This is a genomic window from Pseudomonas sp. PF05 (assembly GCF_056521845.1).
The window spans coordinates 1-230,686 of sequence record NZ_JBWLPW010000001.1 but is presented as its reverse complement, the minus strand read 5'-3'; the positions used below and the strand labels follow the sequence as shown (position 1 = coordinate 230,686).

General features: G+C 59.6%; 210 protein-coding genes and 2 pseudogenes. 54 read left to right on the top strand and 158 right to left on the bottom strand.

The genetic code is table 11. The features are described 5' to 3' along the window. Nucleotides 1-100: 100 nt before the first annotated feature. Nucleotides 101-496 carry a peptide-methionine (R)-S-oxide reductase MsrB gene (msrB, locus tag AC09SL_RS01060; RefSeq protein WP_058543213.1) on the bottom strand — a complete coding sequence of 132 codons (396 nt, stop codon included), beginning with the start codon at nt 494-496 and terminating at the stop codon, nt 101-103. 221 nt (nt 497-717) lie between these two features. Here msrB and AC09SL_RS01055 point away from each other — a divergent pair, with 221 nt between their 5' ends. Both AC09SL_RS01055 and htpX read left to right on the top strand, forming a co-directional pair. After that, nucleotides 718-1,929 (top strand): pyridoxal phosphate-dependent aminotransferase, encoded by a 1,212-nt coding sequence (locus AC09SL_RS01055; protein WP_058543212.1) that lies wholly within the window; start codon nt 718-720, stop codon nt 1,927-1,929. Nucleotides 1,930-2,232: 303 nt separating this feature from the next. After that, nucleotides 2,233-3,120 carry a protease HtpX gene (gene htpX / locus AC09SL_RS01050; protein ID WP_058543211.1) on the top strand — a complete coding sequence of 296 codons (888 nt, stop codon included), beginning with the start codon at nt 2,233-2,235 and terminating at the stop codon, nt 3,118-3,120. A 209-nt stretch (nt 3,121-3,329) separates the two neighbouring features. Here the strand turns inward: htpX and AC09SL_RS01045 are convergent. Beyond that, nucleotides 3,330-3,984, bottom strand: a pseudogene (locus AC09SL_RS01045) (thiopurine S-methyltransferase). A gap of 104 nt (nt 3,985-4,088) precedes the next feature. On the opposite strand from AC09SL_RS01045, the gene AC09SL_RS01040 reads away from it, so the two are divergent. Then, complete coding sequence (locus AC09SL_RS01040) at nt 4,089-4,856, top strand: DODA-type extradiol aromatic ring-opening family dioxygenase (RefSeq protein WP_058543210.1); 768 nt, start codon at nt 4,089-4,091, stop codon at nt 4,854-4,856. Nucleotides 4,857-5,040: 184 nt separating this feature from the next. On the opposite strand, the gene AC09SL_RS01035 is transcribed toward AC09SL_RS01040, so the two are convergent. Together AC09SL_RS01035 and AC09SL_RS01030 are read right to left on the bottom strand one after the other, a co-directional pair. Continuing rightward, a complete protein-coding gene (locus AC09SL_RS01035; RefSeq protein WP_014337279.1) occupies nt 5,041-6,714 on the bottom strand; it encodes a DEAD/DEAH box helicase in 1,674 nt (557 codons plus the stop codon). Nucleotides 6,715-7,201: 487 nt separating this feature from the next. Beyond that, nucleotides 7,202-7,957: a spermidine synthase gene (locus AC09SL_RS01030; RefSeq protein ID WP_058543209.1), complete on the bottom strand. Its 756-nt coding sequence runs from the start codon at nt 7,955-7,957 to the stop codon at nt 7,202-7,204. 142 nt (nt 7,958-8,099) lie between these two features. Here AC09SL_RS01030 and AC09SL_RS01025 point away from each other — a divergent pair, with 142 nt between their 5' ends. Further along, nucleotides 8,100-9,446, top strand: a complete 1,347-nt coding sequence (locus AC09SL_RS01025; RefSeq protein WP_058543208.1) for a class II 3-deoxy-7-phosphoheptulonate synthase — start codon at nt 8,100-8,102, stop codon at nt 9,444-9,446. Between the two features lie 131 nt (nt 9,447-9,577). On the opposite strand, the gene AC09SL_RS01020 is transcribed toward AC09SL_RS01025, so the two are convergent. Further along, on the bottom strand, nt 9,578-10,807 hold the full coding sequence (locus AC09SL_RS01020; RefSeq protein WP_058543207.1) for a winged helix-turn-helix domain-containing protein: 1,230 nt from the start codon (nt 10,805-10,807) through the stop codon (nt 9,578-9,580). Between the two features lie 64 nt (nt 10,808-10,871). Continuing rightward, the gene (locus tag AC09SL_RS01015; protein ID WP_058543206.1) at nt 10,872-11,090 is read right to left on the bottom strand and encodes a DUF1127 domain-containing protein; all 219 of its coding nucleotides are present in this window, start codon (nt 11,088-11,090) and stop codon (nt 10,872-10,874) included. Nucleotides 11,091-11,187: 97 nt separating this feature from the next. Here AC09SL_RS01015 and AC09SL_RS01010 point away from each other — a divergent pair, with 97 nt between their 5' ends. Next, entirely contained in the window at nt 11,188-12,042 is an 855-nt protein-coding gene (locus tag AC09SL_RS01010) for a LysR substrate-binding domain-containing protein (protein WP_175359757.1), read from the top strand. Here AC09SL_RS01010 and AC09SL_RS01005 read toward each other — a convergent pair. After that, on the bottom strand, nt 12,032-12,781 hold the full coding sequence (locus tag AC09SL_RS01005; RefSeq protein WP_058542431.1) for a sulfite exporter TauE/SafE family protein: 750 nt from the start codon (nt 12,779-12,781) through the stop codon (nt 12,032-12,034). The two genes, AC09SL_RS01010 and AC09SL_RS01005, sit on opposite strands and share 11 nt — an antisense overlap. Nucleotides 12,782-12,926: 145 nt before the next feature. Here AC09SL_RS01005 and AC09SL_RS01000 point away from each other — a divergent pair, with 145 nt between their 5' ends. The 3 genes from AC09SL_RS01000 to AC09SL_RS00990 all read left to right on the top strand — a co-directional run bounded on the left by AC09SL_RS01000 (nt 12,927) and on the right by AC09SL_RS00990 (nt 15,201). Continuing rightward, nucleotides 12,927-13,388, top strand: a complete 462-nt coding sequence (locus AC09SL_RS01000) for a MarR family winged helix-turn-helix transcriptional regulator (RefSeq protein WP_058542430.1) — start codon at nt 12,927-12,929, stop codon at nt 13,386-13,388. A 344-nt stretch (nt 13,389-13,732) separates the two neighbouring features. Beyond that, nucleotides 13,733-14,152, top strand: coding sequence for an organic hydroperoxide resistance protein (locus tag AC09SL_RS00995; protein ID WP_003199389.1), 420 nt, complete (start codon nt 13,733-13,735; stop codon nt 14,150-14,152). Between the two features lie 35 nt (nt 14,153-14,187). After that, a complete protein-coding gene (locus tag AC09SL_RS00990; RefSeq protein WP_058542429.1) occupies nt 14,188-15,201 on the top strand; it encodes an alpha/beta hydrolase in 1,014 nt (337 codons plus the stop codon). 268 nt (nt 15,202-15,469) lie between these two features. Here the strand turns inward: AC09SL_RS00990 and AC09SL_RS00985 are convergent, their stop codons facing one another. Both AC09SL_RS00985 and earP read right to left on the bottom strand, forming a co-directional pair. Next, entirely contained in the window at nt 15,470-16,039 is a 570-nt protein-coding gene (locus AC09SL_RS00985) for an elongation factor P (protein ID WP_018603118.1), read from the bottom strand. 48 nt (nt 16,040-16,087) lie between these two features. Next, the gene (gene earP, locus AC09SL_RS00980) at nt 16,088-17,221 is read right to left on the bottom strand and encodes an elongation factor P maturation arginine rhamnosyltransferase EarP (protein WP_058542428.1); all 1,134 of its coding nucleotides are present in this window, start codon (nt 17,219-17,221) and stop codon (nt 16,088-16,090) included. A gap of 121 nt (nt 17,222-17,342) precedes the next feature. Here earP and AC09SL_RS00975 point away from each other — a divergent pair, with 121 nt between their 5' ends. Then, nucleotides 17,343-17,729: a hypothetical protein gene (locus tag AC09SL_RS00975; protein WP_058542427.1), complete on the top strand. Its 387-nt coding sequence runs from the start codon at nt 17,343-17,345 to the stop codon at nt 17,727-17,729. 2 nt (nt 17,730-17,731) lie between these two features. After that, a complete protein-coding gene (locus AC09SL_RS00970; protein WP_003199378.1) occupies nt 17,732-18,214 on the top strand; it encodes a GreA/GreB family elongation factor in 483 nt (160 codons plus the stop codon). Between the two features lie 7 nt (nt 18,215-18,221). Here AC09SL_RS00970 and cysB read toward each other — a convergent pair whose 3' ends face one another. From cysB to AC09SL_RS00950, 4 genes are all read right to left on the bottom strand, one after another. After that, complete coding sequence (gene cysB, locus AC09SL_RS00965) at nt 18,222-19,196, bottom strand: HTH-type transcriptional regulator CysB (RefSeq protein ID WP_003199376.1); 975 nt, start codon at nt 19,194-19,196, stop codon at nt 18,222-18,224. 109 nt (nt 19,197-19,305) lie between these two features. Continuing rightward, complete coding sequence (locus AC09SL_RS00960) at nt 19,306-19,806, bottom strand: universal stress protein (RefSeq protein ID WP_058542426.1); 501 nt, start codon at nt 19,804-19,806, stop codon at nt 19,306-19,308. Between the two features lie 96 nt (nt 19,807-19,902). Next, entirely contained in the window at nt 19,903-20,808 is a 906-nt protein-coding gene (locus tag AC09SL_RS00955; protein WP_003199368.1) for a 5'-nucleotidase, read from the bottom strand. A gap of 22 nt (nt 20,809-20,830) precedes the next feature. Then, a complete protein-coding gene (locus tag AC09SL_RS00950) occupies nt 20,831-21,784 on the bottom strand; it encodes a putative 2-dehydropantoate 2-reductase (protein WP_058542425.1) in 954 nt (317 codons plus the stop codon). A gap of 268 nt (nt 21,785-22,052) precedes the next feature. Here AC09SL_RS00950 and AC09SL_RS00945 point away from each other — a divergent pair, with 268 nt between their 5' ends. Continuing rightward, on the top strand, nt 22,053-23,129 hold the full coding sequence (locus AC09SL_RS00945; RefSeq protein WP_058542424.1) for a 3-deoxy-7-phosphoheptulonate synthase: 1,077 nt from the start codon (nt 22,053-22,055) through the stop codon (nt 23,127-23,129). A 174-nt stretch (nt 23,130-23,303) separates the two neighbouring features. Here the strand turns inward: AC09SL_RS00945 and AC09SL_RS00940 are convergent, their stop codons facing one another. Continuing rightward, entirely contained in the window at nt 23,304-23,585 is a 282-nt protein-coding gene (locus AC09SL_RS00940) for a GNAT family N-acetyltransferase (protein ID WP_053120470.1), read from the bottom strand. Between the two features lie 637 nt (nt 23,586-24,222). Here AC09SL_RS00940 and oprI point away from each other — a divergent pair. After that, nucleotides 24,223-24,474: an outer membrane lipoprotei OprI gene (gene oprI, locus AC09SL_RS00935; RefSeq protein WP_003183784.1), complete on the top strand. Its 252-nt coding sequence runs from the start codon at nt 24,223-24,225 to the stop codon at nt 24,472-24,474. 140 nt (nt 24,475-24,614) lie between these two features. Here oprI and AC09SL_RS00930 read toward each other — a convergent pair whose 3' ends face one another. From AC09SL_RS00930 to AC09SL_RS00920, 3 genes are all read right to left on the bottom strand, one after another. Further along, the gene (locus AC09SL_RS00930) at nt 24,615-25,586 is read right to left on the bottom strand and encodes a L,D-transpeptidase family protein (RefSeq protein WP_058543661.1); all 972 of its coding nucleotides are present in this window, start codon (nt 25,584-25,586) and stop codon (nt 24,615-24,617) included. Nucleotides 25,587-25,757: 171 nt separating this feature from the next. After that, a complete protein-coding gene (locus tag AC09SL_RS00925; RefSeq protein ID WP_003199347.1) occupies nt 25,758-26,051 on the bottom strand; it encodes a hypothetical protein in 294 nt (97 codons plus the stop codon). Between the two features lie 56 nt (nt 26,052-26,107). Continuing rightward, entirely contained in the window at nt 26,108-26,713 is a 606-nt protein-coding gene (locus AC09SL_RS00920) for an arylesterase (protein ID WP_058543662.1), read from the bottom strand. 10 nt (nt 26,714-26,723) lie between these two features. On the opposite strand from AC09SL_RS00920, the gene AC09SL_RS00915 reads away from it, so the two are divergent. From AC09SL_RS00915 to greB, 3 genes are read left to right on the top strand one after another with little or no spacing between them, the layout of a single operon-like run. Next, nucleotides 26,724-27,407 carry an ABC transporter ATP-binding protein gene (locus AC09SL_RS00915; RefSeq protein WP_058543663.1) on the top strand — a complete coding sequence of 228 codons (684 nt, stop codon included), beginning with the start codon at nt 26,724-26,726 and terminating at the stop codon, nt 27,405-27,407. Beyond that, nucleotides 27,407-29,911, top strand: a complete 2,505-nt coding sequence (locus AC09SL_RS00910) for an ABC transporter permease (RefSeq protein ID WP_058543664.1) — start codon at nt 27,407-27,409, stop codon at nt 29,909-29,911. Before AC09SL_RS00915 ends, AC09SL_RS00910 begins: the two co-directional genes overlap by 1 nt. 34 nt (nt 29,912-29,945) lie before the next feature. After that, complete coding sequence (gene greB, locus AC09SL_RS00905; RefSeq protein WP_003199337.1) at nt 29,946-30,443, top strand: transcription elongation factor GreB; 498 nt, start codon at nt 29,946-29,948, stop codon at nt 30,441-30,443. Nucleotides 30,444-30,451: 8 nt separating this feature from the next. Here the strand turns inward: greB and AC09SL_RS00900 are convergent, their stop codons facing one another. The 3 genes from AC09SL_RS00900 to AC09SL_RS00890 all read right to left on the bottom strand — a co-directional run bounded on the left by AC09SL_RS00900 (nt 30,452) and on the right by AC09SL_RS00890 (nt 33,164). After that, a complete protein-coding gene (locus AC09SL_RS00900) occupies nt 30,452-30,760 on the bottom strand; it encodes a hypothetical protein (RefSeq protein ID WP_058543665.1) in 309 nt (102 codons plus the stop codon). Nucleotides 30,761-31,207: 447 nt separating this feature from the next. Then, entirely contained in the window at nt 31,208-31,642 is a 435-nt protein-coding gene (locus AC09SL_RS00895) for a DoxX family protein (RefSeq protein WP_018603042.1), read from the bottom strand. 100 nt (nt 31,643-31,742) lie between these two features. Beyond that, nucleotides 31,743-33,164 carry an MltF family protein gene (locus tag AC09SL_RS00890; RefSeq protein ID WP_058543666.1) on the bottom strand — a complete coding sequence of 474 codons (1,422 nt, stop codon included), beginning with the start codon at nt 33,162-33,164 and terminating at the stop codon, nt 31,743-31,745. A 236-nt stretch (nt 33,165-33,400) separates the two neighbouring features. Here AC09SL_RS00890 and AC09SL_RS00885 point away from each other — a divergent pair, with 236 nt between their 5' ends. The 3 genes and pseudogenes from AC09SL_RS00885 to AC09SL_RS00875 form a co-directional block, all read left to right on the top strand. Then, nucleotides 33,401-34,210 carry a TatD family hydrolase gene (locus AC09SL_RS00885; protein ID WP_058543667.1) on the top strand — a complete coding sequence of 270 codons (810 nt, stop codon included), beginning with the start codon at nt 33,401-33,403 and terminating at the stop codon, nt 34,208-34,210. A gap of 157 nt (nt 34,211-34,367) precedes the next feature. Further along, the gene (locus AC09SL_RS00880; protein WP_064106898.1) at nt 34,368-35,849 is read left to right on the top strand and encodes a methyl-accepting chemotaxis protein; all 1,482 of its coding nucleotides are present in this window, start codon (nt 34,368-34,370) and stop codon (nt 35,847-35,849) included. A 292-nt stretch (nt 35,850-36,141) separates the two neighbouring features. Beyond that, a pseudogene (locus AC09SL_RS00875) lies at nt 36,142-36,360 on the top strand (terminase); the annotation flags it as partial. 8 nt (nt 36,361-36,368) lie between these two features. On the opposite strand, the gene AC09SL_RS00870 reads toward AC09SL_RS00875, so the two are convergent. The 3 genes from AC09SL_RS00870 to AC09SL_RS00860 form a co-directional block, all read right to left on the bottom strand. Further along, nucleotides 36,369-37,166 (bottom strand): acyl-CoA thioesterase, encoded by a 798-nt coding sequence (locus tag AC09SL_RS00870; protein ID WP_058543668.1) that lies wholly within the window; start codon nt 37,164-37,166, stop codon nt 36,369-36,371. Between the two features lie 146 nt (nt 37,167-37,312). Further along, the gene (locus AC09SL_RS00865) at nt 37,313-38,074 is read right to left on the bottom strand and encodes a CHAD domain-containing protein (protein ID WP_058543669.1); all 762 of its coding nucleotides are present in this window, start codon (nt 38,072-38,074) and stop codon (nt 37,313-37,315) included. A 105-nt stretch (nt 38,075-38,179) separates the two neighbouring features. Then, on the bottom strand, nt 38,180-38,470 hold the full coding sequence (locus tag AC09SL_RS00860; protein WP_058543670.1) for a hypothetical protein: 291 nt from the start codon (nt 38,468-38,470) through the stop codon (nt 38,180-38,182). A 207-nt stretch (nt 38,471-38,677) separates the two neighbouring features. Between AC09SL_RS00860 and AC09SL_RS00855 the strand changes: the two genes are divergently transcribed. Next, nucleotides 38,678-39,715 carry a patatin-like phospholipase family protein gene (locus tag AC09SL_RS00855; protein WP_058543671.1) on the top strand — a complete coding sequence of 346 codons (1,038 nt, stop codon included), beginning with the start codon at nt 38,678-38,680 and terminating at the stop codon, nt 39,713-39,715. A gap of 118 nt (nt 39,716-39,833) precedes the next feature. Here the strand turns inward: AC09SL_RS00855 and AC09SL_RS00850 are convergent, their stop codons facing one another. From AC09SL_RS00850 to kdpF, 6 genes are all read right to left on the bottom strand, one after another. Further along, nucleotides 39,834-40,532, bottom strand: a complete 699-nt coding sequence (locus tag AC09SL_RS00850) for a response regulator (protein ID WP_058543672.1) — start codon at nt 40,530-40,532, stop codon at nt 39,834-39,836. A gap of 66 nt (nt 40,533-40,598) precedes the next feature. Continuing rightward, nucleotides 40,599-43,250 (bottom strand): sensor histidine kinase, encoded by a 2,652-nt coding sequence (locus AC09SL_RS00845; protein ID WP_058543673.1) that lies wholly within the window; start codon nt 43,248-43,250, stop codon nt 40,599-40,601. A gap of 156 nt (nt 43,251-43,406) precedes the next feature. Further along, nucleotides 43,407-43,952: a potassium-transporting ATPase subunit KdpC gene (gene kdpC, locus AC09SL_RS00840; protein ID WP_058543674.1), complete on the bottom strand. Its 546-nt coding sequence runs from the start codon at nt 43,950-43,952 to the stop codon at nt 43,407-43,409. Between the two features lie 249 nt (nt 43,953-44,201). Beyond that, complete coding sequence (kdpB, locus tag AC09SL_RS00835; protein ID WP_058543675.1) at nt 44,202-46,262, bottom strand: potassium-transporting ATPase subunit KdpB; 2,061 nt, start codon at nt 46,260-46,262, stop codon at nt 44,202-44,204. 5 nt (nt 46,263-46,267) lie between these two features. Next, complete coding sequence (gene kdpA, locus AC09SL_RS00830) at nt 46,268-47,962, bottom strand: potassium-transporting ATPase subunit KdpA (RefSeq protein ID WP_058543676.1); 1,695 nt, start codon at nt 47,960-47,962, stop codon at nt 46,268-46,270. A gap of 8 nt (nt 47,963-47,970) precedes the next feature. Further along, on the bottom strand, nt 47,971-48,060 hold the full coding sequence (gene kdpF, locus AC09SL_RS00825; RefSeq protein WP_003218754.1) for a K(+)-transporting ATPase subunit F: 90 nt from the start codon (nt 48,058-48,060) through the stop codon (nt 47,971-47,973). Between the two features lie 393 nt (nt 48,061-48,453). On the opposite strand from kdpF, the gene eat reads away from it, so the two are divergent. Both eat and AC09SL_RS00815 read left to right on the top strand, forming a co-directional pair. Further along, entirely contained in the window at nt 48,454-49,818 is a 1,365-nt protein-coding gene (gene eat, locus AC09SL_RS00820) for an ethanolamine permease (protein WP_058543262.1), read from the top strand. 120 nt (nt 49,819-49,938) lie between these two features. Further along, entirely contained in the window at nt 49,939-50,106 is a 168-nt protein-coding gene (locus tag AC09SL_RS00815) for a DUF2897 family protein (protein WP_014337248.1), read from the top strand. Between the two features lie 153 nt (nt 50,107-50,259). On the opposite strand, the gene AC09SL_RS00810 is transcribed toward AC09SL_RS00815, so the two are convergent. After that, nucleotides 50,260-51,111 carry an urea carboxylase-associated family protein gene (locus AC09SL_RS00810; protein ID WP_058543261.1) on the bottom strand — a complete coding sequence of 284 codons (852 nt, stop codon included), beginning with the start codon at nt 51,109-51,111 and terminating at the stop codon, nt 50,260-50,262. A 396-nt stretch (nt 51,112-51,507) separates the two neighbouring features. On the opposite strand from AC09SL_RS00810, the gene AC09SL_RS00805 reads away from it, so the two are divergent. From AC09SL_RS00805 to AC09SL_RS00780, 6 genes are read left to right on the top strand one after another with little or no spacing between them, the layout of a single operon-like run. After that, a complete protein-coding gene (locus AC09SL_RS00805) occupies nt 51,508-52,203 on the top strand; it encodes a WbqC family protein (protein WP_058543260.1) in 696 nt (231 codons plus the stop codon). Then, the gene (locus AC09SL_RS00800) at nt 52,200-53,129 is read left to right on the top strand and encodes a glycosyltransferase family 2 protein (protein ID WP_058543259.1); all 930 of its coding nucleotides are present in this window, start codon (nt 52,200-52,202) and stop codon (nt 53,127-53,129) included. Before AC09SL_RS00805 ends, AC09SL_RS00800 begins: the two co-directional genes overlap by 4 nt. After that, nucleotides 53,110-53,742: a class I SAM-dependent methyltransferase gene (locus tag AC09SL_RS00795; protein WP_058543258.1), complete on the top strand. Its 633-nt coding sequence runs from the start codon at nt 53,110-53,112 to the stop codon at nt 53,740-53,742. The genes AC09SL_RS00800 and AC09SL_RS00795 overlap by 20 nt, the downstream gene beginning before the upstream one ends. Next, nucleotides 53,742-54,407: an acetyltransferase gene (locus AC09SL_RS00790; protein ID WP_058543257.1), complete on the top strand. Its 666-nt coding sequence runs from the start codon at nt 53,742-53,744 to the stop codon at nt 54,405-54,407. Before AC09SL_RS00795 ends, AC09SL_RS00790 begins: the two co-directional genes overlap by 1 nt. After that, nucleotides 54,404-55,327 carry a glycoside hydrolase family protein gene (locus AC09SL_RS00785; RefSeq protein ID WP_058543256.1) on the top strand — a complete coding sequence of 308 codons (924 nt, stop codon included), beginning with the start codon at nt 54,404-54,406 and terminating at the stop codon, nt 55,325-55,327. The genes AC09SL_RS00790 and AC09SL_RS00785 overlap by 4 nt, the downstream gene beginning before the upstream one ends. Further along, nucleotides 55,327-55,701 (top strand): EamA family transporter, encoded by a 375-nt coding sequence (locus AC09SL_RS00780; RefSeq protein WP_058543255.1) that lies wholly within the window; start codon nt 55,327-55,329, stop codon nt 55,699-55,701. The genes AC09SL_RS00785 and AC09SL_RS00780 overlap by 1 nt, the downstream gene beginning before the upstream one ends. 59 nt (nt 55,702-55,760) lie before the next feature. Here the strand turns inward: AC09SL_RS00780 and AC09SL_RS00775 are convergent, their stop codons facing one another. The 33 genes from AC09SL_RS00775 to mtnA form a co-directional block, all read right to left on the bottom strand. Further along, nucleotides 55,761-56,096, bottom strand: a complete 336-nt coding sequence (locus AC09SL_RS00775; protein ID WP_058543254.1) for a ComEA family DNA-binding protein — start codon at nt 56,094-56,096, stop codon at nt 55,761-55,763. Nucleotides 56,097-56,210: 114 nt separating this feature from the next. After that, complete coding sequence (locus tag AC09SL_RS00770) at nt 56,211-58,205, bottom strand: polysaccharide biosynthesis protein (protein WP_058543253.1); 1,995 nt, start codon at nt 58,203-58,205, stop codon at nt 56,211-56,213. Between the two features lie 542 nt (nt 58,206-58,747). Then, entirely contained in the window at nt 58,748-59,884 is a 1,137-nt protein-coding gene (gene rffA / locus AC09SL_RS00765; RefSeq protein WP_058543252.1) for a dTDP-4-amino-4,6-dideoxygalactose transaminase, read from the bottom strand. Between the two features lie 197 nt (nt 59,885-60,081). Further along, on the bottom strand, nt 60,082-61,866 hold the full coding sequence (locus tag AC09SL_RS00760) for a hypothetical protein (RefSeq protein ID WP_231139237.1): 1,785 nt from the start codon (nt 61,864-61,866) through the stop codon (nt 60,082-60,084). 290 nt (nt 61,867-62,156) lie between these two features. Then, entirely contained in the window at nt 62,157-64,166 is a 2,010-nt protein-coding gene (locus AC09SL_RS00755) for a polysaccharide biosynthesis protein (RefSeq protein WP_058543250.1), read from the bottom strand. A gap of 79 nt (nt 64,167-64,245) precedes the next feature. Beyond that, on the bottom strand, nt 64,246-65,262 hold the full coding sequence (locus AC09SL_RS00750; protein WP_058543249.1) for an MraY family glycosyltransferase: 1,017 nt from the start codon (nt 65,260-65,262) through the stop codon (nt 64,246-64,248). Next, nucleotides 65,259-66,224 carry a UDP-glucose 4-epimerase family protein gene (locus AC09SL_RS00745; protein WP_058543248.1) on the bottom strand — a complete coding sequence of 322 codons (966 nt, stop codon included), beginning with the start codon at nt 66,222-66,224 and terminating at the stop codon, nt 65,259-65,261. The genes AC09SL_RS00750 and AC09SL_RS00745 overlap by 4 nt, the downstream gene beginning before the upstream one ends. After that, the gene (locus tag AC09SL_RS00740) at nt 66,224-67,477 is read right to left on the bottom strand and encodes a glycosyltransferase family 4 protein (RefSeq protein WP_058543247.1); all 1,254 of its coding nucleotides are present in this window, start codon (nt 67,475-67,477) and stop codon (nt 66,224-66,226) included. The genes AC09SL_RS00745 and AC09SL_RS00740 overlap by 1 nt, the downstream gene beginning before the upstream one ends. Nucleotides 67,478-67,491: 14 nt before the next feature. Continuing rightward, nucleotides 67,492-68,634, bottom strand: a complete 1,143-nt coding sequence (gene wecB, locus AC09SL_RS00735; RefSeq protein ID WP_058543246.1) for a non-hydrolyzing UDP-N-acetylglucosamine 2-epimerase — start codon at nt 68,632-68,634, stop codon at nt 67,492-67,494. 10 nt (nt 68,635-68,644) lie between these two features. After that, nucleotides 68,645-69,763 (bottom strand): UDP-2-acetamido-2,6-beta-L-arabino-hexul-4-ose reductase, encoded by a 1,119-nt coding sequence (wbjC, locus tag AC09SL_RS00730; RefSeq protein WP_058543245.1) that lies wholly within the window; start codon nt 69,761-69,763, stop codon nt 68,645-68,647. Nucleotides 69,764-69,768: 5 nt separating this feature from the next. Beyond that, nucleotides 69,769-70,803 carry a polysaccharide biosynthesis protein gene (locus tag AC09SL_RS00725; protein WP_058543244.1) on the bottom strand — a complete coding sequence of 345 codons (1,035 nt, stop codon included), beginning with the start codon at nt 70,801-70,803 and terminating at the stop codon, nt 69,769-69,771. Nucleotides 70,804-70,834: 31 nt separating this feature from the next. Next, nucleotides 70,835-71,617, bottom strand: coding sequence for an AglZ/HisF2 family acetamidino modification protein (locus AC09SL_RS00720; RefSeq protein ID WP_058543243.1), 783 nt, complete (start codon nt 71,615-71,617; stop codon nt 70,835-70,837). A 1-nt stretch (nt 71,618) separates the two neighbouring features. Then, nucleotides 71,619-72,233, bottom strand: coding sequence for an imidazole glycerol phosphate synthase subunit HisH (hisH, locus tag AC09SL_RS00715; protein WP_058543242.1), 615 nt, complete (start codon nt 72,231-72,233; stop codon nt 71,619-71,621). Then, nucleotides 72,230-73,378, bottom strand: a complete 1,149-nt coding sequence (locus tag AC09SL_RS00710; RefSeq protein ID WP_058543241.1) for an N-acetyl sugar amidotransferase — start codon at nt 73,376-73,378, stop codon at nt 72,230-72,232. The genes hisH and AC09SL_RS00710 overlap by 4 nt, the downstream gene beginning before the upstream one ends. A 6-nt stretch (nt 73,379-73,384) precedes the next feature. After that, the gene (locus AC09SL_RS00705) at nt 73,385-74,275 is read right to left on the bottom strand and encodes a glycosyltransferase family 2 protein (RefSeq protein ID WP_058543240.1); all 891 of its coding nucleotides are present in this window, start codon (nt 74,273-74,275) and stop codon (nt 73,385-73,387) included. Further along, a complete protein-coding gene (locus tag AC09SL_RS00700) occupies nt 74,272-75,513 on the bottom strand; it encodes a hypothetical protein (protein WP_058543239.1) in 1,242 nt (413 codons plus the stop codon). Before AC09SL_RS00700 ends, AC09SL_RS00705 begins: the two co-directional genes overlap by 4 nt. A gap of 8 nt (nt 75,514-75,521) precedes the next feature. Then, the gene (locus AC09SL_RS00695) at nt 75,522-76,889 is read right to left on the bottom strand and encodes an oligosaccharide flippase family protein (RefSeq protein ID WP_058543238.1); all 1,368 of its coding nucleotides are present in this window, start codon (nt 76,887-76,889) and stop codon (nt 75,522-75,524) included. 45 nt (nt 76,890-76,934) lie between these two features. Beyond that, a complete protein-coding gene (locus AC09SL_RS00690) occupies nt 76,935-78,029 on the bottom strand; it encodes a DegT/DnrJ/EryC1/StrS family aminotransferase (protein WP_058543237.1) in 1,095 nt (364 codons plus the stop codon). Beyond that, on the bottom strand, nt 78,022-78,615 hold the full coding sequence (gene wbpD, locus AC09SL_RS00685; protein WP_058543236.1) for a UDP-2-acetamido-3-amino-2,3-dideoxy-D-glucuronate N-acetyltransferase: 594 nt from the start codon (nt 78,613-78,615) through the stop codon (nt 78,022-78,024). Before wbpD ends, AC09SL_RS00690 begins: the two co-directional genes overlap by 8 nt. Nucleotides 78,616-78,723: 108 nt before the next feature. Then, complete coding sequence (gene wbpB, locus AC09SL_RS00680; RefSeq protein WP_058543235.1) at nt 78,724-79,668, bottom strand: UDP-N-acetyl-2-amino-2-deoxy-D-glucuronate oxidase; 945 nt, start codon at nt 79,666-79,668, stop codon at nt 78,724-78,726. 45 nt (nt 79,669-79,713) lie between these two features. After that, entirely contained in the window at nt 79,714-81,027 is a 1,314-nt protein-coding gene (wbpA, locus tag AC09SL_RS00675) for a UDP-N-acetyl-D-glucosamine 6-dehydrogenase (RefSeq protein WP_058543234.1), read from the bottom strand. Between the two features lie 948 nt (nt 81,028-81,975). Next, nucleotides 81,976-83,025 carry an LPS O-antigen chain length determinant protein WzzB gene (locus tag AC09SL_RS00670; RefSeq protein ID WP_058543232.1) on the bottom strand — a complete coding sequence of 350 codons (1,050 nt, stop codon included), beginning with the start codon at nt 83,023-83,025 and terminating at the stop codon, nt 81,976-81,978. A gap of 188 nt (nt 83,026-83,213) precedes the next feature. Next, complete coding sequence (locus AC09SL_RS00665) at nt 83,214-83,438, bottom strand: lipopolysaccharide assembly protein LapA domain-containing protein (protein WP_058543231.1); 225 nt, start codon at nt 83,436-83,438, stop codon at nt 83,214-83,216. Between the two features lie 26 nt (nt 83,439-83,464). Next, on the bottom strand, nt 83,465-83,761 hold the full coding sequence (gene ihfB / locus AC09SL_RS00660) for an integration host factor subunit beta (protein ID WP_047226313.1): 297 nt from the start codon (nt 83,759-83,761) through the stop codon (nt 83,465-83,467). Between the two features lie 136 nt (nt 83,762-83,897). Beyond that, entirely contained in the window at nt 83,898-84,176 is a 279-nt protein-coding gene (locus AC09SL_RS00655; protein ID WP_058543230.1) for a hypothetical protein, read from the bottom strand. A 215-nt stretch (nt 84,177-84,391) separates the two neighbouring features. Continuing rightward, nucleotides 84,392-86,083, bottom strand: coding sequence for a 30S ribosomal protein S1 (gene rpsA, locus AC09SL_RS00650; protein ID WP_058543229.1), 1,692 nt, complete (start codon nt 86,081-86,083; stop codon nt 84,392-84,394). Nucleotides 86,084-86,203: 120 nt separating this feature from the next. Beyond that, nucleotides 86,204-86,893, bottom strand: coding sequence for a (d)CMP kinase (cmk, locus tag AC09SL_RS00645; protein ID WP_058543228.1), 690 nt, complete (start codon nt 86,891-86,893; stop codon nt 86,204-86,206). Further along, on the bottom strand, nt 86,890-89,097 hold the full coding sequence (locus AC09SL_RS00640) for a bifunctional prephenate dehydrogenase/3-phosphoshikimate 1-carboxyvinyltransferase (RefSeq protein WP_058543227.1): 2,208 nt from the start codon (nt 89,095-89,097) through the stop codon (nt 86,890-86,892). The genes cmk and AC09SL_RS00640 overlap by 4 nt, the downstream gene beginning before the upstream one ends. A gap of 28 nt (nt 89,098-89,125) precedes the next feature. After that, on the bottom strand, nt 89,126-90,238 hold the full coding sequence (gene hisC, locus AC09SL_RS00635) for a histidinol-phosphate transaminase (protein WP_058543226.1): 1,113 nt from the start codon (nt 90,236-90,238) through the stop codon (nt 89,126-89,128). Nucleotides 90,239-90,251: 13 nt separating this feature from the next. After that, nucleotides 90,252-91,346, bottom strand: a complete 1,095-nt coding sequence (gene pheA / locus AC09SL_RS00630; RefSeq protein ID WP_003199233.1) for a prephenate dehydratase — start codon at nt 91,344-91,346, stop codon at nt 90,252-90,254. Beyond that, the gene (serC, locus tag AC09SL_RS00625; protein ID WP_058543225.1) at nt 91,346-92,431 is read right to left on the bottom strand and encodes a 3-phosphoserine/phosphohydroxythreonine transaminase; all 1,086 of its coding nucleotides are present in this window, start codon (nt 92,429-92,431) and stop codon (nt 91,346-91,348) included. Before serC ends, pheA begins: the two co-directional genes overlap by 1 nt. A gap of 289 nt (nt 92,432-92,720) precedes the next feature. Beyond that, nucleotides 92,721-95,393 (bottom strand): DNA gyrase subunit A, encoded by a 2,673-nt coding sequence (gene gyrA, locus AC09SL_RS00620; protein WP_058543224.1) that lies wholly within the window; start codon nt 95,391-95,393, stop codon nt 92,721-92,723. A 446-nt stretch (nt 95,394-95,839) separates the two neighbouring features. Beyond that, entirely contained in the window at nt 95,840-96,916 is a 1,077-nt protein-coding gene (mtnA, locus tag AC09SL_RS00615) for an S-methyl-5-thioribose-1-phosphate isomerase (RefSeq protein ID WP_058543223.1), read from the bottom strand. Between the two features lie 106 nt (nt 96,917-97,022). Between mtnA and AC09SL_RS00610 the strand changes: the two genes are divergently transcribed. The 5 genes from AC09SL_RS00610 to AC09SL_RS00590 all read left to right on the top strand — a co-directional run bounded on the left by AC09SL_RS00610 (nt 97,023) and on the right by AC09SL_RS00590 (nt 102,006). Further along, nucleotides 97,023-98,354 carry a TRZ/ATZ family hydrolase gene (locus AC09SL_RS00610; RefSeq protein WP_058543222.1) on the top strand — a complete coding sequence of 444 codons (1,332 nt, stop codon included), beginning with the start codon at nt 97,023-97,025 and terminating at the stop codon, nt 98,352-98,354. A 61-nt stretch (nt 98,355-98,415) separates the two neighbouring features. Beyond that, on the top strand, nt 98,416-99,114 hold the full coding sequence (gene ubiG / locus AC09SL_RS00605) for a bifunctional 2-polyprenyl-6-hydroxyphenol methylase/3-demethylubiquinol 3-O-methyltransferase UbiG (RefSeq protein WP_003199224.1): 699 nt from the start codon (nt 98,416-98,418) through the stop codon (nt 99,112-99,114). 4 nt (nt 99,115-99,118) lie between these two features. Continuing rightward, nucleotides 99,119-99,790, top strand: coding sequence for an N-acetylmuramic acid 6-phosphate phosphatase MupP (mupP, locus tag AC09SL_RS00600; RefSeq protein WP_058543221.1), 672 nt, complete (start codon nt 99,119-99,121; stop codon nt 99,788-99,790). 194 nt (nt 99,791-99,984) lie between these two features. Next, nucleotides 99,985-100,725 (top strand): YciK family oxidoreductase, encoded by a 741-nt coding sequence (locus tag AC09SL_RS00595; RefSeq protein ID WP_064106896.1) that lies wholly within the window; start codon nt 99,985-99,987, stop codon nt 100,723-100,725. Nucleotides 100,726-101,079: 354 nt separating this feature from the next. Beyond that, a complete protein-coding gene (locus tag AC09SL_RS00590; RefSeq protein ID WP_058545007.1) occupies nt 101,080-102,006 on the top strand; it encodes a GGDEF domain-containing protein in 927 nt (308 codons plus the stop codon). Nucleotides 102,007-102,157: 151 nt separating this feature from the next. On the opposite strand, the gene AC09SL_RS00585 is transcribed toward AC09SL_RS00590, so the two are convergent. The 7 genes from AC09SL_RS00585 to AC09SL_RS00555 all read right to left on the bottom strand — a co-directional run bounded on the left by AC09SL_RS00585 (nt 102,158) and on the right by AC09SL_RS00555 (nt 110,190). Further along, nucleotides 102,158-102,928, bottom strand: a complete 771-nt coding sequence (locus AC09SL_RS00585) for an iron-containing redox enzyme family protein (RefSeq protein ID WP_217501146.1) — start codon at nt 102,926-102,928, stop codon at nt 102,158-102,160. A 77-nt stretch (nt 102,929-103,005) separates the two neighbouring features. After that, a complete protein-coding gene (locus AC09SL_RS00580; protein WP_058545009.1) occupies nt 103,006-105,465 on the bottom strand; it encodes an EAL domain-containing protein in 2,460 nt (819 codons plus the stop codon). A 191-nt stretch (nt 105,466-105,656) separates the two neighbouring features. Next, complete coding sequence (locus AC09SL_RS00575; protein ID WP_058545010.1) at nt 105,657-107,483, bottom strand: ABC transporter ATP-binding protein; 1,827 nt, start codon at nt 107,481-107,483, stop codon at nt 105,657-105,659. After that, nucleotides 107,476-108,111, bottom strand: a complete 636-nt coding sequence (locus AC09SL_RS00570) for a DsbA family protein (protein ID WP_058545011.1) — start codon at nt 108,109-108,111, stop codon at nt 107,476-107,478. Before AC09SL_RS00570 ends, AC09SL_RS00575 begins: the two co-directional genes overlap by 8 nt. A gap of 3 nt (nt 108,112-108,114) precedes the next feature. After that, the gene (gene trhO, locus AC09SL_RS00565) at nt 108,115-109,056 is read right to left on the bottom strand and encodes an oxygen-dependent tRNA uridine(34) hydroxylase TrhO (protein ID WP_058545012.1); all 942 of its coding nucleotides are present in this window, start codon (nt 109,054-109,056) and stop codon (nt 108,115-108,117) included. Between the two features lie 300 nt (nt 109,057-109,356). Beyond that, complete coding sequence (locus AC09SL_RS00560) at nt 109,357-109,656, bottom strand: BolA family protein (protein WP_014337210.1); 300 nt, start codon at nt 109,654-109,656, stop codon at nt 109,357-109,359. A 12-nt stretch (nt 109,657-109,668) separates the two neighbouring features. Continuing rightward, nucleotides 109,669-110,190 (bottom strand): DUF2059 domain-containing protein, encoded by a 522-nt coding sequence (locus tag AC09SL_RS00555; RefSeq protein WP_058545013.1) that lies wholly within the window; start codon nt 110,188-110,190, stop codon nt 109,669-109,671. A gap of 191 nt (nt 110,191-110,381) precedes the next feature. Between AC09SL_RS00555 and AC09SL_RS00550 the strand changes: the two genes are divergently transcribed. Next, on the top strand, nt 110,382-111,776 hold the full coding sequence (locus AC09SL_RS00550) for a class II fumarate hydratase (protein ID WP_058545014.1): 1,395 nt from the start codon (nt 110,382-110,384) through the stop codon (nt 111,774-111,776). Between the two features lie 35 nt (nt 111,777-111,811). On the opposite strand, the gene AC09SL_RS00545 is transcribed toward AC09SL_RS00550, so the two are convergent. After that, complete coding sequence (locus AC09SL_RS00545) at nt 111,812-112,774, bottom strand: DMT family transporter (RefSeq protein WP_058545015.1); 963 nt, start codon at nt 112,772-112,774, stop codon at nt 111,812-111,814. A 190-nt stretch (nt 112,775-112,964) separates the two neighbouring features. Here AC09SL_RS00545 and AC09SL_RS00540 point away from each other — a divergent pair, with 190 nt between their 5' ends. After that, nucleotides 112,965-113,162, top strand: a complete 198-nt coding sequence (locus tag AC09SL_RS00540) for a DUF6316 family protein (RefSeq protein ID WP_058545016.1) — start codon at nt 112,965-112,967, stop codon at nt 113,160-113,162. Nucleotides 113,163-113,407: 245 nt separating this feature from the next. On the opposite strand, the gene AC09SL_RS00535 is transcribed toward AC09SL_RS00540, so the two are convergent. Together AC09SL_RS00535 and pap are read right to left on the bottom strand one after the other, a co-directional pair. Beyond that, a complete protein-coding gene (locus AC09SL_RS00535) occupies nt 113,408-114,592 on the bottom strand; it encodes a thiolase family protein (protein ID WP_058545017.1) in 1,185 nt (394 codons plus the stop codon). A 103-nt stretch (nt 114,593-114,695) separates the two neighbouring features. Next, complete coding sequence (gene pap, locus AC09SL_RS00530; RefSeq protein WP_058545018.1) at nt 114,696-116,210, bottom strand: polyphosphate:AMP phosphotransferase; 1,515 nt, start codon at nt 116,208-116,210, stop codon at nt 114,696-114,698. 240 nt (nt 116,211-116,450) lie between these two features. Between pap and mnmC the strand changes: the two genes are divergently transcribed. The 5 genes from mnmC (at nt 116,451) to AC09SL_RS00505 (ending at nt 123,931) form a co-directional block, all read left to right on the top strand. Next, the gene (gene mnmC / locus AC09SL_RS00525) at nt 116,451-118,448 is read left to right on the top strand and encodes a bifunctional tRNA (5-methylaminomethyl-2-thiouridine)(34)-methyltransferase MnmC2/FAD-dependent 5-carboxymethylaminomethyl-2-thiouridine(34) oxidoreductase MnmC1 (protein WP_058545019.1); all 1,998 of its coding nucleotides are present in this window, start codon (nt 116,451-116,453) and stop codon (nt 118,446-118,448) included. A gap of 106 nt (nt 118,449-118,554) precedes the next feature. Beyond that, nucleotides 118,555-120,327: an N-acetylglutaminylglutamine amidotransferase gene (locus tag AC09SL_RS00520; protein WP_058545020.1), complete on the top strand. Its 1,773-nt coding sequence runs from the start codon at nt 118,555-118,557 to the stop codon at nt 120,325-120,327. Nucleotides 120,328-120,330: 3 nt separating this feature from the next. Further along, nucleotides 120,331-122,076, top strand: a complete 1,746-nt coding sequence (ngg, locus tag AC09SL_RS00515) for an N-acetylglutaminylglutamine synthetase (RefSeq protein WP_058545021.1) — start codon at nt 120,331-120,333, stop codon at nt 122,074-122,076. A 265-nt stretch (nt 122,077-122,341) separates the two neighbouring features. Next, nucleotides 122,342-123,532 carry an osmoprotectant NAGGN system M42 family peptidase gene (locus AC09SL_RS00510; protein ID WP_058545022.1) on the top strand — a complete coding sequence of 397 codons (1,191 nt, stop codon included), beginning with the start codon at nt 122,342-122,344 and terminating at the stop codon, nt 123,530-123,532. Between the two features lie 171 nt (nt 123,533-123,703). Beyond that, entirely contained in the window at nt 123,704-123,931 is a 228-nt protein-coding gene (locus AC09SL_RS00505; RefSeq protein WP_003199186.1) for a YheU family protein, read from the top strand. Here AC09SL_RS00505 and csrA read toward each other — a convergent pair. The 3 genes from csrA to AC09SL_RS00490 all read right to left on the bottom strand — a co-directional run bounded on the left by csrA (nt 123,920) and on the right by AC09SL_RS00490 (nt 125,477). Beyond that, a complete protein-coding gene (csrA, locus tag AC09SL_RS00500) occupies nt 123,920-124,120 on the bottom strand; it encodes a carbon storage regulator CsrA (protein ID WP_003199177.1) in 201 nt (66 codons plus the stop codon). The genes AC09SL_RS00505 and csrA overlap by 12 nt on opposite strands. Before the next feature lie 151 nt (nt 124,121-124,271). After that, nucleotides 124,272-124,604: a YnfA family protein gene (locus AC09SL_RS00495; RefSeq protein WP_058545031.1), complete on the bottom strand. Its 333-nt coding sequence runs from the start codon at nt 124,602-124,604 to the stop codon at nt 124,272-124,274. A 57-nt stretch (nt 124,605-124,661) separates the two neighbouring features. Next, a complete protein-coding gene (locus AC09SL_RS00490; RefSeq protein WP_058545023.1) occupies nt 124,662-125,477 on the bottom strand; it encodes an SDR family oxidoreductase in 816 nt (271 codons plus the stop codon). Between the two features lie 231 nt (nt 125,478-125,708). Between AC09SL_RS00490 and AC09SL_RS00485 the strand changes: the two genes are divergently transcribed. Beyond that, nucleotides 125,709-125,861: a DUF3309 family protein gene (locus tag AC09SL_RS00485; RefSeq protein ID WP_003183939.1), complete on the top strand. Its 153-nt coding sequence runs from the start codon at nt 125,709-125,711 to the stop codon at nt 125,859-125,861. Nucleotides 125,862-125,923: 62 nt separating this feature from the next. Here the strand turns inward: AC09SL_RS00485 and AC09SL_RS00480 are convergent, their stop codons facing one another. From AC09SL_RS00480 to ccmA, 11 genes are all read right to left on the bottom strand, one after another. Continuing rightward, a complete protein-coding gene (locus AC09SL_RS00480; RefSeq protein ID WP_058545024.1) occupies nt 125,924-128,017 on the bottom strand; it encodes an LTA synthase family protein in 2,094 nt (697 codons plus the stop codon). Between the two features lie 468 nt (nt 128,018-128,485). Further along, on the bottom strand, nt 128,486-128,893 hold the full coding sequence (locus AC09SL_RS00475) for a hypothetical protein (RefSeq protein WP_058545025.1): 408 nt from the start codon (nt 128,891-128,893) through the stop codon (nt 128,486-128,488). Nucleotides 128,894-128,907: 14 nt separating this feature from the next. Continuing rightward, nucleotides 128,908-130,110, bottom strand: coding sequence for a c-type cytochrome biogenesis protein CcmI (gene ccmI / locus AC09SL_RS00470; RefSeq protein ID WP_058545026.1), 1,203 nt, complete (start codon nt 130,108-130,110; stop codon nt 128,908-128,910). Further along, the gene (locus AC09SL_RS00465; RefSeq protein WP_018606539.1) at nt 130,103-130,576 is read right to left on the bottom strand and encodes a cytochrome c-type biogenesis protein; all 474 of its coding nucleotides are present in this window, start codon (nt 130,574-130,576) and stop codon (nt 130,103-130,105) included. Before AC09SL_RS00465 ends, ccmI begins: the two co-directional genes overlap by 8 nt. Further along, a complete protein-coding gene (locus AC09SL_RS00460) occupies nt 130,573-131,109 on the bottom strand; it encodes a DsbE family thiol:disulfide interchange protein (protein WP_057448502.1) in 537 nt (178 codons plus the stop codon). The genes AC09SL_RS00465 and AC09SL_RS00460 overlap by 4 nt, the downstream gene beginning before the upstream one ends. Then, nucleotides 131,106-133,094, bottom strand: coding sequence for a heme lyase CcmF/NrfE family subunit (locus tag AC09SL_RS00455; RefSeq protein WP_058545027.1), 1,989 nt, complete (start codon nt 133,092-133,094; stop codon nt 131,106-131,108). The genes AC09SL_RS00460 and AC09SL_RS00455 overlap by 4 nt, the downstream gene beginning before the upstream one ends. A gap of 3 nt (nt 133,095-133,097) precedes the next feature. Then, entirely contained in the window at nt 133,098-133,553 is a 456-nt protein-coding gene (gene ccmE / locus AC09SL_RS00450; RefSeq protein WP_058545028.1) for a cytochrome c maturation protein CcmE, read from the bottom strand. Further along, the gene (gene ccmD / locus AC09SL_RS00445) at nt 133,550-133,726 is read right to left on the bottom strand and encodes a heme exporter protein CcmD (RefSeq protein ID WP_003199159.1); all 177 of its coding nucleotides are present in this window, start codon (nt 133,724-133,726) and stop codon (nt 133,550-133,552) included. The genes ccmE and ccmD overlap by 4 nt, the downstream gene beginning before the upstream one ends. Next, entirely contained in the window at nt 133,723-134,478 is a 756-nt protein-coding gene (locus AC09SL_RS00440; protein ID WP_003199153.1) for a heme ABC transporter permease, read from the bottom strand. The genes ccmD and AC09SL_RS00440 overlap by 4 nt, the downstream gene beginning before the upstream one ends. A gap of 94 nt (nt 134,479-134,572) precedes the next feature. Next, nucleotides 134,573-135,241, bottom strand: coding sequence for a heme exporter protein CcmB (gene ccmB, locus AC09SL_RS00435; protein WP_003199151.1), 669 nt, complete (start codon nt 135,239-135,241; stop codon nt 134,573-134,575). Beyond that, nucleotides 135,238-135,873, bottom strand: coding sequence for a cytochrome c biogenesis heme-transporting ATPase CcmA (gene ccmA, locus AC09SL_RS00430; RefSeq protein ID WP_058545029.1), 636 nt, complete (start codon nt 135,871-135,873; stop codon nt 135,238-135,240). The genes ccmB and ccmA overlap by 4 nt, the downstream gene beginning before the upstream one ends. A gap of 198 nt (nt 135,874-136,071) precedes the next feature. Here ccmA and fliK point away from each other — a divergent pair, with 198 nt between their 5' ends. Together fliK and AC09SL_RS00420 are read left to right on the top strand one after the other, a co-directional pair. Beyond that, nucleotides 136,072-137,643 carry a flagellar hook-length control protein FliK gene (fliK, locus tag AC09SL_RS00425; RefSeq protein ID WP_058545030.1) on the top strand — a complete coding sequence of 524 codons (1,572 nt, stop codon included), beginning with the start codon at nt 136,072-136,074 and terminating at the stop codon, nt 137,641-137,643. Continuing rightward, complete coding sequence (locus AC09SL_RS00420; protein WP_014337186.1) at nt 137,640-137,969, top strand: EscU/YscU/HrcU family type III secretion system export apparatus switch protein; 330 nt, start codon at nt 137,640-137,642, stop codon at nt 137,967-137,969. Before fliK ends, AC09SL_RS00420 begins: the two co-directional genes overlap by 4 nt. Before the next feature lie 165 nt (nt 137,970-138,134). Here the strand turns inward: AC09SL_RS00420 and AC09SL_RS00415 are convergent, their stop codons facing one another. The 63 genes from AC09SL_RS00415 to AC09SL_RS00105 all read right to left on the bottom strand — a co-directional run bounded on the left by AC09SL_RS00415 (nt 138,135) and on the right by AC09SL_RS00105 (nt 206,231). Beyond that, a complete protein-coding gene (locus AC09SL_RS00415) occupies nt 138,135-138,530 on the bottom strand; it encodes a DUF2802 domain-containing protein (protein WP_058543537.1) in 396 nt (131 codons plus the stop codon). A 1-nt stretch (nt 138,531) separates the two neighbouring features. Beyond that, on the bottom strand, nt 138,532-139,017 hold the full coding sequence (locus AC09SL_RS00410; RefSeq protein ID WP_003199144.1) for a chemotaxis protein CheW: 486 nt from the start codon (nt 139,015-139,017) through the stop codon (nt 138,532-138,534). A gap of 72 nt (nt 139,018-139,089) precedes the next feature. Continuing rightward, entirely contained in the window at nt 139,090-139,965 is an 876-nt protein-coding gene (locus AC09SL_RS00405; protein WP_058543538.1) for a CheW domain-containing protein, read from the bottom strand. 191 nt (nt 139,966-140,156) lie between these two features. Next, nucleotides 140,157-140,948 (bottom strand): ParA family protein, encoded by a 792-nt coding sequence (locus AC09SL_RS00400; RefSeq protein ID WP_058543539.1) that lies wholly within the window; start codon nt 140,946-140,948, stop codon nt 140,157-140,159. Between the two features lie 49 nt (nt 140,949-140,997). Then, on the bottom strand, nt 140,998-141,882 hold the full coding sequence (motD, locus tag AC09SL_RS00395; RefSeq protein WP_058543540.1) for a flagellar motor protein MotD: 885 nt from the start codon (nt 141,880-141,882) through the stop codon (nt 140,998-141,000). A gap of 4 nt (nt 141,883-141,886) precedes the next feature. Further along, entirely contained in the window at nt 141,887-142,627 is a 741-nt protein-coding gene (locus AC09SL_RS00390; protein ID WP_003199135.1) for a flagellar motor protein, read from the bottom strand. Then, nucleotides 142,627-143,754, bottom strand: a complete 1,128-nt coding sequence (locus AC09SL_RS00385) for a protein-glutamate methylesterase/protein-glutamine glutaminase (protein WP_058543541.1) — start codon at nt 143,752-143,754, stop codon at nt 142,627-142,629. Before AC09SL_RS00385 ends, AC09SL_RS00390 begins: the two co-directional genes overlap by 1 nt. 48 nt (nt 143,755-143,802) lie before the next feature. Further along, the gene (locus AC09SL_RS00380; protein WP_058543542.1) at nt 143,803-146,079 is read right to left on the bottom strand and encodes a chemotaxis protein CheA; all 2,277 of its coding nucleotides are present in this window, start codon (nt 146,077-146,079) and stop codon (nt 143,803-143,805) included. 28 nt (nt 146,080-146,107) lie between these two features. Continuing rightward, entirely contained in the window at nt 146,108-146,893 is a 786-nt protein-coding gene (locus tag AC09SL_RS00375) for a protein phosphatase CheZ (protein WP_058543543.1), read from the bottom strand. A gap of 18 nt (nt 146,894-146,911) precedes the next feature. Beyond that, nucleotides 146,912-147,283 carry a chemotaxis response regulator CheY gene (locus AC09SL_RS00370; RefSeq protein ID WP_003199125.1) on the bottom strand — a complete coding sequence of 124 codons (372 nt, stop codon included), beginning with the start codon at nt 147,281-147,283 and terminating at the stop codon, nt 146,912-146,914. A 167-nt stretch (nt 147,284-147,450) separates the two neighbouring features. After that, nucleotides 147,451-148,194 (bottom strand): RNA polymerase sigma factor FliA, encoded by a 744-nt coding sequence (gene fliA / locus AC09SL_RS00365; protein ID WP_014337177.1) that lies wholly within the window; start codon nt 148,192-148,194, stop codon nt 147,451-147,453. Beyond that, nucleotides 148,191-149,021: a flagellar synthesis regulator FleN gene (fleN, locus tag AC09SL_RS00360; RefSeq protein ID WP_003184001.1), complete on the bottom strand. Its 831-nt coding sequence runs from the start codon at nt 149,019-149,021 to the stop codon at nt 148,191-148,193. Before fleN ends, fliA begins: the two co-directional genes overlap by 4 nt. Before the next feature lie 116 nt (nt 149,022-149,137). Further along, on the bottom strand, nt 149,138-150,487 hold the full coding sequence (gene flhF, locus AC09SL_RS00355; RefSeq protein WP_058543544.1) for a flagellar biosynthesis GTPase FlhF: 1,350 nt from the start codon (nt 150,485-150,487) through the stop codon (nt 149,138-149,140). An 11-nt stretch (nt 150,488-150,498) separates the two neighbouring features. Continuing rightward, nucleotides 150,499-152,628 carry a flagellar biosynthesis protein FlhA gene (gene flhA / locus AC09SL_RS00350; protein ID WP_058543557.1) on the bottom strand — a complete coding sequence of 710 codons (2,130 nt, stop codon included), beginning with the start codon at nt 152,626-152,628 and terminating at the stop codon, nt 150,499-150,501. A gap of 162 nt (nt 152,629-152,790) precedes the next feature. Further along, the gene (gene flhB / locus AC09SL_RS00345) at nt 152,791-153,927 is read right to left on the bottom strand and encodes a flagellar biosynthesis protein FlhB (RefSeq protein ID WP_058543545.1); all 1,137 of its coding nucleotides are present in this window, start codon (nt 153,925-153,927) and stop codon (nt 152,791-152,793) included. 3 nt (nt 153,928-153,930) lie between these two features. Beyond that, complete coding sequence (fliR, locus tag AC09SL_RS00340; RefSeq protein WP_196764460.1) at nt 153,931-154,707, bottom strand: flagellar biosynthetic protein FliR; 777 nt, start codon at nt 154,705-154,707, stop codon at nt 153,931-153,933. A 10-nt stretch (nt 154,708-154,717) separates the two neighbouring features. After that, complete coding sequence (gene fliQ, locus AC09SL_RS00335) at nt 154,718-154,987, bottom strand: flagellar biosynthesis protein FliQ (protein ID WP_003184009.1); 270 nt, start codon at nt 154,985-154,987, stop codon at nt 154,718-154,720. Between the two features lie 23 nt (nt 154,988-155,010). Then, nucleotides 155,011-155,760 carry a flagellar type III secretion system pore protein FliP gene (gene fliP, locus AC09SL_RS00330; protein WP_003199111.1) on the bottom strand — a complete coding sequence of 250 codons (750 nt, stop codon included), beginning with the start codon at nt 155,758-155,760 and terminating at the stop codon, nt 155,011-155,013. Continuing rightward, nucleotides 155,760-156,197 carry a flagellar biosynthetic protein FliO gene (gene fliO, locus AC09SL_RS00325; RefSeq protein WP_058543547.1) on the bottom strand — a complete coding sequence of 146 codons (438 nt, stop codon included), beginning with the start codon at nt 156,195-156,197 and terminating at the stop codon, nt 155,760-155,762. The genes fliP and fliO overlap by 1 nt, the downstream gene beginning before the upstream one ends. Then, nucleotides 156,198-156,656, bottom strand: a complete 459-nt coding sequence (gene fliN / locus AC09SL_RS00320) for a flagellar motor switch protein FliN (protein ID WP_003199107.1) — start codon at nt 156,654-156,656, stop codon at nt 156,198-156,200. Between the two features lie 72 nt (nt 156,657-156,728). Then, nucleotides 156,729-157,697: a flagellar motor switch protein FliM gene (fliM, locus tag AC09SL_RS00315; protein WP_003184019.1), complete on the bottom strand. Its 969-nt coding sequence runs from the start codon at nt 157,695-157,697 to the stop codon at nt 156,729-156,731. A gap of 9 nt (nt 157,698-157,706) precedes the next feature. After that, entirely contained in the window at nt 157,707-158,210 is a 504-nt protein-coding gene (fliL, locus tag AC09SL_RS00310; protein ID WP_058543548.1) for a flagellar basal body-associated protein FliL, read from the bottom strand. A gap of 223 nt (nt 158,211-158,433) precedes the next feature. Further along, entirely contained in the window at nt 158,434-159,807 is a 1,374-nt protein-coding gene (locus AC09SL_RS00305) for a flagellar hook-length control protein FliK (protein WP_058543549.1), read from the bottom strand. Nucleotides 159,808-159,896: 89 nt separating this feature from the next. Further along, a complete protein-coding gene (locus AC09SL_RS00300; protein ID WP_058543550.1) occupies nt 159,897-160,241 on the bottom strand; it encodes an Hpt domain-containing protein in 345 nt (114 codons plus the stop codon). Nucleotides 160,242-160,273: 32 nt separating this feature from the next. Next, complete coding sequence (locus AC09SL_RS00295) at nt 160,274-161,980, bottom strand: fused response regulator/phosphatase (RefSeq protein WP_058543551.1); 1,707 nt, start codon at nt 161,978-161,980, stop codon at nt 160,274-160,276. Nucleotides 161,981-161,985: 5 nt separating this feature from the next. Continuing rightward, the gene (locus tag AC09SL_RS00290; RefSeq protein WP_058543552.1) at nt 161,986-162,291 is read right to left on the bottom strand and encodes an STAS domain-containing protein; all 306 of its coding nucleotides are present in this window, start codon (nt 162,289-162,291) and stop codon (nt 161,986-161,988) included. A gap of 102 nt (nt 162,292-162,393) precedes the next feature. Next, the gene (gene fliJ / locus AC09SL_RS00285; RefSeq protein ID WP_058543553.1) at nt 162,394-162,843 is read right to left on the bottom strand and encodes a flagellar export protein FliJ; all 450 of its coding nucleotides are present in this window, start codon (nt 162,841-162,843) and stop codon (nt 162,394-162,396) included. 6 nt (nt 162,844-162,849) lie between these two features. Then, complete coding sequence (fliI, locus tag AC09SL_RS00280; protein WP_058543554.1) at nt 162,850-164,208, bottom strand: flagellar protein export ATPase FliI; 1,359 nt, start codon at nt 164,206-164,208, stop codon at nt 162,850-162,852. Next, complete coding sequence (fliH, locus tag AC09SL_RS00275) at nt 164,198-165,055, bottom strand: flagellar assembly protein FliH (protein ID WP_058543555.1); 858 nt, start codon at nt 165,053-165,055, stop codon at nt 164,198-164,200. Before fliH ends, fliI begins: the two co-directional genes overlap by 11 nt. A gap of 7 nt (nt 165,056-165,062) precedes the next feature. Next, entirely contained in the window at nt 165,063-166,082 is a 1,020-nt protein-coding gene (gene fliG / locus AC09SL_RS00270) for a flagellar motor switch protein FliG (RefSeq protein ID WP_003199086.1), read from the bottom strand. Then, on the bottom strand, nt 166,075-167,859 hold the full coding sequence (fliF, locus tag AC09SL_RS00265; RefSeq protein WP_058543556.1) for a flagellar basal-body MS-ring/collar protein FliF: 1,785 nt from the start codon (nt 167,857-167,859) through the stop codon (nt 166,075-166,077). The genes fliG and fliF overlap by 8 nt, the downstream gene beginning before the upstream one ends. A gap of 16 nt (nt 167,860-167,875) precedes the next feature. After that, nucleotides 167,876-168,202, bottom strand: coding sequence for a flagellar hook-basal body complex protein FliE (gene fliE, locus AC09SL_RS00260; protein WP_003199082.1), 327 nt, complete (start codon nt 168,200-168,202; stop codon nt 167,876-167,878). A 215-nt stretch (nt 168,203-168,417) separates the two neighbouring features. Next, a complete protein-coding gene (fleR, locus tag AC09SL_RS00255; protein WP_058542256.1) occupies nt 168,418-169,812 on the bottom strand; it encodes a sigma-54-dependent response regulator transcription factor FleR in 1,395 nt (464 codons plus the stop codon). Nucleotides 169,813-169,817: 5 nt separating this feature from the next. Beyond that, on the bottom strand, nt 169,818-171,026 hold the full coding sequence (locus tag AC09SL_RS00250; RefSeq protein WP_058542255.1) for a sensor histidine kinase: 1,209 nt from the start codon (nt 171,024-171,026) through the stop codon (nt 169,818-169,820). Between the two features lie 110 nt (nt 171,027-171,136). Then, nucleotides 171,137-172,612, bottom strand: coding sequence for a sigma-54 dependent transcriptional regulator (locus AC09SL_RS00245; RefSeq protein ID WP_058542254.1), 1,476 nt, complete (start codon nt 172,610-172,612; stop codon nt 171,137-171,139). Nucleotides 172,613-172,781: 169 nt separating this feature from the next. Continuing rightward, nucleotides 172,782-173,078 carry a flagellar protein FliT gene (gene fliT / locus AC09SL_RS00240; protein ID WP_058542253.1) on the bottom strand — a complete coding sequence of 99 codons (297 nt, stop codon included), beginning with the start codon at nt 173,076-173,078 and terminating at the stop codon, nt 172,782-172,784. 11 nt (nt 173,079-173,089) lie between these two features. After that, nucleotides 173,090-173,485, bottom strand: coding sequence for a flagellar export chaperone FliS (gene fliS / locus AC09SL_RS00235; protein WP_014337156.1), 396 nt, complete (start codon nt 173,483-173,485; stop codon nt 173,090-173,092). A 131-nt stretch (nt 173,486-173,616) separates the two neighbouring features. Continuing rightward, nucleotides 173,617-175,050: a flagellar filament capping protein FliD gene (gene fliD, locus AC09SL_RS00230; protein ID WP_058542252.1), complete on the bottom strand. Its 1,434-nt coding sequence runs from the start codon at nt 175,048-175,050 to the stop codon at nt 173,617-173,619. Nucleotides 175,051-175,132: 82 nt separating this feature from the next. Continuing rightward, on the bottom strand, nt 175,133-175,498 hold the full coding sequence (locus tag AC09SL_RS00225; protein WP_058542251.1) for a flagellar protein FlaG: 366 nt from the start codon (nt 175,496-175,498) through the stop codon (nt 175,133-175,135). A gap of 72 nt (nt 175,499-175,570) precedes the next feature. Beyond that, nucleotides 175,571-176,422, bottom strand: a complete 852-nt coding sequence (locus tag AC09SL_RS00220) for a flagellin domain-containing protein (RefSeq protein ID WP_058542250.1) — start codon at nt 176,420-176,422, stop codon at nt 175,571-175,573. A 253-nt stretch (nt 176,423-176,675) separates the two neighbouring features. Further along, complete coding sequence (locus tag AC09SL_RS00215; protein WP_058542249.1) at nt 176,676-176,945, bottom strand: hypothetical protein; 270 nt, start codon at nt 176,943-176,945, stop codon at nt 176,676-176,678. Then, nucleotides 176,942-178,234 (bottom strand): motility associated factor glycosyltransferase family protein, encoded by a 1,293-nt coding sequence (locus tag AC09SL_RS00210; RefSeq protein ID WP_058542248.1) that lies wholly within the window; start codon nt 178,232-178,234, stop codon nt 176,942-176,944. Before AC09SL_RS00210 ends, AC09SL_RS00215 begins: the two co-directional genes overlap by 4 nt. Nucleotides 178,235-178,317: 83 nt before the next feature. Continuing rightward, nucleotides 178,318-179,244 carry a ketoacyl-ACP synthase III gene (locus AC09SL_RS00205; protein WP_058542247.1) on the bottom strand — a complete coding sequence of 309 codons (927 nt, stop codon included), beginning with the start codon at nt 179,242-179,244 and terminating at the stop codon, nt 178,318-178,320. A 196-nt stretch (nt 179,245-179,440) separates the two neighbouring features. Beyond that, nucleotides 179,441-180,493 carry a pseudaminic acid synthase gene (gene pseI, locus AC09SL_RS00200; protein ID WP_058542246.1) on the bottom strand — a complete coding sequence of 351 codons (1,053 nt, stop codon included), beginning with the start codon at nt 180,491-180,493 and terminating at the stop codon, nt 179,441-179,443. Continuing rightward, the gene (gene pseG / locus AC09SL_RS00195; protein ID WP_064106895.1) at nt 180,486-181,991 is read right to left on the bottom strand and encodes a UDP-2,4-diacetamido-2,4,6-trideoxy-beta-L-altropyranose hydrolase; all 1,506 of its coding nucleotides are present in this window, start codon (nt 181,989-181,991) and stop codon (nt 180,486-180,488) included. The genes pseI and pseG overlap by 8 nt, the downstream gene beginning before the upstream one ends. Continuing rightward, nucleotides 181,988-182,689 (bottom strand): pseudaminic acid cytidylyltransferase, encoded by a 702-nt coding sequence (pseF, locus tag AC09SL_RS00190; RefSeq protein ID WP_064106894.1) that lies wholly within the window; start codon nt 182,687-182,689, stop codon nt 181,988-181,990. The genes pseG and pseF overlap by 4 nt, the downstream gene beginning before the upstream one ends. An 88-nt stretch (nt 182,690-182,777) precedes the next feature. Next, on the bottom strand, nt 182,778-183,947 hold the full coding sequence (pseC, locus tag AC09SL_RS00185; protein WP_058545672.1) for a UDP-4-amino-4,6-dideoxy-N-acetyl-beta-L-altrosamine transaminase: 1,170 nt from the start codon (nt 183,945-183,947) through the stop codon (nt 182,778-182,780). 102 nt (nt 183,948-184,049) lie between these two features. After that, complete coding sequence (locus tag AC09SL_RS00180; RefSeq protein WP_058545673.1) at nt 184,050-186,983, bottom strand: TIGR00180 family glycosyltransferase; 2,934 nt, start codon at nt 186,981-186,983, stop codon at nt 184,050-184,052. A 50-nt stretch (nt 186,984-187,033) separates the two neighbouring features. Continuing rightward, on the bottom strand, nt 187,034-187,771 hold the full coding sequence (locus AC09SL_RS00175; RefSeq protein WP_058545674.1) for a cephalosporin hydroxylase family protein: 738 nt from the start codon (nt 187,769-187,771) through the stop codon (nt 187,034-187,036). Between the two features lie 15 nt (nt 187,772-187,786). After that, nucleotides 187,787-188,857, bottom strand: coding sequence for a class I SAM-dependent methyltransferase (locus AC09SL_RS00170; protein ID WP_058545675.1), 1,071 nt, complete (start codon nt 188,855-188,857; stop codon nt 187,787-187,789). Then, a complete protein-coding gene (locus tag AC09SL_RS00165; RefSeq protein WP_058545676.1) occupies nt 188,847-189,716 on the bottom strand; it encodes an NAD-dependent epimerase/dehydratase family protein in 870 nt (289 codons plus the stop codon). Before AC09SL_RS00165 ends, AC09SL_RS00170 begins: the two co-directional genes overlap by 11 nt. Continuing rightward, the gene (gene rfbC, locus AC09SL_RS00160) at nt 189,716-190,276 is read right to left on the bottom strand and encodes a dTDP-4-dehydrorhamnose 3,5-epimerase (RefSeq protein WP_058545677.1); all 561 of its coding nucleotides are present in this window, start codon (nt 190,274-190,276) and stop codon (nt 189,716-189,718) included. The genes AC09SL_RS00165 and rfbC overlap by 1 nt, the downstream gene beginning before the upstream one ends. Continuing rightward, nucleotides 190,273-191,355 (bottom strand): CDP-glucose 4,6-dehydratase, encoded by a 1,083-nt coding sequence (rfbG, locus tag AC09SL_RS00155; protein WP_058545678.1) that lies wholly within the window; start codon nt 191,353-191,355, stop codon nt 190,273-190,275. The genes rfbC and rfbG overlap by 4 nt, the downstream gene beginning before the upstream one ends. Further along, entirely contained in the window at nt 191,337-192,110 is a 774-nt protein-coding gene (gene rfbF, locus AC09SL_RS00150; protein WP_058545679.1) for a glucose-1-phosphate cytidylyltransferase, read from the bottom strand. Before rfbF ends, rfbG begins: the two co-directional genes overlap by 19 nt. A 241-nt stretch (nt 192,111-192,351) precedes the next feature. Continuing rightward, a complete protein-coding gene (locus AC09SL_RS00145; protein WP_058545680.1) occupies nt 192,352-195,927 on the bottom strand; it encodes a glycosyltransferase in 3,576 nt (1,191 codons plus the stop codon). A gap of 94 nt (nt 195,928-196,021) precedes the next feature. After that, entirely contained in the window at nt 196,022-197,587 is a 1,566-nt protein-coding gene (locus AC09SL_RS00140) for a flagellar hook-associated protein 3 (RefSeq protein ID WP_058545681.1), read from the bottom strand. Nucleotides 197,588-197,600: 13 nt separating this feature from the next. After that, complete coding sequence (gene flgK, locus AC09SL_RS00135; protein WP_058545682.1) at nt 197,601-199,667, bottom strand: flagellar hook-associated protein FlgK; 2,067 nt, start codon at nt 199,665-199,667, stop codon at nt 197,601-197,603. A gap of 10 nt (nt 199,668-199,677) precedes the next feature. Beyond that, nucleotides 199,678-200,982 (bottom strand): flagellar assembly peptidoglycan hydrolase FlgJ, encoded by a 1,305-nt coding sequence (gene flgJ, locus AC09SL_RS00130; protein ID WP_058545683.1) that lies wholly within the window; start codon nt 200,980-200,982, stop codon nt 199,678-199,680. 10 nt (nt 200,983-200,992) lie between these two features. Continuing rightward, entirely contained in the window at nt 200,993-202,063 is a 1,071-nt protein-coding gene (locus tag AC09SL_RS00125) for a flagellar basal body P-ring protein FlgI (RefSeq protein WP_165826099.1), read from the bottom strand. Between the two features lie 45 nt (nt 202,064-202,108). Beyond that, nucleotides 202,109-202,804: a flagellar basal body L-ring protein FlgH gene (gene flgH / locus AC09SL_RS00120; protein ID WP_058545685.1), complete on the bottom strand. Its 696-nt coding sequence runs from the start codon at nt 202,802-202,804 to the stop codon at nt 202,109-202,111. A 72-nt stretch (nt 202,805-202,876) separates the two neighbouring features. Further along, nucleotides 202,877-203,662: a flagellar basal-body rod protein FlgG gene (flgG, locus tag AC09SL_RS00115; protein WP_053146447.1), complete on the bottom strand. Its 786-nt coding sequence runs from the start codon at nt 203,660-203,662 to the stop codon at nt 202,877-202,879. Nucleotides 203,663-203,711: 49 nt separating this feature from the next. Then, a complete protein-coding gene (locus AC09SL_RS00110; RefSeq protein ID WP_003199043.1) occupies nt 203,712-204,449 on the bottom strand; it encodes a flagellar basal body rod protein FlgF in 738 nt (245 codons plus the stop codon). A 219-nt stretch (nt 204,450-204,668) separates the two neighbouring features. After that, a complete protein-coding gene (locus AC09SL_RS00105) occupies nt 204,669-206,231 on the bottom strand; it encodes a sigma-54-dependent transcriptional regulator (RefSeq protein WP_058545686.1) in 1,563 nt (520 codons plus the stop codon). 425 nt (nt 206,232-206,656) lie between these two features. Here AC09SL_RS00105 and phhA point away from each other — a divergent pair, with 425 nt between their 5' ends. From phhA to AC09SL_RS00090, 3 genes are all read left to right on the top strand, one after another. Then, nucleotides 206,657-207,442 (top strand): phenylalanine 4-monooxygenase, encoded by a 786-nt coding sequence (phhA, locus tag AC09SL_RS00100; RefSeq protein WP_058545687.1) that lies wholly within the window; start codon nt 206,657-206,659, stop codon nt 207,440-207,442. Nucleotides 207,443-207,540: 98 nt separating this feature from the next. After that, the gene (locus tag AC09SL_RS00095) at nt 207,541-207,897 is read left to right on the top strand and encodes a 4a-hydroxytetrahydrobiopterin dehydratase (protein WP_003184087.1); all 357 of its coding nucleotides are present in this window, start codon (nt 207,541-207,543) and stop codon (nt 207,895-207,897) included. Next, nucleotides 207,897-209,090 (top strand): amino acid aminotransferase, encoded by a 1,194-nt coding sequence (locus AC09SL_RS00090; RefSeq protein WP_058545688.1) that lies wholly within the window; start codon nt 207,897-207,899, stop codon nt 209,088-209,090. Before AC09SL_RS00095 ends, AC09SL_RS00090 begins: the two co-directional genes overlap by 1 nt. A gap of 132 nt (nt 209,091-209,222) precedes the next feature. Here AC09SL_RS00090 and AC09SL_RS00085 read toward each other — a convergent pair whose 3' ends face one another. Continuing rightward, the gene (locus AC09SL_RS00085) at nt 209,223-209,786 is read right to left on the bottom strand and encodes an NAD(P)H nitroreductase (RefSeq protein ID WP_058545689.1); all 564 of its coding nucleotides are present in this window, start codon (nt 209,784-209,786) and stop codon (nt 209,223-209,225) included. Between the two features lie 160 nt (nt 209,787-209,946). Here AC09SL_RS00085 and AC09SL_RS00080 point away from each other — a divergent pair, with 160 nt between their 5' ends. After that, nucleotides 209,947-211,401, top strand: a complete 1,455-nt coding sequence (locus AC09SL_RS00080; RefSeq protein WP_058545690.1) for a TrkH family potassium uptake protein — start codon at nt 209,947-209,949, stop codon at nt 211,399-211,401. Here the strand turns inward: AC09SL_RS00080 and AC09SL_RS00075 are convergent. Beyond that, nucleotides 211,358-212,419 (bottom strand): AraC family transcriptional regulator, encoded by a 1,062-nt coding sequence (locus tag AC09SL_RS00075; RefSeq protein WP_081264442.1) that lies wholly within the window; start codon nt 212,417-212,419, stop codon nt 211,358-211,360. The two genes, AC09SL_RS00080 and AC09SL_RS00075, sit on opposite strands and share 44 nt — an antisense overlap. 138 nt (nt 212,420-212,557) lie before the next feature. Between AC09SL_RS00075 and AC09SL_RS00070 the strand changes: the two genes are divergently transcribed. Beyond that, entirely contained in the window at nt 212,558-212,869 is a 312-nt protein-coding gene (locus tag AC09SL_RS00070) for an Mpo1-like protein (protein ID WP_058543934.1), read from the top strand. Nucleotides 212,870-212,883: 14 nt separating this feature from the next. Beyond that, nucleotides 212,884-213,474, top strand: a complete 591-nt coding sequence (locus AC09SL_RS00065; protein WP_058543935.1) for an HD domain-containing protein — start codon at nt 212,884-212,886, stop codon at nt 213,472-213,474. A gap of 102 nt (nt 213,475-213,576) precedes the next feature. On the opposite strand, the gene AC09SL_RS00060 is transcribed toward AC09SL_RS00065, so the two are convergent. Then, a complete protein-coding gene (locus tag AC09SL_RS00060; protein ID WP_058543936.1) occupies nt 213,577-214,392 on the bottom strand; it encodes a UDP-2,3-diacylglucosamine diphosphatase in 816 nt (271 codons plus the stop codon). A 135-nt stretch (nt 214,393-214,527) separates the two neighbouring features. Here AC09SL_RS00060 and AC09SL_RS00055 point away from each other — a divergent pair, with 135 nt between their 5' ends. Beyond that, complete coding sequence (locus tag AC09SL_RS00055) at nt 214,528-215,277, top strand: helix-turn-helix transcriptional regulator (protein WP_058543937.1); 750 nt, start codon at nt 214,528-214,530, stop codon at nt 215,275-215,277. A 239-nt stretch (nt 215,278-215,516) separates the two neighbouring features. Then, nucleotides 215,517-216,407, top strand: a complete 891-nt coding sequence (locus AC09SL_RS00050) for a DMT family transporter (protein ID WP_058543938.1) — start codon at nt 215,517-215,519, stop codon at nt 216,405-216,407. On the opposite strand, the gene AC09SL_RS00045 is transcribed toward AC09SL_RS00050, so the two are convergent. Continuing rightward, the gene (locus tag AC09SL_RS00045) at nt 216,401-216,688 is read right to left on the bottom strand and encodes an Rdx family protein (RefSeq protein ID WP_058543939.1); all 288 of its coding nucleotides are present in this window, start codon (nt 216,686-216,688) and stop codon (nt 216,401-216,403) included. The two genes, AC09SL_RS00050 and AC09SL_RS00045, sit on opposite strands and share 7 nt — an antisense overlap. A gap of 71 nt (nt 216,689-216,759) precedes the next feature. On the opposite strand from AC09SL_RS00045, the gene AC09SL_RS00040 reads away from it, so the two are divergent. After that, the gene (locus AC09SL_RS00040) at nt 216,760-218,961 is read left to right on the top strand and encodes a patatin-like phospholipase family protein (RefSeq protein WP_058543940.1); all 2,202 of its coding nucleotides are present in this window, start codon (nt 216,760-216,762) and stop codon (nt 218,959-218,961) included. Between the two features lie 164 nt (nt 218,962-219,125). Here the strand turns inward: AC09SL_RS00040 and AC09SL_RS00035 are convergent, their stop codons facing one another. From AC09SL_RS00035 to recQ, 3 genes are all read right to left on the bottom strand, one after another. Continuing rightward, complete coding sequence (locus AC09SL_RS00035; RefSeq protein WP_064106892.1) at nt 219,126-221,150, bottom strand: FimV/HubP family polar landmark protein; 2,025 nt, start codon at nt 221,148-221,150, stop codon at nt 219,126-219,128. A gap of 113 nt (nt 221,151-221,263) precedes the next feature. Beyond that, entirely contained in the window at nt 221,264-221,698 is a 435-nt protein-coding gene (locus tag AC09SL_RS00030; protein ID WP_003199001.1) for a MarR family transcriptional regulator, read from the bottom strand. Between the two features lie 118 nt (nt 221,699-221,816). After that, nucleotides 221,817-223,943, bottom strand: a complete 2,127-nt coding sequence (recQ, locus tag AC09SL_RS00025) for a DNA helicase RecQ (protein WP_058543942.1) — start codon at nt 223,941-223,943, stop codon at nt 221,817-221,819. A 425-nt stretch (nt 223,944-224,368) separates the two neighbouring features. On the opposite strand from recQ, the gene AC09SL_RS00020 reads away from it, so the two are divergent. The 3 genes from AC09SL_RS00020 to AC09SL_RS00010 all read left to right on the top strand — a co-directional run bounded on the left by AC09SL_RS00020 (nt 224,369) and on the right by AC09SL_RS00010 (nt 227,556). After that, entirely contained in the window at nt 224,369-224,956 is a 588-nt protein-coding gene (locus AC09SL_RS00020) for a UPF0149 family protein (RefSeq protein ID WP_003198997.1), read from the top strand. 8 nt (nt 224,957-224,964) lie between these two features. Beyond that, complete coding sequence (locus AC09SL_RS00015) at nt 224,965-225,360, top strand: YbaN family protein (protein ID WP_027913208.1); 396 nt, start codon at nt 224,965-224,967, stop codon at nt 225,358-225,360. Between the two features lie 153 nt (nt 225,361-225,513). Further along, nucleotides 225,514-227,556 (top strand): Ig-like domain-containing protein, encoded by a 2,043-nt coding sequence (locus tag AC09SL_RS00010; protein ID WP_058543715.1) that lies wholly within the window; start codon nt 225,514-225,516, stop codon nt 227,554-227,556. A gap of 102 nt (nt 227,557-227,658) precedes the next feature. Here AC09SL_RS00010 and AC09SL_RS00005 read toward each other — a convergent pair. Further along, nucleotides 227,659-230,686: type I secretion C-terminal target domain-containing protein (locus tag AC09SL_RS00005; RefSeq protein WP_479571936.1), on the bottom strand; the 3,028-nt coding region annotated here is incomplete at its 5' end.

The window sequence follows — 230,686 nt, the reverse complement described above, 5'->3', positions numbered from 1 at the left end:
CTCCGCAGACTGTGGGAGCAAGGCTTGCCCGCGATAAAGGCGATACGGTCGTTCAGAAATCGAGACGCCCTGTTTCGCGAACAAGCTTTGCTCCACCGAATTATTCTCGGGGGACCAGATCCAGGCACACCGAGTTGATGCAGTACCGCAAACCCGTGGGCGGTGGGCCGTCGGGGAAGACGTGGCCCAGGTGGGCGTCGCATTTGGCGCAGACCACCTCGGTGCGAATCATGCCGTGGCTGACGTCCCGCACCTCCACCACCGCGCTGCCCTCGATCGGCGCGTAGAAACTCGGCCAGCCACAACCGGAATCGAATTTGGTCTTGGAATCGAACAACGGCTCGTTGCAGCAGATGCAGTGGTACACACCGTCGGTCTTGGTGGCGTTGTATTTACCGGAGAATGGCCGCTCGGTGCCCTTGAGCCGACAAACGTTGTACTGCTCCGGGTCAAGCATCGAGCGCCATTGTTCAAGGGTTTTTTCCAACTTTTCCATCGTCCTACCTCGGCAATTGAAAAAGCCCGATCCGACGCTTTTCCGCAGATCGGGCGGCACGTATGATTGCGCCTCGTCAGGCGCCAGTCTGGCAGTCACGTCATGCGCATTCAAACGGATTGTGGCGCCTTATACCGCGTCAGGCCTGGGCACAGACGCAGGATTCCCAGTACGGTAGTTCATACGCCGCCTGGATCGTTCATTTTCGGGAACACATCGCCATGCAGGTCAGCAAATCGAACAAGCTCGCCAACGTCTGCTACGACATTCGCGGCCCGGTGCTCAAGCACGCCAAACGCCTGGAAGAGGAAGGCCATCGCATCCTCAAGCTGAACATCGGCAACCCGGCCCCCTTTGGTTTCGAAGCGCCCGATGAAATCCTCCAGGACGTCATCCGCAACCTGCCGACCGCCCAGGGCTACAGCGACTCCAAGGGCCTGTTCAGTGCCCGCAAGGCCGTGATGCAGTACTACCAGCAGAAACAGGTCGAAGGCGTCGGCATCGAGGACATCTACCTGGGTAACGGCGTGTCCGAGCTGATCGTGATGTCGATGCAGGCCCTGCTCAACAACGGCGATGAAGTGCTGGTACCGGCGCCGGACTATCCGCTGTGGACCGCTGCCGTGAGCCTGTCCGGTGGCAACCCGGTGCATTACCTGTGCGACGAACAGGCCAACTGGTTCCCTGACCTGGCGGACATCAAGGCCAAGATCACGCCCAATACCAAGGCGCTGGTGATCATCAACCCGAACAACCCGACTGGCGCCGTATACTCCAGGGAAGTGCTGCTGGGCATGTTGGAACTGGCCCGCCAGCACAACCTGGTGGTGTTCTCCGACGAGATCTACGACAAGATCCTCTACGATGACGCCGTGCACATCTGCACTGCATCCCTGGCACCGGACCTGCTGTGCCTGACCTTCAACGGCCTGTCAAAATCCTATCGGGTAGCGGGTTTCCGCTCAGGCTGGGTCGTCATTTCCGGCCCCAAGTATCACGCCCAGAGCTACATAGAGGGCATCGATATGCTGGCCAACATGCGCCTGTGTGCCAACGTGCCGAGCCAGCATGCGATCCAGACGGCGCTGGGCGGCTACCAGAGCATCAACGACCTGATCCTGCCCCAGGGCCGGCTGCTGGAACAGCGAAATCGCACCTGGGAACTGCTCAACGACATTCCCGGTGTCAGTTGCGTCAAGCCGATGGGCGCGCTGTACGCCTTCCCGCGGATCGACCCGAAGGTCTGCCCGATCCACAACGATGAAAAATTCGTCCTCGACCTGCTGCTGTCCGAGAAGCTGCTGGTGGTCCAGGGTACGGCGTTCAACTGGCCGTGGCCGGATCACTTCCGCGTCGTGACCCTGCCGCGGGTCGATGACCTCGACCAGGCCATCGGCCGGATCGGCAACTTCCTCAAGTCCTACCGTCAATAAACCAGACAGCGTGCGCGGAGTCCTCGCCTCGCACGCTGTTTGATTCAGCAACATATCCGTTCTGTCGACTCCACAAGGCCTTCTACACTAGGGCGCTGGACAGCCGACGAGCACCTCGGCTCAACGTTCACGGGGGGCAAACGCCGTATTTCTTTTCCCTAGTCACTTTCAGAAAAGTCTTTCAAACATTTAGGACGCTTGTAGGACACAGTTTGAAATAGTCGGTGAGTTGAATAGCCTGCGGCAGCACCTTATATACCCCGCATAACGCTACATCTTTAGCATGAGGAGATTTTCACAACCATGATGCGCATCCTGCTGTTCTTGGCCACCAACCTGGCGGTCGTGCTGATTGCCAGCATCACCCTGAGCCTCTTCGGCTTCAACGGGTTCATGGCGGCCAATGGGGTTGACCTCAACCTCAATCAGCTGCTGATTTTCTGTGCGGTGTTCGGTTTCGCCGGTTCCCTGTTCTCGCTGTTCATCTCCAAGTGGATGGCGAAGATGAGCACCAGCACCCAGATCATCAGCCAGCCGCGCACTCGCCACGAACAATGGCTGCTGCAAACCGTCGAGCAATTGTCCCGCGAAGCCGGTATCAAGATGCCGGAAGTCGGTATCTTCCCAGCCTACGAAGCCAACGCCTTCGCCACCGGCTGGAACAAGAACGACGCACTGGTCGCCGTCAGCCAGGGTTTGCTCGAGCGGTTCTCGCCAGATGAAGTCAAGGCCGTGCTGGCCCACGAGATCGGCCACGTCGCCAACGGCGACATGGTGACCCTGGCACTGATCCAGGGCGTGGTGAACACCTTCGTGATGTTCTTCGCCCGCATCATCGGCAACTTCGTCGACAAGGTGATCTTCAAGAACGAAGAAGGCCAGGGCATCGCCTACTACGTGGCGACCATCTTCGCCGAGCTGGTACTGGGCATCCTCGCCAGCGCCATCGTCATGTGGTTCTCGCGCAAACGCGAGTTCCGCGCCGACGACGCCGGTGCACGCCTGGCCGGCACCAGCGCCATGATCGGTGCCCTGCAACGCCTGCGCGCCGAGCAAGGCCTGCCAGTGCACATGCCCGACACCCTGAGTGCCTTTGGCATCAACGGTGGCATCAAGCAGGGCCTGGCGCGCATGTTCATGAGCCACCCGCCGCTGGAAGAGCGTATCGACGCACTGCGTCGTCGGGGCTGATCGTTAGCCTCAAGAGAAAACCCGCAGAAATGCGTAATGCAGTTCAGCTTGGAAAAACGGCGCTTCTTTCAGAAATGGGAAGCGCCGTTTTTTTGCGGTATCTACTTGTTTTGGTGTGTATATCCGTTGCTGCAGCAACGGATATACCCCCCCCCCAGAGTCATTGTTCACAGCAGATCAACTGTGGGCACGAGCATAAACACACAACATCAACGCCAGGAAATCCGATACACCCGCTCATCCAACCTCGTCACCCCCGCCTGCAAGAACTTCCAGCTTTCCCCCAGCATATCCTCTTCCTGCAACACCTCCAACTGCCAGGCACCTCCCAGCAGCCGCCGCACCTCATCATCCCCGACAGAGAACGGTGGGCCAGGCATTTCATCCTGGTTGTAATCCAGGGTAATCAACAATCCGGTGCCATTGGGCAAGATCTTCTGCAGATGGGCCGCGTACCGCTCGCGCATCGGCACGGGCAAGGCGATCAGCGCGGCACGGTCGTACAGTGCCGCGCAATCAGCCACATCCTCGCGTTCCAAGGCAAAGAAGTCACCGCATCGGATTTCGATATCACCGGACCGAAATACCTTGAACGCGCCCTCTTCACTGATGCTCGGCTCAAGCTGATGCTCAAGGAAAAAAATCAGTGGCGGCTTTTTCCGACAACTCCACGCCCAGCACCGAATAGCCCTGATGGGCAAGCCACAGCAGATCCAGGCTTTTCCCACACAACGGCACCAGCACCCGACTGCCTTGGGCCAGCCCCAGTTGCGGCCAGAAACGCTGCAGGTAAGGGTTCACCTCCGGCAAGTGAAAACCGATCTGGTTCGATGACCAGCGCTTGTGCCAAAACTCGGGCTCCATGATTCACTCCAAAAAAATCGATCAAAACGGGTTAAAACTTATATTAGATTTAGATCATTGACCTAATGGAAGATGACCCCATCTTAACGCTCAGGAGCCCCTTCATGCTGCCCAGCCTGTTTATCTCCCATGGCTCACCGATGCTTGCCCTGGAACCCGGCGACAGCGGTCCGGCATTGGCTCGCCTGGCCGCTCAATTACCCAAGCCCAAGGCCATCGTCATCGTGTCCGCCCACTGGGAAAGCAACGAACTGTTGGTCAGCGCCAATCCACAGCCACGCACGTGGCACGACTTCGGCGGCTTCCCACCGGCCCTGTATGAGGTGCAGTACCCCGCGCCTGGCGATCCTCAACTGGCGGCGCAAGTCGCAGCCATGCTCAACGCCGCGCACCTGCCGGCACGCCTGGACCCTCAGCGGCCGTTCGACCATGGCGTCTGGGTACCATTGTCCTTGATGTACCCCGAGGCCGACATCCCGGTGGTACAGGTTTCCCTGCCCAGCCGCCAGGGACCGGTGTTGCAGACACAGGTCGGCCAGGCCCTGGCGAACCTGCGCCAACAGGGCATCTTGCTGATCGGTTCTGGCAGTATCACCCATAACCTGCGCGACCTGGACTGGAACGCCGGCCCCGACAGCATTGAGCCCTGGGCCAAGGCCTTTCGCGATTGGATGGTTGGGACGCTGGCGGCCGACGACGAGAACGCACTGCATGATTACCGTCGCCAGGCGCCGAACGCCGTGCGCAGCCACCCCAGCGATGAGCACTTGCTGCCGCTGTATTTTGCCCGGGGTGCCGGTGGGAAATTCAGTGCTGTCCACCAAGGGTTCACGATGGGCGCTCTGGGGATGGACATTTATCGGTTTGACTGACCGATAGACCGAGTCGCTCCATTCGCGAGCAAGCCCGCTCCCACAGGAAACGCAGATCGAATGTGTGGCTTGCTCGCGAACGGGACAACGCCAATCAACCTGAAGGATCACCAAACGACAGGCAAAAAAAATCCCCGAACCAGTCGGGGATTTTTTATGTTCGATCAATCAGCCCTAGAGCGGATCAATCTTCGCGATAGCGACGCAGTTTGAGCTGCTTGCCGGCGACACGAGTGTCCTTCAGTTTGGTCAGCAACTTCTCCAGACCATCTTCCGGCAGCTCTACCAGGCTGAAGCTGTCACGCACCTGGATGCGGCCGATCGCTTCGCGGGCCAGGCCGCCTTCGTTGAGGATGGCACCCAGCAGGTTCTTGGCAGCGATGCCGTCACGGGCACCCAGCGCGGTACGGCAGCGAGCACGACCTTCGGCCAGCGGGATCGGAGCACGACGCTCGCGGTCACCACGATCCGGACGATCACCGGTGCGCTCAGGACGATCGCCACGCGGTGCGTTGTTCGGCACCAGGGGACGTTCTTTCTCGATTGCAGCCAGGTTCAGCGCTTGGCCATTGGTGGCCTTGCGCAGCAGTGCGGCGGCCAGGGCGCGTGGGGTGCAACCGATGTCGGCGGTCAGGCGATCGAGCAGATCACCGTGGGTCGATTCGGCGTCAGCCACCAGTGGCGACAGGCTGTTGGTCAGTTTCTTGATGCGGGCATCGAGAACGGCCTGGGCGTCCGGCAGGCGAACTTCAGCAACCTTCTGGCCAGTTACACGCTCGATCACTTGCAGCATGCGACGCTCACGCGGGGTGACCAGCAGCAGCGCACGGCCTTCGCGACCGGCACGGCCGGTACGGCCGATACGGTGAACGTAGGATTCCGGATCGTACGGCATGTCCACGTTGAATACGTGGGTGATGCGCGGAACGTCCAGGCCACGGGCAGCGACGTCGGTCGCCACAACGATGTCCAGGCGGCCATCCTTGAGGGAGTCGATCACGCGCTCACGCTGGTTCTGGGCAATGTCACCGTTCAGCGCAGCGGCTTTGTAGCCTTTGGCTTCCAGGGCGCTGGCCAGGTCCAGGGTCGCTTGCTTGGTGCGCACGAACATGATCAGGGCGTCGAAGTCTTCCACTTCCAGCAAGCTGAGAACGGCAGACGTCTTCTGGTCAGCGTGAACCAGCAGGTGAGCCTGTTCGATCGCGGTGACGGTCTGGGTCTTGGTCTGGATCTTCACGTGTTGCGGATCGCGCAGGTGGCGCTCGGCAATGGCACGGATCGATTGCGGCAGGGTGGCCGAGAACAATACAGTCTGGCGGGTGGCTGGCAGGGCCTTGAAGATGACTTCCAGGTCATCCATGAAACCCAGCTTGAGCATTTCGTCGGCTTCGTCGAGAACCAGGTGGTTCACGGTGGCCAGGACTTTTTCGTCACGACGCAGGTGATCGCACAGACGACCCGGAGTGGCGACAACGATCTGCGCGCCATTACGGATGGCTTTCAGCTGCGGGCCCATCGGGGCGCCGCCATAAACGGCCACAACGGTAACGCCAGGCATCTGCTTGGAATAGGTTTCGAAAGCGGTTGCTACTTGCAGCGCCAACTCACGAGTTGGCGCCAGGATCAGGGCTTGCGGTTCGCGCTTGGCAGGATCGATGCGATGCAGGATCGGCAGGGCGAACGCGGCGGTTTTACCCGTACCGGTTTGCGCCTGACCAATCATGTCGTGGCCGGCCATGATGATCGGGATCGATTGCTGCTGAATCGCCGAAGGTTCTTCGTAGCCGGTCGCAGTGACGGCAGCAAGAATGTTCGGGTTGAGATTAAAAGCGGCGAAGCCGCCGGTTTCCTGGGTCATGGGTCTGCCTCTAAGTGCATCCGCAAAGACCCATGCTCCAAAGCTGCGCATGCCGTGTTGAGACTCAAGAGTCGCCCTGGCTGCTTTGTCGGCGGGGATTTGCGAAAACGAATGAATGAAAAAGAACGTCGTGGAAGATCCGTTGTGCGGACATGCAACCGAAGCTGACTTCGGAGAATTGCGCTACCTTGACGCGGCCCGGCTAAAGGCCGGCGCGCACTATACCGGAATTCGCCCGAAAAGGGAGCTTTTTTTATTGCCGAACCCCGTTATGGGGCTCTTTTTCAGAGGCCCCGGGGTTAACGGCACAACCGTTTGTTTTGCACAGGCACGGCGTTGCGGGGGTGGGGTGCTAAAACGGTTCATCTTTACCTGTGGGAGCAAAGCTTGCTCGCGATGCAGGCACCGCGATTTGCGCAGGTACTGAGTTGTGTCCATCGCGAGCAAGCTTTGCTCCCGCAGCGGGTGGTCACACCTTGGACGGGTGTCAGGTCGCCGGGCGGATCGCCTTGATCAACGACTGCAACGAATAACCCAGCCGCGGCGCCAGTCCTTCGGCCCTGGCGACCAGCCCTTGCATATCCAGTTCCTGATCCAGGTCCGCCGGCACGATCAGGATCACATTGCCCTCCTTCACCGGTAGCTCCCAATAATGCCGGTGGTACAAGCCGCGCAACAGCGCCGCACCCAATGGCTTGCCGTCATCGGTGGCCCACTGGTTGATCACCAGCCAACCGCCCGGGTTCAGACGCTTCTGGCAGTTTTCCAGGAAGCCCCACGCCAGGTGACCGACGCCGGGACCTACATCGGTATAGAGGTCGACGAAAATCAAGTCCGCCGGCTCGGCGCTTTCAAGCAGTTCCAGTGCATCGCCGATACGGATATACAATCGCGGATCGTCATCCAACCCCAGGTATTCGATGGCCAGGCGCGGCACGTCGGGGCGCAATTCGATGGCCTCGACATCTTCCAACGGCAGGAACTTGAGGCAGGCCTGGGTCAAGGTACCGGCGCCCAGCCCCAGAAACAGTGCACTTTCCGGCTGCTCGTGACACAACGCGCCGATGAGCATGGCGCGGGTATAGTCATATTCGAGCCAGCTCGGATCGGCTGTGAACACGCAACTCTGCTCGATGGCATCGCCAAACTCGAGAAACCGGTAATCGGCCACTTCGAATACGCGAATCATGCCGAACTCGTCGTGCACCTCGGCGAGCAAATGCTCGACGCGCTCCTCTGTCATTTCATCTCCTGATGGTGGCCGTGCCGGCTTGAGCCTGCGTATACGGGACAAAGGCGCGATTGTCCGCGAAGCAACCGGAGCAGGTCACGCACTAATTTGCTGATAACATGGCTATCCGAGCGTAAATCACCTAGAGATCATGATGAGCCAACCCTGGAGCCCTGACAGCTGGCGCGCCCTGCCGATCCAGCAACAACCCTGCTACCCCGACGCCGCGCACCTGTTGCAGGTGGAGCAGACCCTGGCCAGCTATCCGCCACTGGTGTTTGCCGGTGAAGCCCGGGAGTTGCGCCGTCAGTTCGCCGAGGTGACCCAGGGCCGGGCGTTCCTGCTGCAAGGCGGCGACTGCGCCGAAAGCTTTGCCGAGTTCTCGGCGGCCAAGATCCGCGACACCTTCAAGGTGCTCTTGCAGATGGCGATCGTCATGACTTTTGCCGCCGGCTGCCCTGTGGTCAAGGTCGGGCGCATGGCCGGGCAGTTCGCCAAGCCGCGTTCGGCGAACGACGAAACCATCGACGGCGTGACCCTGCCGGCCTATCGCGGCGACATCGTCAACGGTATCGGTTTCGATGAAAAAAGCCGCGTACCGGACCCGGAGCGGTTGCTGCAGTCCTACCACCAATCCACTGCCACCTTGAACCTGCTGCGCGCCTTCGCCCAGGGCGGGTTCGCCGACCTGCACCAGGTGCACAAGTGGAACCTGGATTTCATCGCCAACTCGGCCCTGGCCGAAAAGTACAGCCACCTGGCCGACCGCATCGACGAAACCCTGGCATTCATGCGCGCCTGCGGCATGGACAGCTCGCCGCAACTGCGCGAAACCAGCTTTTTCACCGCCCACGAAGCGCTGCTGCTCAATTACGAAGAAGCCTTCGTGCGTCGTGACAGCCTGACCAACGACTATTACGACTGCTCGGCCCACATGCTGTGGATCGGCGACCGCACCCGTCAGTTGGACGGCGCCCATGTGGAATTCTTGCGTGGGGTGCACAACCCGATCGGGGTCAAGGTCGGTCCGAGCATGGACCCGGACGACCTGATCCGCCTGATCGACGTGCTCAACCCGCAGAACGACCCCGGCCGGTTGAACCTGATCGCCCGGATGGGCGCCAACAAGGTCGGCGAACACTTGCCGCCGCTGTTGCGCGCCGTGCAGCGTGAAGGCAAGCAAGTGCTGTGGAGCTGCGACCCCATGCACGGCAATACCATCAAAGCCAGCAGCGGCTACAAGACCCGGGACTTTGCGCAGATCCTCGGTGAAGTGAAGCAGTTCTTCCAGGTCCACGCAGCCGAAGGCACCTATGCCGGCGGGATTCACATCGAAATGACCGGGCAAAACGTCACCGAATGCATCGGCGGCGCACGCCCGATTACCGAGGACGGACTATCGGACCGCTACCACACCCACTGCGACCCGCGGATGAATGCCGATCAGTCGCTGGAGCTGGCTTTCCTGATTGCTGAGACGTTGAAGCAGGTTCGGCGGTGAGCCAGTAAGGCATTTGTCGCCTGCTGGATTGCTATCGCGAGCAAGCTCGCTCCCACAGGGGAACCTGGGTGACCACAAGTCATGTGCTCACAGCAGATCCAATGTGGGAGCTTGCTCGCGATGGCGATGCCTCAGTCACCATTGATCTGCGCCAATGCCACCGCCAACCGCACCCCACTCACCCGCTGACAATTGAGCTGGACCCGCTCCAGCCCCAGCCACCGAGCCATGCGCTGCAGGTTCAGCGCCAGGGCTAGCATCCCCTCCTCGTCCAGCCCCGAAGCATCCTCGTGCACGGCATGCACGGCCAACTGCCCCAAGGCCCGCTCTGCCCGCAGGTCCACCCGAGCCGCGATGCGTTCGTGGTGCAGGAACGGCAACACGTAATAGCCGTACACCCGCTTGTGGACAGGTGTGTAGATCTCCAGCCGGTAGCGAAAATCGAACAACCGCTCGGTACGGCCGCGCTCCCAGACCAGCGAGTCGAACGGCGAAAGCAAGGCACTGGCGGCGACCTTGCGAGGAATTTTCGCCGCGGGTCGGCACCAGGCCGGTTGTTTCCAGCCCTGCACCTGGCAGCGCAGCAGTTCCCCGGCCTCTTCCAGTTCGGCCAAGCGCCCACGACTGTCGGCCGGGTCGAGGCGAAAGTAGTCGCGCAAGTCTTTCTCGGTCGCAATACCCAAGGCGTCCGCTGCATGTAGCAGCAAGGCGCGTTGGGCCTGGGCCTCGTCCGGCAATGGTTGCTGCAGGATCGAGGCCGGCAGTACCCGTTCGGGCAAGTCGTAGAGCCGCTCGAACCCGCGCCGCCCCGCCACCGTGACTTCGCCCGCGGCGAACAGCCATTCCAGCGCGTGCTTTTCGGCACTCCAGTCCCACCAGGGCCCGGCCTTTTCCTTGCGCGTGGACAAGCTGCCCGCACCAATGGCGCCCTGCTCCTGCACCGAAGCCAGAACGCGGCGAATAACGTCCTGACGCTCATGACCGAAACGCGCCAACTGCTGATAAATCCCTTCGCCACCCGACGCCCGACTCATGCGCCAGCGCATCAGCGGATACATTGACATCGGCAGCAGCGACGCTTCATGGCCCCAATATTCGAACAGCGTGCGACGTCGCCCCTGGCTCCAGGCGGCCTGATCGAGCAAATCGCGATTGTAGTGACCGAGGCGGGAGAACAGCGGGAGGTAATGCGAGCGCACCAACGCATTGACTGAGTCGATCTGCAGGACGCCGAGGCGTTCGATCAGGCGGTTGAGGCGTGAGGGTTGCACCGAAGCTGGCGGCGACCGCCCATCGAATCCTTGGGCGGCCAACGCCAGGCGCCGGGCCTGTTTGAGGGTAAAGGACAGAGTCGCGGGCATGGAGATCTCCTTCTCTGCTCGCAACCTACCTCACCAATAAGGGGTTTGTGTAGGAAAGGATGGCTCATTTGTGAATTGGGTCATCCCAGAATGGCCGGACCACTTCCTGCTCCACGTCTGCACGACTCACGCCAATGTCCTTGAGCGCCTCATCGCTCATTCCGGCCAGCAGTTCGCGCTCGTGGTGCAATTCGTACCAGCGGCTAAACTTGTGCAGCAGGGCGCTGACGGAAAAGCCGTGGGAGAGTTTGTCTATCAGTAGATAACCTTTTTGACCTTTCATCGTGATGTCCTCCGTTGGGGATGGCTCAAGTCTCGCGCTAACGCTAAGATCAATCCAACGAATGTTTCTTATGCAATACATCTCGGAGATTGATCAATTGTCGAGTTACCCGAGCATCGATACGGAAGTGCTGCGTACCTTTGTCGCCATCGCCGACCAGGGCGGTTTCACCCGGGCCGGGGAATTGGTCAATCGCACCCAGTCGGCCGTCAGCATGCAGATGAAGCGGCTCGAAGAAGACGTATTGCAACGGCGGCTGTTCGAACGTGATGGGCGCCAAGTCAAGCTCACCGCCGAAGGCCAGGTGCTGCTGGGCTACGCCAGGCGGATCCTCAAGCTGCACAGCGAGGTGTTCAATACCCTGCGCGAACCGCACATGGTCGGCACGGTGCGCATCGGCACGCCGGACGATTACGTGATGCGCTTCCTGCCAGGCATCCTGCAACGCTTCGCCCAGTTCTACCCCCTGATCGAAATTGAAGTGCACTGCGAATCGTCCAAGCAGTTGCTGCTGCGCCAGGACCTGGACCTGTCCATCGTCACCCGCAAACCGGGGGACGAAATCGGCCAGTTGCTGCGCAAGGAGCGCTTTGTCTGGGCCGAAGCCGCCTGCTTCAACGTCCATGAACAAACACCGCTGCCGCTGGCGATGTTCAACAGTGACTGTTTCTGCCGACAATGGGCGTGCAATGCGCTGGATGCCATGGGCCGCGATTATCGCGTGGCGTACAACAGCTCGAGCCTGTCGGCGCTCATGGCAGTGGTGGGAGCCGGCCTGGCGATCACGGCGCAACTGGAAAGCCTGCTGACCCCGGACATGCGCGTGCTGGGCAAGGCTGAAGACCTGCCGGAACTGCCCGAGGCCAGCATCATGCTGATCCGCAACCTGCATAACCCATCGCCGATCACCGAGTGCCTGGCCGAGCACATCGTCGACGGTTTCAAGCTTTAAAGGTGAGCAGTACCGCGCACAGCACCAGGAAACCGCAGAACAGCCCGCGCAACAGCCGCTCCGGCAAGGCGTGGGCGACTTTCACCCCCCAACTGATGCTCAGCAGGCCACCGACGGCCAGCGGCAGGCCGATGCTCCAGTCCACTTCATGGTGAAACGCATAAGTGGCGAGGGTCACGCCGGTACTGGGCAAGGCCAGCGCCAGGGACAAACCTTGGGCAACCACCTGGCTGGTGCCAAAGATGCTGGTCAGGATCGGCGTCGCGACCACGGCCCCGCCGACACCGAACAAACCGCCCATGGTCCCGGATGCGGCTCCCAGCACGCCGAGCCATGGCCAGCCATAGCGCATCTGCGCCGAAGCCGGTGCGTTGGCGACGAACATGCGGGCCAGGTTGTAGAGTGTCAGGGCGATCAGGAACGCGACGAAGCCGATCCGCATGCTGTTCGCGTCGATCCCCACCGCCCAGATCGAACCAAGCCAGGCAAAGCAGAATCCCATGGAAGCCAACGGCAGGGCATGGCGCAATTCGATGCGATTGCGCTGGTGATAGCGCCACAATGCGAGCATCACGTTGGGCACCACCATGACCAGCGCCGTACCTTGGGCCAGTTGCTGGTCGAGGCCGAACCAGACGCCCAGCACCGGAATGGCGATCAGGCCACCACCGATGCCGAACAATCCCCCGAGGGTGCCCAACACGGCACCAAACACCAAAAACTGCGCAAATTCGAACAAGACGATTCCCCTTTCCTTAGGGGCCTTATCCTACGCAGTCGGCGCCGACGGGGAAACGCAACATCGGTGCAAGACATCAAATTTATCTGGCGCATTAAAGATTCGCCCGCTAGATTCGTACCGATCATTGATTGAAGGTTTTGCCATGAACACCCCGCACGACACCCCCGAAGCCTGCGAAGCCCTGCTGCTCGACAACCAGGTCTGTTTCGCCCTGCACTCCACATCGCTGCTGATGACCAAAGTCTATAAGCCGCTACTACAGGCCCTGGGCCTGACGTATCCGCAGTACCTGGCGATGATGGTGTTGTGGGAGAAGGACGGATTGACCGTCGGAGAAATCAGCACGCGCCTACTGACAGACCCCGGCTCGCTGACGCCGCTGCTCAAGCGCCTGGAGGCCGAAGGCCTGCTGAGCCGCACCCGCAGCCGTGAAGACGAACGCGTGGTGATTGTCGAACTCACCGAACAGGGCCGCGCCCTGCGCGAAAAAGCCCTCGACATCCCCCAATGCATCCTCGCCGCCAGCGGTCAGACCCTGGAACAGTTGAAGAAGCTGCAGCTTGATCTGCAAGCGCTGCGCGGGCATTTGCAAGACAGCCTCTGACTGACCTTCAGCTGACCCACCGCCATCGCGAGCAAGCTCGCTCCCACACTTGATGCTCAGTGGCTATAAATCTGCGTTCGACGCAAATCCAATTTGGGAGCGAGCTTGCTCGCAATGGCGGCAGCCCCTGTCGCTCCCTGATCTGTAACTAGCCCATCCAAAAAAATTTTGCTGCACTAAAACGCTCTAGCTCAAAGGTTACAAGCCTTCTCAGCTTCGAAAATCCGATTCGCCTCAAAAATTTATCTTGCGCGCAAAATATTAGCGCTATACATTCGCTTTACACCTACTTAGCGCGCAAACATTTAGCGCAATAACACCAACCCAGAAACGAGGCTCTCATCATGCAAACGCTCTACACCGCAATCGCAACCTCCACCGGCGGCCGTGATGGTCGTGCGATCTCCAGCGACAACATCCTCGACGTCAAACTTGCCACGCCCAAGGAACTCGGCGGTGCAGGCGGTGCGGCGACCAACCCTGAGCAACTGTTCGCCGCCGGCTACTCGGCCTGCTTCATCGGCGCACTGAAATTCGTTGCCAGCCAGAGCAAACGCAAGATCCCGGATGACGCCTCGATTACCGCCCATGTCGGCATCGGCCAGATCCCCGGCGGTTTCGGCCTCGACATCGACCTGCACATCAGCCTGCCAGGGCTGGACCAGGCCGACGCGCAAAGCCTGGTGGATGCGGCTCACCAAGTCTGCCCGTACTCCAACGCCACCCGTGGCAACGTTGATGTCCGCCTGCACGTGACCGTCTGACCACCGACCCTGGACCCGAACCTAAGGAGATGCCCATGAACACGCTCAGCAAAGCCTTGACCGCCACCCTTCTCGCCCTCAGCGTCAGCAGTGCCTTCGCCGACGGCATCGTCGAACACAACACCCAGGCGTTTCTCGACGCGCTGAATGCCGGCACCGGCAAGCCCCTGGAACAACTGTCGCCCAAAGACGCCCGCGCCGTATTGGTGGGGGCCCAGGCGGGGGTAAAACTGACCTTGCCCAAGGCCGATGTCAGCGTGAAAACCATCCAGGTCGATGGCCAGCCAATCAGCCTGACCATCGTTCGCCCGGCTGGGGTCAAGGGTGAGCTGCCCGTGTTCATGTTCTTCCACGGCGGTGGCTGGGTATTGGGCGACTTTCCAACCCACGAACGCCTGGTTCGGGATCTGGTGGCGGGCTCGGGCGCTGTCGCGGTGTTCGTCAACTACACGCCCTCACCCGAGGCGCATTATCCGGTGGCGATCAACCAGGCCTACGCCGCCACGAAATGGGTGGCCGAACACGGCAAGCAGATCAACGTCGACGGCAAGCGCCTGGCCGTGGTGGGCAACAGCGTCGGCGGCAACATGGCGGCGGTGGTGGCCCTGATGGCCAAGGACAAAGGCACCCCGGCGATTCGTTTCCAGGCGTTGCTGTGGCCGGTGACCGATGCCAGCTTCGAGACGGCGTCCTACAACCAGTTCGCCGAAGGACACTTCCTCAGTAAAAACATGATGAAGTGGTTCTGGGACAACTACACCACCGATGCCGGACAACGCAGCGAGATCTATGCCTCGCCGTTACGCGCCAGCACCGCACAGCTCGAGGGTCTGCCGCCCGCGCTGGTACAGACCGCCGAGGCCGACGTCTTGCGCGATGAGGGTGAAGCCTATGCCCGCAAGCTGGACGCGGCCGGTGTACCGGTGACGGCCGTACGCTACAACGGCATGATCCACGACTATGGCTTGCTCAACGTGGTCAGCCAGGTGCCGGCGGTGCGTTCGGCGATGCTGCAGGTGTCGCAAGAGCTCAAGCAACACCTGAAGTAGTGACGGAGCCAGGAGCAGCCTTTGTGGCGAGGGAGCTTACTCCCGCTCGGCTGTGTAGGAGCTGGCGAAGGCTCGGGCCGCGTTCGGACGATCTTTTGATCTTTCGCTTGAGACTCAAGTGTCCGGGGAAAGATCGCAGCCTCGCTCCGCTCGACAGCTCCTACAGGCCCAGCGGGAGCAAGCTCCCTCGCCACGGAGATCTGGTATTCAGTCCTGAAATGAAAAAGCCCGACTCAATGGTCGGGCTTTTTCATACAGAAGGCTTCGCTTATTTAGCGCGGCCTTTGTAGGAACCGCCTTCGCGGGTATCGATCTCGATCTTGTCACCGATTTCGATGAAGTCAGCAACTTGCAGTTCAGTACCGTTGCTCAGTTTGGCAGGCTTCATGACCTTGCCGGAAGTGTCGCCGCGAGCTGAACCTTCAGTGTAGTCAACTACACGCACGATGGTGGTCGGCAGTTCTACGGAAACCAGGCGCTCTTCGAAGAACACGGCTTCGCAGACGTCGGTCATGCCTTCTTCGATGAACGGCAGAACGCTTTCGATGTCTTCGGCGTTCAGCTCGTACATGGTGTAGTCAGTGGTGTCCATGAACGTGTAGGTGTCGCCGCTGATGAAGGACAGGGTCGCTTCTTTGCGGTCGAGGATCACGTCGTCCAGTTTGTCGTCGGCGCTGTAGACGATCTCGGTCTTGTAACCGGTCAGCAGGTTCTTCAGCTTGGTCTTCATGATCGCGCTGTTACGACCCGACTTGGTGAACTCAGCTTTCTGAACCAGCCAAGGATCGTTTTCGAGACGGATCACGGTCCCGGGTTTCAGTTCTTTACCAGTTTTCATTGCGAATATCCGAATTTGGATGGGATTTACAAAAATCTAGGCCGCGTATCATATCCAATTTACATAAAACTTCACCAGCGCTGCGGCAAGATCGGCTCGCGAGGCCTGTTCCAGACACCACGCCTGGGCATGTTCGGCCAGTTCCTGCTGCTGTTCACGGGTGGCTTTCCAATGTTCGCTCATGTCTTGGCCGGCATTCCAGGCCCGCCAAAGACCGCTGATCGCTTTTTGCGCCGCCTGAGAAAGCCCCTGGGTATAGAGCCTGAGAAACGCCTCGAGCTTTTCCAGGTGGACGTCTTCTTCCTGCTGGTAGATATGCCAGAGCAGCGGCCGACCAGCCCATTGGGCACGCACGAAGGAGTCTTCGCCGCGCACGGCGTTGAACTCGCAGCACCATAGCAGGTGGTCGTACTGGTCCTGGCGGATGAACGGCAACACCTGCACCGTCAGTGCGCCGCGTCGATGTAGCGCACCGACCGCCAGGCCGTCGACCCCAAGCCAACGCTCGACATCGCCCAGCACCCGCCCTTCGGGAACCAGCACATGAAACGCTTGGGCATCAGCGGCCATTGCGTCAAACCAGCTCGCCAACCCGGCGTTCTCATAGGCGAACAGCGAGATCAGGCAGGCATCCGGCGCCCGCTCGACACCCAGCCCTTGCAGGAATATTCGTTGTGCTTCGGCATCCTGCTGGAATTGTCGACGGCGCTCCAAAAGCCCCGCCTCACGCAGCAGGCCACCTGTTCCTTCCTGGAAGCCGGGGAAAAAGAAATATTTCTGCACGTGTTTGTATTTGACCGACGGCAGGCCGTGACAACCGATCACCCAGTCCTCGGCGCTCAAATAATCAAGGTTCATCCACAGGGGCGTCGTCTGGCGCGCGGCCATCGCATCCATGTAGGCGCTCGGCAACTGGCAGGCAAACGCAGCGATCACCACGTCGGCGGCTTCGGTGGGCGCCCACTCCCCGGGCCAGTGACGCACTTGCACGCCCTGTTGCCATTGCTCGGACAGGGTGACGTCGATTTCCGGGCACAGCCGTTCGAAGGCACGCAGGTCGTCGACCCATAGCCGCACCGCACATTGATGCTCGGCCACCAACTGCCGAGCCAGGCGCCAAGTGACACCAATATCGCCATAGTTATCGACGACGGTGCAAAAAATATCCCAACGCACGGTCATTCCCGACTCCCTGTGGCAAAGGCCTGATTGTCCCGAATAAACCGATCACGCAGAAGAGCCGACGGCGATTAATCTTCATGCGACAATCACCGCCTGTCCATGACTCTGCCAGGAAGCAGCCATGCCCGATCACTCGACACCCTCGCGCCTTACAGCTTTGCAATTGACCTTCAGCATTGCCCTGGGCCTGTGGCTGGGGTTTCTCGCCATCGTGTTGACGGGCTGGCTGCTGTCCAGATTCCTGTTCAACGAACAACTGGCACCGGTGGCCGCCGCCGTCCATCAACTGGCGCAACCGCCGGCAGTGCAACCGGCCCCGGAGCCGCCTACGCCGATGTTCGAGCAATACCAGCAGAACCTGCAAAGGAACGAGCAGCGCCAGGCGCTCGATCAGGCCCGCAACAATCCGCGCAACCTGTCCAACCCCAAGTGCCAGTTCTGGCTGCAACAGGACCAGAATGCGCCCAGTGAAAAAAGCCGCGCCAACGTTCTGCAATTCTGCGAATGATCATGAATAAACAGACCGTCCACCAGTTGATTCTCGACAAGCTCAAGATTGATCTCGACATCGCCGAACGCGCCGCGCAAACCGCCTACGAAACCGCGACCCACGAAGAAAACATCGCCGAGAACAAGTACGACACCCTGGGCCTGGAGGCGTCCTACCTCGCCGCCGGACAAGCCAGGCGCGTGGAAGAAATCCGCCAGGCCCTGACCCTCTGCCAGAACCTGACACTAAGGCCTTACGACGAGCAGCGCGGTATCCAGGTCGGCACCTTGATCGGGCTGGAAGATGAGGACGGTCGCCAGCAATGGCTTTTCCTGGGGCCGGATGCGGCGGGCTTGAAGGTCTCGCTGGTGGGCCAGCCGATCACTGTCATCACCCCTCGCTCACCGTTGGGCCGCGGCCTGTTGGGCAAGTTCGAAGGGGATGAAGTGGAGATCGTGGTAGCGGGCGCCCGGCAACAGTTCGCTGTCACCGAGGCGATCTAGAAGGGCTTTAGTGCACCGGTAGTTCGACGCCGTCGAACAACTCTTCGAGTTCTTGCTTGTTGTGGCATTGGATGGCCTTGGCCATGACTTCGCGGGTCAGGTGCGGTGCAAATTTCTCGATGAAATCGCACATGAAGCCGCGCAGGAATGTGCCACGACGGAAGCCGATCTTGGTCACGCTGGATTCGAACAGCTCGCTGGCATCCAGTACCACCAGGTCGCTGTCGAGCTTGGTATCGACGGCCATCTTCGCGACGATGCCCACGCCCAGGCCCAGGCGAACGTAAGTCTTGATCACGTCGGCGTCGGCGGCGGTGAACACCACTTTCGGCGTCAGGCCACGATGGCTGAAGGCTTCGTCAAGTTTGGAACGACCGGTGAAACCGAATACGTAGGTCACGATCGGGTATTCGGCCAGGGCTTCGAGGGTCAGCTTCGGCAGCTTGGTCAACGGGTGGCCCTGGGGCACGACCACGCAGCGGTTCCAGCGATAGCACGGCATCATCACCAGGTCCCCGAACAATTCCAGGGCCTCGGTGGCAATGGCGAAATCCACCGTGCCGTCGGCCGCCATCTCGGCGATCTGCATCGGCGAGCCTTGGTGCATGTGCAGCGCCACGTCGGGGTACTGCTTGATGAAATTGCTGATCACCGGCGGCAGCGCATAGCGGGCCTGGGTGTGCGTGGTGGCGATCGACAGGGTGCCTTTTTTCTCGTTGGAGAACTCCTGGGCGATCTGCTTGATGCTTTCGACCTTGCGCAAGATCTCGCCAGCGGTGGTGATGATACGCTCGCCGGCCGGGGTCACGCGGGTCAGGTGCTTGCCGCTGCGGGCGAAGACTTCAACGCCCAGTTCATCTTCCAACAGGCGGATCTGCTTGCTGATACCAGGTTGCGACGTGTAGAGGCTTTGGGCAGTAGCGGAAACGTTGAGGTCGTGGTGCGCCACTTCCCAGATGTAGCGCAGTTGTTGAAGCTTCATATGTATCCCTCAAAGCAGTTGGACGCCACGGGCATCAGCGACGGTATATAACTATATGAAAGGTTTTGACAATATATCTAGAACTTTTTATAAAAGCCACCATTTAGCCTCAAGCCTCTCCCTGGCGTCGGCGCTGTACCAGCGGCACCAGGTAGACCGGCACCCGGGATAACTGCAATACCCGTGCAGCGGTCCTGCCCAAGGGAGTTTCACCGCTTGCCCCTTGGCAATGACTGCCTACGATCAGCAAGTCGACAGAGAGTTTCGCAGCCTGCTCCAGGATGACCTGGGAAGGATCGCCCTGGTACACCCTGACCGACTTGATCAGTTGCAAATCCTGCTGCCCCTCTCCCAATTCCTCGCGGAAACTGTCGAGCACTCGCTGTTCGATATTGGCCATCACCGTATTCAGACCTTGACGATGAAATTCGTTCAGCGCCTGCTCGTCGAGATAGCTTTGCAACACCGACTCGGCGAACAGCCCCATCGGTTCTACCGCATGCACCACATACAACTCGGCTTCAAACGTCCGTGCTAACGCCAAGGCATGCTGCATCACATAAGGGGCGTACAGGCCCAGGTCTGTGGCGTACAGCATCGAACGAATCATGTGACCTCCTCGCGTGCCAAAATGGCGGAGATTGATTCAGCTTAGCAGCGCCTTGGAGACTGCGACGTGCGGCTTGACGTCCCGGACCTGAGGCAGTCAGGGCTTCATTTCGTTACTGATACCGTGGGGCACATGTCCGGTGGCGACCACCTCTCGGGCCAGTTCGCAATGGCCGGTCTGGTCATCGAAAAAAACATCGGCGGCGAACGCTTCGAGGAAGGCCGATTTGGTCAGGCCGCCCAGGAACAACGATTCGTCCAGGCGAATATCCCACTCACGCAAGGTCCGGATGACCCGCTCATGGGCCGGTGCCGAACGGGCCGTCACCAGCGCCGTACGAATGGGGCAGGCGTCTTCGGGAAACTCGCGCTGCAGTGCATTGAGCGCCGCCAGGAACCCCTTGAACGGCCCGCCTCGCAACGGCTCGCGGGCGGCCTGTCGTTCGCTGGCCTGGAAGGCTTCCAACCCATCGGCCTGATAGACGCGCTCCGATTCATCGGAAAACAGCACGGCATCGCCGTCGAAGGCAATGCGCAGTTCCTCGCTGGCCGCGCGACTGGCACCGCCCGACAGGATGGTCGCGGCGGCAAAGCCGGCGTCCAGGGCGCTGCGCACGTCTTCAGCGTGGGTAGACAAAAAGAGATCGCAACCGAACGCCTTGAGGTACGGGTAGGGACTGCGGCCGCCCACGAAGGCGGCGCGCGAGATCGCCAGCCCATAATGATGAATCGAGTTGAACACTCGAAGACCGGTGTCAGCACTGTTGCGCGAGACCAGGATCACCTCGACCCGGGCACGACCCAGGTGCTCGTTGAGGTTCAGCAGCTTTTGCACCAGGGCGAACGCATCACCGGGGGCAAGGACTTCGTCTTCATGCTCGATCTGGTATTGCCGGTAGGCTTCGACGCCACTCGACAGGTACACCTTGTGACTTTCCCTCAGGTCGAACAGCGCCCGCGACGAAATCGCCAGCACCAGTTTATCGTCGATGTTGTTTGCCATACCGCTCCCCCCTTTCGCCTGCTCAGCGGTTATATCGGTCCACGAACGCCAACGCCTGGTACAAGGCTTCGATTTTCGGCAGCTCACACCCCGCCGCTTTCGCCGCCGCCAATGGCCGGCCGTAGATCGCGTCCAGCTCCAGCGCACGCTTGTGGGAATAATCGTGGTACATGCTGGGCCAGTAGTCGGGCATCTTCTCGGTCATCGTGAACAGATACTCGGCATAACCCGGCGCGATGTGATGCCCGCAGGCTTGCGCACCGCGGACCACCTCCTCCATCAGTGCCCGGATCAATTCGCGGCTATGGTCGTTGGCCATCAACGGCGTGGTACTGGCGCCCAACAGAACCGAAAGACCGTTGTACGGCACATTCCACACCAACTTCTGCCAACGGGCCTGTTGCAGGCCAGGCATGGCCTGGGCGTCGATAGCGGCGCTGCGGAACAACGTCGCCGCCTCTTCGACGATTTCCATGCGTTGTGCATGATCGGCGCAAGGACCACTGTGGTAACCGATGTTGACCGCGCCGAGGGCCTGGTGGGCAATGACACCAGGGCCGACGCGATGCACGCAGATCAGGCACAGCCCCCCTAACAGGTGCAACGAATCGGGCAGCAAAGGTCGAAGATCGTCTTCGACATCCAGGCCGTTCTGCAGCAGCAGGATTTTCGCACCGTCAGCGGCAGCCTGGATAATGGCCGGGGCCAGTTCGGCATTGCTGGTGGTCTTGGCGCCGACCAGCAGCCAGTCGCAGGGTGGCATGTCAGCCGCCGAGCGATACGCCTGGACGGGGTTGAGGGCCAGCGCACCGTGAACCGCACTGTCGATTCGCAAGCCGGCTTCGGCCACGGCAGCAAACTCGCTGCGCAGTAGAAAGTGCACGTCAAAACCGGCATGCGCCAGCATCACGCCGTAGAACCCACCGATCGCCCCGGTGCCGATCATCCCGATCCGCGGTTTAACGCCTGCCTGCATCTTTGCAACTCCTCTGGTAAACGGCCCCTGCACACTATCAGCGCGAGCGCCATGGCATGCAATCTTCATTACATCTGTTCACGAATCTGCTGTAGAGCCATCTCCAAGGCCTTTTCCCCAGTCTATAGGGCATTAAACCCATACCAGCCCATTGTCGAGCCACCTCGTAACGCGCTAAGGTTCGGCTCCCCGACGCGCTTAAAATCCGCTGTGCACCGCCGCGCGGGGATCGCTGGCGGCCGGCACCCGTGACCTGACGAGTAACACGATGGCTGATTTACCGATCAACGACCTTAACGTCGCCTCCAACGAGACCCTCATCACGCCTGACCAGCTCAAGCGCGATATCCCCCTGAGCGACGCTGCCCTGCGCACCGTGACCAAGGGCCGCGAAGTCATCCGCAACATCCTGGACGGCACCGATCATCGCCTGTTCGTGGTCATCGGGCCCTGCTCGATCCATGACATCAAGGCCGCCCACGAGTACGCCGAGCGCCTGAAAGTGTTGGCCGCGGAAGTGTCCGACACCCTGTACCTGGTCATGCGGGTGTATTTCGAGAAGCCGCGGACCACCGTCGGCTGGAAAGGCCTGATCAACGATCCGTACCTGGACGACTCCTTCAAGATCCAGGACGGCTTGCACATCGGTCGCCAGTTGCTGCTGGACCTGGCAGAAATGGGCCTGCCCACCGCGACCGAAGCCCTGGACCCGATCTCGCCGCAATACCTGCAGGACCTGATCAGCTGGTCGGCCATCGGCGCGCGCACCACCGAATCCCAGACCCACCGCGAAATGGCCTCCGGCCTGTCGTCGGCAGTGGGCTTCAAGAACGGCACCGACGGTGGCCTCACCGTGGCGATCAACGCCTTGCAATCGGTCTCCAGCCCGCACCGTTTCCTGGGCATCAACCAGGAAGGTGGCGTGTCGATCGTCACCACCAAGGGCAACGCCTACGGTCACGTGGTGTTGCGCGGTGGCAACGGCAAGCCGAACTACGATTCGGTCAGCGTCGCGCTGTGTGAACAGGCGCTGAACAAAGCAAAGATCAAGCCGAACATCATGGTCGACTGCAGCCACGCCAACTCCAACAAGGACCCAGCGCTGCAACCGCTGGTGATGGAGAACGTGGCCAACCAGATCCTGGAAGGCAACCAGTCGATTATCGGCCTGATGGTCGAAAGTCACTTGAATTGGGGCTGCCAGGCGATCCCGAAAGACCTCGCCGACTTGAAGTACGGTGTCTCCATCACCGATGCCTGCATCGACTGGAGCGCGACCGAGAATACGCTGCGCAGCATGCATGCCAAGCTCAAGGATGTATTGCCGAAGCGGCAGCGCGGTTAAAAAAGATCGCAGCCTCGTTGCACTCGACAGCTCCTACACAGCTCCTACGCGGTTCCTACATATATTTGGAGCGGGGATGTAGGAGCTGGCGAAGCCTGCGATCTTTTGCTCTGCTCAAAGCATAAAAAAACGCCGGACTGAAAAGTCCGGCGTTTTTATTGGGAATCCGTTTTCTCAGAGTTTCGCCGCGTGCCGCTGGTGGCGCTCCATGTAACGCTCCACGTAGGAGCAGGACGGGATCACCGTGTAGCCCATTTCTTCGGCGTACTGCAGCGCCCGTTCGGTCAACGCCGCCGCGATGCCCCGGCCGCGCAAGGCGTTGGGCACGAAGGTGCGATAGATATCCAGGGTCTGCTTGCCCAGGTCCATATAGGTCAGATAGGCACGATGACCGTCCACATTGGTCTCGAACTGATGACCAGCCTGGTCATGGTGGATGGTAACCGCCTCGCTCATCACTACTCCTCGCGGGTCTGAATGCCGACCCCTACCTTACCGATGTTTTTCCGGCGAAGGAACATCTACGCCACCCCGTGCCTTCCTGGTCACCGAGCGCCAAAACCGATCCGCTCAAACCCGAGCACGTCGTGAATAGTAGGCACCAATGACGTAAATGCTCAAGGCACGCCTGTCATCGAAGGGGGTAAACCTCCTCGGGTTTATCGATTGAGCGCCATCGTCGCGCTGCAATCGGTCACGGTGCAATAGCTGAACATCGCCAGTTGTTGAGTCTTGAGACGAGCGCGCGTAGTTAAAGTCACCGCCAATACCAATAAAAGATGCCTGGGGCGTTGCACAAAAAATGTACAAAAGTGTAGGCGAATCAATAAACAACGACGTTAGCGAGGGCTGCCGGAGTTCTCTGTCACTACGGAACTTTTTGTCGTTGACGCGCTCCAGCCAAGGGCTTTGGGCTGTATATTTTTTAAACACCCCTCGGAAAAGTTGCCCGAAAAAGAATCACCGCCTAGAATTTTTTTGCTTCTTGCGCTACGTCAGTTTACTTACTACAAGTAATGGGTAGTATGTACGCCGGCTAACTCCTCAGTCTGGGGAGAGAGTCACTAATAGAATGTCCTTGAAGGGGAACACGATGAACAACGTTCTGAAATTCTCTGCTCTGGCCCTGGCCGCAGTTCTGGCTACCGGTTGCAGCAGCGCATCGAAAGAAACCGAAGCACGTCTGACTGCTACCGAAGACGCAGCAGCTCGCTCCCAAGCTCGTGCAGACGAAGCTTACCGTAAAGCTGATGAAGCTCTGGCTGCTGCTCAAAAAGCACAACAGACTGCTGACGAAGCTAACGAGCGTGCTCTGCGCATGCTGGAAAAAGCTAGCCGCAAGTAATAATCCTTCGGGATTGTTATCGAGCCGACCCATTTTTGGGTCGGCTTTTTTTTGGATTCGAGAGCTATTGCCCAGTGTTTTCCCAGGCAATAAAAAACCCGCCGACATCGCGAAACGTCGACGGGTTGTAGTCGCGTCGTTTACTGCTGCAAGTCGATCGGCGCGCTCATGACCATCGACGCCGAGGTATTCGGAACAGCGATTTCCACCGGCATGCCATCTTCGGCCGCCACCACGTCCCGCACCTCGTCCCAGTTCATGCGCAGGTTGCTGGTGATGTCTTCACGCTTGAGCATCGTGTTGATCACTGCGGTGTGCTTGTCCACCACCGACGGGTTGCCATTGTCGTCCAACGGTGTATGAGCTTCCAGATACACCTTGCCACCGCTCACGCCAAGCTTGTAGGGGTCGTTGATGATCCGCACCGATGTACCCACCGGCACCATGCCGGCCATTTCCAGTACGTTGTTGTTGAACATCCGGAAGCAACCGTGGCTGGTCCGCATGCCGATGCCGAACTTCTTGTTCGAACCATGGATCAGGTAGCCCGGGGTGCCCAGGGTGAACTTGAAAGGACCCAGCGGGTTATCCGGGCCGGCGGGCACGACATTGGGCAGCGGGTCGCCGTCGGCGGCGTGTTCGGCCTTGATCGATGCCGGCGGGGTCCAGGTCGGGTTCGGCGTCTTGGCGACGATGCTGGTGTGGGCGATCGGCGATCCCCAGCCCTCACGCCCGATCCCCAGCGGGAAGGTGTAGACCACGTTCCGCCCCTTGGGGAAATAGTAGAGACGGTACTCGGCAAGGTTGATCACGATACCTTCGCGCGGGCCCGGCGGCAGGATGAAGCGAGTCGGCAGCACGATCTCGGTGCCGGCGCCCGGCAACCAGGGATCGACCCCCGGGTTGGCGGCGACCATCTCGTTGTAGCCCAGGTCATGGGTGGTGCCCAGGTCGGCGAAGGTGTCTTCGTACTTGGCCTTGATAACCTGCACCTGGCCAACGATGTCTTCCCCCGGCGGCGGCAGAGGCAGCTCCAGTGCGGCAACGGGGCCCGCCATACACAGGGCGGCAAGAGACAGGCAGCGGGCGACGGCAGGCAAGCGCGGCAACATCCGGGAAATCCTTCGCAGATCGAACAGGGTTATTAAAACGGCGATTGTACACTGCCCCTTGTTATTTCGGGGAGAGCGGTACAGAGGCGTCCGATGCGCTGCATTGTTTCAGGCATTCACATATGGATGGTTCGACACAAACCCTGTGGGAGATGTCGGGAATCTGAGGGATTACAGCTCGAACCGCAGCTCCGGCCAGATTGGCGAGGTGCCGCGTTTCTGGGACTCCAGGATCGCCCGGCACAACGAGCACAGGCGATGATCCTGGAAAATCTTGCGATCGACGCTTGACCAGCGCGGTTGGGCCGGCAGCAGGCTGCCACAGAGGGTGCGGTCGGCCGAGCCACCGAGTTCCAACTGCCGGGTCACCAGGTGCACCCGCACTTCCTGGCAGGCGAACAGATCCAACTGCTCGTCAGGCTCGATCAGTTGGTAGGCAAACAGGGACCAGGCGGGACGCGGCATCGGGGGCTCCAAATCGGGGGCGCCACATTAGCCGAAAGCCCGCCTGTAGAAAAGCGTCAAAGCAGCGGTTTGAGCGTCGGCCAGACATTTTCCAGCAACTTGCCCTGGGCCGCGACGGACGGGTGCAATCCGTCGCCCTGCATCATGGTCGGGACACCACCGACGTCCTTGAGGAAAAACGGCACCAGCGGGACCTTTTTCTCCTCGGCCAGGGTGCTGTAGACCCGGGTAAAGGCCTCGGTGTAGCGCCGTCCGTAATTGGGCGGCAGTTGCATGCCCAGCAAAAGCACCTGGGCGCCGCTGGCGCGGGCGCTGTCGATCATCGCTGCAAGGTTTTGTTGCAATTGTGTTGGCGGCTGTCCGCGCAAGCCATCGTTGCCGCCCAGCTCGAGGATTACCAGGTCCGGCTTATGGGCTGCAAGCAGCGCCGGCAGCCGCGCCTGACCTCCGGCACTGGTGTCGCCACTGATGGAAGCATTGACCACTTTATCGTCAAAACCCTCGGCCTTGAGCCGTTGTTCGAGCAACGACACCCACCCTTGCCGGGTATCCAGGCCGAAAGCCGCGCTGATACTATCGCCAACGATCAGGACTGTACCCGCCGCTGCGTTCTGGGCCATGCACATAAAGGCCAGGCCGGCACTCAAAAACCACACACGCATCGGATTCTCCATGGGCTCAAGCATTCTCACCGCGACGGACCTTAGCAAAGTGGTCTCCAGCGCGGAAGGTGAACTGACCATCCTGCACGAACTCAGCCTGGAACTGAACAAAGGCGATAGCCTGGCCATCGTCGGTGCGTCCGGTTCCGGCAAATCCACCCTCCTGGGCCTGCTGGCCGGCCTCGACCTGCCCAGCAGCGGCGAGGTGACGCTCGCCGGCCAGGCCCTCAGCACACTGGATGAAGACCAGCGTGCGCGGATCCGCGCCGAGCATGTCGGTTTCGTCTTCCAGTCGTTCCAGTTGCTCGACAGCCTCAATGCACTGGAAAACGTCATGCTGCCGCTGGAACTGGACGGGCGCAAGGATGCCCGCGAACGCGCCACGCAATTGTTGGAGCGCGTCGGCCTGGGCCAGCGCCTGACTCACTCGCCGCGCCAGCTCTCCGGCGGCGAACAGCAACGCGTGGCGATTGCCCGCGCCTTTGCCGCCGAACCCGACGTGCTGTTTGCCGACGAACCCACCGGCAACCTCGACAGCCACACCGGCGAGCGCATCAGCGACCTGCTGTTCGAATTGAACAAGGAACGCGGCACGACCCTGGTGCTGGTGACCCATGATGAACGCCTGGCCCATCGCTGCCGGCGCCTGATCCGACTTGAAGCCGGCGAGATGGTCGCCCCTCTGGAGCCTTGATGGCACGCTTGCCGCTGTTGCGCCTTTTCAGTCTCGCTGTCCGTCAATTGCTTCGCGATGCCCGCGCCGGTGAGTTGCGGGTGTTGTTCTTCGCCCTGCTGGTGGCGGTGGCGGCAAGTACGGCCATCGGTTACTTCGGTGCCCGTCTCAACGGCGCGATGATGATGCGCGCTACCGAGTTCCTCGGTGCCGACCTGCTGCTCGAAGGCAGCTCCCCCGCCCGCCCGGAGCAGATCCGCAGCGGCACCGAACTGGGCCTGGTACATGCTCGGGTGGTGGAGTTCTCCAGCGTCGTGGCCACCGACAATGGCATCCAACTGTCCAGCGTCAAGGCGGCCGATGACAGCTACCCATTGCGCGGCGAGCTGAAAAGCACCCCAACCCCGTTCGCCCCGGAAGAAATCGGCGGACGTCCGAACCCTGGCGAGGCCTGGGTCGAAGCACGGCTGCTGACGGCACTGGACCTGAAGATCGGCGACAGCATCGACGTCGGCAACCAGACCTTGCGCCTGAGCCGCGTGCTGACTTATGAGCCCGATCGCGCCGGCAACTTCTACAGCCTCACCCCGCGGGTGCTGATCAACCTCAAGGACCTGGAGGCCACCGGCGTGGTCCAGCCGGGCAGCCGTGTCAGCTATCGCGACCTGTGGCGTGGCCCGGCACCGGCGCTGCAAACCTACCGCGACCTGGTCAAGCCTGGCCTTGAAGCCAACCAGCGCCTGCAGGATGCCCGCGACGGCAACCGGCAGATCGGTGGCGCCCTGGGCAAGGCCGAACGCTACCTGAACATGGCCAGCCTGGTGGCAGTGTTGCTGTCCGGTGTCGCCGTCGCGCTCTCGGCCAACCGCTTTGCCACCCGACGTTTCGATGCCAGCGCGCTGCTGCGCTGCCTGGGCCTGTCACGTCGGGAAACCATGATGCTGTTCAGCCTGCAATTGACGGTGCTGGGCCTGCTCGCCAGCATCAGTGGCGCCCTGCTCGGCTGGATCGCCCAACTGGGCCTGTTCGCCCTGCTGCATGACCTGCTGCCCAGCACCGTTCCGCCGGGTGGCCTGCTGCCAGCGATCGCCGGGATCGGCACCGGGCTGGTGGCCCTGGCGGGGTTCGCCCTGCCGCCACTGGCTGCACTGGGTCGGGTACCGCCATTGCGCGTGCTGCGCCGGGACATGCTGCCGATCCCCTCCAGCTCCTGGGTGATCTACGGTGCCGCGCTGGGCGCCCTGGGCCTGATCATGTGGCGCCTGAGCCTGGACCTGGTCCTCACTTTCGCCCTGCTGGGCGGTGGCGTCGTGGCCGCCCTGGTGCTTGGCGGCCTGTTGTTGCTGCTGCTCCAGAGCCTGCGTCGACTGCTGGCCCGCGCCTCCCTGCCCTGGCGGCTGGGCCTGGGCCAATTGCTGCGTCATCCCTTGGCGGCGGCCGGACAGGCCCTGGCGTTCGGCCTGATCCTGTTGTCCATGGCGCTGATCGCGCTATTACGTGGTGAATTGCTGGACACCTGGCAAAACCAGTTGCCCAAAAACGCCCCGAACTATTTCGCCCTGAACATCCTGCCCAACGACAAGCAGGCCTTCACCGACAAGCTGCTGGCACTGTCGGCGCAATCGGCCCCGCTCTACCCCGTGGTGCCCGGGCGCCTCATCAGCATCAATGGCGAACCGGCCACAGAGTTCGTCACCAAGGACTCGGCGGGTGACCGGGCGCTGCAACGTGACCTGAGCCTGACCTGGGCCGCGGACCTGCCGGCGGGCAATATCGTCACCGCAGGGACCTGGTGGCCGCAGCAGCCACCGGATGATATCCCCGGGGTCTCGGTGGAAGGCAAAGTGGCCGAGAACCTCAAGATCAAGCTGGGCGATCGCCTGGTGTTCAGCGTGGGCGGCGTCAACCGTGAAGCGAAGGTCACCAGCCTGCGGGAGATCAACTGGGACAATTTCCAGCCCAACTTCTTCATGATTTTCCAGCCCGGCACCTTGAAGGATCTGCCGGCCACTTATCTCACCAGTTTCTACCTGGCATCGGGGCACGACCAACAGATCGTCGACCTGTCCCGGGCCTTTCCGGCGGTGACGATCCTGCAAGTCGAGGCCCTGCTCGAGCAACTGCGCAGCATCCTGGCCCAGGTGACCCTGGCGGTGGAGTATGTGTTGCTGTTCGTGCTGGCTGCGGGGATGGCGGTGTTGTTTTCCGGCCTGCAGGCAACCCTCGACGAGCGCATTCGCCAAGGCGCGCTATTGCGCGCACTGGGTGCCGAACGGCCCCTGCTGGTCAAGGCCCGGCGCATCGAGTTCGGCCTGCTGGGCGCGGTCAGTGGCCTGCTCGCGGCCCTGGGGTCGGAGCTGGTGAGCCTGGTGCTTTACAGGTACGCCTTCGACCTGCCCTGGCATCCGCATCCATGGCTGCTGGCATTGCCACTGCTGGGGGCCTTGTTGATCGGTACGGCCGGTGTGTTTGGCACCCGTCGAGCGCTCAATGCCAGCCCGCTGACAGTATTGCGCGAGGGTTGATAGACTCCCGGCTTCGCTATTACAAGAAGTCGCCATGAGCCGTTATCGCCCACCCCGCACCGCCGGCACCGCGCTGATCACCCCCGAGGGTGAAGCGCGGATGCGCGCTGAATTCCATGAGCTGTGGCATGTGCGCCGTCCCCAGGTGACCCAGGCGGTCAGCGAGGCGGCGGCCCAGGGTGATCGTTCGGAAAACGCCGAATACACCTACGGCAAGAAAATGCTCCGGGAAATCGACAGTCGCGTGCGTTTCCTTACCAAGCGCCTCGAGGCGCTTAAAGTGGTCAGTGAAAAACCCAGCGATCCGAACAAGGTATACTTCGGTGCCTGGGTGACGGTCGAAGATGAGGATGGCAAGGAGTCACGCTATCGCATCGTCGGCCCGGACGAGCTGGACCTGAAGCAGAACCTGATCAGTATCGACTCACCGTTGGCACGAGCCCTGATCGGCAAGGCCCTGGACGCCGAAGTCAGCGTCCAGACGCCTACCGGCGAGAAACGGGTCTACATCGTGGACATCGCGTATCCATAATCCGTGCCTCAGCGGCGCGTGATCAATCCCTGCCGGGCGACACGGGTCAACTGCCGGATCATTTCAGGAGCGTCCGCCCCGCTGGGGGACTGGATGACGGCCAGGTCGAAACTGTCATTGGCGAAACGCGCCAGTGACTCGCAGTCTTCGACAAACTGGATCAGGAAAGCAGCGGGCCCATGATTGCGACGCGGCCAGCCGTCGAGATAGCGCAAGAGCGTTGGCTGGTGGGCCCCGCCCAGGAGAATTTTCGGATTACGTTGGACAAGGTTCGCCGTGATCGGCGCAAGACGTACTAGGGGGCTGGGTGCGTTCATCGTGTCGTGTCTCTGCCTCAAAAGTCTGCATGGCAGGTGAGAGGCAACACCGAACCAGCGCTTTAGCGGTATTTCGAAGCCTTGTCTTCGGCTTCTATCGGCGACTGGATTGAGTCACCTGGCGCCCCGCAAGTAGCTGTTTAAATCGGCGCATGAGCGGCATCCTAGAGAAGCTGACTGGGCAGTGTCAAGAATCACTCCCCATAAAAAGGCCCGTACAAGACGGTAATGCTGTTTTCTGATTATCTGTTCCGAGAGGCGTGGGTTGGTGTGTATATCCGTTGCCGCAGCAACGGATATACACACGATCCATCCGGAAAAAGGCGAGTAGATTTTTCCAAAAAAAACCTCAAAAAAAACGGCGCTTCCCATTTCTGAAAGAAGCGCCGTTTTTCCTAAGTGAACAGCATTACGTACAAGACGGGCCTCGAATTCAAAATCGAGCAATCAACCCGCAATGGCGCGATCGACCGACAGCTTGCCCGCCCCCTCGATCAGCACGGCAATACTGCCCGCCAGCAACGCCAAGGCAAACTCATAACCGTTGTTGGCCATGAACAAGCCGTTACCGATGTGCACGGAGAAAATCGCCACCAGCGACAGGAAGGCCAGGCCCAGTGCCGCAGGACGCGCCAACAAGCCGATGATCAGCGCCAGCCCGGCGAAAAACTCCGTACCGCCCGCCAGTGTCGCCATCACGTAGCCCGGGGTCAGGCCGATGCTTTCCATCCACTGTGCCGTGCCTGCCAGGCCGTAGCCACCAAACAGGCCGAAGAGTTTCTGCGAGCCGTGGGCGGCGAAAATAATGCCGACTACAATGCGCAGGACCGTCAGGCCGTAGCCGGCGCGGGTAAACAAGACTTTATTGATCAACGAGCTCATGCGGGTTCATCCCAAGGTGTGTGGTTGTTGGTCGCTATATTAATCAAAAAAACTTGTACCAAAAGCGCAAAAAATGCGAGATACAAATCGAAATTATCGATTATTTTCGCTCGGCGACCTTCTGACTTCCAGGCTCCAGCGACTCTCGTTCACGATCAAAGGCCAAGTAATACTTATTGACACTATTAACGTAGCTGACCGCGCCCATTCCCACCTGCTCCATGGCAATGCGCTCGACCTGGAAAAACCATTGGTTGGGGTTCAGTCCTCGCCGCCGGGCCTCGGCTCGCATGCCCTGGACGCGTTCGGGGCCCATGTTGTAGGCGGCCAGGACGAAGGCCATGCGCTCGCGCTCGTTGAGCTTGGGGCTGGCAAAGAATTTTCGACGGATAAGGGCCAGGTACTTGGCGCCGGCCTGCACATTGGCATCCAGGTTCTGGATGTTAGCGACCCCGACCCGCTGAGCCGCCGCCGGGGTGATCTGCATCAGGCCGGTAGGACCTGCACCGCTGCGGGCGTTGGGTTGCAGGGCTGATTCCTTGAAAGCCAGCGCCGCCAGGTTGAGCCAGTCCATGCCTTGGGCATCGGCATGTTTTTGCAGCACCGGACGCAGTTTCTCAAGGCGTTGGCGATTGGCCCGGGCCAACGGATAATGGACCCGGTACAAACGCCGATAGATGCGCAGGAATGCCGCGTCCTGGTTGGAAGGCACTTTGTAGGTCACCAGGAATCGGTCGATGCTCGCCCGCAACATGGCGGCATCACGACGAACGAACCAATACTCGTCACCCGGCTCGCCGATCTGCACCTGACGGTCCAAGCGCAACTTGGGCAGGATCTTGCCCCAGCGCTCGGCGATGGGCTGTTCGACGATGGTCAAATGAAAAATCCCGCCCTGGACCATTTCCAGGACATCCTCCACAGCCAGGGTGGGATCGACCCATTCGACCTTCACCGGCGGCAGCTTGAGCAGCGCCAGTTTCTGGTTGATCTGGCTCACGGCGTCCCCCGCCGCGCTGCCGCTGGGCAAGGCCAGGGTCTTGCCGGAAAGTTGCTCCACGCGCGTGTAGCGCTTCTCGCCCTTGATACCCACCAGCAGCAACGGCACGTCGGTACGAACCGGATCGCTGGCGCTGACCGCATGGCCGGCCTGGGGGTCGAGCAACTCACCCGGCGCCACGAGGTCGCCTTCCCCGCGCTGCAAGGCGCCGAGCAGTTGGTCCTTGGCCATGGGAATGATTTTGAGGGTGATTTCCTGGCCATCCCGGGCGTGGCCGTTGAGGTATTGCTCGAAGGCTCGCAGCCGATGGTATTCGACGCCAATGGGCTGGCCCTGAACTTCACCGGAGCTGTTGCGGCTCTGGTTGACCAAAACCTTCAACACGCGACTGCTGCGGATTTGCGCCAGGTCGCGCACCGTGACCGGCGCCACCGTCTGCACGGGCCCAGGCAGCCGCGCCTCGGCCGGCATTGGCAACAACAGCGAACAACACAACAGTAGTAATACCTGGGGACGTGTCATCCACTCTCCGGAAGCAATACTGTGGACCGCCCCCCTTGAAAAACGAGGCTGAGTCGACAGAAACAGAGCGCCTGGGGCGCTGAAAAAGTGCGGAAGACTGGCACAGTGACGGCTTTTATACCAACCCGATGTGTCTCGCGGCCTTAACAGACAGCCTCAACTCGTTGTAGTTCTTGGCTTTTCTTATAAATCTACAGCTCTGATATGCTTTCCGGCCTTTGGGTCGAGGTAGCACCATGCAACTCATCGATATCGGCGTCAACCTGACCAACCCCAGTTTCGCCGACAAACATCAGGCGGTGCTTGAGCGCGCCTATGAATCCGGCGTCTGCCAACTGGTCTTGACCGGCACCAGTATCGAGGGCAGCGAACAGGCCCTGGAGCTGTGCCAACGCCTCGACGACACGGGTGAGCGGCTGTTTTCCACCGCCGGCATTCACCCCCACAGCGCCAGCGAATGGACCGCCGACAGCGCCCGGCACCTCAAGGATCTGCTGATGCACAGCCGCGTGCGCGCGGTGGGCGAATGCGGCCTGGATTTCAATCGGGACTTCTCCCCTCGACCGCAACAGGAAAAAGTCCTGGAGGAACACCTCGCCCTGGCAGTCCAATTACAATTGCCGGTATTCCTGCATGAACGCGATGCCGACCAGCGCTTGCTGGACATCCTCCGGGATTTTCGCGATCAGTTGCCGGCGGCCGTGGTGCACTGCTTTACCGGTGAAAAAAAGGCGCTGTTCAGCTACCTGGACCTGGACCTGCACATTGGCATCACTGGCTGGATCTGCGACGAACGCCGGGGGACGCACCTGCACCCGTTGGTGCGCGAGATCCCCCGTGGTCGGCTGATGCTCGAAAGCGACGCACCGTACCTGCTGCCTCGCACACTACGCCCCAAACCCAAGAATGGCCGCAACGAACCGGCCTACCTGACGGAAGTCCTGCGCGAAGTGGCCTTGCACCGGGGCGAAAGCCAGGACGACCTGGCAGCCCACAGCACCGAGTGCGCCCGGGCGTTTTTTGGTTTGCCCGCCATTTGCGAATAAACACACATCCCTGTGGGAGCGGGTTGTCTGTGGGTCCACATCAAAAACCCCCGGGATCGATGTTGTCTGTTGACCCATATCAAAATCCCGTCACCTGAATAGCGGCAAAATAATGGCACCTTGCCAATGCTGTTTCCGCTATCAGAGAAGACCTTCCATGGGTGCCTGGCTTAGCAATATCTCGCTGAAATACAAATTCTGGGCGGTCAATGCGGTCGCCTTTGTCACCACCTTGCTGCTGGTGCTCTACGCAGTGCACCTCGAACAGCAGTCGCGCAACCATGCGGCCCAGGCAAACGCGCAAGCCCAGGCTCGCCTGCTGGATGCCTGGCCTGCCGGAACGCCCTTGCCCAAGGTCGACCATCTCCTGGCATTGCAGCGCGACCAGGTTCCCGTTCTCAATGAACAACCGTTGCCTTCGCTGGCCCAGGCCAACGGCTGGGTCGCACTCGACACCGGATTGCTGTTTGGCGACGACCCGCTGATGGGTGCCCAAGTGATCCGTCGAGGTGACGGCCAACAACTCGCCGTGTTGGCCCAAGGTGTGAGCCTGAGCCAAGTGTTCGGTGAACGCTTCAGCCAATATGCCGTGGCCGTGTTCGTGTTGATGCTGGCGATGCTGGGCGCATCCCAGTTGTTGATCCGTTTCTTGCTCAGCCAGCTCAATACGCTCAAAGACGTAATGCTGCACGTGGAAAAAACCGGCGACCTGGCCGCCCGCGTGCCCCTGGCCTGCCGGGACGAAGTGGGCCAGATGGCGGCGGCGTTCAACGCCATGCAGGCCGGTTATCAACGGGTCGTCGACACCGTTGCCAGCACCGCCCGGCAGTTGGACAGTGGTGCCGCGCGCCTGGCATCGAGCATGAACGATGTGCGCCACGGCATGCTCGGCCAGCAAAGCGAAACCGATCAGGCGGCCACGGCGATCAACGAAATGTCCGCCACGGTTTATCACATCGCCCAGCACGCCGGCGCCACCCGCGACCTGTCGAAAACCGCCGATACCCTGGCCGGCAACGGTCAGGAAGTGGTCGGTCGGGTGCAACAGTCGATCACCGGGTTGTCTTCGGGTGTGCAGCAGACCGCCGAAATGATCCAGCGCCTGGCCGAAGACAGCCAGAAGATCAATGGCGTGGTCAGTGTGATCCACAGCATCGCCGAGCAAACCAACCTGCTGGCCCTGAACGCGGCTATCGAAGCGGCGCGGGCCGGGGAAATGGGCCGGGGCTTTGCCGTGGTGGCCGACGAGGTGCGCAACCTGGCCAAGCGGGTGCAGACCTCTACGGACGAAATTACCTCCATGATTTCGGCCCTGCAGGCCGGGACCCGCGACGCGGTGGACTTCATGCAGGAGAGTTCGCTCAAGGCCGACGATTGCGTGCAACAGGCCCGCGAGGCCGGCGACGCGTTGGCACAGATCACCGCTGCGGTAGCGCAAATGCGCGAGAGCAACACCCAGATCGCTGTCGCGGCCGAGCAACAAAGCCATGTCGCCGAGGAAATGAACCGGGCAGTGGTAAGCATTCGCGACGTGACCGAGAACACCGTGCGCCAGACCGTCGACTCAGCCACCACCAGCGATGAACTGGCAACGTTGGCGGGCCAGTTGAGCAAGGCGATCGGGCAGTTGAAACTGTGAGCGCTGGACCGCCGGGGGCTTCTGTGGCCAGAGATTGCTCCCGCCGGGCCGCGCTGTAGGAGCTGACGAGTGCAACGAGGCTGCGATCTTTCCCCAGACCCTTGAATCTCAGGCGAAAGATCAAAAGATCGCAGCCTTCGGCAGCTCCTACAGAGGCCAGCGGGAGCAAGCACCTTTGCACAACAGCAAAACTGTATGGCCACCTATCGCTTCGATAGCCAACCGCCATTCGCCGCCCCGCCCGCCCGGACCTATCCTTGGGTTATTCGATTTCGTTCAAGGAAACAGCATCATGGGCAAACGTCACCCCAATCTTCCGGCCTGGCAATGGCGCGCCTACCCAGACAATCATCGGCATCCCACCAACCTGGTGTTGCACCTGATTGCCGTGCCGCTGTTCATCATCGCGTTTCTGCTGATTGTGTCGGGGGTGTTCAGCTTGAGCCTGGGCGATGTCGCCATCGGCATCATCGGCCTGCTCGCGGCACTCGGGCTGCAGCGCCATTGTCACCGAGAGCCTTAGCCGAAAATAGTGACCGTCTGCCGGCTCAGGGCGATCAAGCGGCCATCGGCGCTCCAGAACTTCGCGGCGACATGGCCGTAGCCGTCCTGGGCATGTTCGATCTCGGCCAGGTACTTGCACCAGTCCAGTGTCGTGAGTTCCAGCAGCGGCTGGACGAACTCGATGGTCCACGTGAGAGTGCTGCCCGGGGCCATTTGCGAAAGATGAGGCAACAAGGCCGGCGGCCAGGCGTCCACCAAGGCCAGGATATGACTTTCGTTCAGCGCCTCCTCCTGCACATCACCGCGCAAGCGTACCCAGCCGCCCATGCTCCGGGACTTGTTGCCGCTGAATGGCAAGCCGCCAACGCTCCAGCGCATCGCCAGGTGACGCATGAATTCCGGCGTCGCACCTTTGACGTAAGGCAGTTCCTGGCATTGCTCCACGCTTTTGAATTCTGGTGCTGGATCGGCCTGCACCGACACCACGGATGAGCGCGACGCGCCGAAACTGCCTTGCACCACGGTCACCACTTGGCCGTTCTGCACCGCACGCCCCAGCACCTGGCTCACAGCCTTGCCTTCACGCAATACGTCGACTTCGAAACTGACAGGTACGTCGGGTTCGACCGGGCCGACAAAGGTGATGGCCAACGAGCGCACCGGGCGGTCCGCCGGCACTTGGGCACGCATAGCCTCATATTGCAGCGCCGCCACCAACCCGCCAAAACTGGCTCGCCCCTGGCCCCACTCAGGCGCGATGGTCACCGCACCGGGCTGCCGGCGCACGGCATCGATCAAATCGGAAAAGCGCATGACGACCTCGAAAACAGGGAAAAGGATGAAGGGATCTTAACCAGCGCCGGCTGGCGGCACAGGGCTCATTCCGGCCAAAGAGGCTGACAGATAGGCCGCCGTTTTTGAATTCGACCCAATCGATTGTGGGAGCGGGCTTGCTCGGTTCAGGATTTCTTGAAGCAACTGGCAATCAGCTTGTCGAGCACCTTGTCGGACTTGGCCTCGGCCTTTTCCATCGTGGCGTGCCAGGTTGGCACACAAGCGTGCAGGTCGGTTTCTTCCTTGGCCCTGGCCAGCCATTGCCAGCAATCGTGCCAATCGCCCAGCGCGGCCTGGGCGGACTTGAGCCGGGGCATGGCCGCTTCAGGCAGGCGGTCGAGTTCAGGATAGGCTTCGATGGCGTAGCGCACGCGCTTGATCAGCAGGCGTAATCGATGACGGTCATGGGCCGGATCGCACAGGGCTTCGCCGAGTTTTTTCCACTGTTTGTCCAGGCGCTTTTCGATGCGTTTGCGCAAGCCCTTCAGCAGCCCCTCACGCTGGGCCGCGCGAATGAAGCGCGGGAAGGCATCGAGGATCATCAACAACTGCGCCAGTTCAACACTCGCGGCCACGGCGGGATAGGCCTGGACCATTTGCACCTGACGGTGCCGCGCCGCCGCGACCTGGCCATGCTGCTCCAGGTAAGCGGCCAACACTTCCCGATCGCGCAAGGGCGTGGTCAGGGTGCCGACCGCCGAAGCAGCCGTTTCCAGCTGTTCGACGCCGGGCAATCCACGCAATGGACGAAGCAGGCTGCGCAAACGGCGTATCGTGGTGCGCAGGTCATGCAGCGCTTCGCTGTCGGTATGGGCATTCAAGCGGGCCTGACAGGCCAACAGGCGGACTTCCAGGCCCAATATCCGGGCAACCAGCCGATCGATCATGGACGTACTCCGTACACAGCGTTGAGCGTCAAGCCGCAAGCTACAAGTGAAAAACGATTTGGCATCCTTCCCTTGTAGCTTGCAGTTGATTGCTTGTCGCTGCCTTTATCGTCCGGCGCGGGATTCGCGAATGTAGAAACGCGCCTTCTCGGCTTTCTTGGTACAGCCTTCGAACGCTTCGAATTGCTGCTGGGTCTTGGCGCCTGTCAGCAGGGACAGGGCCTTGGAGTAGCTGACGGTGCCGGCAAAACCTTCGGCCTTGGCCAGGTCCAGTTCACGCCAGGCGGCGTCGAGCTGGCTGCCGCAACTGTCGCGGTAAGCGGTTTTGCCTGCGCAACCGGCCAGGGCCAGAACCATCAAAGATGCCACCAAGGGCAGGCGGATCCGGGCTTTCATTGATTACACCTCAAGTCAGGAAAACAGTCGTGCTGGTAAGACGGTTGCGCCGGCAAAAAGTGCCAAGACCCGACCGTGTAAATTCAGTGTGGATGAGAATACGCAAATGCCACGCCGGCGTGTCAAATAACGACGCGTGCGCCACAACGATTGAGCCAAGCCGTCGATGGGTGCATTGTTGAAGTCTGTTCGACAAGAGGCCGGGTCATGACAAAACGTGTCGCATTGGTATTGGGCTCGGGTGGCGCCCGGGGCTATGCCCATATCGGGGTGATCGAAGAAATCGAACGACGTGGCTACGACATTGCCTGCATCGCCGGTTGTTCCATGGGGGCGGTCGTGGGTGGGATCTATGCGGCGGGCAAGCTCGAGGAGTACCGCAACTGGATCGAAAGCCTGGATTATCTGGACGTCCTGCGCCTGGTGGACGTCAGTTTTCGCCTGGGGGCGATCCGTGGCGAAAAGGTCTTCGGGCAGATCCGCAAGATCGTCGGCGAAATCAACATTGAACAATTGCGCATTCCCTACACCGCCGTCGCGACCGACCTGACCAACCAGCAGGAAATCTGGTTCCAGGAAGGTTGCCTGCATCAGGCAATGCGCGCCTCGGCGGCGATTCCCAGCCTGTTCACACCGGTGATGCAAGGCAACCGCATGCTGGTCGATGGCGGCCTGCTCAACCCGTTGCCGATCGTGCCGGTGGTGTCGAGCCACTGCGACCTGATCATCGCAGTTAACCTCAACGCCACCAACCAGAAACAATACCAATTACCGGTCATCCAGCGCCCCGCCGCATTCCGGCGGCGCTTCGACACCCTGGTCAGCTCCCTGGGTTCGCGCCTGCCGTTTCGCCGCAAACAGGCCGAACAGTTGTTGCTGCTGGAACAGGAAGCCTTGAAGGCCGAGGCCGCCGACATCAACCCGTGGATCGACTCGGCCGAGCCCGAAGGCCAACAACCGGCCGCCTCGCCAGAGAACGAAGGCGCACCGAAATCCGCCACCGGTTCGTTCATCATCGACAACGTCGGCCCGGCGTCGTTGCTGGACTTGATCAACCAGAGCTTCGAAGTGATGCAGACCTCGCTCGCCCAGTACAAGATCGCCGGTTACCCGCCGGATGTGCTGATCAACGTGCCGAAACGGGTATGCCGGTTCTTCGAGTTCTACAAGGCGCCGGAGTTGATCGCACTGGGGCGGGAGATTGCCAGCGACACCTTGGATCGGTATGAGAGTGACCAGAACTGAGAGATCTCGAGTGGCTGTTCGGGCCTCTTCGCGAGCAAGCTCGCTCCTACATTGATCTGCGGTGAACCCTGTGGGAGCAAGGCTTGCCCGCGATGGCGGCAGCCCTGACAACACAAGACTAAAGCCCACCCTCCCCCAACAACCGATACCCCACCCCCGCCTCGGTCACAATGAACCGCGGTCGGGTCGGGTCGTCGGCCAGTTTCTGGCGCAGGTGGCCGACCACGATCCGCAGGTAGTGGCTGTCTTCGGTGTGGGTCGGGCCCCAGATGTCCTTGAGCAGTTGCTGCTGGGTAATGACCCGCCCCGGGTGCCGCGCCAGTTGCGCCAGTACCGCGTACTCCTTGCGGGTCAGGGCCACTTCGGTGCCATCCAGCAGCACCCGTCGATACGCCAGGTCCACCGTCAACGGACCGAACATCAGCGCGGCTTCCTGTGGCTCGCCCGCCGGGGCCTGGCGCAACAAGGCGCGGATGCGGGCGAGAAACTCCTGGATGCCGAACGGTTTGGTCACGTAATCGTTGGCACCGTTGTCCAGCGCCTCGACCTTCTGCGCTTCGCTGGCCCGCACCGAGAGCACCAGCACCGGCACCGTCGACCATTGGCGAAACTCGCGCAACACCTGCTGGCCGTCCATGTCCGGCAGGCCCAGGTCGAGTATCAGCAGATCGGGCTTGTTCAGCGCCGCTTGGGCAAGCCCTTCAGCGCCGGTACCGGCTTCCAGCACCTTGTAGCCTTGGGAGCTCAAGCTGATGCGCAGGAATTTGCGGATCTGCGGTTCGTCATCGATAACCAAAAGGGTCGCGGTCTGGCTCATGGCGCTCGTTCGTTGCAATCAGGTGAAAAGGCAAGCAGGTGGGACGAGAGAGTAACCCAGCGCCGCTCAGGCTTCATCGTCCATACCCGGCTGTGCCTGCAAGGGCAGGTGCAACGTGATGCAGGTGCCGCGCCCGTCGAGGCCGTCGGCCACGCTGATGCGCCCGCCATGGGCACCGACCATGCCCTGGCAGATGGCCAATCCCAACCCCGTGCCCTGCCCGCCCCGATCACCGCGCGCGGCGGTATAGAACATGTCGAAGATTTTTTCTCGCTCTTGTTCAGGGATCCCGGGGCCCTCGTCGGCCACGGCAAAAAACACTTCGCCGTCCCTCGTACCCGCGCTCAGCAGCAGCCGTCCATGGGCCGGTGAAAAACGTGCGGCGTTTTCCAGCACGTTTACCAAGGCCTGCTCGATCAGTGCCGCGTGGACATATAGCAACGGCAGGTCAGCAGGCACCTCGACGCCGACCGCCAGGGGCGCCAACACCGCCCGCAAGCGGTTCAGCGCGCTGCCGACGATATCGGCCGGCGACACCCAGTCCCGCGCCAGCTTCAGGGCGCCGTGCCCCAGACGGGTCATGTCCAGCAGGTTCTGGATGTAGCGATCCAACCGCTCGGCTTCATCGCGGGTGCCTTCGAGCAGTTCGCGACGATCGGCCAGTGGGATCGCCTCCCCCAGCGCCAGCAAGCTGTCGATGCTGCCGCGCATGGACGTCAGCGGTGTGCGCAGATCGTGGGACACTGACGCCAGCAAGGCGCTGCGCAGTTGCTCGGTTTCACCGTGCAGGCGCGCTGCTTCCAGGTCCTGGGCCAGTTGCGCCCGGGCCAACGCCTGGGCCAATGGTTGACTGAGGGCCGCCAGCAAACGCCGACGCTGGCCGCTCAACGGCTTGCCTTCGTTCGGGCACACACCCAGCAACCCCAGTGGTCCGCCTTCCGCCGACAGCGGCCACCACCACCAGCGCCCAGACGGCAACGTCCCGGTGCCGGCACCAGCGGGCTGGTCGTGCTGCCAGGCCCAGTCGGCCGCCGCACGTTCGGCTTCGGTAAACGTCAACGGCTCGCCGGTCTCGACCTTCCAATCGCTCTGGCCGTCGCGATTGAGCAGGCAAAGCTGCAAGTCGTGCAGGCCGTTGAGGTGCTGCGCAGCGGCGCTGACCACTGCCTGGCGGTCGGTGGCGGCAGTGAGTTTGCGCGACAGGTCGAGCAGTTCGCCGGTTTCCTGCTGGGTGTCGCGCAGGGCCTGCAACTGGCGACGCTGGCGAGCGGCAAGGTTGCCGGTCAGGGCTGCCATGAGCAGGAAAAACACCAACGTCAGCACGTCTTCTTCGCGCTGGATGGTGAAGGAAAAATTCGGTGGGATGAACAGGAAGTCATAGGCCAGGAACGACAGCGCCGCGCAGGCCAGCGCCGGGCCGAGGCTGCTGCGTACCGCCACCAGCAACACCGCCATCAGAAACACCAGGGAAATATTGGGCAACGCCAGCCACCCTGAAATCCCCCAGGCCAACGCGCTGGCCGCCACGGTCGCCGCCAGCGCCAACACGTAGTCGAACCCGGTCTGGACGGCGCTCGAACGCACGCGGGTGGGACGGGGCTGCTCATCGCTGTCCAGCACACTGATTTCCAGTCCCCGGGCATCGCGCAGCAAGCGTGAAGCCAAACCACCGCCCAACAGTCGCCGTCGCAAACGCAGCCTGGACTGGCCCACCAGCAGCAGCGTGGCGCGACGTTCGGTGGCGTGCTGGATCAAGGTCTTGGCGACTTCGCCGGCCCGCAACAGCACCACTTCCCCGCCGAGACGTTCAGCCAACTGCTGGGCATTTTGCAGATACTGTCGCGACGACTCATCGTGCGCGACGCCGCTGTCTACGTGGACCAGGCTCCACGGCAAATGCCGACGCTGGGCGACGCGACTGGCGTGGCGCACCAGACGTTCGGCCTGCACGTCGGCGCCCACCCCCACCAGCAGGCGTCCGCGCACCGCCGGCGCCGCCTGACCCAGTTGTCGATACCCCTGGGCCAGGTCATTGTCGACCTGGGCAGCGGCGGTCTGCATGGCCAGCTCGCGCAACGCGGTCAGGTTGGTCTGGGTGAAAAACGCATCGATCGCCGCCCGGGCCTGTTCCGGCACGTAGACCTTGCCATCACGCAGGCGCTCCAGCAGCTCGCGCGATGGCAGGTCGATCAACAGCAGTTCATCGGCCTCCTGCAGGACCCAATCCGGCAACGTCTCGCGCACCTGCACGCCCGTGATGCCGCGCACTTGGTCGTTGAGGCTTTCCAGATGCTGGACATTGACGGTGGTGTAGACATCGATACCCGCCGCAAGCAGTTCCTGAATGTCCTGCCAGCGTTTGGCATGGCGACTGCCCGGCGCATTGCTATGGGCCAGTTCGTCCACCAGGACCAGGTTCGGCCGGGTGGCGAGCAAGCCGTCGAGGTCCATTTCCTCGAGCATCACACCGCGATACTCCGAGCGCACCAAGGGCTGCTGCAGCAGGCCGCCGAGCAGTGCTTCGGTTTCGGCACGACCGTGAGTTTCCACCACCCCGGCGACGACTTTCACGCCCTGACGCAGTTGGGTGTGTGCCGCTTGCAGCATGGCGTAGGTCTTGCCGACACCGGGCGCCGCGCCCAGGAAGACCTTGAGCCGGCCACGGTCATTGCGGGGCAGATTGGCTAACAGTGCGTCGGCGCGGCCGGAGTCGCTCATGGCGTGAAAATCTCTTTCAAATATTGATCAAACACCCTGCGGAAGGCGGACCTGTGGGAGCAAAGCTTATGGGCACTGGACCTGTGGGAGCAAAGCTTGCTCCCACAGGTTTTGCTGCAGCAAGCCTTGCCCCCACAGGCGCCACTCCCACAGGTTCTACAGTTTTTCCAGGGCCAGGTTCAGCGCCAGCACATTCACCACGGGCGGGCCCACCAAGGATTGCTCAGTGTTGTCGTCGAGCAGTTGCTGCAAGGTCGAGGCCGGCAGGTTGCGCGCTGCGGCGACACGGGCCAGTTGATAGGCAATCGCTGCCGGTGGCAAGTGCGGATCCAGCCCGCTGGCGGAGGTGGTCAGCAACGCCAGCGGCACCGGGCCCTGGCCGGGCACCTGGCGTTTTTGGGCGTCATCGATCACCCGCGTGGCCAGGGCCGGGTTGCTCGGGGAAAAGTTGCTGGCGCCGCTGGCGACCGTGGCAAAGGCGCCGGCCGATGGCCGTGGATGAAACCAGGCATCGCCGGTGAAATCCTGGGCAATCAGCGTCGAGCCACGGACCTTGCCGGCCGCATCGACGATCAGGCTGCCATTGGCCTGGACGGGAAAGGCGACTTGCGCCACGCCGGTGACCACCAGTGGGTACGCGACACCGGTGATCAGGGCCATCAGTAGTAACAGGCTCAAGGCCGGGCGAATCAGAGTGGACATTTCAAAATCCTCGAATAAGAAACAGCTAACTTCCAGGCAAGGCGCTTGCTCGCGCTGGGCTCTGTAGGAGCTGGCGAAGCCTGCGATCTTTTGATCTTGATCTTGATCTTTCGCTTGGGATTCAAGTGTCTGGGGAAAGATCGCAGCCTCGTTGCACTCGACAGCTCCTACACAGCTCCTACACAGCTCCTGCAGAGCTCGGCGGGAGCGATCTTCTTGCAACAAAAATTGGTTCACCGCACGTCAGGCTCAAACCAGGTGCAACGCCGTCAGCAACATATCGATCGCCTTGATCCCCACGAACGGCACCACGATCCCGCCCAGGCCGTAGATCAACAGATTGCGTCGCAACAGCGCCGCCGCGCTTGCCGCGTGCACGCGCACGCCGCGCAGGGCCAGGGGGATCAGCACGACGATGATCAAGGCGTTGAAGACGATGGCCGACAGGATCGCGCTCCGGGGGCTGCTCAGGTGCATCACATTCAACACGCCGAGCTGTGGATAAATCGAAGCGAACAGCGCCGGCAGGATCGCGAAATACTTGGCGATGTCATTGGCGATGGAAAAGGTGGTCAGCGCTCCACGGGTCACCAGCAGTTCCTTGCCGATCTGTACCACATCGAGCAATTTGGTCGGGTCACTGTCGAGGTCGACCATGTTGGCCGCCTCCCGCGCGGCCTGAGTGCCGTCGTTCATCGCCATGCCGACATCGGCCTGGGCCAGGGCCGGGGCGTCGTTGGCACCGTCGCCGCACATGGCCACCAGCCGACCGTCATTTTGCTCATGACGGATACGCGCCAGTTTCTTCTCCGGCGTGGCCTCCGCCAGCACGTCGTCGACACCGGCCTCGGCGGCAATCGCCGCGGCGGTCAACGGGTTGTCGCCAGTGACCATCACCGTGCGGATCCCCAGCTTGCGCAGCTCGGCAAAGCGCTCGCGAATGCCGGGTTTGACCACGTCCTTGAGATGGATAACACCCAGCAGCTTGCCGTCCACGCACACCAGCAACGGCGTGCCGCCACTCTGAGCGATCTTGTCGACCTCCCGCGCCAGTGCCGGCGGCAACTCATTGCGTGCAAGGCCAATGAAATCCAGCAACGAGTCCACCGCGCCCTTGCGGTAGATACGGCCCTGATAGTCGACCCCGGACAAACGGGTTTCAGCACTGAACGGCACAGCCGTCAGCGCGTCGATGCCGGGCTCGGGCTGTGGATGCAAACCTCGCAGGTACTCGACGATGGACTTGCCCTCGGCCGTCTCGTCAGCCAACGAGGCGAACAGCGCGCCTTCGGCCAGTTCCTTGATGCTCACACCAGGGGCGGCATAAACCGCTGTACAACGACGATTGCCAAAGGTGATGGTGCCGGTCTTGTCCAGCATCAACACATGCACGTCACCCGCCGCCTCGACCGCACGGCCGGATTTGGCGATCACGTTCAGGCGCACCAACCGATCCATCCCGGCGATGCCGATGGCCGACAGCAGTCCGCCGATGGTGGTGGGAATCAAGGTGACCAGCAGCGCCACCAGAAACACCAGCGGCAGGCTGGCGTTGGCGAAATGGGCGAACGGTTGCAGCGTCACCACCACCAACAGGAAGATCAGCGTCAGGCCGATCAACAGGATATCCAGCGCCACCTCGTTCGGCGTTTTCTGGCGCTTGGCGCCTTCGACCAGGGCGATCATGCGGTCCAGAGTGGACTCGCCGGGATTGCTGGTAATGCGCACCAGCAGCCAGTCGGAAACCAGCCGCGTGTTGCCGGTGACGGCCGAGCGATCACCGCCGGACTCGCGGATGACCGGCGCCGATTCGCCGGTAATTGCCGCCTCATTGACCGCGGCGATGCCTTCGATCACTTCACCGTCGCCGGGGATCATGTCGCCGGCCTCTACGCGCACCACATCGCCTTTGCGCAGACGGGTGGCGGGGATGATTTCAAAACCGCTGGCGGTCTGGCGACGTGCGTTGAGGCCTTCGCTGCCGGCCTTGAGACTGTCGGCCCGGGCCTTGCCGCGACCTTCGGCCAACGCTTCGGCGAAGTTGGCGAACAGCACCGTGAACCACAGCCACAGCGCAATTTGCGCGGCGACAAAGGTCGGCACGGCGTTGTCGGGAATGAAGCACAGCACGGTGGTGAGGATCGCGGTCAGCTCTACCACCAGCATCACCGGGGCGCGGTGCAATTGGCGCGGGTCGAGCTTGACGAAGGCTTGCACCAGCGCTGGCCGCCACAGGGCCGAGATTGCGGTTTTCGGTTGCTCCGGCGCCTTGGCGACGACGTTTTTGCTCATCGGCATATTCATTTTCATATCCCTCAGAAGCCCATGCTCAAGTGTTCGGCAATCGGCCCCAGCGCCAGGGTCGGCAGGAAGGTCAAGCCCCCCACCAGCAGGATGGTCACGATCAACAGCGTCACGAACAGCGGGCCGTGGGTAGGAAAGCTGTTCTGGCCAATCGGCGCGCTTTTCTTCAAGGCCAGGCTGCCGGCCAACGCCAGCACCGGCAGGATGTAGCCGAACCGGCCGATCAACATGCCCAGGCCCAGCATCAGGTTGTGGAAAGGGGTGTTGGCGCCGAACCCGGCGAATGCCGAACCGTTGTTCGCTCCCGCCGAGGTGTAGGCGTACAACAACTGGCTGAAACCGTGGGCACCCGGGTTGCTCACCGCTGCGGCCGGGCCGGGCAGACTCGCAGCGACGGCCCCCAGCACCAGCACGCTGACAGGCATCACCAGCAGGGTGGCCACCAACAGTTGCACCTCCCGGGCGCCCAGCTTCTTGCCCAGGTATTCCGGGGTGCGACCGATCATCAAGCCGGCCAGGAACACCGCGATCAGCACGTTCAACAGCATGCCGTAGAGCCCGGCCCCGACGCCGCCGAAGATCACTTCGCCGACCATCATGTTCACCAGCGACACCATGCCGCTGAGCGGGCTGAGGCTGTCGTGCATGCCGTTGACCGAGCCATTGGACGCCGCCGTGGTGGTCACTGACCACAGCACCGTGGCGGTGGTGCCGAAGCGTGCCTCCTTGCCTTCCAGTGGTGCGGTTTGCTCGACGGCCGGGTTGTTCAGGGCCGGGTTGGGTTGGTATTCGGCCCACAGCGAGGTAGCGCCGCCGATCAGGAACAAGGCCAGCATGCAGGCGATGATCGCCCGGCTCTGGCGCAGGTCCTTGACGTAATGGCCGAAGGTGAACACCAACGCGGCGGGAATCAGGATGATCGAAGCGACTTCGAACAGGTTGCTCCAGGCCGTCGGGTTTTCGAACGGATGCGCCGAGTTGACGCCGAAGAAACCGCCACCGTTGGTGCCCAGTTGCTTGATCGCGATCTGGCTGGCGGCCGGACCCAACGGGATGACCTGGTCGGCGCCCTGCAGCGTGACCCCGTGCACATAGTGCGCAAAGGTCTGCGGCACGCCCTGCCAGACCAGGAACAAAGCCAGCAGCAGGCACAACGGCAACAGCCCGTAGAGGGTGGCGCGGGTCATGTCGACCCAGAAATTACCCAGCGTCGTAGCGGACTTGCGCCCGATGCCGCGACACAGCGCCACGAGCACGGCCAGGCCGGTGGCGGCGCTGACAAAGTTCTGCACGGTCAGGCCGACCATCTGGCTCAGGTAGCTCAGGGACGCTTCGCCGCTGTAGGACTGCCAGTTAGTGTTGGTCGTGAAACTCACGGCCGTGTTGAAAGCCTGGGTCCACTCCATGCCGGGCAACTGCTCGGTATTGAGCGGCAGGTGTCCTTGCAGCAGCAGAATGGCGAACAGCAAGAAAAAACCCGCCAGATTGAACGCGAGCAAGGCCAGGGTGTATTTCTGCCAGCTCTGCTCAGCAGTGGGATCGACACCGGCCAGGCGGTAGCAACCACGCTCCACCGGGCCGAGGATCGGCGAAAGCCAAGTGCGCTGGCCTTCCATCACCCGGTAGTAAAAACGCCCCAGAAACGGTGCCGGAATCAGCACCAAGGCGAAAAAGCCGAGGATCAGCCCGTAGTCATAACCGTGCATAGCCGCTCCTAGTTCCGATCGGCGCGCAACAGCGCAACCAGCAGATAAATGAACAGCGCCACTGCCAACAGCAGCGACACCCCGTCCAGAACACTCATGGGATTTCTCCGTGGTACGGCGTCGTGCCGTGTGTGGAGTGATTGTCGGCAGGGAGGCTGTAAAGGAACGAGATCGAGAGCGGGGCTGGGGGATAAAGAATCCGTAAAAAGTGTTGGCTGGGCTGGCCTCATCGCGAGCAGGCTCGCTCCCACAAAGGTTCTGTTGTGAATACGGAATCCGTGCCCACTGAGGATCCCCTGTGGGAGCGAGCCTGCTCGCGATGACGCCAGAACAGGCAACGTCGCCCTCAACTGGGGCACAAAACCAAGCCATCCGGCAGCGAACATCCCCGATACGACACGATTTCACCCATTACGACCGCCCGCGCCACACTGGCACGTCCACTGCACGGCCCTCCCCAGCGCTTTTGCTATGGATCAAGGGAGCCACCGATGAACACACAACTCAAACCCACCCTGGGCACCCTGCATTTATGGGGTATTGCCGTCGGGCTGGTGATTTCCGGCGAGTATTTCGGCTGGAGCTACGGCTGGGGCGTGGCCGGGACGCTGGGCTTTTTGGTGACGTCATTCATGGTCGCGGCCATGTACACCTGCTTCATCTTCAGCTTCACCGAACTGACCACCGCCATTCCCCACGCCGGCGGGCCGTTTGCCTACAGTCGTCGGGCTTTTGGTGAGAAAGGCGGATTGATCGCCGGGCTGGCGACGCTGATCGAATTCGTCTTCGCCCCGCCGGCCATTGCCCTGGCCATCGGCGCCTACCTGAACGTGCAATTCCCGGCCCTGGATCCGAAACACGCGGCGGTCGGGGCCTATATCGTGTTCATGGGCCTGAACATCCTCGGGGTGAAACTGGCCGCGACGTTCGAGCTGATCGTCTGCGTCCTGGCGGTGGCCGAACTGCTGGTGTTCATGGGCGTCGTGGCCCCGGCGTTCAGTTTCAGCAATTTTGCCCTGAACGGCTGGGCCGGTTCCGATGTGTTTGGCGCACCGGCCATTGCCGGAATGTTTGCCGCGATTCCCTTCGCCATCTGGTTCTTCCTGGCCATCGAAGGCGCGGCCATGGCCGCCGAAGAAGCCAAGGACCCGAAACGCACGATTCCCAAGGCCTACATCAGCGGCATCCTGACTTTGGTGGTCCTGGCCATGGGCGTGATGTTCTTTGCCGGCGGTGTCGGCGATTGGCGCACCCTGTCGAACATCAACGATCCCCTGCCCCAAGCCATGAAAACCGTGGTCGGCGAAAGCTCCGGCTGGCTGCATATGCTGGTGTGGATCGGCCTGTTCGGCCTGGTGGCGAGTTTCCACGGCATTATCCTCGGCTACTCGCGGCAATTCTTCGCCCTGGCCCGCGCCGGCTACCTGCCTGCCTCCCTGGCCAAACTGTCACGCTTCCAGACGCCGCACCGGGCCATCATCGCCGGAGGACTGATCGGCATCGCGGCGATCTACAGCGACGGCCTGATCAACCTCGGCGGCATGACCCTGACTGCAGCGATGATCACCATGGCCGTGTTCGGTGCCATCGTCATGTACATCATGAGCATGCTTAGCCTGTTCAAATTGCGTAAAACCGAACCCAACCTGGAGCGCACCTTTCGCGCGCCGGGCTATCCGCTTGTACCCGGCATCGCCCTGGTATTGGCCGTGGTGTGCCTGGTGGCGATGGCGTGGTTCAACGCGCTGATCGGGCTGATCTTCCTCGGCTTCATGGCGGTGGGTTTCGTCTACTTCATCCTCACCGCACAACTGCGCGCGGACGCTCCGGCCGATGCGATGCTGACCGGGCTTTAAGGTGAAGCCAGCCGAACGGGCGTAGTATTGAACCACTGCGAACAACCTTCGCTCATAAGTGGTAGGTGCGATGGATCGGCGAAACGTTCGCCCGTCCATCGCCCCCTCAAGGAGAGCCCTATGCCCTGGTATGCCTGGTTGATTCTGATTGTTGCAATCGGCTCGATCGTTGGTGGTCTGATGATGCTGCGCGACACCGCCCACAAGGTCGAGTTGACCGATGAACAGCGTAAGCGCGTTGCCGAGCGCAATGCGGAAATGGATGCGAAGGAGGCCAAGGATCGTTGATCTGCTTGTGTGGCAAGGGAGCTTGCTCCCGCTGGGTCTGTAGGAGCTGTCGAGTGCAACGAGGCTGCGATCTTTCCCCTATAAATTGAGTCTGGAGGGAAGATCAAAAGATCGCAGGCTTCGCCAGCTCCTACAAAGCCAGCGCCTACTGCATCACCTTTCCCAATCCGCCTTGGCGATATGCAAGCCATGCAACCCCTTGTACGCTGCCCGCTCAGGCTGACTCCACCCCTCCAGCAATGAATCCTCCAACCGATAGATCTCAACCCCCAGCGGACGACAGACGCTAAGGGGATCCTGTGCATCAGGCCCCCACATCGCCAGCGACAGGTCACCACCCGGACAGGTGGACAGGGCGCACAACAGATCGATCTCGGCAAAAAACTCCAGGTAGTCGCCCTTCTGCGCCGGACAGGCCTTCATGAAGTACATGTCGTCATGATTGAGCCCCGTGCACTGGAAAATATTCAGCACGTCATGCACATCGAACTCCGTCAGGCCGTGGGGCAACACCGCCCGGGTCAGGTTCGAATGGCAGTGATGATGGAAATCCTCGCCGGTCAGCATCTTGTTTACATACGGATCACAGCGGGTCCCCAGCAGATCATGCAGTCGACCGCCATGCTCATCGATGCCGTAGCCGGCCAGGCTGTCATCGGTGATGGTCACCAATGGCCGCAGGAATGGCAGGTTCGACCACAACCGATCATGGGTGCTGACATGGGCGCCCTGAAGCTGACGAGTACGCGCCGCCCACAAGCGCTCCCGCGGATCATGGGCGTTCCAGACGTTGAAGTCCCCCACCTGCGGGCCCACCGGAGTGGTGACACGGAACACATGACCGGCAGGTACGTGCCAAGCGCGACCGGTGCGGATGGGTACCTCGAACTGTTCGATCAGGGTGCGCTTGTCCTGCTGAGTGCGGATGCGGTCGTAAAAGGGTTTGTCCACCTGCAGGGCTGAGCCTTTGCTGACCTGGTAGGCGGCTGGGTAGTCTTTGTACATGGCGCGGGTCCTTGATCAGTGGTGATGGGTGGGAGTTAGCAGTTGCAGAAGCAGTTGCACGGAATCGTCGAGGTACAGGCTCATCGACGTAAGAGCCAGTCAAATTACTCCAACTCGGAAATTTAATCGTAAAAGGACTTTTCGGGAGGACGCAACGTGTCGAGGATGGGAATGCGGCTTGGCAGCCTACCCTATCCGATCAGCTCCTATGGTCGGGGAAAAACCCCCACGAAAAGGGTGACGCTTCCCCCCTTGCAGATTAATATGCCAATGCTCAGACATAATCCGACAGAATCCCATGAACCTTCATTCTTTCTACTTTAAAGTTCAAAAAAATCCTCACACTTTCTATCAGATTAATAATTTCCAAATTGAGCAACACAAGGGAAGAACACATTGAAAAAAGTTGCGATACTTCAATCCAACTACATCCCTTGGAAAGGGTATTTTGACATCATCGCGTCAGTAGATGAATTCATTCTGTACGATGACATGCAATACACACGACGTGACTGGCGAAACCGTAACCAAATAAAGACACCGCAAGGGGTGCAATGGTTGACCGTGCCCGTCTTGGTAAAAGGCAAGTATCACCAAAAAATCAGGGAAACTGAAATCGATGGTACTGAATGGGCTGCAGTCCATTGGAGGTCGCTAGTTCAAAACTATAGCCGTGCTCCTCATTTTCATGAAATCGCAGAGTGGCTGGAGCCTCTTTATCTGAATACGTCCTACACCCATCTTTCAATACTTAATCAACGATTCATCCAAGCCATTTGCGACTACCTGAACATCACGACTCGCATTAGCAACTCATGGGATTACAAACAGGCTGACGGTAAAACCGAACGTCTTGCCGAACTCTGCGTACAAGCGGGTGCTACCGAGTACGTCTCCGGCCCATCTGCCAAGAATTATGTCGACGAACAAATATTCGAAGCGATGAACATCAAATTAACTTGGTTCGACTATGCAGGCTATCCAGACTACCCACAATTATGGGGTGAATTCACCCATGGAGTCACCATTCTTGATCTCCTTTTCAACTGCGGAAAAGACTCTCATCGCCAAATGAGGTATGTAGCTCAATGAAGCTGTCCATCGTAGCGACTCTTTATCAATCAGCCTCCTATATCGAAGAGTTTCATTCTCGCGTGAGCGCAGCCGCAAAGGAATGTACAGGATACGACTACGAAATCGTGCTTGTGAACGACGGCTCGCCTGACAATAGTCTTGATATCGCTATATCGCTTACCGAACGAGATTCTCATGTGGTGCTGGTCGATCTCTCGCGAAACTTCGGCCATCACAAAGCCATGATGACCGGTCTGTCCCAATCCAAAGGGGATCAGGTTTTCCTGATTGACAGCGACCTTGAAGAAGACCCCGAATGTCTGCTCAGCTTTTCCGAACAGCTCCAAAAAATGGCTTGCGACGTTGTCTATGGCGTGCAGGAGCAACGTAAAGGCGGCTGGTTTGAACGCTGGAGCGGCCGTTGGTTCTATCGTTTCTTCCAAGCCCTGACGGGCATGGCGCTGCCTGAGAACGTCGTCACCGCCAGGCTGATGACCCGCCGCTACGTCAACGCTTTGCTGCGACATGAGGAACGAGAGGTGTTCCTGGCAGGGCTATGGCACATCACCGGGTTTGATCAGCAACCTCAAAAGATCAAAAAGAGCAGCACCAGCCAAACAACCTATACTTTCAGAAAAAAGATGTCTGTATTGGTTAACTCGGTGACGTCGTTCAGCAATGCTCCCTTGGTCGGTATTTTTTACATCGGCATTGCGATTTCTTTTTTTGCCGTGCTTTACATTGCTTACTTGATAATGCATTGGATGTTTCTGGCGACGCCATTAAGCGGGTGGACATCAGTCATGGCTTCCATCTGGCTACTAGGCGGCATGATTATCTCGTTCATTGGTGTAGTGGGCATTTATCTTTCAAAAATATTCTCCGAGTCAAAACAACGCCCCTACACTATTGTGAGGCAGATTTATGCACAACAAAAAGACTGAACTGCTTGACGAAGTAGCTAGCTACTATTCACAAAAACTCGCCTTGCATGGTGAAACGCCAAATGGAGTGGACTGGAATGGCGAGCAAGGCCAGGCCATGCGCTTCGAGCAACTGTGCAAGATCATTAACGGCCCGCAGGCATTTTCTATAAGTGATCTAGGGTGTGGTTACGGCGCGCTGGTCGATTACCTGAAAGCCAATAATCATACATTTTCTTATCTTGGCGTGGACATCTCAAAAGAAATGATCCAAGCCGCAAAAAAACGCTATTTGAAAGACTCCCATGCTCGTTTTATTGAATCCTCCGAGCCGGACGCTGTCGCTGATTACAGCGTCGCCAGCGGTATATTCAATGTCCGCATGGACCGATCAGACAGTGAGTGGTTGGCCTATCTCGAAAACACTTTGGATATACTGGATCGAACAAGCCGCCTGGGATTCGCCTTCAATTGCCTGACTTCCTATTCCGACGAGGATAAGAAAAGGGAGGATCTGTACTATGCCGACCCTTGCAGGTTATTCGATCTATGCAAGCGACGCTACTCCCGACACGTTGCTCTCCTTCACGACTACGGCCTGTATGAGTTCACCTTGCTAGTGAGGAAAATGTAATGAGAAAAAAATTGGTCATCTTCGGCTCAGGTGACATCGCAGAGTTGGCATTTTTTTACTTCAACACAGATTCTGCCTTTGACGTCGTGGCCTTCACGGTAGACAGTAGCTATATCGAAGACTCTACTTTTTGTGGGTTGCCAGTCGTCGCCTTCGAAAACGTTGCTGAACACTATTCTGCCGATCAGCATGAAATGTTTATCGCTCTGAGTTACTCAAAACTCAATGCAGTACGAAAGGAAAAATACTTCGCTGCAAAAGCACTAGGCTACACACTTGCCAGCTACATTAGCAGCCATGCTACCGTCCTGAATGAAGGTCGAATTGGTGAGAACTGCTTCATTCTTGAGGACAACACCATCCAACCTTTTGTAAAAATTGGGAATAACATCACGTTATGGAGCGGCAACCATATCGGCCACCACTCCACGATCCAGGACCATACGTTCATCGCATCCCACGTAGTAGTTTCTGGAGGTGTTCACATCGGTGAACAGTGCTTTATCGGGGTCAACGCGACGCTGCGCGATCATATAAATATAGAAGACAAGTGCGTGATTGGCGCAGGCACGTTACTGTTGGCTAACGCTGAGAGGGAAGGCGTATTTATTGGTACAGCGACTGAGCGCTCAAAAGTACCCAGTAGCAAGTTGAGAAAAATATGAAATACACATGGCAAAAACTCGGTCGACTGTACACTCCCGAAAATGAGAAGCGCCATCCAAAACTGTTATCTCACGCTGCAAACCCTTTACCTGTGCACCTGCATAATGATGTCTTTCGGGTTTTCTTCAGCGCACGGGATCGTGACAACCGATCTTCTGTCGGCGCAGTAGACATTGATATTGAACAGAGAAAAGTTATCAAGGAACACCCCCTTCCCTTTCTGGAGCACGGCCCCGCAGGCAGTTTCCATGCTGATGGCGTGAGTATTGGCAATTGCTACATCGCCAACGAAGTGCAGTACATGCTTTTCATGGGGTGGCAATCGCCGGACAATCAGCACTGGCGTGGTGATGTCGGCAGACTGATCGTCAATGCAGATACCACGCTGACACTCGAGAGTGATCGCCCGTTCATGAGCACTGACGAAATCGACCCCATCAGCCTTTCCTACCCATGGGTGCTCAAGAACGGAAACAACGGTTATGACATGTGGTATGGGTCGACCCAAACCTGGGATTCCGGCAACGGCGAAATGATCCATGTGATCAACTCGGCACACTCCCATGACGGGAATAACTGGCATCGTGACGGCTTGGCCATCCCCTTCGAAGTGGGTGTAGCCCAAGCGTTTTCACGCCCGACCGTGGTAAAGAATAATTTAGGCGGACTGGAGATGTGGTTTTCCTATCGCAGTGGTACAGGAGACACATATAGGATCGGCTACGCCACCACCGATGGAGGTACGCAATGGCGACTGGCACTGGAAGACGCCGGTATTGATGTCTCCCCAGATGGTTGGGATTCGGAAATGATCGAATACCCATTCGTGTTCGACCACAAATGCAATAGATATATGCTTTATAACGGCAACAGTTACGGTAAAACTGGGTTTGGTCTCGCTGTACTGGAGAAGCGTTGATGGCTAACGCATTCAACTATATTTATATACTCGCCACCATCGCTTTTACTGTTTATGGACAACTTATTCTAAAATGGAGAATATCCAAATTAGGCCCCTTGCCGATTGAGCCGATTGAAAAAATAAAATTTTTACTCTTACTATTATTGGACCCGGGAATTTTTTCTGGCTTCGCAGCAGGGTTCCTGGCATCACTGGCCTGGATGGCGGCGATGACCAAGTTTGATCTTAGTCATGCCTATCCATTCATGAGCCTAAACTTCGTTATTGTCTTACTATTAAGTGGCTGGATTCTAAGTGAACCCATGACATTTCAGAAAGCACTGGGTGTTGGATTGATTATTCTTGGCACCGTCGTGGCTGCCCGCGGATAGCGCCTTCGGCAGAGCTCATAAAGGCCAGTCATCTCGACTGGCCTCCTTTCACTGTTATTTCAGTTCACTTCCAGCTTATCGCGATTTCTGTCCAGTATTGCCTTGCCAATTCCCTTGACCTCCAGCAACTCCTCCACTGAAGAGAACGGCCCATTATTCTCCCGATGGGCAACAATTGCCTCGGCCTTGCCCTTACCTATTCCTGTCAACTCGCGCTGCAACGTTGCAGCATCCGCCTCGTTTAAATCCACCTTGGTGCTCTGCGCTTTGGCTGGTTGCTCCACTGCTTGCGGTGTAGGGATCGACTCGGGTTTGACCACTGGGGCGGCGATAGCAGCAATCGAGGCGCTGGTGAGAAAGGCAAAAACCAGAGAGTAGAAATAGCCTGTACGCATAAATGACGCTCCATGACATCGTTAAGAAAGAAGCAGCTTTTCCGAAGCTGCCTCTCAAACTTAGGCGATGATGTATCGCTGTCAAAAATATGTACGTTACAGTTTGTGTAACAATCAGGGTTCGAGTCGGCGTTGCTGATAGATCCAGTCGACAATCTCTCCGTCCGGAGCGTAACCACTGACAGTATCCCGAAGTAGCTGACGAACCCTGATGTAGTCATCGTGCTCAATTGCGGCCAGCAACTCAGCCAGCTTGATCTTGAGCGTGTCCCAAGACAGATGATCCTCATTGGCACTCATGATCATTGGGTGCTGGGTGGCGACGACGTTGTCGCCGATCAGCAACTCCTCGTAAAGCTTCTCTCCCGGACGCAAGCCTGTGAACTCGATTGAAATGTCGCCATGGGGATTCTTTTCCGAACGAACACTCAGGCCAGACAGATGAATCATTTTTTCCGCCAGCTCGACAATCCTCACTGGTTCGCCCATGTCCAGCACAAACACATCCCCGCCCAACCCCATGGAGCCCGCTTGGATCACCAACTGCGCGGCCTCGGGAATAGTCATGAAATAACGGGTGATCTTGGGATGGGTAACTGTCAACGGCCCGCCGGACTTGATCTGTTTATGGAACAGGGGAATAACCGAACCAGACGAACCCAATACGTTACCGAACCGGACCATGGTAAAGCGCGTCTTATTCACCCGCGAAACGTTATCCTTGTCGCCGAATAACACGGGGGCCAGTTCACGGCTGAGGGCTTGCAAGGTCAGCTCCGCGAGCCGCTTGGTGCTGCCCATGACATTGGTCGGGCGCACCGCTTTATCCGTGGAGATCAGGACGAAGTTCGATATACCCGCCTGCAACGCAGCCTGTGCCGTATTCAACGTACCGATCACATTGTTCAGGACGCCTTCGGCGATGTTGTGCTCGACCATCGGGACGTGCTTATAAGCAGCGGCGTGGTAGACCGTATCGACATTCCAGGTCCTCATCACGTCCAGCAGCTTGTCCTGGTCTCGTACCGATCCCAGGATAGGCAAAAGCCGAACTGACAACGACTCGCGAATGATTCGAGGTTCAAGTTCAGACAAAATGCTATAGAGATTGAATTCGCTATGCTCATACAGCAGCAACGTAGTCGGCTTAAGTGCCAGGATTTGCCGACAAAGCTCAGAGCCGATCGAACCACCGGCCCCAGTGACTAGGACCGACTGACCTGTGATGCAATGCTCCAGAAGATCAGGTTGCGCAGGGACCGGATCGCGCCCGAGAAGGTCCGCGATATCCACTTCTTGGATATCATCGACCTTGACCCGGCCGCTGGCCAAGTCCATGAACCCGGGGACACTGCGTACATGCAGTGGAAAACCTTCAAGCAGCGTCAAGATCTCTCGACGGCGCCCACGTGAAGAGGAAGGCACGGCCAGCAGAATTTCCTGTGCGCCGGTTGTGTCGATCATCTTTTGGATATGCCTGGGCTCGTAGACCTGTAGCCCAGCAATCACTCGGTCAGCAATGCTGTTGTCATCATCGATGAATGCGACCGGCCGCATCACCCGCCCCATGCGTAGTGCGGCCACGAGCTGATTGCCTGCGGCCCCGGCACCATAAATAGCAACCTTGGGCAGGCCGTCGTCCCGGTTGGTAAAGGGTACATGCTGGGCTGCAGTAAACCAGTCCCCCAGGAAGTATTGCCGCATCATCAGGCGCAAACCGCCAATCATGATCAGACTCAACCACCAATAATTGAAGATGATGGAGCGCGGTACCACGGTTTTATGGTTGCTGTACCAATACACCACCAGGGCCAGCAGCAAGGCCGAAAGGCTGACTGCCTTGCAGATCGTGATCAGCGCGTCGTTACCGAAATAACGCATGACCGCGCGATACATGCCAAAGCGGATGAAGATCGGAATGGCGACCAGCGGTGCGGACCCGAAAAGCCACAAATGCGTTGCAATCGGGCTGGCCAATGCTTCGACACCCAGTCTAACGACGAACGCCAGCCAGAGGGCGATCCAGACAAGGACAATATCTGTTGCCACTTGTATCGCCCGTTTATGGCGTCTTGGCAATCCCAGCAGGGCTATTCTCAACTTATCCATAAACCCTTTACGCATCTTGGCTCGCCCCTGTCGCGATTCCGCTTTTATTGAACCTGTCGACGTCACGCATCACTGATAAAACGATCATCAAAAAACATACCTGTAACAGCATCCAAGGTTAGACCCTTCTCCTGCTATTGAGCGTGAGCTGAGGCCCGTATCACCAGCTGAGCGAAGCTAATGCCTATCCCACCGCACCAAGCTCCAGAATACGGATCAGCCGCTACAGGCAGCTGGTCATAATATCCATTGCAACGGGATTTGAGCAGACGGCGCCCATATGTTAGTGGCTGGGGCGGGCAACCTACCATAATCACGGGTCACCAAGAAATTTTCACGTGTTGGTAGCGATGTCTGAGAACGCAATGGCACGGCGATCGGTCGAAATCCGCGCAACCCTCAAATTGCAGCGTTGACTCTACAGCTTCGCCAATCACTCGTCCCTGGATTAGCCGCCGATATTTTGAGCAAGTAAAAAAGTGCCGCTGGCTGCAAAGCCGGCGGCACTCTATTTCTCTTCCTCCCCGACGTGGATCAGGTTATCAACTGATAGCCCCGGTCAGGACCTTGACAATACGCTGTTGCTGCTCAGCGCTCAGACCAATCCACAGCGGCAAACGTACCAGTCGTTCAGATTGCCTGTCCGTAACTTCCAGCGCTCCGTGTGCCCGACCGTATCGTTTCCCGCCAGGTGACGAGTGAAGGGGGACGTAATGGAACACCGAGGAAATGTCATGCTTTTTGAACTCAGCGAGCACATTTTGCCGATCGATCCCTGGCGCAAGCAGAACATAGTACATATGCGCATTGTGCTGGCATTCTTCCGGCACGATGGGGCGGCGTAACAAACCATCGGCTTCAAGTGACTCAAGAAGTTCGTGATAGCGTTGCCAAATTTCCAAGCGTTCATGGGTGATGCGTTCGGCCTCTTCTAACTGTGCCCACAAGAAAGCCGCAATCAACTCACCTGGCAAGAATGAAGAGCCCACCTCCTGCCAAGTGTATTTGTCCACTTCTCCCCGGAAAAACCGGCTGCGGTCGGTGCCTTTCTCACGGATGATTTCGGCCCGAAGCGCCAATGAAGACTCGTTAACCAATAACGCGCCACCCTCGCCAGAAATAACATTCTTGGTCTCATGGAAGCTGTAGGCACCCAGATCACCAATGCTGCCCAACGCTCGTCCTTTATAGGTAGCCATCACACCCTGCGCGGCATCCTCCACAACCCTCAGGTTATGCCGTTTCGCGATATCCATGATGGTATCCATTTCGCAGGCCACACCCGCGTAGTGGACCGGGACAATAGCTCGGGTACGTTCAGTGATCGCTGCCTCGATCAGCCTCTCATTGAGGTTCAAGGTGTCTTCCCGAATATCGATGAACACCGGAACACCGCCACGGAGTACAAAAGCATTGGCCGTCGACACAAAGGTGTACGAAGGCATGATGACCTCGTCACCCGGCTCAATGTTCAACAGCAGTGCTGCCATCTCCAGAGCAGCCGTACATGAGTGCGTCAGCAACGCCGTGTCACAGCCACTTCTGCTTTCCAACCATTTGTGACAACGCTTGGTGAAAGGACCGTCGCCAGCAAGCATGTTACCGGACTTGGCTTCGGCAATGTATTGCAACTCTTTACCCGTCATGAATGGCCGGTTGAACTGGATTTTCTGACTCATTGATTTCCCTCTTGCAACCTATGCCATTCGTCTGTGACACAGCGAAGATACTCGCCGCATTCACATCTTGATCAGGCTTCAAAGCGAGCCGTGCCGAGGAACTCTCCGGCCAGGGCATCAGGGCATTGAAAAGCGTCTGTATCTACTTAACCGGTTGTCAAAGGCACCAGGAGCTGGAATGAGAGCTGGCGCCCTTCTCATTGTCCACTCTTTTGGCGTAGCGCTTGGCAGGTATTTAACGTTTCGTTCGACGCCAACGGCTTGTAAAGCACCTGCATGCGGCTGGCAGCGAAATTGCCTGCACCTTCCGCAGTCTGCCAGGTGCCTACCTGCTCGTATCCTTCAGGAAAGGTAATGCCCAAACTGGACAACAGCTCGATTGAAATACTGCGCGGGCCGTTGGGCTCCAGCAGCAACCAGGCCGCCGCTATTTTTTCACAGGACGTACGGCTCAATGCTGCTTTGGCGAGTTCCAGACTGCCGGGATAACCGCCGATAGTCCAAGCCTGGCCGATGTTCTGAGCACCTATTGCGTAAAGTATGCCAGGGGATTGGCCGGATAGATCGATCACCGGGGTAGACGGCTCAAAACCAGCAGCTCGTGCCTTTTTGGTGGCACTGTCGATATACCGAGCGTACCCCTGCGAGAGAATCAAGGTCGATCCTTGGGGACCTATTTCCAAAGGAGACGCGTGGAGCCTGAGGGGTTGAGGTTGACGATAGGGCTGCTCTAGCGCTGTCTGCAAAAGAGTAGCGGTGACTGCCTGAGCTGCAAGCACCAGTGGCAGCGCGAATAGCCAGCTGGCACGTTCGCGAGCCATCGGCCCTAAAAGGATGATTCCGACAAGCAACCAAAAAATACCGGCCGAGGCGCCGCCGGTCCAATAATTTTTATTTGTCCCAAAAGCGTAAATATGGGGCATTACCAGAAATAGAAGCGCAATCGCCCAATGTGATCCGGTAACGCCTCCCAACGTCTTGAAACGGCCTACTGCCAGGCCGATCAGGATTCCGGCAAACACCACACCAAAAATCAGCAGACCCTGAAAATTACCGAGATCTGCAACACTGGAAACTTGAGTTGTCGTCAATAGCGCGACCAACGCAAAGAATGCAAATGATATGGTTAAACAGAGAAACATGCCGATCTTCTTTTCGCTCCATGCTCCCAATGTAGCAAGAAAGGAAGCGGCGAAAACAATACCGATAGCAAGCTTGGCTCTTTCACTCAGGAGGAAGTCGTCGATATGCAGGATCTGGATCAGCGTGTGGCCACCGCCAAGGTATCGACCGAACTCAATGCCCAGTTCGACGCGTTCTACAAACTGCGATAATGAACCGTCTATCAGCAGCGCACTTGCCAACAGCGGCACCACAGCACTCACAGCGACGAGCAACAATAATCGTATTGAAACCTTGCGCGACAGCAGAAGGTAGATAAAAACAGCAATAGCCAGCGCGAGTGCGGTGCTTGGCTTGGCCATGAACGCCAACCAGCCTCCAACGCCGATCACTATCCCACCAAAAGCACTTTTACGGGTTAAGTTTTTTTCGGCAAGAAGCAGACCGATGCTGGTGATCAACAACGCCTGCAGCGCCAGACTGTTATAGCTTGGCGTGGGTAACCAGATATCGAAGAAAATAAGGACGCTGCCAGCCAATCCAGCTGCTGCCGTATGCAGGACAATACGTTTTTCCCTGGACTCTGGCGCAAGCGAAGAAAGGAGGACGTAAGCCAGGCCCCAAGCCAAGCCGAACGTCATTAATATATTTGCCTGTCGAAGGGCAGCAATATCGCCGTCGAGCAACCTATAGAGCGGATGGTAAATAAAACCAAATTGCGTAAGCGAAACATCATAAATAAATGGATTCGAAATCCACACAAGATAAAAACTTTCGTCAGTAAATTCGATACCGTAGGTGCTGTATTTGAGAAGCCAACCCAGAACCAAGAGTGTTCCCATCACAGAGAGTGTCATCATCGCTCTGCACGAAACTACAATAGCGGGACTTATAAACTTTTCACCTTGGACCACTTGATGCTGCTCGCTTATCATTTCGAAAAGACTGGAAGGGTACTCGTTGGCATCGATAAAGTCACCAAGCTAGACGAAAGGTAAGGTGATGTTATTTGACCGCCCAGAAAGATGTCTCAGCCCCTGCGAATTGCAGGGAATGGACGCTGGCTCAGTGAGACTGGGTGAAAGTCACTCCGCGCAGCTCACTACAGCAAGCTTTCGACGCTCACATTATCGACCACCGAAGTGCTCCCTTAACGATCCTTGTGTTTTGGAATCAATCTCCGCTGCTGGAATATCCAATCGACGATCTCTCCTTCGGGCGTGTAACCGCTTACGGTTTCGCGTAGCAGCATGCGGACCCGTGAATATTCATCCTTGGTAACGGCGAGCATCAACTCGTCCAGTTTAACCTTGAGTTGCTCCCACGGCAGATGGTCTTCATTGGCGCTCATGATCATGGGGTGCTGGGTCGCGACCACGTTGTCACCGATCAACAGTTCCTCATAGAGCTTCTCGCCTGGCCGCAACCCCGTGAACTCAATTGCAATATCCCCGTGCACATTCTTCTCGGAACACACATTCAAGCCAGACAGGTGGACCATTTTCTCAGCCAACTCGGCGATTTTCACCGGCTCTCCCATATCCAGCACAAACACATCGCCGCCTCGCCCCATCGAACCTGCCTGGATCACCAACTGGGCAGCTTCCGGGATTGTCATGAAATAACGGGTGATATTGGGATGCGTGACGGTGATGGGGCCGCCGGATTTGATCTGCTGCCGGAAACGCGGAATAACCGAGCCGGATGACCCCAGCACATTACCGAAGCGCACCATGACGAAACGGGTCTTATTGACCCGGGCAACATTACCGCTGTCTGCGAAAAGCACCGGCGCCAGCTCGTGACTCAATGCTTGCAAGACCATTTCTGCCAGGCGCTTGGTGCTGCCCATGACATTGGTCGGACGTACGGCCTTGTCCGTGGAAATGAGCACAAAGTTCTCGACTTGAGCCTTCAACGCCGCTTGTGCGGTGTTCAACGTACCGATGACGTTGTTGAGCATGCCTTCGGCGATATTGTGCTCCACGAGGGGCACATGCTTATAGGCTGCTGCGTGATACACCGTCTCGACGCTCCAGGACTTCATGACGTCGAACAATTTGGTCGCGTTACGTACCGAACCCAGGATCGGCAATAGGTTCACCGGAATCGATTGTCGGACGATGGTCTCTTCCAGTTCGCTCAAGATGCTGTAGAGGTTGAATTCGCTGTGTTCGAACAACAACAAAGTGGATGGCTGCAGGGCGAGAATCTGACGACAGAGTTCAGAACCAATCGACCCACCCGCTCCCGTAACCAGGACAACCTTTCCCCGAATACAACGCGACAGAAGCTCGGGTTGTGCAGGCACCGCATCTCGACCCAACAAGTCGGCAATATCTACTTCCTGGATGTCGTCGACTTTCACACGGCCGCTGGCCAGATCCATGAAACCCGGCACACTGCGTACGTGCAGTGGATAGCCTTCCAGATACTCGAGGATTTCACGACGTCGCGCACGACTCGCCGAAGGAACGGCCAACAGCACTTCTTGAGCGCCAGTGAGTTCAATCAGCCTCTGGATGTGCTTGGGCTTGAATACCTGCAGACCAGAAATCATTCGATTGGCGATACTGGCATCGTCATCGATGAAAGCCACCGGTTGCATATCTCGACCAATGCGCAAGGCTGCTACCAGTTGATTACCGGCGGCACCGGCTCCGTAGATCGCCACTTTGGTAAGGCTGGCGTTACGGTTGACGAAAGGTGCATGACGGGAGGGAATGAACCAATCGCCCATGAAGTACTGGCGCATGAGCAATCTCAAACCGCCAATCATCACCAGGCTGAGCCACCAGTAATTGAAGATGACTGAACGTGGAACAGGTGCCATGTAAGAGGCCCCCCAATACACCACAAGCGCCAATACCAACGCGCTCAAGCTGACCGCCTTGATGATCGCGATCAACGCATCGTTACCCAAGTAGCGCATGACAGCCCGGTACATACCAAAACGAACGAACAATGGGATAGCGATCAAAGAGGCGCTGGCAAGAAGCCATGGATGGTGGGTAATCGGATTGACCATCTCGTCATAGCCAAGGCGCACCACGAACGCCAACCACAAAGCCCCCCAGACCAGCACCACGTCGGCCGTGACCTGAAGCAGTCGTTTCTGCCGACGCGGCAGGCCCAGCAATGCAACGCGAAGTCTATCCATGAATGTTTCCAGCCCCTTGTTGTTCCTACTCATTCTCGTTATGTCCGGCTTGACCCATTTCACATCTTTACCCCGGTGCTCAGGCATCCTCCAGCTGACCGGCTTTGAACTTGAAAGCCAATAACGCCAAGGGCACGTAGGCCAACACAACGCCTGTCAACCCATCCAGCTTCAGAACCACGACGCACCACGCCAGGGGAAACAACCACAGCACGTTGATCGCAGCCACTGCCAAGGTGACCGGACGATGGCGCCCATAACGGCGCGAGGCAAACTGATAGGCATGACTACGATGAGCCTCGTAGACTTTTTCTCCCCGCAAGAACCGCCGAGTCAGGGTGACCGTCGCGTCGACGATAAACACCCCCAGCAGGATCAGCCATGCCCAGAACAGGGCCGGAGAGACCCAGGCGGCTTGCAAGGACATGATCCCAAGCGCGATACCCAGGAAACCACTGCCCGCGTCTCCCATGAAAATTTTCGCAGGTGGGAAATTCCAAAACAGAAAGCCCAGCACCGCGGCGGCCAAGATCAACGGAGGCCAGATCAGGTCGGTGAAACCCGACAGTACATAGAGAGCACTCGCGCCCAGGCAGGCCGACACCGCTTCTATGCTGGCGATACCATCAATACCGTCCATGAAGTTGTACAGGTTGAGAATCCAGACAAGATAAAAGGCAGCCAGGGCATGTCCTATCCAGGATAGATCGACACTGACACCAAACAGGTTCAGCGGCGCCAGGCCTTCAAGCCATGCCAACGCCCATATAGCGGCGCTGAAATGCCCGAGCAATCGCCACCGCGCCGCAATGTGTCCATGGTCATCCATGAAACCCACGATGGCGACCAGCCCACCTGCCCCACCCAATGCGATCAGGTAGTAAGGCGGCACCAGACCCAGTTGCCCCAGCAAGGGCAATGTCAGCAGGAATGCCACGACTATGGCGACGCCTCCGCCCCGGGGCGTCGGGATACTGTGGGAGCTGCGTGCATTCGGAATATCGATGATGCTACGCGCCAAGGCATAGCGGCGCAGCCCCGCGGTCATGAGCAGTGAGGCCAGCGTGACAGAGGCAAACAACCAGAAGTACATCATTTAGCTTGATTCTTCCTGAAATACCGTGCGGTTTCGGCCAATGCATCATCGACACTCACGGGTGGGTTCCAATTCAAAAGTGTACGTGTCTTCTCAATATTGACCTGCAGCGAACCACATAGGCGCTGGGACAGCGCTTTTCTGCCCAGCATGCTGGCGCCGCGATCGAGCATCCAGCTAGGGACCGGAATCAACCGGGCAGGTTTACCCAGCGCACGAGCCATCCGGCTGAGCAATGTCGTGGTAGACAGATCTTCTCCATCACTGACCAGGAAGGTCTGGTTCGCCGCCGCGGGGTGATCGATACAGGTCACGATGAGGTCGACCAGGTTATCGATGCTCACCAGGCTACGCCGGTTATCGATGGCACCGAATGGCAAAGGCACACCTTTGTCCAACCAACGCATCATGCTCAAGAAATTAGCCTTCACGCCAGGCCCGTACACCAGGACAGGCCGGATGATGACCACTTCCATTCCTGTCGCCTGCGCAACCTCCCGCAGACCTTGCTCAGCCTCCTGCTTGGACACGCCATACGGGTCCACTGGCGCAGGAATATCGTCGGCTGCGTAAGGTTGGCCGGGCGACGTACCTTCCCCGTTCACTTTGATGGAACTGATAAAAATAAAACGACGGACACCGGCTTCAGCCGCCTGCCTTGCAAAATTGAGCGTCCCTTCCACGTTGACCTGCCGAAAGGCGGCCAGCGGATCAGCCTCCGTATCATTCATCACGTGCACGCGAGCAGCGCAATGAATGACTGTATCTATATTGGCCAGGTGCGCGTGCCATTGGGTTTGCGCGGAAAATGACTCAATCCGCACAGTGCTGATGGGGCCTGACAAATGCCGGTCACCACGAACCACTGCGATCACGGATCGTCCTGCGTCTGCTTGCAACCGTGTAAGTACCGCACCACCTACAAACCCGCTCGCCCCGGTCACAAGAATCCTTTTCTGCATCAGCGGTTCACCTTCCGTAGCGTGGCTTTTCTGAAGATATCTTCCAAACGCGCTAGCAAGCGTTGCTTGGAGTAGTGCTGGAGGTAATAGTCACGACCGCTCTCCCCCATGACTTTGCGTTGGGATGGCGCAAAACCCGCCAGGGTCTGAGTGATGCGTGCCAAGCCACCTGCATCACCGGATGCACACGTAAACCCTGCACCGGACTCGTTGATTACGCGCGCGGCTTCGCCATTGATCATGCCGAGCAAAGGCCTGCCCGAGGCAAGGTAGGCCTGGACTTTGCCAGGAATGGTTTTTTCAAACACATCATTGGTCTTCAGTGAAACCAACAGTGCATCGGCATTGGCAAACAAGGCCGGCATGGCCTCCAACGGATGCCTGCCCAGAAGCAGGACATTGTCCAAACCTCGCGCACTTACCTGCTGGCTCAGCCACTGGCTCATCCGGCCATCCCCCACGATGGCCCAACGCACGGCGACTTTCCCACGCAATTGCTCGGCAGCATCCAGCACGGCAGGGAAATCTTGGGCCTCGCCCAGATTTCCAGCAAATACCACGGTAAATACCGACTCATCGCGTGCAAGTATCGAGTTCGAGTGCTCCGAAGTCGCAGAGAAATCGTCTTCAGCCCAGCTTGGGAAGTAGACCAAGCGTTGTGGGTCTATGGGCCGGGTGCAGTAGCCTTTGACGTTTTCGAGAAAACCATTTGATTGCAGCAAAAGGTAGTCGGCGCGGTTATAGATCCAAGACACCATTCGACCGACCATGGACAGTAGCGCCGGTTTTTTCAGTACGCCAACCGCTCTCAGTGTTTCCGGCCATAAATCCAGAACCCAAATGAACACGGGGGCTTTCTTCAATCGACCGATCACCAGGGCAGGAATAGCCGCCATGATGGGGGAGACTGCGTAGACGAATACGGCATCGAAAGTGCGACCCCGCAGCGCGTAGACACCAACGGTCGAAGCGCTGGAAAAAAAACTGAGGTAGTTGAGGATCAACTGGATACTGCGTTTGCCGCGCGGGATCATGGGCACCCGCACAATGCGGGCGCCATGGTATTCGGTGAACTGTTCAGGTGCTGACTTGTAGGCCTCGAACACCTTTCCTTCCGGATAATTAGGCACTCCAGTGAGCACCGTGACCGAATGTCCTTTTTCGGTGAAATCACGCACCAGATCGTTGATGCGCATGTTCTCTGGCCAGAAGTACTGCGTAACCACCAAAATATTCAGCTTGCTCTCAGGCATATTCACGACTCGACTCAATACCGCTTCCAAACGACACGGTTTACGTAGTCGGTATAGCTGTGCACGATTCTGGCTACTTTTTCGGAAACGTTAGGCATGCTGTAGTCCGCCACCAGACGAAGGCTGCGCTCGCTACCCGAGAGTTGTGTCTGGAGAATATTCAATCCTTGCAGGACTCGCTCGACTTCCAGCCCCACCATCATCACTGCTGCCTCTTCCATCCCCTCTGGCCGCTCATGAGCTTCGCGCAGGTTCAAGGCTGGGAAGTTGAGAATCGACGACTCTTCATTGATGGTGCCACTGTCAGACAAGACCGCACGCGACTCGAGTTGCAGCTTGTTGTAGTCCATGAATCCCAAGGGCTTGAGCAGTCGGACATTTTCATGAAACACAATGCCCATGGCATCGACACGCTTTTGAGTGCGTGGATGGGTAGAGACAATCACCGGCTGGCCAAACGTACTGGCCACGGTATTGAGCACCTCGACCAACTTGAGAAAGTTCTTATCCGAGTCGACGTTCTCTTCGCGGTGCGCGCTGACCACAAAGAACTTGCCCGCCTCCAAACCAAGTCGCTCCAGGACGTTCGACGCCTCGATACTGTTTCGATAATGATTGAGCACTTCAAACATAGGACTGCCAGTCTTGATGACACGATCGGCAGGCAACCCCTCGCCGAGCAAATAATCTCGGGCGATGGTGCTATAGGTCAGGTTGATGTCTGCCGTGTGATCAACGATGCGCCGATTGATCTCTTCGGGGACACGCATATCAAAGCAACGGTTTCCGGCTTCCATATGGAACGTGGGGATCTTGCGACGCTTGGCGGGAATAACTGCCATGCAACTGTTCGTATCACCCAGCACCAGCAACGCTTCAGGTTCAATAATAGCCAGTACCCGGTCCACCGCGATGATCACATTGCCGATGGTTTCCGCGCCAGTGCTCCCGGCAGCATTCAAGAAGTGGTCAGGCTTTCGAATGCCCAAGTCCTGGAAGAAAATCTCGTTCAACTCGTAGTCGTAATTCTGACCGGTATGCACCAGCACGTGTTCGCAATACTTATCCAGTGCGGCCATGACCCGGGACAAACGGATAATTTCAGGACGCGTGCCCACCACGGTGACGATTTTTAGTTTTTTTAGTGCAGTATTCATTGCTAATCCTTCAGGCCTGAGTGCCAACAGCCATGGTGTAGGTGTCTGGCCGCTCACGATCAAAAATTTCGTTGGCCCAGAGCATTACGATCATTTCGGTTTCGCCAGTGTTGGTGATGTCATGGCTCCAACCCGGGACGGTTTCAACGATCTGTGGCGTTTCGCCGTCAGTGTAAAGCTCGTAGAACTCACCGCTGACAATATGCCGAAAACGGAAGCAGGCATGACCTTTGATAACCAGGAACTTCTCGGTCTTGCTGTGATGGTAATGCCCTCCCCGCGTAATGCCAGGATGAGCAGTGAAGTAAGAGAACTGACCGGCATCCGGGGTCTTGAGCATCTCAACGAATACGCCTCGCACATCACCGTGCTTGGGCAACTCATAGGTGAAATCGTCTGGCGTGAAATAGCTCAGGTAAGTCGAATACAAAGCACGGACCAACCCAGTCCCCACCCGCTCGGTCACCATCGTCTCTCGGCTGCGCTTGAACGCCTGCAACTGATCGGCCAATGCCCCAACCGTCGTGGCATAAACCGGTTGTACATCCAGATAAGGGCCTTCCGGGGCGCTGCCATCCATCACATCGATGAAGCTTCTGATTACATCGTCGATATAGACCAACTGCAGCGGTGCCGCGGGATTATTGACCGTAATTGGCAAGCCACGGACGATGTTATGGCAGAATGTCGCCACCGCCGAATTGTAGTCTGGCCTCGCCCACTTTCCGAAAACGTTGGGCAAACGATAAAGATAAACCGGTGAACCTTGCTGTTTCGACAGGTCAAGCAAGGCGTGTTCAGCATCGCGCTTGCTCGTCCCATAAGGATTATCGACTTCAGCCTGTATGGATGAGGTGTAAATCACGGGTATCGACCGGCCGGTGGCCTTGATGGCAGCACACAACGTTGCAGTGAGGCCACTGTTACCTTCGCTGAACTCCTCGATACGCTGGGGTCGATTGACGCCCGCCAGATGAAACACAAAGTCCACATCATCAAGCATCGACAACAGATCGGATGGAGCCTCCTGGCGGCCGAATCGAACCACCTGAACGTCCTGGCGCTCTTGCAGGTGAGCCACAAGGTTTTTGCCGACAAAACCGCCAGCCCCGGTAATAAGAACCTTCATGGGCATCACTCCTCTGGAGTGGCGGGCTCGCCACGCTGTATGGCTCGCATGAAATCCAGCTTCAACAACAGCTTTTGCATGCCTTCGACATCCAAGCGCTCGGTGTTATGCGAGTTGTAATCCTCGGTTCGCGAAATTTTCTCCTCGCCTAACTCGACGAACTTGCTGTAGTTCAAGTCGCGCAGGTCTGGTGGTACGCGGAAATAGGCGCCCATGTCTTCAGCGCAGGCCATCTCTTCACGACTGAGCAGTGCCTCGTAAAGCTTTTCACCGTGACGCGTGCCAATGATTTGAATCGGGTGGTCAGGTTGACCGAGCATCGATGTCAACGCTTGAGCGAGGGTTTCGACAGTGGCAGCCGGGGCTTTCTGAACGAAGAGATCACCGTTGTTGCCATGCTCGAAGGCGTAGAGCACTAGATCCACCGCATCGGCCAGGGTCATCATGAAACGGGTCATGTTGGGATCGGTGATCGAAAGCGACTTCCCTGCACGAATCTGCTCAATGAACAGAGGGATGACGGACCCTCGGGAGGCCATGACGTTGCCATATCGTGTACCGCAAATAACCGTCTTGCTCTCGTCGACATTACGCGACTTGGCCACCATGACTTTTTCCATCATGGCCTTGGAGATACCCATGGCATTAATGGGGTAGACAGCCTTGTCAGTACTCAGGCAGACCACGCGCTGGACACCATTCTGAATGGCCGCCTCAAGCACGTTGTCGGTGCCGATGACGTTGGTTTTCACTGCCTCCATGGGGTGGAATTCGCAGGACGGTACCTGCTTGAGGGCCGCAGCATGGAAGATATAGTCAACACCACGGGTAGCATTCAGCACGCTTTGGTAGTCCCGTACATCGCCGATGTAAAACTTCAGCTTGACGTTACTGTAACGCTTGCGCATGTCATCCTGTTTTTTCTCATCACGACTGAAAATGCGGATCTCAGCAATGTTGGTATCAAGGAAACGTTTGAGCACCGCGTTGCCGAAGGAACCAGTACCACCAGTAATAAGAAGTTTTTTGCCGTTGAACATATGATCTGACCCTTGCCACGAACCTGGCGAATTACCTGGCTCGTAGAACTGAATAAATGATGTCGTCTTTCTGCTGAGCGCTTGGATAGCTGATCAGCACCGCCCGGTACGCGCCCTTGAACACAAAGAAGCTGCCCGCCGCTACGCCCACCACGCCACAAGCTGCCACGACGCTACGCATATCTTCAAGCGAGCCGCCACCGCCTAGGATAGTGATGGGGATACGCACGGCTTCACGAAGCTTGATTGCAAGCTCCACATCGTAGCCTTTCATTTTGCCGTCGTTTTCGATGGAATTGAGCACAATTTCGCCGGCACCGAGTTTTTCAAACTCTTGAGCGGCCTCAATGACGTTGCGCTTGGTATTGCGCGTGCCGTTGTGCGTCCAGACTTCCTGCTGCTTGCTCAACAAGCGCGCTTTATGATCCAGGACCAACACAACACTCTGCCTGCCAATTTCTTCAGCGATCTGACTGATCAATTGCGGATTGTCAAATGCCGCCGAGCTGATGGCAACCTTCTCGACACCCAGCGCAATAATATTCTTGGCCTGCTGAGCTGTACGAATGCCCCCGCCATAGCACAGCGGCATCCTGCACTCCGCCGCCAATTTGGCAATCTGGGCATAATTAGGTTCCACAGCATTTGCGGTGGCATCGATATCGATCACGATCAATTCGTCGGCTTCTTTCTCATTGAAAATTTTTACCGCATTGATCGGGTCCCCGACGTATTTGGGGTCCTTGAACTTCACTGTCTTCACCAACCCGCCATCTTGAATCAGCAAGCAGGGAATGATCCTGGGTCTCAACATGTCATAGTTCCGCGAAGTTTTTCAGTAATCCGACGCCGAAGTGATGGCTCTTTTCAGGGTGAAACTGGACGCCATACACATTTTGAGCGCGCACCGCGCAACTGAACTCCGAGCCATAGGAGGACGTCGCTTCGCTATATCCAGCGTCTTCACAATCAAAGAAGAACGAATGGAGAAAATAGAAGCGCGCGTCAGTCTCAAACCCCTTGAACAACGCAGAACCTGAGGAAGGACTGACATCGTTCCACCCCATGTGCGGCAGAGGCAGCTCGGCCAGGTCAGAAATCGACTTGAAAGACCGAACACGACCAGGCACCCAGCCAAGGCCAGGCAAGGCCCCTTCGTCACTGCTGTTCGCCAGGATCTGCATGCCTACGCAAACGCCCAAGACCGGAACCTTGTGACGCAGAATCAACTCTTCAAGCGTGGATCGCATGCCTGAGGCATCAAGCCGCCCGACCGCATGATCGAATGCGCCTACCCCGGGGAGAATCAACTTCGTTGCACCGTCTAGCTGCGCAGCCGTCTGAGCGACTGCGACCGGGATGTGCAAACGTCGATAAACGTTCACGAAAGCCTGGATATTACCCAGACCGTAGTCAATGATGGTAATCATCTGAACAGTCGTCTTTCCAATCCGATTGCGCTGAGGATACGAGCACCTATTCCAATCAAGAAGCGTTTGTTTTTGTAGTCATGGAAGGTCTTGTTTTCGCCGTCGAAAATGCGCTGAAGCTCGGGAACAGTCAAGTCCAACTTATGCGCAACGTATTCAAATTCCGAAGCAAGAAAGTTCTCATCCAGTTCGGGTTTGGCGATGCGCGCTAAAGCGGCATCCCGGGTCATTTGCCCGGTCATGATAAGGCTGGAGAAATGAGCGCGACGTTTCTCATAGCCAAATTTGCGCGGCATCCAGTAGTCTTCGTAAAAACGAGTGAATCTGGATTCATGATGCTTATGCTGAAAACGCTTCCAACCAAACAAGCGCTCAAGCGTTTCCTCAGCTTCGCTCTTTACGTAAGGCACCAAATTTAGAGGACGTACGACCTGCATACCCAAGACATAACGATAATAGATCTTATAGGACAATATATCCACGAGAGGGAACGTCTTAAGTTCACGCAAACCAAATTTAGCATGAATATCATTTATAAGAGTCTTGTCGATCCCCGGATAAGCCCCCCACTCCTCCGGCTCACGACAGCACTCGGTAGAATAATTAGCCCCGGTCAGCACATATTTTATTTTATTTGCTTTGGCAAACTTATAAAGCCCTGAAAAAAAGGCAGTATCCTGGGGAATATCCTGATCCGGAACCTGAGCTTTCAGAAAAGCCACCTGCAAGCTTTTCATTTCCTCCCAGTTAATGACATCAGTATATAATTCTAAGCCCAGTCCATCCACGAGCTTTTCAATATTTCCAACCGCCTGATCAGTATTCCAACCAGCATCAACATGAAAGAGCAACGGACGCAGCCCCATTTTTTCTTTAGCGATATAAGCTAAATAGGAGCTATCCAGGCCGCCACTCAAACCGATAATGCAATCAAAATCACGACCTTCGCCGTCCTTCTTGATTTTTTCCGATACTTTCATCAGTTCGGCCTCCCCAACCGAACCTGTACTCCAACTCGGCTTGATACGACCATGGAAATTATTACAATACTCGCAGATGCCATGCTCATCAAAAGAGATGCTAGGATCAGAACTATCCATGATGCACGTATTGCAAATCTTGTAGCTGCCCCAGCTATGTTCCATATTTTCTCACCAACCAGAGAGAAGTCCATATAATCGTTTGCGTAGGCCATAGAAAAAACTGTTAGACGTAGAAAGCGCCCTCAGTCGATTCACAAAGCCAGTTTTAGTGGTCATGATTCCGAGGATATCACCTTTAACCCGACATTCTTCACAGAGAACTTTTTGGTACAGTTTTTCTTTGGCCTGAGGCGAGAGCTTATCCCCGTGCATATCATAGAACAGACGAATAGCAGACATGCGAGGCGTTAGTTTATTATTATAAGAAACATAATCCCCAAGCATATTTATGCTATTACCACTGTGCACACGCCACCGGCACCCTACAATATCCGAATGAACAATTTTCCAATCGAAAAATGTAACCGCAAGCTCCATCCAGGTGTCTTCATTAGGTAAGTTTTCAGGCACGGGAAATATTCGAGAAATTACTGGCCTGCTCATCATGTATGAAACACCCGTCAACCCACCTTTACCAGAACGCTTGGGGATCAAATGGCCGTCAAACTTCTTATTTTCCGACATCGTGATCAGCTTACAAAGCCCAACTACAGACTCCTCAGCCGCATAACCTTTGACCTTATCAAAACGTGCAGCCAAACTCCCAGCCGGCATAATATCATCACCAGCATAAACGCACACAAACCGGCCTTCCGCGTTTGCAACGCCGTAGTTAAAAGCCGAGCATTTACCTGCCTTAGGATTTTTAAGTAATCGAAGCTGCGGAAATTCCAACTGAAGCTCCGTCAATATCTTCCAAGTATTATCGCTCGAACCATCATCAACGACAATGACTTCGAAATCCAAACCTTGCTGCTCCAACACGCTTGTCACTGCAGACTTTACGTGAAGCGCTTCATTTTTTACCGCAATTACAACACTTACATTTGGAATACTCATAACCCCCCCATCGAATTATTAGTGCTTATCTTGCCAGGTGACTTAACCCTTAAAAACAAACAAGCCGCAAACATCAAAATATAGCCGTTACTCAGCAACGTCCCAATAAGACCGCTTGTAAACATACCCAGAAAAAAAATCAACCACAAGGATTTGAAAGCATGATCTTCTGACTTTCTGAACCATCGGAACACCTGACCAACAAAAAATGAATACAACAAGACCCCAAACCAACCAAGGTTAGCATAGCCTTCCGTGAAATAAACAGCGTTTGAATTCGCCGTTGCATTCCATCCCCACTCATATTCGAATACTAGCTTCTCGAGAAAAACCCTGTCCAAGGAAAACAATGAAGCAAAGAAATTACTGGTTGCACCGAACAAAGGTTCATTATTGAACTGCTGCTCGAGAACGACCAGTGTATCCGAAGCTGTAAACATCGGCACCGAAACAGCCCGCCAGATCAAATGATCCAAGGCGCCATCCGGAAGGTACTTAGCACTGTAGAACTCAGGGCTGAAGATTCCCCCTCCAACCCCTGCGGCCTGGCTGGACTCACCGCCGCCCATCGCCAGTAGCGTAACTACGTACAAAATCAAAGCTCCTCCGGAGACAAAAAATAGCGCCACCGGAAGGCTTATTTTTTTTCGCTGAGAAGCAATATATAACAAAGGTAGAAGAGCATTTAGGAAAAGCGCTTTTTGCAAGAAGCTTAACGAATAACCAAAGAACACTAAGAGGCACAAGTACCGCAAGCGGTGCTTATCCAAAAACATCCGTGCCAGACTGTACGGCAGAAATGCACTCATGAAAATTGTGCTTATATAAATAAGCGCAGCTTCCGCGCCTTCACGCCCCTTTAAAAAGGCCCCTCGCTGGGCGCTCAGCTCTTCACTGCTTGCACCCGATATTGCCGAAACGAGAGGAATTGCGGGAGCCGTGTACAAAGTCACAAAAAGAAAAGATAGAAACACAACCCAAACGAAAGCATGTACTGTGCTAGCACTTACTATCAGCCGTGTTGCTCGCGCCCTGAAACGAAAATCCAACAATGGCAGATAGTACCCAACGAACATACCAACCACCGAAACAAAAGTCATCAACGACAACTTTAAAAAATACTCACTCGGCAAAAAAATATAATTAACAAAGAATGGCATCCACATATACACTAGCGACAGTGCAAAGGTGGCTAGATATAATGCAAATCTGGTGCTTGTTAATGTGTAAAAAAACATTAAAACCTCTACCAGGCAAACCAGTGGCTTGCCATCACTATGTATTGAGCAAGATAAACAACAACAGCAATCAACAACACATAGGGATTGCGCTTAAACACTTCCAGCAAGCTGATGCCTGCCACCTTCAGAACAACTAGCAAGTAAACAAAATAGAAAACAAAGCCTGTAAACGAATACACCTCAGTCAAATAACCAGGCGCAGTGACAGCCACAGCAGACACGACACCCACTCGCAATACAAGGCCAAACAACTGGAGTGCTAACGCTGTCGGTTGATTATTGGTGGTATGAAGAACCATGGAAATCGGCGAAACCAGAATTTGCATCACGATCCAAGGGATCATATACACAACAATCTCGCCCGTACGACCCCAATCTTCACCAAATACGATAGAAAAAGCATAAGGAGCGAGCGCACCTCCAATGACTAGAGGTAGTACTGCAACCCTGACAATTCCTGAAAGAATATTCGAAGTAAACTCAGCAAGCTTTCCAGTTCGCATTTTTTCTGGAGCGTTGGAAATATAAACTTGGGACACTGCGCTACCAATCAGACTTATCGGTGCCTGCATGATCTGCATAGCCAGCAGTAGAAACCCTGCTTCTGGACCTATCGCCAAGCCAGCAATTATGATGACGGGAACTTGTATCGATGCATTATTAAACAAAGCTTCTGAAGTTGAATATTTCGGAAAGCGACTATATTTTAAAAATAGCGCCCTCATTGTTTTCAGACGAAGACCCGTTAACACCGCCTTATCTTCGCGAACGCATCTGACCAACAACCCAACCGCCCCGGCGCCATTATTTATTGTTTGACCAAGAATCAAACCCAGTGGACCTGCGAACAAACCACCGTAAAGCAACTGTATCGCACTTGCTGACAACGCCTGTTGGATCTTAGTTTTAGCAATCTGGGAAAACCGTTTTCTACGCCCCATCCAGAATTGCAGAGCACTGTAAGCGCCCGATAAAAAAACCCCGATGGGAAGCACCCAAAAACAAGCAGCCAATTTCGGTAGCCCAAGCCATGCGGCAAAAAAATCAGAACCCAACAACAACCCAAATCCAACTAATAGCGCTGTAAGAAAAGAGAATCCAAGCCCAAGTGCCAATAGATGCGCAGCCTCTCCATCCTCTTCTGGCAAAGATATCGCCAGTTCAAACCGAAGTGTCGCCACTACGGAAAAAATACTCAACAACCCTAGATAGACCGAAAGCGTATTGAAATCTTGAGGAGAATATAATCGTGTCAGGACCGGCAATAAAAGCACCATCAAAAGTTGAGCCGCAGCAGTTCCACCCGCCAATACAGTTACGGACCTTAAAAAATCATTACCCCGATATCTATTCAAAAAATTATTGAGCGACATACGCACTCTCAAAAGGACAAATACGCCGGTCACTCAAAAGACCGCTCATTTAGAGATAGCACCTATAATCGCACCAACAATTCTTTGAATGTCCTCTTTTTCAAGATATGGATGCATGGGCAAGCTTAACACTTGTTCTGCGACTTCATCACCGACCGCAAGCACCACCGCAGCATCCGCGACGGCAGGTTGCTTATTCAGCGGGATGGGATAATGAACCACGGTTGGAATACCTTCAGCTTTGAGCCTCTCTTGAAGCTCCGAACGATCAGATACTTTGACTGTATACTGTGCAAAGACACTAGTAGAATGCTCGGAAATATAAGGCGTGGACAGTAGGGCCGCCTCGTTCAAAAGTGAAGAATACTGCTGTGCGATATCCTGCCTACGCTGAATTTCTTCTTCGAATATATCCAGCTTCTGCAATAAAACCGCAGCCTGAAGCGTGTCAAGACGACTGTTCATACCAATGCGAATATGGTGATATCTTCGATCTTGCCCATGACGCGAAATCTGACGTAAAGCTATAGCTAGCTCATCATCATTGGTAAACAGCGCTCCACCATCGCCATAACAGCCCAAGGGCTTACTGGGAAAAAAGCTCGTACAGGCAATAGTACTCAAGTTACACGAACGCCTGCCTTTGTAGGTTGCCCCGAAGCTTTGCGCTGCGTCTTCAATGACTGGAATATCATATTTGGAAGCAATTGCATTGATCGCGTCGAAGTCAGCGCATTGCCCATATAAAGAAACAGGTATAATCGCCCTGGTCCGAGACGTAATCTTAGCCTCGAGCAAAGCAGGGTCCATATTATAGGTCTTCGCGTCAACATCGACATAGACCACCTTAGCACCTAATACAGCAGCGGCCTCAGCGGTAGCGATGTAGCTGAAGCCTGGGGTGATCACCTCATCGCCCGCCTGGATACCCAGCGCCATCAAGGCAATTTGCAGAGCATCTGTGCCATTTGCGCAAGTGATGCAATGTTTAGCTCCGACAAACGAAGCCAGCCTTCCCTCAAGCTCAGTAACTTCAGGACCTAAAATGTACTGACCGTGGGTTAATACACGCTGAATGGCAGCATCAAGTTGATCCTTGATGCGAAGCTGCTGTTTTTTCAAATCTATAAATTCAATCATTTTGTCCAGCTTCCGTTTTGCTGAGAACGTTGCCATCCAATTTATAAACAGCTCCACTGTGCTGGCACACCACAGAAAGATCCCCTTCCAGTGGCAACTCCAACTGCTCACCGAACTCACTCATCCAGCCAATTTGTCGAGCAGGTACACCTACCATCAATGCAAAGGCAGGAACGTCACGATTGATCACCGCCCCAGCACCTATAAATGCGAACTGACCAATCGTTACCCCGCAAACGATAGTGCAGTTGGCACCCAACGTAGCCCCCTTACGGACTACTGTATTGCGGTATTGGTCTTTACGCTCAATCAACGAACGGGGGTTATACACATTGGTAAAGACCATACTTGGCCCGCAAAACACTCCATCTTCCAAGGTAACATTGTCATAAACAGAAACATTATTTTGTATTTTGCAGTAATCGCCAATAACAACTTTGTTACCCACAAAAACATTCTGACCTAATGAAACACCCTTTCCGATCCGGGCACCGGCACAGACATGCACAAAGTGCCATACACGCGAATTTTCACCAATAATCGCGCCTTCGTCGACGATGGCACTGCTGTGAACGGAATAATTCACTCTTCGCTCCTGCAAATACGTTAGCCCGGTCCTCGGAAGGACAGGGCCACACTGAAGTGATCAGAGGACTGCACCAAGCACGTGCTGTCCGGACACGAAGCTTAGTACTTACAGACTACGCAGGAAAGGGTGCCCTTCATCATTTTGCGCAGAGGTAGCAGTACTGGAGCGGATAGTATTCACTGTCTCTACGCAATGACGCGCATCCTCGATTCCATAGCCACGACCTGCAAGAATCTCTGTGTAGCTGATGGTATGGAGGTCGGTGAAGCCTTCTGAAAACTCCATCTCCTCCCCATCGACGGTGATTGATCGGTAGGTGCTTTTTTTTCCTTTTACTGCTTCTGGAAGGTCATTCGCATCAATCGAAAGGAACCAGCGTACGCGAGCTTGTTCATACTCCAAGTAACCTGCCGCCTTATGCGCAGAAGTAAAATGCACGACATTCCGCTGCAGTTTTCCAAAAATGAAATGCAACATATCGTAGAAATGCACGCCAATATTGGTCGCCAAGCCAAAGGACTTACGTGCGTCCCCCTTCCAGCTTTCCATGTACCAGTTCCCACGGGACGTGATGTAGGTAAGCTCGACGTCGTATTTGGTAGAGCGCTGTTGAGCAGCAACTTTTGCCTTGAGATCAAGAATAGCTTGGTGATGGCGCAACTGGAGAATGTTATAGACTCGTTGACCGGTTTCTTTCTCTACGAGCGCCAGCTCATCAAGAATCTGTGGTGTAGGCACCAACGGTTTTTCGCAAATAACATCGCAGCCTAGACGCAGCCCAGCAGCAATATGAGCATGATGCAGATAATTTGGCGAACAAACGGAAACGTAATCAAGAGCAGTGCGAGAGTCGCGCTTGAGCTGATGCGCATGCTCATAAAACCGCTCAAACTGAGTAAAAAATTCACTACTTGGAGAAATGCTATCAATAATACCAACAGAATCATTGATATCGTAAGCAGATACCAAATTATTACCTGTATCTTTGATAGCACGCATATGGCGGGGCGCGATATAACCAGCAGCACCGATCAGAGCAAAGTTTTTCATTTAACCTCTGTAATAACTAAAGACACGAAGATAAAAATTCAAACATCAAGCCTTAATAATATGAGGCGCTGGCTCTCGATATTTACCACGGCTATCAATGATCAGTCTGGCATGCTGTTTAATAAGCGAATAGTCAAATTTGTCGTGATCGGTCGCCAGGATGACAGCATCGAAGGAAGCGATGTTACTCTCAGTTAACGGCTCGCTGCTAAGTTCGAAGTGGTGCTCGCGCATCTTCGGAAATAACGGTACATGTGGATCGCTGTAACACACCAAGCCGCCCTTCGCCTCTATCAATTCCATTATTTCAACCGACGGAGACTCACGCATGTCATCCACATTCTTTTTATAGGCAATACCCAGCACCAGAACCTTGCTACCCTTAAGTGCCTTACCGGCGTTATTGAGACCGTCCATAAGTTTATTTAGTACATATTCGGGCATGGCTTGGTTTACTTCACCGGACAGCTCAATAAACCGGGTATGCAGACCATACTCACGGGCTTTCCAAGTGAGGTAAAAAGGGTCAATAGGAATACAGTGACCGCCCAAGCCAGGCCCCGGGTAGTAAGCTGTAAAACCAAAGGGTTTAGTCGCTGCGGCGTCTACCACTTCAAAAATATCAATGCCCATGCGGTCGGCGACGATTTTCATCTCATTCACCAAGCCAATGTTCACTGCCCGATGAATATTTTCCAGCAGTTTAGTCATCTCGGCAGCTTTGGCGGAACTCACCGGTACCACACGATCAATTGCCTGCTCATACAATGCGATGCCAACCTCAAGACATGCTGGGGTATCACCACCGATGATTTTTGGAATGGTCCGGGTTTCGAAATTAGGATTACCCGGATCCTCACGCTCAGGTGAATAAACCAGGAAAATATCCTCTCCCACCTTTAAACCGCCTTCCTGCACACGAGGCAAAAGCTCCTCCTCAGTCGTGCCAGGGTAGGTTGTGCTTTCGAGAGAAACGATCTGTCCCTTACGCAAATAGGGCTTGATGGCGTCAGTTGTATTGATGACGAAGCTCATGTCCGGCTCACGATATTTATTGAGTGGCGTCGGAACGCACAAAATCAGAGCATCGCACTCCGAGACCCTAGTAAAATCAGTGGTCGCTTCGAAACCATTCGATCTGGCGGCGGCAATTCTCTCACCAGGTATATGCTCGATATAACTCATACCCTGGTTGAGGCGATCTACTTTAAAGCTGTCGATATCAATGCCTAACACCCTGAAGCCAATCGCGTTATAGCGCAGCATCAACGGCAAACCGACATAGCCAAGACCCACGATACCAATGACCGCTTCCTTAGTTTTAAATCTTGCTACGCTCGATTGTTTAACGCCTGACATTACTGAATCCCTTAATCACGAAGCCTATAAGTTACAGATCAGTGACACATACCCTCTTTGAATCGTCATCATGGGATGAACCGCTCGCCACTGATCTATCAAAATGAAAACCAGAAAAACACGCTACCACCCCAGGATTTGGCCTCCATTTCCTGAGGAGGCAAACACCACTCCTGCCCCCCTTCGACTTGGATAAGGCCGAGAGAGCGGTGGTTGTCCTGCTGCTGTCGATGAAGGAAACCAATGAAAACACCTCGCTGGCGCCCCATCATCGTCATAAAAATACCTCCTGGCGCTTTAAGGGCCGACTCATCGCTACGTCAGCTCGTCGCCTACCGGTAGCAGAGAGCGCCAAAGGCTAGGTTGAGCGCCATGGACTGCCAGTTCGCATATTCGGGAAACGGACGGACACTTCCGCACAAATTTCGATGCGCTCACGCAGAAGATCAGGCGCATGCAAGCATAACCCTGCCAAACCAGATGCTCTTCGGCAAGCTTGTCCTGACAGGGTTTGCGCTACACCGCATACCAAATTTTAGCTAGGATGGTAGGGACTATATCTGCAGACGTCCAGCTGTTCATGCTTTCTCGGACAGCGCTGATCGCATCCCTCTAGAAGCGTGATATTTCAAATGATTCATATCCCCGAGCTATAACGGAAACTTTTCCTACTTTGAAATGATAGCTTTTTGATGCCTACGTACAAATTTTGAGTGGACTCGCCTACCAATCCATCAAAGAATCGAGAGAAAGCTGTCACAGCTTTTGAGGGCTGGGCTTGGGCTCCGTCAGCAAACCATTTTCGGCCCCGCCGCCCAGCTGACGCTGCATTTTTCAACTCACTCCGTCGAGAGCAAATGTGAGGGGGGGCGGGCCGGAGCACACACATTCACCTCCTCATCCCAGACGAGTCACTTGCTTATCTAAGAGTACTGCTCCCAGAGCATTCTAGCGCTGACGCTGCTCATTTCGACTGATAAGAAACCTAATCAAAGCCAAGAAACCACCCAGCATCAATCCACCGACAATTCCCAGCACCAAGATCAGCACTTTCCTGGGTTTGATGGGGCTTTCTGGTATCTCGACAGAACCATCCTGACGATAAACGGAGATAGTTTCAGGATCGACATTCAACTTACGATAAAAACCATATCTCATCTGAAGCGAGCGCAAATCGCCGATGAACGCATCATCCGAAGACCTGGACTCCAGAGCTTCAACTTCGGCCGCGAGCGCCTTGCTGCCGCGTTGATAATCTAATTTGTTGCCCGTATCCACAGTGATATCAACTGCAGCCGTTGAATTCACGACAGGGGTCGTGAGGCCGATAGCCTTTGCGATGTGCAGCGCTTCACGCAGCTGTTGGATCCGATCCTCGCGCACCCGCTGCGCAGTTTCCCGCAAGCTGACAATTCGTTGTTCCAAGTTACGTGCCCTTACGGAAGCCTCGGTCGTAACGTTCTTAATCAACTCTGACTCGGCAGCCACACTCGCACGCTGAACGTAAGCCCTCGCCCACTCCGTAGCCTGTGCAGGGTCGTTGCTTTGCACAGTCACCGAGAAACGATCCGGCGTACCTCTGCCAGGCCCCTTTATCATTAACTCACGAGAGAATCGTTCATACAAACGATCGAGAGGCGCCTCGCGCTGGGATTTATCAAGGGACGGAAGATAGGTTGTATTGAAGAAGGTTTGTCGAAGGGACTCGCTTTGGAGGTTTCGAGCAAAGACGTCGTAGACGTCCTTGATCGAATAAGGATCAAGTTCCGTGCTTTTCCCACGACCATAATTTAGCTCAGCAATACCGTTCTGAGTGGGAGGAATGATAAAAAGCTTGGCCTCATAGACAGGCTTGCTAAGGAACGCATAGGCGGTTGCACTTATGGCGACCAAAAGAGTGACCATTAGAATCAACCACTTTTGGACGAAAATTCCGCGCCCAAGCTCCATCAGGTCGATTTCATCGCTCGCCTGTAAATCAACATGATTATTTTGCATGTACGGCCTCGCTTCCTTTTTTTGGTGTTACGCCCCAGGTCAAACTGGAAGCTTTAAAAGGCAAGACTGACGAGGCCTCGGCGGATACAACCCTAAACTGAGTTAGATTAAATACGAACAAAACGCACCCAAAGTCAGAAAAATTGTAGACAGTGATCCTTACCAAGACTACTGGGCTCACCCATCCATTATTTCAATCGTCGACGCGCCCCCATGAACCATGCGAGTAACGGCCCCAGCATCATACCAGCGAGAAGCGCCAGAATCACGAAAACCGAAACGGGAAGCTGCGGAGCTGACCAGCCCAGAAACAGCAGTGCCACTGGCTGGTTGTTTTCAAGCACGAACAGGACGATAGCTGAGGCCACGAGCACCGCAAGTACGACAAATGCCAAACGCTTAAAGTTCCACATGAGCACCTCCTTTTTGGGCTACCCCGTCAAAGGTCATCCCCCTCCTCCTCATTCACACGATCCCTAAGCTCTTTGCCTGGTTTGAAATGAGGAACGAACTTCCCATCAAGACTGACGGACTGACCCGTTTTGGGGTTGCGCCCAACCCGCGGAGCGCGGTAATGCAGGGAAAAGCTGCCGAAACCACGGATTTCGATACGATCTCCCGTAGCCAGGCACTGGGACATTTGTTCAAGCATGGTCTTGATGGCCAGCTCCACATCCTTGGATGAGAGTAGCCCTTGATGGGTGACAATTCGTTCGATCAACTCCGACTTCGTCATATTTTTCCCTTCTTTTTCAAGCAGCTAGGAAAATCGCTTGAAAAGGTTTTAGCATGACCGGAGGGATTTGAACAGCCCAAGTATTGACATTCTTCTTGACTCCCCTACTGCCTCTTTCCGCGCAAGCAGGGAGATACTATCGACAAATGACCAGCATCGTGCGAGTCAGATAGCCAGCCGGATTGAAGCCAAAGGGGTACCAATCTTCGTCCTTCGCGTCGTCGGATCGGGTAATCACCTTGTAACCCGCCCCCTTGCACTCTCTTGCCGCTCTCTTATGGCACTTCTCCCAGCCGGAACCCAACCCCGAGCAGTCGACCTCGATACCACTGACACCACGCACTGCGTGGGTCTTGGCGCTTGTGGTGCAGCCGGCTAATACGAGCAGGGTCAGTATCAGGAAGAGCTTGTTCATTCGCATCCTTTGATTGAGGACTTTGCGGCGCTTGGGCTTCAAGTATGGGGCAGGAATTGGACGAGCGATGATTTGCTTAACAAAAGAGACAGCCAGGCTTGAAGGTTGGTTTCGTGGCAAAGCCGAAAAGATCGCAGCCTTCGGCAGCACCTACAAGGAATCGCAGCCACAAAAAAGGGCGACCGAAGTCGCCCTTTTTTATGGCCTGACAGAACTCAGTTCTGTTTTTCCATTTGTGCACGCAGCAGGTCGCCCAGAGTGGTAGGACCAGCAGCAATGTCAGCGGCTGGCTTGTCGCGCAGGCTCTGGATTGCTTCTTTCTCTTCAGCATCGTCTTTCGACTTGATGGAGAGCTGGATTACGCGGCTCTTGCGGTCAACGCTGATGATCTTGGCTTCTACTTCTTCGCCTTCTTTCAGAACGTTGCGCGCGTCTTCAACGCGGTCACGGCTGATTTCGGAGGCTTTCAGAGTCGCTTCGATATCGTCGGCCAGGGTGATGATGGCGCCTTTGGCGTCAACTTCTTTCACGATGCCCTTAACGATTGCGCCTTTGTCGTTCTCTTGAACGTACTCGGAGAACGGATCGCTTTCCAGTTGCTTGATGCCCAGGGAGATGCGCTCGCGCTCTGGGTCAACCGACAGGATAACGGTGTCCAGTTCGTCGCCCTTCTTGAAACGGCGTACGGCTTCTTCGCCCACTTCGTTCCAGGAGATGTCGGACAGGTGAACCAGGCCGTCGATGCCGCCGTCCAGACCAATGAAGATACCGAAATCGGTGATCGACTTGATGGTGCCGGAGATTTTATCGCCCTTGTTGAACTGGCCAGAGAAGTCTTCCCATGGGTTGGACTTGCACTGCTTGATGCCGAGGGAGATACGACGACGCTCTTCGTCGATGTCCAGAACCATGACTTCCACTTCGTCGCCGACTTGTACGACTTTCGAAGGGTGGATGTTCTTGTTGGTCCAGTCCATTTCGGAAACGTGTACCAGGCCTTCAACGCCTTCTTCCAGCTCAGCGAAGCAGCCGTAGTCGGTGAGGTTGGTAACACGAGCGGTGACGCGGGTGCTTTCTGGGTAACGGGCTTTGATAGCGACCCATGGATCTTCACCCAGTTGCTTGAGGCCCAGGGAAACACGATTGCGCTCGCGATCGTACTTCAGAACCTTGACATCGATCTCGTCGCCAACGTTGACGATTTCCGAAGGATGCTTGATACGCTTCCAGGCCATGTCGGTGATGTGCAGCAGGCCATCGACGCCACCCAGATCGACGAATGCGCCGTAATCGGTGAGGTTCTTGACGATACCCTTGACCTGCTGGCCTTCCTGCAGCGATTCCAGCAGAGCTTCACGCTCGGCGGAGTTCTCGGCTTCCAGGACACTGCGACGGGAAACGACAACGTTGTTGCGCTTCTGGTCCAGCTTGATGACCTTGAATTCCAGCTCTTTGCCTTCCAGGTGCGTGGTGTCGCGCACTGGACGGACGTCAACCAGGGAACCTGGCAGGAACGCACGGATGCCGTTAACGTCGACAGTGAAGCCGCCTTTAACCTTACCGTTGATAACGCCCTTGACCACTTCCTCAGCTGCGAAAGCCGCTTCCAGAACGATCCAGCATTCAGCGCGCTTGGCTTTTTCACGGGACAGCTTGGTTTCACCAAAGCCATCTTCAACCGAGTCCAGCGCAACGTGAACTTCGTCACCGACGTTGATGTTCAGTTCGCCAGCGTCGTTGTAGAACTGCTCAAGCGGGATGAGTGCTTCAGACTTCAGACCAGCGTGAACGGTTACCCAGCGAGCTTGGTAATCGATATCAACGATAACACCGGTGATGATGGAGCCTGCCTGAAGGTTCAGGGTTTTCAGGCTTTCTTCAAAGAGTTCCGCAAAGCTTTCGCTCATTTTAATTCCTGTTGATTAGGGCGAAGAATACGCCCGCCTCCACATCCCAGACGATGTGGGTTAGTTTCATATAAAAGAAGCATCGCAGGACTATGACTGGTCCCCTGCGAAGCTTCCTGGTCACCCGGCGATATCGCGAATGGCGATCTCGCTCATGATGCGTTGCAGCACCTGATCGATGGACAACTCCGTGGAATCCAGCTGTATCGCGTCGGCCGCCGGCTTGAGCGGGGCTACTGCGCGCTGGGTGTCACGCTCATCGCGTGCACGGATCTCATCTAGCAGACTCGACAGGCTAACATCTTCGCCTTTGCCCTTCAACTGCAAATATCGGCGACGCGCCCTCTCCTCCGCACTGGCGGTGAGGAAGATCTTCAGCGGCGCATCGGGGAAAACCACCGTGCCCATGTCGCGACCGTCCGCCACCAACCCCGGCGGCTCCTGGAATGCGCGCTGGCGTTGCAGCAGGGCTTCGCGCACCGCGGGCAGCGCGGCGACCTGGGAGGCCCCGGCACCCACGCTTTCGGTACGGATGACGTTGCTGACTTCGTCACCTTCCAGAATGATGCGCTGGAGCTGACCGTCGGTCGCCGCAATGAATTGCACGTCCAGATGAGCGGCCAGCGCCTTGAGCAGTTCTTCGTTGGTCAGGTCGACGCCGTGGTTGGCGGCGGCGAAGGCCAGCAAACGGTACAAGGCACCCGAATCGAGCAGGTTCCAGCCCAGCTGCCTGGCCAGGATCCCGGCGACGGTGCCCTTGCCCGAACCGCTTGGGCCATCGATGGTGATGACCGGTGCCTTGATGTTCACGACTGTGCCTCTTGCGCTACTCGGATACCGACCTGTGCGCACAGCGCCAGGAAGTTCGGGAACGACGTCGCGACGTTGGCGCAATCATGGATGCGAATCGGCGCGCTGGCGCACAAAGACGCAACACTGAAAGCCATGGCGATACGGTGGTCACCGTGACCATGAACTTCGCCGCCGCCGATCTGGCCGCCGTCGATGATGATGCCGTCCGGCGTTGGCTGGCACTTGACGCCCAGGGCAAGCAAGCCATCAGCCATCACCTGGATGCGATCCGATTCCTTGACCCGCAGCTCTTCGGCGCCAGTCAATACGGTGCGCCCTTCTGCACAGGCGGCCGCCACGAACAGCACCGGGAACTCGTCGATGGCCAGCGGAACCAGCGCTTCCGGAATCTCGATACCTTTGAGTTTAGCTGCTCGTACGCGCAGGTCCGCCACAGGTTCGCCGCCGACTTCACGCTGGTTTTCCAAGGTGATGTCGGCGCCCATCAGGCGCAGGATGTCGATCACGCCGGTACGGGTCGGGTTGATGCCGACGTGCTCGAGCACCAGGTCGGAGCCCTCGGCGATCGAGGCGGCCACCAGGAAGAATGCCGACGACGAGATGTCGCCCGGCACTTCGATGTGGGTAGCGGTCAGCTTACCGCCAGACTCGACGGACGCCGTGGCGCCATCGACCGTGACCGGGTAGCCGAAGCCGCGCAGCATGCGCTCGGTATGGTCGCGGGTCGGGGCCGGTTCGGTGACGGTGGTCTTGCCCTCGGCGTATAGACCCGCCAGCAGCAGACAGGATTTAACCTGGGCGCTGGCCATTGGCATGGTGTAGGTCAGGCCTTTGAGCTTGTTGCCACCGCGGATGATCATCGGCGGGCGACCGTCGGCGGCCGTCTCGATGACCGCGCCCATTTCCCGCAACGGGTTGGCGACGCGATTCATCGGGCGCTTGGACAACGAAGCGTCACCGGTCAGGGTGCTGTCGAAGTCCTGCGCGGCCAGCAGGCCGGACAACAGGCGCATCGAGGTCCCGGAGTTCCCCAGGTAGATTGGCCCCGGGGCCGGCTTGAGGCCGTGCAGGCCAACACCATGGATGGTCACGCGACCGTGGTGCGGGCCTTCGATGACCACCCCCATGTCGCGAAACGCTTGCAGCGTCGCCAGGGCGTCTTCGCCCTCGAGGAAACCTTCCACCTCGGTCACGCCTTCGGCCAGGGAGCCGAGCATGATCGAACGGTGGGAAATCGATTTATCGCCCGGTACACGAATACGCCCATTCAGGGAGCCACCAGGTTGTGCCAGGAAAATCAGATCGTTGGAGTTCATAGCGTCCACATAGGCCCGACGGGCCAGGATTTTACTGAAATGCTCGCGGGCCACCCTGGCGCGTGTGAAAACGCCCAGCAATTGGTGCCCGTCCCCAGCATCGACCGCGTCGCGCAAGGCGTCGAGGTCGCTGCGAAATGTATCGAGTGTGCGCAAGACAGCTTCGCGGTTGGCGAGGAAGATGTCGTGCCACATGACCGGGTCGCTTCCAGCGATTCTCGTGAAATCGCGGAAACCGCCGGCAGCGTAACGGAAGATCTCAAGATTTTCATTGCGTTTGGCCAACGAATCCACCAGGCCGAACGCCAACAGGTGCGGCAAGTGGCTGGTGGCCGCCAACACTTCATCGTGACGCTCGACCTGCATATGCTCGACATCGGCGCCCAGCTCGCGCCACAAACGGTCCACCACCGCCAGCGCGGCTGGATCCGTCTGGTCCAGCGGCGTGAGGATTACTTTGTGGCGACGAAACAGCTCGGCGTTGGAGGCTTCCACCCCGCTCTGCTCGGAACCGGCAATCGGATGGCCGGGCACGAAGCGCGCCGGCATCCCGCCGAAGGCCTCAGTGGCCGCACGCACGACATTGCCCTTGGCGCTGCCGACGTCGGTCAGGATCGCTTGCCCCAGGTTCATGGTGGCCAGACGCGCCAGCAGTTTTTCCATGGCCAGGATCGGCACCGCCAATTGGATCACGTCCGCGCCCTGGCAAGCGATCGCCAAGTCATCCTCGCAGCGATCGACCACCCCCAACTCCACGGCCAGCTTGCGCGACTGCGGATCCAGGTCGACACCGACCACCTCGCGGCACAGGCCGCTTTCGCGCAAGCCCTTGGCAAACGAACCGCCAATCAACCCCAGGCCGACCACCACCAGGCGACCGATCATAGGGGCAGCACGTTGCAGCGAAGTGACATCAACCACGAGCCAGAACCTTGCTCAACGCCTCAAGGAAACGGCTGTTTTCCGCGGGCAGGCCGATGGTGATGCGCAAGTGATTCGGCATGCCGTAGTTGGCCACCGGACGTACGATTACACCTTCGCGCAACAGCCCCTGGTACACCGGTGCGGCGACACGCCCCAGGTCGACGCAGATGAAGTTGCCTTTGGATGGAATCCAGCTCAAGCCCAGCTCACGGAACCCCGCTTCCAACTGCTGCATGCCGGCCGCGTTCAGGCGGCGGCTTTCGGCCAGGTAAGCCTCATCCTGCAAGGCGGCGCAGGCGGCGGCCAGGGCGAAGCTGTTGACGTTGAACGGCTGGCGCACGCGGTTCAGCACATCGGCCACCACGGCGGTAGACAGGCCGTAGCCGACCCGCAGCGAAGCCAGGCCATAGGCCTTAGAGAACGTGCGCGAAACCAGCAAGTTCGGGTAGGCCGCAAGGAAATCCAGGCCATCGGGCAAATCGCTGCCTTCGGCGTATTCGATGTAGGCCTCGTCCAGCACCACGAGCACGTGCGCGGGCACGTCTTGCAGGAAGTCGTCCAGGGCCTGGGCATCGAACCAGGTGCCGGTCGGGTTGTTCGGGTTGGCAATGAAGACCACCCGCGTGTTGGCGTCGATGGCGGCCAGCATGGCCGGCAGATCGTGCCCCCAGTCCTTGGCCGGAACCACATGGGCATCGGCACCCACGGCCTGGGTCGCGATCGGGTAGACCGCAAACGCGTGCTCGCTGAACACGGCGTTGAGACCTGGTGCCAGGTAGGCGCGCGCCACCAGCTCGAGAATGTCGTTGGAGCCATTGCCCAGCGTGACTTGGTCCAGCTCGACACCACAGCGCTCGGCCAGCAGGCTTTTCAAAGCGAACCCATTGCCATCGGGGTAACGGGTCAGCTCGGCCAGTTCGTCACGGATCGCCGCCAGTGCCTTGGGGCTCGCGCCCAACGGGTTTTCGTTGCTCGCCAACTTGACGATGCTGGCCGGATCCAGGTCCAGCTCGCGGGCCAGTTCGTCCACAGGTTTGCCCGGAACGTAAGGCGAGAGTTGTTGCACGCCTGGCTGAGCCAGAGCGAGGAAGTTGCCACTCATTTGCTATCCGCCCTTAAAGAACTGCCTTGGGGTAGGAACCCAGCACCTTGAGTGCCACTGCTTCCTGACTGATTTTCTCCAGCACACCTTTTACCAGCGGATCGCGGTGGTGGCCGACGAAATCGATGAAGAACACGTAGGTCCATTTACCGCTGCGCGACGGACGGGTCTCGATCCGCGTCAGGTCGATACCGTTGTCGTGGAACGGCACCAGCAGTTCATGGAGCGCGCCGGGCTTGTTGCTCATGGAAACGATGATCGAGGTTTTGTCGTCGCCGGTCGGCGGTACTTCCTGGCTACCGATCATCAGGAACCGCGTGGAGTTGTCCGGGCGATCCTCGATTTTCTCGGCCAGGCGCGTCAGCCCGTACAGGCCGGCTGCCATGTCGCCGGCAATCGCCGCCGAGTTCCATTCACCCTTGACCCGCTTGGCCGCTTCGGCGTTGCTCGATACCGCTACGCGCTCGACGTTCGGGTAATGGGCGTCCAGCCACTTGCGGCACTGGGCCAACGACTGGGCGTGGGAGTAGATCCGGCTGATGCTGTCGGTCTTGGTGTTCTCGCCGACCAGCAGGTGATGGTGGATACGCAGCTCGACTTCGCCGCAGATCACCATGTCATGTTCCAGGAAGCTGTCCAGCGTGTGGTTGACCGCGCCTTCGGTGGAGTTCTCCACCGGCACCACGCCGAAATTCACCGCGCCGGCCGCCACTTCACGGAAGACTTCGTCGATGGCCGCCATCGGCTTGCTGATCACGGCGTGACCGAAGTGCTTCATGGCTGCAGCCTGGGTGAAGGTGCCCTCCGGGCCCAGGTAGGCGACTTTCAGCGGCTGCTCGAGCGCCAGGCACGACGACATGATTTCGCGGAACAACCGCGCCATCTCTTCGTTACCCAGCGGCCCCTTGTTGCGCTCCATGACACGCTTGAGCACCTGAGCTTCACGCTCAGGACGATAGAACACCGGCACTTCGCCTTCGGCCAGGGAGGCCATCTTCACCCGGGCGACTTCCTGGGCGCAGCGCGCGCGCTCGCTGATCAGCTCCAGGACTTTTTCGTCCAGGGCATCGATGCGCAGGCGCAGCGCCTTGAGTTCTTGCTCAGACATCAGCCATGTTCCTTCTCGAACTCTGCCATGTAGGCGATCAACGCATTGACGGCGGTGATGTCGACGGCATTGTAGATGGAGGCGCGCATGCCACCGACCGAACGGTGGCCCTTGAGGTTCAACAGGCCACGCTCGTCGGCACCGGCCAGGAACGGTTTGTCCAGACGGTCGTCGGCCAGGCGGAACGGCACGTTCATCCACGAGCGATCGGTCTTGTTGATCGGGTTGCTATAGAGGCCGCTGGCGTCGATGAAGTCATACAGCGTGCGCTGCTTCACTTCGTTGAGCTTACCGATGGCTTCGACACCGCCCTGCTCCTTCAGCCATTCGAACACCAGGCCGGAGAGGTACCAGGCCAGGGTCGGCGGGGTGTTGTACATCGAGCCGTTGTCGGCCGCGACCTTGTAGTTGAGCATGGTCGGGCACAGGGAACGGGCACGCCCCAGCAGGTCTTCACGAATGATGCTGACCAGGATGCCGCTAGGGCCGATGTTTTTCTGGGCACCGGCGTAGATCATGCCGAAACGGGAGATATCCACAGGGCGCGAGAGAATGTCCGAGGACATGTCGGCCACCAATGGAACGTCACCGGTTTCCGGGATCCAGTTGAATTCCAGGCCACCGATGGTTTCGTTCGGCGCGTAGTGAACGTAGGCCGCGTCCTTGGACAGCTTCCATTCGTTCTGGCCAGGGATCGCGAAATAGTCGTAGGGCTTGGCGGTGGCAGCCACGTTGACGTGACCGTAGCGCGAAGCTTCTTCAATGGCCTTCTGCGACCATATACCGGTGTCGATGTAGTCGGCCTTGCCACTTTCGGGCAGCAGGTTCAGCGGAACCTGGGCGAACTGCTGGCTGGCGCCGCCCTGCAGGAACAGCACCTTGTAGTTGGACGGGATGTTCAGCAGATCACGCAGGTCCTGCTCGGCCTTGGTGGCAATGGACACGAACTCATCGCTGCGATGGCTCATTTCCATGACCGACAGGCCCTTGCCGTGCCAGTCGAGAAGTTCACCCTGGGCACGCTTCAGGACCGCCTCAGGAAGCGCCGCCGGGCCGGCACAGAAGTTATAGGCTCTCTTGCTCACATCCAATCTCGCTCTGATCTGGTGGTTCACGCAATTAATACGGTATCAGGTGGTGCGCATTGTGGACCTAGGGCGAGAGAGCAAAGGTGTGGGAGCAAGGCTTGCCCGCGATAGCAGACTGTCATCCAACATTGATGTTGACTGGTCTACCGCCATCGCGGGCAAGCCTTGCTCCCACAAGCCTTGCTCCCACACAAGCCTTGTTCTCACAAAGCTGCAATTTGATACGAAATTTCAACCGGAACAAACAACAAGGGGGCGAATCTTCATCCGCCCCCTGCGTGTCCGCTTAGTCCTGCGGTTCTTCTTCGTCTGCGGCGGCGTCGAGCGATTGGTCGCCGGTCACGTCGTCGACATCGGCACCCAGGGTGCCGTCGAACGCCACGCCGTTCTCACCTTCCTCGCCTTCCAGTTCCTCGCCTTCGACTTCCGATGGCTCCTGGACTCGCTCAAGCCCTACCAGCGTTTCATCACTGGCCAGCTTGATCAGCGTCACGCCCTGGGTGTTACGGCCCAGGCTCGACACTTCGGCGACTCGCGTACGCACCAGGGTACCCTGGTCGGAAATCAACATGATCTCCTCGCCATCGAGCACCTGGACAGCGCCAACCAGACGACCGTTACGGTCGTTGCTGACCATGGCGATCACGCCCTGGCCGCCACGCTTGTACTCAGGGAACTCGCTGATGGCCGTGCGCTTGCCATAACCACGGGCCGAAGCGGTGAGGATCTGGCTGCCTTCTTCGGGGATCAGCATGGAAATCAGCTTCTGGCCTTCGGGCAGGCGCATGCCGCGCACACCGCGGGCGGTACGGCCCATGGCACGCACGTCGGATTCCTTGAAGCGAGTGACCTTGCCACCGTCGGAGAACAGCATGACCTCACGCTCGCCGTCGGTGATGGCGGCGGAAATCAGCACGTCGCCTTCGTCCAGCTCCAGGGCGATCAGGCCGACGCTGCGCTGGCGGCTGAAGGATTCCAGCGGAGTCTTCTTCACGGTGCCTTTGGCGGTGGCCATGAAGATGTAGTGACCTTCCGTGTATTGCTCCACCGGCAGCATGGTAGTGATGTATTCATCGCTATCGAGCGGCAACAGGTTGACCAGCGGACGACCACGGGCAGCACGGGATGCTTCCGGGATTTCGTAGGTCTTGAGCCAGTACACCTTGCCTTTGCTGGAGAACAGCAGCAGCGTGGTGTGGCTGTTGGCGACCAGCAGGTGAGCGATGTAGTCCTCGTCCTTGACGCCGGTCGCCGACTTGCCTTTGCCGCCGCGACGCTGGGCCTGGTAGGCGGCCAGCGGCTGGGTCTTGGCGTAGCCGCCGTGGGAAATGGTCACCACGCGCTCTTCTTCCGGGATCATGTCACCCAGGGTCAGGTCCAGGCGCGCATCGAGGATCTCGGTGCGGCGCACATCGCCATATTCGGCGCGGATCACTTCCAGTTCTTCGCGGATCACTTCCATCAGGCGCGTGGCGCTGTTGAGGATGCGAATCAGCTCGCCGATCTGGTTGAGGATTTCCTGGTACTCGGCCAGCAGCTTCTCGTGCTCCAGGCCGGTCAGGCGGTGCAGGCGCAGTTCCAGGATGGCTTGCGCCTGTTCCGGGGACAGGAAGTACTTGCCTTCGCGCAGGCCGTATTGCGGATCGAGGTTCTCCGGGCGGCACGAATCGGCGCCAGCGCGCTCGACCATGGCCACCACCGCAGAGGACTCCCAAGGGGTGCTGACCAGCGCTTCCTTGGCTTCCGACGGCGTTGGCGAGGCCTTGATCAAGGCAATCACCGGGTCGATGTTCGACAGGGCAACAGCCTGGCCTTCGAGAATGTGACCACGTTCGCGAGCCTTGCGCAGCTCGAACACGGTACGGCGGGTAACCACTTCGCGACGGTGACGCACGAAGGCTTCCAGCAGGTCCTTGAGGTTCAGGATCCGCGGACGGCCGTCGATCAGCGCAACGATGTTGATGCCGAACACGCTTTGCAGTTGGGTCTGGGCGTAGAGGTTGTTGAGGATCACCTCAGGCACTTCGCCACGACGCAGCTCGATCACGACGCGCATGCCGTCCTTGTCGGACTCGTCACGCAGCTCGGTGATGCCTTCGAGCTTCTTCTCTTTCACCAGCTCGGCGATCTTCTCGATCAGGCGAGCCTTGTTCAGCTGGTACGGCAGTTCGGTGATGACGATCTGCTGGCGGCCACCGACCTTGTCGATGTCTTCGACGGTGGAGCGGGCGCGCATGTAAATGCGGCCACGACCGGTGCGGTAGGCCTCGATGATGCCGGCGCGACCGTTGATGATCGCGGCGGTCGGGAAGTCAGGGCCCGGGATGTACTGCATCAGCTCATCGACGGTCAGCTCGGGATTGTCGATGAGGGCCAGGCAACCGTCGATGACTTCACCGAGGTTGTGCGGCGGGATGTTGGTCGCCATGCCTACGGCAATACCGCTGGAGCCGTTGACGAGCAGGTTCGGGATACGGGTCGGCATGACCGCCGGGATCATTTCGGTGCCGTCGTAGTTCGGCACCCAGTCCACGGTTTCCTTGTGCAGGTCGGCCAGCAGTTCGTGGGCCAGCTTGGTCATGCGCACTTCGGTGTATCGCATGGCCGCGGCGTTGTCGCCGTCCACGGAACCGAAGTTGCCCTGGCCGTCTACCAGCAGGTAGCGCAAGGAGAATGGCTGGGCCATACGAACGATGGTGTCGTACACGGCAGTGTCGCCGTGGGGGTGATACTTACCGATCACGTCGCCGACGACACGGGCAGATTTCTTGTACGGCTTGTTGAAGTCGTTGCCCAGCTCGCTCATCGCGAACAGTACGCGCCGGTGCACGGGCTTCAAGCCATCGCGCGCATCCGGCAGCGCCCGCCCGACGATCACGCTCATTGCGTAGTCGAGGTAGGACTGTTTCAGCTCGTCTTCGATATTGACCGGGAGGATTTCTTTGGCCAGTTCGCCCATGAGAAGCCTGATTCCTTTTTCTGGTGAAACCTCGTCACATCCAGATGGGACGAACGAAGCTCGCCGCTGCAGAACAAATGCCGTGCAGCGACTTACGACAAATCAACGAGTTATGCCATGGATCTGCGCAGTAAAGGCCACCTCGCGAGGCAGCCTTGGAAACCGCCGGATGTTATCACAAGAGCCGCCACGCACCTATCCCCCAGATGCGCATGGTGCGTAGTTAGTTGACCGGTGACAGGCTGATATGGGATCAGAGGGGCTTAGAAGCGCTTTGGATGGAGAATCAGGGTGCAAATGCAAGGGTTTTTTTGCCCCTAAGGGCCTTTACGCGAGCAAGCCCGCTCCCACAGGGGATTTTTTGTGTGCCAGAGATATCGGCCACAACACATTCCACTGTGGGATCGGGCTTGCTCGCGAAGGCGATGGATCAGACATTCCAAACTTCAGTGCAACCGCTTGCGACACATCAACTGCGCCAGCTTGGCGGTGTCCGGGCGTTCGATGATGCCCTTCTCCGTAACGATGACGTCGATCAAATCCGCCGGGGTGACATCGAACCTCGGGTTGAAGGCGTCCACCTGCGCGCCAAGCCTCTTGCCACCGATTTCCAGCAGTTCACGCCCGTCGCCCTCCTCGACCGGAATGTCATCACCACAGGCCAAGCTCATGTCGATGATCGAACTCGGCGCCACTACCATGAAACGCACGCCATGGTGCATGGCACAGACCGCCAGTTGATAGGTGCCGATCTTGTTCGCCACGTCGCCATTAGCGGTGATGCAGTCGGCACCAACGATCACCCAAGTCACACCCTTGGTTTTCATGATGTGGGCAGCGGCGGAATCGGCGTTGAGGGTCACCGGGATACCCTCGCGGGCCAACTCCCACGCCGTCAGGCGTGAGCCTTGCAGCCATGGACGGGTTTCGTCGGCATAGACGCGCTCCACCATGCCTTCGATATACGCGCCACGGATCACCCCCAAGGCCGTGCCGAAGCCGCCGGTCGCCAAGGCGCCGGTGTTGCCGTGGGTGAGGATGGCCTGGGCATTGCCCTGGTGCTTGCGGATCAGGTCGACACCGAGCTGGGCCATGGTCAGGTTGGCTTCGCGGTCACTCTCGTGGATCGCGATGGCTTCGGCCTCAAGCACCGCCAGCGGCTCGGCGTGCCCTTTCAAGCGCCCTAGCCGGTCGCGCATCCGATCCAGCGCCCAGAAGAGGTTCGCCGCCGTTGGCCGGGCCTGGGTCAGCAAGGCAAAATCGGCCTCCAGCGCCACTTGCCAGTCACCGCCCTCGGCCATCCTGGCCCGCGCTGCCAGCACCACGCCATACGCCGCACTGATGCCGATGACCGGCGCGCCGCGCACCGCCCTCGAGCCAATGGCCTCGGCCACATCGGCGGCACGGGTGCAAGCGATCCAGCTTTCCTCGAACGGCAAGCTACGCTGGTCCAACAGGTACAGGACGCCATCACGCCAATCGATGGCCTTCACCTTCTCCGCAGCCAATAGTCGATCGCGCATCCTTCACCCCGCACTCATGAACAAAAGCCGCCGATTATAGCGATCCCTCCGCGAAGACGCTCGGGTATACTTCGCCATCCTTTATACCCCATGGAACCGCTCCACGATGCCCAAGCCTGCCGTTGCGCTCGACTTATTATTGCTGCCGACCTGGTTGGTGCCTGTCGAACCCGCCGGTGTAGTGCTCAAGGATCACGGCCTGGGCATTCGCGACGGCTGCATCGTGTTCATCGGCCCACGGGCAGAAGCCCTCAAGTGTGACGCCGCCCAGGTCCGAGAGCTGCCCGGCATGTTGCTCAGCCCCGGCCTGATCAATGCCCATGGCCACGCAGCCATGACCCTGCTCCGCGGCTTGGCCGACGACTTGTCCTTGATGACCTGGCTCCAACAGCATATCTGGCCGGCGGAAGCCAAATGGGTCGATGAAGATTTCGTTCGCGATGGCACCGACCTGGCAATCGCCGAGCAGATCAAGGGCGGCATCACCTGCTTCTGCGACATGTATTTCTATCCCAAGATCGCCAGCGAGTGTGTCCACGACAGCGGTATTCGTGCGCAAATCGCGATTCCGATCCTCGACTTCCCGGTCCCCGGTGCCGCCAGCGCCGACGAAGCCATTCGTCAGGGCATCGAGTTGTTTGGCGACCTCAAGCACCACCCCCGGCTCAAAGTTGCATTCGGCCCGCATGCGCCCTACACGCTGAGCGATGAGAACCTGGAGAAAATCCGCGTGATCGCCGAGGAACTGGACGCGGCCATTCATATGCATGTTCACGAAACCGCCTTCGAAGTGCAGCAGGCTGTGGATAACACCGCGGAGCGACCGCTGGCGCGCCTGGGACGACTTGGCCTGCTGGGGCCACGCTTTCAGGCCGTGCACATGACTCAAATCAGCGACGAAGACCAGGCCTTGCTGGTAGAAAGCAATTGCAGCGTGATCCACTGCCCCGAATCGAACCTGAAGCTGGCCAGCGGTTTCTGCCCGGTGGAACGCCTGTGGCAGGCCGGCGTCAATGTTGCCCTCGGCACCGACGGTGCGGCGAGCAACAATGACCTGGATTTGCTCGGCGAAACCCGCACCGCTGCCCTGTTGGCCAAGGCCGTCGCCGGCTCGGCCACGGCCCTGGATGCCCATCGGGCTCTACGCATGGCCACGCTCAATGGCGCCCGGGCGCTGGGCATCGAAGCCACTGTCGGCTCGCTGGAAGTGGGCAAGGCCGCCGACCTGGTGGCCTTCGATCTGTCGGGCCTGGCCCAGCAGCCGATCTATGACCCGGTGTCGCAGTTGATTTATGCCACCGGCCGCGATTGCGTAAAACACCTGTGGGTGGGCGGCAAGCCGCTATTGGAAGATGGCCGACTGACCCGCATGGACGAATCCAGACTGATCGCCACGGCCCAGGCCTGGGGTCGCCGCATCAGCGGCCACGACGAATAACCACGCCCCTTGAGCCACGGCTCGGGGCACCTGATTTTTCAAGCTTTTCGAGGATCTGCACATGAGCAACGTCGACCACGCCGAAATCGCCAAATTCGAAGCCCTGGCCCATCGCTGGTGGGACCGTGAAAGCGAATTCAAACCGCTGCACGACATCAACCCGCTGCGGGTCAACTGGATTGACGAACGGGTCAACCTCGCAGGCAAGAAGGTGCTCGACGTCGGTTGTGGCGGCGGCATCCTCAGCGAAGCCATGGCCCAGCGCGGCGCGACGGTGATGGGCATCGACATGGGCGAAGCGCCGCTGGCGGTTGCACAACTGCATCAACTGGAGTCGGGTGTCAGCGTCGAATACCGGCAGATCACCGCCGAAGCCCTGGCCGAAGAAATGCCCGGCCAATTCGACGTGGTCACCTGCCTGGAAATGCTCGAGCACGTGCCAGACCCCTCATCGGTCATCCGCGCGTGCTTTCGCATGGTCAAGCCGGGCGGCCAGGTGTTTTTCTCCACCATCAACCGCAACCCCAAGGCCTACCTGTTCGCCATTGTCGGCGCCGAATACATCATGAAGCTGCTGCCTCGCGGCACTCACGACTTCAAGAAATTCATCCGCCCCTCCGAACTGGGCGCCTGGAGCCGTGCGGCCGGGCTGACCGTCAAGGACATCATTGGCCTGACCTACAACCCGCTGACCAAGCACTACAAGCTGGCCGCCGACGTTGACGTCAACTACATGATCCAGACCCTGCGCGAGGAGTAAGTCGATGCGTCTCAAAGCGGTTCTCTTCGACATGGACGGCACGCTGCTCGACACCGCGCCAGATTTCATCGCCATCTGCCAGGCCATGCGCGCCGACCGTGGCTTGCCACCGATGAACACGCAACACATTCGCGACGAGATTTCCGGCGGCGCCCGGGCGATGGTCGCGGTGACCTTTTCCATGGACCCGGAATCACCGGGGTTCGAGGAACTGCGCCAGGAGTTCCTCGACCGCTACCTCAAGGGGTGCGCGGTCCACAGCCACTTGTTCGACGGTATGGCCCAGGTGCTGGCCGATATCGAAGCGGCCAACCTGATCTGGGGCGTGGTCACCAACAAGCCGGTGCGCTTCGCCGAACCGATCATGCAGCAACTGGGCCTGGCCGAACGCTCGAAAGTGCTGATCTGCCCTGACCACGTGACAAACAGCAAGCCAGACCCGGAACCGCTGACCCTGGCGTGCAAGCTGCTCGACCTGGACCCGGCCAGCGTGCTGTTCGTGGGTGATGACCTGCGGGACATCGAGTCCGGTCGCAGCGCCGGCACCAAGACCTGCGCAGTGACCTACGGCTACATCCACCCGGACGACAACCCCAGGCACTGGGGCGCGGATGTGGTGATCGATCACCCATCGGCGCTGCGCGAGGTGCTGGATAACGCGTTGTGCAGTTGCTGATGTGACTGTGGTTGTAGTGAAGGAATTCATGTGGGAGCAAGGCTTGCCCGCGATGAAGGCAATACGGTCTTTCAGGAATCGAGGCGCCTGTTTCGCGAGCAAGCTTTGCTCCCACAGCCTGCCCCCACATAGCAGGGATCAATCCCCTCGCCACAACAGCTTCTGCCAACAGATTGATTTTCTGAGGTTCTTTTATGTTTGATTATTCCGCCCGCCCCGACCTGCTCAATGGCCGGGTGATTCTGGTCACCGGCGCCGGTCGCGGGATCGGTGCCGCTGCCGCGAAAGCCTACGCTGCCCACGGTGCCACCGTGCTGCTGCTGGGCAAGACCGAAGCCAACCTGACCCAGGTCTATGATGAAATCGAAGCGGCCGGTCATCCGCAGCCAGCGGTGATCCCGTTCAACCTCGAAACCGCGCTGCCTCATCAGTACGATGAACTGGCGGCCATGATCGAAACCGAGTTCGGTCATCTGGACGGCCTGCTGCACAACGCCTCGATCATCGGCCCGCGTACCCCCCTGGAACAGTTGTCCGGTGAGAATTTCATGCGGGTGATGCACGTCAACGTCAATGCGATGTTCATGCTCACCAGCACCTTGCTGCCCTTGCTCAAGTTGTCCAAGGATGCGTCCGTGGTGTTCACCTCCAGCAGCGTCGGGCGCAAGGGCCGGGCGTATTGGGGCGCCTACGGCGTGTCCAAATTCGCCACCGAAGGGCTGATGCAGACCTTGGCCGACGAAGTCGACACCGTCGCCGCCGTGCGCGCCAACAGCATCAACCCCGGCGCCACCCGCACCAGCATGCGCGCCCAGGCCTACCCGGGGGAAAATCCGCTCAACAATCCGACACCCGAGCAGATCATGCCGGTCTACCTGTACCTCATGGGCCCGGACAGTTCCGGCGTCAATGGCCAGGCGTTCAACGCGCAATAAGGGCCCCGGCCTGCGTCGCGGCGACTTACCGTCGCGACGCCGGCCTTATTCGATGCCCAACCAGGCGAACCGCCAAACCCACGGCGCTGGAAATGTCGCGACCGGCCATTAATACATTGATTGCTAATCAGTTTTTATTGAAGTGAACCGAATGGCACGACTTTCGCTCTAAATATCCTCAAACACGCCATGTTCGGCGGGTAACGGACATTGAGACGGGGTTTATGCCTGACAGGGAAAGCGGACTAAACTTAGCTCAATTGCCCTACGGGACTGAAGGACCAGTAAGACGCGCAGCCCAAAGCCGCCACACCCAACCTGCCAGGACAGATTTAGCTTAGGGGCTAACGCCATATGAAAACGCCCACCCAGATCAACGCGATTGACTTCGACAGCGCCAAATTGAAGCGTCTGGGTCTTGGCCAGCCATCGCCGCTCGCGGCACGCTCCGTCAGTCTTTCGCAATTGCGTCAGCAACTGAGCCTGCAACTGCAGACCAGTCTGGAGCCACAGCGAATCCTCGGTCTGTTTTTCCGCGAAATCCAGCGACTGGTGCCCCTGGATGCGTTGGCCTACCAGCACAAATCCAGTGATCTGCGCCTGGAGTTCGGGCAACGCGGGCATCACACCCTCACCTATAACCTCAGCCATGAAGGCGAGCACCTGGGTGAACTGGTATTTCGTCGCAACCAGCGCTTCACCGAAGCGGAACAGAGCGACCTTGAATCCATCATGTCGACGCTGCTGTATCCAATGCGCAACGCGCTGCTCTACCGCGCCGCCACGCAAAGCGCCCTGCGCGATCCGCTGACCGGTACCGGCAACCGCATCGCCATGGACCAGACACTGATGCGTGAAATCGACATGGCCAAGCGTCATTCGCAACCCTTGTCGGTGCTGATGCTCGATATCGATCATTTCAAGCGCATCAACGACAGCCATGGTCACGGCGTTGGCGACGAAGTGCTCAAGGCCGTGGCCGAGTCGATCAAGAGCCAGCTGCGCAACGTGGACATGGTGTTCAGGTTCGGCGGTGAAGAGTTTCTGATCCTGCTGGCCAATACCAGCCGGGATGCTGCAGCCATGGTCGGTGAACGGCTACGTAACGCCGCCCAGACCCAGGACTATTTCGCCGCTGGCACAAGGATCGAGCTGACGGTCAGCCTGGGTTGCGCCACCCTGCTACCGGGGGAATCATCGGAAAGCCTGCTGAGAAGGGCCGACAGCGCACTGTACGTGGCCAAGCGCGAAGGACGTAATCGACTGGCAATGGCAGGCTGAAAACAGCCACAGACGCCAAGAACACAGAAATCCCTGTGGGAGCGGGCTTGCTCGCGATAGCGGTCTGGCAGTCAACCTCCCCGTCGACTGTCAGACCTCTTCGCAAGCAGGCTCGCTCCCACACTGGGTTACCTATCCGCAGCGATGCAAATCAGCTTTCCGCCAATGCCAGGCGCTCGCGGGTGGATGAGGACTTGCTCACCGTCTCCGACTGCTCCAGTTGCATGCAACGTTCCAGGAACAGGTACATGTAGTCATAGCTCTTGCACACGGCCTGGCGCAGCTCCGTTTGCAGGGCCTTGCTCGGGTTCATTCCCGCCAGCGTACAGATGATTTCCAGGGCTTCCCAAGGATGGGCATCGTCATACTGGGCGTGCATCTTCAGCCATTTCATGGCTCGCTTGCGGTCTTCCTCGGCGAAAGCGGCCGCATACACACCGCTGGAACACACCAGCGCCGACCACTCGCCCGTGGCCCCCTCAATGGCATAGTTGGTCGCGGCAATGGCCACGATCAGCGAGTCCGAGGAACTGGTGTGCCAACACCAGTGGCTCAAGGCATGCAGCTCAGGCGGCACATGCTGGGCTTGCAGGTCTTCGAGGGTCACGCCATGGGCGGCGCTCCAGTTGACCCAGTAGTCGGCATGGTTGAGTTCGACACGAATGTTACGCATCAGCCAACGACGCGCCATGTCCTCGCCGGGGTGGCGGGCAAAACGAGTCTTGGTGAGGTTCTGTGCCATGTATAAAGCGAACTGTTCGACGACCGGCCAACCACCAATGAGGTAGTGGCGCATGGTCTTGGCGCTGAGCTTGTTGTCGCGCATGCGCTGGTACAGTTCGTGTTCGACAACCCGGCGCTTGCTCTCGCTGCAATCGGTAATGAGCTGCTGTGCCCATTTCGGATAGCTCGTGGCGTCCATGAGCGGGCCTGTTCGGTTGAATGTGTCGATCACTGTCGGGCTCCTTTTGATTGTGATTTTCCGGATCAACAAGAGGTTCAGCGGAACGTGCCGGGGGCCTTGAATAACAACGGCTGGGGCCGGGCCGGCCGACATTGCAACGTGTCGCAGGTAAACAATTGCGGGCGTTCGATCACATACCCCTGAGCGTAGTCCACCCCTATCTCAAGCAATGCCTGCTCGATCTGGGCGGTTTCAACAAACTCGGCAATCGTGCGCTTACCCATGACATGGCCGATGTGATTGATCACTTCGACCATTGCACGGTTAATCGGGTCGTCCAGCATATCCTTTACGAAACTCCCGTCGATCTTCAGGAAGTCTACAGGTAAATGTTTCAGGTAAGCGAATGAAGACATTCCGGCGCAAAAGTCATCCAGCGAGAAATAGCACCCCAAGCCCTTGAGTTCATTGATAAAGCGGATCGCACTGCCCAAATTCGAAATAGCGCTGGTTTCTGTAATTTCAAAACAAATCATTTCTGGCGGAATCGAATAAGCCGCGAACTGTTTACGCAGGAAGTCGAGGAACGCCTGATCTCCGATAGTCGTGCCTGACAGATTGATCGCACACATGGCCATGGGCCCCTGTCGGGAATCATTCAGGCACTGGCGGATGATCTTGAAGACATTCTCCACCACCCAGCGGTCCAGGGAGGTCATCAGGCCATAGCGTTCCGCGGCGGGAATGAAACTGTCCGGCAGGATCATCCGTCCGGCTTCGTCATGCAGGCGCAGCAGGATTTCAATGTGCCCGCCGCCGTGGTCGCCCGGGCCCAGCGCGGCGATTTCCTGGGCATAGAGGCAGAAGCGGTTTTCCTCCAGGGCCATGTGCAGGCGCTGGACCCAGGCCATCTCGCCAAAGCGCAGGGACAGCTCCGAGTCGTCGGCATGATAGACCTGGACCCGGTTGCGCCCCTTTTCCTTGGCCATGTAGCAGGCCATGTCGGCAGCCCGCAAGGACGCCTCCAGGGTCGTCGGCGTCTGGGCGATATGCACCAGGCCGATGCTCACGGTGGTGACGAACGGCCGGCCCTTCCAGACAAAGTGCAGGTTCTGCACGGTCTGGCGCAGCCCTTCGGCGATCTTTTCCGCCGCTTCCGGTGAACAGTTCTCCAGCAAGATCCCGAATTCATCCCCGCCCAGCCGGGCCAGGGTGTCGTTTTCCCGCAGCCCTGATTGCAGCAAGGCGCAGATGTGACGCAACAATTCGTCACCGGCTGCATGACCGCAGGTGTCGTTGACCAGCTTGAACTGGTCCAGGTCGAGAAACATCAAGGCATGGCGCCCGACCTGGCGAGTGAGGTTGTGCAAGGCCTGCTCGAGGCGATACTCGAATTCCCGGCGGTTCGCCAGGCCAGTCAGGGCGTCATGGGTGGCCTGCCACGACAGGTTGGCGATGTATTGGCGTTCCTGGGTCATGTCATGCAACACCAGCACGGCGCCGCTGACCTTGCCTGCATGACGGATCGGCGCGCCCACCAGGGTGACCGACACGGTGCTGCCATCCAGGCGCTGGATCAACTTCGAATGTTCACTGGCACCGCTGAGCCGACCACTGAGAATGTGCTCGATCAGGGTCAACCCCTCGCTCTGGGCATTGTCATCGAGCAAATTGAACAGCGCGGCCAGGGGCAAGCCGGTGGCGTGTTCAGCCTTCCAGTGGGTCATCGCTTCGGCAGCGGGGTTCATGTAGGCGATGGCACCCTCGACGTCGGTGGTGATGACCCCATCGCCAATGGATTGCAGGGTGATCTGCGCCCGCTCTTTCTCCATCTGCAGCGCATTGGCGAACACCTGCCGCTGGGCCAGCAATTTATGGGTCCGCAACAACGCCAGGACGATCAACCCCAGGGCCGTGGCGAAATTGGTCACCAGCAAGAGCCGCAAGATGAAACGCGAGCCCTCGCCCAGTGCATCGCTGAATGCCTTGGCAGCCGGAGTGACGGAGTCGTTGATCGCAAAAATCTGCGCCTTCCAACCGCGGATATCCACCTCCGACGCCTGGCCTGCGGAAATGCTGCTGTGCATCTGCTGGGCGACGTTATCCAGCTCGATCAGGTAGCCGTCGCCCACCGTCCAGAGATCAATGGCCTCTTCCAGGTAACTGAAGTGGCGAAAATTGAGGTACAACCAGATCACGCTGGACACGTCATCAGGATGGTTGCCACCTTGGAGAATCCCGGCCCGTGCTGCTTCGAGATCCGGCGGTTCGCGGTCCAGCGCCACCCGCAATTCATGGCCGCCCTCAGGGACGGCGATGGCTTGCTGGTATTTGCGGAAAATCGCCTCGTCGCGGCTGTCGGCGTAGAGGTTGAGGTAATAGATGGCGTCTTTCTGGCCCTTGGACCAGAGACTCTCCCCCGCCACATAGCCGCGAACGGCGGACAACACATAAAGGCTGACGCCGCCAAGCAATGCCTGAAATAGCACGACGGCGATAAAGGGCCAGACGATGCCCAGCAGCCGTGGTGTTCCGAGAGTCTGCTTTTGCTTCATGAGGTCCCTTGCACACAGGTATTGCCGGACGAACACCCGCCAGAATTCCGCTCCTGACTCAATAGCCTAGGCTAGTTTTCAACCCTTCGAATGAATGGATGAACAGATCGATAGACTTTGCGTGGAATTCGGAAAAATCGGCGTGCTTGCCTGCTTTTTTCCGATACTAAGCGCAGAAAAGCGCAGGAAACTCAAGGCTGCTGAATCTGTTGCAAATGACCGTAGAGTCGAGCGTAAAGGCCACCTTCGGCAATCAGTTGCAAATGGTCGCCGTCTTCGGCGATCTGCCCACCGTCGAACACCAACACCCGATCGGCCTGTTTTACCGCCGAGAGCCGGTGGGCGATGATCAGCGTGGTGCGGGCGCTCAAAAAACGCGCCAGTGCCTGGTGAAGGTTGTACTCGGTGGCGGCGTCCAGGGCCGAGGTGGCTTCGTCGAGAATCACCACCCGTGGGTCGGCCAGTACCATGCGGGCGATGGCCAGCCGTTGACGCTGCCCACCCGACAGCCGCACCCCGGAACGCCCCACGACGCTTTCCAGGCCTTGGGGCAGCGCCCGCACGGTAACATCGAGCTGGGCGATTTCCAGTGCCCGCCAGCAGTCGTCGTCACTGCATTCACGGCCCATGGCGAGGTTGGCCCGTACCGTGTCGTTGAACAGCGCTGGATGTTGCAACACCACTGCAACATTCTCCCGGATGGTCTCCAGGCCGATCTCCTGTTGCGTGGCACCACCGAAGCGAATGCTGCCCGACTGTGGCGTGTACAGCCCCAATAACAACTGCACCAGGGTGCTCTTGCCACCGCCGCTGGCGCCGACGATGGCGACTTTCTCGCCCGGCGAGATGGACAGGTTCAACTGGTTGAGCACCAGTTCCTCGCCGTACCCGAAACTCAACCCCTGAATCTCGATGCCCACGGTGTCACGGCCCTTGAACGGATCGATGCCGCCCGCGTACTGCGGCTCGTCGGCCCGGGCCAGCAGTTCATTGATCCGGTTCAAGGCACCGCCGGCGGCGTAATAGGCGTACTGCAAGTTCAACAGTTGCTCGACCGGCCCGATCATGAACCAGAGGTAGCTGAACACCGCCAGCATCTGGCCGATGGACAGGTCGGAAAAGACCACGGTGAGCATGGCCGCCGCGCGAAAAATATCGATGCCGAACTGGAACAGCAAACCACTGGCGCGGTTCGAGGCGTCGGTTTTCCACTGCGAACTCACGGCGTAATCGCGGACCTCCTTGGCGCGCATCCCCAAGCGGCCAAGGAAATACCCCTGGCGGTTACCGGCGCGCACTTGCTGGATGGCATCCAGGGTTTCGGTCAAGGCCTGGGTGAAACGCGAGGTGCTGTCGTTCTCCAGTTTCTTGAGGTGCTTGACCCGCTTGCCCAACTGCACCGTAGCGTAGATCACCAGCGGGTTGAACAGCAGGATCAGCAGCGCCAGCTCCCAGTGCATCCACACCAGGATCCCGGCAGTGCCCACCAGGGTCAGCATCGCCACCAGGAAACGACTGAGGGTTTCGCCGATGAATTTGTCGAGGGTGTCCAGGTCGGTGACCAGGTGGGCCGCCACGGTGCCACTGCCCAGGCTTTCATACTCGCCCAGGGAAATGCGCTTGAGACGTTCGATCAAGCGGATGCGAATGCGATAGACGATGTCCTTGGCCAAGCGGGCGAACAAACGCGCCTGCACCACGTTGAACAGCAAGGCGCCACAGCGCAGGGTCAGGGTCACCAGCAACATCAGCCCGATATAGCCGGCAGCGCGCTGCCAGCCCATGGGCAACGCCTGGTTCATGACTTTCAGGGCCGCATCGCCATGCCCCAGCAAGACTTCATCCACCAGCAAGGGCAACAGCAACGGGATCGGTACGCTGCACAGCGTCGCCAGCACGGCCACGCCGTTGGCGATCCACAAGGCTTTTCTATGCTTGAGGGCCAGGCGACGGATTTCTGCCCAGCTCAACCGGTCGATGCGCTGCGAGGCCGATGGATCTGGCGGCCGGTCAGGCACAGGCCGCGCGCTCCAGCCAGCGGCCAAGCAAAGGCGACAGTTGGCTCAAGGGCTGGTAACCGTTGGTCAGCAAGGCCAACTGGCCATCACGCTCGGCCAACAGTGTGGGGAACCCGGCAATGCCCAAGTCCTGCACCCAGGTGAAGTCCGCAGCGGTAGCCGCATGTTGATCGGCGCGGTCGAAGGTCGCGGCGAATTCGATGCGTGGCAGCCCGGCCTGTTCGGCCAACTCAACAAGGACGCTGGCGTGGGTCACGTCGCGGCCTTGCACATAGAAAGCCTGCTGGATCAGCTTCACCAACTTCCAGGCCAAGTCAGGGGCCTGGCTGCGGGCCGTCACCAGTGCCCGGCAGGCAGGCTCGGTGTCGTAGACAAAACCGTCCGGCAACGCGCCTTCAAGCGTGAAGGGCTGGCCGGTGGCCTGGGTGACGGCCTGCCAGTGCTCAAGAATGTAGCGCCGGGTGGTCGGCTCCAGCGCCGAACCGCTGCCGGTGCGCAAACCGCCCACCACCAGGTGCAACTCCACCCCCGCGGCCTGCGCCTGCTCTACCAACGCCTCGGCCACTGGCGCAAAGCCCCAGCACCAAGAACACATCGGGTCCATCACATAGAGCAGGCGTGACGCCATGATTCAAGCCTCGGAAGATGTTTGCTTATAGTTGTAGCCGATCGGATGCGGCATGTTGCGAGCCTTGGCCAACTCGATCTGCTTCTGTCGGTCGATGGCGCTGCGACGGGTTTTCTCGCTCAGTTTATCCCAGCAGTGCGGGCAACTGATGCCCGGCACATAGTGCTCCGAAGCACGGTCTTCCACGCTCACCGGGGTACGACAAGCGTGACATTGATCGTAGTCCCCTTCGCTGAGGTCGTGGCGGACGGTGACGCGGTTGTCGAACACGAAGCAGTCGCCGCGCCACTTGGTTTCTTCCTGAGGGACCTCTTCGAGGTATTTCAGGATGCCGCCCTTGAGGTGATAGACCTCGTCGAAACCCTGGCCGAGCATGTAGCTGGAGGCTTTTTCACAACGAATGCCGCCGGTGCAGAACATCGCGACTTTCTTGTGCCTGGCCGGGTCGAAGTTGGCCTTGATGTACTCAGGGAACTCACGAAAGCTGGTGGTCTTGGGGTCGATGGCGCCTTCGAAGGTGCCGATGGACACTTCGTAATCGTTACGGGTGTCGATCAACAGCACTTCCGGATCGCTGATCAGCGCGTTCCAGTCCTGTGGTTCGACATAGGTGCCGACCTGCTTGTTAGGGTCCACGCCTTCGACGCCGAGGGTAACGATTTCTTTCTTGAGCTTGACCTTGGTGCGGTAGAACGGCTGTTCATCGCAGTACGACTCTTTATGGTCGATGTCGATCATGCGCGGATCGTTCTTGAGCCAGGCCAGCAGGCCGTCGATGCCTTGGCGAGTGCCGGAAACCGTACCGTTGATACCTTCTTCGGCAATCAGCAATGTGCCTTTGATGCCGTTGTCGAGCATGGCCTTGAGCAAGGGCTCACGCAGCTCGACGTAATCTTCAAGGGTGACGAACTTGTACAGTGCCGCCACGACAATGGGTTGTGTCATGGGTGTTTCTCCAGGTGGCTACCCTCGTAAAGGGTGAACCGGATGCGAAAAAAAAACGCGCCGGGTGAAAGGCGCGTTGCGGATTCTAACAAAAACAATGTGGCTTTAGGAGCGAAGTGCCCTGGAGCGAAGCGCTTATCGTGGCGAGGGAGCTTGCTCCCGGCTGCTCTGTAGGAGCTGGCGAAGCCTGCGATCTTTTAATCTTTCGCTCGAGATTCAAGTGCAAGGAGAAAGATCGCAGCCTCGTTGCACTCGACAGCTCCTACAGCCCCCGCCACAAAAAGCCTCACGCCCTATCGATCAGTGCTTGCTGCCACCGGCACACGTCGGGGAAGCTGGGGCCGCGTCGATCTGGGCCCATTCTTCGGGGGTGTAGGTGTGCAGTGCCAACGCGTGGAACTCACCCATCAGCTCGCCCAGCGTGCCGTAGACCTTCTGATGACGCTTGACGCGATTGAGCCCTTCGAATTGCTGGCTGACCACCACGGCCTTGAAGTGGGTCTGCAGGCCACGGCTGTGCATGTGGCTTTCATCCAGCACTTGCAAGTGCTCAGGCTGCAAGAGCCCGAGTGTCGATTCGATGCGTTGTTGCATGCTCATACCAGGCTCCGCTTACGGCTTTTTCTTGGCTGGGGCGGCGGCTTTGGGCTCGAGCTCGGCCGTCATGTCCGCCAGCAGCTTGTTGACCACCGGGACCGCGCTTTCAAGCTTGGCCTGGGTCAGTTGGGCCGATTGCTGGGTCAGTTGAGGCATTTTCTCCAGGACTTTCTTGCCCAGGGGCGAGCGGTAGAAGGACACCAGCTCCTTGAGTTCCGGCTCGCTGAAGTTGGAGGTATAGAGCTTGACCATGTCAGGCTTGAGCTTCTTCCAGCCGATGGCCTGGTCCAGCGCGGCGTTGGCCTTGGCCTGGTAGGTTTCGAGGGTGGCTTTCTTCGACTCGGGGGCCTTGGTCTGTTCAAAGCGCTGGGCAAACATCTGCTGCACTTGCATGTACACCGGGGTACCCAGTTTGTCAGCGTGCGCCAGGGTCAGGAACTCTTCGGCACTGGCGTTGTGGCTGGCGGTATCGGCAAAAACAGGACCGCTGGCACACACCAGAGCAACTGCGGTACAGATGGCACGAAGACGGGTCATCGAGTTTCCTTTGATTACAGGCGAGGTAGAACCCCAAGGGCGATCATTCTGCGCCTAATAAACGCCGGCCCTCAACCCCATTACTCTGCGCGTCCGATTGACGGGCCGGACCGATCGAAAAACGATTGAGGGAACCCGTGTCGCCCTTCAGGGCCTAAACTGCGCATTCAGACCTACAGGAGTTTGACCCGATGAGCCGTATCGAAACCGACAGCCTTGGCCAGGTTGAAGTCCCGGATGAAGCCTACTGGGGTGCCCAGACGCAGCGCTCCATGATCAACTTTGCCATTGGCAACGAACGCATGCCGCTGTCGGTGCTGCACGCCCTGGCGCTGATCAAAAAAGCCGCCGCGCGGGTCAATGACCGCAATGGCGACTTGCCCGCCGACATCGCGCGCCTGATCGAACAGGCCGCCGACGAAGTCCTGGCCGGCCAGCATGACGACCAATTCCCGCTGGTGGTCTGGCAGACCGGCAGCGGAACCCAGAGCAACATGAACGTCAACGAGGTGATCGCCGGGCGCGCCAACGAACTGGCCGGCAACCCCCGCGGCGGCAAGACCCCGGTGCACCCCAACGACCACGTCAACCGCTCCCAGAGTTCCAACGACTGTTTCCCCACCGCCATGCACATTGCCGCGGCCCAGGCCGTCCACCAGCAATTGCTCCCGGCCATCAGTGAGCTGTCCGGCGGCCTGGCGGAACTGGCGGCGCGCCACATGAAACTGGTCAAGACCGGCCGTACCCACATGATGGATGCCACGCCGATCACCTTTGGCCAGGAACTGTCGGCGTTCATTGCCCAACTCGATTACGCCGAACGGGCGATCCGCGCCGCGCTACCGGCGGTCTGCGAACTGGCCCAGGGCGGTACGGCGGTCGGCACCGGGCTCAATTCACCCCACGGTTTCGGCGAAGCGATTGCCGCTGAACTGGCGGCGCTGTCGGGCCTGCCGTTCGTCACCGCGCCGAACAAGTTTGCCGCGCTGGCCGGCCATGAACCCCTGACGTCCCTGTCCGGCGCACTGAAAACCCTCGCCGTGACCTTGATGAAGATCGCCAACGACCTGCGCCTGCTGGGCTCTGGGCCACGGGCGGGGTTTGCCGAGGTGAAACTGCCGGCCAACGAGCCGGGCAGTTCCATCATGCCTGGCAAGGTCAACCCGACCCAGTGCGAAGCCTTGTCCATGCTGGCCTGCCAGGTCATGGGCAACGACGTGACCATCGGCTTTGCCGCCAGCCAGGGGCATTTGCAGTTGAACGTGTTCAAACCAGTGATCATCCACAACCTGCTGCAATCGATTCGCCTGCTGGCCGATGGCTGCAGCAACTTCCAGCAGCATTGCATCGCCGGGCTCGAGCCGGATGCCGTGCAAATGGCCGCGCACCTGGAGCGCGGGTTGATGCTGGTGACTGCGCTGAACCCGCACATCGGCTACGACAAGTCTGCGGAAATCGCCAAGAAAGCCTACGGCGAAGGGTTGACCCTGCGTGAGGCGGCGCTGCAACTGGGGTACCTGACCGATGAAGAGTTCGATGCCTGGGTGCGGCCGGAGAATATGCTGGAGGCGGGTAGCCAGGGTTAACGCCGCCCCCTGCTCGCGAAGAACGATAACGCGGTTTAAGGCCCGACCGCCAAACGCTCGCGTCGGGCCCTGAGCCCGGCGATCAGCGACGGGCCCAGGGCAACCAGCGCCGACCCCAGCACCACCAGCACCGCCCCGCCATACCCCAGCAGATTGATCTGCTCGGCATGAACATAATCAGGCCACCACCAGGCCGCCATCGCCACTGCTGCGAACGTCACCAGCGGTGTGATCGCCAGGGTCGCGCTGACCCGCGACGCCTCCCAATGGGCCAAGGCTTCGGCAAACGCGCCATAGGCAATCAGCGTGTTGAGGCAACACGCAAGCAACAACCAGCCTTGCAACGGACTCAATTGCAGCGCCTCCAACGGATGCACCCAGGGCGTGAGCAGCAACGCGCAGAACAGGTAGATCACCATCATCACCTGCAACGAATTCCACACCGTCAACAATTGCTTCTGGCCCAGGGCATAAAATGTCCAGACTGTCGACGCCAGCAACACCATCAGCACCCCGGTGGTGTAGTCACTCAGGGACGTCAGCAACTCGCCCAGGCGCTGGTTGAAGAACAGCGTAAAACCGATCAGCAGCACCAGCAGGCCGATGCCCTGCCCCACGCTGAAGCGCTCCTTGAACACGAACAGGCTGGCGACCAGCAACATGATCGGCCCCATCTGCACCACCAGTTGCGCGGTGCCAGGGCTCAAGCGGTTCAGGCCCATCAGGTACAACACGTAGTTGCCCACCAGCCCCAGCACCGCCATCGCCACCAGCCAGCCGCCACGCGGCCCAAGGACCTTGCGACTGGGCAGGCGCCGGGTGGCAGCCAAATAGATGAACAGCAAACCGCCGGACACCAGCAAGCGAAACCAGGTCACGGTGACCGGGTCCATCACTTGCAGCACTTGCTTGAGCTTGATCGGCAGGATTCCCCAGAGCAGGGCAGTCAACAGGGCGAGGAACAGGCCGTAGACCCAGCGACCGGACGATATGTGCATGCAACCCTCGAAGCCCAAGACAAAGGACTTCCATTCTAGGCGTCTATTGCGCCACGACACAGGGACAGTTGAGCAGAGGCCGCCCATGGGATTGTATGGGTCGTAGCCGTCGATCGGCTGGACAGGCGGGAATCAGGGACAACACATATGCTCATTTGAAACAGACCTTGCTGCACTCTGGAGACCCGACATGCTTGGAAAACGCGCCTTGGATCCCGCCCCTACGACCATTTTTCGCAGTGACCGGATCTGCCGGGTTAACGGCGAGTTTTATTTCAATACGCGCGAGGGCACCCAGGAAGGTCCGTTCGCCACCCGCGAGGCGGCAGAAGTGGAGATAGCAGCGTATATCCAGCGGATGCAGCGTCTGACTCAGGTTGCCAGCTGAGCCTTATTCATCGGTAGCCCCCGCGCCGCCGTGCCCGAACTGCACAGGAGCTGTGTAGGAGCTGTGTAGGAGCTGTGTAGGAGCTGTCGAGTGCAACGAGGCTGCGATCTTTCCAAAAACACTTGAATCTCAAGCGAAAGATCAAAAGATCAAAAGATCAAAAGATCGCAGGCTTCGCCAGCTCCTACAAAGCCAAGCAGGAGCATTCTTTGGCCACAAAAGCTTCTGACGCCATAAGCTCGTGATTATCTCACCGCCTCAAACAACCCCGTAGCCCCCATCCCACCGCCCACGCACATGGTCACGATGCCGTAGCGCAGGTTGCGTCGTTGCAGCTCGCGCACCAGATGCCCCACTTGCCGCGAGCCGGTCATGCCGAACGGATGGCCGATGGAGATCGAGCCGCCGTTGACGTTGTATTTCTCGGGATCGATTTCCAGCCGGTTGCGGCTGTACAGGCATTGGGAAGCGAAAGCCTCGTTGAGTTCCCACAGGTCGATATCGGCGATCTGCACCCCCTTGGCCTTGAGCAGCTTGGGCACCGAGAACACCGGGCCAATGCCCATCTCGTCCGGCTCGCAACCGGCCACGGTGAAGCCACGGAAAAACGCCTTGGGCTTGAGGCCCAGCGCCAGGGCTTTCTCCAGGCTCATCACCAAGGTCATCGAGGCCCCGTCGGACAACTGCGACGAGTTGCCCGCCGTCACCGAACCGTCCTCGGCGAACACCGGTTTCAGTCCGGCCAGGCTTTCGTAGGTGGTGTCCGGGCGATTGCAATCGTCGCGATCGACCACACCGTCGAGGATCTGCACAGCACCCGTGTTCTTGTCCTCGACCCGGTACTTGACCGCCATCGGGATGATTTCGTCATCGAACAACCCGGCCGCCTGGGCCTTGGCGGTGCGCTGCTGGCTCTGCAAGGCGTAGCGGTCCTGTTCCTCGCGGCTGACCTGATAACGACGGGCGACAATCTCGGCCGTCTGGCCCATGGGGAAATAGATCCCGGGCACCTGCTCCTTGAGCAGCGGATTGATCAGGTGGTCGGTGTTGACGCTTTTCATCGTCAGGCTGATGGATTCCACGCCGCCCGCCACGATGATGTCGCTGCAACCTGAAGCGATCTGGTTGGCGGCGATGGCGATGGCTTGCAGGCCCGAGGAACAGAAGCGGTTGAGGGTCATGCCGGCCGTGCCGATGCCCAAGCGCGAGAGCACCGCCACGTTGCGCCCGATGTTGTAGCCCTGGGCACCTTCATTGGACCCGGCCCCGACGATGCAATCCTCGACACTGGCCGGGTTGATGTCGTTGCGCGCCAGCAAGGCATCGACACAATGGGCCGCCATGTCGTCTGGACGGGTCATGTTGAACTTGCCGCGAAAGGACTTGGCCAGGCCGGTCCGCACGCTGTCGACGATCACCACTTCACGCATGGCTGTACCTCATTGTTTTAGTCGGTTGAGAGTGAATCGAGCATAAATCCACTGCATAACCGACCGCGACAATCATTCACCCCGCGTATGCGTCCCCATCGCCCTAGCGCTTCTTCTTGCGAGCCTGTCTTGCGCTACGCTCGAAAGCGGCCTCCAGCGCCTCGTTGAGGGTGCGCAACACCTTGACCCGCGCCCAGCGCTTGTCGTTGGCTTCCACCAATGTCCAAGGGGAAATCTCGGTGCTGGTCCGGTCGACCATGTCACACACCGCAGCGCGGTAAGCGCCCCATTTGTCGCGGTTGCGCCAGTCATCCTCGGTGATCTTGAAACGCTTGAACGGGATCTCCTCGCGCTCCTGGAAACGCTCCAGTTGGGTTTCCTTGTCGATGGCCAGCCAGAACTTGACCACCACCACGCCGGCATCGGCAATCTGCTCTTCGAAGTCGTTGATCTCTCCGTAGGCCCGCAGCCAGTCGGCCTGGCTGCAAAAACCTTCGACCCGCTCCACCAGCACCCGGCCGTACCAGGAGCGGTCGAACATGGTGAATTTGCCCCGCGCGGGAATATGCCGCCAGAACCGCCACATGTAGGGGTGCGCGCGCTCCTCTTCAGTGGGTGCGGCAATTGGCACGATGCTGTACTGACGCGGGTCCAGGGCGGCCGCGACCCGCCGGATCGCCCCGCCCTTGCCTGCCGCATCATTGCCTTCGAACACCGCCACCAAGGCGTGCCGGCGCATGCGTTTGTCCCGCAGCAAGCCGGAGAACCGCGCCTGCTCGGTGATCAGTTGTTCTTCGTAATCGGCCTTGTCCAGGCGCAGGGTCATGTTCAGGCTGTCGAGCAGCGTGACCTGGCCGTCCAGCGCCGGCAGCGGCGCCACACTGACCTTTTGCGGCCTGACCTTCGGCCGGTCCAGGGCCTGTCGCAAGCCGTCGAGCAGGATCCGTCCGACGGTGAGGCTGCGATAACAGCTGTCCATGCCTTCGATCACATGCCACGGCGCGTAATCACGACTGGTGCGGCGCAATACGCGCTCGCCGTATTTGACGAACTTGTCGTAGGTCTGGGACTGCTGCCAGTCCAGCGGGCTGATGCGCCAGCTGTGCAGCGGGTCATCCTTGAGCCCCTTGAGCCGGGCCTTCATCTGTTTCTTGGACAGGTGAAACCAGAACTTGAAGATCAACGCGCCTTCGTCGCAGAGCATTTTTTCCAGGCGCTCGGCACCGGCAATCGCCTGGTCGAGCCGCGGGTCCTTGAACTCACCATGAACCCGGCCCTGCAGCATCTGGCTGTACCAGTTGCCGAAGAAAATTCCCATGCGCCCCTTGGCTGGCAGCATCCGCCAATAGCGCCATGCCGGAGGCCGCGCCAGTTCCTCGTCGGTCTGTTGGTCGAAGGTGCGCACCTCGATCAGCCGCGGGTCCATCCATTCGTTGAGCAACTTCACCGTCTCGCCCTTGCCCGCACCTTCGATGCCGTTGATCAGCACAATGACCGGGAACCGGCCCTGCTGCCGCAGCTCGAATTGAGCTTCGAGCAGCGCTTCACGCAGGGCCGGCACCTCGGCCTCGAAGGTGTCTTTATCAATGACATGACCGATTTCAGCGGATTCAAACATGGGCAGCTCCTTCCGGGGATGGGCCAAGATTAGCGGATTGGCTGCGGCTCGTGTGATTGCGTGTAGGAGCTGCCGAGCGAAGCGAGGCGGCGATCTTTTGATCTTGATCTTTCGCTTGGGACTCAATTGCCTGGGGAAAGATCGCAGCCTCGTTGCACTCGACAGCTACAGATGTGTATGCACGGCAGCAATCGGCAATCGATCGGCTAGAATGGCCGCTCAGTTTTGACCGAGCCTGCCATGACGCCCATCCAGCAACACGCCCAACTCGACTGGGATGATCAGGGTCGCCCGCGATCGCGGGTATTCGACGATGTGTATTTTTCCGACCAGTCGGGGCTGGAAGAAACCCGTTATGTGTTCCTTGAGCAGAACAACCTGGCCGAGCGTTTCGCGGCCCTGGCCGATGACGGGCGGCTGGTGATCGGCGAAACCGGATTTGGCACCGGCTTGAATTTCCTCTGTGCCTGGCAACTGTTCGAACAGTGCGCACCGACAGGCGCCCGGCTGCATTTCGTCAGTGTCGAGAAGTACCCCTTGAGCCCCCAGGACCTGGGCCGGGCCCTGGCCCTGTGGCCGCAACTGCGCCTTCAGGCGGAGCAGTTGCTTGAGCAGTACGTGGCGATCCACCAGGGTTTCCAACGCCTGGTCTTGGCGAACGGACGGGTGACGCTGACCTTGTTGATCGGCGATGCCCTGGAGCAGTTGCCGCAGCTGGACGGGCAGATCGACGCCTGGTTCCTGGACGGTTTTGCGCCGGCCAGGAACCCCGAGATGTGGACCGCCGAGCTGTTCGCCGAACTGGCCCGGTTGGCAGCGCCCGGCGCCACCCTCAGCACCTTCACCAGCACCGGTTGGGTCCGGCGATTGCTGAACGCGGCGGGCTTCAAGATGAAGCGCACGCCGGGCATCGGCCATAAATGGGAAATCCTGCGCGGTGTGTTTCTCGGCTGGCCGGAGCAGACACCCATGCCGTCTCCGGCAAAACCCTGGTACGCCCGCCCCCTGCCGCAAACCGGCGAACGCCGGGCACTGGTGATCGGCGGCGGCCTGGCCGGTTGTGCCAGCGCCGCCAGCCTCGCCGCACGTGGCTGGCAGGTGACGCTGCTGGAGCGTCACGCCGGGTTGGCGGAGGAAGCCTCCGGCAACCCTCAGGGTGTGCTGTACCTCAAGCTGTCGGCCCATGGCACGGCGCTGTCGCAGATGATCCTCAGCGGCTTCGGCTACACCCGGCGCGTGCTGGAGCAACTGCAACGCGGCATTGACTGGGACGCCTGCGGCGTCTTGCAACTGGCCTTCAACAGCAAGGAAGCCGAGCGTCAGGCGCAACTGGCCGAGGCGTTCCCAGGGGATTTGCTGCACACCCTCGAGCAGTCCGAGGCGCAGGTGCGGTCCGGCATCGGCCTGGCCTGTGGTGGTCTGTTTTATCCCGAGGGCGGCTGGGTGCATCCACCGGCGCTGTGTCGCTGGCAAGCCTCGGGCACGACGATTGACGTCCAGCCCCACCATGAAGTGTTGTCACTGCGCCGCGTGAACGGCCAGTGGCAGGCATGGGACGGCGAACGATGCCTGGCCAGCGCGCCGGTGGCGATCCTGGCCAGTGCCGCCGAGATCAAACGTTTCGAACCGGCCACCGACTTGCCGCTCAAGCGCATTCGCGGGCAAATCACCCGGCTGCCGCAAACCGCCCGCAGCCAGAGCCTGGCAACCGTGGTCTGCGCCGAAGGTTATGTGGCCCCGCCACGGCTGGGCGAACACACCTTGGGCGCCAGTTTCGATTTCAACAGCGACGACCTGACGCCCACGGCCGCCGAGCACGCCGGCAACCTGCAGATGCTCGAAGAAATCTCCCACGACCTGGTGGACCGCCTGAACGCTGGCAGCCTGGACCCGGAACGCCTCGAAGGCCGTGCGGCGTTCCGTTGCACCAGCCCGGATTACCTGCCGATCGTCGGCCCATTAGCGGACCGCCAGGCCTTTTCCGAGGCCTATGCGGCCCTGGGCAAGGACGCCCGCCAGGTGCCAGACACCCCGTGCCCGTGGCTCGACGGCCTGTACATCAACAGCGGCCACGGCTCCCGCGGCCTGATCACCGCCCCCCTGTCGGGCGAACTGATCGCCGCCTGGCTGGACAACGAACCCCTGCCACTGCCCCGCAGCGTGGCCGAAGCCTGCCATCCGAACCGGTTTGCGTTGCGGGCATTGATTCGGGGCAAGGCCCTACCCGCCGGCTTATAACGCATTGATCTAAAACTCACAGCGATCCCCTTGGTCAGTTTCAGGATACCCGCTCTTTCGGCGTGTATGCTTGACCCCTCCCCAACGGAAAAACCGGTAAGGACTTATGTGCGGATTAGCTGGAGAGTTACGTTTCGATCAACAACCTGCGGACCTTGCGGCCGTAGAGCGAATCACCCATCACCTGGCCCCTCGCGGCCCCGACGCCTGGGGCTTTCATAGCCAGGGGCCGATTGCCCTGGGCCATCGGCGCCTGAAAATCATGGACCTGTCGGACGGCTCGGCCCAGCCGATGATCGACAATCAACTGGGCCTGTCCCTGGCCTTCAACGGCGCGATCTACAACTACCCGGAACTGCGCAGCGAGCTCGAAGGCCTGGGCTACACCTTCTATTCCGGTGGCGACACCGAAGTGCTGCTCAAGGGCTACCACGCCTGGGGCGAAGCGCTGCTGCCCAAGCTCAACGGCATGTTCGCCTTCGCCATCTGGGAACGCGATGCCAAGCGGCTGTTCATCGCCCGCGACCGCCTCGGCGTCAAGCCGCTGTACCTGTCGCGCACCGGCCAGCGGCTACGTTTCGCCTCGGCATTGCCGGCGCTGCTCAAGGGCGGCGATATCAACCCGATGCTCGACCCGGTGGCCCTCAACCATTACCTGAATTTCCACGCGGTAGTCCCGGCGCCCCGTACCTTGCTGGCCGGTGTTGAAAAACTGCCGCCCGCCACCTGGATGCGCATCGAAGCCGACGGCAGCACCGAGCAGAAAACCTGGTGGACCCTGCCCTACGGCCCCCGGGCCGATGAACAGCACCTGAATCTGGAAGACTGGATCGACCGCGTGCTCGACAGCACCCGTGAAGCGGTCGCCATTCGCCAACGCGCCGCCGTGGATGTCGGCGTGCTGCTTTCCGGCGGCGTGGATTCGAGCATGCTCGTGGGCCTGCTGCGGGAAGTCGGCGTAGAAGACCTGTCGACCTTCTCTATCGGTTTCCAGGATGCCGGTGGCGAGCGCGGTGACGAGTTCCAGTATTCGGACCTGATCGCCAAGCACTACGGCACCCGCCACCACCAACTGCGCATCGACGAGAAAGAGATCATCGAGCAACTGCCGGCAGCGTTCCGTGCCATGAGCGAGCCGATGGTCAGCCACGACTGCATCGCCTTCTACCTGCTGTCGCGGGAAGTGGCCAAGCATTGCAAAGTGGTGCAGAGCGGCCAGGGCGCCGACGAGCTGTTCGCCGGTTATCACTGGTACCCGCAGGTCGATGGCGCCAGCGATCCGTACGCGGCCTATCGCGCCGCCTTCTTCGACCGCAGCTACGAAGAATATGCCGCCACCGTGCAGCCCAAATGGCTGACGGCCAACGATGCGGCCGGCGACTTCGTCAAAGACCATTTCGCCCAGCCCGGTGCCGATGCCGCGGTGGACAAGGCCCTGCGCCTGGACAGCACCGTGATGCTGGTGGACGACCCGGTCAAGCGCGTCGACAACATGACCATGGCCTGGGGCCTGGAAGCGCGCACGCCCTTCCTGGACTACCGCCTGGTGGAACTCTCGGCCCGGGTCCCGGCGAAATTCAAGCTGCCCGATGGCGGCAAGCAGGTGCTCAAGGAAGCCGCCCGGCGAGTGATCCCCAGCGAGGTGATCGACCGCAAGAAAGGCTATTTCCCGGTGCCAGGCCTCAAGCACTTGGAAGGCAATACCCTGGCCTGGGTCCGCGAGCTGCTGCTGGATCCGAGCCAGGACCGCGGCCTGTTCAACCCCTCCATGCTCGACCGCCTGCTGACCGACCCCAATGGCCAGCTCACGCCATTACGCGGATCGCGGCTGTGGCAACTGGCGGCGCTGAACCTGTGGCTCAGCGAGCAAGGAATCTGATCGATGAAACCTCATGCAACCGTTCACAACCAACGCCTCTTGCGCGGCCAGGCGCCCTCCTACGAACGCCTGCAGGCACGCCTGGCCGAAGACGGCAGCGAATTGGGTGCCGACCCGATCGCGGTGCATTGCGGCTGGGGCCGACTTTTGATCGGCCACACCTTCCCGGACCCGGCAAGCCTGGCCCGGGAACTGCTCAACGAACAACCCGGCGAACGCGACATCGCCTTGTACGTGGCCGCGCCCCAGCAAGTGCTGGGGCTGGAACCGGCACAACTGTTCCTCGATCCATCCGACACCTTGCGCCTTTGGTTCAGCGACTATCGCCAGGCCACACGGGTGTTCCGCGGCTTTCGGATTCGCCGGGCCCAGGGCGAGACCGACTGGCAGGCCATCAACCAGCTCTACCAAGCCCGTGGCATGCTGCCCATCGACCCGCTGCGCCTGACCCCGCGTCATGAGGGTGGCCCGGTCTACTGGCTGGCCGAAGATGACGATACCGGTTCGGTGATCGGCAGCGTCATGGGCCTGAATCACCAGAAAGCCTTCAACGACCCCGAAAATGGCAGCAGCCTCTGGTGCCTGGCCGTAGACCCGCAATGCCCACGGCCCGGCGTGGGTGAAGTGCTGGTACGTCACCTCATCGAGCATTTCATGAGCCGTGGCTTGAGTTACCTCGACCTGTCGGTGTTGCATGACAATCGCCTGGCGAAAAACCTCTACGCCAAACTCGGCTTTCGCAATCTCTCGACCTTCGCCATCAAACGCAAGAACGGCATCAACCAGCCGTTGTTCCTGGGACCAGGCCCCGAAGCGCAGTTCAATCCTTATGCGCGAATCATTGTCGAAGAGGCTCACCGTCGAGGCATCGACGTGCAGGTGGACGATGCCGAGGCCGGCTTGTTCACCCTGGTCCACGGCAGCCGCCGGGTGCGCTGCCGCGAATCCTTGAGCGACCTGACCAGCGCCATCAGCATGACCCTGTGCCAGAACAAAAGCCTGACCCACAAAGTGCTGAAAAACGCCGGCCTGAACCTGCCGGCCCAACAGTTGGCGGGCAATGCCGATGACAACCTGGCGTTTCTCGACGAGCACGAACGGGTGGTGGTCAAGCCGCTGGACGGTGAACAGGGCCAAGGCGTGGCGGTAGACCTGCGCACCATCGAGGAGGTGCAGAGTGCCATCGAAGCGGCCCGGCAGTTCGACAGCCAGGTCCTGCTGGAAAGTTTCCACGAGGGGCTGGACCTGCGCATCCTGGTGATCGGCTTTGAAGTGGCGGCGGCGGCGATCCGGCGGCCGGCGGAGGTGATCGGCGATGGCCGGCACACCATTGGCGCATTGATCGAAGCCCAGAGCCGACGACGGCAAGCGGCCACGGGCGGCGAAAGTAAAATCCCGATGGATGCCGAAACCCTGCGCACGCTCAGCGCAGCAGGGTTCGACTACGACAGCGTGCTGCCCGCTGGGGAGCATCTGTTCGTGCGGCGTACGGCGAACCTTCATACCGGCGGCGTGCTGGAGGATGTCACCGGGATCCTGCATCCGACCCTCGCAGATGCGGCGGTGCGCGCCGCGCGGGCACTGGACATCCCCATGGTCGGCCTCGACCTGTTGGTGCCGGCGGCCGATCAACCCGAGTACGTGTTCATCGAAGCCAACGAACGCGCAGGCCTGGCCAATCACGAACCACAACCCACCGCCGAACGCTTTGTGGATTTGTTGTTTCCCCATAGCCAGGTGGTGGCCTAGCTCTTCTTCTGTGCCGAAGAAGCTTGCTCGCGCAGAGCTGCGACGTAAGAACTGTGCAAGAGCTGTGTAGGAGCTGTGTAGGAGCTGTGTAGGAGCTGTCGAGTGCAACGAGGCTGCGATCCTTCCAAGAACACTTGAATCTCAAGCGAAAGATCAAAAGATCAAAAGATCGCAGGCTTCGCCAGCTCCTACAAAGTCCAGCGCAAGCATGCTCCCTCGCCACAGGGTTTCCGTACTTCAACTCAATGTTCCGTGAGGAGTTTCCATGATCAGTAAAATTCCCGAACCGGATCTCGAATACCTGCGAAAGGTCCTGCTGGAGATGCTCGCCATTCCCAGCCCTACCGGCTTTACCGACACCATCGTGCGCTATGTCGCCGAGCGGCTCGAAGAGCTGGGTATCGATTTTGAAATGACCCGCCGTGGCACCATCCGCGCCACGCTCAAAGGCCGCAAGAGCAGCCCCGACCGGGCCGTGTCGGCGCACCTGGATACCATCGGTGCCTCGGTGCGGGCCATCAAGGACAACGGCCGCCTGACCCTGGCCCCGGTGGGTTGCTGGTCCAGCCGATTTGCCGAAGGCAGCCGGGTCAGCCTGTTTACCGACACCGGCGTGATCCGTGGCAGCGTGCTGCCATTGATGGCGTCCGGACACGCATTCAACACCGCCGTGGATGAACTGCCCATCAGTTGGGACCACATCGAGCTGCGCCTGGACGCCTATTGCGCCACCCGCGCCGATTGCGAAACCCTGGGTGTAGGCATCGGCGACTACGTCGCCTTCGATCCTTTGCCGGAATTCACCGAAAGCGGCCACATCAGCGCCCGGCACCTGGACGACAAGGCCGGGGTCGCGGCGCTGCTGGCGGCGCTCAAGGCGATTGTCGACAGCGGCGAAGAACTGCTGATCGATTGTCACCCACTGTTCACCATCACCGAGGAAACCGGCAGCGGTGCAGCGGCCGCATTGCCTTGGGACGTCAGTGAATTCGTCGGCATCGACATCGCGCCCGTCGCCCCTGGCCAGCACTCAAGCGAACATTCTGTCAGCGTGGCCATGCAGGACTCCGGAGGCCCCTACGACTATCACCTGTCGCGGCATTTGTTGAAACTGGCCAAGGAGAACGAGGTACCGGCACGCCGCGACCTGTTCCGCTACTACTTCAGCGACGCTCATTCGGCCATCACCGCCGGCCACGATATCCGCACTGCCCTGCTCGCCTTCGGCTGCGACGCCACCCATGGCTACGAACGCACCCACATCGACAGCCTGGCCGCCCTCAGCCGCCTGCTCGGCGCCTACATCCTCAGCCCGCCGGTGTTCGCCAGCGACGCGCAACCAGCCCAAGGCTCACTGGACCGCTTCAGTCATCAGATCGAACACGATACGCAGATGGAAAGTGATACCCGGGTGCCGCCGGTGGATAGCCTGGTGGGACAGCGCTCCGATAGCTGATCCAACACTTCACTGACTGGGCTATTGCCATCGCGAGCAAGCTCGCTCCCACAGGGTGCGCCATTGTGGGAGCTTGCTCACGATGGGGCCAGAACAGCCCCATAGAACCCAAGGCTAGCCGCAAAAGCCCGTTGGCCGTAGCATCGCCCTATTGTCTAGCCGAGGTACCCCATGCTCATCCCCCACGATCAACTCGAAGTCGATACGCTCACCCGCCTGATCGAGGATTTCGTGACCCGCGACGGCACCGACAATGGTGACGACACGCCCCTGGAAACGCGGGTTCTGCGGGTCAGGCAAGCCCTGACCAAAGGCCAGGCGTTGATCGTCTTCGACCCCGAAAGTGAACAGTGCCAACTGATGCTCAAGCACGACGTGCCCAAACACCTATTCGACTGAACAGGCCTTGCGGGTGGCATGGGCCTTTTTCTTCTGGATCTTGTCGTAGATTTCGGAGCGATGGACATCGACGTGCCGTGGCGCTTCCACGCCAAAACGCACCGTGCCGCCACTGACCGACAGCACACGGACGGAAATATCGTCACCGATGGAAATCAACTCACCTACAGCGCGGCTTAATACAAGCATGGTTCTTGTCCTTAAGAATGTCTGGACCCTGACCATGCCCGGCCTGTTTCCTGTTCTCAAGACACCCGCGAGAATTCAGTAAGGCCCTACAAGCAAAGTTCTCGTGACTGACGGAAACTTCCTGCAAAACCCTGTCGGACCGACCGTTATTTCAGGGCGCCGAGAGCCTCGGCCCGAACAGAATCACACTCGCCCCCAACACGCAGAGCGCCACGCCAATCCAGTCGGAGCCCAGTGGCCGGACCCGCTCCACCACCGCCAGCCAGCCAATGGAGGCAATGATATAGAGACCGCCGTAGGCGGCGTAGGCGCGCCCGGCGTACGTCGCTTCGACGCGGGTCAGCAACAGGGCGAACAACGTGAGGCTGAGCAACGCCGGGGCGATCCACCAGGCGCTCTTGCCCTGGCGCAGCCACATCCAGAAGGCGTAGCAGCCAGCGATCTCAAACAGCGCGGCGAGAAAAAACCACAGGTAATTGAGCATGCAGATGTCCATCAGGAAGGCCGAATGGCGCCATCCTGAGGACATCGGGCAGCCAGGTCAATTGTGGTTTTGCCGGGCCTTGGCGCGCATCTTGTCGGCCATGACGGTCATTTCGTCGTACAACAACTGGGGATTCTTCTGCTTGAGGGCCCAAGCCATGCGTCCCTGTTCGTGGGGCAGGATCATGAACTCACCTTGGGCGACCTGCTGGTAGATGTAGTCGGCAATATCCGTGGCGCTGATCGGTGAGCTTTCCAGCAACTTGCCAACCTGGGCTTTCATGGCCGGGGTCGGACCGCGGAAGGAGTCCAGCAGATTGGTCTGGAAGAATGACGGGCACACCACGTGTACGCCAATTTCCTGCTGCGCCAGCTCCACCAGCAGGCTTTCCGAGAGCGCCACGACACCCGCCTTGGCCACGTTGTAGTTGCTCATGGCCGGGCCCTGCATCAGGGCTGCCATGGAAGCGATGTTGATGATCTTGCCGCGACTCTTTTCCAGCAGCGGCAGGAACGCCTTGCAGCCCTTGACCACGCCCATCAGGTTGATTGCGATCTGCCAGTCCCAATCCTCCAGGGAGAGTTCGCTGAAGAAGCCGCCCGAGGCGACGCCGGCATTGTTGACGATGATATCGATACCGCCGAACTTCTCTTCGCAGGCCTGGGCGAACGCAGTCAACTGGCTGTAGTCGCGCACATCGCAACGCTGGATGAAGCCGTCGCCACCAGCACCACGCACTAACTTGAGGGTTTCCACAAGGCCTGGCTCGCTGACATCCGATAAGGCCAAGCGCCATCCTTCGCGGGCCCAGCGCAGCGCGATTTCGCGACCCAGGCCGGAGCCCGCACCAGTGATCATCATGCGATTTTGCATAGCAAACAGCCTTGTTGTTCCGGGAGAGATGGGTCGAGTGTAGCGAAGGCGTTCAACAGACCCACGCTCCATCAGATTGCTGAATGGCGAAGGCAAACCGTAGCCGTATAAAAACTTTGAATTTTTTACAAGGCGCGACGGTCGGACTTATTAAGCCGCCCGGATTTAACGCATGCGCGCTGGTAGTTGGAAGTTGCATCACTCCAGAACTGACCAATAAGGAAATCTACAATGGGCACAATACTTATCATTATCCTGATCCTCCTGCTGATCGGTGGTCTCCCAGTCTTCCCCCACTCCAGAAGTTGGGGTTACGGCCCGTCCGGTATCATCGGTGTGGTATTGGTGGTGCTGTTGGTCCTGCTACTACTGGGCAAGATATAAACCACTAAGTAAGCGCAAAAAAAAGAGGCCTTTGCAGGCCTCTTTTTTATGTGCACCGTTTATCAGTCCGGCTTGCCGTCCACGACACCAGCGGTGTTATCCAACAGGCTCTTGGTCGCGGTTTGCAGGAAAGCTTCGAGCTTGAGTTTCATCTCGGCAGTGTCAGGTGCATCCGGGATGATTTGCGCATGCGGGTTGGCGCCCAGTTCATAGCGATACATCTTCGGTGCCATTTCCTTTTCCTTCGGTAGCATCAGGACGGTGTCACCCCGGATGATCGCGGTGGTCTGATCACTGCCCGACGGCTTGATCACACCAAAACCGGGATCGCCTTGCGGCAGGTTCAACAGGTCCCGGCCCCAGCACTGGTTGCGTACTTGCCCACCGATCCGGCCCATGATGGTCGGCACGATGTCGACCTGGGTGCCCACGGTGTGGTTACGCTGGCCGAATTTTTCCTGGACGCCCGGGCCGATCAACAGCATCGGCACGTTGAAACGGCCCAGGTCCATCTCGGTGATCTGGCGTTCGTTGCCAAAGCCATGGTCGCCGACCACGACGAACAGGGTTTCCTTGAAATAAGGCTCCTTGCGGGCCTTCTCGAAGAACTGGCCCAACGCCCAGTCGGAGTAGCGCATGGCGGTCAGGTGTTCGTTCAGGCTGCCACGATCGGTGACCCGCTCGACTGGCAACGGCGTCGGCAACGCATAGGGCGTGTGGTTGGACAGGGTTTGCAGCAAGGCATAGAACGGCTTGCCGTTTTCCCGCGCCTTGAGCTCGATCAGGCCACGGTCGAACATGTCCTGGTCGGACACGCCCCAGGTCGGATCGGAGAACACCGGGTTCACGAAGTCGTTACGCCCGATGAACGTGGTCATGCCCTGGCTGCTGAAGAAACCCGACTGGTTGTCCCAGGCAAAATCGCCGTTGTAGACATACACATCGTCGTAGTCACGGGCGCTGAGCAGTTGCGGCAGGCCCGACAGCTTGTGGCTGCCCTCCGGCGTCTGCATCAGGTATTCGAAACCCGGCAGGTTGGGGAAACACGCCATGGTGGCGAACATGCCTTGGTGGGTGTGGGTGCCGTTGGAGAAAAAACGGTCGAACAGCAGGCCTTCCTTGGACAGCTTGTCCAGGTAAGGCGTGATGTTGCCCGGCGCACCCAGGGCGCCCACCGAGTGACCGGCCATGCTTTCCATGAGAATCACGACCACGTTCTTGATCGGCAGGGTCTTGTCCGCCGGCGGCGTGTAGTCGCGGCGCACGGCGGCTGTCTCGGGGTCCACGAGTTTATCGTCGGGCATCACCAGCATGTCGCGCACGGTCTGCTGCGCCAGCGGTTGCTCGAGGGTGGCCTTCCAGATGTTGTCACGCTCTTCGGACATCCGGTTCTTGGCTGCGGCCACTAGCGACAGCGTGCCATTGAGGCCCAACTGGTTGGCGAAGTTCGAATCAGTGGTGTAGACGTCGCCCCAGCGCAGGGGCGGCCCTTGGCGCAAGGTGCCACGCGCGGCTGTCACGGCGACCAGCAGGCAAACGACGAACACCACGACACGCCCATACCACGGGGCGACCTGCCGGGTGCCGATTGTGCCGCCACTGAACGGCCCGCGGGGACGCGTGGCGCGGTCGGCGCCCTTGAACGCCAGGCTGAGGATGAGAGTACCGCCGGCCCACGCCAGCAGGTAGCGCACCACCGGGAAACCGTACCAGAGCATGCTCATCACGGTTTTCGGGTCTTCCTTGACATACTGGAAGACCAGGCCGTTGAGGCGCTGGTGGAATTCACGGTAGAAATCCATTTCCATCAAGCCCAGGAACAGCGCGATGCTGGAGGTAACGGTCAGCCAGAAACGAAAGAACCCACGAGCCGCCATGGCCCTTGTGCTGAACAACGCCAGCAATAACGGAATGCTGAGGTAGACCACCAGGCGCAAGTCGAAACGCAAGCCGTTGACGAACGCTTCAACGAAGGTCGAGGCCGGGGTGTCGAGGATCATCTCGCGGTTATAGACCAGCAGCGCCACGCGCAGCAGGCTGAACATGACCATCATCACCAGGGCGCAAAGCAACGTGTAGGACAGGTGCGATTTGACGGTCGGTTGCAGCAGGCGATGCGTATTGCGCTGCTGACTCAGGGCGTCCGGGATTGCCATGTCGTTTAAGGACCCTATTGGAGTTGGAGTGACAAAAGAAACAACGGCGCGCCCTCTATTGGCCAAAGCTGGCATCGGGGCTTGCGCGAGTGCGCAGATGTTGCACGAACGGCTATGGCATTGCCATTAAATAACCGGCGGCGATATGAGCGCGAGAGATTGTCCGCAAGATTTGGTGAAAATTTCGTTCAAAGAATATTCAGAAACACAAAAAGCCCAGCCTGCCGATGCGCTTGGGCCGAACGCTAGGGTGGCGAGAGCGCTTACTCCCTCTGTGTAGGAACTGGTAGGACCTGTGTAGGAGCTGTGTAGGAGCTGTGTAGGAGCTGTCGAGTGCAACGAGGCTGCGATCTTTCCCCAAACACTTGAATCTAAAGCGAAAGATCAAAGATCAAAGATCAAAAGATCAAAAGATCGCAGCCTTCGGCAGCTCCTACAGAGCCCCGCGGGGGCAAGGTCTCCCGCTTCTCAATGAAACTGTCGACCCAAGCCCGCCGGCACGCCTTCGATGGTGGTGTCTTCCCATGGGCCATTCGGGCTGACGGAACGGCTCCAACCGTTGTTCCAGCGGTAATAGGTACGCTGGCGATAGAACGTGTTCGTCTGCTTGTCCAGCACATAGACCCCAAGCTTGGCGTCCCAGTGACTGTTGCCACCCGGTGGTGGGGCGAAGCTGGCGGAGGTACGCGGCAGCGGCTTGGCCGGTTTGTTCGGTGTGACAGGCTTGCCCGGAGGCATTGACGGGACAGGTTTGGTGGTCGGGGTCGATGGAGGGATCGGTGGCAGCGGCGCCGAGGGCTCCGGCGGCCGCTGGACCGCACAAGCGCTCAGGCCCATGACGAGCGTGAGCAGGGTGATACGAGCGATGGCGGTCATGGTGCGAATTCCTGTTATTTATCCGGGCTGTCGATGGTCAGTTGTTGCTGCGCCGTGGTACTGCTCGCCAAGGGCTGGCTGCGACCGATCCACTCCCCGGCGGTCGGCTGGCCGGCCCGGGAGATGCGCGCCACCAGTTGGACTTCAGGGAAGTTCGACAGTTTCAACTGCGGCATCATTGCGTCCGCGTCCCCCAACTCTACCGTGACTGGCAGGTCGGCGACCGTCAGGCGCTTGGCGGCCAGCGGCGCGGGGGGGCCGGAAACGGCGCGGGCGAAAATGAATACGCTGTCGCTCGGCTGCACCTTGGCCTTGAGCGCTGGCGCCAGGTCGACGCGCACCTTGAGCAGTGCCGCAGCCTTGGCCACCGGAGCCTGGGCGACCTTGCCACCACTGGCTTGCAGCTTCTCGGTGGCGCGGGTAATGCCACCCTGCAGCGCTTCACGGGACTTGTCGCCCTCCGGCAGTTCTACCAGCAGGCGGCCCCAATAATCGATCGCGTCCTGGTAGCGTTCGCCCTCAAAGGCGGCGATGCCCAACAGGCCGAGGCTGGTGACTTCCTTCGGATCGAGTTTCAGCGCTTCGTCGGTCAGCGCCTGGAGCTTGTCCGACCATTTCTTGCCATCGGCAAAATACTGCGCCTGGGCCCATTGGCCCAGCAGTTCGGGTTGACGACCGGCCACCGCCACGGTGCGCTCGAAGACCTTCGCCGCGTCTGCGGGCCGATCCTGCGCCATGTAGGTACGCCCGAGGAAATACAGGCCCTCGGCGTTATCCGGTTGCGCCGCCACCGCACGTTCCAGGCGCAGGGTCATCTCTTGCATCGACTGCGGCGCCTGGGCGAATTCACGGGTCAGCTCGACCTTGTCGCTGGCGCCGAAATGCAGGTACAGCGCCAGGCCCAACACCGGCACCAGCACAGCGGCGAGCAACGGCAACGGCTTGCCCAACCGGGATTCGCGCGGCACATCGGCACCCTCGGTGTCGGCGAGCAGTTCACGGGCGGCTTCGGCGCGACCGGTATCCAGCTGCGCGGCGTTGAGCACGCCCTCCTCCCGCTCGGCTTGCAGTTCGGCAACGCGCTCCTGGTACAGGGCCACGTTGAGCGCGGTACGGTCCTCCTCGCGTTGAGCGCGACGACCACGCAGTACAGGGATCAACAGAAAACTCAGGGCAACCAGAAGAAGCAGACCTGCGGCGAGCCAGAAATCAATCATGCTTGGTTTTATCCAACAGTTGGTCGAGGCGCTGGCGCTCTTCGACAGAAAGCGTGTCCGGGGCGGCCGTGCGCTGGACCCGGCGGCGGCGCACGATCACTGCAATGACGACGAAACCACCAAGCAACAGCCCGGCGGGGCCGAACCAGAGCAGCGCGGTCTTGGAGGACAGGGCGGGGTTGTAGCGTACGAACTCACCGTAGCGATCGACCATGAAATCAATGATCTGCTGGTTGTCCTTGCCCTCGCCGAGCATGCGGAAGATTTCCTTGCGCAGGTCGGCGGCAATCGGTGCGTTGGAGTCGGCGATATCCTGGTTCTGGCACTTGGGGCAGCGCAGTTCCTTGGTCAGTTCGCGAAACCGCTCGCGCTCGCCGTCGTTGGCGAATTCGTAGGTGTCGATGGCGGCGTGGGCCACACCGGCAAGGCTCAGGCCGAGGATGGCGGCGGCTAACCAGCGCTTCATGGCTTGGCCTCGTCCACCAGCGCCTGATACTTGGCGGCCAGTTTCTCGCGCCAGACCTGTTCGTCGATCACGCCGACGAATTTGTCGCGGATAACGCCCTTGGCATCGATGAAGAACGTTTCCGGCGCGCCGTAGACACCCAGGTTCAGGCCCAGGGAACCGTCTTCATCACGAATGTCCAGTTGATACGGATTGTGGAACTCGGCCAGCCACTTCAAGGCGTCGGCATTGACGTCCTTGTAATTGACGCCGTAGATCACCACGCCGTTCTGGGCCAGTTTGTTCAGCACCGGGTGCTCGACCCGGCAGGAAATGCACCAGGTGCCCCACACGTTGACCAGCGCCGGCTTGCCCAGCAGGTCGGCACGGGTCAAGGTTTTATCGCCCTGCACCGATGGCAGGGAAAACTCCGGGAACGGCTTGCCGATCATCGCCGAAGGCAACTCGGTCGGATTCAGGTACAGCCCCCGGTACAAAAACACCGCCATCAACAGGAACAGCGCCAGCGGCACCAACATCAACCAACGTTTCATGCAGTGGCTCCCGTCACGCCCAGGGCTTCACGCACCCGGGTTTTCACCTTGACTCGATAACGCCGATCCAGCGCCGCCAGCACCCCACCCAGGCCAGTGAGCAAGCCACCGAACCAGATCCAGCGCACGAACGGCTTGACGTGGACCCGTACCGCCCACGCGCCGTCGCCCAGGGACTCGCCCAGCGCCACGTAGAGATCGCGGGTGAAACCGGCATCGATGCCGGCTTCGGTCATCACCGAGTTCTGCACGGTGTAGAGACGTTTTTCCGGGTGCAGCACGGTAATTTCCTGGCCGTTGCGGATGACCCGCACGGTGCCTTTGTCGGACGTGAAGTTCGGCCCCTCGAAATGCTTGGCGCCCTCGAACACGAACTGGTAGCCCCCCAGGTCCATGGACTCACCCGGCGCCAGGCGCAGGTCGCGCTCGGCGCTGTTCTGGCTGGACAGAACCACGCCCAGGGCGCAGACGGCGATGCCCAGGTGAGCGACCTGCATGCCCCAGTAACTGCGGGTCAGGGTTGGCAGGCCTTTGATCAGGCCTTTGTGCCGGGTCTTGTCGAAGATGTCCCGTACACCCGCCAGCAACACCCAGGCTGCCAGCACGAACGTCGCCAGCACCGCCCAGTTGAAGTCGCCATACGCCACGCCGGCCACCACGGCCAGGGCGGCCGTGCCCAGCAGCACCGGGGTCAACATGCCCAGCAGCCACTTGACCGGAGTGTCTTTCCAGCGCACCAGCATACCGATGGCCATCACCACCATCAGGATCGCCATCAGCGGGATGAACAGCGCATTGAAATACGGCGGCCCGACCGACAGCTTGGCGCCGGACAGCGCGTCGAGCACCAGCGGGTACAAGGTTCCCAGCAGGATCATCGACGCGGCCACCACCAGCACCAGGTTGTTGCCCAGCAACAGGGTTTCCCGTGACCAGAGGTTGAAGCCGACCTGGCTCTTGACCACCGGCGCACGCAGGGCGAACAGCGTCAGCGAACCGCCGACCACGAACAGCAGGAACATCAGGATGAACACGCCACGCTCAGGGTCCGAGGCGAAGGCATGCACCGACGTCAGCACGCCGGAACGCACCAGGAACGTCCCCAGCAGGCTCAGGGAGAACGCCGCGATGGCCAGCAGCACGGTCCAGCTCTTGAACACACCGCGTTTTTCCGTAACCGCCAGGGAATGGATCAGCGCCGTGCCCACCAACCAAGGCATGAACGAGGCGTTTTCCACCGGGTCCCAGAACCACCAGCCGCCCCAGCCGAGCTCGTAGTAGGCCCACCACGAGCCGAGGGTGATGCCGATGCCGAGGAAGGCCCAGGCAACGATGGTCCACGGACGCGACCAGCGTGCCCACGCGGCATCGAGGCGCCCACCGAGCAACGCGGCGATGGCGAAGGCGAAGGCCACGGAGAAGCCGACGTAGCCCATGTAGAGCATGGGCGGGTGAACGATCAGACCGATGTCTTGCAGCAAGGGGTTGAGGTCGCGGCCATCCGTCGGCATTTGGGGCAGGATGCGCTCGAACGGGTTGGAGGTAACGATCAAAAACAGCAGGAAACCGGTGCTGATCATGCCCATCACTGCCAGGACCCGGGCCAGCATCACCTGGGGCAACTGCCGGGAGAACACCGAAACGGCGAAGGTCCAACCGGCCAGGATCAACGCCCAGAGCAACAGTGAACCCTCATGGGCGCCCCACACCGCGCTGAACTTGTAGTACCAGGGCAAGGCGCTGTTGGAGTTGCTGGCGACGTATTCCACGGAAAAGTCGTCGGACATGAACGCATAGGTCAGGCAACCGAAGGCGAACAGCATAAAAGCAAACTGCCCCCATGCCGCCGGCTGGGCCAGGCTCATCCACAAACGATCGCCACGCCAGGCGCCCAGCAACGGCACCACGGCTTGCACCAGGGCAAAGCACAGGGCCAGGATCATCGCCAGGTGGCCCAGTTCGGGAATAAAGATGCCGGTCGTCATCGATCAACCCTCCTTCACGGGAGCGGGCGCCGACTGGCCGCTGTCTTTCAGGGCCTTGGTCACTTCCGGCGGCATGTATTTTTCGTCGTGCTTGGCCAACACTTCGTCAGCCACCACCACGCCCTCGGCGTTGAGCTTGCCCAGGGCAACGATGCCCTGCCCTTCGCGGAACAGGTCCGGGAGGATGCCGCGATAGGTGATGGTCACGGTCTTGTTGAAGTCGGTGACATTGAATTTCACGTCCAGTGAATCCCCGGAGCGCTCCAGCGAGCCTTTTTCCACCATGCCGCCAGCGCGGATGCGCGTGTCCTTGGGCGCTTCGCCGTTGGCGATCTGGGTCGGGGTGTAGAACAGGTTGATGTTCTGCTGCAGGGCGCTCAGGGCCAGGGCGACCGCGGCACCGACACCCACCAGGATCGCAAGAATGATGATAAGACGTTTTTTGCGCAGCGGATTCACTGACCGTTCTCCCGGCGCAGACGACGCGCCTCTTGTTGCAGATACCGCTTGCGAGCCAGGATCGGCACCGCCACGTTGAGGGCCAGCACCACCAGGCAAATGCCATAGGCTGACCAGACATACAGGCCATGATGGCCCATGGCGAGGAAATCGCCGAATGAAGCGAAACTCATCGAGCGGCCTCCAGGCTGTTCTGTACTTCGGCCTTCACCCAACTGGCCCGGGACTCGCGCTTGAGCACTTCCAGGCGCATGCGCAGCAACAGCACCGCACCGAAGAAGCAATAGAAACCCAGCACGGTCAGCAACAGCGGCAGCCACATTTCGACAGGCATCGCCGGTTTTTCGGTGAGGGTGAAGGTTGCGCCCTGGTGCAGGGTGTTCCACCACTCCACCGAGTACTTGATGATCGGGATGTTGATCACGCCGACAATCGCCAGTACCGCGCAGGCCTTGGCAGCACTGTCACGATTGCTGATGGCGTTGCCCAGCGCAATAAGACCGAAGTACAAAAACAGCAGGATCAGCATCGACGTCAGTCGCGCATCCCAGACCCACCACGACCCCCAGGTCGGCTTGCCCCAGATGGCCCCGGTGACCAGCGCCACGGCGGTCATCCAGGCGCCGATGGGCGCGGCGCATTGCAGGGCCACGTCGGCCAGCTTCATCTTCCACACCAGCCCGACCACACCGCACACCGCCAGCATCACGTAGACGGACTGAGCCAGCATCGCCGTGGGCACGTGGATGTAGATGATGCGGAAGCTGTTGCCTTGCTGGTAGTCCGGCGGTGCGAAGGCCAGGCCCCAGACCACGCCAGAACCAATCAACAACAGTGCAGCGATGCTCAGCCATGGGAGCAGTTTGCCGCTGATGCCGTAGAACCACTTGGGTGAGCCGAGCTTGTGAAACCAGGTCCAGTTCATTGCTGTTTCCATCACGGTTGCGGCTCGCCGTCACGAACCGCCGGGGCAGCCTTTACTTCCAAAGAAGTGGTCAGTTTTTGACCAGGCCTCGTTATTATTCGCCGACGCTGATTTTCAGGCCAGCGGCTATTGCAAAGGGTGTCAGGGTTATCGCCAGGGCGGTCAGGCTCCCAAGCCACAGCAGATAACCGGTCGCGGGCATGCCTTGCAACGCCGCTTGCAAGGCACCACTGCCCAGGATCAAGACCGGGATATACAACGGCAGGATCAGCAGCGCCAGCAGCAGGCCACCACGCTTCAACCCCACCGTCAACGCCGCACCCACCGCACCGAGCAGGCTCAGCACCGGTGTACCCAGCAGCAGCGACACCAGCAGCACTGGCATGCACGCGCCAGGCAGCCCCAGCATCATCGCCAGCAGTGGCGAGAGCAATACCAGTGCCAGGCCGGAAAAAACCCAGTGTGCCAGTACCTTGGCCAAAACCAGAAGGGCCAGGGGGTGCGACGAAAGGACCCACTGTTCCAGTGAGCCGTCTTCGAAATCACTGCGGAAAAGCCCGTCCAGCGAGAGCAGGACCGATAAAAGCGCAGCGACCCAGACCAGTCCCGGAGACAAGGTTTGCAACAATTGAGTCTCCGGCCCGACCGCCAACGGGAACAATGCAATGACAATGGCGAAGAACACCAGCGGATTGGCCAATTCGGCCGGACGACGGAACAGCAGGCGCGCCTCGCGGGCAAGCAACAGGCCAAACACACTCATACGGCCCAGTTCCCCAGATCAATGTTGCGATAACCGGCCGGCATCCGCGTCAGCGTGTGGTGGGTGGTCAAGAGCACCATGCCGCCATTTTCACAGTGCCGGGCCAAGTGTTCTTCGAGCTGCGCGACGCCCTGCTTGTCCAGGGCGGTGAACGGCTCGTCGAGGATCCACAACGGAGGGCTGTCCAGGTACAGCCGGGCCAGGGCCACGCGGCGTTGCTGGCCGGCGGACAAGGTGTGGCTCGGCACGTCTTCGAAGCCGCGCAGCCCTACCGCCGCCAACGCCTGCCAGATCGCTTCGCGGCCGGCCGGCGTATGCAGTGCGCAGAGCCAACTGAGGTTCTCTTCGGGGGTCAGCAAATCCTTGATACCGGCGGCATGGCCGATCCACAGCAGATTGCGGGCCAGTTCGCTGCGCTGGCTGTGCAAGGGCTGGCCATTGAGCAACACCTGGCCTGCGGTGGGTTGCATCAACCCGGCCAGCAGGCGCAGCAGGCTGGTCTTGCCGCTGCCGTTGGGACCACTGATTTGCACCATATCGCCACGCGAGAGTCTCAATTCGAGATTTTCGAAAAGCAGTCGCAAGTCTCGCTCACAGGCGAGGCCGACGGTTTGCAGGAGAGGACTGGTCAAGGGATCGCGGGCCTTATACGGTTCAAGTCGGCGGTGCAGCGGCCGTTAAAGTGGTGCAGCATAGATGCATTGACGGCCTGTTCCACAGAGCTGCGTCAAACAATTGCAAGGTTTTCGCCACTCCCTGAAAGACGGGCGGCATTATACATGCCCTAACCCACTCTCAAGAGAGCTTATTTCCCCAAGGTAAGACCGCAAATGACAGGCGACATGAACATCCTGCCGGTGCCCCAGCCCACGGCAACGACGCGCGCGCCAGTGGTCAGTGGCGAGTTGCTCAAACTGCTGGTGCCGACCGAAGGCCTGATCAGCTCGGGCCAGATCGCCCAGGCCGAAGTGCTGTCGCTCAAGCAGGCCGACCAGACTTTCCAGCTGTTGCTCAAGGTCACTCTGGAGAGCGGCCGCCAGACCACCGTGCAGGCCACCAGCACCCAGCCGCTGCCCCAAGGCACCAGCCTGGCCGTGACCCAGCCGTCCGCCAGCAACCTGGCGATCGCCGTGCAACAGGCCGTGGCCTCCAGCGTCGCCACCTTGACGCGCATCGACACGGCGCAGATGCCGGTCGGCACCCTTCTGCAAGGTAAAGTGCTGACCAGTCAGGCGTTGCCGCAGTTGCCTGGGCAACCGGCGGTCTATCGGTCATTGGTGAGCCTGCTCAACACCGCCCAGGCTGGCAATACCCTGGACATCGACAGCCCGCAACCACTGCGCATCGGCACACTCTTGAGTGCCCAGGTGCAAGATACCCAGACGCTGAAATTCGTTCCGCTGAGCAACCGCCAGGAGCAACTGGCTGTGAGCCAGCAACTGGTCACCCAAGTGAGCCGCCAGGGCTCGCTGGACAGCCTGATCACGGCCCTGCAAAACCTGCCGGCCACTGACGACACCGGTGCCGAGCTGCGCGCCGCGGTGACACGCCTGTTGGCCAGCCTGCCGGATGTCCAGCAGTTGAGCACGCCCAAGGGGTTGGCCCAAGCCATGGTCGCCAGCGGTGTGTTCCTGGAAAGCAAGTTGCTCGCCGGGCAGCTGCCGGGGCCGACACCGGACCTCAAAGGCGACCTGCTCAAGCTGATCGCCCAACTGACCCCGGCCCTGCCCGCCTCCACCAACCTCACGGCCATCATTGCCGCCAACACCCTGGCCCAGGTGCTGCCCAGTTTTGTCCGCAATGCCCTGGGAACCCTCGGCCAGGTCAGCGCCAAGCCCCAACCCACCAGCTTCCCACTGCCCTCGCGCCTGATGAAAGGCCAGGATGAAGAAGGCAACCTGGAACACCTGTTGCGCCTGGCCGCTGCCGCCGTGTCACGCTTGCAAAGCCATCAGTTGTCGAGCCTGGAACAGACCGGCCTGACCGACGACGGTCGGCTGATGAGCACTTGGCAATTGGAAATCCCGATGCGCAACCTGCAGGACATCGTGCCGTTGCAGGTCAAGTTCCAGCGCGAGGAAACCCCGCCCCGGGAACAACCAGACGAACGCCGGGAAGAACGCGAGCCGAAGCAGCAGCTCTGGCGGGTGGAATTGGCGTTCGACATGGAACCGTTAGGCCCGTTGCAGGTTCAGGCCCAGTTGCTCAGCGGCAGCCTGTCCAGCCAGTTGTGGGCAGAACGGCCGTACACCGCGAGCCTGATTGAAAGCAACCTGACAGCCTTGCGTGAACGCCTGGTGACCTGTGGCCTGAACGTCGGCGACCTGGACTGCCACCTCGGCACCCCGCCCCAAGGCCCCAAGACCCGCCTGGAACAACGCTGGGTAGACGAAACCGCATGACAACCCACACCGAACCCCGCCAGGCCATCGCCCTCAAGTACGACGGTCACCACGCCCCCACCCTCACCGCCAAGGGCGACGAAGCCCTGGCCGAGGAAATCCTGCGCATCGCCCGCGAAAGCGAAGTACCGATCTATGAAAATGCCGAGCTGGTGAAGCTCTTGGCGCGGATGGAGCTGGGGGACAGCATCCCGGAAGAGTTGTATCGCACGATTGCCGAAATCATCGCCTTTGCCTGGAACCTCAAGGGCAAGTTTCCCCAGGGCCATGACCCGAATGCGCCGAGCGTCGAGAAGGATGTGACCGACCGCGGTGACGATTACTGAGCCTTCAACGAGTTGAAGGTCAGGCGCTGTGTAGGAGCTGCCGAGCGAAGCGAGGCTGCGATCTTTCTGCTGACAGTTGAATCTCAAGCGAAAGATCAAGATCAAGATCAAGATCAAGATCAAAAGATCGCAGCCTCGCGTTGCTCGGCAGCTCCTACATGGCGATCAGTCGCCCTTGTGCAGCTTGCTCATCAACTCCGCCTCGGCCTGGGTCAGGCCGCAGGCTTGGGTCAGTTCGTCGACGCTGGCCCCCATACCCACCAGGCGGGCAGCCTGGGCGAAGGACAGGCTGGAGGGGTCGCGCTGTTCCAACTGGGCAAGTTTATCCGGCAACGGCGCGACCACGGCACGCAGCTCATGGAGCGCTTCGCCCATGCGCACGGTGCCGTTCTGGTAATCGTCGACGCGCTTGGCCAGGTCCTTGATGCGCTGGTCGCGCAGCGCATCGCCCTGGGCCTGCTGAGCGGCGATCTGCCGCTGGCCACGTATGTACGCCAAGAACATCGCCAGCGTGCCTGCCCAGAAAAGGAACAGGACAATGACTGCTACCTCAAGAATCAAATCAGATACTCTCCAGTTCCGACCACTCTTCTTCGCTCATCATCTTGTCCAGTTCAACCAGAATCAGCAACTCGTTGTTCTTGTTGCACACGCCCTGAATGAACTTGGCGGACTCTTCGTTACCCACGTTCGGCGCAGTCTCGATTTCCGACTGACGCAGGTAAACCACTTCGGCGACGCTGTCGACCATGATGCCAACCACTTGCTTGTCGGCTTCGATGATGACGATCCGGGTGTTATCGCTGATCTCGGCATTCATCAGGCCGAAGCGCTGGCGGGTATCGATTACCGTGACCACGTTGCCACGCAGGTTGATGATGCCCAGCACGTAGCTCGGTGCACCCGGTACCGGAGCGATCTCGGTATAGCGCAGCACTTCCTGAACACGCATCACGTTGATGCCGTAGGTTTCGTTATCGAGCTTGAAGGTCACCCATTGCAGAATCGGATCTTCAGAACCCTTTTGAGACGACGCCTTATCATTCATACCCTGACCCCTCGAAAAACCGCCTGTGGCGGCGTGTACTCTGTCCGGCGACGCTGTGCGCCACCGGTTGTCTTATTTCGGTTTCTGGACCGGCTTCTTGCTGCCGCCCAGATGTTTTGCCCCACCGCTGGCGATCAACTCCGCCAGCTCGGAAACGTCCAGCAAGGCGCACATGTGCTCGATCACCGTACCGGCCAGCCATGGCCGTTGCCCTCGATGGCTGCGCCACTTGATCTCGTTCGGGTCCAGGCGCAGCGAACGGCTGACCTGATGCACCGCCAACCCCCATTCGTAACCCTGCACTGAAATCACGTACTGCAAGCCCTGGCGAAAGTCATCGCGATAACGGTCCGGCATCACCCAGCGCGCCGTATCCAGTACCTTCAGGTTGCCGGCCTGGCTCGGCAGGATCCCGAGGAACCATTCCGGCTGACCAAACAACGGCGTCAATTCCTGCCCGGCCAGGGAATAAATCGATCCCAGGCATACCAGCGGCACCGCCAGGGTCAACCCGGCCACATCGAACAACAAACACTCGAACGGCTCGGCAGCCCAGGCCGGCCGGTCATCGCCCGGCACCGGAGGCGGTGGGTTGCTCGGTGGCAAATGGATTTCCACCACCGGCGTCACCAGGCCTTGCAGCAGCGGGGCTACGGTCGAGACCGGCGCCAGGATCGGCGCAGGCGCGTCCATGACCGCTACCTGAGGCTTGATAAACGGTGCCTCGACCGCTGCAGCCACTACTGATTTCTGTGCATCACGGGCCTGCTCTTCGAGCACGGCCGCCTGAAATTCATCCAGCTCCCCCTTGGCTTCGACGTTCTCGGGCAACGCCTCGATCACGCTTGGCTGTGGCGGCAATTCTTCGGTCGCTTCCTGCAGCAGCCCATCCAGATAGGACTGCAGGGCCATTTGCGGACGCGAGGTTGTCTTTATCGGGCGGCTCATAGGAACAGTGCGCCACTTGAAGAGGTTATCGGCATGAATGCCATGAGACTTGAGCCTGCAAAACTGTCAGACATCCGAGTAGGAGCGGCCGAAGGCTGCGATCCTTTGACTTTGATCTGCGGCACATTCAGGTTCACTGAAAGATCGCAGGCTGCGCCAGCTCCTACAGCCCCCACATACAGAGATTTCAATCAGGCCACCTGCTGCGGAACAAGCTGCTGGGCCAACAGGTGCTTGAGCAGCGCCCGGTAGGCCAGCACGCCACGGCTCTTGCCATCGAATTGCGAAGGGGTCACACCTGCGCGGCTGGCGTCCCGCAGGCGGGTATCGACGGGGATGTAGCCTTGCCAGATGTCATCCGGGTACATGTCCCGCAACACCCGCAGGGTGCCCAGGGAGGCCTGGGTGCGACGATCGAACAGGGTCGGCACGATGTTGAAGGCCAGCGTCTGCTTGCGCGAGCGGTTGACCATAGCCAGTGTATTGACCATGCGCTCCAGGCCCTTGACCGCCAAGTGCTCAGTCTGCACCGGGATCACCAATTGCTGGCTGGCGGCCAAGGCATTGACCATCAGCAGCCCCAGCAACGGCGGGCTGTCGATGATTGCGTAATCGAAATCCTGCCACAGCTGCGCCAGACTCTTGGCGATCACCAGGCCCAGCCCGCTTTGCCCGGGCGACTGTCGCTCCAGAGTGGCGAGGGCGGTGCTCGATGGCAGCAGGGAAATCCGCTCGTTGCTGGTGGACAACAGCAATTGCCCCGGCAAGCCCTCGGGCACAGCACCCTTGTGCAGGAACAAGTCGTAGTTGCTGTGCTCCAGGCTGTCGGGATCGTAGCCGAAATAGCTGGTCATCGAGCCATGGGGGTCCAGGTCGACGATGACCACGCGCTTGCCCGCCTCGGCCAGCAACCCGGCTAAAGCGATGGAAGATGTGGTCTTGCCCACACCACCTTTTTGATTGGCGACTGCCCAGACTCTCATTCGGATCGTTCCTCCCGGCCGAAACAGGCTCGACCGAGAAATAGCTCGGTTATAAAGCGGGTGACGGAGAATTGACGGCACTCTGTCTTCCCGGCGACTTGACCGGAGCCGGTGCAGTTTGTGTGCCAGCCCGCTTCAATGCCGCATCTGGAGTTGCCTTGGCCGTACCGGTACCGGTCAGGCTACGACGTACATCGAGGTTGCGCGACACCACCAGCACCACCCGCCGGTTGCGCGCACGCCCCTCGGCCGTGGCGTTGTTGGCGACCGGCTGGAACTCGCCGTAGCCCACCGAGGCCAGGCGACCGGGGTTCACTCCCTGCATCGCCAGCATGCGCACGATGCTCGCCGAACGGGCCGAGGACAGTTCCCAGTTGGTCGGGTACTGCGCGGTACGGATCGGCTGGTCGTCCGTGAAGCCTTCGACATGGATCGGGTTGTCGAAGGGTTTGAGGATCGCCGCGACCTTATCGATGATATTGAACGCCATGTCACTGGGCATGGCATCGCCGCTGCCGAACAACAGGCTGGAATTGAGCTCGATCTCGACCCACAACTCGTTGCCACGCACGGTCATCTGGTTGGAACTGATCAGGTCGCCGAACGCCGCGCTGATGTCGTCGGCGATGCTTTTCAACGGATCGCTACCACCGGCGATACCGGCATCGACCTGCTCGCTGTCCTTGACCAAGGGTTTGGCCGGCGTGATCGTCTTTGGTCGCTCTTCGCCAATGGGGATAGGCTTGAGGGCACGATCGGAGTCGGTAAATACGCCGATCAACGCCTCGGAAATGACCTTGTACTTGCCTTCATTGACCGACGAAATCGAATACATGACCACAAAAAAGGCAAACAGCAGCGTGATGAAGTCGGCGTAGGAAACGAGCCAGCGTTCATGGTTGACGTGTTCTTCACGGTGTCTGCGACGTGCCATGGTCTTAGTCCATGAAGCCCTGGAGCTTCAACTCAATGGAGCGCGGGTTTTCACCTTCGGCGATCGACAGGATCCCTTCCAGCAGCATTTCGCGATAGCGCGACTGGCGCAACGCGATGGACTTGAGCTTGGCCGCGATGGGCAGCAACACCAGGTTGGCACTCGCCACACCATAGATCGTGGCGACAAACGCCACGGCGATGCCGCTGCCCAGTTGCGATGGATCGGCCAGGTTGCCCATCACGTGGATCAGGCCCATCACCGCACCGATGATGCCAATGGTCGGCGCGTAGCCGCCCATGCTTTCGAATACCTTGGCCGCTTCGATGTCGCGGCTTTCCTGGGTGTAGAAATCCACTTCCAGGATGCTGCGGATGGCTTCCGGCTCGGCGCCGTCCACCAGCAATTGCAGGCCTTTGCGCGAGTAGCTGTCAGGTTCGGCATCGGCCACCCCTTCCAGGCCCAGCAAACCTTCCTTGCGAGCGGTCAGGCTCCAGTTCACCACGCGATCGATACCACCGGCCAGGTCGACACGGGGCGGGAACAGAATCCAGATCAGCACTTGCATGGCGCGCTTGAAAGCGCTCATGGGCGACTGCAACAGCGCCGCGCCGATGGTGCCACCGAGCACGATCAACGCCGCTGGGCCGTTGGCCAGCGCGCCCAGATGACCGCCTTCCAGATAATTGCCGCCAATGATGGCGACGAACGCCATGATGATGCCGATCAGGCTGAGCACATCCATTACAGGCAGGCCTCGACCAGGTGTCTACCAATGTCGTCCAAGCTGTACACCGCGTCGGCAAGATCGGCCTTTACGATGGCCATCGGCATGCCGTAGATCACGCAGCTGGCTTCGTCCTGGGCCCAGATCGCGCTGCCGCCCTGCTTGAGCAGGCGCGCGCCTTCGCGACCGTCGGCGCCCATGCCGGTGAGCACCACCGCCAGAACTTTGTCACCGTAGGACTTGGCCGCGGAACCGAAGGTGATGTCCACGCAGGGCTTGTAGTTCAGACGCTCGTCACCGGGCAGGATTTTCACCGCGCCGCGGCCATCGATCATCATCTGCTTGCCACCCGGTGCCAGCAACGCCAGGCCTGGACGCAGGATGTCGCCATCCTCGGCTTCCTTGACGCTGACGTTGCACAGCTTGTCCAAGCGCTCGGCAAACGCCTTGGTGAAGGCCGCCGGCATGTGCTGGATCAGCACGATGGGGGCCGGGAAGTTGGCCGGCAACTGGGTCAGGACCCGCTGCAGCGCCACCGGGCCACCCGTGGACGTACCGATAGCGACCAGCTTGTAGGCTTTGCGCTTGGGCGCCGGCGACGACGTACTGGCGGGTGCCGGGCGAGCCGGCGCAGGTGCCGGGGCACTGCGTGCCGGTGCCGGATTGAAGCTGCTCGATGCAGCCGGCGTCGGGCTGGGCGCCGCAACAGGGGCTGGCGCCGATGCGCTGTAGGCACCGACACGGCGATTGCTGCGGGAAATGCTGTGGACCTTTTCGCACAGCAACTGCCGGACTTTGTCTGGGTTGCGCGAAATGTCTTCGAAATTTTTCGGCAGGAAATCCACCGCACCCGCGTCCAGCGCATCGAGGGTCACCCGGGCGCCTTCATGGGTCAGGGACGAGAACATCAATACCGGGGTCGGGCAGCGCTGCATGATATGCCGCACGGCCGTGATGCCGTCCATCATCGGCATCTCGTAGTCCATGGTGATCACGTCCGGCTTGAGTGCCAGGGCCTGATCGATCGCCTCTTTGCCGTTGGTCGCGGTACCGACGACCTGAATACTCGCGTCCGCCGAAAGAATTTCCGAGACGCGGCGGCGGAAAAACCCCGAATCGTCCACCACCAGGACTTTAACTACCATAAACACTCCGTTAGACGAGGCGCGGCCCTGGGCCACGCCCCTCCAGAATCAAATACGCCGGGCGGCGTAACGCTTGAGCATGCTTGGCACATCGAGAATCAACGCGATGCGGCCGTCGCCGGTGATGGTGGCGCCGGACATGCCCGGGGTGCCCTGGAGCATCTTGCCTAACGGCTTGATGACCACTTCTTCCTGGCCCACCAATTGGTCGACGACGAAGCCGATCCGCTGGGTGCCCACCGAAAGGATCACCACATGGCCCTCGCCCTGCTCCACATGAGCGGCGGAGCTGACCAGCCAGCGCTTGAGGTAGAACAGTGGCAGTGCCTTGTCCCGTACGATCACCACTTCCTGGCCGTCCACCACGTTGGTGCGCGAAAGGTCGAGGTGGAAGATCTCATTGACGTTGACCAGCGGGAAGGCGAATGCCTGGTTGCCCAGCATCACCATCAGGGTCGGCATGATCGCCAGGGTCAACGGGACCTTGATGACAATCTTCGAGCCCTGGCCCTTGGTCGAGTAGATATTGATCGAACCGTTGAGCTGGGAAATCTTGGTTTTCACCACGTCCATGCCCACGCCACGGCCCGACACGTCGGAAATCTCGGTCTTGGTCGAGAAACCCGGGGCGAAGATCAGGTTGTAGCACTCGGTGTCGCTCAGGCGGTCGGCGGCATCCTTGTCCATCACACCGCGTTTCACCGCGATGGAACGCAGCACGTTCGGGTCCATGCCTTTGCCGTCATCGGAGATCGACAGCAGGATGTGGTCGCCTTCCTGCTCAGCGGCCAGTATCACCTTGCCGCTGCGGACCTTGCCCGAGGCTTCGCGTTCTTCCGGCGACTCGATGCCGTGGTCGACCGCGTTGCGCACCAAGTGGACCAGCGGGTCGGCCAGGGCCTCGACAAGGTTCTTGTCGAGGTCGGTCTCTTCACCCACCAGTTCCAGGTTGATTTCTTTCTTGAGCTGGCGAGCCAGGTCGCGAACCAGGCGCGGGAAGCGCCCGAAGACTTTCTTGATCGGCTGCATCCGGGTCTTCATGACCGCGGTCTGCAGGTCTGCCGTGACCACGTCGAGGTTCGACACGGCCTTGGACATGGCTTCATCCTGACTGTTGAGGCCCAGGCGCACCAGACGGTTACGCACCAGCACCAGTTCGCCGACCATGTTCATGATCTCGTCCAGGCGTGCGGTATCGACCCGAACGGTGGTCTCGGCTTCGCTGGCCGGCTTGTCCGCTGGCGCAGCCGCCGCAGCACGGGCTGGCGCCGGAGCAGCAGCGGCAGCCTTGGCGGGCTCGGCCTTCGGTTCCGGTGCCTTGGCAGCGGGTTTGGGCGCAGCCTTGGCCGCCGGTGCGGCCGCAGTGGCAGCGGCAGTAGGCGCAGCAGGCGCAGCAGGCGCAGCGGAAGCGGTACCGACTTCGCTGAACTTGCCCTTGCCGTGCAGCTCATCGAGCAGTGATTCGAATTCGTGATCGCTGATCAGGTCGCTGCCCGCGGCAGCGGCGGCGGGCTTGGCCGGCGTCGGCGCCGAAGCGATGGCTGAATCCAGCGCGTCAACGGCAAACGTGCCCTTGCCGTGCAACTGATCAAGCAAGGCTTCGAATTCGTCGTCGGTGATGTCGGAGCTGTCGCCCGCGGCTTTCGGCGCGGCCGGGGCCGCCGGCGGGACCACGGCATCAGGCGCGAACTGGCCCTTGCCATGGAGCTGGTCGAGCAGTGATTCGAACTCGGCATCGGTGATTTCATCGCTGGCAGCCCCATCGACAGCCGGCGCAGCAGGTGCAGCCGGAGCGACCGGCGCCTCGGCCTGGGCCTTGACGGTATTCAGGGAGTCCAGCAGTTGTTCGAATTCGTTATCGGTGATGTCGCCCGATTCCTCGGCGACCGGTTCTTCAACCACGGCCTCGGCAACCGGAGTCGCTTCGTCAGCCGATTGCGGCTCGGCCAGACGCGACAGCGCAGCGAGCAGCTCGGGGGTGGCAGCGGTGATCGGCGAGCGCTCACGCACTTCGCTGAACATGCTGTTGACCGCATCCAGCGCTTCGAGCACCACGTCCATCAGTTCCGAATCAACGCGACGCTCACCCTTGCGCAGGATGTCGAACACGTTTTCGGCAATGTGACAGCACTCCACCAGCTCGTTGAGCTGGAGGAAGCCGGCGCCTCCTTTTACAGTGTGGAAACCGCGAAAAATTGCATTGAGCAGATCCGCATCATCTGGTCGGCTTTCCAGCTCGACCAGTTGCTCGGACAGTTGCTCTAGAATCTCGCCGGCCTCAACCAGGAAATCCTGAAGGATCTCTTCATCGGCGCCGAAGCTCATTAATGGCTGCTCCTAAAATAGGGCTAAATCAAAATCCAAGGCTGGACAGCAAATCGTCCACATCGTCCTGACCGGACATAACGTCTTCTCTTTTATCGGCATGAATCTGCGGACCTTCACCCTGAGAGAGATGTTTTTGTGGATCTTTTTCAGCGAGCATCGCTTCACGGTCGTGTTCGATGCCGGCAAAGCGGTCGACCTGGCTGGCCATCAACACCAATTTGAGCAGGTTGCTTTCCACTTCGGTGACCAATTGGGTCACCCGCTTGATCACCTGGCCGGTCAGGTCCTGATAGTCCTGGGCCAGCAGAATATCGTTGAGGTTGCTGGCCACCGCGCGGTTCTCGGTGCTGCTGCGCGTCAGGAAACCGTCGACTCGACGGGCCAGCTCCCGAAACTCTTCGGCGCCGACTTCGCGCCGCATGAACCGCCCCCAGTCGGTGCTCAAGGCCTGGGCTTCTTCGCTCAGGCCATTGACCAGCGGCGTTGCGCTTTCCACCAGGTCCATGGTGCGGTTGGCCGCAGCCTCGGTCAGCTTGACCACATAACCCAGACGCTCGGTGGCGTCGGTGATCTGCGAGACTTCCTCGGCCTGCGGCATATTCGGGTCGATCTGGAAATTGACAATCGCGCTGTGCAATTCACGCGTGAGCTTGCCCACCTCCTGATACAGACCGCGGTCACGGGTCTGGTTGAGCTCATGGATCATTTGAACCGCATCGCCAAAGCGACCTTTTTCAAGGCTGTCGACCAGTTCGCGGGCATGTTTTTTCAGGGTCGATTCGAAATCGCCCATTGAAGATTCGTTATCCATAGCTCCCCCGTGGCGCCGTTAACCGATGCGTTCAAAGATTTTTTCAATCTTCTCTTTCAACGCCTGGGCCGTGAAGGGTTTGACCACATAGCCGTTCACACCGGCCTGGGCCGCTTCGATGATCTGCTCGCGCTTGGCTTCGGCAGTGACCATCAGCACCGGAAGATGCTTGAGTTTTTCGTCGGCACGCACCTGGCGCAACAGGTCGATACCGGTCATGCCCGGCATGTTCCAGTCGGTGACCAGAAAATCGAAGTTGCCACTGTGCAACATCGGGAGCGCAGTGGTCCCGTCATCTGCTTCGGCCGTGTTGGTGAACCCAAGGTCACGCAACAGGTTTTTTATGATCCGCCGCATCGTTGAGAAGTCATCAACGATGAGGATTTTCATGTTCTTGTCCAATTCGACCTCCAAGCAGTCTTAAACGCGCCCAGCACCTGGACGCGCCATTTCAATCAATCCGGCACAACACTCGACGACGGTTTGGAGCACAACGGATGGAGACTGGCGCAGCACCTGCCAGGCCAGCCTCGTTCGCAGTGTCCCCACACTGCCTGTCAACGCGCTCGCCACTCCCCCAAACGCCCCCGCAAACGGGCCGCGCACTGGCTGTGTAACTGGCTGACCCGCGATTCGCTGACCCCCAGGACCTCACCGATTTCCTTGAGGTTCAGCTCTTCGTCGTAGTACAGCGCCAAGACCAGTCGCTCACGCTCCGGCAAATTGGCAATCGCATCCGCCAGCGCACTCTGGAAACGCTCATCTTCCAGGTCACGCGACGGCTCCATGTGAGCACTCGCGTTATCCTCGTGCAGCCCTTCGTGTTCGCCGTCCTGCAACAGGTCGTCGAAACTGAACAGGCGGCTGCCCAAGGTATCGTTCAAAATCCCGTAATAATCGTCGAGACTCAACTGGAGTTCGGCCGCAACCTCGTGATCTTTAGCGTCACGCCCGGTTTTAGCTTCAATTGCACGAATTGCATCACTGACCATGCGGGTATTGCGGTGTACCGAACGCGGCGCCCAATCGCCCTTGCGGACTTCATCGAGCATGGCGCCGCGAATGCGAATACCGGCATACGTCTCGAAACTCGCGCCCTTGCTCGCGTCGTATTTGTTCGACACTTCGAGCAGGCCGATCATGCCCGCCTGGATCAAGTCTTCGACTTGGACACTGGCCGGCAAGCGCGCCAGCAAGTGATAGGCGATACGCTTGACCAGTGGCGCGTAACGCTCGATCAATTCGTATTGGGCGTCCCGTGCCGATTTTTTGTAGAGATGGTTGTAACCGCTGGCTGTCATAGCACGGGCCCTGCTGTTTGTTGCACAAGACGCTCGACGAAAAATTCCAGATGCCCGCGTGGGTTGGCCGGCAGTGGCCAGGTATCGACCTTCTGGGCGATCGCCTTGAACGCCAGCGCGCATTTGGAACGTGGAAAGGCTTCATAAACGGCACGTTGCTTCTGGACAGCCTTGCGTACGCTTTCGTCGTAAGGCACTGCGCCGACGTATTGTAGGGCGACGTCCAGGAAGCGATCCGTGACCTTTGTCAACTTGGCGAACAGGTTGCGTCCTTCCTGCGGGCTCTGGGCCATGTTGGCCAGGACGCGGAAGCGGTTCATGCCATAGTCGCGGTTAAGCAACTTGATCAGGGCATAGGCATCGGTGATGGACGTCGGTTCGTCGCAGACCACCAGCAGCACTTCCTGGGCGGCGCGCACGAAACTGACGACCGAGTCACCGATACCGGCTGCGGTGTCGATCACCAGCACATCGAGATTGTCGCCGATGTCGCTGAAAGCCTGGATCAGGCCGGCGTGCTGGGCCGGGGTCAGGTGAACCATGCTCTGGGTGCCAGAGGCAGCCGGCACGATGCGAATGCCGCCCGGCCCCTGCAACAACACGTCGCGCAGCTCACAGCGCCCTTCAATCACGTCCGCCAGCGTGCGTTTGGGTGTAAGCCCCAACAACACGTCGACGTTCGCCAGGCCCAGGTCGGCGTCCAGCAGCATGACCCGTCGGCCAAGCTCTGCCAGAGCCAGGGACAAGTTCACTGACACGTTAGTCTTCCCGACGCCACCTTTGCCGCCGGTCACCGCGATCACCTGTACGGGATGCATGCTGCCCATGTTCGTTCTTTACCTTGTCTTACTTAGACGGAGGCCACATTACTGGCTGCGCGTTCACATACGGAACAATGCATGGCAGACCATCGATGTAGGTACAAAAAATATTCATGATTACCTCAGCCGACCTGCTTGGTCGGGCTGTGGTAGATATCAGCGAACATATCAGCCATGGCTTCTTCGCTGGGTTCTTCCTGCATTTGCACACTCACGGCACGACTGACCAGTTGATGACGGCGCGGCAGATGCAAATCATCCGGGATCCGCGGCCCGTCGGTCAGGTAGGCCACCGGTAGTTCATGACCGATCGCCAGGCTCAACACCTCGCCCAGGCTTGCCGTTTCGTCCAGCTTAGTCAGGATGCAGCCGGCCAGCCCGCAGCGTTTGTAGCTGTGGTATGCGGCGGTTAGAACCTGTTTCTGGCTGGTGGTTGCCAACACGAGATAATTTTTTGACTTGATACCGCGTCCAGCCAGGCTTTCGAGCTGCATGCGCAGGGCTGGATCGCTGGCTTGCAGGCCTGCGGTATCGATCAGCACGACGCGTTTGCGCAGCAGCGGCTCCAGTGCCTGGGCCAGGGACTGGCCCGGATCCACATGGGTCACCGACACATTGAGGATCCGGCCGAGGGTCTTGAGTTGCTCCTGGGCACCGATACGGAAACTGTCCATGCTCACCAGGGCAATGCTCTGGGCACCGTACTTGAGTACGTAACGGGCGGCGAGCTTGGCCAGGGTGGTGGTCTTGCCCATGCCGGCAGGGCCGACCATGGCAATCACTCCACCCTCTTCCAGCGGCTCGACTTCCGGGGTCGCAATCATCCGCGCCAGGTGGGCCAGCAACATGCGCCAGGCCTGGCGAGGCTCTTCGATGCCATTGATCAGCGCCAGCAGGTCCCGGGACAACGGGCCGGACAGGCCGATGCGTTGCAGGCGACGCCACAGGTTGGCCTGGGCTGGACGGCTGCCTTGCAACTGGTTCCAGGCCAGGGAGCCGAGCTGGACTTCCATCAGCTCGCGCAGGCTGTTGAGTTCAAAGCGCATCGAGTCCAGGGCACGCGGATCGACACCTCGGGCAGGCGCTGCTGGCGCCGGCTCAGGACGACGCGGTTCGGCGTGGGCCTGCTCGATCAGCGGTTCGGCAGCGGTCAACGGCAGGCCGGCCGTCAGCGGCTGACCGGCGAACAATTGACGATTGGTGCCCGCCGCGCCCTCGCCTTCGCTGCCGCGCAGGCTCAGTTCGGCCTGGGCGCTGGCAATACGCGATTGGGTCTTGCGCAGTTCGTCTTCGAGTTCCATGTTCGGAACCCGTGGAGCCAGCGCCGACAATTTGTAATCCAGAGCGGCCGTCAGCTCGACACCGCCAGCGATCCGGCGATTACCGATGATGGCTGCTTCAGCGCCCAGCTCGTCACGAACCAGCTTCATGGCCTGACGCATATCGGCGGCGAAAAAACGCTTCACTTGCATAAACCACTACCTCAGCCGTTGGGCCCTACTGTCGCAACGATGGTCACTTGCTTGTTGTCCGGTATTTCCTGGTACGCCAGTACATGCAGCCCCGGGACCGCGAGGCGCCCGAATCGCGAGAGCATCGCGCGAATCGGACCGGCCACCAGCAGGATCACCGGTTGGCCTTGCATCTCTTGCCGCTGGGCTGCTTCGATCAGCGAACGCTGCAGCTTCTCAGCCATGCTTGGCTCCAGCAAGACACCCTCTTCCGAGCCTTGTCCTGCCTTCTGCAGACTATTGAGCAATATCTGTTCCAACCTTGGTTCCAAGGTGATCACAGGCAGCTCAGACTCAGTCCCTACAATGCTTTGGACGATTGCGCGGGACACGCCGACCCGAACCGCAGCCACCAGGGCGGCGGTATCTTGACTCTTGGAGGCGTTGTTGGCGATAGCCTCGGCAATACTGCGTATGTCGCGCACGGGCACCTGTTCGGCCAACAGTGCCTGCAGCACCTTGAGCAACTGCGACAACGAAACCACACCCGGCACCAGCTCTTCAGCCAGCTTCGGCGAGCCTTTGGCCAGTACTTGCAGCAGTTGCTGGACTTCTTCGTGGCCGATCAGCTCGCTGGAGTGCTTGTACAAAATCTGGTTCAAGTGGGTTGCCACCACCGTACTGGCGTCCACCACGGTATAGCCGAGGGACTGCGCCTGGGCCCGCTGGCTGATTTCGATCCACACCGCTTCCAGGCCGAAAGCCGGATCCTTGGCGGTGATGCCGTTGAGGCTGCCGTAGACCTGTCCGGGGTTGATCGCCAATTCGCGGTCGGGGTAGATCTCCGCTTCGGCCAGGATCACCCCCATCAAAGTCAGGCGGTAGGCACTGGGCGCCAGGTCGAGGTTGTCGCGGATATGCACGGTGGGCATCAGGAAGCCCAGGTCCTGGGAGAGCTTCTTGCGCACCCCCTTGATCCGCGCCAGCAACTGCCCCCCCTGGTTGCGGTCGACCAATGGAATCAGGCGATAACCGACTTCCAGGCCGATCATGTCGATTGGCGTCACGTCATCCCAGCCCAGCTCCTTGGTTTCCATGGCGCGGGCCGGCGACGGCAGCAGTTCCTGCTGGCGCTTGACCTCTTGCAGGGCCTGGACTTTCTGCACGTTCTGTTTCTTCCAGAACAGATAGGCGGCGCCGCCAGCCAGGGCGGCCATGCTCAGGAAGGAAAAGTGCGGCATGCCCGGCACCAGGCCCATCACCGCCATCAGGCCGGCGGCAACCGCCAGGGCCTTGGGCGAGGCGAACATTTGCCGGCCGATCTGCTTGCCCATGTCTTCGGAGCCCGAAGCACGGGTCACCATGATCGCGGCAGCTGTGGATAACAACAGTGATGGCAATTGCGCCACCAAACCGTCACCGATGGTCAACAAGGCGTAGACCTTGCCAGCGTCGCCGAACGTCATGTTGTGCTGGAAGATGCCGACGGCCATGCCGCCGATCAGGTTGATGAACAGAATCAGCAAACCGGCGATGGCGTCACCGCGTACGAATTTGCTGGCACCGTCCATGGAACCGTAGAATTCGGCTTCCTGGGCGACTTCAAGACGACGCAGCTTGGCCTGGCTCTGGTCGATCAGGCCGGCGTTGAGGTCGGCGTCGATCGCCATCTGCTTGCCCGGCATTGCATCGAGGGTGAAACGCGCGCTCACCTCGGAAATCCGCCCGGCGCCCTTGGTTACCACGACGAAGTTGATGATCATCAAGATGGCGAAGACCACGATACCAACCACGTAGTTACCGCCGATCACCACCTCACCGAAGGCCTGGATCACCTTGCCAGCGGCCGCATGCCCATCATGACCGTGGATCATCACGACCCGGGTGGACGCCACGTTCAGCGCCAGACGCATGAGCGTCGCCACCAGCAGAATGGTCGGGAACACCGCGAAGTCCAGCGGCCGCAGGGCGTATACGCACACCAGCAGCACGACGATCGACAGGGCGATGTTGAACGTGAAGAACACGTCCAGCAGGAACGGCGGCACCGGCAACATCATCATGGCGAGCATGACCATCAGCAACAGCGGCACGCCCAGATTGCCCCGGCTGAGGTCTGCTACGTTGTTGCGTGCGGTGCTGAGTAACTGAGAGCGATCCACCAATATTCCCCGTTCCTGTGAAGCAAACTTTTGACGCCCGGAGGGGGCGCAGACGGGGTATTGCAAGAAGCCTTCCAACTTTTGTCGGAGCTGCCGAAGGCTGCGATCTTTCACCTCGCAGTCGAGATATCAAGATCAAGAGATCGCCGCCTTCGGCAGTTCCTACGAATCGCGGCGCAAATCCGGCGGGATTGGCAGATCCTTGAGCGGCTCGGGGCGCTTGCCCTTGCCGGCGCGGTGCTGGCGGATCTGGTAGACGTAGGCCAGCACCTGGGCCACGGCCAGGTACAGGCCTCCGGGAATTTCCTGGTCGAGTTCAGTGGAGTAGTAGATCGACCGCGCCAGGGCCGGGGATTCGAGCAGCATCACTTCATTGGCCACGGCGATCTCACGGATCTTCAGCGCCAGGAAGTCACTGCCCTTGGCCAGCAACACGGGTGCGTTGCCTTTCTCGGGGTCGTACTTGAGCGCCACGGCATAGTGGGTCGGGTTGGTGATGACCACATCGGCATCTGGGATCGCCGCCATCATCCGCCGCTGGGACATCTCGCGCTGCAACTGGCGGATCCGCTGCTTGACCTCCGGCTTGCCCTCCTGGTCCTTGTGCTCGTCACGTATTTCCTGCTTGGTCATCATCAGCTTCTGCTTGCTCTGATACAGCTGGATCGGCACGTCGATGGCGGCGATCAGGATCAGCCCACAAGCCATCCACAACGAGCTCCAGCCGACCACTTGCACACTATGGATAATGGCTTGTTCGAGGGGCTCATGGGCGATGCGCAGCAGGTCGTCGATGTCGGCTTGTAAAACCGTTAACGCGACGAAGAGAATCAGGAAGAATTTCCCAAGAGCCTTGAGCAACTCCATCAAGGCATTCGTGGAAAACATCCGCTTAAGGCCGTTGGCCGGGTTCATCCGGCTGAATTTCGGCGCCAGGCTCTTCCCGGCGAACAACCAGCCCCCCAAAGAAATAGGGCCAATGATGGCTGCCAGCAGGAGGAAAATCAGCACCGGCTGTACCGCCAGAATCGCGATTTTGCCTGAATGCAGCAAATACAGACCCATCGCGCCCGGACTGAGCAGCACCTCACGGGGCAGGGAGAAGTTCAGGCGCATGATTTCCAGCAGGTCCAGGGCCAACCCGCCACCATAAATCAGCAACCCGCCCGCCCCGGCCAGCATCACCGCAAGCGTGTTGAGCTCCTTGGATCGGGCAATCTCACCCTTCTCCCGGGACTCGCGCTTGCGCTTTTCCGTGGGGTCTTCTGTCTTGTCCTGACCACTCTCGCTCTCGGCCATGGTTCAGCGTGCCTGTGCCATGTCGCGTAAAAGCTGCAAGGCCTGAGTGGCCAGCGGCTGATACTGGTTGAGGATATCCCCCAGGCTGACCCAGAAAATCACCATGCCCAGCACGAGGGTCAGCGGGAAACCAATGGAGAAAATATTCAATTGCGGTGCCGCACGGGTCATCACGCCAAACGCGATGTTGACCACCAGCAACGCGGTGATCGCAGGCAATACCAGCACCATCGCCGCACCCAGAACCCAGCCGAGCTTGCCGGCGATTTCCCAGAAATGATTGACCAGCATCGCACTGCCCACTGGCAGGGTGGTAAAGCTCTCGGTCAATACCTCGAACACCACCAGATGCCCGTTCATGGCAAGAAACAACAACGTTACCAGCATCGTCAGGAACTGACCGATCACCGCTGTGTTGACGCCGTTGGTAGGGTCGATCATGGACGCGAAGGCCATGCCCATCTGGATCGAGATGATTTGCCCGGCCACCACGAAGGCCTGGAAGAACAGCTGCAGCGAAAACCCCATCAGGGCACCGATGAGAATCTGCTCGGCCACCAGCATCAGCGCGCTGAGGTCCAGGGCATTGACTGGCGGCATCGGTGGCAGCCCGGGCACGATGACTACCGTGATGGCCAAGGCGAAATACAGCCGTACGCGGGTCGGCACCAGGGTCGTACCGAACACCGGCATGCTCATGAGCACCGCGGCGACGCGAAACAGCGGCAGGATGAACGATGCCACCCACGTACTGATCTGGGTGTCCGTCAGCGCGAGCATCGACATGAGGTCAGCCGATCAACTGCGGAATACTGCCGTACAACTGCAGGATGTATTCCATGAAGGTTTGCACCAGCCAGGGACCGGCGACGATCAGCGTCACCAACATCACCAGCAGGCGCGGCAGGAAGCTCAGGGTTTGCTCATTGATTTGGGTCGCGGCCTGGAACATTGCCACCAGCAGCCCCACCAGCAGGCTGGGGATCACCAGGATGGCGACCATCATGGTCGTCAGCCAGAGCGCTTCACGGAACAGGTCTACCGCTACTTCAGGCGTCATATCGTCCTATCCGCACAAAAGGCCTAAACACCGCCGAAACTGCCCGCCAGGGTACCGATGATCAGCGCCCAGCCATCCACCAGCACAAACAGCATGATCTTGAATGGCAGGGAAATGATCAGCGGCGAGAGCATCATCATGCCCATGGCCATCAGGATACTGGCGACCACCAGGTCAATGATCAGGAACGGGATGAAAATCATGAAGCCGATCTGGAACGCGGTCTTGAGCTCGGACGTCACGAACGCTGGCACCAGGATGGTCAGCGGCGCCTGATCGGCACTGGGGATATCGGTGCGCTTGGACAGGCGCATGAACAGTTCCAGGTCGCTGCTGCGAGTCTGGGCCAGCATGAAATCCTTGATCGGCACTTCAGCCTTGGCCACGGCATCCTGGGCGGTGATTTTTTCTGCCAGGTAAGGTTGCAGCGCATCCTGGTTCACCCGGTCGAACACTGGCGCCATGATGAACATGGTCAGGAACAGCGCCATGCCGGTGAGAATCTGGTTCGAGGGCGTCTGTTGCAGGCCCAGGGCCTGGCGCAGGATCGAAAAGACAATGATGATCCGAGTGAAGCTGGTCATCAGCATGACGAACGCCGGGATGAAACTCAGCGCGGTCATGATCAGCAGGATCTGCAGGCTGACCGAGTATTCCTGGGCCCCTTCGGCGTTGGTTCCGAGGGTGATCGCCGGGATCGAGAGCGGATCGGCGGCGAACGCCAACGGTGCGGCCAGCATCAGGGCCAATGCCAACAGAATGCGCAACGGCATTACTTTTTATCCTTCTGGTCTTTGCCCAACAGTTCCATGAGGCGCTGGGCAAATTCGGGGCTGGCCGGCTCGGTGGAGGGCACCTGCACCGGCTCCTTGAGCACGTGCAAGGCGGTGATGGTGCCGGGGCTCAAGCCCAGCAGGATCTGCTCGTTACCGACCTGCACCAGCACCAGCCGGTCGCGCGGCCCGAGCGCGCGGGAACCGACAATGTCGATGACCTGCCCCTTGCCAGCCGGCCCCGCCTGCTGCACACGCCGCAACAGCCAGGCGAGAAAGAAGATCAAGCCCAGCACCAGCAGCAAGCCGAACACCAATTGCGCCAGTTGCCCGGCGACGCCACTGCCTATCGCCGGCGCAGCGGCGGCCGTGGCAACCGGTTCGGCCGCCAGCACGCTCAATGGCAGCATCGCGGCGACTGCGAAGAAACCTTTCACTCAGCGCAACTTCTTGATGCGTTCGCTCGGGCTGATCACGTCCGTCAGGCGAATGCCGAACTTCTCGTTGACCACCACCACTTCGCCATGGGCGATCAAGGTGCCGTTGACCAGCACATCGAGCGGCTCGCCGGCCAGGCGATCCAGCTCGATCACCGAGCCCTGGTTGAGCTGCAACAGGTTGCGGATGTTGATGTCGGTGCTGCCCACTTCCATGGAAATGGACACCGGGATATCGAGGATCACGTCCAGGTTCGGGCCATCAAGCGTCACCGGCTCATGACTCTTGGGCACGCTGCCAAATTCTTCCATCTGCAAGCGACTGGACGCATGGGCGCCAGTGTCGGCCGCCAGCAAGGCGTCGATATCAGCCTGCCCGGCATCGCCGGTTTCTTCCAGGGCCGCAGCCCATTCATCGGCCAGCGCCTGGTCATCCTGGGTATTCATATCGTCAGCCATCATTTGTCCTCGGCGGGCAAAAAATCAGTTAGAAGCAAAAATCCGTTACAAACTTAAGGAGTTCGACACCGCTCAGCGGCGTTCGATCGGCTCGATCACCTGCAACGCCAGGTTGCCTTTGTGAGAGCCCATCTTGACCTTGAAGGCCGGCACGCCATTGGCGCGCATGATCATGTCTTCCGGCATCTCGACGGGGATGATGTCCCCCGGCTGCATGTGCAGGATGTCCCGCAGACGCAGTTGGCGCCGAGCGACCGTCGCGCCGATCGGCACGTCGACATCCAGCACGTCCTGGCGCAGCGCATTGATCCAGCGCTCGTCCTGATCGTCGAGGTCCGATTGGAAACCGGCGTCGAGCATTTCGCGCACCGGCTCGATCATCGAGTACGGCATGGTCACGTGCAGGTCGCCGCCACCGCCATCGAGCTCGATGTGGAAGGTCGAGACCACAATGGCCTCGCTTGGGCCGACGATGTTGGCCATGGCAGGGTTCACTTCCGAGTTGATGTACTCGAAGTTCACTTCCATGATCGCCTGCCAGGCTTCCTTCAAGTCGACGAAGGCCTGCTCCAGCACCATGCGCACCACGCGCAACTCGGTCGGGGTGAATTCCCGCCCTTCGATCTTGGCGTGACGACCGTCGCCACCGAAAAAGTTGTCCACCAGCTTGAACACCAGCTTGGCGTCAAGGATGAACAGCGCGGTGCCGCGCAACGGTTTGATTTTCACCAGGTTGAGGCTGGTGGGCACGTACAGCGAGTGTACGTACTCACCGAACTTCATCACCTGCACGCCACCGACGGCCACGTCGGCCGAACGGCGCAGCATGTTGAACATGCTGATGCGGGTGTAGCGGGCGAAACGTTCGTTGATCATTTCCAGGGTCGGCATGCGTCCGCGAACGATGCGATCCTGGCTGGTCAGGTCGTAGCTTTTGACGCTGCCCGGTTCAGCAGCGTTTTCGGTCTGTACCAGACCGTCGTCGACACCATGCAACAGCGCATCGATTTCGTCCTGGGACAGCAGGTCCTGCACGGCCATGTCGTGTTCCTACTGCAATACGAAGTTAGTGAAGAGCAACTGTTCGATCACCACTTTGCCGAGCTCTTTCTGAGCCACTTCCTGCACGCTGGCCGTGGCTTTCTGACGCAGCATTTCCTGGCCGACCGGAGTGGCCAGGGTGTCGAAATTCTGTCCGGAGAACAGCATCACCAGGTTATTGCGGATCAGTGGCATATGCACCCGCAGCGCTTCCAGGTCAGCCTGGTTGCGGCCCAGCAGGGTAATGCTCACCTGCATGTAGCGTTGACGACCGTTCTGGGTGTAGTTGGCCACGAAGGCCGGCGCCATGGGTTCGAAGATCGCCGGCTGCTTGCCCACTGGCGCTGCTTCCGCCGCCACGGCCGGCTTGCTTTGAGCGCTGTGCATGACATACCAGGTCGCCCCCACGGACACACCAACCGCCAGGAGCAAACCCACCACGATCATGATGATCAGCTTGAGTTTGCCTTTGGTTGCAGGGTCTTTTACAGCTGCTGCTTCACTCTTCGCCATGCCAATAATCCGTCACTAATCGGGGTTTTCACTGTTGCACGGCAAGGCTGGAGCAAGTGTTATGCCAGAAGAGGAAGGACGGCGTCAGATGTAATCTTCAGATGCCATAAACCGATGTGGGAGCGGGCTTGCTCGCGAAGGCGGTGTATCAGTCGACATAATCGTGAACTGACACACCGCCTTCGCGAGCAAGCCCGCTCCCACAAGGGAAAACGTCGCTTGATCAGGCGTAGTAGTCGACCGCGCTGCTGCCAATGACGCTGGTGGTGCTGGCCGCCACTTCCGCGACGCTGGCCGGCAGGTGTTCATCTACCGAATCCACTCGCCCACCCGACGACGTGGTGCGTCCAGCCTGGGCTTGTTGCTGGGCCTGCTGCCCCTGGTTCTGCGAACCACGGGATTGATCAGACACACTGACGTCGACCTGGCCCATGCCCTGCTGGGCGAAACTGTCCCGCAAGCGATGCAACTGGCCTTCGAGGGCTTCGCGAACGCCGGAGTGAGCGCTCATGAACGTGACCTGGGTCTGCTGGTCCGGAACCATGTTCACCCGGATATCCAAGCGCCCGAGTTCGGCGGGTTGCAGTTGGATATCGGCCGCCTTCAGATTGACGCTGGACAGGTACATCACCCGGTTGACCACCTCTTCGGTCCAGCCGCTCTGATTCATCGCGATAGGTTGGTTGACCGGCACCGCGTTGGCGGTCTTGGGCGTAGCAGCCTGGGTCAGTGCAGCCAGGCGGTTGGCGAAATCGTCCACGCGAGTGTCACTGGAAGCGGCGCCCAGGTCCTTGAGGCCTTCGCTGATCAAGCCACCGAATGCCTTGTCGCCGCCCTGGCTGCCGGACTCGGTACTGTTCTGGTCGGCCTGCACGGTAAGCATGCTCGCCATGCCGGCGGCGAAGGTCTGCGCCGAAGTCGGCTCACCGTCGGGTGACGCCGGGGCAGCACCCTTGGGTTGGGCCTGGCTAGCGGCGGAAACATGACCGCCCTGCTCCATCGCCAAGCGCAACGCTGGCAATGCGTCGAGAGGGTCGGCCTGAGGGTCAAAGGCCGAATCGTCTACTGGGGCCGCAGCCTGGGCCGGCGTCGCCAGTGATGCAAGCGGGGCTGCCACCGCGGTGGCTGGCTGAGCTTCAGTCGTGACCACCGCAGGGGCCGGTTCCGCCGGGGCTGTCGCGACCGGCACCGTCATGTCCGGCTGCAGTCCTGGATCAAGGCTCGGATCGACAGGTGCAGCATCCGCCACAGGCGTTTCTGCCGAGTCAGCCTTGTCGTCGCTGCCAGTCTTGTCGTCGGCGCTGGCCGGCTTGTCCGCGGGCAAGGGTTTGCCGCTATCGGCAACCGTCGACTCCGAGACGGCAGGGGTTTGGTTGCCGGTGTCTTTTTTGACGGTGTCGCTGGTAGCGTTGTCGCGCACCGACTTCATCGCTGGCTCAGGGGCTAGCGCTGCCTTGGCAGGCGCCTGCTTGGCGAAGACTTGAGCGAAGCTGGAGGCTCTATCCCCGAGATCGGGGGCCGCTGCCGGTGAATTGACGGCGGCCTGAGGCTTGGCCCGGACAGAGGCCTGAAGCAGTGTATTGGGGGTAACAGGCATAAATAAAGTCTCCGCTGCACTGGAATCATAGGTACAGTCGAGACTAGGCAATGCAAGGCGCGGGCCAATGTCTGCCCGATCGTCCAATCTCAGCAGTGGAAGCCTTCGCGCTCTTCCCTGCAAAGCTTGCGAACACAAGCAAATTCGCTGTCGATTTCGCTGACCAGTTTCTCGATACCGCCCAATGACGGCTGCTTGGCACGCTGTTCCAGTTCGCCACATAGCTCGGCCAGGCGGATAGCGCCCATGTTGCTGCTGCTGCCCTTGAAGCTGTGAGCCGTGGCGCTGAGTTTTTCAGCGTCGCGTGCCTCATGCAGCACGCGCAAGCGAGCCTCCGAGTCATTGAGAAACGTATCCAGCAATTCCAGATACCCCTCCTCCATGACTTCCTTCAACGTGCTGAGCACGTCGCGGTCCAGATGAATTTCGTTCACTTGTTCGCTCCCTGATCAAGAATGGCCCCCGATTATGCCGGAGCCTCCCAGAAAAACTCCACGCGCGCACTACGACCATCGTCTGACCAACTGGCGTGGTGGCTCAATTGACGCACCAGGCTCACGCCGCGTCCCGACAATCGCTCACAGTCCACAGGACGCGCCAGCACCCTGTCGACATCAAAGCCCTCGCCACTGTCATCGACCTCTATGGCCAGGCGACCACCCTCGCCGCCTGGCGAGACATGCAAGTGCACCCGCACATAGCCGTCGTTGAGCTCATCCAGGCGCGTATTGCGCTCGCGGTAGTAGTGGGCAAAACCCGCCGCATCACGCTTGAGGCTCGAGTCCAGACCCAGCACCCCATGATCCAGGGCATTGGAATACAGCTCCGACATGACGCTGTAAAGGGCGCCACTCTGCGCCCTGAGCCCATGGACCTCCAGTAGCAATTGCAGCAGGTAGGGCATCGGGTTGAAGCGCTTGAGCGTCTGCGCCCGGAACTCGAAGCTCACCGACCAATCCAGCGGGCTGGACTGGCCGCTATCGGAATAGACCGGTGGCGGCGGGTTGAGTTGCGTCGGCGCAACCAGTCGTAACTCGACCATGCTGAAATCATCCCGCGACTCACCGCGAAAATCTCGCAGGGCCTGCTGGATATCTTCAAACAGCAGGTCGGGTTCACGGTTGGCTGCGAACACCTGCTGCAGCCGCTCCACACCAAACAATTGCTCGTCTTCGTTGGTGGTATCGATCACGCCATCGGACAACAGGAACACCCGGTCACCCAGCGACATGGGATGTACTTCGGTGCGGTCATCGAACAATTGAGGGGTGAGCACGCCCAACGGCAGGTGCCGCGCCGGCAATGGCGTACGCACGCCGCTGAGGCTGTCATGCAGGTATCCATCGGGCATGCCGCCGTTCCAGACTTCTACCGTGCAACGCTGGAAGCTCAGGCATAACAACGTCGCGCAGCAGAACATGTCCACGGGCAGGATGCGTTTGAGCTTGGCATTCATCTCTCGCAGGATCTGCGCCAAGCCGTAGCCCTTGGCGGTCATCCCGTAGAACACTTCCGCCAGCGGCATCGCGCCGACCGCCGCTGGCAAACCGTGGCCAGTGAAATCCCCCAGCAAGACGTGCATGTCGCCGGCCGGGTTGAACGCTGCCAACAGCAGATCACCGTTGAACAGGGCATAAGGCGATTGCAAGTAACGGATGTTCGGCGCGCTCAGGCAGCCGGAGTGGGCGATCTTGTCGAACACGGCCTTGGCGACCCGTTGCTCGTTGAGCAGGTAGTCGTGGTGCCGAGCAATCTGGTCGCGCTGCTCCACCACCGTGGCCTGCAACCGACGCAAGCGGTCCATGGCCTTGATCTTGGCCGCCAGGATCACTTGGTTGTAAGGCTTGGCCAGGAAATCGTCGCCGCCCGCTTCCACGCAACGGGCCAGGGCTTCGCCCTCAGTCAACGAGGTGAGGAAAATGATCGGGACCAACTGGTCCCCGGCCAACTGCTTGATTTTCTGCGCGGCTTCGAAGCCGTCCATCACCGGCATCATCGCGTCCATCAGCACCAGGTGCGGACGCTGCTCCAGATAGACGTCGACCGCTTCGGCGCCATCGGCCGCAGTGAGCACATGATGCCCCTGGCGGCGGACAATGGTCGACAACAGCAGTCGATCAGCGGCACTGTCTTCGGCAATCAGGACCGTCAGCGACTCCGACGACGATTGCATGGCGATCAACTGATGTCGAACAGCTTGTCGAAATTGGAGATCGCGAGGATTTTCTTGACGTCACTGCTGCTGTTGACGACCCGGATATCTGACGCGTCGCCACCGGCATGGTCACGCAACAGCAGGAGCATGCCCAAGGCGGAACTATCGAGATAAGTGGCTTCTTTCAAATCCACCACGATGGAGTCGGGTTTCTTGTTGAGCCGTTCATAGGACTCGCGAAACTCCTGATGCCGTCCGAAATCGAATCGACCTTTGATCGAGATCGTCAGCTTATGCCCATCGGGGGATACTTCGGTAACAACTGACATGATCGGCTTCCTTGTCATGGACATACGTGTACAAGGTGTAGCATCTGGTAAAGGTCTGAGCAAGGTATTGCCTCATTCATCCGACAGAATCCAGGCTTCACATCAATAGGGATTCTGACGTGGCAGGCGTTGGGACAATTCATCGAGCAGTTTCTGTTCGCGCCTGTCTTCCAGTTGCCGAGCCTCATCAATATAACGCTGCACCAGTTTGCGCAGCCCTTCGACCCGGGCAAATGCCTCTTGCCAGCTCTGGCGGGCCTTCTCCAGGTTGTTCTGGTGCCAGACCAGGCTCTGGCGCTGCTGGTCGATAGCGGTACCCAACTGCGCAAGGAATCCTTGGTAACCCAACAACCACTGTCCGGAAACCCCGTGGGCGCCACGGGCGATCCACTGCTCCTGGTATTCGAGCCGAAAGTTTTCGAGATCGGCCAGTTTGCTTTCGGCGACTTTGACCTGGCCCTGGAAATACGCCAGTCGCTGGACGGCGGTCTTCTCGGCCTTTTCGGCCATGTCCACCACTGGCGCCAGGCGCGCCGCACGACTCGTGGCCATGGCCGGTTACGTGCCTGAGACCGGGGCGAAAATAGTCTGCAAGTGCGCTTCGCTGGCGCCCATGCCGATGTTGTCGTTCAGGCTCTGGCGCAGGTAGACGGCCATGGCGGGGTAAAGGTTGATAGCGGTGTCGGTCTCGCGGTCACCGCCGGGGACATAGGCGCCGACGCTGATCAGGTCGCGGCTTTGCTGGTAGCGCGACCAGTACTGCTTGAACTGCTGGGCCCGCTTCATGTGCTCGGCACTGATCACCGACGGCATGACCCGACTGATGGACGCCTCGATGTCGATGGCCGGGTAATGCCCTTCCTCGGCCAGGCGCCTGGACAGCACGATGTGCCCGTCGAGTACACCCCGGGCCGAGTCGGCGATGGGGTCCTGTTGGTCATCGCCTTCGGACAGCACGGTATAGAACGCGGTGATCGAACCGCCGCCCTTTTCCGCGTTGCCGGCGCGCTCCACCAGTTTCGGCAGCTTGGCGAATACCGAAGGCGGATAACCCTTGGTGGCCGGCGGCTCGCCGATGGCCAGGGCAATTTCCCGCTGGGCCTGGGCGAAACGGGTCAGCGAATCCATCAGCAACAGGACGTTCTTGCCCTTGTCGCGGAAGTACTCGGCAATGCGCGTGCAGTACATCGCTGCCCGCAGGCGCATCAATGGCGCATCGTCCGCAGGCGACGCCACCACGACCGAACGCTTGAGTCCTTCCTCGCCGAGAATGTGCTCGATGAATTCCTTGACCTCGCGCCCCCGCTCGCCGATCAGCCCCACCACGATGATGTCGGCTTCGGTGAAGCGGGTCATCATGCCCAGCAGCACACTCTTGCCCACCCCAGTACCGGCAAACAGGCCCAGGCGCTGGCCGCGTCCGACCGTCAATAAACCGTTGATGCAGCGGATGCCCACGTCCAACGGTACGCTGATGGGGTCGCGCTTGAGGGGGTTGATCGTCGGGCCGTCCATCGGCACCCAGTCTTCAGCCTTCATGCCGCCCTTGCCGTCCAGGGCCCGCCCGGCCCCGTCCAGAACGCGCCCGAGCATGCCCATGCCCATGGGCAGCCGACCGGTGTCAGCCAGGGGCACCACGCGCGCCCCCGGGGCAATGCCTGCAACGCTGCCTACTGGCATCAAGAAGACCTTGCTGCCGGAGAAGCCCATGACTTCGGCTTCGACCTGCACCGGGTGATAGCTGTCGTCGTTGATCACCATGCAGCGACTGCCCATGGCGGCACGCAGGCCTTCGGCTTCGAGGGTCAGGCCGACCATGCGCAACAGGCGGCCTTCCAGGATCGGTTGGCCGGCCAGCTCGCTGGCCTCGGCGTAGCTGCCCAGGCGCTTGCCGAAGCTGGTTCGCTCAAGGCGCATCGCGACTGTCCAGCGCAGAAGCATCCAATTCAGGCACATCCAACCCAGCATCCAACCCTGCATCGGCCGGCGCTGCATCAGCACCCACCAGGGGTTCGTCCGGTAACTCCAGGCTCAGGTCGGGAGCGGCCGGGTGCAGGGCCTGTTCGTGCAACTGGTCGAACAATTTGGCCATGATCTGGCTGATGCGGGTTTCAACGGTGGCGTCGATGCGGCTGTGCTCGGTTTCCACACGGCAGCCGCCGGGCAGCAGCGAAGCGTCCTCGACGATGCGCCAGGTTTCCTCATGGCGCTCGCGCAGGGCCTTGACCAGCTCGAAGTCCTGGGGATTGATGTACAGCCGCACGTTACCCACGCCCAATGGCAACAACTTGAGCGCCTCGCGCATGACATGTTCGATCTGAGTCGAATCGATGGCCAGTTCGCGCTGGATCACTTGCCGGGCGATGTGCTGCACCAGCCCCAGCAGGGACTTCTCGATCTGGGTGTCCTGCTCGGCGATGGGATCGAACAGGTTGAGCATCAGCGATTCCAGCGCACGGAGCTTGGCCGTCAGCGCCACATCGGCTTCCTGACGGACCTTGAGCGTGGTGCTGTGGAAACCTTCCTTTTCACCCACGGCAAAGCCTTCGTTATAGGCTTCCTGGCGAATGCTCTCGACTTCCTCGAGGGTCAGCGGCTGGACTTCTTCCAGCGGCACTTCCTCCGGTTCCGGGAGCTCTTCCACCGGTTCGGGCTCAGGCTCGGGAACATGGGGGTCGAAGCTGGGCAGCGACCAGACGTCGAAACCACCGACGTCGCGGGCGCGGATCAGGTCGCTGGGTGCTTCATCACTCTTGGCAGACATAACGACCTTAGATCATCTCTTCGCCGCCCTTGCCACCGAGAACGATCTCCCCGGCTTCGGCCATGCGGCGGGCGATGGTGAGGATTTCCTTCTGTGCAGTTTCCACGTCGCTGACGCGTACCGGGCCCTTGGCCTCGAGATCGTCGCGCAACAGTTCGGCCGCCCGCTTGGACATGTTCTTGAAGATCTTTTCCTTGACGCCTTCGTCCGACCCCTTGAGGGCCAGTACCAGCACGTCGGACGACACTTCGCGCAACAGCGCCTGGATGCCACGATCGTCGACATCGGACAGGTTGTTGAACACGAACATAAGGTCTTCGATCTGACCGGACAGGTCTTCGTCGAACTCGCGGATCGAGTCCATCAACTGACCTTCGATCGAGCTGTCGAGGAAGTTCATGATGTCCGCCGCGCGCTTGATGCCACCCAAGGTGGTGCGCGAGGCATTGGAGTTGCCCGAGAACTGCTTCTCGAGAATCTGGTTCAATTCTTTCAGGGCCGCCGGCTGCACGGTGTTGAGCGAAGACACCCGCAGGATGATGTCCAGGCGCACCTTGTGGTCGAAGTTGCCCAACACTTCACCGGCCTGGTCCGGGTCGAGGTAAGCCACCACGATCGCCTGGATCTGCGGGTGCTCGTAGCGAATCACGTCGGCAACGGCCCGCGGTTCCATCCACTTGAGGCTGTCCAGGCCGCTGGTGTTGCCGCCCAGAAGGATCCGGTCGATGAGGCCGTTGGCCTTGTCCTCACCCAGTGCCTGGGTGAGCATCTTGCGCACGTAGTCGTCGGAGCCGACGCCCAGGCTGGTCTGATCGCCGACGATGTCGACGAACTCACTCATCACCTGCTCGACCTGCTCACGGTGCACGTTGCCCATTTGTGCCATGGCCACGCCCACACGCTGGACCTCCTTGGGCCCCATGTGGCGCAGCACTTGGGCAGCGTCGGTCGAACCCAGGGACAGCAGCAGGATCGCAGCTTTGTCGACCCGGGACAATTTGGCAACAGCGGCTCGATTATCACTCATCTGCGTTAATCCACTCTTTCACGACCTGGGCCACACGACCCGGATCTTCTGCCACCAGACTCTTGATGGCGTTCAACTGAGCGTCATAGCCTTCGCTCGGGCTTGGCAGCAGAATACTCTGCGGCCCGCCGAGGCTGACGCGATCGTTGGCCAATTCGCCATCCAGGCCGCCCATGCCTCCCAGCTCGACATCACCCAAGCCTGCCAATTGCTTGCTCTTGCCGCCACCGGTGATGTTGTTGAGCACCGGGCGCAGCACGCCAAACACCAGCACCAGGATAAACAGCACACCCAGTACTTGCTTGACCACATCCCAGAACCAGGGTTGCGAATAAAACGGAATATCGGCGACCACTTCACCGCGCTCTTGGGAGAACGGCACGTTGATCACGCTGACGCTGTCGCCGCGGCTGGCGTCGAAACCGACGGCGTCCTGCACCAGGCGAGTAAAGCGTGCCAATTCGTCGGCGCTCCATGGTGCACGACTGGTTTCGCCGTTGGCCGGGTTGATCTTGACCTGATCGTCCACCACCACGGCGACCGACAGGCGATTCAAACGACCCTGTTGTTGCTTGGTGTGGCTGATGGAACGATCAAGCTCGAAGTTCTTGGTCGACTGCTGACGCTTGTCGGCCGGGTACGGCGCCAGCATCGGCTGGCCGGTGGCCGGGTCCATGATCTGCTGGCCATTGGCATCGATCAGCGGCTGGCCTGGCTGCACCATACCGGCGGCCGCCGTGGCGCCACCGGTGGTCTGCGGCGCGCTGGCTGGCGACGGCGGCTGGTTGCTCAGGGCACCCGGTACGCCTTGCGGGCCATTGCTGGCGGTACGTTGTTCATTGACCGACTGCTCGCTACGCAGTGCCGGCTGGTCGGGGTTGAACTGCTCGGAAGTGGACTCGACGGCACTGAAGTCGACATCGGCCGACACTTCGGCCTTGTAGCGATCGTTACCCAGGATCGGTTGCAGGATGTTGTGCACCCGCTGGGTCAGCATGCTTTCCATGCGACGGCTGTAATCGAATTGCTTGCCGGCCATGGTCAGCGCGGAGTTTTCCGCCTGATCGGACAACAGGTTGCCTTTCTGGTCGACCACTGTGATCTGCGATTTGCTCAGCTCAGGTACGCTGGTCGCCACCAGATTGACGATGGCAACGACCTGGCCTGGCTCCAGGGAGCGGCCCGAATACAGCTCGACCAATACCGAAGCGCTGGGCTTGCGCTCATCGCGCACAAACACCGAGCTTTTCGGAATCGCCAGGTGCACGCGGGCGCCCTTGACGTTGTTCAGGCTGGAAATGGTTCGCGCCAGCTCACCTTCCAGGCCGCGACGATAACGGGTCGCTTCCATGAACTGGCTGGTACCCAGGCCCTGGTCCTTGTCGAGGATCTCGAAACCGATGTTGCCATCGGTAGGTGTCACGCCAGCTGCGGCGAGCTTGAGGCGCGCACGGGCAACGTCATCGGCCTTGACCAGCAAGGCGCCGGAATTGGGTTCGACGGTGTAAGGAATGTCGGCGGAAGCCAGCGTTTCCATGACTTGCTTGGCGTCCATACCCGCCAGACTGCCATACAGCGGCCGGTAGTCCGGCTGCTGGGACCACAGCACCACGGCAAAACCAATCGCCACGCTGGCAGCCAGGCCGACCAACAGGCCCACCTGACGCAGCATGGTCATCTCGGAGAGATTTTCCAGGAAGGACAGACCGAACAGCGGCGGTTTGCCGTCTACCGGAGTGGCCTTGGCCGGAACGTTATCAACGGCTGCTTCTGCCATGACTCAATAATTTCCTTTAAACCGGCATCTGCATGATGTCTTGGTAGGCTTGAACCAGTTTGTTGCGAACCTGGGTCAACGCCTGAAACGAGACACTGGCTTTCTGCGAGGAGATCATTACGTCCGTCAGGTCGACGCCACTTTTGCCAATCTCGAAAGCACTGGCCAACTGGTTCGACGCCTGCTGGGTATCGTTCACTTTATTGACGGCCTGACCGAGCATGTCGGAAAAGCTGCTGCCACCCACCTGGGGGACCGCGACCGATTTAGGCTGGGCCATGGCGTCCATTTGCATGGCCCGCATGTCCAACATCAACCGATTAAATTCAATACCTTGGCTCATGGTCTACTCTCTCTGGCGGCCCGCATTTTTTTGACACTTACTCAGCGGGTATTCAGGTATTAGCAACAAGGGTGCCAGCTCCATGGCCGCAAAAAACAAATACATGTGGGAGCGGGCTTGCTCGCGAAAGCGGTGGTTCAGTCAATGCAACGGTGACTGGCAAATCGCTTTCGCGAGCAAGCCCGCTCCCACAAGGGATATTCGGTGCACATCATTCAACTGGCGAACAGATAAGCCTCGACGTCCATGCCAGCGTCGCGCATTTGCGCCAGCTTGTAGCGCAGGGTGCGCGGGCTGATCCCCAGGCGTTCGGCCGCCTCCTTGCGGCGACCGCGTTCGGCGCGCAGGGTGTCGATGATCATCTGGAACTCGCGACGACGCAGGTCGTCGCCCAAGGCACCGGCCGACTCGCCCTCCACTTCCACCGGAGGGGCAAAGGCCGCAGCTGGTACCGGCGACAGTGCAGGCAATGGCGCGCACGCCACCGGGCCCGCCAGGCAGAAATCCTCCGGCTGGATCAAGCCGCCCTGCTGCAGGATCAAGGCCCGCTGGATGGCGTTATCGAGCTCCCGGACATTGCCCGGCCACGGGTAGGCGATCAGGCAGGCCCGGGCATCGGCTGAAAGCCGGGCGGCAGCATGCTTCATTTTATTGACGTGTTTGTTCAGCAGACGCTCAGCCAGCGGCAGGATATCGGCGGTGCGCTCGCGCAACGGACGCCAGGCCAGCGGGAAGACCGACAGGCGGTAATAGAGGTCCTCACGAAACCGCCCCGCCGCCACTTCGCCAGCCAGATCACGGTTGGTGGTTGCCACCACGCGGATATCCAGGCTGATGGGCTTGCGCGCACCGACTCGCTCCACTTCCCGCTCCTGCAATACCCGCAGCAATTTGGCCTGCAAGCCCATCGGCATTTCTGAAATTTCATCGAGCAGGATCGTACCGCCGTCGGCCTGTTCGAACTTACCGGCCTGGGCGGCGATGGCCCCGGTGAACGAGCCCTTTTCATGACCGAACAGTGTCGCCTCGAGCATGTTGTCGGGAATCGCCGCGCAATTGATGGCGATGAACGGTTCGCTGGCGCGCCGGGACTGTTGATGGATGTAGCGCGCCAGCACTTCCTTGCCCGTACCGGACTCGCCGGAAATCAACACGGTTGAATCGCTGCGTGCTACCCGCGCGGCCAATTCCAGCAGTTGTGCACTGGCCGGCTCGATGGCCACCGGCCCTTCGCCCTCGACCGCGAGACTGCCCAAGGCATGGCGCGCGACCAGGTCCAGCAGTGCTTTTGGCTCGAACGGTTTGACCAGGTAATCCGCCGCGCCCTGGCGCATGGCATCCACCGCGCGCTCGACGGCGCCGTGAGCGGTCATCAGCAAAACCGGCAGTTGCGGCTGACGGGCGCGCAACAGGCCGAGCAATTGATGGCCATCCATGCCCGGCATATTGACGTCACTGACCACCAGGCTGAATGCTTCGCGGCCCACTGCCAGCAACGCTTCTTCCGCCGAACCGACGGCGGCGTAGTCGTGCCCGGCGAGCACCAGCGTATCGGCCAGCGCCTCGCGCAAGGCCCGGTCATCTTCAACCAGCAACACCTTGATCGCCATGGCTTTCACTCCACCCCTGGCGCATTGGAAAACAGCGGCAAGCACACCGTCGCACAGGTGCCACGGCCCAACCGCGAGCGCAGTTGCAATTCGCCCTGATGGGCACGCGCCACAGCCTTGACCACGGTCAGGCCCAGGCCGGTGCCAGTGGTCTTGGTGGTGAAGAATGGCTCGCCCAGGCGCGCCAGAACGGCCGGCTCGATACCGCTGCCGCTGTCGCTGACACACAAGCGCAAGGTGTGGTCGCGTGTATATAAGTGCACTTTCAGCCGGACGTCACCGCCACTGGCCTGGATCGCGTTTTCGATGAGATTCAACACCGCGCCCACCAAAGTGTCGCGGTTGCACAACACCTCACCGACGTGGCTATCGCACTGCCAGCGGATCGGCAGTTCCTGCACGTGGGTCAACGCCGCGGCCTGCAGTGACTGCAGCAAGGCCTTGGGAGTCACGCGGTCGGTCAACGGCAGCTCGCCGCGAGCGAATACCAGCATGTCGCGCACCTGGTGCTCCAGTTCGTGCAGACGTTCTTTCAAGCGTCCGGCGAACCGTTGCTGGGTTTGCATCGGCAATTGCTGCTCAGTCAGATGACTGGCATAGAGCAGCGCGGCAGAAAGCGGCGTACGAATCTGATGAGCCAACGACGCCACCATCCGCCCCAGCGAAGACAGGCGCTCATGGCGAGCCAACTGGTCTTGCAGGTGACGGGTTTCAGTCAAGTCATTGAGCAGCACCAACTGCCCCGGCTCGGCATCCAGTGAGCGCGTCGAGATGGACAGGCGACGACCGTCCTTGAGGGACACTTCATGACCGTCGTCTTCCCGGGGCGCAAAGCAGCGGGCGATGACATGCCGCCACAGCTCACCTTCCAACGGCAGGCCGAGCAACTCGCAAGCCGCCGGGTTGGCTTCGCGCACACGGCCGTGGGCGTCGATGACGATAACGCCACCGGGCAACAGGTCGAGGAGGTTTTGCAGACGATTAGCCAAGCGTTCCTTTTCCGCCAGTTCCTGCATGCGCTGGGCGCTGACCACGGCCAGCTCACCCTTGAGCTCGGTGACCCGGGCTTCGAGCAGGCTGTAGGAATCAGTCAGTTGACTGGACATCTGGTTGAACAGCGAAAATGCCTGCTCAAGTCCAAGCCGACTTGCCTGTTCGGCGGACGGCATGTGTCCCGATTCAGGGACAGGAGACATCTGGGCGGCTTGGGTCATCGTGCTCTCTCGCTTGGCTGACCGTCAGTTAAACGGAACGTTGCGAGGGCTATAGCAATACCCGTGCCGAAAAAAAACCGCCTGAAAATCAGGCGGTTGGAAAACAGGCGTCAATCATCCGCCTGTTCATCTCCTTCGCGACGGCTCATGCCGTACTTGCGCATCTTCTCCACGAGGGTGGTGCGACGGATGCGCAGGCGTTCTGCCGCGCGGGCCACGATGCCGTTGGCATCGTCCAGCGCCTGCTGGATCAGCCCTTGTTCCAGGCCTCCCAGGTAATCCTTGAGATCCAGGCCCTCAGGCGGCAACAAGGCATTGGCGGTGAAGTCCGGCGTATGGCCATTGATCGCCACCCGCTCTTCCAGATCGCTGCGCAGGCTGTCGACCATCTGCTCGTCTTCGTCGTCGACGTAGCGGAATTTCTTCGGCAATTCATTCACGCCGATCACCCCGTATGGGTGCATGATCGCCATGCGTTCCACCAGGTTGGCCAGCTCACGGACGTTGCCCGGCCAGCCGTGACGGCACAGGGACATGATCGCCGCCGAGTTGAAGCGGATCGAACCGCGCTTTTCGTGCTCCATGCGCGAGATCAGTTCGTTCATCAACAACGGAATATCTTCGACGCGCTCACGCAGTGGCGCCATTTCGATAGGGAAAACGTTGAGGCGGTAGTAGAGGTCTTCGCGGAAACTGCCAACCTCGATCATGCTCTCGAGGTTCTTGTGCGTGGCGGCAATGATCCGCACATCGACGCTCTGTGTCTTGTTGCTGCCCACGCGTTCGAAGGTGCGCTCCTGCAGGACCCGCAACAGCTTGACCTGCATGGGCAATGGCATGTCGCCGATTTCATCGAGAAACAGCGTACCGCCGTTAGCCAACTCGAAACGCCCGGCACGGCTGGTGATCGCACCGGTGAAGGCGCCCTTCTCATGGCCAAACAGCTCGCTCTCCAGCAACTCGGCCGGGATCGCGCCACAGTTGACTGGCACGAACGGCGCTTCGCGGCGCTTGGAATGGTAATGCAGGTTGCGCGCAACCACTTCCTTGCCGGTGCCCGACTCGCCCAGGATCAGCACGCTGGCGTCGGTATCGGCGACCTGCTGCATCATCTGGCGCACATGCTGGATCGCCCGGCTGGTGCCGACGAGGCTGCGAAAAAGGTTGGGTTCGCGATGCCTGCCGCGCTCGCGGGCCTGGTCGTACATCTCGCGATAAACCTGCGCGCGGTGCAGCGAATCAAGCAGCTTGCTGTAGCTGGGCGGCATTTCGAGCGTGGAAAGTACTCGGCGACGCTGGTCTTCAGGCAAGTCAAGGGAAGAATTTTCGCCCATTAACAAAACCGGAAGGAACTCATCCCAGGTTGAGAGTGTCTTTAGCAAGCCCAAAAGCGATGCGGGAGCATTTACGGTCCCGATAAGGACACAAATGACTTCACGACTGGACGACAATGAGCCGACAGCCTGCTGCCAGTCATGGCTTCCGCAGGGTAAATTTTCTTCGCCAAGAAAATTCAGGATCACCGCCAGGTCGCGGCGGCGGACGCTATCGTCATCAATCAGGAGAATTTTGGTTTCACGCCACATGCAATAGCAACTTCCCTAGTCAACCCAATGCCCGAAATTAGGGGGCAAGCTAGACGCTTGCAGACTTGTCATGCCTGTAGACGCCTTAAATCTGTAAACAGCTACTAGTTAAGTCAAAAAACCGTGCACAGTCAAATTTATGGCGCAACGGGCTCTCATTAACTGAGCATTAACCGAACAGATGGTAAACCTTTGCGGCGCTCTGTGCTTGATGGATCTGCTGCATCTCGTCGACGATCGCCTGACGCTCCCCCGTCGCCGCCTCCAGCAACTGCCGATACACCCCCAGCAATTCCTCAAGATTATTGCGCAACGCCGCCTCGTCCACCTCAGACTCGCCCAGGACGTCTTCCATGCAGGAACGGCAAGCCAGGTCCAACTGGCCGATTGCCTCCCAATTACGCTCGGCCAGGGCATCGACCAGGGCATCACGGGTTTGTTCGATTCGCTGCAAGACAAGACTCATGAGCGTACTCCTTAGAATTGCGGACCCGGTACAGCGATGGCATCCCAACCTTCCTTGACCGTGCCAAGCAGATCGGCGACTTCGTCGAGGATCTTCGGATCAGTCTTGGCGTTGGCTTCGGCCAGGCGCTTCATCATGTAGGTATAGAGGTTATCCAGCTCGGTTACCGATTCGGCCTGGTTTTCCAGGTCCAGGCCTTCACGCAAACCGCCGATAATGCCGATGGCCTTGCTGATCAGTACGCCTTTGTTGGCGATATCCTTACGCTCCATTGCACCCTTGGCCTGGGCAATGCGATCCAGCCCGCCCTCCATCAGCATCTGCACCAGACGATGGGGACTTGCTTCGGAGGTTTGCGCCTGGGCGCCAATCTTCTGGTATTGGCGAAGGGCTAACATCGGATTCATGTTCTACCTCATCAAAAAACTTCGGTTCGTATAAACAGCGTATCGACGCTGCGTCAAAAAACTTTAGGTCGAAAAGCCGAAAGCCCGGAACGCTGTCAAAACGTTGCCGGGCCTTTTGCATCGGTCGAAGATCAGCTGTTTTTCTGTTGTGCCGTCAACGCTTCGAACATGGAGGTGATGTTGCTGGCGGTGGCTTTAAGCCTGCCAACCAGAGTGTCCATGTCGTTGTACTTTTTGGTCAGTACAGCGGTGAGGGTTTCGATGCGGCGGTCCAAGGCCAACTGGTCTTCACTCAGTTTCGCCTTAAGAATTTCCAGGTTCTTGGATCGCGCCGTAAGGATGTTATCGACGGACTTTCCATTGGAGTCCTTCTTACTGGTCTCCGTGTAGGGATTGAGTGCATTCTGCATGCGCTCGATCAGGCCATTTTCCCCGGTGAACAGGGTCTGGATTTCCCCACCCAACTGCTTTTCGTTCACGGCAGTTGCGAATTTTGCACTGTCAAAATCCAGGGCGCCAGTCGTCTGGTTGGTCGTAATTCCCAATTGGGACAACACGGTCAGCTTATCGCCGGCACCGGTTTCGGACAACGGCGCGCGAATCGCGGCCAAAAGCGAGCGTGGCAATGAGTCGCCGGTCAACGCTGCAGGAACGGAATTACCATCAGCATCCGTCGAAGGCTTCGTCAACGATGTTACTGCCTTGGCAATGGCATTATAAGCATCGACGAATTTCTGGATCGAAGCTTTCAGGCCGTCGGTGTTGGCGGCAACGGTGACAGTTGTCGGACCGGAGCCGGCGACGAGTAATGTCATGTTCAAGCCCGAAATAACATTATCCAGCTTGTTGGTTGGACTGGTCATTGACAGCCCATCAACAGTAAAAATTGCGTCTTTAGCGAGGCCGATTGAACCCGAAGAAGTTGCGCTGGGCGTCCCCATCTCCGTAGAACCGTCGGCGGCCAGGCTGGCAATTCCGCTGAGCGAGATATCACTGCCAGCGCCGGTTTTCGTCGACCCCACCACTAAACGGGAACCAAAGTTGTCCGTGACGATGTTGGCGGTCAAACCACTGGAGGAATATTTGCTATTGATCGCATCCCGAACCGACTGCAGCGTCGCGTCAGCTGGGATATCAAGCGTGTAATCGGTGCCACTTTGGCTGATGGTCAGCGTGCCCGCCTCTACGGCACTGGAGGTGCCACCCGCGAATGCGGCGGTAGCGACTTTTGATGACGTCGCCAACTGAGTGACATTTACCGAGTAAGTGCCACTAACTGCCGAATTTCCGGCTGTCACCGTCAACGCACTGGTGTTGGCCGAAGTAGCAGCGACCCCAGTAAATTGGGGCGTGGTCGTGCTGCCCAGGCTTTCAAGCGCAGATTGGAAGGTAGCCAGCAGCGACTTCAGGGTGCCGATCCCCGAAATATTGGCCGCATTGGTCTTGGTGGCACGGTCAATCTGACCTTGCTTGGCTGCTTTGTCAGAATCCACCAATGCCTTGACGATAGCACCGGTATCAAGGCCAGAGCCTAAACCCAAGCCAGGTAGAATTGGACTTGCCATGTGGGACTCCCTTCAGTGTGCCGCCGGCCTTTTGACCTTTACAACGCTCAAAAGAACCAAACAACAAAATTCGTGCCAGCTGTCAGGCTTGTGCGCTGAACAACAGGCTGCTTGCATCATTCAAACTGTTCGCCAGTTTAAGCACTTCTTCATTAGGGATCTGGCGAATCACTTCACCGGAACCACTGGCAATCACTTTGACAACCACTTTGCCTGAAGGCTCATCGATTGAGAACTCCAGGTTGCGCTTGACCGACTGAACGAAGGTTTCGATTTCCTGAACCGCCTTCTTCAGCTTCTCTTGCTCGGCCACGGCGTCTTTGGGCTTATCCTTGACCGGTACCACTTCGGCAGCATCGGCTCGAGGCTTCTCCGCTGATTTTTCGGCAAATGTCGTCGCCGGCTTCGCAGCTGGATAAGACAAGTTCAGCTTCACGCTCATATCCATGTCCATCACCTCTTGAACGGAAAAAGCGAGAGAGTACGCAAGCGCACTCCCCCGCTAAAACTCATCCAGCTATTACTGAAGCAGCTTCAGTACAGCGGATGGCAACTGGTTGGCCTGGGCCAGAACCGAAGTGGAAGCCTGTTGCAGAGTCTGCTGCTTGGTCAGCTGGGCAGTTTCAGCAGCGAAGTCGGTGTCTTGTACGCGACCCAATGCAGCAGCAGCGTTTTCGTTGACGTTTTGCAGGTTGGAGATGGTGCTGGTCAGACGGTTTTGTGCAGCACCGAGGTCAGCACGGCTGGCGTTGATGGTTGCCAGTGCAGCGTCGATTGCGTCGATTGCAGCAGAGGTGCTGGCTTCTGCAGTGGCACTGCTGTTACCGGTGATGGCGATGGCACCAGAGTCAACACTCAGGGTTGCAGCGTCGAAGCCGCTATCCAGAGTCAGGGTAATCTGGTTGGTAGCACCGGTGTTGGAACCGACCTGGAAGGTCATGGTGCCAGCGGAACCGTCGATCAGATTCTTGCCGTTCAGGTTGGTCGAATCAGCGATACGAGTCAGTTCGTCCGACATCTGAGCAAATTCTTTGTTCAGAGCCACACGGTCAGCAGTACCGTTGGAGTCGTTTCGAGCCTGGACAGCCAGTTCACGCATACGCTGCAGGATGTTGGTGGATTCCTGCAGAGCGCCTTCAGCGGTCTGAGCGATGGAGATACCGTCGTTGGCGTTTTTGATCGCAACAGTCTGACCGCGGATTTGCGAAGTCATACGGGTAGCGATCTGCAGGCCGGCGGCGTCATCTTTGGCGCTGTTGATTTTCAGGCCGGAAGACAGACGGGTCATCGAAGTGGAGAGAGCATCGGAAGCCCGGTTCAGGTTCTTCTGAACGTTCAACGATGTGACGTTGGTGTTTACTGTTAAAGCCATGACGAATTCCTCGTTGGTTGGGTACTGCGGCTTCCGGCCCTGGCAACCGCCGGGTGTGGCCTAGAGAACCTTCGTAATAGTTATCGTCGTAATCGGAACTTGCTTTAGCGGTTTTTTCAAAAATTTTGCCATCAGGGTGCCACCCCTCATAAATCAAGGACTTGGCAACACCCGCAGGGTAAAAAAATGACGCCAGGGAACTGCCGCAATCGGAACCTGATCGGAAGATGGCAACGATCAACAGGCCAACGACTTAAATCGCCTGACCAGCGGTCAACAGATCAACCAACTCGTACTCAAGATAATCAGCCAGCGAAAGCCAGTTCTGGCCCTGTTGATCGTTGAACATCAACGTGAGCAACCCGCTCCACGATGATTGGAGGTCGCCAGGCATAAGCTCGATAAAAGCCTGTGCCGCTTCGATCATCGCCACCATCGCCAGCCCTGCCTCGACATCGCACCCCAGACGAAACAGGCGCGCGCACTCACGGGCATCAACAACCAGAGTTTCAAGCCCGGTCATCGCACAAACTCCGGATGAAAAACAGTGCCCACGATCATCGCCCCATCCCGACTGCTGTTATAGAAACGCACCTGGGGATGGTCGGCGATAAAACGCTCCAGTTCACACAGATAGCTGCGAAAGTTGAGCTGGGTCTTGACCCGCTGGCCATGACCATCCAGCACCCAGTGTTTTGCCGCGCCCAGTTGCGGCCCGAGGTCGCCATCCCCCCAGCCGGCATGGGTCTTGTCATTAGGGAAGGCGAAATCGGCCCCGAACAGAGTGATGTGTGCCGCTCCCATTTTTACCGCCAGGTCCACCGCCGGATGAATCACGCTGCCGCCCACATGCAGTTCGCCTCGACGCGATTGTTGACGCAACGATCCATAAATCGGACTGGAGGAGTAAGCGCAATACCGAGGCCCCTGCCAGGCGCGGAGCATCACGGGGTCAGCCATTGGCATGTAGACCAGCGAAATGGCGCCCGTGTTTTGCGACGGGAGATGTTGCGTCGAGATACGTTGATCGATGCTGACCACAATATCCGGTCGGATGCCGTGGTTGATCAACGGTCGGTAGGCCGTATCGACACAAACCAGCAAGGGACGCCCAGGTTGGTCGTTCAGGCCGCGCAGCGTCTCGAAGTGCTGCTCAAGACTAGGGCCGGTGGCAATGACAAACGCTTCCCGTCCATCTAGGGAGTTGAACAGTTCGGTAACATCACGATCTGCTTGCACCAGGCCGAAAGTGGCTTGCAGGCGCTCGATGATTTGCGGTGCCTCAGGGTGGAATTCACGGTTGTTGAACGCCAGGTGGGTTTCACTGATCAATCGATCACGAATTTTCGCGTTGAAGTCATCGGCTAACACCAGCTCGGCAGGCAACGCAAAAAATGGCGACTGGATCTCGGCAAGGTCCCCCGCATAAAGCAGTTCGACCCGTGGATCGGCGAGCCATGGCGATTGATCCAGCAGCTGCAACACCAAGGCGAACACCGAACCGTTGAGGACATGCACGTACAGTTTCGCGAGCCCTACCCGCTCCAACAGCCGGCCTTGCAGATCCCCCAGCCCAGTGCCATAAACATGCACAATGGCAGCGTCCAGCGGCAGGCTGGCGGCTTGCAGGTCTGCCTCGGCGAGACGGTCATGGCGGCTGGTCAACTGAATGCCATTGATGCTCAGGGTCGAACCAAGCCCCTCGACCAGATCCGCCTGCAACGCACCAACATCCTCCAGCAACAGGTGCTCGGCCAGGGCAGGCCAACGCTGCTGGATCACCTGGAGGTTGTGTTCAAAGAACTCGCTCATGGCATCTCGCTTTTGCATCAGGCAAAAAAATAGCGTTCAAGGTTACACCTTGGACGCTATTTTTGTGCCCGGGTTTTAGTGGTTTACGGGCGATAGATGATCGCCGAGCCCCAGGACAGGCCCACGCCAAAACCACTTAATGCCACGCGCGTCCAATCGGAATCGAGCACGTGTTTTTCCAGCAGTAACGGAATGCTCGACGACACGGTGTTCCCGGTCTCGACCATGTCCTTGATGAACTTTTCCGGCTCACCCTCGAAACGCCGCGCCACGGCATCGACAATCGCCGCACTGCCCTGGTGAATGCAGAACGCATCAATGTCGCTGGCCTGCAGATCGGAATCGGCGAGCAACTCATGCAGATGGGCCGGCACCTTGAGCAAGGCGAAGTTGAACACCTGGCGGCCGTTCATGAAGAACACGCCGTCGCTGACCTTCAGGTGCGGCGCGCCGGAACCGTCGGTGCCGAACTTGGCCTTGCCCAGCTGCCAAGGCGCCTCTTCACCCATCCAGGTCGCGGTGGCGGCGTCGCCAAACAACATCGTGGTGTTGCGGTCTTCCGGATCGACGATTTTCGAATACGGATCGGCCGTTATCAGCAGGCCATTTTTCAGGCCGGCAGCTTCCATGAAGCCCTTGATGGCGTAGATGCCATAGACATAACCCGAACAGCCCAGGGAGATATCAAACGCCGCCACGGTGGTCGGCAAGCCGAGCTTGTCCTGAACAATGGCCGCCGTGTGAGGCAAACCTTCTTCGTCACCGTTCTGGGTGACGACGATCAGTACATCGACAGATTCGCGCTTCAGTCCGGGATTGTTGGCAAACAGCGCATTGGCCGCTTCTACACACAGGTCCGAGGTTTCCTGCCCGTCATCCTTGCGTGGCAAGAAGGCCGAACCGATCTTGCCCAGGATGAACTCTTCATCCTTTTCGAATTTCGCACCCTGTGCGTAATTGTCCACGCCGGCTACAGGAACGTAGCTCGCAATGCTTTTTATGCCAATCATTACGGCTTCCCAATCAAAAACAGCCCAATACCACCGCTCGCAAGGAATCGAGGGGCGCCGACAAACGGGAAGTGTAAAGGGCTATCACTGGGCCTGATAAGGGCCAGGCGCCATCTTCCCGGTCAATACAATACAGTGAAGATGCGCGTTATGACTCATAGGTCACGCGATTTTACTGATTAGCTCGATCACAAAGCTATTCAACCAGCGCCCAGGCCAGGGGAGTACCCCGCGCGATTGCCTGGCGAGCGCACCGGCCCATCACCGAGTCCACATGTTTGGGAGCCAATCCCAGGCCCGGGCGGATGGCCCGCAGGTTCTGCGGTGTAAACGCATCACCAGGGTTCATGTCTTGCGTCACGTACAGCGACCGGCGATAGACCAGCGACTTGCGCTCAGCCTCCGTCACGCCATAGTGCACCTGCCCAAGCGCCTGCCAGGCGCGCTCGGTTTCGATCACCAGCGCCGCGAGTTCCGCCGGTTCCAGAGAGAAACTGGCGTCCACACCGCCAGCGGCGCGGTCAAGAGTGAAATGTTTTTCCACCACGGTCGCGCCCAACGCCACGGCGGCGACAGAGACCCCGACCCCCATGGAATGGTCCGACAAGCCCACCTCACAGCCGAACAATTCTCGCAAATGAGCGATAGTGCGCACATTGCTGTTGGCCGGCGTGGCCGGATAGGTACTGGTGCATTTGAGCAGCACCAGATCCTTGCAACCGGCCTCGCGGGCGGCGCGCACGGTTTCGTCGAGCTCGGCAATGCTGGCCATGCCGGTGGAAATGATCAACGGTTTACCAGTCGCGGCAACCCGGCGGATCAGTGGCAGGTCCGTGTTTTCGAAACTGGCGATCTTGTAGGCTGGCACATCCAGGCTCTCAAGAAAATCTACCGCCGTTTCGTCGAACGGGGTCGAGAACGCCAGCATGCCCAACGCCTTGGCCCGGGCAAAAATCGGCGCATGCCATTCCCAAGGTGTATGGGCTTTTTCATACAGATCATAAAGAGACGTTCCAGCCCAGAGGCTGTTAGGGTCCTTGATGAAAAACTCGCCCGCGCTCAAATCCAGCGTCATGGTATCGGCCGTGTAGGTCTGGAGCTTCAAGGCGTGCGCCCCCGCCCGGGCGGCGGCCTCGACGATCTGTAACGCCACCTCCAGGGACTGGTTATGATTGCCGCTCATCTCGGCAATGATGAACGGAGGCGCCTCCGCCCCGAGGGTACGGTGGCCGATCTTGAAACTACTCATGAGGGTGGTCCTTCAATACGCGCGTGAGCACGCAAGTGCTCTGAATAAAACCGGCCTGGCGAAACAGGCTCAGGGAGGTTTGATTGGCCGGCAAAACTTGTGCGGTAAGAGCCCGCAATTGAGGCCAATGGACAGCAGCAAACGCTTCGCCACGGGCCAGCAACGCTTTGCCCCACCCCAGCCCCATCCGGTCTTCGAACAGATAGATTGACACGAGCGCCTCGTCACCCTGCAGGTCATAACGCAATGCGCCCACCGGGCCATCTGCCGCTTCGCCGATCAGCAACAGGCGTTGCGCATTGACCAGGCTTGCTTGCAACCATTGGCAATGGCGGCTCCAGTCGATCACCGATGTATCCAGCGATACACGGCGCACAGCCTCGGCGTTACGGCCATCAAAAAGCAATTGGGCGTCGTCTTGTGTGGCCGGGCGAACTTGCAACAATGCACCGGCCAACGCGACGGCGACCCGTTGGACGCCCAGGCCATCGACCAGTTGCCGGGAGTGCTCGGCCAAACTTCTGCGCAGGTCTTGATTGCCTGCGACAAAGCCAATGGCCTGACGTAACTGTTCGACACTGACCTCCTCGTGGCGGCCGAGATAAATATGGGCTCCGGAGATCGCCATCACCTCGCTATTGGCCTGCTGATTATTCGATACCGCGATGCAAATTGTTGGCAACCCCATTGCGGCGCGCTCCCAACTGGTACCACCACCGGCGCCAATGAACAGATCGGCTTCGATCATGAGCTGATGGAAATGGCTGACGAAGCTGTGCAGTCGCCAGTGAGGTCGACTCGCCGACATCCCCAGCATCTGAGCCCAGGCCGGGTTGTCGGCACCCGCGACAAAATCGACTTCAAGCTCATCGAAATCCGCCAGCGCGAGCATGGCACGGTGAGTCTGCATCGCCGCGTCAAACCCACCGAAGTTCACCAGTACACGCCTGGCCTGGGGTTTTATGGTAATCGCCCCGCAGCGAAACTCATCTCGCAACAGCGCATAACGCGGCCCCAACAGCGCCTGGCAATGCGCTGGCAACAAACCCGAGTAGGCAGCTCGGTTCCCGGACAGGTTCTGGTTGAGCAGCAAATCAACGCTATAAGTGCGGGTGGCCAAGTCATCCACTGCCATGATCCTTGGCGCAAAGCGCCGGGCGGCAGTTTGCCAATGATGATCCAGGCCGTAATGGTCGACGATGAGCCAGTCGAAACCAGCCTGGCCGGCCAATACCTGTTCCAACGCCGTGATATCCGCCTGCCAGGGCAGCAAGGACTCGATGGCCTGCTGCGGGTCTTCCCCAGGATAAAAATCCGGTAGGACAAACGTCTCGAAGCCTTCGGACGCCAACGCTTGCAGGCGATGCCCCAACAACTGGCGGCAAGCAAACGCGACATGAGCCCCCTGCTCGCGCAACACCCGAGCCAAGGTCAGGCAGCGGGCGATGTGCCCACTGCCAATGGTTGGCGAAGCGTCGGCACGGATCAGAACCCTCATTGCAGCTCACCGCCAGCCTTCAATGCCGCATAGAGGTATTCGGCCCGTTTCCAATCTTCGAGTGTGTCGATGTCCTGCACCAGATGGCGAGGCAGGACCACCGGCAAGCTGCTGGGTGAAAACAATTTATCACCGCGCAACCAGGCCTCCCGGCGCCCCCAGTAGAATTGGCCGGCGTCCTGAAACGCTTCGGGCAGGTCCTGGGAGCGCGTGTCGCGAAACTGCGGATAAAGCGGAGTCAGCGCGCCCTGCTCATCCAAGGTCAAGGCCCGCTGTACGGGAAAACCGAAACCGGTCACTGAAAACGCAAATGACTTGTCAGGGTGCTCGCGTAACAACTCAAATCCCTCACGCAGGAACCGAGCCTGCAACAGCGGCGCGGTAGCATAGATGCAACAGGCAAAATCGAACGAGCGCTCATCCAATTCGCCCAAGGCATGGGCAATCACCGCTGCCGTCCCCGTGAAATCGTCGGCCAATGTCGTAGGTCGCATGAACGGCACCTGTGCACCATGGGCCTGCGCCAGCTCAGCGATCTCTTCGTCGTCGGTACTGACGATCACGTCATCGAACAACCGTGACGCCAAGGCTGTACGAATCGAGCGGACGATCATCGGGACGCCATCGAACAGCTTCAGGTTCTTGCGCGGGATCCGTTTGCTGCCGCCACGGGCAGGAATGATCGCGACTGCGCTCAAGAGCAATTTCTCAAGGACGTTTTTTCGCCATAAAGGCTCCACACTCGGTCTCCAGCGTGCATCTCTTTAAATCGCTCAAGTCCGATATTCATTTCAATGTCTGTCGCAAAATCTCCACCACTTCAACCTGCTCCTCATCCGTCAGATCAGGATAAAGCGGTAGGCTGATCGCCTCACCGAAATAACGCTCCGCTTCGGGAAAATCGCCATTCTTGAAACCTAACTCCTGATAATACGGCTGTAGGTGCACGGGAATGTAGTGCAGGTTCACGCCCAGCCCCGCAGCTCTCAAGGCGTCGAAGACTTGTGTTTGGCTCAATTTGATCTGAGCCAACTTCAATCGCACAACATAAAGATGCCACGCGGACTCCGCACCAGGCTGAGCGACAGGCAAAGTGACCGCCAGATCTGCTAACAAATCGTTATAGCGTGTAGCCAATTGACGACGCCTGGCAACAAAAACATCCAGGCGCTCCAACTGAGACAAACCCAACGCCGCATGAAGGTCGGTCATGCGGTAATTGAAGCCCAGTTCCAATTGTTGGTAATACCAAAGACCTGTGTCGGGTACGCTCATCTGCCGAGGGTCACTGGTAATACCGTGGCTTCGCAACCGCCGAAGACGTTCGGCAAACTCCGCACGATTGGTCAACACCATGCCACCCTCGGCGCTGGTGATAATTTTGACAGGATGAAAACTGAAGATGGTCATTGCCGCGTATTGGCCGCAACCTACCGGACGCCCTAGATAGGAAGCGCCTACTCCGTGGGCAGCATCCTCGATCAATGTAAAACCATAACGCACGGACAACTGCGAAATGGTCTGCATATCGCAACTCTGTCCTGCAAAAGCGACCGCCACAACGACTTTGGGTAGCTTTCCGGCCGCCTCAGCTGCTGCAAGCTTTTCCGCCAGTAACTTCGCATCCAGATTCAGTGTGCCCGGATCAATGTCAATGAAATCGATTTCAGCCCCGCAGTAGCGCCCGCAGTTCGCCGACGCTACAAAAGTGTTCGGGCTCGTCCAAAGGCGATCTCCTGGTCCCAGCCCTGCGGCGAGACAGGCTATGTGCAAAGCCGCTGTGGCGTTGCAAACGGCAATGGCGTAGTTCGCCTGGCAATGCTCAGCCAAAGCGTTCTCAAAACGCTCAATGGTAGGACCCTGGGTCAACCAAGGCGATGTAAGCACCTCCATGACTGCGTCAATGTCTGCCTGATTAATGCTTTGCCTGCCATAAGGAATTCGATACGGCGTCATAATTGAGACTCAACGCATGATGCAGGCACCCAGTGCAGGCACGCTTTTTTGAAATTCCGTTTGTCGTTAACCATACAATGAGTCCTTTTTGAACAACCAGACCTATGGAAGCAACCGCGCCCAGTCCACCGCCGTGGCGTCGCCCAGCGCGAAGCCAGTACCGGTCAGGGCCAGGTTGGGGTTACGAGCGGCGTCGTGGTCGAAGCGCGCCTGCCACTTGTTGCGCAAGGCGTCGGCCGCCTCCGGCGCATCGGGGAACGTACCGGCGTGCAGCATCTGGGCCTGGGGTGTCCAGACCGTGAGATAACCCGCATCAGCCGCTTTCAGGCACAAATCGACATCGGCGAAGGCGTCGGCGAAGTGCTCTTCGTCCAGGCCACCCACAGCGTCGAACAAGTCTTTGCGGATCATCAAGCACGCGCCGGACACCGCCGAGTAGTTCTGTTCCGCCTGATGACCATTGAGGTAGCCCTTGGCGTCCTTGCGCTCGCCAACAAATACCGTGACCACCTGACCGTCGGGCCTGAGCACCAGGCCAGCCTGGGTGGTAATGCCGCGTATATCCATTTGTTTGCTGCCGACGACTCCCACTTCTGGCCGCTGGGCCTGATTGAGCAGGCTGTCGAGCCAGTTGGCGTTGACCACCTGCACCTGGGCCGACAGCAGCACCAGGTAATCCCCTTTGGCCTGGGCGCTCGCCCAGTTGTTCAGGGCCGAAGTGCCGAGGCGCTGGTCGCTGCGCAGGATGCGGATCCGATCGCCCTTGCCTTCCAGGCTGTCGAGCCACTGGGCCAACGTTTCGGATTGGCTGTGATTGTCCGCGATCAGAATTTCATGCCGATGGTAACGCGTGCGCTGCAGCACGCTGACCAGCGCCTGCTGTACTTGCTCAAGGTTGTCCCGGCTTTCGAAAATGATCGATACCAAGGGCCGCTCGGCGTGCTGGTAATCGATCTGGTACGTCAGCGGCTGTGCCGAGGTGACTTGGGCGCGATACCCTCGAGCGGCCAGGTGACGTGTCAGTACCTGACGCTCCTGGGGGTTTTCTTCCTGGGCCGGGGCGTTGCAGATCAACAACGGCTCGGCCAGGTGCGCCAGGCCGGCCAACCCTGCGTCTTCAATCAGGCGCAACAACAGATCCAGCTCCAGGGCCTGAGTGTATTCAGCCGTAAAGCCGCGAGCCTGGGCCAGCACCTCACGACGAATCAGCCAGTGACGCGCCATCAACGAGGGCACCGATTGCAGCAGGTCGAAGTTGACGCCCGGACGGAATACGTCGGTAAGGCTGCCGTCAGCCTTGCGCTGGATTTCATCCATGGCCACGGCGCGCACACCTTCGGCACCGATCAGTTCGAGGCTGGCGCGCAGCAGGCCACTGGCGGTGAACTGGTCACCGGCCTCGGCCAGCATCAGCCAGTCGGCGCTGGACTGCCCGATGATCTGGTTGATGCGCTCGACATAGTTGGTGGGGCTGACTTTGACGAAGTGTACGGTGTCACGTACCGAAGTGGTCGCCGGTAGGTCACCCGTGGTGAACACCACTACGTTGAATGCTTTGCAATGGCCATTGACCAGGCTGTCGAAGGTGGCCTGCAGCTTGAACATGTCAGCGTCCAGGTCCAGCAACAGGATGCCAAACCGTGGCCCGCCCTGATGTTCGGCCAGATGGGCGGCGATAGATTTGAGCTGTTGTGCATCGGGATTGCGCGCGTCCAGCCAGCTCAACAGACGGCCGGAATGCGTGTTTTCCAGTATCCGGCGATCCTGCTGCCCCGGCACTGAGTTCAGACGCTCGAGCCAGGCTTGCAACTTCACCGCCTCCTCAGGCTCGTCGCTGTTTTTCAACGATTCGGCCAGGCGTTTGACCACGGTACGGTTGAACGCGTACAGGCCTTGGGCTTCCCACAAGCGACTGCGCAATGTGCGTTCGTTATCGTTGGGTTGCACGCGCATCAGTTCGTGCTGGCGTAGCAGAATACCTTCCAACTGCTGAAGCTGCAGGCGACCGGCCGGCATGGCGTGCAACAGGAATTCAAACTGGGTCAGGAGATCGAATACGCGCTGGTTGTAAAAAGGCATCTCGACAAATTGTTGCGGGCCAAACGAACGCACTGGCTCGTCACCAGCCTGCAGCCAGGCCGAACGAATGATCTGTGTACCCTTAAGTGAACGCCCTTGCTGCAGGCAGTCAGCCATGGCCGCGAAGCTGTCCAGAGCAATCTGCTTGATCCGTCCCGGAGCCTGCTCGCGCAGCGGTGTCGGAAGGGACGCCAGGAACTCCGCGAACTGCTCTCGCTCGGCGACACTTTTTGCATCCTTGTAGCTGAGCACGGTCAACACGTTGGTGTTGTGCTCTGAGCCGCCGTAGTTGAGTTCACGAACGGCGAATGGAATCGGCAGGATCCGCGCCTTGGCGCAGGCCAGCAGATAAAAGGTGTGGCCGATCTCCTGCCATTCGAAACTGGTGCCCGGCGGCAACAGGCCATACCACTGCTGCAGCAGATCAGTGCGGGTCACGGCATAAAATGGCGGCAGGAACTGATCCATGAAGCGGATTACCCGGTCTTCGGCCAGCTCGCTGTTGTAATCCTCATGCACCTTGCGATCGCGACGGAAGTAATTCACTTCGGTCGCACACGACAGATACATGATCCCGTAGCCATGGCACAGGCCGTAGTCGGGGTTGGCCTCGAGAAACTCCACCGATTCGGTCAACGCATCGTGCAACAGGAAATCGTCATCGGCGGCGAACACCATGTACGGCGTCGTGACCTGATTGACGCCGTACACCAGTTTGTCCTGCAGCCCCTTGTAGGTGAACTGAGGCAAATGGCGATAATCAACCGACGGAAAATCCCGGGCGATTTGCTCATCGCGCTCAACCGACGAATCAAGCACCAGCACCGAACACGGATAGCTACTGTAGTAATGCAATGTGCGCCGCAGGAATGCGCTGCGGTTGTGGGAGATCACCACCACCGTGAACCGCTCGCTCAGCGGTGCCACGTTGTTTTGAATATTGTTTCGAACCTGCATATTTCCTGTCCCCACAACCTGCCAGACGCCAATGACTTGAAACGGATGGATTAACGAACCCGACGCAGATAACCGTCTGGAGCAACGGTGATCAGCAGTTTGTTCTGCAATTGCTGGTCAATTTCAAAATCCCCGTTTTCCTCAAGGTATTTCCATACGGCGGTTTTCGGGTTGTCGCCCGGGCCCCATGGACGATCCGGGAAAAAGTCCGCCGGCATGTCTTCGACCACCGTGTCCATCACTACGCAATAGCTGCCCACCGAAACCAGCGGCGCGTACAAACGCAGTTCTTCGAGCACATGATCATGGGTGTGGTTGGAATCGAGCACCAGAATGACTTTCTTGCCTTTGGCCGCCGCATGAACCTGCTCGGCGATGGCCGCATCGATGCTCGAACCCTCGATCATCGAGATCCGCTTGTTCATCGGGTGGCTCTCGATGGCTTCGCGGTTATGCGGGCGGATATCCAGGTCGATACCCAGCACTTCACCGTGGCCTTGCAACTCCAGCAGCGAGGCGTAATAGATGATCGAACCGCCGTGGGCGATACCGCATTCGATGATCAGGTCAGGCTTGATCTGCCAGATCAACTCCTGCATGGCCATCATGTCCTGTGGCAGTTGGATGATCGGCCGGCCCATCCATGAAAAATGGTAGCTGTACTTGTGGCGGGCCGATTCGTTGAAAAACTCCTTGGCCAGCGCAACGACTTTCTCGTCTTGGCCTTGAGCTGAGATTTCAGCCTGGCATTGGGCTTCAAAAGCTTGGTGAAGGGTATTGTCGGTCATGTTCGAGTCTCGCGGTTATTGGAACGAAGCGCTGTCAACGGCGTGATAGACGTAGCGCCCACCGGTCATCCGCTTGATCTCTTCGAGGTAATTGGAATTCATCACAAACAGATTGGCGCCTTCGGGCAAGGTGTCCATCGCCTCTTGGGGAGAAGACACGCGCACACCACTCAGAGGCAAATAGCGCCCCTGCTTAGCCGGATTGATATCCACCACACGATCCACTGCCACGCCTGCGCGTTGCAGCGCCAATGAATAGATCACGCCTTTGGAGGAAGCACCCCAGATCGCCGAACCTTGCTCGGGCGCTCCGCGGATGATCTGCACGGCGCGGTCGAGGCTGGCGGTGAAGTTCTCCGGCAGCATCAGCGGCTGTGGTGCCTCGGCTGGTGTACAGCACAGTGTCGACAGGTCTGCAACGATGTAAAGGTATTGGCCGCCGAACAAATGCCCAGCCTCGTGCACCGTCCCGAACATTGCGCGCAAATCGGCAAGGCGGAAGTAATTCACATGCTCGTAGAACACGTCGAACCAGGCGCTGTGCTGAATAATCCAGTCGAAACACGGCACTTCGATATAAATCTGTCCGCCCTGGTTGGCAGCGGCGATTTCAGCCAGAAAGCCGACCGGATTACTGATGTGCTCCAGCACATGGCGCAACACGATAGCGTCAGCCGCCATGCCCAGCTCTCGACTGAAGGGAGCCTTGATCACATCAGGGTTGTCACCTTCATAGGAAGGATCGATCCCGGTGATGGCGTAGCCAAGGCCTCGCAGCATTTCTAGGAAATAACCTTTGCCGCAGCCAACTTCAATCAGGCTTTTGTCTTTGAAATGTTGCGCCAGGATCGCCTCGACATCATTCAGGTGCTGTTGAAACTGCACTGAGTGTGCCTGCTCGTTTTGATAATCGACGTCATAACTGAGTTTGCTGGCGTCGAATGCCTGATTGAAGATCAGACCGCTCTGGCTGTCCTGCACCAGCACGATATCCGCACTGGCCGACGCCTGAGCCTGTTCGGCAGTGGCAAATGTACGGTTCTGCAGGATCGGCAGTCCGCTCGCCCGATACAGTTCATGCTGCATGTTCTTCTCTCCTGAGCTGCGAAATCCGCTGAGCATCGCCCCAAAACGCCATGGGCTCATGACTCGAGTAGCCGTAGTGCCCCAGATTCAAGGCGATGGCCGACTGACGCTCGCGCACTCGCTGTTCAACCAGCGCCCGTACCGACACCGGATGGCCACTGCAACAGTTGATTACCCCATCGACATCGCGCCGCGCAATCAGCGAGGCCAACTGAGAAGCGGCTTGTCCGATTTCCAGATAGTCGCGTAATTGTTCGCCCGCAGACATGTTGAATTGCCCATCACCTTCATCAATCGCCCGATCAAGACTGGCCAACAGACTATTAGGATTCTGTCCTGCACCATGCAAATAAAACAGGCGTGCCCACTGCAACGTAAATGCATGCTCTCGCTGCAAGGCTTCAAGGAACCGATGCAACGTATGTTTCGCCAGACCATACGGCGTGCAGGGCTGTGCGATCATCGTCTCGCTCAATGGGCCACTTTGCAGCCCGTATTCGAAACAGGTACCGGTGACCAGCACATGGCTGACGCCGGCCTCGATCACGCGTTTGAGAAACGCGTAGTCCAAAGGCAAGGTTCGCTCGAAATGGAACAGCGCCTGATAGTTCGGCAGGCCTGGCCAAGCCAGATGCGCGATGGTATCGACCCCGTCAGTCAGAGCACCCACGTCCAGGTCCGGTGCGTGGATGTCTACCGCGCAGAACTCCACATCATCAAACCATGGCATAGCACGCGCGATGTCGGCGTTTCGACCTGAAGCTCGAACCTTGAAGCCTTTGGCGAGTAAAGCACTGACCAGATGCCGACCGACAAAACCGGTGGCCCCCGTGACCAGCACGGTCGAGGAATACCCCATTACAGCTCAACTCCACTGAAGTCTTTGTCCAGCAACGGATGGCTCGCGTCTTTGGCCGACAGGTTTTTAACCGGCAGCGGCCAGGGGATAGACAGTGCAGGATCAATGACCGAGAGGCCGGCTTCATGATCTGGCGCGTAGTCTGCATCTGTCAGGTAAAGCACCTCAGTATCATCGGTCAGGGCTTGGAAACCATGGGCGAAGCCGGCAGGAATCAGCAAACTGCGTCCGTCATCGGCTCGCAGTTCTTCGGCATGCCACTGCAGGTAGGTTGGGGATTGCGGCCTCAAATCGACCACCACATCCCATACCGCGCCACGTATGCAAGTAATCAGCTTGGACTCTGCATATCCGGCCTTTTGGTAGTGCAAGCCTCGTACGCTACCTTTTTCGACCGTACGTGAATGGTTGATCTGGCGGATAGCGAACGGTCGTCCCTGAAGCGTGAGGCGGGACTGACAGAACAATCGGGCAAAACGCCCACGATCATCGCAGAAGACTTTTTGCCGGATCAGATACAAGCCTTCCAGCGCTAACGCCTGAAGGGTGAAATCAGTCATAACCGACCCCTGTAGAGATTCAATTGATTCAGAGTTATCGCACGCATGTCATCGCCGTTCTGCCAGGCCAAATGCCAATCGAGGGTCTGGGCCAGGCATTGCTGCAGCGACCAGCGCGGCTGCCAATCGAGCAATTGCCGGGCGCGGCTGCTGTCCAGGCGCAACAGGCCAGCCTCGTGCAAATCACTCGGTTCAATCCGCAAGCCTGGCGCCAACGGCCAGCGTTCGGCGAGCAACTGGACGACTTCGCCAACACTGCACATGTCGGCCTCTCCGGGTCCGAAGTTCCAGGCACCGGCGAACTCCGGACCTTGCTCAAAGAGGCTCGCGGCCAATTGCAGGTAACCGGCCAGCGGCTCCAAGGCGTGCTGCCAAGGGCGTACGGCCTGGGGATAGCGCAGCGTCACCGGCTCGTTCGCCGACCAGGCTCTGAGCACGTCCGGAATCAGACGCTCAGGAGCGAAGTCACCGCCGCCCAGCACATTACCGGCACGGGCCGTGGCCAGGGCCAGACCGTGTTCGGCATAACGATCGGCAGAGAAAAACGATGCGGCATAAGACTGCGCCAGCAATTCGCAGCAAGCCTTGCTGCTGCTGTACGGATCGTGACCGCCCAAGGGTTCATTTTCACGATAGGGCCACAGCCACTCCTGATTGGCGTAGACCTTATCGGTGGTTACCAATACACAGGCGCGCACGCCGCCAATCTGACGGATCGCCTCGAGCAGGTTCAGGGTGCCCATGACATTGCTGGAATAGGTACCCAACGGGTCGCGATAACCCTCACGCACCAACGGCTGGGCCGCCAGGTGCAGGACTATCTGCGGCTGCACGTCGGCAAGCACTTCCAGCAAGGCGCCGAGGTCGCGCAAGTCGCCGCGTCGATCATCGATGCCCTCGCCTACCCGGGCCAGTTCGAACAGGTTCGGTTGGGTGGCCGGGTCCAAGGAAAAACCACTGACCTGCGCGCCCAGGCTCTGCAGCCAGAGCGTCAACCAACTGCCTTTGAAGCCGGTATGGCCGGTGACCAGCACCCGCTTGCCGCGCCAGAACTCCGGGCTCAGTCCCATTGCTTCCATGGGGCCTCCCCGCTTTGCCACAGGGCTTCGAGGTGGTTTTTATCCCGCAAGGTGTCCATTGGATGCCAGAAACCGTCGTGCTGGAACGCCTGGAGCTGCTGTTCCGTTGCCAATGCCGCCAGCGGCTCGGCCTCCCAGGAGGTCTGGTCGTCAGCGATATAAGGCAGGACCTTCGGCGAGAGTACAAAGAAACCACCGTTGATCCAGCCACCGTCGCCCCGGGGTTTTTCGGTAAAGCCCAGGACCGTATCGCCATTGCGCTCCAGCGCGCCGTAGCGTCCCGGCGGCTGGACGGCCGTGACCGTAGCAAGCTTGCCGTGCGCCAAGTGAAAATCCACCAGCGCACCGATATTGAGGTCCGAGACGCCGTCGCCATAGGTAAAGCAAAACGCCTCTTCGTTTTCCAGATAACGCGCCGCCCGACGCAGCCGCCCGCCGGTCATGGTTTCTTCGCCCGTGTCGATCAGCGTCACGCGCCATGGCTCGCTGTAGTTCTGATGAACGTCCATGCGGTTGTTGCACATGTCGAAGGTGACGTCAGAGGTATGCAGGAAGTAGTTGGCGAAAAAGTCCTTGATGGCATAGCCCTTGTAGCCCAGGCAGATCACGAAGTCGTGGATTCCATGAGCGGAATACTGCTTCATGATGTGCCAAAGAATTGGCTTGCCGCCGATCTCGATCATCGGCTTTGGCTTGAGGTGCGACTCCTCGCTGATCCGCGTACCGAGACCACCTGCCAAGATAACTGCCTTCATCGTCTCCCCTCTTGTTCATCACCGGGCTCGGCCAAGCGTTGTTTCGCTTTGCGGGCGCAGGGATTACCTTCAATGCCGATCCGGACGCTGCGATGGACCGCGAGCGCTCGTTTTATGGCGATATGAGGGGGGCTTGCAGGAAACGCGCCAGCTCCGATGGCAGCGTTTCGGGGGGCATAGGGGTCGGAAAGGGAACTGAGCGCTGTTTTTTGTGGCGAGGGGGATTTACCCCTCCCACACATCAATCCGGCAACCATCCCCACAACCAATGCTGCAAGTTATCGCCGCTGAGCATGAAATCACGAAGCACCGCTTCGCGCAGTTCATCGCCCATGCGGTAGCTGGCGTCCGGATCGGCCAGATGCATGCGGATGGCCGCGATCCATTCTTCGGTGCTGTTGCTGCGTACTTTGGTACACGGTAAGAAGCCATCGTAGGCCTTGGTGTCGGTGCAGATCACCGGATAACCACAGGCGCCGTACTCCAGCAAGCGCAGGTTGCTCTTACAGTCGTTGAAGATGTGGAACTCCAACGGCGCCAGCGCCAGGTCGAGGTTCAGGCTGGCCAGTTTGAACGGGTAAGTGTTCAAACCGACGGAAGCATGGAACTCATGGATGTAGGGACGCAACGCATCCGGGCACATCCCGAAGAATACCCACTCCACCTCATTGGCCAGTTCGCGGACGACATCGGCAATGATTTCCAGATCGCCGCTGTGGCTGGTCCCGCCGCCCCAGCCAACCCGGGGCTTGGAGGATGTTCCTCGTCGGCTGGTCAAGCGGGTCCATGGTTCGGGCGGCAGCATGTTGGGCACCACCCGGATTTCGCTATGCATGCTGGACAAGGCATCGGCCAGCGGCTGGGTCGTCACCACCACTCGATCACACAAGCCAATCCCCTCGCGCAGCATCTGCTCGGTGTTGACCGGCTTATTGCGGGCGTGGGTGTTTTTCTTGGGGGCACTGACTACGTAGTCGTCGAGCTCGAAAATCCGCAAGGCATTGGCATATTTCTTCATCCGCAGGATGTCGCCTGCGGAACCTTCACTGTAGCGCCCCTGCAATACGATGGTATCTGGAGACAATCGCTCGATATCAACGGTCGAAGGTGACTCATAGGCCACCCGGGCGATCACCCTCCCTGCGGCTTCGAGCTCGGCCAACGGGGCCGTAACGCGATAATGACCAACCGCAGTAGCGTTGACCGGCAGGCCAAGTATCAGTGGCAAAGCACGAGAGCAGAAGGGATTCCAGTTGTGACGCAGAGAAGGTTCCAGGCTGAAACTGGATGCTCCCAGTGCCAGAGAAGGGCTGTAGGCCGAGTCACGGGCGATCTGGGGCAACCAATTGCGATAGAAAATTTCGCGCTCACGCTCCAACAGTGCCGTTTCTTCGGACTGATCCGATGATGACCGTGGAGCAACCACCTGCATGACACTCGCATAAGGCGTCCAGACCACCAAGTAGCCATCCTTTCCTGCACGCAAGCACAGATCGACATCGCTGAGGCCAAGAGTAAAGGTGGCGTCGTCCAGGCAGCCGAGGTCTTCGAACACCTGCTTGCGCACCATCAGGCAGTCGCCACTGACCGCGCTCCAGTTCTGGGTGGTATGCAAGCGCTGCATATAGCCGCGAGAAGCTGCCGACTCACCATAAAATGGCGTGCCCACCGGCCCAGCCAACCCGAGGACCTGCCCGCCGCCAACAATCGTGCCTTGGGGGCTGAGTATTCTCGCACCGACCACCGCAACTTCGGGACGCTGGGCATGATTGATCAGTTCGTCCAACCAGTCATTTTCACAAATGACTGTTTGCGGACTAAGCAATAGCAAGTATTCGCCCCGGGCCTGGCCCGCAGCAAAATTGCGCACCGCTGCATCGCTGTCATCGCCGGCGTATCGCAACACGCGCAGCATGTTCGCGCCCAGTTGTGCCATGTTCGCCAACCAATCAAGCATGGCCAGGTCTCGGACGCCACTGTCCACGATCAGAATTTCATAATGCGTATAGGCCGTGCGCTCGATCAGGCTTTCGCAGCAGCGCTGCAAGGCTGTCAGCGAATCCCCCGTGCGCAGGATGACCGACACCAACGGACGAGTGCCGTATCGGTAGTCGATGCGATTGATCAGCGGCAACACATCCTGGCGAATCTCATGAGGTGCGCCGATTCGCGCCAGGTGAGCACCAACCGTAGGGGCATTGCCCTCGATAACCTCCGGCCACGACAACCACTGGGCGAAGCTCAGTGTCGACTCCACCTGAATCTCGGCAATGTGCTCGATGGTTTGCGGGCCGGCCTCCTCCACCAGCCGCCAGAGCAGGTCGTGGGGCGCCAGCTCACCGCGAACCGGATCGAACCCGCCCAGACTCATGAAACGCTCGCGTTCGAAGGCCAGGGCCCGGCCGACGTAGGGATAGGCGCGCATCAGGTCGAGGTTGAAATCAGGCTTGAATACCGGCTCGATGGACTCGCCGTTTACCAATGCGCCCTCATCGCTGTAAGCGCAGAGAATTCCCGGCTTCCCGGCCACGCGCTCGGCCAGAATCAACAAGGCCGAATCACGCAGCGTGTCGCCGGCACGCAACAGGTAAAACCAATGCGCGCCCTCCAACTGCGGGACAATGGCATTGAGTTGCCGCGCCCAATCGGGCTGATAGGGCAACTGCAACACCCGGTCATTGGCCTCGCAACGGGCATCGGAAAGCACCACGACAGCCTGGGCCGGATAGAGCTGGCCGTCTATGCTGCGCAGCGTGGACGCCAATGCCACATCGTCACCGGCACCGTCGATGACAATGGGCACGATGTTCGGACGCAGCGACCAACTGTCGATGCGCGCAGGCATGACACGCCGTTCAACCTCACTGAAACGACGGATAGACAGCCATTCACGGTAGAACTCGGCATAGCTCTCGCTCTGGGCGCCTACCCGACCGTTGACGACGGTATTGCGATTGCCTAGCACACGAGTCACGCACAGCTCCTGCCAGGCGTGAGGCTGGTCGGTGACTTTGTCCAGGTCAACGCAGCGCACCCAGCCGGAGGCCGGAGCCGCTTCACCGCTGCGCGCAACAAGCATCTGCGCCAGCCATTCCCACTCTATTCTTGCAGCCTTGAGCATTTCCGGGGTCTTGCTCAAACGCTCCGGGTAGAGCCGTTCAATACCTAACACGGTATTCAAGGCAATCAGATTACCGCGCCGCATCAGGCAGACAAACAAAGCAAAATCGAGCACCGCAACAAATCCGGCACCCTCCTGAATCAGGGCGGGCAACAATTCCAGCACATCGGCTCGACGCATCAGGGTCGAACTGAAATTACCGACGAAATTGGTCGGCGTGCTCTCGAAAATCGCCAGCATGTCGTCGCCCTTGAGCAAAGCGTCATTGGGCGAGAAGCGGCAATTGTCCACACGGGGTGGCAGGATGAAGTTACCTGCGTCACACAACAACCGAAGCGCGAACACAACGCTGACGTCAGCATGATCCATCAACGCCTGGGCCTGCATCGCAATGCTCGGTGCGAATAGACGGTCGTCATCGCACAGCACTTTGATGAACTCACCGCTGGCCTCTTCGACACACCGCAACAGGTTGCCCTGAAGCCCCAGCCGCTTCGGGTTTCGCAAATAGCGGATCGGATGGGACGGTTCAGTGAAGGAGTCGACGATCTGGCGAATCTCATCGCCAGGCGAATCATCGCAAACGATGATCTCGATATGTTCGTAGGTCTGGGCCAAGGCACTGAGCAGTGCCTGGTCGAAGAACCTAGGGTTGTAGGCGGGGATAACGATACTGACGAGCGGAAGTGACTTCACGGTTAAAACTCTCGAGCGGCGGGCTCCGTCCTTTTCAGGTCGGAGCCCCGGAACCGCTTAAAAAAAGACGGTTGGCGGCTCGGTCTATACCGGCTCAGATCTTGTTGAACAGACCCAACTGGGCGATCTTGCTGAACGCCAGTTGCGAGGCCTGCAACATGGTCTGCTGCAAGGTCAGGCGAGTCATCACTTCGGCCGCATCGGAATCACGAATCGATGATTGAGTCTGGTTATTGGCCAACAGCAGGCTCTGGTTCGTGTCGCTTTGGGTTTCCAGGGCCTGGCCACGCCCACCTACCGAGCTCAAGGCGCTGGACAACTGATCGGTGCCGCTGGCCAGGTTGCCGATGCCGGAGGCCAGCGATGCCTGCAACTTCTGCAACGCAATCGGATCGTTGTTGGTCGGCGTGCTCAACGCAGTTTTCAACTGGTTAACAGTGTCCAGAATATTCTGGGTCTCATGGGTGTTGACCGCGATGCTGAACTGATCGTCAGCGGCAGGCGTTCCGTCCAGTGTGAAGCTCACGCCCGAAGCGGTAGCCACGTTGCCGGCCAGGGTACCGCTGGACACCGGCTGGCTGTTGGCGGTCAGCGGCGCGCTGTAGAGGTCGAAATCGGTGGCACTGGTGAACTTCAATACGGCCGAACCGGTAGGAAAACTGGCGTGATAGGCCACCGGGTCGGTGATTTCGCTGCCAGTGACCTGGACCGTGGTCGGGTTGCCCGGGCTGCGAGTCGTGACAAAGGTGTCCGGCTTGGCGGCCAGGGTGAAGGTATGGCCGGGCAACACAGTGCCCGCGGTATCACCGGTTTGCAGGTTGATGTTCAAGGTCAGTTCCAGTCCCCGGAACTGTACCGCCTGGCCGCTTTTGCTGTTGGGGTCAAAAGCGCCGCCCAGGCTGGCCTCTGCGGTGACATCGTTGCCGCCGGAGTCGGTGATTTTCAGTTGCGTACCGCTGGTGAACTCAACGGTGTACGGCTCGCCGCTGCGGAATTTGCTGTTGTAGGTGACACTGGACGACACTTGGCCGTTGGACAGCACCACGCGACCATCATCCACCACAGGCGCAGTCATGGTGACTTGGCTGCGGCTGGTGTTGACGGCCTGCTGGAACACTTCCCAGCCGGTGCTGTTGGTGGCCATCGACATGGTGTCGCCGACAGGCAGGTCGAGGGTCACCTGGTCACCGTTATAGCTGTAGCTGCCATCGTTGTTGCGGGTGAACGGAATGGTGTCGCCCTTGGAGCCGGCGAAAATATACTTGCCGTTTTCGTCCTTGCTGTTCATCAAGCTCAGCAGTTGTTCTTCGATCTGCGCCAGCTCCGAGGCGTTGGCCTGGCGATCGGCGTCGGTGTAGCCGGCGTTGCCGGCACCGACGGCCAATTCCTTGGCGCGCTGCAGCACGTTGCCAATGCTGGTCATCACCGCTTCAGTGGTGCCCAGGGTCGCCTTGATGGTGTTGGTGTTGGTTTCGTACTGAGCCAGCATCGACGCTTGCGTGCCCAGTTGCAGCAGACGCGAAGCGCCTACCGGGTCATCGGCAGCGGTATTCACCCGCACCAGGCTACTGGCTTCTTCGCTGGTCTTGACCACGTTGGCGAAGTTTTTCTGGTAGTTCGCAGCCGTGCTTTCGTAAAACTGGGAAGTGGAAATGCGCATGGGCTACGACTCCTTAAAGACTGTTGATCAGCGTGCTGAAGATTTCCTGCGCAGCCTTGATGATCTGCGAAGACGCGGTGTAGTACTGCTGGAATTTGACCAGATTGCCGGTTTCTTCATCCAGGTCCACGCCCGACAGCGAGTCGCGGGCGTTCTTGGCGTTATCCAGGATCGCGCCGGTGGCGGCGCTGTCGAGCTTGCCTTGGGCGGCCTTGGAACCTACGCCTTCTACCAGCTTGCCGTAGGCATCGTTCAGGGAAATACCCTTGCTGGAAGAATCGGTATCCACGGTCTTGGCAGTCTGCAAACCCGCCAGGACAGTACCGTTACGGTTGTCCAGGCTGCCGGGCTGGCTGAGGCTGACATTAATGGAGGCACCATCGGACGGGGCACCGGCAATGGACATGTCGAACGTGACGGTGCGCTGCACCGGCGGTACGGACGAATCCAGGATCGGGTTGCCGCTGGCGTCCTTGAGCGGAACACTCAGGCTCAGGGTGTTGCTTTCGCCGGGCTTGATCGTACCGCTGCTGATCGTACCGCCTTGTGCATCAAGCAACTGATAAGCCTGGCTCGTGCCATCGGCCGAGGTCGCGCCGAACACCACTTTGACCGGCATGGAATTCTTGATGCCGTTCTGGATGATGCTGGTGGTGGCCTCATCGTAGATGTCCAGCTTCGTCGTCATGGTTGGCTGGCCGCTGGCCGGAATGGTCAGCGTACCGCTGCCCCCTGGCACGATGGCGGCGCCCAACGGCGCGGCAATCGCCAGCCGCTTGGAGTCGGTCATCTCGGTCTTGATGCTGGCCGCCGCGTTGCGGGTCGGGGTGAGCTTGAACGAGTCGCCGGCGGCTGCGGTGCCGTTGGCGAAGGTCATCGAGAAACCGTCGATCACCGGCGGCGGCGTGGTCGCGGTGTTGAACGCGCCCATCGAGGTGCCGTCGGGCAGGCGCTGGACGGTGTAGTCCGTGCCGCTGGTGAACGTCACCTTGTAATCGTTGGTGGTCAGCTTGCCGGTGTCTTCGATGGCAATGTTGAAGTTGCCGGAGCCCGCACTGTTGTTCAACGACGCAACACTGCGCTGACTCATTTGCGCAGCGCTGTTGATGTTGCTGAACAGGTTGGAGCCGAAGGCCCCGTTCATGTCGATGCCCGAAGCCTGGATGCTGTTCATCTGGTCGGCGACCACCAGGGCCACGCGACCCAACTCGTTCATGGCCGGGTCGAGCACGGTGCTGCGGTAGCGCATCAAGCCACCGATCTCGCCGCCGGTGAGCACCGACGTCAAGTCCATGGAGCTGGAGCCACTGTTGAGCTGGATGCCAATGCGCCCCGGATCGTTCTTGTCCGGCACCGCTTCCAGGGTATTGACGGTATTGCCCATCACCAGTGGTTGGCCGGAGCCCAGGTAGATGTCCAGGCTGCTGCCGTTCTCGACGACCTGCGTGCCGGTGAACGTCGAGAGCTGGCGAATGGTTTCGCTGCGGGCATCGAGCAGGTCATTGGGTGCGCCACCGGAGTTGGAGACTTCGGCGATTTTCTTGTTCAACTGCGCAACGGTGGCCGCCAGGTTGTTGACCTGCTCCACCATGTTCGACAGGTTGCCGTTGATGTTCTGGCTCTGCTCGGTCAACTGGCTGGCAACCGAATTGAAACGGTTGCTCAAGGCCTGGGCATCGCTGAGCAGCAACTGGCGGGACGCATCGTCACCCGGCTTGGCGTTGACGTTCTGCACCGAGGCGAAAAACTTGGTCAGCGCCCCGTTGAGACCGGTGCCGCTGTCCGACAACAGGGAATCGAGTGGCGTGATTTGCCCCTGATAGGCCGCCGCGTCACTGTTGAGCGACGTGGTGGTTTTCAGTTGTGCTTCAAGGAAGGCGTTATACACCCGACGCACATCGGCCAGGGTCGTGCCGGAACCGATGAACACGTTGCCGTACTGGTTCGAGGCCTTGGTGGTCTGCACGGTCTGCTGGCGCGAATAACCGGCGGTATCGACGTTGGCGATGTTGTTACCCGTGGTCACCAACGCAGTCTGGCTTGCTGACAGACCCGACATCCCTATATTGAGCAAACTCATGGTTCAGACCTTATAAAGTCGTGGTGGCGCCTGCAGAAGCGTAGTTTTGGTAACTCGTCATCTGCCGGGCTATGTTCGAAATCTTGCTGGCGTAGTGCGGGTCGGTGGCGTAACCGGCCTTCTGCAACTCGCGTACAAACTGTTCCGGGTTATCGGCCGACTTCAGCACATCTTGATAGCGACTGTTGCTTTGCAGCAGATTGACCAGGTCATGGAAACTGTCACGGTACGAGGCGTAGGAACGGAACTCGGCCGTCTCCTTGACCATCGCGCCATTACGGAATTCGCTGGTAATCGCCCGGGCTGAATCGCCCTTCCAGTTTTGGCTGGCCTTGATGCCGAACAGGTTGTGACTGCTGCTGCCATCGGGCTGGCGCATGACCGATTTGCCCCAACCGGTTTCCAGGGCGGCCTGGGCTACCAGGTAACGCGGGTCGACGCCAATGCGATCGGCCGCTTCCTTGGCCATTGGCAACATGGCATTGACGAATTCATCGGCATCGCGGAAGGCCTTGCGGGCCGGTGCCAGCGGTGGCTGTGCCACGGCGCGGCCATAGACCTGCATGTCGCCTTTCGGCTCGGCGGCCTTGAGTGCGGCCAACCAGTCGCCATTGGCCAGGTCGCCAGTGGCCGGCTTGACGGCGGCGATGGCGCGATCCGTCAGGACGTTCTGCGCAGGCACATCGGCATTGACCGCCGCCGAAGGCACCAGCCCGGCGAGCAGGCGGTCGGCCAGTTTCGGTGGCAGGGCCAGGCGGCGCTGGTTGAGCAATTCCATGTCGTTGCGATGGACGCCCTCGGCCCCTTGCGATGCACTCACGGCCCGCGAAGCCCACAACGGACGCTGGCCACTGATACGCGACAATGGGCCGTCAGTAGGCAGGGTCCCGGCAGCCAGCGGTGTCGGCACCGGCGCCTTGGCAACCTTGTCCAGCGCCTCTTGTTGCTTGGCAGCCGACAAGGTCGCCGCCTCGCCGGGGGCCAGTGGCTTGTTCTTGGACATCTGGCGCAGCAGCACATCGGCCAGGCCAATACCACCGCCTTCGCGGGACATGGAAACGGCCAACTGCTGGTCGTACATTTCCTGGTACTGCTTGGCTTCTGGCGTGTTCATCGGATTGTCCTTGCCCAAGGCCTCGGTGGCCGAACGCATGGACTTGAGCATTTCGCCAAGGAACAGCGACTCGAATTCCTGTGCCACTTTACGCAGGTTGCTGTCGCTGTTCTTGTCGCCGACCTTGAGCTGGTTCAAGCGGTTCAGGTCCGAGTAGGAACCCGAGTCCCCGCTGATCAAAGCGCCCTTGCGCATATCCATGGCTCGCCCCTCAAATCACAATGAGGTCGGCTTGCAACGCGCCGGCCTGCTTCAAGGCTTCGAGGATCGCCATCAGGTCGCCCGGCGCCGCGCCGACCTGGTTCACCGCCCGGACGATTTCATCCAGGGTAGTGCCCGGGCCGAACTTGAACATCGGCTTGGCTTCCTGCTCGGCATTGACTCGCGAGCGGGGCACCACGGCGGTCTGGCCGTTGGACAGCGGCCCCGGCTGGCTGACGATCGGGTCTTCGGTGATGGTCACGGTCAGGCTGCCGTGGGTCACGGCGGCCGGAGACACCTTGACGTTCTGGCCGATCACGATGGTGCCGGTACGCGAGTTGATGATGACTTTCGCCACCGCCTGGCCCGGGTCGACCTCAAGGTTTTCCAGGATCGACAGGTAGTCGACCCGCTGGCTCGGATCCAGCGGCGCCGTGACGCGCACCGAACCACCGTCGAGGGCCTGGGCCACGCCTGGGCCGAGCATGTCGTTGATCTTGTCGACGATACGCTTGGCGGTGGTGAAGTCGGAACGGTTGAGGTTCAGCGTCAGGCTGTTGCCCTGGTTGAAACCGCTCGGCACCGCACGCTCCACCGACGCACCGCCAGGGATGCGACCGGCCGACGGAACGTTGACGGTGATCTTCGAACCGTCGCGCCCCTCGGCATCGAAACCGCCGACCACCAGGTTGCCCTGGGCGATGGCGTAGACGTTACCGTCGATACCCTTGAGCGGCGTCAGCAGCAGGGTGCCGCCACGCAGGCTCTTGGAGTTACCGATGGACGAAACGGTGATATCCACCTGCTGGCCAGGCTTGGCGAACGCCGGCAGATCGGCACTGACCGACACCGCCGCGACGTTCTTCAACTGCACGTTACCGGAGCCGGCCGGCACCTTGATACCGAACTGCGACAACATGTTGTTGAAGGTCTGCAGGGTGAACGGGGTCTGGGTGGTCTGGTCACCGGTGCCGTTCAGGCCCACGACCAGGCCGTAGCCGATCAACTGGTTGGAACGCACGCCGGAAATGCTGGCGATGTCCTTCAGACGCTCGGCTTGAGCGCTAAAGGCTGCCGACATTACCAAGGCACCGATCAACAGCTGTTTAAGATTCAACGGGGCCACCTAGAAAGGGAACTTCGGGCTGAGGAAGAAACGGTCGAACCAACCCGGTTGACTCGCATCGGCAAAGGCGCCGGTGCCCGAGTAGGTGATGCGCGCATCGGCCACACGGGTCGAGGAAACCGTGTTGTCGGTGGCAATGTCGTCGGCGCGAACCATGCCGGCGATGCGCACCAGTTCGTCACCGGTGTTGAGGGTCAGCCACTTCTCGCCGCGCACGACGATGATGCCGTTGGGCAACACATCGGCGACGGTCACGGTAATCGAACCGGTCAGGCTGTTGCTCTGGCCGGACTTGCTGTCGCCTTTGGTGGCACGGTCGGAGCCGTAGCCGGCGTTGAGGCTCAGGTCGCCGCCACCGATCGGGTTGTTGGTGGTCAGGCTGGAGCCGAACAGCGAGGTCAGGCCAACGCTGGTCTCGCTGGTCTTGTCGATCTGCGAGTTGGCGTTCTTGCTGGCCTGGGTCCGCTCGTTCAGGGTGATAGTGATGATGTCACCGACCCGGAAGGCCTTGCGGTCGCTGTACAGGTTCTGCTCGAAGCCGGCCTGGTAGATCGAACCATTGTTGGCCGCAGCCGGCAACGGCGTGCGCGGCAACACCGGGGCGTAATACGGGTCATTGGGCCTGGGTGTCGGCGCGACACAGCCCGCGAGCGCGGTGACCCCACTCAGTGCCAGAACAGATACGAAGCGTTTCATGACCCTACCTCTTGGTGTTGCAGGCGACCCTGGGGCCGCCCTGTCTACGTAATGACGGACGTTGCGACGCGGTTACAGATTCTGCGTAACGAACGAGAGCATCTGGTCGGCAGTGGAGATCACCTTGGAGTTCATCTCGTAGGCACGCTGGGTGGTGATCATGTTGACCATCTCCTCGACGGTGCTTACGTTGGACGTTTCCAGGGTGTTCTGCAGCGTGGTGCCGAAGCCGTTCAGGCCCGGGGTGCCGACTTGCGGCGCGCCACTGGCGGCGGTTTCCAGGAACAGGTTGTTGCCCACCGCTTGCAGGCCGGCCGGGTTGATGAAGTCGGCGGTCTGCAGGTTGCCGATCACCTGGGCGGCCGGGTTGCCCGCCACGGTGATGGACACGGTGCCGTCACGGCCCACGGTAAAGGTCTGGGCATCGTTCGGAATGATGATGGCCGGCTCCAGGGCGAAACCGCTGGCGTTGACGATCTGGCCGTTGGAGTCGAGGTGGAACGTACCGTCGCGGGTGTAGGACGTGGTGCCGTCCGGCTGCAGGATCTGGAAGAAACCGCGACCGTCGATGGCCATGTCCAGGGGCTGCTCGGTGGTTTGCAGGCTGCCGGCGTTGAAGTTTTTCTGCGTGCCGACGATGCGCACACCGGTACCCACTTGCAGGCCCGACGGCAGTTCGCTGTCCTGGGTCGACTGGGCGCCAGGCTGGCGTTTCACCTGATACAGCAGGTCCTGGAACTCGGCACGATCACGTTTGAAACCCGTGGTCGAAACGTTCGCCAGGTTGTTGGAAATGGTCGTCAGGTTGGTGTCCTGGGCGGACAGACCTGTTTTGGCAACCCATAGAGCCGGAAGCATTCGATTCTCCTCGTACGCCTGTTTTTCGGCGCGACGCTTTAGTTAATGGTTAGATCTGCAAGACCCGAGCCATGGCCTCGTCGCCTTCTTTGGCGGTGTTCATCATCTTGACGTGAAGCTCGAACTGCTTGGCCAGGGCCAGCACCGAGGTCATTTCATCCACGGCATTGACGTTGCTCGCCTCCTGGAAACCCGACACCAACTGCACATTGGCATCAATGGGCGCCGGTTGGCCGTCCTTGGTCCGGATCGAACCATCCAGGCCCTTGGTCATGTTCTTGAGGTCCGGGTTGACCAGCTTGATGCGGTCCACTTCAGCCATCACCCGCGGGCCTTCGCCCATGGCGCGGATGCTGATGGTGCCGTCCTGGCCGATTTCGATCTTCTGCTCTGGCGGCACGGCGATCGGACCGCCGTTGCCCATCACCGGCATACCGTTGCCGGCGCGCAGCACGCCCAAGGCGTCAACATTGAGGCTGCCGGTGCGCACGTAGCTTTCACCGCCATCGGGGTTCTGCACGGCCATCCAGCCCGGCCCACTGACCGCCACATCGAGGTCACGACCGGTTTCTACCAGCGCCCCCGGAGTGAAGTCCGTGGCAGGCCGTTCGGACATGGCAAACGCCCGCGCCGGAAAGCTGTCGCCGAACACCGGCATCGAGCGCGCCTGCTCCAGGTCTTTCTGAAAACCATTGGTGGAGATGTTCGCCAGGTTGTTGGCATGGGCCCGCTGCGCCAGTGCGTTCTGGCTGGCGCCGGTCATTGCCACATAAAGGTACTTGTCCACTGTCGTTCCTCTGCATGCCGGACGTTTGCCGCCCACTGCTGTGTTGCACAGCCTCAAGCAATTTGCAGACCAACTTTTTTCTGGCGCTGATGGACCCGGTAAACAAAGGGCCTGGAGGTTCTGGAAGCGATTGTGCAAATGTATCGAAGACGAAAAACCGGCGGTGTCGTGCCGCTGCAAGGCAAAGGTTTACCCATCCGGCAACCGCACCGCAATTGATTACGCTCCGGGCTCCTTGCCGACCTCATATTCGCGCAACTTATTGGCAATGGTCGTATGGGAAACCCCCAGCCGCTTGCCCAGTTGCCGGCTACTGGGGTGCTCGGAGTACAAGCGCTCCAGCACCGCTTTCTCGAAACGCCCGACGATCTCGTCCAGCCCACCCTCAAGGGAAAAATCGCCAAGGGGTTGGCGCACGCCGTAGTCCGGCAGGCGGATATGCTCAGCCTTCACCGTGCCGCCGTCGCACAGGGAAACGGCCTGGAACAGCACGTTTTCCAACTGCCGGACGTTGCCCGGCCAGTGGTAGTGACTGAGACGGTCCATCGCCGCCGGGGCCAGCTTGGGCAGGGCACAGCCGATCTGGCGGCTGGCCTGGTCGAGGAAATGTTCCACCAGCGGCGCCAGGCCATCGAGGCATTCGCGCAGCGGTGGGATGTGCAAGGAAAGGACGTTCAAGCGGTGGTACAAGTCCTGACGGAATTCACCCCGGGCGCAGAGTTCGGACAAATCGACCTGGGTGGCGCAGATCACCCTGACGTCCAGGTACACCTCTTCATCGCTGCCGACGCGCCGGAAGCAACCGTCTTGCAGAAAGCGCAGCAGTTTCACTTGCAGGCGCGGGCTCATCTCCCCGACACCATCGAGAAACAGCGTTCCGCCGGCGGTCAGTTCCAGCAGGCCGAGCTTGCCTTCGGCCCTGGCACCCTCGAAGGCCCCCGGGCCGTAGCCGAACAGCTCGGTCTCGGCCATGGACTCCGGCAGCCCGGCACAGTTGAGCGCCATCAGTGGCGATTGCCCGCGCGGGCTCGCCAGGTGACAGGCGCGGGCCAGCAGTTCCTTGCCGGTACCGGTTTCACCTTCTATTAACAGCGGCGCGTCCAGCGGTGCCATGCGCCGGGCCTCGCGCACCACCGCCGCCATGACCTTCGAACTCTGGAAAATACTGTCGAAGCCACGCAATTCCTGTTTGCGCACGTTATAGATACGTTCGCCCACCCGGTCGGCCCGGTGCAGCGTCAGCACCGCACCGGCCATGGCTTCGCTGTCGTCGTGTTCCGATTGCAGCGGCGCGATGTCCGCCAGGAACACATCGCCCTTGACCTTGACCCGCAGGCCGTTGATGCGCGACTGGTTGGCCCGCACCAGTTCCGGCAAGTCGAAATCCTCGGCATAGCGGGACAGGGGAATCCCCGGCACCTCGTCCACTCGCACCCCGAGCAACTGCGCCGCCGCTCGGTTAGCCGCAACGATGGAGCCGCCCATGTCGATGGACAGCACCGGGAATTCCAAAGCGCCGAGCAAGGCGTTGAGTTCCATGTGCCGACGCTCGCTGGGCATCAGCCCTACACGCTTGACGCCAAATACCCCGGCGATACCTTCGAATTTCGGACGCAGCGCCTGGAACTGGATGTTGATCAGGTTTGGGCAGTGCAGGTAGATCGCGTTGCCATGCTCGCCGCCCACCTCCCCCCGGGCGACGTTGATGCCGTACTCCACCAACAGGTTGAGGATGTCCCGCAGGATGCCGATGCGGTTCTGGCAATGGACTTTGATGCGCATGAAAAGGCCCGATGTGTATTGGAAACTCGTGGGAAGGGAGCTTGTTCCCGCTTGTAGGAGCTGCCGAGCGAAGCGAGGCTGCGATCTTTTCCCAGACAGTTGAATCCCAAGCGAAAGGATCAAAAAATCGCAGCCTTCGGCAGCTCCTACGGCGCAGCCCGGCCTTTGCCATGAGGGTTTCCGACCGGCAGCGGAAATAACTGTCAAGATTATGTGACAGCTATAGGCAGATTCCCACAAGAAAATCCCGATAACATCGGCGCACCCGTCAATTCGTAACGAAAACTTTACGAATTTGCCATTCTTTTACCCATCCCACCTTTGTCAGAGTGCTGCACATCTCCCTGCTTCGGGTTATCTCTAATACATCGCTGGACATAACAACAACACGTCTTCCCCGAGAGGGAAATCAGCAGGAGAACAGCATGAAGCAGACGCAGTACGTGGCCCGCGAGCCCGATGCGCAAGGTTTTATCCACTACACCGCCGAAGAACATGCGGTGTGGAATACGCTGATCACCCGCCAGCTGAAAGTCATCGAAGGCCGTGCGTGCCAGGAATACCTGGACGGCATCGACAAGCTTGGCCTGCCCCACGACCGTATCCCGCAACTGGGCGAAATCAACCAAGTGCTGGGCGAGACCACGGGCTGGCAGGTTGCCCGGGTGCCGGCGTTGATCCCCTTCCAGACCTTCTTCGAATTGCTCGCCAGCAAGCAGTTTCCGGTGGCAACCTTCATTCGTACCCGGGAAGAACTGGACTACCTGCAAGAGCCGGACATTTTCCACGAGATCTTCGGCCACTGCCCATTGCTGACCAACCCCTGGTTTGCCGAATTCACCCACACCTACGGCAAACTCGGCCTACAGGCTTCCAAGGAAGAACGCGTCTACCTGGCGCGCCTGTATTGGATGACCATCGAGTTCGGCCTGGTGCAAACCCCACAGGGCCGGCGCATCTACGGTGGCGGCATCCTGTCCTCGCCCAAGGAAACCGTGTACTGCCTGTCCAACGAGCCCGAGCATCAAGCCTTCGATCCACTGGAAGCCATGCGCACGCCGTATCGCATCGACATCCTGCAACCGGTGTATTTCGTGCTGCCAGAACTCAAGCGCCTGTTCGACCTGGCCCACGAAGACATCATGGGCATGGTCAAGCGCGGTCGGGAACTGGGCTTGCACGCCCCGAAATTCCCACCAAAGGCTGCGTGAACCGCGTCTTTTAATCTCAATTGAGTCTGTTGCACAACGCGGCTTTGCTTTAGCGTGGGTGCATCGACGTTTTCAAATATTCGATCCAGGAACACACCATGAACACTCTGAACCAAGCCCATTGCGAAGCCTGCCGCGCCGACGCCCCACAAGTCAGCGACGAAGAACTGCCGGTACTGATCAAGCAGATCCCCGACTGGAACATCGAAGTGCGCGACGGCGTAATGCAACTGGAAAAAGTTTTCCTGTTCAAGAACTTCAAGCACGCCCTGGCGTTCACCAACGCTGTGGGTGAAATTTCCGAGGCCGAAGGCCACCACCCAGGCCTGCTCACCGAATGGGGCAAAGTCACCGTGACCTGGTGGAGCCACTCCATCAAGGGCCTGCACCGCAACGACTTCATCATGGCCGCCCGCACCGATGACGTGGCCAAGACCGCCGAGGGCCGCAAGTAATGCATTTCGATGCCATCGGCCGGGTACCCGGCGACCCGATTCTCGGCCTGATGGAGGCCTACGCGGCGGACAGCAACCCAAGCAAGTTCGACCTGGGCGTGGGTGTCTACAAGGATGCCCAGGGCCTGACGCCGATTCTTCAGTCAGTGAAACAGGCCGAGCAGCGGCTGGTGGATCGCCAGACCACCAAGACCTACATCGGCGGCCATGGCGACGCCGCGTTCGGCCAGTTGATCAATGAGCTGGTGCTGGGTGCCGACTCTCCGCTGATCAGCGCAAGACGTGCCGGCGCCACCCAGACACCGGGCGGCACCGGTGCGCTGCGCCTGAGTGCCGACTTCATCGCCCAATGCCTGCCGGGCCGTGGCGTATGGCTGAGCAACCCGACTTGGCCGATCCACGAAACCATCTTCGCCGCGGCCGGGGTCAAGGTCAGTCACTACCCTTACGTGGGCGCTGATAACCGCCTGGATTTCGAAGCAATGCTGGCGACGCTGAACCAGGCGCCCAAAGGTGATGTGGTGCTGCTGCACGCCTGTTGCCATAACCCCACCGGGTTCGACCTGTCCCATGAGCAATGGCGTCAGGTGCTGGAGGTGGTGCGCAGCCGCGACCTGCTACCGCTGATCGACTTCGCCTACCAGGGCTTTGGCGATGGGCTGGAGCAGGACGCCTGGGCGGTCCGGCTGTTTGCCGATGCGTTGCCGGAGGTGCTGGTCACCAGTTCCTGCTCGAAGAACTTCGGCCTCTACCGCGATCGTACGGGTGCATTGATCGTCTGCGCCCGGGATGCCGAGAAGCTGGTGGACATCCGCAGCCAACTGGCAAACATCGCCCGCAACCTGTGGTCGACGCCGCCGGACCATGGCGCAGCCGTGGTGGCGACCATTCTCGGCAACCCGGAACTCAAAAGCCTGTGGGCCGATGAAGTCCAGGCCATGCGCCTGCGCATCGCGCAATTGCGCAGCGGCTTGCTGGAGGCCCTCGAACCCCATGGCTTGCGCGAGCGCTTCGCCCATATCGGCGTGCAACGCGGGATGTTCTCCTACACCGGCCTGACGCCAGAGCAGGTCAAGCACCTGCGCGAGCGCCACAGTGTCTACATGGTCGGCACCGGCCGGGCCAACGTGGCCGGCATCGACGCCACGCGCCTGGATCTGCTGGCCGAGGCGATTGCAGACGTTTGCAAGTAAGGCCACTTGCTCCCGCTGGACGGTGTGTAGGAGCTGTCGAGTGCAACGAGGCTGCGATCTTTCCTCTATAAATCGAGTTCCGAGCGAAAGATCAGGATCAAAAGATCGCAGCCTCGCTTCGCTCGGCAGCTCCTACAGGCCTGTCCACTCGCTGACAAATTCTGCAGTTTCCACTTTCGGCGCCGTGCGCGCTTCTTTCTGCGGTGTGCCCAGGTAGAGGAAACCGATCACCTCTTCCCCGTCTTCAAGGCCAAGCCCCCTGGCCACCTGCGGCGAGTACGCCAGTTCACCGGTGCGCCACACGCCGCCAACCCCTTGGGCATACGCAGCCAACAAGATGCCATGGGCCGCGCAGCCAGCCGCCAGCAGTTGCTCGGATTTGGGGATTTTGAAATGGTCCTGCAGACGGGCAATCACCACTACGACCAGGGGCGCGCGCAAGGGGCCATTGAGGGCCTTTTCCACAACGGCTTCCGATACCAGCGGGTCATTGAACCGCGCGGCTTCGGCCAGCAGTTCGCCCATGCGATGCCGCGCCTGCCCTTCGACCGTCAAAAAACGCCATGGCCGCAACTGGCCGTGATCCGGCGCCCGCATGGCCGCAGCGAACATGAGTTCGCGCTGTTCGGGCGTGGGGGCCGGGTCCACCAGGCGCGGGACGGAAACACGGTTGAGCAAAGCGTCGAGAGCCTGCATCGGCCACCTCCTGAAAAAATGTCCGGCTATTCTAGTGGCTGTGCGGCGAGTTCGTTAGCGCAAATTCCGCGACCTGGCGCCAACTGGCGCCGGGTGCCGGTTTACAGGATGCTTGCCGCAGGTAGAATGGCGCCCTTCCCTTTCAGCCTGAGCGGACTTCATGGCGTTGCCGACCCTGCGGATCATTGGTTTCATCATCGGCATCTTCCTGATCACCCTGGCGATCTTCATGGTCGTGCCCATGGCCACCCTGGTGGTCTTCGAGCGCACCGGCGACCTGCCGTCGTTCCTCTGGTCGAGCATGATCACCTTCCTCGCCGGCCTGGCCCTGGTGCTTCCCGGGCGCCCGGAACACATCCACCTGCGCCCGCGCGACATGTACTTGCTGACCGTCAGCAGTTGGCTGGTGGTGTGTATCTTTGCCGCGTTGCCGTTCCTGCTGACCCAGAAGATCAGCTACACCGACTCGTTTTTCGAAAGCATGTCCGGCATCACCGCCACCGGCGCCACCGTCCTGAGTGGCCTGGACACCATGTCCCCGGGCATCCTGATGTGGCGCTCACTGCTGCACTGGCTCGGCGGTATCGGCTTCATCGGCATGGCGGTGGCGATCCTGCCCTTGCTGCGCATCGGTGGCATGCGGCTGTTCCAGACCGAATCGTCGGACCGCTCGGAAAAAGTCATGCCCCGTTCCCACATGGTGGCGCGGCTGATCGTGGCGTCCTACGTGGGCATCACCATTCTCGGCACCCTGGCGCTCTGGTGGGCCGGGATGAGTCTGTTCGATGCTATCAACCACGCGATGTCGGCGATCTCCACCGGCGGTTTTTCCACCTCGGACCAATCCCTGGCCAAATGGACCCAGCCGGCGGTGCACTGGGTGGTCATCGTCATCATGATCCTCGGCAGCTTGCCGTTTGCCCTGTACGTCTCGATGTTGCGGGGTAATCGCCGGGCTCTGATCAAGGACCAGCAGGTCCAGGGGCTCATCGGGGTGTTGCTGGTGACCTGGCTGGTGCTCGGCACCTGGTATTGGGCGACCACCGACCTGCATTGGCTGGAGGCGCTGCGGCACGTGGCGCTGAACGTGACGTCCATCGTCACCACCACCGGCTTCGCCCTGGGCGACTACAGCCTGTGGGGCAACTTCTCACTGATGCTGTTCTTCTACCTGGGGTTCGTCGGCGGTTGTTCAGGCTCGACGGCCGGCGGGATCAAGATCTTCCGCTTCCAGGTCGCCTATATCCTGCTGCGGGCCAACCTCAATCAACTGATCCACCCACGCGCGGTGATCAAGCAGAAATACAACGGTCATCGCCTCGACGAAGAAATCGTGCGCTCGATCCTTACGTTCTCGTTCTTCTTCGCCATCACCATCTGCGTGATCGCCCTGCTGCTGTCGCTGCTCGGGGTGGAATGGATGACGGCGCTGACCGGCGCGGCCAGTACTGTGTCCGGCGTCGGCCCGGGGTTGGGCGAGACCATCGGGCCGTCCGGCAACTTCGCACCGCTGCCGGACGCGGCCAAGTGGATTCTGTCAGGGGGCATGCTGCTGGGCCGACTGGAGATCATCACGGTGTTCGTGCTGTGTATCCCGGCGTTTTGGCGTCACTGACCGCTTCAGGCTGGCTCCCCAACCGTGCCCGGTATTCGCCCGGCGTGGTGTCGAACCAGCGGCGGAAGGCCCGGAAAAAATTGCTCGGGTCGGCAAATCCCAGCAGATAGGCGATTTCCAGCAACGTCATGCCCGGCTGCGCCAGGTACTGCTCGGCCAGTTCGCGACGGGTGTCTTCGAGCAGGCTCTGAAAACTCGTGCCCTCTTCCTGCAAGCGCCGCTGCAAGGTCCGCTGCGACAGGTGCAGCGTCTGCGCCACCACATCACGCTTGGGCTCGCCCTGGGGCAACAACCGGCACAACACTTGTCGCGCCTTGTGGGTCACACGGCTTTCCGAAAAACGCGCGAGGTACTCGCCGGCAAACCGGTCATGCAACTGCGCCATGGCTTCGTTGGCCGTCGGCAGCGGCGCCTCCATGTCGGCCCGTTCAAAGATCAGCGCGTCATAGGCCGCGCCGAACACCAGCGGCGCGCAGAAGGCTCGCTGATAAGGCGTCGGGTCCAGGGGGGCGGTGCCTTGGAACAGCACTTTTACCGGGTGCAAGGTACGTCCGGTCAGCCAGTTGCACAGGGCCAACGCACAGGCCAGGGACGCTTCGGCACTTTGGCGTGTGGGGGGTAAATGGTCGCCATGCACCGTCAGGATCAGCCCGTAACCCTCTTCCAACCGACGAAAACTCAAGTCGGCGCTTTCGGCAATGATCCGCTGGTATCGCACCAGTCGCTGGAAACCCTCCGCCAGCGTGCGACTGGACATCAAGGCGTAGCCCGCCACATGAAACGAGGCCGGGCGCACCACTTTCCCCATGTTCAAGCCAATGGCCGGGTTACCGGACAATTCCACCGCCCGTTGCCAGAGCCGCGTCATCGAGTCCTGGGGGAAACGTGCATCCGGATCGTCCAGCGCATCAAAGTCCAGCCCCAGTTGCTTGAACAGCACCCGACAATCCAGGCCGTCCATTTCCAACGCCTTGACTATCCCCATCGCCCAGCTTGAAGAAGTGGTTCGTTCGTTCATGACGTTTACTTGCATGACGAGCCGCAGGGTACGGCTGGATTTGCGAAGGATACTAAAGTGGCGCCGATTGTCACTGGCCATAGCAACTGATAGCTCTAGACTTCAAGCATCAGAACAATAACCACAGAGCCAGCTGTCGTGGAAAACGCCAAACAATTCAATACCTTCGCTGAGTTCTACCCGTATTACCTCGGCGAGCACAGCAACAGCACCTGCCGACGATTGCATTTCATCGGCACCTCCCTGGTCATCCTGATTTTCGTCACGGCCCTCGTGGTGGGCAGCGGGTGGCTGTGGCTCGCCCTGCCCGTGGCCGGCTACGGCTTTGCCTGGTTCGGACACTTCTTCTTCGAAAAAAACCGTCCCGCCACCTTCCAGCACCCGTTCTACAGCCTGCTCGGCGATTTCGTCATGTACCGCGACATGCTGCTGGGCAAGGTTGCGTTCTAGCCAAAGGTCTGACTATGAATACCCATGCCCGCTTTACCCACATGCAGGACGGTACCCAGGAAGACTGGGCGATCATCGCGGCTGACTTCAGCGCCTACGCACGGCAATTGCCGGGGCGGATCCTGGCCCACTTGAAACTGCTGGACGGCGATTTCGGCGGGTTCCCGGTGGATCGCCTGACCCACTCCCTGCAAACCGCCACCCGTGCCTACCGTGACGGACGCGACGAGCAATACGTGGTCTGCGCCCTGCTCCACGACATCGGTGACACCCTGGGCTCGTATAACCATCCAGACATCGCCGCGGCGATCCTCAAGCCCTTCGTCAGCGCCGAAAACCTGTGGATGGTGGAAAAACACGGGGTTTTCCAAGGCTATTACTTCTTCCACCACCTGGGCATGGACCGACACCTGCGCGAGCAGTTTTTCGAACATCCGCAGTACCAGGCGACGATCGACTTTTGTGCGAAATATGACGCGGCGGCGTTCGATCCCGAATACGACACTTTGCCGCTAAGCTTCTTCGAGCCGATGCTGGAAAGGGTGTTTGCCACGCCGAAGCAGTCGATCTACAAGGCGGCGATGACGCAGGCACCGGCCCTGTAGGAGCTGCCGAAGGCTGCGATCTTTTGATCTTGATCTTTCGCTTGAAATTCAATCGTCAGGGGAAAGATCGCTGCCTCGTTGCACTCGTCAGCTCCTACGGTTTCAAGCCGGTTCGGCGACTTTCAGTGCTTTCAACTGCGCTTCGCGCGCCTGGGCCTCCGCCAACCGATACAACTCGATCGACCCGTCCCAATGCTCGATCAGCGCCGTGCAGGATTCGACCCAGTCGCCACAATTGAGGTAATCCACCTCACCCACTTTGCGGATCTCGGCATGGTGGATATGCCCACAAACCACGCCATGCAGTTCGCGCTTCACACACTCGTGGGCGATCGCTTCTTCAAAATCGCTGATGAAGCTGACGGCGGTCTTGACCTTGTGCTTGAGGTACGCCGACAACGACCAGTAGCCGTAGCCGTAACGGGCCCGCCAATGGTTGAGCCAGCGGTTCAGCGTGAGGGTGAACTCGTAGGCCGAATCCCCGAGGAACGCCAGCCAACGATGGTACCGGGTGATGACATCGAACTGGTCGCCATGGATCACCAACAGGTGCCGACCATCGGCAGTGACGTGCACCGCTTCGTCCACCAGCTGGATATTGCCCAGGATCAGCTTCGAATAGCGCCGCAGGAATTCGTCATGATTGCCGGTGACGTAGATCACTTCAGTGCCGCGCTTGCTCATGGTCAGCAAGCGGCGAATGACGTTGGTGTGGGCCTGGGGCCAATACATGCCACCGCGCAGTTTCCAGCCATCGATGATGTCGCCCACCAAGTAGATCTTGTCGGCGTGATAGCCCTTGAGGAACTGCGACAAGTGCTCGGCCTGGCAATCCCGGGTGCCCAGGTGCACGTCGGAAATCCACAGGGTGCGAACACGCTGTTTGCGGCTGGGTCTGGCGAGCTCTGCGCTGGTCATTGGGCAACCCTCTGATCGTTTTTGCCACTGTGCACGCCAGCGGTTAATGGCCCATGACAAACACAAGTCCATTGCATGACAGCGCCGGGCGTTGCGCCCTCGGTGTATGCTGGCGGCCTGACACGGGAGACCGCGATGAGACCGATCCTCACGCTACGCCACTACAGCCACGACTTGATCGTCCACAGCCATGAGCATGCCCAATTGGTGTTCGGGCTGTCTGGCGCGCTGGATTTCGAGGTCGAAGGCCATGGCAGCCAGGTGGTGCAACAAAGCTTCGTGGTGATACCGGCCGGCGCGCATCACGCCTGCGGCAGCCCCCACGGCAGCCGTTGCCTGGTGTTGGATGTGCCCAGTGATGACTGGGTCGGGCAATGCCTGGGGGATCACGCCGACGCCAGCCGCCGCTTGCTCGACGACACCGCACGCCTGCCCCTGGATGCGGGGCAGAGCCAGTTGGTCAGTTGGTTGGCGGGGAGCCCGGTGGACGATCCGGTGATCGCCCAGCAAGGCGCGGTGCTGCTGCTGGCGAGTCTCAATAACGCTCGCCAGGAAACCCTCGGCGGCCGGCGCCTGCCCTACGCCGCACTCAACGCGCACATCGACCAGAACGCCGCCTATCCGCTGCAAGTGGCGGACCTGGCGCGAGTCGCCGGCCTTTCCAGCGCCCGCTTGCACGCGCGCTTCGTCGCCGAGTGCGGACAAACCCCGATGGATTACATCCGCAGCCGTCGCTTGCACAAGGCCGTGGCGTTGTTGCGTGATTCGCAGTTGCCCATCGGTGAGATCGCCCACCGCGTCGGCTACAGCTCCCAAAGTGCCTTCGCCGCGGCGGTGCTGCGCGAATTCGGCGTCTCGCCGGGCAAGCTGCGGCGTCTGCGCTAGATACGCGCTAAAAATCGCTAGGATCGCGACAGACGCCAGCACCTCTCAAACGCTTAAATGCCCAGTAGCAGCTGTGTAGGAGCTGACGAGTGCAACGAGGCTGCGATCTTTCCCCTAACACTTGAATCTCAAGCGAAAGATCAAAAGATCAAAAAATCAAAAGATCGCAGCCTCCGGCAGCTCCTACAGGGTATTGATGTTTGTCCGTTGGTTTTGGCTTATCTGTTGAAAGGATTGAAATGACACCCCGTACCGCCCTCGGCGCCCTGCACATTGGCGCACTCATGTTTGGCCTGACCGGTGTATTCGGCAAACTCGCGGCAGCCTCGCCGGCGGTCATTGTGTTTGGTCGCGCCATCTTCGCCGTGCTTGCCCTTGCGGTGTTCGCCCGGTTCGCCAGCAGCAGCCGCTGGCAGAAACTGCGGGCCCAGGATGGCCGGCGATTGCTGCTCGGGGGGCTGTTGCTGGCCGGGCACTGGGTGAGCTTCTTCATCGCCGTGAAGGTTGCCGGCGTGGCGATCGCCACGCTGGGGTTCACCAGTTTCCCGGCCTTTACGGTGCTACTCGAAGGGCTGATCTTCCGCGAGCGGATTCGCGCCAATGAAATCTGGCTGGTGGTGTTGGTGAGCATCGGCCTGGTGTTAGTCACGCCGAACTTCGACCTGGCCAGCGGCGCCACCACTGGCCTGCTGTGGGCCGTGGCCTCGGGGCTGCTGTTTTCCCTGCTGTCATTGACCAACCGCGCCGGTTCGGCGCACGTACCGCCGGTGCAGGCCGCGCTGTGCCAGAACGTGGTGGTCGGGGTGTGCCTGCTGCCGATGGCCGCGCCGCAATTGAGCGACGTGCGCCCCATCGACTGGTTGTGGATCGGCTTGCTCGGCGTGTTCTGCACCGGCCTGGCCCACAGCCTGTTCGTCGCCAGCCTGGCGGTGATCAAGGCCCGTACGGCGGCGGTGGTGTTCGCCATGGAGCCGGTCTACGGCATCGCCATGGCCTGGTGGCTGTTCGATGAGAGCCCGACCCTGCGCATGCTGCTGGGCGGCGTGGTGATCATCACGGCCATCGTGATCTCAAGCCAACTGGGCGGTTCGAAGAAACCGGAGGTCGGCGCCCAAGCCGCGTCTCACTGACCCCGATCGTTGTGGCCCAGGTCCCGCTCCGGGTCGATCCGGTCGCGGACCCGCTGCTTGAGGACCTTGGCTTCGGGAAAACCGCCATCGGCCTTGCGCTCCCAGATCTGCATGCCGTCGCAACTGATGTGGAACACACCGCCGGTGCCCGGCACCAGCGACACCTTGCCCAGGTCATCGCCAAAGGTGCTGAGCAGCTCCTGGGCCAGCCAGGCAGCGCGCAACAGCCATTGGCACTGGGTGCAATAGGTGATGACGACTTCCGGTTTGTGTTCAGTCATGACGGGTGAACTCCTGGGTTCGAAGGCGTCGCTATAATACCCGCCTTTGATCGCCCGCCCCGAGATTGACGATGCGCCGCCTCCTGCCCCTCCTGCTTCTGCTGCTGTTGCCCCTGCTCGGCCATGCCAACGAGCCCACCGTCGAAGCGCCACGCCCGAAAATCGGCCTGGTGCTGTCCGGCGGTGCCGCACGGGGGCTGGCCCACATCGGCGTGCTCAAGGCCCTGGAAGAGCAAGGCATCAAGATCGATGCCATCGCCGGCACCAGCATGGGCGCGGTGATCGGCGGGCTGTATGCCTCGGGCTACAAGATCGACGAACTGGAAAAACTCGCCTTGGGCATCGACTGGCAACAGGCCTTGTCCGATGCGCCGCCACGCAAGGACGTGCCATTCCGACGCAAGCAGGATGACCGCGACTTCCTGGTCAAACAGAAACTGAGCTTTCGCGACGACGGCAGCCTCGGCCTGCCCTTGGGGGTCATCCAGGGCCAGAACCTGGCCCTGCTGCTCGAAAGCCTGCTGGCCCACGCCAGTGACACCCGGGACTTCGACAAACTGCCGATCCCGTTTCGCGCGGTCGCTACTGACATCGCCAGCGGCGAAAAGGTCGTGTTTCGCAAAGGCCACCTGCCCAAGGTCATTCGCGCCAGCATGTCGATCCCGGCGGTGTTCGCCCCGGTGGAACTGGACGGCCGGTTGCTGGTGGACGGCGGCATGTCCGACAACATCCCGCTGGACGTGGCCCGGGAAATGGGCGTAGACGTGGCTATCGTGGTCGACATCGGTACGCCCCTGCGCAATCGCAAGCAACTGGTCACGGTGCTCGACGTGCTGAACCAATCGACCACCCTGATGACCCGGCGCAACTCCGAAGAGCAACTGGCAACCCTGAAAAAAGACGACGTGCTGATCCAGCCGGCGCTGGCGAGCTTCGGCTCCACCGACTTCGGCCAGGCCCGGGAAATGATCGACGCCGGCTACCGCGCCACGCGGATACTCGAGGCACGCCTGGCCCCTCTGCGCCCGTCCGAGGCCCCCGACGCCGAACTCATGGCCGCGCGCACCCCCAGCGAGCGCACGCCGGTCATCACCGCCATCCGCGTGGAGAACGACTCGAAAGTCGGCGATGACGTGATTCGCTACTACATTCGCCAGCAGATCGGTGAACCGCTGGACCTGGGCCGCCTGCAGACCGACATGGGCACGCTGTACGGCCTGGACTACTTCGAGCAAGTGCAATATCGCGTGGTCCGCAAGGGCCCGGACCACACACTGCTGATCAGCGCCCGGGGCAGGCGCACCGGCACCGACTACCTGCGGCTGGGGCTGAGCCTGTCGGATGACATGCGCGGCGACAGCGCTTTCAACCTGGGAGCCAGCTATCGGGTCAACGGCATCAATCGCCTGGGCGCCGAATGGCTGACCCGGGCGCAGATCGGCGACAAGCAAGAGCTATACAGCGAGTTCTACCAGCCATTGGACGTCGGCTCGCGCTACTTCATCGCCCCCTACGGGCAATTCGAATCGCGCAACGTGGAGGCCATCCTGGACAACGATCCGGTGGCCCAGTATCGCGTCGAGCGCTATGGCTTCGGGCTGAACGTGGGCCGCCAGATCAGCAACAATGGCGAAATCCGCTTCGGTGTCGGCCAGGCCTGGGGCAAGGCGGATGTGCGCATTGGTGATCACGACCAGCCCAGCGAAAACTTCAATGAAGGTTTCTATGAGCTGAAGTACTCCTTCGATTCCTTCGACAACGTGTATTTTCCCCATGAAGGGGAAGACATTGGCCTGACCTGGCGCCAATACGAACCGGGGCTGGGTTCCGACCAGCGTTATCGCCAATGGGAGTTCAAACTGGACAAGGCCCTGAGCCGCGGCCCGGACACCTTCATCCTGGGCGGGCGCTACGGCCGAACACTGGACACTGCCGAGGTCGTGACTTCCAGCTTTGTGCTGGGCGGCGCACGGCAACTGTCGGGCTTTCGCGAAGACGGGGTCTCCGGGCAGAACATCAGCCTGATGCGTGCCGTGTATTACCGCCGCCTCACACCGCGGGCCTACCTGCCACTGGACTTCCCGCTGTACATCGGCGGCTCGTTGGAACGCGGCCGGGCCTGGAACAACGACAACGAATTCGACAGCGGCTACATCAACGCCGCCAGCATTTTCCTCGGTTTCGATACGCCGCTGGGGCCACTGAATTTCAGCTATGGCTTTAACGACGATGATGAACAGGCGGTGTATCTGAACCTGGGGCAGACGTTTTGATGGGCTGCCTGGACAGGATTTGACAGCCTGATAGGCGGCTATCGCGAGCAAGCTCGCTCCCACATGGGGTCCGGGGTGTAGCCGGAATCGCCGTTCCCTGTGGGAGCGAGCTTGCTCCGGGCGGCGTTCCGACGATGAGGCCAGCCGCTACAACCCCGATAGCACTAGCGAATCCCGGCCAGCAGCACCTGGGCAGTCTGCCTGAGGGGTTCGTCGCCCTCCTCGAGCAGTTCTTCAAGCAGGGAGACGGCGGTCTTCAGGTCTCCATCGTCGATGCAATTCTGTGCCTGTTCCAGCTTGATCGAGTGTTCCGGGGCCTGAGGTTCAGGGGGCGTGGTGTCCAGGGAAACAGGCTCAAGGGCCAGCGGCTCGAGTTCCAGCGACTGTTCTTCGTCGGCAAAGCCATCGAGGAAAGCATCATCCAGCGACTCGGTTTCCAGTGGCGTTTCCCATTGCAGGTCCGGCTCGTCGAACCCTGAAAGCGACAAGCCCTCGGCGGCATGGGGTAAAACCGCATCTTTTCCAGCAGTGTTGTCCTGGGCATCGGCGAGGTCCCAGCTGGTTTCCATGGACAATGCATCCAGGTCCAACTCGAACTCGTCACTGGGCGCCTGCTCACGTTCAGCAGTGGGTGCGGTTGCAAGAGCCGGCACCTGAGGTTGCGCCGATGCCACGATCGGCGCAGCAATTGCGGCAGCCTTGGGATAGCGCCCGCGGATTTCCTCCAGCGTCCCGGCATCGATACCTTGTGCCAATAAATGATGTTCCTGAGCCTGGAAACCGATGACGTCGCCCTGCTTGCCCAGTACCTCCAGCAACTTGAGGCCCAGGTCGGTGCGTTCCGGCTCCGCCAGCAATGCGGCGCGCAACAGCCCCGCAGCCTCGGTGAAACGACCGTAGGTCAAGTAGATTCCGACGCCCTCCAGTACGTCCCCCAGGGGCGCATCCCCGTTGTTGAACGAGGTCGCGGCCTCCGGCGGCTCCGTATCGGGCAGTGCTGCAAAGGTTTCGTTGCCCTCTTCCAGCATCGGCTCGGGATGCCCGGTCACCGGCGCCACCTCCGCCTGCTGCTGCCGACGCCGAACGAACAGTAACAACGCCAACAACCCCAAGAGGCCCACCAGCCCCGCCACCCATGACCAATTGATACCCTCTGGTTTTGCAAGCGGTTCTGTAGCCGGTTGTGTCTCCGGTGCAGGTGCTGGTGATGGTGCAGGTGCAGGTGCAGGTGCAGGTGCAGGTGCAGGTGCAGGTGCAGGTGCAGGTGCAGGTGCAGGGAGTGTCGGTTGCGATTGCACCGACACAACAGGGGCTGGCGCAACTTCGGCCAGCCGGGTCTGTAATTCAGTGATCTGTTTGCGCTGGCCGGCGATTTCCTCATCCTGGGCCTGAAGCCGTGCCTGCAGTTGCTCGATAGTCTTCTGTTGCTGCTGGTTTTGCAACACGCTGGCGGCCAATTGCTCATCGGACGCGGCGGGGGCCTGGCCTGCAGGGGTTGCAGCCGACGTCGGCAGCACGGCCGAATCGGGCAGCAACAAGCGCTGGCCAATGGATAACCGGTCGCTGCCGGGGTTCAGGGCCTGGATTGCATGCATCAACTCATTGACTGACGCGTTGCTGCCGGCGTCATGCAGGCGCTTGGCGATGAGCCAGGGGTTGTCTCCCGGCACGACGGTGTAACGCTTGCCCTGTACCGCCGGGGGCGGCTTGATGGCAGGCACCGCGGACGCTGGGGCCACGGAAGGTTCGTCACCGGCCGGCACGATACCCGGTGTGCCCGGCGGGTCGATCAGCACGGTGTATTCACGCAGCAGACGCCCGTTGGGCTGATCGAGTTGTACCAGGAAATTGAGAAAGGGTTCTTCCACCGGTTTGCTGGAGGTCACCCGAATGAAGCTGCGCTCCCCGCGCAGTACCGGCGTGAAGCGCAGGTTATTGAGAAAGAACACCCGCTCAACACCCGCACGACTGAAATCGTCCGGGCTCGCCAGGCTGGCCGACAGATCGCCCTCGCCGACCCCGGTCACGTCGACCAGGGCGATATCGGCGCGCAACGGCTGGTTCAGGGCGGAATGAAGCGTGATCTCGCCAAGTCCCAGCGCCGAAGCCAAGGCCGAATACCCCAGGGTACCCACGACGACCGACACGTTGACCCAACTGCGCAACGTGGACTGCAAACTTTCAAGCATGGGTATCCCTTTCGACTGCCAGACTGAGCGTAAACGCATCCAATACGATCACTTAGTACTGGTTATAGTTCGCTAATCGCCGAATCTCAAAAGTCTGGCGCCAGGGATATACCTCAGGATTTTTCCAGGTTGGCCAGGATCGTCCCGTGGACCCGCATGCACACGCGCATGTCCGCTTCGTCGACACCTTCGAACAGCTCACGACGCAGTTGCGTGGCAATGGTTTCGATTTGTTCGATCAACGGTAGGGCCGGTGCGCAGAGCACGATTTTCTTGGCCCGGCGGTCCTCGGCCACGGCCTGGCGCTGCACCAGCCCCTGGGTTTCCAGGCTGTCGAGCAGCCGGGCCAGGGTCGGGCCTTCGACGGCGACGCTCTGGGCCAGTTCACGCTGGGTCGGCGCCTGTTCGAAACGGGCCAGGTGCAACAGCACCAGCCAGCGCGCCTGGGACAGGCCCAGCCCGGCCAGGCGACGATCCAGTTCGGCACGCCAGCCTCGGGACATTTGCGCCAACTGCATGCCAAAACGGTGTTGATCGGTTAACGGCATAAAAAAACTCATCAGATCTGAAATAGAGAAAAACTAATTATTAGTCAGCTAAGCATGAGCTTTGGGTTCAAGCAAGGCTCGCCTTGTACTGAATCGTTAAAGGAACGCAACTCACTGATCAGACTTCAAATTCCGACTGCAATGCAGCCCTGACGCAATACAGCACGCCTTCGGGAACCCGTCCGACAAACAGTGCGGCAACTTCGGACACCGGCGGTAACTCGCCTTCGCCATCCAGGAATGCATCCTGCACCTCCCCCATCAGTTCTTCGGGCAGATCCAGTGCCTGTTCCAGGGACAACTGCTGTTTGCCAATGGCCTCGGCCAGCATTGTGTAGACGTTCTTTTCCGAGCACTGCAGTTGCCCGGCGATCTGTAATGGCGTCATGCCGGCCCGGGCCAGCGTGATAAGTTCGTGGCGCGCATCGGCCACCGCTTTCGGTGCTTCGGCCTCGCCGCCCAGTACCTGGAGGAAAGCTTCGCCATAGCGCTCCAGCTTGCGCGCGCCCACGCCACTGACCCGGGCCATTTCCGCCAGGGAGGTGGGCTGGCTGCGGAGCATTTCCAGCAGCGTCGAGTCGGGGAAGATGACGTATGGCGGGACGCCGTGTTCCTCGGCCAGCTTGCGCCGCAAGGCACGCAAGGCTTCCCATTGATCGCGCTCTTCGCCACGCACCAGTTGGCTGGCCTGGCTCTTGCTGCTTTTGACCGCCGTTGCCGGCTTGAGGTCGCGGCGCAGTTCGAGGGTGACCTCGCCTTTGAGCAAGGGCCGACAACTTTCGGACAAACGCAGGCCACCGTAGCCTTCCAGGTCGATGTCGGCCAGGCCGCGGGCCACCAGTTGTCGGAATAATGAACGCCATTCACTCTCGGTGCGCGCCTTGCCCACGCCGAACACTGAAAGATGCTGGTGGCCGAAGTTGCGGACCTTCTCGTTGTCCTTGCCCAGCAACACGTCCACCAGATGCCCGACACCGTAGCGCTGGCCGGTGCGGAAGATGGCCGACAAGGCCTGGCGGGCCGGTTCGGTGGCGTCCCAGGTTTCCACGCCATCGACGCAGTTGTCGCAATGCCCGCAAGGCTGGGGCATGTCTTCGTCAAAGTAGGCCAGCAGGGTCTGGCGACGGCAGCGGGTTTCCTCGCACAGCGAGAGCATCGCGTCGAGCTTGTGTTGTTCCAGGCGCTTGTGGCGCTCGTCGCCTTCGGAGTTCTGCAACATCTGCTTGAGCATCACCACGTCTTGCAGGCCGTAGGCCATCCAAGCATCGGCCGGCAAGCCGTCACGGCCGGCACGCCCGGTTTCCTGGTAGTACGCCTCGAGGGACTTGGGCAGGTCCAGGTGCGCGACAAAACGCACGTTGGGCTTGTCGATGCCCATGCCGAACGCAATGGTGGCCACCATGATCAGGCCTTCCTCGTTGAGGAAGCGCTTCTGATGATAGGCCCGCAGGTCGTTGGGCAGGCCGGCGTGATACGGCAACGCCGGAAACCCTTGCTCACACAGAAACGCCGCCACTTCATCGACCTTCTTGCGCGACAGGCAATAGACGATGCCGGCATCACTGCGGCGTTCGGAGAGAAACGCCAGCAACTGCTTGCGCGGCTGCTCCTTGGGTACGATGCGATAGAAAATATTGGGACGGTCGAAGCTGGACAGGAACCGCTCGGCGTTCTGCAAGTGCAGGCGCTCGACGATTTCCTCGCGGGTGCGCTTGTCGGCGGTGGCAGTCAGGGCGATGCGCGGCACGTCGGGGAACAGCTCCGCCAGTTGCCCCAGTTGCAGGTATTCGCGTCGGAAATCGTGGCCCCATTGGGACACGCAGTGGGCTTCGTCGATGGCGAACAGGGCGATTTCCAGGCTCTGCAGGAACGCCAGCATGCGCGGCTGCACCAGGCGCTCCGGGGCCAGGTACAACATCTTCACTTCGCCGCGCTTGATACGCGTCGCCAGGTCCCGCTGCTGCTCGGCGCTGAGGGTAGAGTTCAGCGAAGCGGCGGCAACCCCCAATTCCTCGAGGGTCGCGACCTGGTCGTCCATCAATGCGATCAGCGGCGAAACCACCACCGCCAGGCCATTGCGCAACAGCGCCGGTACCTGGAAGCACAAGGATTTGCCGCCGCCGGTGGGCATGAGCACGAGGGCATCGCCACCGCTGGCCACGCGCTCAATAATGGCACCCTGGCGGCCACGGAAACTGTCGTAGCCGAAGATGTCCTTGAGGACGCGTTGAGCCTGTTCGAGCATAGAAACTCCAAAAATCACCGAAACATCCCTGCAAGGCTGGTTCAGAACCACAAAAGCTGCACCGGCGAATCGTAAGTGCGCGTTTCGAACCGGCGGGACGCCGCAGGGCATCACAAAACGCGGCAGTATACCCGAGGCCTTCGTTGCAAAGGTGGCTGCTGACAGGAGGTGATCAAGTAGGCGATTGCACGCCATGCGCCCTGTAGGAGCTGCCGAGTGCAACGAGGCTGCGATCTTTCCCCAGCCAATCGAGCCTCAAGCGAAAACCGAAAGATCAAGATCAAAAGATCGCAGCCTTCGGCAGCTCCTACAGGGATCGAGGTCCGCTCGTGCGCCCAAGTAGAGGCAAATACGCCACGCGGCTGGCTTGGGGGCTCAAGAAGGCCTAGAATTCCCGCATTGTTTATTCCCCAAGGTAGCCCGTAATGTCCTTCGCTGAGCAACTGACCCGCCTGCAAGTCTTCCTCGACGCCGATGAGCTGCACGAAGAGGCGCTGGACTACGTGGCCGCTCACGGCTATCTGACCGCCCTGTCCATCTGCGCAGAAACGGTGCCGGACCGTGAGTGGATCGATGCCCTGTTTGCCGAAGAGCCGCATTACAGCGACGAAGCCCAGCGTGCCGAAATCGAAGCCACGCTGGTCGGCCTCAAGGCCCACATCGCCCGCCAACTGGCTTCCGACGAAGAATTCGAACTGCCATGCGACCTGGACCTGGGCGATGACCCGGACGATTCGGAATTGCGTGGCTGGTGCATCGGCTTCATGGAAGGCGTGTTCCTGCGCGAAGCCGCCTGGTTCGAAACCGCCGAAGAGGAAGTCAGCGAAATGCTGCTGCCGATCATGGTCGGTTCCGGCCTGTTCGACGAGCAACCGGAATTTTCTGACATCGCCGCCGACGCCAACCTGATGGACGACATGATCGTCCAGATCCCCGAAGCCCTTACCGCCTTGTACCTGCTGTGCAACGCACCGGACGAAAAACCGGCGATCCTCAAGCCTCGCCACCACTGAGTGACCGGGTGCCCTCGCCAGTTGGCACTCGCCCGCTGATCCTGCGTTACGTTCTGTTGGCCATCGGCTGGCTGAGCGTAGCGCTGGGGGTCATCGGCATCTTCGTCCCCGTACTGCCAACCACCCCTTTCCTGCTGCTGGCGGCGGCCTGTTTCGCCCGCAGCTCGCCGCGCTTCTACCGCTGGCTGGTGAGTCATCCCCGCCTCGGCCCTTGGATCAGCGACTACCTCAGCGGCAACGGTATTCCGCTCAAAGGCAAGGTCTACGCCATCGGGCTGATGTGGGTGAGCATCCTCTTTTCCTGCTACCTGGTGCCCCTGCCGTGGGCGCGGGGGTTCATGCTCACCAGTGCGGTGCTGGTGACGATCTATATCCTCAGGCAGAAGACCCTGCATAGATCCTGAAAAACCATTTCTATTCGCCCCCCCTCGCTGGCCCAACCGTTCGTCCAAGCCACCCCCGCACCTGTCAATCCTGACAGTAGCCAAACCTTCCAACCAGATGTCTGATTACTCCTGACGCTGGAAGCCCGCGCGCGCCCCTATCAGGAAAACAACATGGACATCCAATCCTCCACTCTGAACGAACTGTTCGATTTATACCCCGTGATCATTTTGGGTTGGGTGACGCCCGTGCAACCGGCCGGTATCGCGGCAGGTGGCATACCCAAAAGTCTCTACGACGATCAACCTCGCGGCCTGAGATGCCTGATCGATCCATGGACCGAGCTGCAGCGACGTTCCTGGACGATGGCTGTGGATGATCGAGCTGATTTGTACATCAATGACGATCCGTTCCCCGTGGATGGCAAGAACGTGGGACCCGGGGAGGAACAACTGCGCATGGAGTTGCATGTACCCCATGGGCGGTTACTGAATGGTGTGAATCGGTTGTATTACAAGGTGAGCCGCCCCAGTCAAAACGGCGAAACTTCGAGGGACCTGACAGTGCTGTATCACCTGAGGGCACCCGGTGAGCCTGCACCCCAAGGGCTGAATCTGGTGATCCCGCCGGATGTCATTACGGACGGAGTCAGTGCCGAGCGGGCAGCTCAAGGTGTGGAGTTCGGTTTCACCTACTCAAATCGGCGAAACCATGACCGCATCAACTTCTTATTGGGCGATGTGAACGTTCCATTTGAAGTGCCGGCGGGTTCGATACCGGTGACGCGCACACTGTTTACCGAGACCTTCCTACAGGCCGGTAACGACCCGTATACAGCGCTCCAATTCAGGGTGACGGACCAGTTGGGGAACTCCAATCAGTCGGAGACCCATTATCTTGATATTCACCTCGACACCGTCTCAAAACCGATCATCAGCGCAGCGGCAGGTGCCAACGGGCCCATCGAAAACGACGGCATCACCACCGATACCACCGTCGCCTTCACCGGCACCGCGCAACCGAGCGGGGCAATGGATTTTTTCCGCGATCAGACGCCCTTGGGAACCATCACTGCCAGTCCCACCGGCACCTGGACCTATACGGCTACCGGACTGCCGATCGGGTTACTCAGTTTCACGGCAGTCGCCCAGTATGGCGAAGGATTGACCTCCAACGCCTGGCGTTTCACCGTACAAAGCGCGAACGTCGAGCTGCGGATCGATCGGGTGGAGGACGGTAATGGCAATGACATTCCTCAGATTTCAAGCACGCCGTATCGGCAGGTGGTGGTGCACGGGAAAGGAACTCCATCCACCAATGTGGACCTTTTCGAGGGGGCCACGCCGGTGGGTACTACACGCAGCGATGCCGCCGGCGTCTGGCGATGTGTAACCAGTACGCCTTTGAGGGCGGGCAGTATTGCCTTGACGGCGCGATACGCAGGAACGGGAACCTCTTCAAATTCCTGGCCATTGGTTGTTTACCAGGCTCTGAATTATCAATCGACATTCGCCGCCGGCTACGATAACTGGGCAAAAGGTCCTGCTGCGAGTGACGGTAGGGACCTGGTGCGCGTGAATGACCCAGCAGACGGGTGGCTGTTGCAAAACATGACGTATACCAACAACAGCCACGGCATCATTTTGCACCGGCCATTCGCGGTCCTCGCTGGAGCGGACTATGAGTTCGCCATCAGGACCCGTCGAATCGTAACCCCGACCCCCGCCACACCGTCGCTCAACCTGGAAACAAACACCTCGCAAGGAGAAATGTTCCCGCCAACGCCCCTTACCCAAAATTGGACGAACCTTGCGGGTACGCTGAAAGCGACGGCGAATGCCGAGGTTGATTTCCGAATCAAGAACGCTACCGCATCAGGGGATGGCAACGACTATCAGATCAAGACGATCTGGGTCTGGCAACGACTGCGGCCCAGTATCCTGACAATGATTGACAGCAACGGCGAACACGTACCCAATGGCGGCACCACCACCGCCGGGGCCGCCCATTTCAGCGGCTTTGCACTGCCCGGCATGTCCCTGGTCATCTTCGTCGATGGTCAACCCGCCGGCGTGGAACGCGTCGCGGACAGCGAAGGCCATTGGACGACGGCGCCGTTTACCATAAGCGGTCCGGGCCGCAAGGAGTGCCGGGTGCAAGCCCAGTATTTGAACGGAACAATGACTTCGCTGAGCTGGATAATCCATTTCGTCTGACTCAATGGATAAGAACGCGCCTTTGATTTGCGGGGGTGAAGTATCACTCCCCGTAGCAGACAAAACCCGGCACGTCGCCGGGTTTTGTCGTTTCAGCTCAACTCACACGGTGTCCACCTTCAAGGAATGATCGTTGAGCATTCCGTTGATGATGGTCGCGGTATCCGCCCCGCCCGCGATCATCCCGTCCGCTCCCGGGGTAACGCCGTAATGACTGGCTAGGTTGATGCCGGCCAGGTCGATGGTCTGGTTCGGTGTAGCACCGGCAATGGCACTGACGTCGATGCTGGTCACAAGCGATGCACCGCTGCCGGTAACGGAGAAGTGCAGGTAGTCGTCCAGCGATGCCGCACTGCCGTTCTCCCCTAGCAACAGTTGGGACAGGTCGAGTTTATCGAGGCCGGGGGTGAAGTCGGTGATCACGTCGTGGCCGCTGTTGCCTGCCTGCCATTGGAAGGTATCGGCACCGCTGCCGCCAGTGAGCGTGTTGTTGCCCAGGCCGCCGATCAGCAGGTCATCGCCGCCACCGCCATTGAGCACGTCATGGCCCAATCCGCCGTTGATGCGGTTACTGGCGCCGTCACCGGTGAGGGTATCGTTGAAGTTCGAGCCGACCAGGTTTTCGATGCCAGTCAGGGTATCGGTGCCGGCGCCTACGGTGTTCTGCGCCGCCAACAGTCCCAGGTTCACCGTGACCCCGGCGGTCGCGTGGGCATAGCTCGCCGTGTCGTTACCCGCCCCCCCGTCGAGCAAGTCGTTGCCCGTGCCGCTGTAGAGCAAGTCATTGCCTGCCCCGCCGTGCAGGGTGTTGTTGCCCGAGCCAGCGCTGAGTATGTCGTTGCCGTCGCCCGCATTAAGGGTGTTGTCACCGTCGCCAGCGATCAACACATCGTCCCCGGTGGTGCCCGTCAGCGTATGGCCCGCCTGGTAGCTGATGCCCACCGCCGCGCTGTCGCTACCGCCATGGTTGTCGCTGGCGGTGTAGCTGCCATGATAATCCGGCGTGCTGTCCTGGGCGCCTGCGTAGTTGACGGTCATGGTCAGTTGATAGTTTTCCGCGCCGTTGGGGTTGCCACCGCTGCCATTGGCGATGTTGGTGACGTGGATCTGGTAGTTGCCATCCGCCGCGGCAGTGAACGAAGCGCCGTCGCTGATCGCAATGAAAGGCCCGCCATTGAGAGAGTACTCGAGGGTGATACGACCGCCCGCCAGGTTATGGTCCAAGGTCAGGGTTTCACCCTGCTTGAGACTGATGTTGAGGCGGTCTTCATCGTTGACATTATTGTTGGAAACCGCACCCAGCGCACCGCTGACCACCAGCACCGCCGTCATGCTCGCGGCATTGGCGACGAAGGCGCTGCGATTGAGGTTGATCGACTGCACGTTGTTACCGGTGAAGCTGACCGTGCCGGTGCTGCCAGTGAAGTCCCCGCCTTTGGCGGTCCAACCGGTATTGAAACTGGTGGGTGAGGCCGTGAGCGGATCGCCGTTGGCGTCGCTGTCGTTGCCCAGCAGCAATTCGCCCGGTACCACGATGTTGCCTGACAGCACGTTGGTGATGATGTTGTCGTCCATCGCCACGGGCGGGCTGTTGGGCACGACGTTGATCACCAGGTTGGAACTGGCCAGGTCGCCATCGTTGTCACTGATGGTGTAGCCAATGTTTTCGGTGATCAATGTGCTGGTGGCGGTCTGGGAGGTATAGCTGAACGCACCGGTATCGAGGTTGACCACCAGGGTACCGTCGTGGGCGGTGGCAATGCTCAGCGTGTTGGTGGTCGTATTGAAACTGCCATGGTTGACCCCGCCGCTGGCGCTCAGGGCACCCTGGCCACCGTTGGCCGTCGGGTCATAGCTGTACGTGGTCCCATCGACCACCAGGCTTTTGACAAACCCGCCATCGGCGCCGAACGAGCCCCCCTCGCCCAGCAGGTTGCCAGTGACCGGCGCGCCTTGCACGGTGCCGGAGAGCACCGAATTGAGCTGGTTCAGGTCGGTGACCACTACCGCATTGGTGTTGGTGTGGGCGCTGCCGTCGTAGGCCAGCGGGTCGAGGTGGGCGTTGCTGACGCCGCTGCCCAGGCCGATGGCGTAGTTCTTGATGCCATTGGCGTCGAGGAAGGCTTTCCATGCGGCTTCATCTGCCGCACCGGTTTCCTGGCCCGAGGTGGGTTTGCCATCGGAGAAGAAGTAGCCGATGTTCTGCGCCCCGGTCAGTTGCCCGGACGTGACGAACGCCGTCTTGGCCGCCGCCACCGCCGCATCGTAGTTGGTCCCGCCACCCGCCGACAGGCTTGAGAGAAGCGACTTGGCAGTCGCCACGTCGACCCACACCGACGTCTGGTCGGTGGCACTGCTGCTGAACGTCACGAGCTGGACTTTCACATCCCCCAGGTCATCGTATTTATCGAGCAAGGCGCTGATTGCCTGTTTCGCCAGGTCCAACCGCGAAAGCCCTGGCACACCGGAGTCATCGGCCATGCTGCCGGACACGTCGAGCACGATCAGCAGGTTCGAGTCGATCTGCACCGCCGTGACCGAACGCTCGGACGCAACGGCCTTTGGTACATCATCGACGATGCTGACCACCAGGCTGCCGGTGGTGCTGTTGCCCAGGGAATCCGTGGCCTGGTAGGTGAAGCTTTCGCTCAGCACGTTCGGGCCATCGTTGGCCTGGGGCGTGGTCGTGGCTGGCGAGGTCAGGGTGTAGGTGTACGAACCATCAGGCTGGAGCGACAGTTGACCGTAGGCGCCGTTGGCGTTGCCTACCAGGGTGAAGGTGACGGCGCCAGTGGCACCGCTGACTGAACCGACCAAAGTGCCGCTGGCGGTTTCGCTGGTGGCGCTCGGGTCGCTGCCGGTGACGGTGCCAGGGGCCAGGTCCTGCCCGTCCTGGGTCAGGTCGAGGGCTTTTTCGTAGACCGTTATGTCGTGGTCGGTTTCTGCGATGAGGCAGCTGTTGTGCACGTCAATGCTGATGGTGGTGGTGCTTTCGTCACCGTCGGCATCGCGCACGGTGTAGGTGAACACATCGGTCGCGCCTGGGGTGCCGACAGAGTCGGGGTTGCTGTGGTAGACGGCGTTGCCGTTGGCGTCCAGGGTCAGGTAGCCGTAGGTGCCGTTGATCTGG

Coding starts and splice junctions, on each gene's coding strand:
- msrB (WP_058543213.1), bottom strand. CDS start 496: ATGGAAAAGTTGGAAAAAACCCTTGAACAATGGCGCTCGATGCTTGAC.
- AC09SL_RS01055 (WP_058543212.1), top strand. CDS start 718: ATGCAGGTCAGCAAATCGAACAAGCTCGCCAACGTCTGCTACGACATT.
- htpX (WP_058543211.1), top strand. CDS start 2,233: ATGATGCGCATCCTGCTGTTCTTGGCCACCAACCTGGCGGTCGTGCTG.
- AC09SL_RS01040 (WP_058543210.1), top strand. CDS start 4,089: ATGCTGCCCAGCCTGTTTATCTCCCATGGCTCACCGATGCTTGCCCTG.
- AC09SL_RS01035 (WP_014337279.1), bottom strand. CDS start 6,714: ATGACCCAGGAAACCGGCGGCTTCGCCGCTTTTAATCTCAACCCGAAC.
- AC09SL_RS01030 (WP_058543209.1), bottom strand. CDS start 7,957: ATGACAGAGGAGCGCGTCGAGCATTTGCTCGCCGAGGTGCACGACGAG.
- AC09SL_RS01025 (WP_058543208.1), top strand. CDS start 8,100: ATGAGCCAACCCTGGAGCCCTGACAGCTGGCGCGCCCTGCCGATCCAG.
- AC09SL_RS01020 (WP_058543207.1), bottom strand. CDS start 10,807: ATGCCCGCGACTCTGTCCTTTACCCTCAAACAGGCCCGGCGCCTGGCG.
- AC09SL_RS01015 (WP_058543206.1), bottom strand. CDS start 11,090: ATGAAAGGTCAAAAAGGTTATCTACTGATAGACAAACTCTCCCACGGC.
- AC09SL_RS01000 (WP_058542430.1), top strand. CDS start 12,927: ATGAACACCCCGCACGACACCCCCGAAGCCTGCGAAGCCCTGCTGCTC.
- AC09SL_RS00995 (WP_003199389.1), top strand. CDS start 13,733: ATGCAAACGCTCTACACCGCAATCGCAACCTCCACCGGCGGCCGTGAT.
- AC09SL_RS00990 (WP_058542429.1), top strand. CDS start 14,188: ATGAACACGCTCAGCAAAGCCTTGACCGCCACCCTTCTCGCCCTCAGC.
- AC09SL_RS00985 (WP_018603118.1), bottom strand. CDS start 16,039: ATGAAAACTGGTAAAGAACTGAAACCCGGGACCGTGATCCGTCTCGAA.
- earP (WP_058542428.1), bottom strand. CDS start 17,221: ATGACCGTGCGTTGGGATATTTTTTGCACCGTCGTCGATAACTATGGC.
- AC09SL_RS00975 (WP_058542427.1), top strand. CDS start 17,343: ATGCCCGATCACTCGACACCCTCGCGCCTTACAGCTTTGCAATTGACC.
- AC09SL_RS00970 (WP_003199378.1), top strand. CDS start 17,732: ATGAATAAACAGACCGTCCACCAGTTGATTCTCGACAAGCTCAAGATT.
- cysB (WP_003199376.1), bottom strand. CDS start 19,196: ATGAAGCTTCAACAACTGCGCTACATCTGGGAAGTGGCGCACCACGAC.
- AC09SL_RS00960 (WP_058542426.1), bottom strand. CDS start 19,806: ATGATTCGTTCGATGCTGTACGCCACAGACCTGGGCCTGTACGCCCCT.
- AC09SL_RS00955 (WP_003199368.1), bottom strand. CDS start 20,808: ATGGCAAACAACATCGACGATAAACTGGTGCTGGCGATTTCGTCGCGG.
- AC09SL_RS00950 (WP_058542425.1), bottom strand. CDS start 21,784: ATGCAGGCAGGCGTTAAACCGCGGATCGGGATGATCGGCACCGGGGCG.
- AC09SL_RS00945 (WP_058542424.1), top strand. CDS start 22,053: ATGGCTGATTTACCGATCAACGACCTTAACGTCGCCTCCAACGAGACC.
- AC09SL_RS00940 (WP_053120470.1), bottom strand. CDS start 23,585: ATGAGCGAGGCGGTTACCATCCACCATGACCAGGCTGGTCATCAGTTC.
- oprI (WP_003183784.1), top strand. CDS start 24,223: ATGAACAACGTTCTGAAATTCTCTGCTCTGGCCCTGGCCGCAGTTCTG.
- AC09SL_RS00930 (WP_058543661.1), bottom strand. CDS start 25,586: ATGTTGCCGCGCTTGCCTGCCGTCGCCCGCTGCCTGTCTCTTGCCGCC.
- AC09SL_RS00925 (WP_003199347.1), bottom strand. CDS start 26,051: ATGCCGCGTCCCGCCTGGTCCCTGTTTGCCTACCAACTGATCGAGCCT.
- AC09SL_RS00920 (WP_058543662.1), bottom strand. CDS start 26,713: ATGCGTGTGTGGTTTTTGAGTGCCGGCCTGGCCTTTATGTGCATGGCC.
- AC09SL_RS00915 (WP_058543663.1), top strand. CDS start 26,724: ATGGGCTCAAGCATTCTCACCGCGACGGACCTTAGCAAAGTGGTCTCC.
- AC09SL_RS00910 (WP_058543664.1), top strand. CDS start 27,407: ATGGCACGCTTGCCGCTGTTGCGCCTTTTCAGTCTCGCTGTCCGTCAA.
- greB (WP_003199337.1), top strand. CDS start 29,946: ATGAGCCGTTATCGCCCACCCCGCACCGCCGGCACCGCGCTGATCACC.
- AC09SL_RS00900 (WP_058543665.1), bottom strand. CDS start 30,760: ATGAACGCACCCAGCCCCCTAGTACGTCTTGCGCCGATCACGGCGAAC.
- AC09SL_RS00895 (WP_018603042.1), bottom strand. CDS start 31,642: ATGAGCTCGTTGATCAATAAAGTCTTGTTTACCCGCGCCGGCTACGGC.
- AC09SL_RS00890 (WP_058543666.1), bottom strand. CDS start 33,164: ATGACACGTCCCCAGGTATTACTACTGTTGTGTTGTTCGCTGTTGTTG.
- AC09SL_RS00885 (WP_058543667.1), top strand. CDS start 33,401: ATGCAACTCATCGATATCGGCGTCAACCTGACCAACCCCAGTTTCGCC.
- AC09SL_RS00880 (WP_064106898.1), top strand. CDS start 34,368: ATGGGTGCCTGGCTTAGCAATATCTCGCTGAAATACAAATTCTGGGCG.
- AC09SL_RS00870 (WP_058543668.1), bottom strand. CDS start 37,166: ATGCGCTTTTCCGATTTGATCGATGCCGTGCGCCGGCAGCCCGGTGCG.
- AC09SL_RS00865 (WP_058543669.1), bottom strand. CDS start 38,074: ATGATCGATCGGCTGGTTGCCCGGATATTGGGCCTGGAAGTCCGCCTG.
- AC09SL_RS00860 (WP_058543670.1), bottom strand. CDS start 38,470: ATGAAAGCCCGGATCCGCCTGCCCTTGGTGGCATCTTTGATGGTTCTG.
- AC09SL_RS00855 (WP_058543671.1), top strand. CDS start 38,678: ATGACAAAACGTGTCGCATTGGTATTGGGCTCGGGTGGCGCCCGGGGC.
- AC09SL_RS00850 (WP_058543672.1), bottom strand. CDS start 40,532: ATGAGCCAGACCGCGACCCTTTTGGTTATCGATGACGAACCGCAGATC.
- AC09SL_RS00845 (WP_058543673.1), bottom strand. CDS start 43,250: ATGAGCGACTCCGGCCGCGCCGACGCACTGTTAGCCAATCTGCCCCGC.
- kdpC (WP_058543674.1), bottom strand. CDS start 43,952: ATGTCCACTCTGATTCGCCCGGCCTTGAGCCTGTTACTACTGATGGCC.
- kdpB (WP_058543675.1), bottom strand. CDS start 46,262: ATGAAAATGAATATGCCGATGAGCAAAAACGTCGTCGCCAAGGCGCCG.
- kdpA (WP_058543676.1), bottom strand. CDS start 47,962: ATGCACGGTTATGACTACGGGCTGATCCTCGGCTTTTTCGCCTTGGTG.
- kdpF (WP_003218754.1), bottom strand. CDS start 48,060: ATGAGTGTTCTGGACGGGGTGTCGCTGCTGTTGGCAGTGGCGCTGTTC.
- eat (WP_058543262.1), top strand. CDS start 48,454: ATGAACACACAACTCAAACCCACCCTGGGCACCCTGCATTTATGGGGT.
- AC09SL_RS00815 (WP_014337248.1), top strand. CDS start 49,939: ATGCCCTGGTATGCCTGGTTGATTCTGATTGTTGCAATCGGCTCGATC.
- AC09SL_RS00810 (WP_058543261.1), bottom strand. CDS start 51,111: ATGTACAAAGACTACCCAGCCGCCTACCAGGTCAGCAAAGGCTCAGCC.
- AC09SL_RS00800 (WP_058543259.1), top strand. CDS start 52,200: ATGAAGCTGTCCATCGTAGCGACTCTTTATCAATCAGCCTCCTATATC.
- AC09SL_RS00795 (WP_058543258.1), top strand. CDS start 53,110: ATGCACAACAAAAAGACTGAACTGCTTGACGAAGTAGCTAGCTACTAT.
- AC09SL_RS00790 (WP_058543257.1), top strand. CDS start 53,742: ATGAGAAAAAAATTGGTCATCTTCGGCTCAGGTGACATCGCAGAGTTG.
- AC09SL_RS00785 (WP_058543256.1), top strand. CDS start 54,404: ATGAAATACACATGGCAAAAACTCGGTCGACTGTACACTCCCGAAAAT.
- AC09SL_RS00780 (WP_058543255.1), top strand. CDS start 55,327: ATGGCTAACGCATTCAACTATATTTATATACTCGCCACCATCGCTTTT.
- AC09SL_RS00775 (WP_058543254.1), bottom strand. CDS start 56,096: ATGCGTACAGGCTATTTCTACTCTCTGGTTTTTGCCTTTCTCACCAGC.
- AC09SL_RS00770 (WP_058543253.1), bottom strand. CDS start 58,205: ATGGATAAGTTGAGAATAGCCCTGCTGGGATTGCCAAGACGCCATAAA.
- rffA (WP_058543252.1), bottom strand. CDS start 59,884: ATGAGTCAGAAAATCCAGTTCAACCGGCCATTCATGACGGGTAAAGAG.
- AC09SL_RS00760 (WP_231139237.1), bottom strand. CDS start 61,866: ATGATGACACTCTCTGTGATGGGAACACTCTTGGTTCTGGGTTGGCTT.
- AC09SL_RS00755 (WP_058543250.1), bottom strand. CDS start 64,166: ATGGATAGACTTCGCGTTGCATTGCTGGGCCTGCCGCGTCGGCAGAAA.
- AC09SL_RS00750 (WP_058543249.1), bottom strand. CDS start 65,262: ATGATGTACTTCTGGTTGTTTGCCTCTGTCACGCTGGCCTCACTGCTC.
- AC09SL_RS00745 (WP_058543248.1), bottom strand. CDS start 66,224: ATGCAGAAAAGGATTCTTGTGACCGGGGCGAGCGGGTTTGTAGGTGGT.
- AC09SL_RS00740 (WP_058543247.1), bottom strand. CDS start 67,477: ATGCCTGAGAGCAAGCTGAATATTTTGGTGGTTACGCAGTACTTCTGG.
- wecB (WP_058543246.1), bottom strand. CDS start 68,634: ATGAATACTGCACTAAAAAAACTAAAAATCGTCACCGTGGTGGGCACG.
- wbjC (WP_058543245.1), bottom strand. CDS start 69,763: ATGAAGGTTCTTATTACCGGGGCTGGCGGTTTTGTCGGCAAAAACCTT.
- AC09SL_RS00725 (WP_058543244.1), bottom strand. CDS start 70,803: ATGTTCAACGGCAAAAAACTTCTTATTACTGGTGGTACTGGTTCCTTC.
- AC09SL_RS00720 (WP_058543243.1), bottom strand. CDS start 71,617: ATGTTGAGACCCAGGATCATTCCCTGCTTGCTGATTCAAGATGGCGGG.
- hisH (WP_058543242.1), bottom strand. CDS start 72,233: ATGATTACCATCATTGACTACGGTCTGGGTAATATCCAGGCTTTCGTG.
- AC09SL_RS00710 (WP_058543241.1), bottom strand. CDS start 73,378: ATGGAACATAGCTGGGGCAGCTACAAGATTTGCAATACGTGCATCATG.
- AC09SL_RS00705 (WP_058543240.1), bottom strand. CDS start 74,275: ATGAGTATTCCAAATGTAAGTGTTGTAATTGCGGTAAAAAATGAAGCG.
- AC09SL_RS00700 (WP_058543239.1), bottom strand. CDS start 75,513: ATGTTTTTTTACACATTAACAAGCACCAGATTTGCATTATATCTAGCC.
- AC09SL_RS00695 (WP_058543238.1), bottom strand. CDS start 76,889: ATGTCGCTCAATAATTTTTTGAATAGATATCGGGGTAATGATTTTTTA.
- AC09SL_RS00690 (WP_058543237.1), bottom strand. CDS start 78,029: ATGATTGAATTTATAGATTTGAAAAAACAGCAGCTTCGCATCAAGGAT.
- wbpB (WP_058543235.1), bottom strand. CDS start 79,668: ATGAAAAACTTTGCTCTGATCGGTGCTGCTGGTTATATCGCGCCCCGC.
- wbpA (WP_058543234.1), bottom strand. CDS start 81,027: ATGTCAGGCGTTAAACAATCGAGCGTAGCAAGATTTAAAACTAAGGAA.
- AC09SL_RS00670 (WP_058543232.1), bottom strand. CDS start 83,025: ATGCAAAATAATCATGTTGATTTACAGGCGAGCGATGAAATCGACCTG.
- AC09SL_RS00665 (WP_058543231.1), bottom strand. CDS start 83,438: ATGTGGAACTTTAAGCGTTTGGCATTTGTCGTACTTGCGGTGCTCGTG.
- ihfB (WP_047226313.1), bottom strand. CDS start 83,761: ATGACGAAGTCGGAGTTGATCGAACGAATTGTCACCCATCAAGGGCTA.
- AC09SL_RS00655 (WP_058543230.1), bottom strand. CDS start 84,176: ATGAACAAGCTCTTCCTGATACTGACCCTGCTCGTATTAGCCGGCTGC.
- rpsA (WP_058543229.1), bottom strand. CDS start 86,083: ATGAGCGAAAGCTTTGCGGAACTCTTTGAAGAAAGCCTGAAAACCCTG.
- AC09SL_RS00640 (WP_058543227.1), bottom strand. CDS start 89,097: ATGATCGGTCGCCTGGTGGTGGTCGGCCTGGGGTTGATTGGCGGTTCG.
- hisC (WP_058543226.1), bottom strand. CDS start 90,238: ATGAGTGGCAACTTCCTCGCTCTGGCTCAGCCAGGCGTGCAACAACTC.
- pheA (WP_003199233.1), bottom strand. CDS start 91,346: ATGTCTGAGCAAGAACTCAAGGCGCTGCGCCTGCGCATCGATGCCCTG.
- gyrA (WP_058543224.1), bottom strand. CDS start 95,393: ATGGGCGAACTGGCCAAAGAAATCCTCCCGGTCAATATCGAAGACGAG.
- mtnA (WP_058543223.1), bottom strand. CDS start 96,916: ATGCGCGATCGACTATTGGCTGCGGAGAAGGTGAAGGCCATCGATTGG.
- AC09SL_RS00610 (WP_058543222.1), top strand. CDS start 97,023: ATGCCCAAGCCTGCCGTTGCGCTCGACTTATTATTGCTGCCGACCTGG.
- ubiG (WP_003199224.1), top strand. CDS start 98,416: ATGAGCAACGTCGACCACGCCGAAATCGCCAAATTCGAAGCCCTGGCC.
- mupP (WP_058543221.1), top strand. CDS start 99,119: ATGCGTCTCAAAGCGGTTCTCTTCGACATGGACGGCACGCTGCTCGAC.
- AC09SL_RS00595 (WP_064106896.1), top strand. CDS start 99,985: ATGTTTGATTATTCCGCCCGCCCCGACCTGCTCAATGGCCGGGTGATT.
- AC09SL_RS00590 (WP_058545007.1), top strand. CDS start 101,080: ATGAAAACGCCCACCCAGATCAACGCGATTGACTTCGACAGCGCCAAA.
- AC09SL_RS00585 (WP_217501146.1), bottom strand. CDS start 102,928: ATGGACGCCACGAGCTATCCGAAATGGGCACAGCAGCTCATTACCGAT.
- AC09SL_RS00580 (WP_058545009.1), bottom strand. CDS start 105,465: ATGAAGCAAAAGCAGACTCTCGGAACACCACGGCTGCTGGGCATCGTC.
- AC09SL_RS00570 (WP_058545011.1), bottom strand. CDS start 108,111: ATGGCGTCACGCCTGCTCTATGTGATGGACCCGATGTGTTCTTGGTGC.
- trhO (WP_058545012.1), bottom strand. CDS start 109,056: ATGACACAACCCATTGTCGTGGCGGCACTGTACAAGTTCGTCACCCTT.
- AC09SL_RS00560 (WP_014337210.1), bottom strand. CDS start 109,656: ATGAGCATGCAACAACGCATCGAATCGACACTCGGGCTCTTGCAGCCT.
- AC09SL_RS00555 (WP_058545013.1), bottom strand. CDS start 110,190: ATGACCCGTCTTCGTGCCATCTGTACCGCAGTTGCTCTGGTGTGTGCC.
- AC09SL_RS00550 (WP_058545014.1), top strand. CDS start 110,382: ATGAGCCGTATCGAAACCGACAGCCTTGGCCAGGTTGAAGTCCCGGAT.
- AC09SL_RS00545 (WP_058545015.1), bottom strand. CDS start 112,774: ATGCACATATCGTCCGGTCGCTGGGTCTACGGCCTGTTCCTCGCCCTG.
- AC09SL_RS00540 (WP_058545016.1), top strand. CDS start 112,965: ATGCTTGGAAAACGCGCCTTGGATCCCGCCCCTACGACCATTTTTCGC.
- AC09SL_RS00535 (WP_058545017.1), bottom strand. CDS start 114,592: ATGCGTGAAGTGGTGATCGTCGACAGCGTGCGGACCGGCCTGGCCAAG.
- pap (WP_058545018.1), bottom strand. CDS start 116,210: ATGTTTGAATCCGCTGAAATCGGTCATGTCATTGATAAAGACACCTTC.
- mnmC (WP_058545019.1), top strand. CDS start 116,451: ATGACGCCCATCCAGCAACACGCCCAACTCGACTGGGATGATCAGGGT.
- AC09SL_RS00520 (WP_058545020.1), top strand. CDS start 118,555: ATGTGCGGATTAGCTGGAGAGTTACGTTTCGATCAACAACCTGCGGAC.
- ngg (WP_058545021.1), top strand. CDS start 120,331: ATGAAACCTCATGCAACCGTTCACAACCAACGCCTCTTGCGCGGCCAG.
- AC09SL_RS00510 (WP_058545022.1), top strand. CDS start 122,342: ATGATCAGTAAAATTCCCGAACCGGATCTCGAATACCTGCGAAAGGTC.
- AC09SL_RS00505 (WP_003199186.1), top strand. CDS start 123,704: ATGCTCATCCCCCACGATCAACTCGAAGTCGATACGCTCACCCGCCTG.
- csrA (WP_003199177.1), bottom strand. CDS start 124,120: ATGCTTGTATTAAGCCGCGCTGTAGGTGAGTTGATTTCCATCGGTGAC.
- AC09SL_RS00495 (WP_058545031.1), bottom strand. CDS start 124,604: ATGCTCAATTACCTGTGGTTTTTTCTCGCCGCGCTGTTTGAGATCGCT.
- AC09SL_RS00490 (WP_058545023.1), bottom strand. CDS start 125,477: ATGCAAAATCGCATGATGATCACTGGTGCGGGCTCCGGCCTGGGTCGC.
- AC09SL_RS00485 (WP_003183939.1), top strand. CDS start 125,709: ATGGGCACAATACTTATCATTATCCTGATCCTCCTGCTGATCGGTGGT.
- AC09SL_RS00480 (WP_058545024.1), bottom strand. CDS start 128,017: ATGGCAATCCCGGACGCCCTGAGTCAGCAGCGCAATACGCATCGCCTG.
- AC09SL_RS00475 (WP_058545025.1), bottom strand. CDS start 128,893: ATGACCGCCATCGCTCGTATCACCCTGCTCACGCTCGTCATGGGCCTG.
- ccmI (WP_058545026.1), bottom strand. CDS start 130,110: ATGATTGATTTCTGGCTCGCCGCAGGTCTGCTTCTTCTGGTTGCCCTG.
- AC09SL_RS00465 (WP_018606539.1), bottom strand. CDS start 130,576: ATGAAGCGCTGGTTAGCCGCCGCCATCCTCGGCCTGAGCCTTGCCGGT.
- AC09SL_RS00460 (WP_057448502.1), bottom strand. CDS start 131,109: ATGAAACGTTGGTTGATGTTGGTGCCGCTGGCGCTGTTCCTGTTGATG.
- AC09SL_RS00455 (WP_058545027.1), bottom strand. CDS start 133,094: ATGACGACCGGCATCTTTATTCCCGAACTGGGCCACCTGGCGATGATC.
- ccmD (WP_003199159.1), bottom strand. CDS start 133,726: ATGAGTTTCGCTTCATTCGGCGATTTCCTCGCCATGGGCCATCATGGC.
- AC09SL_RS00440 (WP_003199153.1), bottom strand. CDS start 134,478: ATGAACTGGACCTGGTTTCACAAGCTCGGCTCACCCAAGTGGTTCTAC.
- ccmB (WP_003199151.1), bottom strand. CDS start 135,241: ATGAGTGTGTTTGGCCTGTTGCTTGCCCGCGAGGCGCGCCTGCTGTTC.
- fliK (WP_058545030.1), top strand. CDS start 136,072: ATGACAGGCGACATGAACATCCTGCCGGTGCCCCAGCCCACGGCAACG.
- AC09SL_RS00420 (WP_014337186.1), top strand. CDS start 137,640: ATGACAACCCACACCGAACCCCGCCAGGCCATCGCCCTCAAGTACGAC.
- AC09SL_RS00410 (WP_003199144.1), bottom strand. CDS start 139,017: ATGAATGATAAGGCGTCGTCTCAAAAGGGTTCTGAAGATCCGATTCTG.
- AC09SL_RS00405 (WP_058543538.1), bottom strand. CDS start 139,965: ATGAGCCGCCCGATAAAGACAACCTCGCGTCCGCAAATGGCCCTGCAG.
- AC09SL_RS00400 (WP_058543539.1), bottom strand. CDS start 140,948: ATGAGAGTCTGGGCAGTCGCCAATCAAAAAGGTGGTGTGGGCAAGACC.
- motD (WP_058543540.1), bottom strand. CDS start 141,882: ATGGCACGTCGCAGACACCGTGAAGAACACGTCAACCATGAACGCTGG.
- AC09SL_RS00390 (WP_003199135.1), bottom strand. CDS start 142,627: ATGGATGTGCTCAGCCTGATCGGCATCATCATGGCGTTCGTCGCCATC.
- AC09SL_RS00385 (WP_058543541.1), bottom strand. CDS start 143,754: ATGGTAGTTAAAGTCCTGGTGGTGGACGATTCGGGGTTTTTCCGCCGC.
- AC09SL_RS00380 (WP_058543542.1), bottom strand. CDS start 146,079: ATGAGCTTCGGCGCCGATGAAGAGATCCTTCAGGATTTCCTGGTTGAG.
- AC09SL_RS00375 (WP_058543543.1), bottom strand. CDS start 146,893: ATGGATAACGAATCTTCAATGGGCGATTTCGAATCGACCCTGAAAAAA.
- AC09SL_RS00370 (WP_003199125.1), bottom strand. CDS start 147,283: ATGAAAATCCTCATCGTTGATGACTTCTCAACGATGCGGCGGATCATA.
- fliA (WP_014337177.1), bottom strand. CDS start 148,194: ATGACAGCCAGCGGTTACAACCATCTCTACAAAAAATCGGCACGGGAC.
- fleN (WP_003184001.1), bottom strand. CDS start 149,021: ATGGGCAGCATGCATCCCGTACAGGTGATCGCGGTGACCGGCGGCAAA.
- flhF (WP_058543544.1), bottom strand. CDS start 150,487: ATGCAAGTGAAGCGTTTTTTCGCCGCCGATATGCGTCAGGCCATGAAG.
- flhB (WP_058543545.1), bottom strand. CDS start 153,927: ATGGCCGAGAGCGAGAGTGGTCAGGACAAGACAGAAGACCCCACGGAA.
- fliR (WP_196764460.1), bottom strand. CDS start 154,707: ATGCTCGCGCTGACGGACACCCAGATCAGTACGTGGGTGGCATCGTTC.
- fliQ (WP_003184009.1), bottom strand. CDS start 154,987: ATGACGCCTGAAGTAGCGGTAGACCTGTTCCGTGAAGCGCTCTGGCTG.
- fliP (WP_003199111.1), bottom strand. CDS start 155,760: ATGCCGTTGCGCATTCTGTTGGCATTGGCCCTGATGCTGGCCGCACCG.
- fliN (WP_003199107.1), bottom strand. CDS start 156,656: ATGGCTGACGATATGAATACCCAGGATGACCAGGCGCTGGCCGATGAA.
- fliM (WP_003184019.1), bottom strand. CDS start 157,697: ATGGCCGTGCAGGACCTGCTGTCCCAGGACGAAATCGATGCGCTGTTG.
- fliL (WP_058543548.1), bottom strand. CDS start 158,210: ATGGCGAAGAGTGAAGCAGCAGCTGTAAAAGACCCTGCAACCAAAGGC.
- AC09SL_RS00305 (WP_058543549.1), bottom strand. CDS start 159,807: ATGCCTGTTACCCCCAATACACTGCTTCAGGCCTCTGTCCGGGCCAAG.
- AC09SL_RS00295 (WP_058543551.1), bottom strand. CDS start 161,980: ATGCAATCGTCGTCGGAGTCGCTGACGGTCCTGATTGCCGAAGACAGT.
- AC09SL_RS00290 (WP_058543552.1), bottom strand. CDS start 162,291: ATGTCAGTTGTTACCGAAGTATCCCCCGATGGGCATAAGCTGACGATC.
- fliJ (WP_058543553.1), bottom strand. CDS start 162,843: ATGGCCACGAGTCGTGCGGCGCGCCTGGCGCCAGTGGTGGACATGGCC.
- fliI (WP_058543554.1), bottom strand. CDS start 164,208: ATGCGCCTTGAGCGAACCAGCTTCGGCAAGCGCCTGGGCAGCTACGCC.
- fliH (WP_058543555.1), bottom strand. CDS start 165,055: ATGTCTGCCAAGAGTGATGAAGCACCCAGCGACCTGATCCGCGCCCGC.
- fliG (WP_003199086.1), bottom strand. CDS start 166,082: ATGAGTGATAATCGAGCCGCTGTTGCCAAATTGTCCCGGGTCGACAAA.
- fliF (WP_058543556.1), bottom strand. CDS start 167,859: ATGGCAGAAGCAGCCGTTGATAACGTTCCGGCCAAGGCCACTCCGGTA.
- fliE (WP_003199082.1), bottom strand. CDS start 168,202: ATGAGCCAAGGTATTGAATTTAATCGGTTGATGTTGGACATGCGGGCC.
- fleR (WP_058542256.1), bottom strand. CDS start 169,812: ATGGCGATCAAGGTGTTGCTGGTTGAAGATGACCGGGCCTTGCGCGAG.
- AC09SL_RS00250 (WP_058542255.1), bottom strand. CDS start 171,026: ATGACCCAAGCCGCCCAGATGTCTCCTGTCCCTGAATCGGGACACATG.
- AC09SL_RS00245 (WP_058542254.1), bottom strand. CDS start 172,612: ATGTGGCGTGAAACCAAAATTCTCCTGATTGATGACGATAGCGTCCGC.
- fliT (WP_058542253.1), bottom strand. CDS start 173,078: ATGAGTCTTGTCTTGCAGCGAATCGAACAAACCCGTGATGCCCTGGTC.
- fliS (WP_014337156.1), bottom strand. CDS start 173,485: ATGAATCCGATGTTAGCCCTTCGCCAATACCAGAAGATTGGCGCCCAG.
- fliD (WP_058542252.1), bottom strand. CDS start 175,050: ATGGCAAGTCCAATTCTACCTGGCTTGGGTTTAGGCTCTGGCCTTGAT.
- AC09SL_RS00225 (WP_058542251.1), bottom strand. CDS start 175,498: ATGGATATGAGCGTGAAGCTGAACTTGTCTTATCCAGCTGCGAAGCCG.
- AC09SL_RS00220 (WP_058542250.1), bottom strand. CDS start 176,422: ATGGCTTTAACAGTAAACACCAACGTCACATCGTTGAACGTTCAGAAG.
- AC09SL_RS00215 (WP_058542249.1), bottom strand. CDS start 176,945: ATGACCGGGCTTGAAACTCTGGTTGTTGATGCCCGTGAGTGCGCGCGC.
- AC09SL_RS00210 (WP_058542248.1), bottom strand. CDS start 178,234: ATGAGCGAGTTCTTTGAACACAACCTCCAGGTGATCCAGCAGCGTTGG.
- AC09SL_RS00205 (WP_058542247.1), bottom strand. CDS start 179,244: ATGATTGGCATAAAAAGCATTGCGAGCTACGTTCCTGTAGCCGGCGTG.
- pseI (WP_058542246.1), bottom strand. CDS start 180,493: ATGAGTAGTTTCAAGATCGGCCACCGTACCCTCGGGGCGGAGGCGCCT.
- pseG (WP_064106895.1), bottom strand. CDS start 181,991: ATGAGGGTTCTGATCCGTGCCGACGCTTCGCCAACCATTGGCAGTGGG.
- pseC (WP_058545672.1), bottom strand. CDS start 183,947: ATGACGCCGTATCGAATTCCTTATGGCAGGCAAAGCATTAATCAGGCA.
- AC09SL_RS00180 (WP_058545673.1), bottom strand. CDS start 186,983: ATGCAGGTTCGAAACAATATTCAAAACAACGTGGCACCGCTGAGCGAG.
- AC09SL_RS00175 (WP_058545674.1), bottom strand. CDS start 187,771: ATGACCGACAATACCCTTCACCAAGCTTTTGAAGCCCAATGCCAGGCT.
- AC09SL_RS00170 (WP_058545675.1), bottom strand. CDS start 188,857: ATGCAGCATGAACTGTATCGGGCGAGCGGACTGCCGATCCTGCAGAAC.
- AC09SL_RS00165 (WP_058545676.1), bottom strand. CDS start 189,716: ATGGGGTATTCCTCGACCGTGCTGGTCACGGGGGCCACCGGTTTTGTC.
- rfbC (WP_058545677.1), bottom strand. CDS start 190,276: ATGACTGATTTCACCCTTCAGGCGTTAGCGCTGGAAGGCTTGTATCTG.
- rfbG (WP_058545678.1), bottom strand. CDS start 191,355: ATGGAAGCAATGGGACTGAGCCCGGAGTTCTGGCGCGGCAAGCGGGTG.
- rfbF (WP_058545679.1), bottom strand. CDS start 192,110: ATGAAGGCAGTTATCTTGGCAGGTGGTCTCGGTACGCGGATCAGCGAG.
- AC09SL_RS00140 (WP_058545681.1), bottom strand. CDS start 197,587: ATGCGCATTTCCACTTCCCAGTTTTACGAAAGCACGGCTGCGAACTAC.
- flgK (WP_058545682.1), bottom strand. CDS start 199,667: ATGAGTTTGCTCAATATAGGGATGTCGGGTCTGTCAGCAAGCCAGACT.
- flgJ (WP_058545683.1), bottom strand. CDS start 200,982: ATGGATATGCGCAAGGGCGCTTTGATCAGCGGGGACTCGGGTTCCTAC.
- AC09SL_RS00125 (WP_165826099.1), bottom strand. CDS start 202,063: ATGTCGGCAGCCTTTAGCGCTCAAGCCGAGCGTCTGAAGGACATCGCC.
- flgH (WP_058545685.1), bottom strand. CDS start 202,804: ATGAAACGCTTCGTATCTGTTCTGGCACTGAGTGGGGTCACCGCGCTC.
- flgG (WP_053146447.1), bottom strand. CDS start 203,662: ATGCTTCCGGCTCTATGGGTTGCCAAAACAGGTCTGTCCGCCCAGGAC.
- AC09SL_RS00105 (WP_058545686.1), bottom strand. CDS start 206,231: ATGCGCATCAAAGTCCATTGCCAGAACCGCATCGGCATCCTGCGGGAC.
- phhA (WP_058545687.1), top strand. CDS start 206,657: ATGAAGCAGACGCAGTACGTGGCCCGCGAGCCCGATGCGCAAGGTTTT.
- AC09SL_RS00095 (WP_003184087.1), top strand. CDS start 207,541: ATGAACACTCTGAACCAAGCCCATTGCGAAGCCTGCCGCGCCGACGCC.
- AC09SL_RS00090 (WP_058545688.1), top strand. CDS start 207,897: ATGCATTTCGATGCCATCGGCCGGGTACCCGGCGACCCGATTCTCGGC.
- AC09SL_RS00085 (WP_058545689.1), bottom strand. CDS start 209,786: ATGCAGGCTCTCGACGCTTTGCTCAACCGTGTTTCCGTCCCGCGCCTG.
- AC09SL_RS00080 (WP_058545690.1), top strand. CDS start 209,947: ATGGCGTTGCCGACCCTGCGGATCATTGGTTTCATCATCGGCATCTTC.
- AC09SL_RS00075 (WP_081264442.1), bottom strand. CDS start 212,419: ATGAACGAACGAACCACTTCTTCAAGCTGGGCGATGGGGATAGTCAAG.
- AC09SL_RS00065 (WP_058543935.1), top strand. CDS start 212,884: ATGAATACCCATGCCCGCTTTACCCACATGCAGGACGGTACCCAGGAA.
- AC09SL_RS00060 (WP_058543936.1), bottom strand. CDS start 214,392: ATGACCAGCGCAGAGCTCGCCAGACCCAGCCGCAAACAGCGTGTTCGC.
- AC09SL_RS00055 (WP_058543937.1), top strand. CDS start 214,528: ATGAGACCGATCCTCACGCTACGCCACTACAGCCACGACTTGATCGTC.
- AC09SL_RS00050 (WP_058543938.1), top strand. CDS start 215,517: ATGACACCCCGTACCGCCCTCGGCGCCCTGCACATTGGCGCACTCATG.
- AC09SL_RS00045 (WP_058543939.1), bottom strand. CDS start 216,688: ATGACTGAACACAAACCGGAAGTCGTCATCACCTATTGCACCCAGTGC.
- AC09SL_RS00040 (WP_058543940.1), top strand. CDS start 216,760: ATGCGCCGCCTCCTGCCCCTCCTGCTTCTGCTGCTGTTGCCCCTGCTC.
- AC09SL_RS00035 (WP_064106892.1), bottom strand. CDS start 221,150: ATGCTTGAAAGTTTGCAGTCCACGTTGCGCAGTTGGGTCAACGTGTCG.
- AC09SL_RS00030 (WP_003199001.1), bottom strand. CDS start 221,698: ATGCCGTTAACCGATCAACACCGTTTTGGCATGCAGTTGGCGCAAATG.
- recQ (WP_058543942.1), bottom strand. CDS start 223,943: ATGCTCGAACAGGCTCAACGCGTCCTCAAGGACATCTTCGGCTACGAC.
- AC09SL_RS00020 (WP_003198997.1), top strand. CDS start 224,369: ATGTCCTTCGCTGAGCAACTGACCCGCCTGCAAGTCTTCCTCGACGCC.
- AC09SL_RS00010 (WP_058543715.1), top strand. CDS start 225,514: ATGGACATCCAATCCTCCACTCTGAACGAACTGTTCGATTTATACCCC.